At 71.3% G+C, this 225,713-nt stretch carries 210 protein-coding genes, 3 tRNA genes, 4 pseudogenes and 2 riboswitches (2 of these 219 running past the window's edge); of the genes and pseudogenes, 108 read left to right on the top strand and 109 right to left on the bottom strand.

Annotated features, from left to right (window positions below):
* The 7 genes from NF681_09805 to NF681_09835 form a co-directional block, all read left to right on the top strand.
* Positions 1-101 carry the final stretch of a long-chain fatty acid--CoA ligase gene (locus NF681_09805; GenBank protein ID UST55434.1) on the top strand. The gene continues 1,597 nt to the left of window position 1, outside the view, so 101 of the gene's 1,698 nt are visible here — the last part of the coding sequence; the start codon falls outside the window, past its left edge; it ends in the stop codon at positions 99-101.
* A 41-nt stretch (positions 102-142) separates the two neighbouring features.
* Positions 143-586, top strand: coding sequence for a cyanase (cynS, locus tag NF681_09810; protein UST55435.1), 444 nt, complete (start codon positions 143-145; stop codon positions 584-586).
* A 115-nt stretch (positions 587-701) separates the two neighbouring features.
* Entirely contained in the window at positions 702-1,961 is a 1,260-nt protein-coding gene (gene egtB / locus NF681_09815) for an ergothioneine biosynthesis protein EgtB (protein ID UST55436.1), read from the top strand.
* Positions 1,962-3,002 (top strand): L-histidine N(alpha)-methyltransferase, encoded by a 1,041-nt coding sequence (gene egtD / locus NF681_09820; protein UST55437.1) that lies wholly within the window; start codon positions 1,962-1,964, stop codon positions 3,000-3,002.
* A 76-nt stretch (positions 3,003-3,078) separates the two neighbouring features.
* Positions 3,079-3,360, top strand: a complete 282-nt coding sequence (locus tag NF681_09825; protein UST55438.1) for a DUF427 domain-containing protein — start codon at positions 3,079-3,081, stop codon at positions 3,358-3,360.
* 37 nt (positions 3,361-3,397) lie between these two features.
* Entirely contained in the window at positions 3,398-4,153 is a 756-nt protein-coding gene (locus tag NF681_09830; protein ID UST55439.1) for a 2OG-Fe dioxygenase family protein, read from the top strand.
* A 52-nt stretch (positions 4,154-4,205) separates the two neighbouring features.
* Positions 4,206-4,646, top strand: coding sequence for a universal stress protein (locus tag NF681_09835; GenBank protein ID UST55440.1), 441 nt, complete (start codon positions 4,206-4,208; stop codon positions 4,644-4,646).
* A gap of 19 nt (positions 4,647-4,665) precedes the next feature.
* Here the strand turns inward: NF681_09835 and NF681_09840 are convergent, their stop codons facing one another.
* Complete coding sequence (locus NF681_09840; GenBank protein ID UST55441.1) at positions 4,666-5,313, bottom strand: RluA family pseudouridine synthase; 648 nt, start codon at positions 5,311-5,313, stop codon at positions 4,666-4,668.
* 95 nt (positions 5,314-5,408) lie between these two features.
* Here NF681_09840 and NF681_09845 point away from each other — a divergent pair, with 95 nt between their 5' ends.
* On the top strand, positions 5,409-6,611 hold the full coding sequence (locus NF681_09845) for an MFS transporter (protein UST55734.1): 1,203 nt from the start codon (positions 5,409-5,411) through the stop codon (positions 6,609-6,611).
* On the opposite strand, the gene NF681_09850 is transcribed toward NF681_09845, so the two are convergent.
* From NF681_09850 to NF681_09860, 3 genes are read right to left on the bottom strand one after another with little or no spacing between them, the layout of a single operon-like run.
* Positions 6,592-6,861, bottom strand: coding sequence for a 2Fe-2S iron-sulfur cluster-binding protein (locus NF681_09850; protein ID UST55735.1), 270 nt, complete (start codon positions 6,859-6,861; stop codon positions 6,592-6,594). The genes NF681_09845 and NF681_09850 overlap by 20 nt on opposite strands.
* Positions 6,861-7,169, bottom strand: a complete 309-nt coding sequence (locus NF681_09855; GenBank protein UST55442.1) for a VF530 family protein — start codon at positions 7,167-7,169, stop codon at positions 6,861-6,863. The genes NF681_09850 and NF681_09855 overlap by 1 nt, the downstream gene beginning before the upstream one ends.
* A gap of 16 nt (positions 7,170-7,185) precedes the next feature.
* Positions 7,186-7,335 carry a hypothetical protein gene (locus NF681_09860; GenBank protein ID UST55443.1) on the bottom strand — a complete coding sequence of 50 codons (150 nt, stop codon included), beginning with the start codon at positions 7,333-7,335 and terminating at the stop codon, positions 7,186-7,188.
* Between the two features lie 242 nt (positions 7,336-7,577).
* On the opposite strand from NF681_09860, the gene NF681_09865 reads away from it, so the two are divergent.
* Both NF681_09865 and NF681_09870 read left to right on the top strand, forming a co-directional pair.
* Positions 7,578-8,096, top strand: coding sequence for a GNAT family N-acetyltransferase (locus tag NF681_09865; protein ID UST55444.1), 519 nt, complete (start codon positions 7,578-7,580; stop codon positions 8,094-8,096).
* 15 nt (positions 8,097-8,111) lie between these two features.
* On the top strand, positions 8,112-9,017 hold the full coding sequence (locus NF681_09870; protein UST55445.1) for a DUF808 domain-containing protein: 906 nt from the start codon (positions 8,112-8,114) through the stop codon (positions 9,015-9,017).
* A 40-nt stretch (positions 9,018-9,057) separates the two neighbouring features.
* On the opposite strand, the gene NF681_09875 is transcribed toward NF681_09870, so the two are convergent.
* Entirely contained in the window at positions 9,058-9,276 is a 219-nt protein-coding gene (locus NF681_09875; protein ID UST55446.1) for a hypothetical protein, read from the bottom strand.
* Between the two features lie 87 nt (positions 9,277-9,363).
* Between NF681_09875 and NF681_09880 the strand changes: the two genes are divergently transcribed.
* Positions 9,364-9,765 carry a hypothetical protein gene (locus tag NF681_09880; GenBank protein ID UST55447.1) on the top strand — a complete coding sequence of 134 codons (402 nt, stop codon included), beginning with the start codon at positions 9,364-9,366 and terminating at the stop codon, positions 9,763-9,765.
* A 25-nt stretch (positions 9,766-9,790) separates the two neighbouring features.
* Here NF681_09880 and NF681_09885 read toward each other — a convergent pair whose 3' ends face one another.
* The gene (locus NF681_09885) at positions 9,791-11,476 is read right to left on the bottom strand and encodes a ShlB/FhaC/HecB family hemolysin secretion/activation protein (GenBank protein ID UST55448.1); all 1,686 of its coding nucleotides are present in this window, start codon (positions 11,474-11,476) and stop codon (positions 9,791-9,793) included.
* A gap of 384 nt (positions 11,477-11,860) precedes the next feature.
* Between NF681_09885 and NF681_09890 the strand changes: the two are divergent.
* A pseudogene (locus tag NF681_09890) lies at positions 11,861-11,959 on the top strand (SPOR domain-containing protein).
* Positions 11,960-12,192: 233 nt separating this feature from the next.
* Here NF681_09890 and NF681_09895 read toward each other — a convergent pair.
* Positions 12,193-12,876: pseudogene (locus NF681_09895) on the bottom strand (collagen-like triple helix repeat-containing protein).
* A gap of 484 nt (positions 12,877-13,360) precedes the next feature.
* Complete coding sequence (locus tag NF681_09900; GenBank protein ID UST55449.1) at positions 13,361-13,813, bottom strand: hypothetical protein; 453 nt, start codon at positions 13,811-13,813, stop codon at positions 13,361-13,363.
* A gap of 106 nt (positions 13,814-13,919) precedes the next feature.
* On the opposite strand from NF681_09900, the gene NF681_09905 reads away from it, so the two are divergent.
* From NF681_09905 to NF681_09920, 4 genes are all read left to right on the top strand, one after another.
* A complete protein-coding gene (locus NF681_09905; protein ID UST55450.1) occupies positions 13,920-14,591 on the top strand; it encodes an alpha/beta hydrolase in 672 nt (223 codons plus the stop codon).
* Positions 14,592-14,704: 113 nt separating this feature from the next.
* Positions 14,705-16,273, top strand: coding sequence for a glutamate--cysteine ligase (gene gshA, locus NF681_09910; protein UST55451.1), 1,569 nt, complete (start codon positions 14,705-14,707; stop codon positions 16,271-16,273).
* A 158-nt stretch (positions 16,274-16,431) separates the two neighbouring features.
* Positions 16,432-16,809, top strand: a complete 378-nt coding sequence (locus NF681_09915) for a response regulator transcription factor (protein UST55452.1) — start codon at positions 16,432-16,434, stop codon at positions 16,807-16,809.
* 124 nt (positions 16,810-16,933) lie between these two features.
* A complete protein-coding gene (locus NF681_09920) occupies positions 16,934-17,854 on the top strand; it encodes an SDR family NAD(P)-dependent oxidoreductase (GenBank protein UST55453.1) in 921 nt (306 codons plus the stop codon).
* Between the two features lie 11 nt (positions 17,855-17,865).
* Here NF681_09920 and NF681_09925 read toward each other — a convergent pair whose 3' ends face one another.
* Together NF681_09925 and NF681_09930 are read right to left on the bottom strand one after the other, a co-directional pair.
* Positions 17,866-20,082 (bottom strand): hypothetical protein, encoded by a 2,217-nt coding sequence (locus NF681_09925; protein ID UST55454.1) that lies wholly within the window; start codon positions 20,080-20,082, stop codon positions 17,866-17,868.
* Positions 20,083-20,165: 83 nt separating this feature from the next.
* The gene (locus NF681_09930) at positions 20,166-20,597 is read right to left on the bottom strand and encodes a CBS domain-containing protein (protein ID UST55455.1); all 432 of its coding nucleotides are present in this window, start codon (positions 20,595-20,597) and stop codon (positions 20,166-20,168) included.
* Positions 20,598-20,747: 150 nt separating this feature from the next.
* Between NF681_09930 and ylqF the strand changes: the two genes are divergently transcribed.
* The gene (gene ylqF / locus NF681_09935; protein ID UST55456.1) at positions 20,748-21,713 is read left to right on the top strand and encodes a ribosome biogenesis GTPase YlqF; all 966 of its coding nucleotides are present in this window, start codon (positions 20,748-20,750) and stop codon (positions 21,711-21,713) included.
* A 6-nt stretch (positions 21,714-21,719) separates the two neighbouring features.
* Here ylqF and NF681_09940 read toward each other — a convergent pair whose 3' ends face one another.
* Entirely contained in the window at positions 21,720-21,935 is a 216-nt protein-coding gene (locus NF681_09940; GenBank protein UST55457.1) for a hypothetical protein, read from the bottom strand.
* 151 nt (positions 21,936-22,086) lie between these two features.
* On the opposite strand from NF681_09940, the gene NF681_09945 reads away from it, so the two are divergent.
* Both NF681_09945 and NF681_09950 read left to right on the top strand, forming a co-directional pair.
* Positions 22,087-22,521: a hypothetical protein gene (locus NF681_09945; protein ID UST55458.1), complete on the top strand. Its 435-nt coding sequence runs from the start codon at positions 22,087-22,089 to the stop codon at positions 22,519-22,521.
* A gap of 59 nt (positions 22,522-22,580) precedes the next feature.
* Positions 22,581-22,784, top strand: coding sequence for a hypothetical protein (locus NF681_09950; GenBank protein UST55459.1), 204 nt, complete (start codon positions 22,581-22,583; stop codon positions 22,782-22,784).
* Positions 22,785-22,805: 21 nt separating this feature from the next.
* On the opposite strand, the gene NF681_09955 is transcribed toward NF681_09950, so the two are convergent.
* Positions 22,806-23,684, bottom strand: coding sequence for a peptidoglycan DD-metalloendopeptidase family protein (locus tag NF681_09955; GenBank protein ID UST55460.1), 879 nt, complete (start codon positions 23,682-23,684; stop codon positions 22,806-22,808).
* A 173-nt stretch (positions 23,685-23,857) separates the two neighbouring features.
* Between NF681_09955 and NF681_09960 the strand changes: the two genes are divergently transcribed.
* Together NF681_09960 and NF681_09965 are read left to right on the top strand one after the other, a co-directional pair.
* Positions 23,858-24,733: a restriction endonuclease gene (locus tag NF681_09960; GenBank protein ID UST55461.1), complete on the top strand. Its 876-nt coding sequence runs from the start codon at positions 23,858-23,860 to the stop codon at positions 24,731-24,733.
* The gene (locus tag NF681_09965) at positions 24,730-25,212 is read left to right on the top strand and encodes a DUF4124 domain-containing protein (protein UST55462.1); all 483 of its coding nucleotides are present in this window, start codon (positions 24,730-24,732) and stop codon (positions 25,210-25,212) included. Before NF681_09960 ends, NF681_09965 begins: the two co-directional genes overlap by 4 nt.
* Before the next feature lie 90 nt (positions 25,213-25,302).
* Here the strand turns inward: NF681_09965 and NF681_09970 are convergent, their stop codons facing one another.
* Genes NF681_09970 through NF681_09990 form a run of 5 tightly spaced genes read right to left on the bottom strand, consistent with a single transcriptional unit; the run spans position 25,303 to position 28,836 of the window.
* On the bottom strand, positions 25,303-25,926 hold the full coding sequence (locus NF681_09970) for a pseudouridine synthase (GenBank protein ID UST55463.1): 624 nt from the start codon (positions 25,924-25,926) through the stop codon (positions 25,303-25,305).
* A gap of 9 nt (positions 25,927-25,935) precedes the next feature.
* Positions 25,936-26,301: a hydroxyisourate hydrolase gene (locus NF681_09975; GenBank protein UST55464.1), complete on the bottom strand. Its 366-nt coding sequence runs from the start codon at positions 26,299-26,301 to the stop codon at positions 25,936-25,938.
* Positions 26,302-26,343: 42 nt separating this feature from the next.
* A complete protein-coding gene (locus NF681_09980; protein ID UST55465.1) occupies positions 26,344-26,643 on the bottom strand; it encodes a DUF86 domain-containing protein in 300 nt (99 codons plus the stop codon).
* Positions 26,644-26,684: 41 nt separating this feature from the next.
* Positions 26,685-26,993 (bottom strand): DNA polymerase III subunit beta, encoded by a 309-nt coding sequence (locus NF681_09985; GenBank protein ID UST55466.1) that lies wholly within the window; start codon positions 26,991-26,993, stop codon positions 26,685-26,687.
* Between the two features lie 22 nt (positions 26,994-27,015).
* Positions 27,016-28,836 carry a glutamine--tRNA ligase/YqeY domain fusion protein gene (locus NF681_09990; GenBank protein ID UST55467.1) on the bottom strand — a complete coding sequence of 607 codons (1,821 nt, stop codon included), beginning with the start codon at positions 28,834-28,836 and terminating at the stop codon, positions 27,016-27,018.
* A 150-nt stretch (positions 28,837-28,986) separates the two neighbouring features.
* Here NF681_09990 and NF681_09995 point away from each other — a divergent pair, with 150 nt between their 5' ends.
* The 6 genes from NF681_09995 to NF681_10020 all read left to right on the top strand — a co-directional run bounded on the left by NF681_09995 (position 28,987) and on the right by NF681_10020 (position 39,947).
* Positions 28,987-29,376 carry a hypothetical protein gene (locus NF681_09995; protein UST55468.1) on the top strand — a complete coding sequence of 130 codons (390 nt, stop codon included), beginning with the start codon at positions 28,987-28,989 and terminating at the stop codon, positions 29,374-29,376.
* 246 nt (positions 29,377-29,622) lie between these two features.
* Positions 29,623-30,996, top strand: coding sequence for an efflux RND transporter periplasmic adaptor subunit (locus tag NF681_10000; protein ID UST55469.1), 1,374 nt, complete (start codon positions 29,623-29,625; stop codon positions 30,994-30,996).
* 61 nt (positions 30,997-31,057) lie between these two features.
* Positions 31,058-34,327, top strand: a complete 3,270-nt coding sequence (locus NF681_10005) for an efflux RND transporter permease subunit (protein ID UST55470.1) — start codon at positions 31,058-31,060, stop codon at positions 34,325-34,327.
* Positions 34,324-37,581: an efflux RND transporter permease subunit gene (locus NF681_10010; GenBank protein UST55471.1), complete on the top strand. Its 3,258-nt coding sequence runs from the start codon at positions 34,324-34,326 to the stop codon at positions 37,579-37,581. The genes NF681_10005 and NF681_10010 overlap by 4 nt, the downstream gene beginning before the upstream one ends.
* Positions 37,582-37,586: 5 nt before the next feature.
* A complete protein-coding gene (locus NF681_10015) occupies positions 37,587-39,056 on the top strand; it encodes an efflux transporter outer membrane subunit (GenBank protein UST55472.1) in 1,470 nt (489 codons plus the stop codon).
* 66 nt (positions 39,057-39,122) lie between these two features.
* On the top strand, positions 39,123-39,947 hold the full coding sequence (locus tag NF681_10020; GenBank protein UST55473.1) for an undecaprenyl-diphosphate phosphatase: 825 nt from the start codon (positions 39,123-39,125) through the stop codon (positions 39,945-39,947).
* Positions 39,948-40,010: 63 nt separating this feature from the next.
* On the opposite strand, the gene NF681_10025 is transcribed toward NF681_10020, so the two are convergent.
* From NF681_10025 to NF681_10035, 3 genes are all read right to left on the bottom strand, one after another.
* Entirely contained in the window at positions 40,011-40,850 is an 840-nt protein-coding gene (locus NF681_10025; GenBank protein UST55474.1) for a proteasome-type protease, read from the bottom strand.
* Positions 40,851-40,885: 35 nt separating this feature from the next.
* Positions 40,886-43,555 carry a DNA mismatch repair protein MutS gene (gene mutS, locus NF681_10030; protein ID UST55475.1) on the bottom strand — a complete coding sequence of 890 codons (2,670 nt, stop codon included), beginning with the start codon at positions 43,553-43,555 and terminating at the stop codon, positions 40,886-40,888.
* A 102-nt stretch (positions 43,556-43,657) separates the two neighbouring features.
* Positions 43,658-44,566 carry an AEC family transporter gene (locus NF681_10035; protein ID UST55476.1) on the bottom strand — a complete coding sequence of 303 codons (909 nt, stop codon included), beginning with the start codon at positions 44,564-44,566 and terminating at the stop codon, positions 43,658-43,660.
* A gap of 148 nt (positions 44,567-44,714) precedes the next feature.
* Between NF681_10035 and NF681_10040 the strand changes: the two genes are divergently transcribed.
* The 3 genes from NF681_10040 to NF681_10050 all read left to right on the top strand — a co-directional run bounded on the left by NF681_10040 (position 44,715) and on the right by NF681_10050 (position 47,754).
* A complete protein-coding gene (locus NF681_10040; GenBank protein UST55477.1) occupies positions 44,715-45,689 on the top strand; it encodes a tripartite tricarboxylate transporter substrate binding protein BugE in 975 nt (324 codons plus the stop codon).
* A gap of 87 nt (positions 45,690-45,776) precedes the next feature.
* Complete coding sequence (gene xerD / locus NF681_10045; protein ID UST55478.1) at positions 45,777-46,727, top strand: site-specific tyrosine recombinase XerD; 951 nt, start codon at positions 45,777-45,779, stop codon at positions 46,725-46,727.
* Between the two features lie 61 nt (positions 46,728-46,788).
* Entirely contained in the window at positions 46,789-47,754 is a 966-nt protein-coding gene (locus tag NF681_10050) for a tripartite tricarboxylate transporter substrate binding protein (protein UST55479.1), read from the top strand.
* Positions 47,755-47,799: 45 nt separating this feature from the next.
* On the opposite strand, the gene NF681_10055 is transcribed toward NF681_10050, so the two are convergent.
* Positions 47,800-48,651, bottom strand: coding sequence for a ferritin-like domain-containing protein (locus NF681_10055; protein UST55480.1), 852 nt, complete (start codon positions 48,649-48,651; stop codon positions 47,800-47,802).
* Positions 48,652-48,686: 35 nt separating this feature from the next.
* Between NF681_10055 and NF681_10060 the strand changes: the two genes are divergently transcribed.
* Positions 48,687-49,214, top strand: a complete 528-nt coding sequence (locus NF681_10060) for a gamma carbonic anhydrase family protein (GenBank protein UST55481.1) — start codon at positions 48,687-48,689, stop codon at positions 49,212-49,214.
* An 11-nt stretch (positions 49,215-49,225) separates the two neighbouring features.
* On the top strand, positions 49,226-50,224 hold the full coding sequence (locus NF681_10065) for an Hsp33 family molecular chaperone HslO (protein UST55482.1): 999 nt from the start codon (positions 49,226-49,228) through the stop codon (positions 50,222-50,224).
* Between the two features lie 31 nt (positions 50,225-50,255).
* On the opposite strand, the gene NF681_10070 is transcribed toward NF681_10065, so the two are convergent.
* The 7 genes from NF681_10070 to NF681_10100 form a co-directional block, all read right to left on the bottom strand.
* On the bottom strand, positions 50,256-50,927 hold the full coding sequence (locus tag NF681_10070; protein UST55483.1) for an ATP-binding protein: 672 nt from the start codon (positions 50,925-50,927) through the stop codon (positions 50,256-50,258).
* The gene (gene pnuC, locus NF681_10075; GenBank protein ID UST55484.1) at positions 50,924-51,553 is read right to left on the bottom strand and encodes a nicotinamide riboside transporter PnuC; all 630 of its coding nucleotides are present in this window, start codon (positions 51,551-51,553) and stop codon (positions 50,924-50,926) included. The genes NF681_10070 and pnuC overlap by 4 nt, the downstream gene beginning before the upstream one ends.
* Positions 51,554-51,563: 10 nt before the next feature.
* Positions 51,564-51,839 (bottom strand): cell division protein FtsB, encoded by a 276-nt coding sequence (gene ftsB, locus NF681_10080; protein UST55485.1) that lies wholly within the window; start codon positions 51,837-51,839, stop codon positions 51,564-51,566.
* A gap of 28 nt (positions 51,840-51,867) precedes the next feature.
* On the bottom strand, positions 51,868-53,151 hold the full coding sequence (eno, locus tag NF681_10085) for a phosphopyruvate hydratase (protein ID UST55486.1): 1,284 nt from the start codon (positions 53,149-53,151) through the stop codon (positions 51,868-51,870).
* A gap of 73 nt (positions 53,152-53,224) precedes the next feature.
* Entirely contained in the window at positions 53,225-53,515 is a 291-nt protein-coding gene (locus tag NF681_10090) for a DUF1330 domain-containing protein (GenBank protein UST55487.1), read from the bottom strand.
* On the bottom strand, positions 53,512-54,369 hold the full coding sequence (kdsA, locus tag NF681_10095; GenBank protein ID UST55488.1) for a 3-deoxy-8-phosphooctulonate synthase: 858 nt from the start codon (positions 54,367-54,369) through the stop codon (positions 53,512-53,514). The genes NF681_10090 and kdsA overlap by 4 nt, the downstream gene beginning before the upstream one ends.
* Positions 54,366-56,036: a CTP synthase gene (locus NF681_10100; GenBank protein ID UST55489.1), complete on the bottom strand. Its 1,671-nt coding sequence runs from the start codon at positions 56,034-56,036 to the stop codon at positions 54,366-54,368. Before NF681_10100 ends, kdsA begins: the two co-directional genes overlap by 4 nt.
* 71 nt (positions 56,037-56,107) lie before the next feature.
* Between NF681_10100 and coaBC the strand changes: the two genes are divergently transcribed.
* From coaBC to NF681_10120, 4 genes are all read left to right on the top strand, one after another.
* Positions 56,108-57,337: a bifunctional phosphopantothenoylcysteine decarboxylase/phosphopantothenate--cysteine ligase CoaBC gene (gene coaBC, locus NF681_10105; GenBank protein ID UST55490.1), complete on the top strand. Its 1,230-nt coding sequence runs from the start codon at positions 56,108-56,110 to the stop codon at positions 57,335-57,337.
* Positions 57,334-57,756, top strand: a complete 423-nt coding sequence (locus NF681_10110; protein UST55491.1) for a hypothetical protein — start codon at positions 57,334-57,336, stop codon at positions 57,754-57,756. Before coaBC ends, NF681_10110 begins: the two co-directional genes overlap by 4 nt.
* Complete coding sequence (gene dut / locus NF681_10115; GenBank protein ID UST55492.1) at positions 57,753-58,199, top strand: dUTP diphosphatase; 447 nt, start codon at positions 57,753-57,755, stop codon at positions 58,197-58,199. The genes NF681_10110 and dut overlap by 4 nt, the downstream gene beginning before the upstream one ends.
* Positions 58,200-58,322: 123 nt before the next feature.
* Entirely contained in the window at positions 58,323-58,832 is a 510-nt protein-coding gene (locus NF681_10120; protein UST55493.1) for a glycine zipper 2TM domain-containing protein, read from the top strand.
* Between the two features lie 103 nt (positions 58,833-58,935).
* Here the strand turns inward: NF681_10120 and NF681_10125 are convergent, their stop codons facing one another.
* The gene (locus NF681_10125) at positions 58,936-59,460 is read right to left on the bottom strand and encodes a peptidylprolyl isomerase (GenBank protein UST55494.1); all 525 of its coding nucleotides are present in this window, start codon (positions 59,458-59,460) and stop codon (positions 58,936-58,938) included.
* Positions 59,461-59,474: 14 nt separating this feature from the next.
* Between NF681_10125 and NF681_10130 the strand changes: the two genes are divergently transcribed.
* The 3 genes from NF681_10130 (at position 59,475) to NF681_10140 (ending at position 61,554) form a co-directional block, all read left to right on the top strand.
* Positions 59,475-60,626 (top strand): cupin domain-containing protein, encoded by a 1,152-nt coding sequence (locus NF681_10130; protein UST55495.1) that lies wholly within the window; start codon positions 59,475-59,477, stop codon positions 60,624-60,626.
* Positions 60,607-61,131 (top strand): hypothetical protein, encoded by a 525-nt coding sequence (locus NF681_10135; protein UST55496.1) that lies wholly within the window; start codon positions 60,607-60,609, stop codon positions 61,129-61,131. The genes NF681_10130 and NF681_10135 overlap by 20 nt, the downstream gene beginning before the upstream one ends.
* Positions 61,132-61,263: 132 nt before the next feature.
* Positions 61,264-61,554 (top strand): hypothetical protein, encoded by a 291-nt coding sequence (locus tag NF681_10140; GenBank protein ID UST55497.1) that lies wholly within the window; start codon positions 61,264-61,266, stop codon positions 61,552-61,554.
* A gap of 122 nt (positions 61,555-61,676) precedes the next feature.
* On the opposite strand, the gene NF681_10145 is transcribed toward NF681_10140, so the two are convergent.
* The 3 genes from NF681_10145 to NF681_10155 form a co-directional block, all read right to left on the bottom strand.
* A complete protein-coding gene (locus tag NF681_10145) occupies positions 61,677-62,645 on the bottom strand; it encodes an aldo/keto reductase (GenBank protein UST55498.1) in 969 nt (322 codons plus the stop codon).
* Positions 62,646-62,733: 88 nt separating this feature from the next.
* Complete coding sequence (locus NF681_10150; protein ID UST55499.1) at positions 62,734-63,333, bottom strand: chromate transporter; 600 nt, start codon at positions 63,331-63,333, stop codon at positions 62,734-62,736.
* A complete protein-coding gene (locus NF681_10155; GenBank protein UST55500.1) occupies positions 63,330-63,968 on the bottom strand; it encodes a chromate transporter in 639 nt (212 codons plus the stop codon). Before NF681_10155 ends, NF681_10150 begins: the two co-directional genes overlap by 4 nt.
* An 89-nt stretch (positions 63,969-64,057) precedes the next feature.
* On the opposite strand from NF681_10155, the gene NF681_10160 reads away from it, so the two are divergent.
* The 4 genes from NF681_10160 to NF681_10175 all read left to right on the top strand — a co-directional run bounded on the left by NF681_10160 (position 64,058) and on the right by NF681_10175 (position 69,838).
* Complete coding sequence (locus NF681_10160) at positions 64,058-64,993, top strand: YihY/virulence factor BrkB family protein (GenBank protein UST55501.1); 936 nt, start codon at positions 64,058-64,060, stop codon at positions 64,991-64,993.
* Positions 64,990-66,207: a patatin-like phospholipase family protein gene (locus NF681_10165; GenBank protein ID UST55502.1), complete on the top strand. Its 1,218-nt coding sequence runs from the start codon at positions 64,990-64,992 to the stop codon at positions 66,205-66,207. The genes NF681_10160 and NF681_10165 overlap by 4 nt, the downstream gene beginning before the upstream one ends.
* 149 nt (positions 66,208-66,356) lie before the next feature.
* Entirely contained in the window at positions 66,357-67,139 is a 783-nt protein-coding gene (locus NF681_10170; GenBank protein ID UST55503.1) for a 3-hydroxybutyrate dehydrogenase, read from the top strand.
* Positions 67,140-67,276: 137 nt separating this feature from the next.
* Positions 67,277-69,838 (top strand): YgiQ family radical SAM protein, encoded by a 2,562-nt coding sequence (locus tag NF681_10175; protein UST55504.1) that lies wholly within the window; start codon positions 67,277-67,279, stop codon positions 69,836-69,838.
* Positions 69,839-69,860: 22 nt separating this feature from the next.
* Here NF681_10175 and NF681_10180 read toward each other — a convergent pair whose 3' ends face one another.
* Positions 69,861-71,741: a PhoX family phosphatase gene (locus tag NF681_10180; protein ID UST55505.1), complete on the bottom strand. Its 1,881-nt coding sequence runs from the start codon at positions 71,739-71,741 to the stop codon at positions 69,861-69,863.
* A 103-nt stretch (positions 71,742-71,844) separates the two neighbouring features.
* Here NF681_10180 and NF681_10185 point away from each other — a divergent pair.
* Positions 71,845-71,921: transfer RNA gene (locus NF681_10185), tRNA-Pro, on the top strand.
* Between the two features lie 81 nt (positions 71,922-72,002).
* Positions 72,003-72,079: transfer RNA gene (locus NF681_10190), tRNA-Arg, on the top strand.
* A gap of 195 nt (positions 72,080-72,274) precedes the next feature.
* On the opposite strand, the gene NF681_10195 is transcribed toward NF681_10190, so the two are convergent.
* Positions 72,275-72,448, bottom strand: a complete 174-nt coding sequence (locus NF681_10195; GenBank protein ID UST55506.1) for a hypothetical protein — start codon at positions 72,446-72,448, stop codon at positions 72,275-72,277.
* A gap of 518 nt (positions 72,449-72,966) precedes the next feature.
* Between NF681_10195 and NF681_10200 the strand changes: the two genes are divergently transcribed.
* The 3 genes from NF681_10200 to NF681_10210 all read left to right on the top strand — a co-directional run bounded on the left by NF681_10200 (position 72,967) and on the right by NF681_10210 (position 74,965).
* Entirely contained in the window at positions 72,967-73,974 is a 1,008-nt protein-coding gene (locus NF681_10200) for a DUF6454 family protein (GenBank protein ID UST55507.1), read from the top strand.
* Positions 73,975-74,128: 154 nt separating this feature from the next.
* Entirely contained in the window at positions 74,129-74,335 is a 207-nt protein-coding gene (locus NF681_10205) for a hypothetical protein (GenBank protein ID UST55508.1), read from the top strand.
* A 441-nt stretch (positions 74,336-74,776) separates the two neighbouring features.
* Positions 74,777-74,965: a hypothetical protein gene (locus NF681_10210; GenBank protein ID UST55509.1), complete on the top strand. Its 189-nt coding sequence runs from the start codon at positions 74,777-74,779 to the stop codon at positions 74,963-74,965.
* Between the two features lie 88 nt (positions 74,966-75,053).
* Here NF681_10210 and NF681_10215 read toward each other — a convergent pair whose 3' ends face one another.
* From NF681_10215 to NF681_10255, 9 genes are all read right to left on the bottom strand, one after another.
* Complete coding sequence (locus tag NF681_10215) at positions 75,054-76,145, bottom strand: acyltransferase (GenBank protein UST55510.1); 1,092 nt, start codon at positions 76,143-76,145, stop codon at positions 75,054-75,056.
* Between the two features lie 26 nt (positions 76,146-76,171).
* A complete protein-coding gene (locus NF681_10220) occupies positions 76,172-76,597 on the bottom strand; it encodes a hypothetical protein (protein UST55511.1) in 426 nt (141 codons plus the stop codon).
* Positions 76,594-77,949, bottom strand: coding sequence for a chloride channel protein (locus NF681_10225; protein ID UST55512.1), 1,356 nt, complete (start codon positions 77,947-77,949; stop codon positions 76,594-76,596). Before NF681_10225 ends, NF681_10220 begins: the two co-directional genes overlap by 4 nt.
* Before the next feature lie 7 nt (positions 77,950-77,956).
* Positions 77,957-79,048 carry a BMP family protein gene (locus NF681_10230; GenBank protein UST55513.1) on the bottom strand — a complete coding sequence of 364 codons (1,092 nt, stop codon included), beginning with the start codon at positions 79,046-79,048 and terminating at the stop codon, positions 77,957-77,959.
* Between the two features lie 103 nt (positions 79,049-79,151).
* The gene (locus NF681_10235; GenBank protein UST55514.1) at positions 79,152-80,135 is read right to left on the bottom strand and encodes a tripartite tricarboxylate transporter substrate binding protein; all 984 of its coding nucleotides are present in this window, start codon (positions 80,133-80,135) and stop codon (positions 79,152-79,154) included.
* Between the two features lie 50 nt (positions 80,136-80,185).
* The gene (locus NF681_10240) at positions 80,186-81,163 is read right to left on the bottom strand and encodes a tripartite tricarboxylate transporter substrate binding protein (protein ID UST55515.1); all 978 of its coding nucleotides are present in this window, start codon (positions 81,161-81,163) and stop codon (positions 80,186-80,188) included.
* An 82-nt stretch (positions 81,164-81,245) separates the two neighbouring features.
* Positions 81,246-81,923: an RraA family protein gene (locus NF681_10245; protein ID UST55516.1), complete on the bottom strand. Its 678-nt coding sequence runs from the start codon at positions 81,921-81,923 to the stop codon at positions 81,246-81,248.
* 5 nt (positions 81,924-81,928) lie between these two features.
* Positions 81,929-82,831, bottom strand: coding sequence for an amino acid ABC transporter substrate-binding protein (locus NF681_10250; protein ID UST55517.1), 903 nt, complete (start codon positions 82,829-82,831; stop codon positions 81,929-81,931).
* Positions 82,832-82,914: 83 nt separating this feature from the next.
* A complete protein-coding gene (locus NF681_10255) occupies positions 82,915-84,129 on the bottom strand; it encodes a pyridoxal phosphate-dependent aminotransferase (GenBank protein ID UST55736.1) in 1,215 nt (404 codons plus the stop codon).
* Between the two features lie 111 nt (positions 84,130-84,240).
* On the opposite strand from NF681_10255, the gene NF681_10260 reads away from it, so the two are divergent.
* The gene (locus tag NF681_10260) at positions 84,241-85,164 is read left to right on the top strand and encodes a LysR family transcriptional regulator (protein UST55518.1); all 924 of its coding nucleotides are present in this window, start codon (positions 84,241-84,243) and stop codon (positions 85,162-85,164) included.
* A gap of 37 nt (positions 85,165-85,201) precedes the next feature.
* Here the strand turns inward: NF681_10260 and NF681_10265 are convergent, their stop codons facing one another.
* From NF681_10265 to NF681_10290, 6 genes are all read right to left on the bottom strand, one after another.
* Positions 85,202-86,188, bottom strand: coding sequence for a tripartite tricarboxylate transporter substrate binding protein (locus NF681_10265; GenBank protein UST55519.1), 987 nt, complete (start codon positions 86,186-86,188; stop codon positions 85,202-85,204).
* Positions 86,189-86,230: 42 nt separating this feature from the next.
* Positions 86,231-89,389 (bottom strand): FAD-binding oxidoreductase, encoded by a 3,159-nt coding sequence (locus NF681_10270; GenBank protein ID UST55520.1) that lies wholly within the window; start codon positions 89,387-89,389, stop codon positions 86,231-86,233.
* Positions 89,390-89,410: 21 nt separating this feature from the next.
* The gene (locus NF681_10275; GenBank protein UST55521.1) at positions 89,411-90,460 is read right to left on the bottom strand and encodes a hydroxyacid dehydrogenase; all 1,050 of its coding nucleotides are present in this window, start codon (positions 90,458-90,460) and stop codon (positions 89,411-89,413) included.
* Between the two features lie 32 nt (positions 90,461-90,492).
* On the bottom strand, positions 90,493-91,464 hold the full coding sequence (locus tag NF681_10280) for a tripartite tricarboxylate transporter substrate binding protein (protein ID UST55522.1): 972 nt from the start codon (positions 91,462-91,464) through the stop codon (positions 90,493-90,495).
* A 72-nt stretch (positions 91,465-91,536) separates the two neighbouring features.
* Entirely contained in the window at positions 91,537-92,469 is a 933-nt protein-coding gene (locus NF681_10285; GenBank protein ID UST55523.1) for a LysR family transcriptional regulator, read from the bottom strand.
* Between the two features lie 13 nt (positions 92,470-92,482).
* Positions 92,483-93,451 carry a threo-3-hydroxy-L-aspartate ammonia-lyase gene (locus NF681_10290; GenBank protein UST55524.1) on the bottom strand — a complete coding sequence of 323 codons (969 nt, stop codon included), beginning with the start codon at positions 93,449-93,451 and terminating at the stop codon, positions 92,483-92,485.
* Positions 93,452-93,514: 63 nt separating this feature from the next.
* Between NF681_10290 and NF681_10295 the strand changes: the two genes are divergently transcribed.
* The 6 genes from NF681_10295 to NF681_10320 all read left to right on the top strand — a co-directional run bounded on the left by NF681_10295 (position 93,515) and on the right by NF681_10320 (position 98,506).
* Entirely contained in the window at positions 93,515-94,153 is a 639-nt protein-coding gene (locus NF681_10295; protein UST55525.1) for a hypothetical protein, read from the top strand.
* Positions 94,150-94,959, top strand: a complete 810-nt coding sequence (locus tag NF681_10300) for a hypothetical protein (GenBank protein UST55526.1) — start codon at positions 94,150-94,152, stop codon at positions 94,957-94,959. Before NF681_10295 ends, NF681_10300 begins: the two co-directional genes overlap by 4 nt.
* 39 nt (positions 94,960-94,998) lie before the next feature.
* Complete coding sequence (locus NF681_10305) at positions 94,999-96,639, top strand: phospholipase D family protein (GenBank protein UST55527.1); 1,641 nt, start codon at positions 94,999-95,001, stop codon at positions 96,637-96,639.
* Between the two features lie 38 nt (positions 96,640-96,677).
* On the top strand, positions 96,678-96,896 hold the full coding sequence (locus NF681_10310; GenBank protein UST55528.1) for a hypothetical protein: 219 nt from the start codon (positions 96,678-96,680) through the stop codon (positions 96,894-96,896).
* A gap of 76 nt (positions 96,897-96,972) precedes the next feature.
* Positions 96,973-98,079, top strand: a complete 1,107-nt coding sequence (locus NF681_10315) for an acyltransferase (GenBank protein ID UST55529.1) — start codon at positions 96,973-96,975, stop codon at positions 98,077-98,079.
* A gap of 70 nt (positions 98,080-98,149) precedes the next feature.
* Positions 98,150-98,506, top strand: coding sequence for a hypothetical protein (locus tag NF681_10320; protein ID UST55530.1), 357 nt, complete (start codon positions 98,150-98,152; stop codon positions 98,504-98,506).
* A gap of 15 nt (positions 98,507-98,521) precedes the next feature.
* On the opposite strand, the gene NF681_10325 is transcribed toward NF681_10320, so the two are convergent.
* Positions 98,522-98,791, bottom strand: coding sequence for a hypothetical protein (locus NF681_10325; protein UST55531.1), 270 nt, complete (start codon positions 98,789-98,791; stop codon positions 98,522-98,524).
* 50 nt (positions 98,792-98,841) lie between these two features.
* On the bottom strand, positions 98,842-99,546 hold the full coding sequence (locus tag NF681_10330; protein UST55532.1) for a glutathione binding-like protein: 705 nt from the start codon (positions 99,544-99,546) through the stop codon (positions 98,842-98,844).
* Positions 99,547-99,702: 156 nt separating this feature from the next.
* Between NF681_10330 and NF681_10335 the strand changes: the two genes are divergently transcribed.
* The 3 genes from NF681_10335 to NF681_10345 all read left to right on the top strand — a co-directional run bounded on the left by NF681_10335 (position 99,703) and on the right by NF681_10345 (position 103,394).
* Positions 99,703-100,602: a GNAT family N-acetyltransferase gene (locus NF681_10335; protein UST55533.1), complete on the top strand. Its 900-nt coding sequence runs from the start codon at positions 99,703-99,705 to the stop codon at positions 100,600-100,602.
* A 123-nt stretch (positions 100,603-100,725) separates the two neighbouring features.
* Complete coding sequence (gene ppk1, locus NF681_10340) at positions 100,726-102,903, top strand: polyphosphate kinase 1 (GenBank protein ID UST55534.1); 2,178 nt, start codon at positions 100,726-100,728, stop codon at positions 102,901-102,903.
* Positions 102,904-102,932: 29 nt separating this feature from the next.
* Positions 102,933-103,394 carry a histidine phosphatase family protein gene (locus NF681_10345; GenBank protein ID UST55535.1) on the top strand — a complete coding sequence of 154 codons (462 nt, stop codon included), beginning with the start codon at positions 102,933-102,935 and terminating at the stop codon, positions 103,392-103,394.
* A 45-nt stretch (positions 103,395-103,439) separates the two neighbouring features.
* On the opposite strand, the gene NF681_10350 is transcribed toward NF681_10345, so the two are convergent.
* Positions 103,440-104,954, bottom strand: a complete 1,515-nt coding sequence (locus NF681_10350) for a Ppx/GppA family phosphatase (GenBank protein UST55536.1) — start codon at positions 104,952-104,954, stop codon at positions 103,440-103,442.
* A gap of 275 nt (positions 104,955-105,229) precedes the next feature.
* Here NF681_10350 and pstS point away from each other — a divergent pair, with 275 nt between their 5' ends.
* Genes pstS through phoR form a run of 7 tightly spaced genes read left to right on the top strand, consistent with a single transcriptional unit; the run spans position 105,230 to position 111,923 of the window.
* Complete coding sequence (gene pstS / locus NF681_10355) at positions 105,230-106,273, top strand: phosphate ABC transporter substrate-binding protein PstS (GenBank protein ID UST55537.1); 1,044 nt, start codon at positions 105,230-105,232, stop codon at positions 106,271-106,273.
* Between the two features lie 19 nt (positions 106,274-106,292).
* A complete protein-coding gene (pstC, locus tag NF681_10360) occupies positions 106,293-107,375 on the top strand; it encodes a phosphate ABC transporter permease subunit PstC (GenBank protein ID UST55538.1) in 1,083 nt (360 codons plus the stop codon).
* A complete protein-coding gene (pstA, locus tag NF681_10365; GenBank protein ID UST55539.1) occupies positions 107,372-108,256 on the top strand; it encodes a phosphate ABC transporter permease PstA in 885 nt (294 codons plus the stop codon). Before pstC ends, pstA begins: the two co-directional genes overlap by 4 nt.
* A gap of 22 nt (positions 108,257-108,278) precedes the next feature.
* On the top strand, positions 108,279-109,061 hold the full coding sequence (gene pstB / locus NF681_10370; GenBank protein ID UST55540.1) for a phosphate ABC transporter ATP-binding protein PstB: 783 nt from the start codon (positions 108,279-108,281) through the stop codon (positions 109,059-109,061).
* 13 nt (positions 109,062-109,074) lie between these two features.
* Positions 109,075-109,776 (top strand): phosphate signaling complex protein PhoU, encoded by a 702-nt coding sequence (gene phoU / locus NF681_10375; protein ID UST55541.1) that lies wholly within the window; start codon positions 109,075-109,077, stop codon positions 109,774-109,776.
* Positions 109,777-109,807: 31 nt separating this feature from the next.
* Entirely contained in the window at positions 109,808-110,500 is a 693-nt protein-coding gene (gene phoB / locus NF681_10380; protein UST55542.1) for a phosphate regulon transcriptional regulator PhoB, read from the top strand.
* 49 nt (positions 110,501-110,549) lie between these two features.
* Positions 110,550-111,923: a phosphate regulon sensor histidine kinase PhoR gene (phoR, locus tag NF681_10385; protein UST55543.1), complete on the top strand. Its 1,374-nt coding sequence runs from the start codon at positions 110,550-110,552 to the stop codon at positions 111,921-111,923.
* Here the strand turns inward: phoR and NF681_10390 are convergent.
* The 3 genes from NF681_10390 to NF681_10400 all read right to left on the bottom strand — a co-directional run bounded on the left by NF681_10390 (position 111,904) and on the right by NF681_10400 (position 115,406).
* Positions 111,904-113,268, bottom strand: a complete 1,365-nt coding sequence (locus tag NF681_10390; GenBank protein UST55544.1) for an MATE family efflux transporter — start codon at positions 113,266-113,268, stop codon at positions 111,904-111,906. The two genes, phoR and NF681_10390, sit on opposite strands and share 20 nt — an antisense overlap.
* Entirely contained in the window at positions 113,265-115,052 is a 1,788-nt protein-coding gene (locus tag NF681_10395) for a hypothetical protein (GenBank protein ID UST55545.1), read from the bottom strand. Before NF681_10395 ends, NF681_10390 begins: the two co-directional genes overlap by 4 nt.
* Before the next feature lie 84 nt (positions 115,053-115,136).
* Complete coding sequence (locus tag NF681_10400) at positions 115,137-115,406, bottom strand: type B 50S ribosomal protein L31 (protein ID UST55546.1); 270 nt, start codon at positions 115,404-115,406, stop codon at positions 115,137-115,139.
* Between the two features lie 143 nt (positions 115,407-115,549).
* Between NF681_10400 and NF681_10405 the strand changes: the two genes are divergently transcribed.
* Positions 115,550-116,611, top strand: a complete 1,062-nt coding sequence (locus tag NF681_10405; protein UST55547.1) for an oxidoreductase — start codon at positions 115,550-115,552, stop codon at positions 116,609-116,611.
* Between the two features lie 120 nt (positions 116,612-116,731).
* On the opposite strand, the gene rho is transcribed toward NF681_10405, so the two are convergent.
* Both rho and trxA read right to left on the bottom strand, forming a co-directional pair.
* Positions 116,732-117,997, bottom strand: coding sequence for a transcription termination factor Rho (gene rho / locus NF681_10410; GenBank protein UST55548.1), 1,266 nt, complete (start codon positions 117,995-117,997; stop codon positions 116,732-116,734).
* Between the two features lie 178 nt (positions 117,998-118,175).
* Positions 118,176-118,508: a thioredoxin TrxA gene (trxA, locus tag NF681_10415; protein ID UST55549.1), complete on the bottom strand. Its 333-nt coding sequence runs from the start codon at positions 118,506-118,508 to the stop codon at positions 118,176-118,178.
* Positions 118,509-118,812: 304 nt separating this feature from the next.
* Here trxA and NF681_10420 point away from each other — a divergent pair, with 304 nt between their 5' ends.
* The 5 genes from NF681_10420 (at position 118,813) to NF681_10440 (ending at position 130,341) form a co-directional block, all read left to right on the top strand.
* Positions 118,813-124,629, top strand: a complete 5,817-nt coding sequence (locus tag NF681_10420) for a UvrD-helicase domain-containing protein (GenBank protein UST55550.1) — start codon at positions 118,813-118,815, stop codon at positions 124,627-124,629.
* A 110-nt stretch (positions 124,630-124,739) separates the two neighbouring features.
* Positions 124,740-125,960: a TIGR03862 family flavoprotein gene (locus NF681_10425; protein UST55737.1), complete on the top strand. Its 1,221-nt coding sequence runs from the start codon at positions 124,740-124,742 to the stop codon at positions 125,958-125,960.
* A gap of 466 nt (positions 125,961-126,426) precedes the next feature.
* A complete protein-coding gene (gene alaS, locus NF681_10430; GenBank protein UST55738.1) occupies positions 126,427-129,054 on the top strand; it encodes an alanine--tRNA ligase in 2,628 nt (875 codons plus the stop codon).
* A 154-nt stretch (positions 129,055-129,208) separates the two neighbouring features.
* Complete coding sequence (locus tag NF681_10435; GenBank protein UST55551.1) at positions 129,209-129,517, top strand: plasmid stabilization protein; 309 nt, start codon at positions 129,209-129,211, stop codon at positions 129,515-129,517.
* 104 nt (positions 129,518-129,621) lie between these two features.
* The gene (locus tag NF681_10440) at positions 129,622-130,341 is read left to right on the top strand and encodes a carbonic anhydrase (protein ID UST55552.1); all 720 of its coding nucleotides are present in this window, start codon (positions 129,622-129,624) and stop codon (positions 130,339-130,341) included.
* Positions 130,342-130,371: 30 nt separating this feature from the next.
* Here NF681_10440 and trmB read toward each other — a convergent pair whose 3' ends face one another.
* The 4 genes from trmB to NF681_10460 form a co-directional block, all read right to left on the bottom strand.
* Complete coding sequence (gene trmB, locus NF681_10445) at positions 130,372-131,151, bottom strand: tRNA (guanosine(46)-N7)-methyltransferase TrmB (GenBank protein UST55553.1); 780 nt, start codon at positions 131,149-131,151, stop codon at positions 130,372-130,374.
* Positions 131,148-132,104 (bottom strand): tRNA glutamyl-Q(34) synthetase GluQRS, encoded by a 957-nt coding sequence (gluQRS, locus tag NF681_10450; GenBank protein UST55554.1) that lies wholly within the window; start codon positions 132,102-132,104, stop codon positions 131,148-131,150. The genes trmB and gluQRS overlap by 4 nt, the downstream gene beginning before the upstream one ends.
* Positions 132,105-132,114: 10 nt before the next feature.
* Positions 132,115-133,284 (bottom strand): FAD-dependent oxidoreductase, encoded by a 1,170-nt coding sequence (locus tag NF681_10455; GenBank protein UST55555.1) that lies wholly within the window; start codon positions 133,282-133,284, stop codon positions 132,115-132,117.
* A 106-nt stretch (positions 133,285-133,390) separates the two neighbouring features.
* The gene (locus NF681_10460; protein UST55556.1) at positions 133,391-134,344 is read right to left on the bottom strand and encodes a LysR family transcriptional regulator; all 954 of its coding nucleotides are present in this window, start codon (positions 134,342-134,344) and stop codon (positions 133,391-133,393) included.
* Positions 134,345-134,486: 142 nt separating this feature from the next.
* On the opposite strand from NF681_10460, the gene NF681_10465 reads away from it, so the two are divergent.
* The 5 genes from NF681_10465 to NF681_10485 all read left to right on the top strand — a co-directional run bounded on the left by NF681_10465 (position 134,487) and on the right by NF681_10485 (position 138,881).
* Complete coding sequence (locus NF681_10465; protein UST55557.1) at positions 134,487-135,188, top strand: pirin family protein; 702 nt, start codon at positions 134,487-134,489, stop codon at positions 135,186-135,188.
* A 107-nt stretch (positions 135,189-135,295) separates the two neighbouring features.
* On the top strand, positions 135,296-135,736 hold the full coding sequence (locus NF681_10470) for a DoxX family protein (protein ID UST55558.1): 441 nt from the start codon (positions 135,296-135,298) through the stop codon (positions 135,734-135,736).
* Positions 135,737-135,827: 91 nt separating this feature from the next.
* Entirely contained in the window at positions 135,828-136,385 is a 558-nt protein-coding gene (locus NF681_10475) for a flavodoxin family protein (protein ID UST55559.1), read from the top strand.
* Positions 136,386-136,416: 31 nt separating this feature from the next.
* Positions 136,417-137,334 (top strand): pirin family protein, encoded by a 918-nt coding sequence (locus NF681_10480; GenBank protein UST55560.1) that lies wholly within the window; start codon positions 136,417-136,419, stop codon positions 137,332-137,334.
* A 173-nt stretch (positions 137,335-137,507) separates the two neighbouring features.
* Entirely contained in the window at positions 137,508-138,881 is a 1,374-nt protein-coding gene (locus NF681_10485) for a carbohydrate porin (protein UST55561.1), read from the top strand.
* 44 nt (positions 138,882-138,925) lie between these two features.
* On the opposite strand, the gene NF681_10490 is transcribed toward NF681_10485, so the two are convergent.
* Positions 138,926-139,738 carry an SDR family oxidoreductase gene (locus NF681_10490; protein ID UST55562.1) on the bottom strand — a complete coding sequence of 271 codons (813 nt, stop codon included), beginning with the start codon at positions 139,736-139,738 and terminating at the stop codon, positions 138,926-138,928.
* Between the two features lie 124 nt (positions 139,739-139,862).
* Positions 139,863-140,648, bottom strand: coding sequence for a sulfurtransferase (locus NF681_10495; protein UST55563.1), 786 nt, complete (start codon positions 140,646-140,648; stop codon positions 139,863-139,865).
* A gap of 93 nt (positions 140,649-140,741) precedes the next feature.
* Between NF681_10495 and dnaE the strand changes: the two genes are divergently transcribed.
* From dnaE to NF681_10510, 3 genes are all read left to right on the top strand, one after another.
* Positions 140,742-144,242, top strand: a complete 3,501-nt coding sequence (gene dnaE / locus NF681_10500) for a DNA polymerase III subunit alpha (GenBank protein ID UST55564.1) — start codon at positions 140,742-140,744, stop codon at positions 144,240-144,242.
* A gap of 149 nt (positions 144,243-144,391) precedes the next feature.
* Positions 144,392-145,261: a cupin-like domain-containing protein gene (locus tag NF681_10505; GenBank protein ID UST55565.1), complete on the top strand. Its 870-nt coding sequence runs from the start codon at positions 144,392-144,394 to the stop codon at positions 145,259-145,261.
* Between the two features lie 50 nt (positions 145,262-145,311).
* Positions 145,312-146,181 carry a cupin-like domain-containing protein gene (locus tag NF681_10510; protein UST55566.1) on the top strand — a complete coding sequence of 290 codons (870 nt, stop codon included), beginning with the start codon at positions 145,312-145,314 and terminating at the stop codon, positions 146,179-146,181.
* 30 nt (positions 146,182-146,211) lie between these two features.
* Here the strand turns inward: NF681_10510 and tolA are convergent, their stop codons facing one another.
* Genes tolA through NF681_10555 form a run of 9 tightly spaced genes read right to left on the bottom strand, consistent with a single transcriptional unit; the run spans position 146,212 to position 153,020 of the window.
* Positions 146,212-147,324, bottom strand: a complete 1,113-nt coding sequence (gene tolA, locus NF681_10515) for a cell envelope integrity protein TolA (protein ID UST55567.1) — start codon at positions 147,322-147,324, stop codon at positions 146,212-146,214.
* Between the two features lie 3 nt (positions 147,325-147,327).
* Positions 147,328-147,765 (bottom strand): biopolymer transporter ExbD, encoded by a 438-nt coding sequence (locus NF681_10520; GenBank protein UST55568.1) that lies wholly within the window; start codon positions 147,763-147,765, stop codon positions 147,328-147,330.
* Positions 147,766-147,808: 43 nt separating this feature from the next.
* Positions 147,809-148,537, bottom strand: a complete 729-nt coding sequence (gene tolQ / locus NF681_10525) for a protein TolQ (protein ID UST55569.1) — start codon at positions 148,535-148,537, stop codon at positions 147,809-147,811.
* A gap of 17 nt (positions 148,538-148,554) precedes the next feature.
* Positions 148,555-148,971, bottom strand: a complete 417-nt coding sequence (gene ybgC, locus NF681_10530; protein ID UST55570.1) for a tol-pal system-associated acyl-CoA thioesterase — start codon at positions 148,969-148,971, stop codon at positions 148,555-148,557.
* Complete coding sequence (locus NF681_10535) at positions 148,968-150,155, bottom strand: pyridoxal phosphate-dependent aminotransferase (GenBank protein UST55571.1); 1,188 nt, start codon at positions 150,153-150,155, stop codon at positions 148,968-148,970. The genes ybgC and NF681_10535 overlap by 4 nt, the downstream gene beginning before the upstream one ends.
* Positions 150,152-150,703, bottom strand: coding sequence for a transcription antitermination factor NusB (gene nusB / locus NF681_10540; GenBank protein ID UST55572.1), 552 nt, complete (start codon positions 150,701-150,703; stop codon positions 150,152-150,154). Before nusB ends, NF681_10535 begins: the two co-directional genes overlap by 4 nt.
* Positions 150,700-151,164, bottom strand: a complete 465-nt coding sequence (gene ribH / locus NF681_10545; protein ID UST55573.1) for a 6,7-dimethyl-8-ribityllumazine synthase — start codon at positions 151,162-151,164, stop codon at positions 150,700-150,702. Before ribH ends, nusB begins: the two co-directional genes overlap by 4 nt.
* Positions 151,165-151,170: 6 nt before the next feature.
* Entirely contained in the window at positions 151,171-152,349 is a 1,179-nt protein-coding gene (gene ribBA, locus NF681_10550) for a bifunctional 3,4-dihydroxy-2-butanone-4-phosphate synthase/GTP cyclohydrolase II (protein ID UST55574.1), read from the bottom strand.
* Complete coding sequence (locus NF681_10555; GenBank protein UST55575.1) at positions 152,346-153,020, bottom strand: riboflavin synthase; 675 nt, start codon at positions 153,018-153,020, stop codon at positions 152,346-152,348. Before NF681_10555 ends, ribBA begins: the two co-directional genes overlap by 4 nt.
* Positions 153,021-153,078: 58 nt before the next feature.
* On the opposite strand from NF681_10555, the gene NF681_10560 reads away from it, so the two are divergent.
* The 5 genes and pseudogenes from NF681_10560 (at position 153,079) to NF681_10580 (ending at position 159,289) form a co-directional block, all read left to right on the top strand.
* Positions 153,079-154,023 carry a LysR substrate-binding domain-containing protein gene (locus tag NF681_10560; protein UST55576.1) on the top strand — a complete coding sequence of 315 codons (945 nt, stop codon included), beginning with the start codon at positions 153,079-153,081 and terminating at the stop codon, positions 154,021-154,023.
* Positions 154,024-154,193: 170 nt separating this feature from the next.
* Positions 154,194-155,594 (top strand): annotated as a pseudogene (tcuA, locus tag NF681_10565) (FAD-dependent tricarballylate dehydrogenase TcuA).
* A gap of 124 nt (positions 155,595-155,718) precedes the next feature.
* Positions 155,719-156,936 carry a tricarballylate utilization 4Fe-4S protein TcuB gene (gene tcuB / locus NF681_10570; protein ID UST55577.1) on the top strand — a complete coding sequence of 406 codons (1,218 nt, stop codon included), beginning with the start codon at positions 155,719-155,721 and terminating at the stop codon, positions 156,934-156,936.
* A 53-nt stretch (positions 156,937-156,989) separates the two neighbouring features.
* Positions 156,990-157,976: a tripartite tricarboxylate transporter substrate binding protein gene (locus NF681_10575; protein ID UST55578.1), complete on the top strand. Its 987-nt coding sequence runs from the start codon at positions 156,990-156,992 to the stop codon at positions 157,974-157,976.
* Positions 157,977-158,095: 119 nt separating this feature from the next.
* Positions 158,096-159,289, top strand: a complete 1,194-nt coding sequence (locus tag NF681_10580; protein UST55579.1) for a KAP family NTPase — start codon at positions 158,096-158,098, stop codon at positions 159,287-159,289.
* A gap of 61 nt (positions 159,290-159,350) precedes the next feature.
* Here NF681_10580 and ribD read toward each other — a convergent pair whose 3' ends face one another.
* From ribD to NF681_10635, 11 genes and pseudogenes are all read right to left on the bottom strand, one after another.
* A complete protein-coding gene (gene ribD / locus NF681_10585; GenBank protein UST55580.1) occupies positions 159,351-160,496 on the bottom strand; it encodes a bifunctional diaminohydroxyphosphoribosylaminopyrimidine deaminase/5-amino-6-(5-phosphoribosylamino)uracil reductase RibD in 1,146 nt (381 codons plus the stop codon).
* 51 nt (positions 160,497-160,547) lie between these two features.
* Positions 160,548-161,201, bottom strand: coding sequence for a GspH/FimT family pseudopilin (locus NF681_10590; GenBank protein UST55581.1), 654 nt, complete (start codon positions 161,199-161,201; stop codon positions 160,548-160,550).
* Positions 161,201-161,515, bottom strand: a complete 315-nt coding sequence (locus NF681_10595; protein UST55739.1) for a hypothetical protein — start codon at positions 161,513-161,515, stop codon at positions 161,201-161,203. The genes NF681_10590 and NF681_10595 overlap by 1 nt, the downstream gene beginning before the upstream one ends.
* A 21-nt stretch (positions 161,516-161,536) precedes the next feature.
* Positions 161,537-161,671 (bottom strand): annotated as a pseudogene (locus NF681_10600) (prepilin-type N-terminal cleavage/methylation domain-containing protein).
* Positions 161,658-165,689, bottom strand: coding sequence for a PilC/PilY family type IV pilus protein (locus tag NF681_10605; GenBank protein UST55582.1), 4,032 nt, complete (start codon positions 165,687-165,689; stop codon positions 161,658-161,660). The pseudogene NF681_10600 and the gene NF681_10605 overlap by 14 nt, the downstream one beginning before the upstream one ends.
* A gap of 6 nt (positions 165,690-165,695) precedes the next feature.
* Entirely contained in the window at positions 165,696-166,307 is a 612-nt protein-coding gene (locus NF681_10610) for a pilus assembly protein (GenBank protein UST55583.1), read from the bottom strand.
* Positions 166,304-167,293 (bottom strand): PilW family protein, encoded by a 990-nt coding sequence (locus NF681_10615; GenBank protein UST55584.1) that lies wholly within the window; start codon positions 167,291-167,293, stop codon positions 166,304-166,306. Before NF681_10615 ends, NF681_10610 begins: the two co-directional genes overlap by 4 nt.
* Positions 167,290-167,898 carry a type IV pilus modification protein PilV gene (pilV, locus tag NF681_10620; GenBank protein UST55585.1) on the bottom strand — a complete coding sequence of 203 codons (609 nt, stop codon included), beginning with the start codon at positions 167,896-167,898 and terminating at the stop codon, positions 167,290-167,292. The genes NF681_10615 and pilV overlap by 4 nt, the downstream gene beginning before the upstream one ends.
* Before the next feature lie 163 nt (positions 167,899-168,061).
* The gene (gene nrdR / locus NF681_10625) at positions 168,062-168,505 is read right to left on the bottom strand and encodes a transcriptional regulator NrdR (GenBank protein ID UST55586.1); all 444 of its coding nucleotides are present in this window, start codon (positions 168,503-168,505) and stop codon (positions 168,062-168,064) included.
* A 22-nt stretch (positions 168,506-168,527) separates the two neighbouring features.
* Positions 168,528-169,772: a serine hydroxymethyltransferase gene (locus tag NF681_10630; protein UST55587.1), complete on the bottom strand. Its 1,245-nt coding sequence runs from the start codon at positions 169,770-169,772 to the stop codon at positions 168,528-168,530.
* A 42-nt stretch (positions 169,773-169,814) separates the two neighbouring features.
* Positions 169,815-169,950, bottom strand: a riboswitch (ZMP/ZTP riboswitch).
* A gap of 42 nt (positions 169,951-169,992) precedes the next feature.
* On the bottom strand, positions 169,993-170,862 hold the full coding sequence (locus NF681_10635) for a lytic transglycosylase domain-containing protein (protein UST55588.1): 870 nt from the start codon (positions 170,860-170,862) through the stop codon (positions 169,993-169,995).
* Between the two features lie 370 nt (positions 170,863-171,232).
* Between NF681_10635 and NF681_10640 the strand changes: the two genes are divergently transcribed.
* Together NF681_10640 and NF681_10645 are read left to right on the top strand one after the other, a co-directional pair.
* The gene (locus NF681_10640; protein UST55589.1) at positions 171,233-175,018 is read left to right on the top strand and encodes a DUF748 domain-containing protein; all 3,786 of its coding nucleotides are present in this window, start codon (positions 171,233-171,235) and stop codon (positions 175,016-175,018) included.
* Between the two features lie 106 nt (positions 175,019-175,124).
* Positions 175,125-178,046 carry a DUF349 domain-containing protein gene (locus tag NF681_10645; GenBank protein UST55590.1) on the top strand — a complete coding sequence of 974 codons (2,922 nt, stop codon included), beginning with the start codon at positions 175,125-175,127 and terminating at the stop codon, positions 178,044-178,046.
* Positions 178,047-178,154: 108 nt separating this feature from the next.
* On the opposite strand, the gene NF681_10650 is transcribed toward NF681_10645, so the two are convergent.
* The 5 genes from NF681_10650 to NF681_10670 are packed head-to-tail and all read right to left on the bottom strand — an operon-like array spanning position 178,155 to position 181,586.
* Positions 178,155-178,940, bottom strand: coding sequence for a zinc-dependent peptidase (locus NF681_10650; protein UST55591.1), 786 nt, complete (start codon positions 178,938-178,940; stop codon positions 178,155-178,157).
* Positions 178,941-178,957: 17 nt separating this feature from the next.
* Positions 178,958-179,731 carry a UDP-2,3-diacylglucosamine diphosphatase gene (locus NF681_10655; GenBank protein UST55592.1) on the bottom strand — a complete coding sequence of 258 codons (774 nt, stop codon included), beginning with the start codon at positions 179,729-179,731 and terminating at the stop codon, positions 178,958-178,960.
* A gap of 53 nt (positions 179,732-179,784) precedes the next feature.
* Positions 179,785-180,297 (bottom strand): peptidylprolyl isomerase, encoded by a 513-nt coding sequence (locus NF681_10660; protein UST55593.1) that lies wholly within the window; start codon positions 180,295-180,297, stop codon positions 179,785-179,787.
* Positions 180,298-180,314: 17 nt separating this feature from the next.
* A complete protein-coding gene (locus tag NF681_10665; protein ID UST55594.1) occupies positions 180,315-180,926 on the bottom strand; it encodes a peptidylprolyl isomerase in 612 nt (203 codons plus the stop codon).
* 51 nt (positions 180,927-180,977) lie between these two features.
* On the bottom strand, positions 180,978-181,586 hold the full coding sequence (locus NF681_10670; protein UST55595.1) for a tetratricopeptide repeat protein: 609 nt from the start codon (positions 181,584-181,586) through the stop codon (positions 180,978-180,980).
* A 246-nt stretch (positions 181,587-181,832) separates the two neighbouring features.
* On the opposite strand from NF681_10670, the gene cysS reads away from it, so the two are divergent.
* From cysS to NF681_10705, 7 genes are all read left to right on the top strand, one after another.
* Positions 181,833-183,218 carry a cysteine--tRNA ligase gene (gene cysS / locus NF681_10675; protein ID UST55596.1) on the top strand — a complete coding sequence of 462 codons (1,386 nt, stop codon included), beginning with the start codon at positions 181,833-181,835 and terminating at the stop codon, positions 183,216-183,218.
* Positions 183,219-183,241: 23 nt separating this feature from the next.
* A complete protein-coding gene (locus NF681_10680; protein ID UST55740.1) occupies positions 183,242-183,889 on the top strand; it encodes a DNA-3-methyladenine glycosylase 2 family protein in 648 nt (215 codons plus the stop codon).
* Between the two features lie 18 nt (positions 183,890-183,907).
* Positions 183,908-184,888 (top strand): acetyl-CoA carboxylase carboxyltransferase subunit alpha, encoded by a 981-nt coding sequence (locus tag NF681_10685; GenBank protein UST55597.1) that lies wholly within the window; start codon positions 183,908-183,910, stop codon positions 184,886-184,888.
* A 43-nt stretch (positions 184,889-184,931) separates the two neighbouring features.
* Positions 184,932-185,918, top strand: coding sequence for a tRNA lysidine(34) synthetase TilS (gene tilS / locus NF681_10690; GenBank protein UST55598.1), 987 nt, complete (start codon positions 184,932-184,934; stop codon positions 185,916-185,918).
* A 63-nt stretch (positions 185,919-185,981) separates the two neighbouring features.
* Positions 185,982-187,250, top strand: a complete 1,269-nt coding sequence (locus NF681_10695) for an aspartate kinase (GenBank protein ID UST55599.1) — start codon at positions 185,982-185,984, stop codon at positions 187,248-187,250.
* Positions 187,251-187,303: 53 nt separating this feature from the next.
* Positions 187,304-187,396: transfer RNA gene (locus NF681_10700), tRNA-Ser, on the top strand.
* A gap of 428 nt (positions 187,397-187,824) precedes the next feature.
* Positions 187,825-188,031, top strand: coding sequence for a hypothetical protein (locus NF681_10705; GenBank protein ID UST55600.1), 207 nt, complete (start codon positions 187,825-187,827; stop codon positions 188,029-188,031).
* A 330-nt stretch (positions 188,032-188,361) separates the two neighbouring features.
* Here the strand turns inward: NF681_10705 and NF681_10710 are convergent, their stop codons facing one another.
* From NF681_10710 to NF681_10730, 5 genes are all read right to left on the bottom strand, one after another.
* Positions 188,362-190,584, bottom strand: a complete 2,223-nt coding sequence (locus NF681_10710; GenBank protein ID UST55601.1) for a TonB-dependent siderophore receptor — start codon at positions 190,582-190,584, stop codon at positions 188,362-188,364.
* A 93-nt stretch (positions 190,585-190,677) separates the two neighbouring features.
* Complete coding sequence (locus tag NF681_10715; protein ID UST55602.1) at positions 190,678-191,634, bottom strand: thiamine phosphate synthase; 957 nt, start codon at positions 191,632-191,634, stop codon at positions 190,678-190,680.
* A gap of 49 nt (positions 191,635-191,683) precedes the next feature.
* Entirely contained in the window at positions 191,684-192,523 is an 840-nt protein-coding gene (locus NF681_10720) for a thiazole synthase (GenBank protein ID UST55603.1), read from the bottom strand.
* Between the two features lie 23 nt (positions 192,524-192,546).
* Positions 192,547-192,771: a sulfur carrier protein ThiS gene (gene thiS / locus NF681_10725; GenBank protein ID UST55604.1), complete on the bottom strand. Its 225-nt coding sequence runs from the start codon at positions 192,769-192,771 to the stop codon at positions 192,547-192,549.
* Entirely contained in the window at positions 192,768-193,847 is a 1,080-nt protein-coding gene (locus tag NF681_10730; GenBank protein UST55741.1) for an FAD-dependent oxidoreductase, read from the bottom strand. Before NF681_10730 ends, thiS begins: the two co-directional genes overlap by 4 nt.
* A 110-nt stretch (positions 193,848-193,957) precedes the next feature.
* Between NF681_10730 and thiD the strand changes: the two genes are divergently transcribed.
* Both thiD and NF681_10740 read left to right on the top strand, forming a co-directional pair.
* Positions 193,958-194,806 (top strand): bifunctional hydroxymethylpyrimidine kinase/phosphomethylpyrimidine kinase, encoded by an 849-nt coding sequence (gene thiD / locus NF681_10735; GenBank protein UST55605.1) that lies wholly within the window; start codon positions 193,958-193,960, stop codon positions 194,804-194,806.
* A gap of 175 nt (positions 194,807-194,981) precedes the next feature.
* Positions 194,982-195,085: riboswitch (TPP riboswitch) on the bottom strand.
* A 79-nt stretch (positions 195,086-195,164) separates the two neighbouring features.
* A complete protein-coding gene (locus NF681_10740; protein UST55606.1) occupies positions 195,165-195,374 on the top strand; it encodes a hypothetical protein in 210 nt (69 codons plus the stop codon).
* A 21-nt stretch (positions 195,375-195,395) separates the two neighbouring features.
* On the opposite strand, the gene NF681_10745 is transcribed toward NF681_10740, so the two are convergent.
* From NF681_10745 to NF681_10800, 12 genes are all read right to left on the bottom strand, one after another.
* The gene (locus NF681_10745) at positions 195,396-196,439 is read right to left on the bottom strand and encodes an NAD(P)/FAD-dependent oxidoreductase (GenBank protein ID UST55607.1); all 1,044 of its coding nucleotides are present in this window, start codon (positions 196,437-196,439) and stop codon (positions 195,396-195,398) included.
* Between the two features lie 2 nt (positions 196,440-196,441).
* Positions 196,442-196,771 carry a ferredoxin family protein gene (locus tag NF681_10750; GenBank protein ID UST55608.1) on the bottom strand — a complete coding sequence of 110 codons (330 nt, stop codon included), beginning with the start codon at positions 196,769-196,771 and terminating at the stop codon, positions 196,442-196,444.
* A gap of 86 nt (positions 196,772-196,857) precedes the next feature.
* Positions 196,858-198,186 (bottom strand): GTP-binding protein, encoded by a 1,329-nt coding sequence (locus tag NF681_10755; GenBank protein ID UST55609.1) that lies wholly within the window; start codon positions 198,184-198,186, stop codon positions 196,858-196,860.
* Between the two features lie 20 nt (positions 198,187-198,206).
* On the bottom strand, positions 198,207-199,166 hold the full coding sequence (gene cysD, locus NF681_10760; protein UST55610.1) for a sulfate adenylyltransferase subunit CysD: 960 nt from the start codon (positions 199,164-199,166) through the stop codon (positions 198,207-198,209).
* A 49-nt stretch (positions 199,167-199,215) separates the two neighbouring features.
* Positions 199,216-199,866 (bottom strand): phosphoadenosine phosphosulfate reductase family protein, encoded by a 651-nt coding sequence (locus NF681_10765; GenBank protein ID UST55611.1) that lies wholly within the window; start codon positions 199,864-199,866, stop codon positions 199,216-199,218.
* Between the two features lie 68 nt (positions 199,867-199,934).
* Positions 199,935-200,342, bottom strand: coding sequence for a DUF934 domain-containing protein (locus NF681_10770; protein UST55612.1), 408 nt, complete (start codon positions 200,340-200,342; stop codon positions 199,935-199,937).
* Complete coding sequence (locus NF681_10775; GenBank protein ID UST55613.1) at positions 200,339-202,129, bottom strand: nitrite/sulfite reductase; 1,791 nt, start codon at positions 202,127-202,129, stop codon at positions 200,339-200,341. The genes NF681_10770 and NF681_10775 overlap by 4 nt, the downstream gene beginning before the upstream one ends.
* A 254-nt stretch (positions 202,130-202,383) precedes the next feature.
* Positions 202,384-203,127: an extensin family protein gene (locus NF681_10780; protein UST55614.1), complete on the bottom strand. Its 744-nt coding sequence runs from the start codon at positions 203,125-203,127 to the stop codon at positions 202,384-202,386.
* An 85-nt stretch (positions 203,128-203,212) separates the two neighbouring features.
* Positions 203,213-204,109, bottom strand: coding sequence for a transglutaminase family protein (locus NF681_10785; GenBank protein UST55615.1), 897 nt, complete (start codon positions 204,107-204,109; stop codon positions 203,213-203,215).
* Between the two features lie 89 nt (positions 204,110-204,198).
* Complete coding sequence (locus tag NF681_10790; protein ID UST55616.1) at positions 204,199-204,531, bottom strand: hypothetical protein; 333 nt, start codon at positions 204,529-204,531, stop codon at positions 204,199-204,201.
* A gap of 149 nt (positions 204,532-204,680) precedes the next feature.
* Entirely contained in the window at positions 204,681-206,414 is a 1,734-nt protein-coding gene (locus tag NF681_10795) for an FAD-dependent oxidoreductase (GenBank protein UST55617.1), read from the bottom strand.
* Between the two features lie 185 nt (positions 206,415-206,599).
* Positions 206,600-206,872 carry an oxidative damage protection protein gene (locus NF681_10800; protein ID UST55618.1) on the bottom strand — a complete coding sequence of 91 codons (273 nt, stop codon included), beginning with the start codon at positions 206,870-206,872 and terminating at the stop codon, positions 206,600-206,602.
* 220 nt (positions 206,873-207,092) lie between these two features.
* Here NF681_10800 and NF681_10805 point away from each other — a divergent pair, with 220 nt between their 5' ends.
* The 3 genes from NF681_10805 to NF681_10815 all read left to right on the top strand — a co-directional run bounded on the left by NF681_10805 (position 207,093) and on the right by NF681_10815 (position 209,726).
* Positions 207,093-208,058 (top strand): sulfate ABC transporter substrate-binding protein, encoded by a 966-nt coding sequence (locus tag NF681_10805; GenBank protein ID UST55742.1) that lies wholly within the window; start codon positions 207,093-207,095, stop codon positions 208,056-208,058.
* Positions 208,059-208,165: 107 nt separating this feature from the next.
* On the top strand, positions 208,166-209,101 hold the full coding sequence (locus NF681_10810) for a serine acetyltransferase (protein ID UST55619.1): 936 nt from the start codon (positions 208,166-208,168) through the stop codon (positions 209,099-209,101).
* Positions 209,102-209,174: 73 nt separating this feature from the next.
* Entirely contained in the window at positions 209,175-209,726 is a 552-nt protein-coding gene (locus NF681_10815; GenBank protein UST55620.1) for an NAD(P)H-dependent oxidoreductase, read from the top strand.
* A 91-nt stretch (positions 209,727-209,817) separates the two neighbouring features.
* On the opposite strand, the gene NF681_10820 is transcribed toward NF681_10815, so the two are convergent.
* A complete protein-coding gene (locus tag NF681_10820) occupies positions 209,818-210,450 on the bottom strand; it encodes an NAD(P)H-dependent oxidoreductase (protein UST55621.1) in 633 nt (210 codons plus the stop codon).
* A gap of 114 nt (positions 210,451-210,564) precedes the next feature.
* Between NF681_10820 and NF681_10825 the strand changes: the two genes are divergently transcribed.
* The 7 genes from NF681_10825 to NF681_10855 all read left to right on the top strand — a co-directional run bounded on the left by NF681_10825 (position 210,565) and on the right by NF681_10855 (position 216,957).
* On the top strand, positions 210,565-211,494 hold the full coding sequence (locus NF681_10825) for a LysR family transcriptional regulator (GenBank protein UST55622.1): 930 nt from the start codon (positions 210,565-210,567) through the stop codon (positions 211,492-211,494).
* 148 nt (positions 211,495-211,642) lie between these two features.
* A complete protein-coding gene (locus NF681_10830) occupies positions 211,643-212,284 on the top strand; it encodes a peroxiredoxin (GenBank protein UST55623.1) in 642 nt (213 codons plus the stop codon).
* Between the two features lie 85 nt (positions 212,285-212,369).
* Positions 212,370-213,380: a sulfate ABC transporter substrate-binding protein gene (locus tag NF681_10835; protein UST55624.1), complete on the top strand. Its 1,011-nt coding sequence runs from the start codon at positions 212,370-212,372 to the stop codon at positions 213,378-213,380.
* A gap of 3 nt (positions 213,381-213,383) precedes the next feature.
* Entirely contained in the window at positions 213,384-214,280 is an 897-nt protein-coding gene (gene cysT / locus NF681_10840; protein UST55625.1) for a sulfate ABC transporter permease subunit CysT, read from the top strand.
* Positions 214,277-215,185 carry a sulfate ABC transporter permease subunit CysW gene (gene cysW / locus NF681_10845; protein UST55626.1) on the top strand — a complete coding sequence of 303 codons (909 nt, stop codon included), beginning with the start codon at positions 214,277-214,279 and terminating at the stop codon, positions 215,183-215,185. The genes cysT and cysW overlap by 4 nt, the downstream gene beginning before the upstream one ends.
* A 26-nt stretch (positions 215,186-215,211) precedes the next feature.
* Positions 215,212-216,300: a sulfate ABC transporter ATP-binding protein gene (locus NF681_10850; GenBank protein ID UST55627.1), complete on the top strand. Its 1,089-nt coding sequence runs from the start codon at positions 215,212-215,214 to the stop codon at positions 216,298-216,300.
* Positions 216,301-216,447: 147 nt separating this feature from the next.
* A complete protein-coding gene (locus NF681_10855) occupies positions 216,448-216,957 on the top strand; it encodes a disulfide bond formation protein B (protein ID UST55628.1) in 510 nt (169 codons plus the stop codon).
* Positions 216,958-216,979: 22 nt separating this feature from the next.
* Here NF681_10855 and bla read toward each other — a convergent pair whose 3' ends face one another.
* The 3 genes from bla to NF681_10870 all read right to left on the bottom strand — a co-directional run bounded on the left by bla (position 216,980) and on the right by NF681_10870 (position 219,624).
* Entirely contained in the window at positions 216,980-217,903 is a 924-nt protein-coding gene (gene bla, locus NF681_10860) for a class A beta-lactamase (protein ID UST55629.1), read from the bottom strand.
* A 145-nt stretch (positions 217,904-218,048) separates the two neighbouring features.
* On the bottom strand, positions 218,049-218,741 hold the full coding sequence (locus tag NF681_10865; GenBank protein UST55630.1) for a mobilization protein: 693 nt from the start codon (positions 218,739-218,741) through the stop codon (positions 218,049-218,051).
* 157 nt (positions 218,742-218,898) lie between these two features.
* On the bottom strand, positions 218,899-219,624 hold the full coding sequence (locus NF681_10870; protein UST55631.1) for a hypothetical protein: 726 nt from the start codon (positions 219,622-219,624) through the stop codon (positions 218,899-218,901).
* 151 nt (positions 219,625-219,775) lie between these two features.
* Between NF681_10870 and smc the strand changes: the two genes are divergently transcribed.
* The 3 genes in view from smc to ligA are tightly spaced (at most 13 nt apart) and all read left to right on the top strand, a layout consistent with a single transcriptional unit that may run on beyond the window.
* On the top strand, positions 219,776-223,294 hold the full coding sequence (smc, locus tag NF681_10875) for a chromosome segregation protein SMC (GenBank protein ID UST55632.1): 3,519 nt from the start codon (positions 219,776-219,778) through the stop codon (positions 223,292-223,294).
* A 13-nt stretch (positions 223,295-223,307) separates the two neighbouring features.
* A complete protein-coding gene (locus NF681_10880; protein UST55633.1) occupies positions 223,308-224,417 on the top strand; it encodes a cell division protein FtsZ in 1,110 nt (369 codons plus the stop codon).
* 10 nt (positions 224,418-224,427) lie between these two features.
* Positions 224,428-225,713 carry the 5' portion of an NAD-dependent DNA ligase LigA gene (gene ligA, locus NF681_10885; GenBank protein ID UST55634.1) on the top strand. 835 nt of this gene lie beyond the right edge of the window, so 1,286 of the gene's 2,121 nt are visible here — the first part of the coding sequence; the start codon lies at positions 224,428-224,430; its stop codon lies beyond the right edge, outside the window.

Consider the following 225,713-nt stretch of genomic DNA (forward strand, 5'->3'; position numbering starts at 1 on the left):
TCCCGCGCGAGGTCGAGTTCGTCGACGCGCTGCCCAAGAGCGGCGCGGGCAAGGTGATGTGGCGCCTGCTGCAGGAGCGCGAGACGGCCAGGGGTACGTAACTTGCTTGCCCGAGGGCACCCATCACAGGAGCCTTTTTCACATGAGCCGCAACGACGTCACCGAGAAGATCATCACCGCCAAGGTGCTCAAGGGCATCAGCTGGAGCACCGTCGCCGAACGCGTCGGCCTGTCCAAGGAATGGACCACGGCCGCGTGCCTGGGCCAGATGACCTTCACGGCCGAGCAGGCCGACGTCGTCGCCGAGCTGTTCGACCTCGACGCCGACGACCGCAAGTGGCTGCAGGCCGTGCCGTACAAGGGCTCGCTGCCCACCGCCGTGCCCACCGACCCGCTGATCTACCGCTGGTACGAGATGGTCAACGTCTACGGCACCACCATCAAGGCGCTCATCCACGAGGAGTTCGGCGACGGCATCATGAGCGCCATCGACTTCTCGATGGACATCCAGCGTCAGGCCGACCCCAAGGGCGACCGCGTGCAGGTCGTGCTGTCGGGCAAGTTCCTGCCGTACAAGACCTACTGAGCGTCGGCCGCCACCGGGGAGCCATTGTGCCCGGCAGGGCTGCGGGCTTGTCCTACGGGGCCGTCGGGGCGCCGTCGATGACACTCTGGCGCACCCACGGAGACCCGGAGAACTTATGACGTACCCCCGGCCGCAGGCGCCGACCGCCAGCGCGCTGCGCGATGCCTTTCGCGAAGTGCGTGCAGAGAGCCTGGCCCGTGCCGCGCCGCTGTCGCCCGAAGACCAGTGCATCCAGTCGATGCCCGACGCCAGTCCCACCAAGTGGCACCTCGCGCACACCACCTGGTTCTTCGAGACGGTCCTGCTCCAGCCCCACCTGAGCGCCCATCGCCCGTTCGACGAGCGTTTCAACTTCCTTTTCAATTCCTACTACGAAGCCCTCGGCCCGCGCCATCCCCGACCGCAGCGGGGGCTGCTCACGCGCCCGTCGCGCGACGAGGTGCTGGCCTATCGCGCGCACGTCGACGGGGCGGTCGAGCGAATGTTCGACCAGGCGCTGCGCAGCGCCGCGACATGGAACGCCATCGAGCCGATCGTCTCGCTCGGGCTGCAGCACGAGCAGCAGCACCAGGAACTGCTCGTCACCGACATCCTGCACGCCTTCTCCTGCAACCCGCTGCTGCCGGCCTACCAGCCGGTGTCGGCGCCCGTGCTGCGGCTCGCGTCGGCCGCGCCGTCGACGCGCTGGCTCGAACATGTCGGCGGCCAGGTGCAGGTCGGCCACGACGGCGACGGCTTCGCGTTCGACAACGAGACGCCGCGCCACGCCGCGCTGCTGCAGCCGCACGCCATCGCCGACCGGCTGGTGACCTGCGGCGACTACGCCCGCTTCATCGCCGACGGCGGCTATCGCAACCCGGGCCTGTGGCTGTCCGACGGCTGGGCGCTGGTGCGCGCGCAGGGCTGGCAGGCACCGGCCTACTGGATCGAGGCCGGCGACCCGCGCCTGGCGGGCCATGCCCAGGGCGGCCCCGCCGACTGGCACGTCTTCGGCCTGCACGGCGTGCGCCCGCTGGACCCGGCCGAGCCCGTCGCGCAGCTGAGCCTGTACGAAGCGGCGGCCTATGCGGAATGGGCCGGCGCGCGCCTGCCGACCGAGTTCGAATGGGAGGTGGCCAGTGCCGACCCGGCGTTCCGCCAGGCCACCGGCCACGTCTGGCAGTGGACGCGTTCCTCCTACGATCCGTACCCCGGCTTCCGGCCGGCGCCGGGCATCGCCGCCGAATACAACGGCAAGTTCATGGTCGGCCAGCTGGTGCTGCGGGGCGGCAGCGTCGCCACGCCGTCGGGCCACACGCGGCCGAGCTACCGCAATTTCTTTCCCCCCGCCGCACGCTGGCAGTTCACGGGGCTGCGCCTCGCCAAGGATCTCTGAATGCGAGGTATTCCCCATCACACCGTCGCGACCGCGGCGGCCCAGACGCTCGCCGCACCGTCGGCATCCAGCCCGGCACCGGCAGCGTCCGGCCCCGCCCCGGCGGCGTCCTCCGAGTTCGGGCGCGACCTGCGCGCCGGCCTGTCCCGCCCGGTGCGCGGCATCTCGCCCAAGTTCTTCTACGACGCCCGCGGCTCGGCACTGTTCGACGGCATCTGCGCGCTGCCCGAGTACTACCCGACGCGCACCGAGCTGCGCATCCTGGCCGACTCGGCGGCGGAGATCGCCGCGCACATCGGGCCGCAGGCGGAGATCATCGAGTTCGGCGCCGGCTCGCTGACCAAGGTGCGGCTGCTGCTCGACGCCCTGGAGGCCCCGCGCCGCTACGTGCCCATCGACATCTCGGGCGACCACCTCGAGGGCGCCGCCGCGCGGCTGCGCGCGGACTATCCCGGCCTCGTCGTGCAGCCCGTGGCGGCCGACTACACGATGCCGCTGGTGCTGCCCGCGCCGGGCGAGGGCGCCGGACGGCGGGTCGGGTTCTTTCCCGGCTCCACGCTGGGCAACTTCACCTCCGACGAGGCGCTGTCGTTCCTGCAACTGGCCGCGCGCCTGCTGCGCGGTGGCGGGCTGCTGCTGGGCGTCGACCTGGTCAAGGACCCGGCGGTGCTGCATGCCGCCTACAACGATGCCCAGGGCATCACGGCCGCGTTCAACCTCAACCTGCTGCACCGCGCCAACGCCGAGCTGGGCACCGATTTCGACGTCGACGGCTTCACGCACGCGGCGTTCTACAACGCGCCGCACCGCCGCATCGAGATGCACCTGGTGAGCCGCCGCCGGCAGACCGTGACGCTCGACGGCGAGCGCTTCGAGTTCGCCGAGGGCGAGACGCTGCACACGGAGAATTCGCAGAAGTTCACCGTCGACGACCTGCGCGCCCTGGCGGTCCGGGCCGGCTTCACGCCCAAGGCGGTCTGGACCGACGCGGACCGCCTGTTCAGCGTGCACTGGCTGCAGGCGCCCGTCGCGGCACAATAGACCGGTGTCGCGCGACCATGCGCGCACGACGTATCCGCTACCCGCGCCGCAGCCCGCGGCGCCCTGGAGATCTCCCATGAAAGCAACCTGGAACGGCGCCACCATCGCCGAGAGCGACGACATCGTCGTGCTCGAAGGCAATCACTACTTCCCGATCGACTCGCTCAACCGCGACCACGTCACCTTCAGCAACCACCGCACCACCTGTCCCTGGAAGGGCGCGGCGAACTACTACTCGCTGCTGGTGAACGGGGAACTCAACGCCGACGCGGCCTGGTACTACGCCGATCCCAAGCCCGAAGCCGACGAGATCAGGAATCGGGTCGCCTTCTGGAAGGGCGTGAAGGTCGAGGCATGAGCCTCCACGTTCCAGCCGCGCGCGCCGCGGCGCGGCCGTGACCACCGCCTTCGCGCCGCCCGCGACGGCACCCGACGCGGTCGTCGGACGGCTGCGGACGCACGGCTACGCGGTGCTCGACCCCGAAGGGGTCGCCCGGTGGCTGGGCCTGCCGCTCGATGCCCTCGAACCCCTGCGCGCCGACTGGGACGACCTGCCGCCCGACGCCTACCTGAAGGATGGCGGACGCTACCGCCAGCGGCGCCATGCCTGTTTCCTGGTCGATGGCGAAGCGGTCGCGCCGGTGGCGCAGCGGGCGCACTGGCAACCGGTCGAATACAACGCGCTGCACGGCGGCATGCACCGCTGGTTCGCGCCCATGAAGGCGGCCAGCGTGGCGCTGCCCGCCTGGCAGGCCCTGATGGGCCGCCTCGCCGACGTGGCGAGCGCGCTGTACGGCGCGCGGCGCTGGTTCGTCGAGGCGCACCAGTTCCGCATCGACACCGCCGGCGGCATCGGCCGTCCCACGCCCGAGGGCGCGCACCGCGACGGCGTCGACCTGGTGGCCGTGATGCTGGTGGCGCGCACCGGCATCCGGGGCGGCGAGACGCGCGTCTTCGAGGCCGACGGCCCGCGCGGCGAGCGCTTCACGCTGACCGCGCCCTGGAGCCTCCTGCTGCTCGACGACGCCCGCGTCATCCACGAGTCCACGCCGATCCAGCCGCTGGCCGACCGCGACGGCAATCACCTGGCCGGGGGGCACCGCGACACGCTGGTCGTGACCTGCCGGCGCGACGGCTTCCAGGGCGGGTGACGCGCGCGCGAGTTAAATTGCGGCTTTTGACTCAACGCTCGGAGGTCCGCCCATGTTCCACCACATCCTGGTCCCCATCGACGGCTCCGAGACGTCCATGCTGGCGGTCAGCAAGGCCAGCGGCCTGGCGCTCGCGTTCGGCAGCCGCATCACGCTGATCCACGTCATCGACAACTATCCGTTCATCGGTGTCGGCGCGGACTACGCGCTCGGCCAGAACGAATACCTCGCCGCCGCCACCGCGGGTGCCCGCGCGGCGCTCGCCCACGGCGTCGAGGCCCTCGCGGCCGAGGGACTGCACAGCGACCAGCGCGTGGTCGACGGCCATGTCGTGCACGAGGGCATCGTCGACACCGCCGTGGGGCTGGGCGCCGACCTGATCGTGATGGGCTCGCACGGCCGCGCCGGCATCGAGAAGCTGCTGCTGGGCAGCGTCACGCAGCGCGTGCTGCAGGACGCGCCGATGCCGGTGATGGTGGTCAAGGGTCGCTGAGGCGACCCCGGCCTTCCGATCAGAACGGTGCCGGGCTCTCGAAGCGCAGGGTCTCGCCCGTGGCCGGATGACGCAGCGTCAGTGCGCTCGCGTGCAGCAGCAGGCGTGGCGAGCGTGCCTGCACGGCGGCGTCGCCATAGAGCGCATCGCCCAGGATCGGATGGCCGATCGAGGCCAGGTGCACGCGCAGCTGGTGCGTGCGCCCGGTGGTCGGCACCAGCAGCACCCGGCTCGCGCGGCGCTCCGGCAGCGCTTCCAGGACGCGCCAGCGCGTGAGGCTCGGCTTGCCGGCGGCGTCGATCACCCGCAGCGGGCGGCGCGGCCAGTCCGGCGCGATCGGCGCGTCGATCACCGACCAGCCGCGCGCATCGGACCCGGTCGCGCCCGGCAGGCCGTCGACGACGGCCTCGTAGCGCTTGTCGACGTCCCGGTTCGCGAAGGCGTCGCCCAGCGCGCGCTGCGTCGCGCCGTCGCGTGCCATCAGCACCAGGCCGCTGGTGGCCATGTCGAGCCGGTGCACGACGCGCGCATCGGGCCAGCGGGCGATGGCGCGCGCGCTCAGGCAGTCCTGCTTGTCGGCGCCGCGGCCGGGCACGCACAGGAGCCCGGCGGGTTTCTCCAGCACCAGCAGGTGGGCGTCCTCGTGGTGGGCGAAGGGAGCGGGCATGGGCTATTCTCGATCGGATGCCCGACGCCGCCTCCGATACCGCTTCCACGCCGCTTCCCCCCACCTTCACCGACCTGACCCGCGAGCGCCCCTTCATGCGGATGTGGACGGCGCGGCTGTTCGGCACCGCGGCCAGCCAGATGCTGCTGGTGGCCATCGGCTGGCACATGTACGACCTGACCGGCAGCGCCTGGGACCTGGGGCTGGTCGGGCTCTACCAGTTCGTGCCGGCGCTGGTGCTGGCGCTCTACGCGGGCCACGTGGTCGACCGCCACCACCGCGGGCGCATCGTGGCGGTGTGCTTCGCGGTCCAGGGCGTGGTCGCGCTGGCACTGCTGCTGGCCCACGTCGAGCACCGCGATTCGCGCGCGCTGCTGCTGGGGCTGTCGGTGGTGCTGGGCGCGGTGCGTGCCTTCCAGATGCCGGCCCAGCAGGCGCTCACGCCGATGCTGGTGCCCCCGGTCATGCTGCCGCGCGCCATGGCCTTCAGTTCGGCCGGCATGCAGGGCGCGATCATCGGCGGCCCCGCGCTCGGCGGACTGCTGTTCGCCCTGGGCACCGGCGTCGTCTACGGCGCGAGCGTGGCGCTGTTCCTGGTCGGCGGCGTGCTGGTCGCGGGCCTGCGCTACGTGCAACCCGCGCGCGTGCGCGAGCCGGTGACGCTGGCGACCGTGTTCGCCGGCGTCGACTTCATCTGGCGCCGCAAGCCCGTGCTGGGCGCGATCTCGCTGGACCTCTTCGCCGTGCTGCTGGGCGGCGCGGTGGCGCTGCTGCCGATCTACGCGCGCGACATCCTGCACACCGGCGCCTGGGGCATGGGGCTGCTGCGCAGCGCCCCGGCGGCCGGCGCGCTGGTGGCCTCGGTGTGGCTCACGCGGCGGCCGATCGAGCGCCGGGTCGGGCGCACGCTCCTGATCGCGGTGGCGGCCTTCGGCGTGTGCATGGTGGTGTTCGGCCTGTCGCGCAGCTTCATGATCTCGCTGGTCGCGCTGGCCGTCTCGGGCGCGGCCGACATGGTCAATGTCGTCATCCGCCAGACCCTGGTGCAGCTGGAGACGCCCGACGCGATGCGCGGGCGGGTCAGCGCGGTCAATTCGATCTTCATCGGCGCGAGCAACCAGCTCGGCGAATTCGAATCCGGCGCCACGGCGGCGCTGCTCGGACCGGTGGGCTCGGTGGTGCTGGGCGGTCTGGGCACCGTGGGCGTGGCGCTGGCGTGGTTCAAGCTGTTCCCGTCGCTCGCCCAGCGTGACCGGCTCGTGGCGCCGGCCGTGGCGGTCACGCCAGCGGTGAAGTGACCTCGATGTCGCCGAGCGGCTCGGCCACGCAGGGCAGGAACCAGCCTTCGGCCTTTTCCTCGGCGCTGAGGCCGGGCCATTCGATGGTGTGGCGCACCCGGCCCGCCGTCAGCAGACAGATGCAGGTGCGGCAGGTGCCGTTGCGGCACGCGCTGGGCAGGTCGATTCCGGCCGCCTCGGCGGCGCGCAGCACGGTCTGCGCGGGCTGGATGACGAATTCCCGCTCGAGTGGCGACAGGCGCGCCTTCATCATGGCCCGGCGTCCGGCCGGCCGCCACCACCGCCGCGACGCTGCTCGCGCAGCATGAAGAGGTACAGGCCCTCGACCTTCTCGCGCGCCCACGGGGTCCTGCGCAGCAGCTTCAGGCTCGACGCGATGCTCGGGTCGCTGGTGAAGCAGCGCAGCGGAACGCGCTCGCCCAGCCCCTGCCAGCCATAGTGCGCCTGGAGCGCGGTGACGATGGCCTCCAGCGTCAGGCCGTGCAGCGGATTGCGCGGCTGGGAGGCGGGCGCGGGCGCGGGCGCCGGTGCCGGTCGGGGCGGAAGGTCCTGGGTCACCTGGGCACCGGCCTGGTCACTTGTCCTTGAGCTTGCCGCGCGGGATGACCGCCGTGGTCACCGTGCGCACGACGGGCTCGCCGCTGGTGGACGGCAGCTTGGGCGGCGACGTGTCCTTCTTGGGTTTTTTGGTTTCCTTGCTGCTGCGTTGCTGACCTTTGGCCATGGGGGGTCTCCAGGAGTGCGATGGGGTAAAAACGTGAAAGGGCAGTTTAGCGGCGCGGCGACAATGGCCGACACCGCGACGGGCCCGCCGGAACGCCGGCCGCCGCCGCGATGCCGGGCGGGCGCCACGGTGCGCCGGACGCATCGGCCCCGGACCCGCGTGGCGCGTCGGTGCGGAGGTCGACCGGCCCGTCCGCCTTTTTCCGTTCTTCTCACTTCATTCCTTTTTTCTGTCTGTCCGCCATGTCTGATTACGAAGTCCGCCCCGCCACGATGCGCGATGCCAGGGCCATCGCCGAAGTCCACGCCGCCGCCGCGGCGGCCGCCTATGCCGGCATCCTTCCCGACGACGAATTGCGCGCCCTGGCGCCGGCCACGCGCGAATCCAAGTGGCGCGAGGCGATCGAGTTCAGCGAGCCGCAGGTGCAGGTCGCCGTGGCGGGCACCGAGGTCGTCGGCTTCGTGGGCTTCGATCGCTCGCGCGACCCCAAGACGCCGTCGACCACCGGCGAGATCTGGGCGCTCCACATCAAGCCCGACCACTGGGGCAAGGGCGTGGGCGTGGCGCTCTGGGACGCCGCGCGCGAGGGCCTGGAGGACGAGGGCTGCACCACCGTCACGCTGTGGGTGCCGCTGCGCAACGATCGCGCCATGCGCTTCTTCGAACTCGCCGGCTTCAAGCGCGAGATGAAGACCGCCAAGACCACGGCGCTGGGCACCGTCAAGATCGAGGAAATCCGCCTCAAGCGCAGCGTCGTCTGAGTCCGGTCGATTTCCATGGCCTCCAGTCTCTTCCTCCTGATCGACGACATCGCGGCGGTCCTCGACGACGTCGCCGTGCTCACCAAGCTAGCGGCCAAGAAGACCGCCGGCGTGCTCGGCGACGACCTCGCCCTCAACGCGCAGCAGGTCACCGGCGTCACGGCCGAGCGCGAGCTGCCCGTGGTGTGGGCGGTGTGCAAGGGCTCCTTCGTCAACAAGGCGATCCTGGTGCCGGCGGCGCTGCTGATCGGCAGCTTCGCGCCCTGGGCGATCACGCCGCTGCTCATGGTGGGCGGTGCCTTCCTGTGTTTCGAGGGCGTCGAGAAACTGGCGCACCGCTTCCTGCATCCCGAGGCCCGCAAGGACGACGAGGCGCGCCTGACCCGGGCCGTGGCGCAGGACGAGGTCGACGTCGCCGCGCTCGAGAAGGACAAGGTCAAGGGTGCGATCCGCACCGACTTCATCCTCTCGGCCGAGATCATCGTGATCACCCTGGGCACCGTGGCCGGCCAGTCGTTCGTCACGCAGGTGACGGTGCTGGTGGGCATCGCCCTGGTGATGACGGCCGGTGTCTACGGCCTGGTGGCGGGCATCGTGAAGCTCGACGACGCCGGGCTCCACCTGAGCCGGCGCGAGGGGGCGGGCGCGCGGGCGCTGGGCCGGGGCATCCTGGCCGCGGCGCCGTGGCTCATGAAGGCGCTGTCGGTGGTGGGGACGGCCGCGATGTTCCTGGTGGGCGGCGGCATCCTGGTGCATGGCGTGCCGGCGGTCGGGCACGCGGTCGAGGCCTGGGCGGCCGGCGTGGGAGGGCTGGTCGGCTCGCTGGGCTCGATGCTCGCCAACGCGGGGGTCGGCATCGCCGCCGGTGCCGTCGTGCTGGCGGTGGTCGAAGGGGCGAAGCGCCTGTGGGGCCGGCGCTGAACGGTCGCACCGGCCGCGCGCGCGCCCGGTCCGGGCGCGGTCAGCGCGGGCGTCGTCTCAGCCGCTGCACCAGATCGACCGCGACGAGCGCGAGACCCAGCACCAGCGCGAACCAGCCGACCACGGCGGCGCCGCCGACCATGTCGCGCCACGTCGGGGATTGCAGGAAGCGCGGACCGACGAGGACGGCGATGCCGATGAGCGCGCACAGGATGCCGCGCTCGAGCATGCGCGGCGGTCGTGAGGGTTTGGAAGCCATGGCGGGGAGTTTAGGTGCGCGCCCCGGACCACGAACGACGCCGTCCCGCCATCGCGGCGGGCCTGGCGGCATGCACGGAGACTCGACATGCGGATGAAGACATCGCGCGCCATCGCGCTGGCAGCGGCCTTGCTGGTTGTCGCATCGGCCCGGGCCCAGCTGCCGCCGCAGGACCCGGCGCGGTTCCCGGCCGCGGCCACGCGCTTCCTCGACGACGAGATGCCCAGGATGGAGGCGGCCGTGCGCGCGGGCGACCGCGACTTCTTCGAGGGCGCCACCGAGCGCATGGTCGCGTTCTCCGAGGACTGGGATTTCAAGGCGCACACCAACCCGGACCTGGCGCCCTACGCGGCCTGCACGGTGGCGGTCTCCGACCTCGTGGTGGTCGGCCTGTGCCGGCTGGTGCCCGGCAGTCCGGTGTGCGAGCCGGGCCTGGCGGCGCAGTTCGCGCGCAACGTCGCGCAGTGCCGGCAACAGGCCGCGCGCTGAGGCGGCGCGCGCCGGGCGCCGACGTTCAGGGCGCCGACAGCCGGTAGCTCAGCTGCAGGCTCACCCGCGTCTTGCGCAGCGGGTTGTTCAACGCCGCGTCGCCGGTGGGCTTGGCGACCGCCACGTCGATGCTGTAGTGGCGCGCGTCCGACACCCGCAGCCCGAGCGCCATCGAGCGCAACTCGCGCGGCAGCGGCTCGCCGTAGCGCGTCGAGACCCGGGCCGCCTCCAGCAGCACGTAGGGCTCGACCTGCCGCAGCCACGGCAGGTCCAGCGCGAACTGCCGGTTGAATTCCACCCCGACGCCCCAGCCGGCGTCGCCGGCGCCGTCGCCCGGCGCGTAGCCGCGCGCGAAGCGCGGCCCGCCGAAGGCGATGCGTTCCGAGGCGGCGAGCGACTGGCCGCTGTACTGCCCGCCGAACGACACGCCCGTGCCCCAGCCGCCGGAGAAGCGGTCGCGCTGGCTCGCGTCGAAGGTCACGCGGGTGAAATCGGTCTGCGACAGGCCCACGCCGTTGAGCGCGTCGATGTTGCTGCGCACCACCGCCCGCGCGCCCAGGCCGTCGATGCCGTGCGCGAGCAGGGCGCTGGCGCTGCGGCTGCGTCCGGGGGTCGCATCGACATAGGCCAGCTGCGCGAACAGGGCGCGCACGCGCGTGTCCTCGCTCAGGGTGACGCCGTTGGCCGGCACCCGGTAGTCGTCGGAATTGTCGACCGCGTAGAAGCCGCCGTTGAGCGTCAGGCTGCCGCGCGCATCCAGCCGCAGGGGTTGACTGGCCGAGAGTTCGGCGCGCTGGTTGGTGTTGCGGCGCTCCAGCGGGGCGCCGCGGCCGAGGCGGGAGTCGGGGTAGCCGCTGTAGCGCGTCAGGCTGGTCCGCCAGGCCAGCCCGTCGGCGCCGACGAGCTGCGTGTAGCCGAGCGTGAAGAGCTTCTCGCGCGAGAAATCGCCCACCAGCGTCGACGCGCTGAGCTGTCCGCCGGCGACGAAGGGATCGTTCCACACGCCGTTGAGGACGGCGCGCGAGCGCGGCTGGCGCAGGTCGGCGCCCAGCGAGACGTCGTAGGGCACGCGCTTGACCTTGAGCACCAGTTCGGTGGCGCCGTCGGTGGTGCCGGGCATCGACGCGGTGGCCGCCACCGTCAGGCCCGGCATGCGCGCGAGCAGCTGGGTGACGCGCTCGAAGGTCGCTTGCCGCAACGGCCGCTCGGCCAGCAGCGGCGCCGCGATCTCGCGCAGCTTGGGCGTGGCCGGCCCGGCGTCGCCCTCGATGCGCAGGCCGGAGAGGTAGCCCTCGACCGCCACCACGCGCACCACGCCGCCGGCGAACGTCTGGTCGGGCACGAAGACGAAGGACAGCGGATGGCCCGCGTCCCGATAGAGCGCGCTGGCCTCGGTGGCGCGCTGGACCAGTTGCGCCGCCGTCGTCGGCCGGCCGGCGAGCGGCGCGAACAGCGCGGCGACGCGTTCGAAGGGCAGGGCGCGCACGCCCTCGATGTCGAAGCGCGTGGCGGTGAAGGATTGCTCCAGCCGGTTGCCGGTCGGGCCGGCCGGCGCGCGCAGTTCGACTCGGGGCGCCGGATCGCGCGGCGCCGGCACGGGGGCGGGCGCCGGCAGCTGGTCGAGCGGATTGCCCGGCCGCGCGTTCTGCGCCTGCAGCGCGGCGGCACCGCCAGCCAGCGCGAGCGCCACGCCGACACGCAGGAGAGGCATCGGCCTGGCGATGACGCTCATCATTTCGAGACCGTGCGGCCGCCCAGGCCGAGCGTCGCGCCCACGCCCACGAGCAGGCCGCCGCCAGTGGCCCCGCCCGTGGCCGAGCCCCCGCTGAGGCCCCCGACGGCCGTGCCGAGGGTGCCCACCGTCTGGCCCACGGCCGCGCCCACGCCGCCCGCGACGTTCGCGACCGTCGCGGCCACCGGCACCGCCACCGCCGCCGCCACCGGCGACACCACCGCGGCCACGCCCGAGACGGCGCCCGAGGCGATCTGACTCACCGGCGCGGCCAGCCCGGCGACCGCACCCCCCGGCGCACCCGCCCCGCCCGGGAGCACGCCCCCGGCGATGCCGCCCACCGTGGCCAGCGCGCCGCCGACCACGCCCGAGGCCACGCCCGTGCCCACGCCCGCGGCCGTGCCCACCGTGCCCACCAGCGCGCCCGCGCCGCTCGCCGCACCGGCGCCGCCCAGGCCCGCGACCGTGCCGATGGCCGTCGGCAGCCCGGCGACCGCGCCGCCGACCAGGCCGCCGGCCGTCGCGCCACCGATACCACCCGCGCCGCCCGTACCCGTCGCGGTCACGAGGCCCCCGACGCTCGCCACCGTCGCCCCCACGGGCTGGGTGAGCGCGGTGAGCCCGCCCACGGGCAGCTGCTGGAGCCGGTTGCCCACGCCGTCGAGCAGCCCGTCCACCGGCTGGCCGATGCCCGTGGCGTCGCCCAGGCGCTGCGTGAGGGTGGGCACGCTGTCGATGCGCGCGACGACCTGGCTCGCGCCGCCCGTGATCTGGCGCACCACGTCGGCGCCGGTCACGGTGTCGAGCCGGTCGGCGAGGACGCCGACGCCCTCGCCCACGCGGCCCAGCACGTTGCCGGCCACGTCCGTGACGCTGCCCAGGGGCGTGCCCTCGGCGATCGAGGCGAGCGCGACGCCGGTCGTCGAGACCGTCGCGCCCGCGCCCTCGACGACCGCCGGCAGGCCCGCGAGGGTCTTGCCCACGACGTCCTGGCCGGTGCCCAGCTGGCCGAGGCCCGTGCTCACGGCCGCACCGGCGCTGCCCACCGTCGCGCCGGCCTCGGCCAGCACGCCGCCCAGGGCCGTGCGGGCCCCGGTGGTGGCGACGACCTCGCCCACGCCGCTCACGACCTCGCCGGTCTTGCCCAGCAGCTGGCCGGTGGCCGAGGCCACGGCGGCGTCCGTGCCGCCGGTGCCTCCTGTGCCGCCCGTGCCGCCGGGAGTGCCGCCGGGGACGCCGGGAAGGTTCCCGGGCAGGCCACCGCCCGTGCCGGCGCCCGTGCCGCCACCGGCGACGCCCGTGCCGCCGCTCGCGCCCGTGCCGCCGTCGGCCACGCCGGTACCCGAGGTGCCGTCCTTGTCGCTGCCGGTGCCACCCATGCCACCCAGGTTGTCGCCGTTGTCGCCCTTGGCTCCGCCGCCCAGGCCGCCCGGCGTGGCGCTGCTCTGGCCGCCGGCCGAGGCGCCCAGCTGACCGCTCGAGGAACATCCGCCCAATGTCGCCAGCACGGCGGCCACGGCGGCCGCGCAAGCGAGAGACCTGAATCGGGGTTGAGAAAAAGCCTTCATGTCCATCTCCAGAAAATCACTTTGAAACCACCGGTGTCCGGACGTGTCGTTCCGGCCATCGGCTTGGTGGGTGGTCCGGTTCCACGAAGTTGGGAACCGCTTCCCTGTTTTTACGTTTCAAGTCACATTCGGTGAAGATCGACACGCTTAGAAACAACTGCCGGAGGCGTTTTCGAGCGTGAAAAAAGTCACAGCTGGCCGGCTGGCCTGCCGTGGTGAATACTGAAGGATTCGACAGTTTTCCCCGAAAACCGGGTCGCGCGCGACGCGGTGGCGCGCGGTGCCGGCCCCCGGTTCAGTCGTGTCTGGCGACGGCGCCGAGGCGTTCCGCCACGGCCTGCAGATCGCGTTCGTGGCGCGCGGCGGCGAGCAGCGACGGCGCGCCCTGGCCGGCCGCCGCGACAGCGAGCGCTTTCTTCGGACACAGGCCCAGGCAGGACGACTGCACGATGCGCACCCGCGTGCGCTGGGCGCCGAGCGCCTTCTTGAGCGACTTGCGCGCGTCTTTCGCGTTCAGCTTGGACGGGCCGCTGCCACGTTCCTCGCACTGACCGCAGACCAGCACCAGTCCGTCGAACTTGGCCTTGACGAACGGGCCCCCGGCGCCTTCGCGCGCGCCGGTCGCTTCCTGGCCAGGGGCGGACTCGGCGACGGGTGCGTCGGGGATCGGGTCGCGGGCGTCCTGGAGGGGCGCGGGGTCCGCGGCGTGCTTGTCGTTCCTGGCGTGCTTGGATTCGTGGGTCGTCATGGTGTGGGTTCCTGGTGCAATCCAGGAACTTAGGACGACACCCCGGCACCGGCTCCAGGCGGTAGGCTAAGGTTCGGGTCGTACTTTTTCCCCTTCGAGGTCCGCCATGTCCACCGCCACCCTCCCTCCCATCGAACGCCTGACCGCGCCCGACCCGGTCGCCGCCATCATCGTCATCCACGGCCTGGGCGCCGACGGCAACGATTTCGTTCCCGTCGCGCGCGAACTCGACCTGTCGCCGGTCGGTGCGGTGCGCTTCGTGTTCCCGAACGCGCCGGTGATGAAGGTCACCGTCAACGGCGGCTACCCGATGCCCGCCTGGTACGACATCGCCGGTCCGGGACAGCCCGAGGACGCCGCCGGCCTGCACGCGTCGCGCGCGACCATCGAGGCGCTCATCGACAACGAGGTCGCCCGCGGCATCCCGGCCGAACGGATCGTGGTCGCCGGTTTCTCGCAGGGCTGCGCGATGGCGCTGCTGACCGGGCTGCGCCACGCCCGGCGCCTCGCCGGCATCGTCGGCCTCTCTGGCTACCTGCCGCTGGCGCCGACCACCGCGGCCGAGCGCAGCGACGCCAACCGCGACACGCCGATCTTCCTGGCGCACGGCTCGCGCGACGGCGTGGTGCCGATCGCGCGCGCGCTGGCGACCCGCGACGCGCTGGTCGGCCTGGGCTGCACCGTCGACTGGCACGAATACCCGATGGAGCATTCGGTGTCGATGGAGGAGATCGCCGATCTGGAAGCCTTCCTGCAGCGCGTGCTGGCGCGGCCCTGATGCCACCCATCGACCGCGTCCCCGCAGCCATCGATTGGGATGGCCTCCGGCAGCAGCCTGTACGCATAAATGCTAACTTCCAGCCCCATCACGTTCGACGGGCGACCCACACAATGAGCAAACTACAGGAGCGGCTGGCGGCGCTGGCGCCCGACCGGCTGAGAGGCATGCGCCGCGGCATCGAGAAGGAAAGCCTGCGCGCGCAGCCCGACGGCCTGCTGGCGCTCACGCCGCACCCGGCGGCGCTGGGCTCGGCCCTGACGCATCCGCACATCACGACCGACTTCAGCGAATCGCAGGTCGAACTCATCACGGGGGTGCACGCCAGCGTGGAGGCGGCCCTCGACGAGTTGACCGACGTGCACCGCTTCACCTACGGCGTGCTCGACGCCGCCGGCGACGAGCGCCTGTGGGTGTCGAGCATGCCTTGCGGGCTGCCGGCCGACGAGACCATCCCGATCGGGCGCTACGGCCATTCCAACGTCGGGCGCGCCAAGAGCGTCTACCGCATGGGTCTGGGCCACCGCTACGGGCGGCGCATGCAGACCATCTCGGGCATCCACTACAACTGGTCGCTCCCGGGCGTGTCCAGCGAGCAGTATTTCGCGCTGATCCGCAATTTCCGCCGCCATGCCTTCCTGCTGCTCTACCTGTTCGGCGCCTCCCCGGCGCTGTGCAAGAGCTTCGTCGAGGGCCGGCCGCACGAACTGCAGCCGATCGGCGAGGGCACCATGCACATGCCCCACGGCACCTCGCTGCGCATGGGGCGTCTGGGCTACCAGAGCGAGGCGCAGGCGTCGCTGGAGGTCAGCTACAACGGCCTGGAAGGCTACGGCGCGTCGCTGCAGGAGGCGCTCACGCGGCCCTGGCCGGCCTACGAATCCATCGGCGTGCAGAACCCGGGCGGCGAGTACAACCAGCTCGCCACCAGCCTGCTGCAGATCGAGAACGAGTTCTACGGCACCATCCGGCCCAAGCGCGTGATCCATCCCGGCGAGCGCCCGCTGCATGCCCTGCGCGAGCGCGGCGTGGAGTACGTGGAGGTGCGGCTGATGGACCTCGACCCGTTCGAGACCGTGGGCATCGCGGCCCCGACGATCCGCTTCCTCGACGTCTTCCTGCTGCACTGCCTGCTCGAGGACAGCCCGCGCGACACGCCCCAGGAGATCGCCGAACTGGCGCACAACCAGGACCTGACGGCCGCGCGCGGCCGCGAACCGGGCCTGCGGCTGCGGCGCGGTGGCCAGGAGATCGCGCTGGTCGACTGGGCGCGCGAACTGGTCGCGCAGTGCCGTCCCATCGCCGAGGCGATGGACGCGGTGCAGGGCGGCCGGCTGCACGCCGAAGCCCTCGCGGCGGCCGTCGCGGCCCTGGACGACCCGAGCCTGCTGCCGTCGGCGCGGGTGCTCGACGCCATGGCGACGCAGCACGCGGACTCGTTCACGTCCTTCGTGCGCGCCCGCTCGGAGGCCACCCGCCTGGCGCTGCTCGCGGCGCCGCTGCCGCCGGCGACCCATGCGCGTTTCGAGCAGGAGAGCATCGCCTCCGTCGACGCGCAGAAGCACGTCGAGGCCGGCGACACCATGCCCTTCGAGATCTACCGCCAGCAGTACGTGTCGCCGGCACGGCTGGGCAGATCGACGGGCGCCGGCCGGCCGCGGCGCTCCATCGCGGCGGTCTGAGCCATTCCCGGGCGTGGCGCCGGATGTGCCGGTCCGGTAGGCGTCGGCCTACCCGGATTGGCCGGACCGGCCCACCGGACCCCGGTCGGCACGCTCCGCATGATCACGTCATGCCATCCTCCGGCGCTCCGGCGCGATCACCTCTTTCGCATCCACCCATGGCTTTCAGGACTTACCTGGTCGAAGACAACCCCGTCATCCGCGAGAACCTGGTCGGATTTCTCGAAGACGTCGCCGACACGACCGTCGTCGCCCACGCCAGCACCGAGGACGAGGCCGTGCACTGGCTCCACGACCACCGCGACGACTGGGACCTGGCCATCGTCGACCTGTTCCTCCAGCAGGGCAACGGCCTGGGTGTCGTCGGGGCGTGCCGCGACCGGGCGGCCCATCAGAAGGTGGTGGTGTTGAGCAACTACGCCACCAGCGACATGCGCGAGCGCTCGCGTGCCCTCGGCGCCGATGCCTTCTTCGACAAGTCGGCCGAGATCGACCAGCTCCTGGCCTACTGCGAGACCGCGCACCGCGCGCCCTGAGGCCACGTGCCGTGCCGCTCCCGGACACGGCCGCCGCGTGTCGCCTGCGCAGCGGCCCCGAGCACCGCGCTGCGTTAAAACCACGGCCTTCCTTTTTTCCGATTTCCAGAAGGCGGGCCTTTCCATGAGCAGCATCGATTTTTCCGGCCGCGTCGCCATCGTCACCGGCGCGGGCGGCGGCCTCGGCCGGGCCCACGCCCTGGCGCTGGCGCGGCGCGGCGCGAAGGTCGTCGTCAACGACCTGGGCGGCGCGCGTGACGGCTCGGGCGGGTCGGTCGGGGCGGCGCAGGCCGTGGTCGACGAGATCCGTGCCGCCGGCGGGGAGGCGATCGCCGATGGCGCCTCGGTCACCGACTTCGACGCCGTCCAGGCCATGGTCCGCACGGCCATCGACACCTGGGGCCGCGTCGACATCCTGGTCAACAACGCCGGCATCCTGCGCGACAAGAGCTTCGCGAAGATGGCGCTGGACGATTTCCGTCTGGTGCTCGACGTGCACCTGATGGGCGCCGTGAACTGCACCAAGGCCGTCTGGGCCCACATGACCGAGCGCAGGTACGGCCGCATCGTCATGACGACCTCGTCGTCCGGTCTCTACGGCAACTTCGGCCAGAGCAACTACGGCGCGGCCAAGATGGCGCTGGTCGGCCTGATGCAGACCCTGAGCATCGAAGGTGCCAAGCACGACATCCGCGTCAACTGCCTCGCGCCGACGGCCGCCACGCGCATGACCCAGGACCTGATGCCGCCCGAGGTCCTCGCCGCACTGGAGCCCGAGGCGGTGGTGCCGGCGATGCTGGTGCTGGCCTCGCAGGACGCGCCCAACCGCACCGTGCTGTGCGCGGGCGCCGGCGGGTTCGAGGCCGCGCACGTCACGCTGACCCGGGGCGTGTTCATCGGCACCGGCGACGACGCGCCGGAACGCCTCGCAGCGCGGCTCGACGAGGTGCTCGAGCGCGGCAGCGGCGAGACCGTGCCGCAGAGCGGTGCCGCGCAAGGCACCGTCGAGGTCGGCAAGGCGATGGCCGCGGCGTCGCGGCGCTGAGGCCCGCTCGGTCACGCCGGGCGCACGACCACCACCGGCTGGCCGCGCTGCAGGGCCGCCGGCAGCATCGTGTCGAGCCAGCCGAGGCGCCACGCCACGGCGGCCAGCGCGACCAGCACGACGACCACCGCCACGATGCGGGCCACGCCATGGCGCTCGGCATAGGGATCGCGCAGGCTGCGGCTCGAATTCGGCGGCAGGTGCGGCGTCTGCGACAGTGAACCGCCCAGGCGCACGTTCACGCGCATGCGGCCGTTGATGGCCCAGCCGCTCGCGTCCAGGATCGGCCCCAGGCTGCGCTGGCGCAGCTTAAGCCAGGCGATCAGCATGCTCGGCCCCGAGATCGCCAGGACGATGCCCACCACCGCCACCGGAATCCACTGCCCCAGGTCGACGAACTTGGCGAAGATGCCCACCAGGACGGCGCTGATGCTGCCCAGCGCCACGCCCAGGGCGGCCACGGTGCCGACGTCGATGCGCGCGGGCAGCTTGACGGCGCTGGCGGCGGCGTTGGCCGCGGCCGTGGCGCCGGCGGGCGTCGCGGCCTTGTCGGCCGTCGTCAGGGTGGTGGCCAGCGTGTTGAGCGAGCCCTGTGAGAGGGTCTCGCTCGCCGCCGCGCGCTTGGCGACCTGTTCCTCGATCAGGCGCAGGAACTTCTTGTAGGGCGACAGGAAGGCCTGGCGCACGCTGGTCGGGTTCTCGATCACCTTGACGATGGTCGCGTCCCAGTCGTGGCCCTGGCGGTCGTAGAAGACCCCGTTGCGCCCGGCGAACAGGAAGTCGACGTCCCCGGCCGTGAAGGCCGAGACGATGGTCATGGTCTTGCCCTGGCGCGTGCACTGGCAGTAGGCGAGGTAGGCCTTGGCCAGGCCGGCCAGCGCCGCGTGCTTGGCGGCGTCGGCCACCTCCACGCTCAGCTCGCAACTGCGGCCGTCGAGGTAGAGCGTGCCGGCCTGGAAGATCGCGCCCTCGCGCCGGTAGAACGCCTTGAACGACACGAAGTTGGTCAGCAGCGCGAGCAGGTCGCGCTTGAAGCGCAGCAGCTTCTCCAGGTCGGCCAGCCGGGCGTTGTGCGGCTCGACGCGCTCGTCCTCCTCGATCAGCGCCAGCACGGCGTCGCGCTGCGCGAGGGCGTCCTCGACCTCCCGCGCGCTCAGGGCGCCCAGCCTGGTCTCCGGCTTGGCCGCGAGCCAGTTGCGCGAGGACTTCACGCGCTCCTGCAGCGCCGTCCATTCGGCCTCGGCGAGCGTGTCGGCGTCGACGCCGACGACGTGGCGCACGGCGTCGCGCTGCAGCGTGCGCAGGGCGTCGGCCCAGGCCGGGTTCACGCCCTGTCGCAGCGGCAGGGCGCGGCCGGCCTCGATGGGGGCGAGCGGCAGCCGGGCGATGCCCTCCGCGCGCAGGGCGACGTCCTGCAGGGCCAGCGCCTCGTAGGTCTCGATGGACGGATTGAGCGCCGCCACCGAGCGCGGGTCGTAGGCCGCCACGCGGCACAGGGCGAAGAAGTCGTCGACCTTCGCGCGCACGGCGTCCACGGCCTGCGCCGCGGCCAGCGCGGATTCGCCGGGCGACGACGCGCCGGGCGCCTCGGCGACGGCGCCGGAGAACCAGTCGCGCAGCGACTGCGCCTCCTTGAAGAAGGCCTCGGCCCTGGCGCGGTCGGCGCCGTCCAGTCCGTTGAGGTCCTTGGCGTGGCCCTGCGTCTTCATGATCAGGCGCAGCACGTCGCGCACCGCCGTGTCGTCGGCGCTCTCCGGCGGCACGACGCCGTCGCCGTTGAAGCGCATGGCGTCCAGCAGCTGGGCCCGGTCGGTGACGTCGGCCAGGGCCAGCGTGGTCGCGCCTTCCTTGCCGCGCAGCTGCAGGATCCGGCGCGCCTCCTCGACCAGCGAGGCGGGCGGCTCGTCGGCGCCGACGGGAAGGTCGGCGATGGCGTCCAGGGCGATCCCGTCGCCGCCGCGGATGAGTTCGTCGGGGTCCTTCAGGCGGGCGCAGGCCCATTCGCAGGCCGCGATGAGTTCGGGCGGGCGGATGCGGCCGTCGCGGTCGGTGTCGATCAGGTCGAGCGTGCGGGGATCGAACTCGATGCCGCGCGTCGGACAGGCCAGCGCCACCCAGAGCTTCTGATCGAGTTCGCCGATGCGCGCGATGTCCGCCCCGGTGCGGATGACGACCTGGTCGACGCCGCCCGCGCGGAAGAACTGCCAGGTGTGGGGAGGGGTGCTCATGGGGGGTGCTTTCGTGAGGCGCGACGGGGCGCCGACTCGCTCGGAGGTGCTGGCGGCGCGTCGCGCGCCGCCGTGGACGGACTTCAGCTCTGGATGTAGGTGCGCAGCTGGTCGATCGTCTGCTCGTGGTCGGCGATGAGGTCGTCCATCAGGTCGCGGATCGACAGCATGCCCACCACCCGGGTGCCGTCGACCACCGGGAGGTGGCGGATGCGTTTCTGGCTCATGAGCGCCATGCATTCGTGCGTGAGGGTGTCCGGCGCCACCGTGACCACGTCGGCGGTCATGATGTCGGCCACCTTCACGTCGCGCGAATTGCGCCCCTGCAACGCCACCTTGCGCGTGTAGTCGCGCTCGGAGAACACGCCCGCGAGCACGTCGCCCCGCAGCACGACCAGCGCCCCGACCTCGTGGTCGGCCAGCACGTGCAGGGCATCGAAGACGGTGGCGTCGGGGCTGGTGCTGTAGAGGCCGTCGTTGGAACGGCGCTGCAGCAGGGCGGATACGGGCTTCATGGACGACTCCGGCAAGAAAGGGGAGGGACTGGCATCGGCGCCCGCGGGGGAGACGCCTCGTCAGGAAAGAGCGTTCATCATAGGGGCCGACTTGTGCATTCCTTCACAATCGCGGCCCCTCCAACGCGCAAAAACGAAAGCGGCCCTCCGATGGCGATCCAGTGGTTCCCCGGTCACATGCACCTGACGCGCAAGGCGATCGGCGAGCGCATCAAGGACATCGACGTCGTCATCGAACTGCTCGACGCGCGACTGCCCGGCTCGAGCGCGAACCCCATGCTGGCCGAGCTCACCGGCCACCGCCCCGGGGTGAAGGTGCTCAACAAGCAGGACGTGGCCGATCCCGCGCGCACCGCGCGATGGCTGGCGCACTACAACGCCATGGCCGACACGCGCGCCATCGGCCTGGACGCGAGCCAGACCAACGCGGTGCAGCAGCTCGTGGGCGCCTGCCATGCGCTGGCGCCCAACCGGGGCGGCATGGCCAAGCCGATGCGGGTGCTGATCTGCGGCATTCCCAACGTGGGCAAGTCGACCCTGGTCAATACGCTCGCGGGTGGGCGCAAGAAGGCCAAGACGGGCGACGAGGCGGGCATCACCCGGCTCGAGCAGCGCATCACGCTGGCCGACGATTTCTACCTGTGGGACACGCCCGGCATGCTGTGGCCGCGCATCGTCGCGCCCAAGGTGGGCTACAACCTGGCCGCGAGCGGCGCCATCGGGCGCAACGCGTACGACGAGGAGGAGGTGGCGCTGGAACTGCTCGACGTGCTCAAGCGTTCCTACGCGGCCGCGCTCGCCCGGCGCTTCGGGCTCGACGGCGATGCCGCGGCCATCGCCGGGATGAAGGACGAGGAGATCCTGGAAGCCATCGGCAGGAAGCGCGGCGCGCTCCTGGGCAAGGGCCGGGTCAACCTGCAGAAGGCCGCCGAACTGGCGATGCAGGCGTTTCGCGATGGCAGCCTGGGCGGCGTCACGCTGGAGACGCCCGAGGAATTCGCCGGCTGGATGGAAGAGGGACGCAGGCTGGACGAGGCCCGCGTCGAGAAGAAGGCCGCGCGTGGCCGCAAATCGCCGCCCGCGCCGCCCGCGCCGCCCGCGCCGCCGGACGCGTGAACCGGATCAGGATTCCATCGTGATCTTGCCGGCCTCGACGTATTCCTCGAACTGCGTGCGCGGCATGGCGGTCGAGCCGACGACGCCTTCCTCCTCCTCCCACCCGAGGGTCATGCTGTCGGGCGCCTCGATCACCTCGATGCGGCCCTCCGGGATCGGAATGGGCAGGCCGTCGCCGGGCGTGTAGGTGACGAGGCCCTTGATGGTGGCGTACTGGGTCATGGAAAACTCCTGGAATGGACGAAAGGATGGATGACGGAAGGCAGGGTGGTTTTCCCGCGCGCACGGTCCATGATTGCACGACTGCGGCGGCACCGGAAAGTCGCCGGTAGGACGGCCCGAGGTCGGGCCACGGCGTCGAAAGGAAAAAACCATGTCGGACAGGTCCGCGTCATCCTCTTTCCCGGGCAAGGCCCGCCTGGCGGGCATCGCGTTCGTCTTCCTGTGGTTCGCCATCGGCGGGGTCGCGCACTTCGTCTTCACCGAAACCGAGATGCGCATCGTCCCGCCCTGGGTGCCCTGGCCGCGCGCGGCGGTGCTGGCGAGCGGCGTGTTCGAACTGCTGGGCGCGGCGGGGCTGCTGTGGCGTCCGACGCGCCGGCTGGCGGGCCTCGGCCTGTTCGCGCTGACCGTCGCGGTGACGCCGGCGCACTTCTACATGCTGCAGCGCCCGGACCTGTTCGCGTCGATCCCGCACTGGGCGCTGGTCGCGCGCCTGCCGGTGCAGGTCGCGCTGCTGGCGCTGATCGCCTGGGCGACGTTCGCCCCGCGACCGGCGTCGCGCGACCGGGCGTCGTGGCGGACCTAGACCGCGCGTTCCCGGGCTGCCTTGGTCCTGTCATGCGGCCTGCGCAGACTGCGGCCACCATGCTCGAAGTCATCACCTCCCACGAAGCGACCTACGTCCCCTACGCCCGGCAGCGCAAGGCCGGTGGATTCTGGGAGGGCGTGGTGGACATCCTGTTCGTCGACAGCAAGACGGTCCATGTCTGCGACCGTTGCCGCGACGATTCCGCCGACGCCTTCATGGACGCCGCCATCGACGCCATGCGCCTGGCCGGCACCTGCTGAAGGCGGGGCGCGTCCGCGCCCTCAGAGGAACAGGGCGGGGTCGACCATGGCCCGGTTGAGCTGGACGCTCCAGTGCAGGTGCGGTCCGGTGACGCGGCCGGTGGCGCCGACCGCGCCGAGGCGTTCGCCGGCGGCCAGCACGTCGCCGGGGCGGCAGTCGGTCGCGCTCAGGTGGCAGTACATCGTCAGCAGTCCGGCGCCGTGGTCGAGCCAGACCGTGCCGCCGTTGAAGAAGTAGTCGCCCGTGTCGATCACGCGGCCGGGCAGCGGTGCCACGACCGGCGTGCCGGTGGCCGCGGCGATGTCCATGCCGCTGTGCGGACTGCGCGCCTGGCCGTTGAACACGCGGCGCAGGCCGAACGAACTGGAGCGCCGGCCCGGCACCGGCACCCGCATGCGCAGGTCCTGCGGCAGGGCACCCGGGGCCGTGTCGGTGAAGGTGGCCATCACGGTGGTGAGGTGCGTCCGCTCGCGTTCGTAGCGGGCCTGGTCGGCGGCCGACAGGTCGACCGTGCCCGGCGCCACCTTCAGGCGCTGCTCGCTGTACTGCTTGGGCGCCACCCGGTAGCCCAGGCGCCGTTCGCGCTCGTTCGCGACCCGCACGACGAGGGTCCGCGCACCCACCGCCGCCGACAGCGGGATGCCCACGACGGCCGTCCACTCGATGGGATCACCGACCACCAGCAGCGGGATGTCGTTCTCCAGCGCGACCGGCCGTACCGCCGCCGGCCCGAGCGACAGCCGCGCCACGCCGCCCGGCACGGACAGCGACTGCGGCCAGACCGTCGCGGCCGCGGCGACGTCCGCCGGGGTGTCCGCAGCCCGCGAGGGCAGGGCCGACAGCGCGATCAGGCCGCCGGCACCGGCCAGGACGGTGCGGCGCGTCGAGGCGGCGGGCATGGATTCGGAGGGGGTGCGGTGGGCGTGGACAGGAGACATGCGGGGCAGTCTATCGAGGCGCGAGCATGGTCCGTCGATCGTGCAGCGAAGTAACTTTGTCTTACGATTGATCCCCCTTGTTTCAATGGAGGTGGTGCATGGCTCGAAGCAGAAAGGGTGTTGCGGACGGTCTGATGGACCTGGTTGCGAGGTTGCCGTGGTGGGTCGGCATCGGGCTGGCGATCGCCAGCCACGTGCTGCTCGATCGCTTGTCCGTTCCCACATCGACCCCGATGCAGGCGGGCCAGATGGGCGCCTTCGTGCAGCACGCGCTGATCGCCGGGTTCGCCTCGATCGGCCGCTGGCTGGTGCCGCTGCTGTGCGTGGTTGGAGCGGCGGTGTCTTTCGCGAGGCGTCGCAGACGCAGGGCGCTGGTCGACACGGTCACCGGTTCCGATGCCGCGTCGGCGCTCGAGCGCCTGTCGTGGCACGACTTCGAACTGCTCGTGGGCGAGTCGTTCCGGCAACGGGGCTGGCAGGTCGTGGAGCAGGGCGGCGCGCGGGCCGACGGCGGGGTGGACCTGCTGCTGCGCAGGGAGCGCGAGACCTTCGTCGTGCAATGCAAGCAGTGGAAGGCGTTCAAGGTCGGCGTTGGCGTGGTGCGCGACCTCTACGGCGTAATGGCCGCGCGCGGGGCGGCGGGCGGTTTCGTCGTCACCTCGGGCACGTTCACCGCGGCGGCGCGCGATTTCGCCGAGGGGCGCAACGTGACCCTGATCGATGGCCCCGCGCTGTTGGCGCTGATCGGGCCGGTACGGGCGGTGGACATGCCGTCGTCGTCGTCCGTGTCGATGCCGGCGCCGGTGTCGATGCCAGAGGCGCCACGAACGGAGGTCGGTGCGCCTTCGGCGACGGCGCGCGCACCCCTGGTCCCGGAGGGCGACGCCGCGGCTCCGGCCTGCCCGACCTGCGAGGCGACGATGGTGCGACGCACGGCCCGCACGGGCGCCCGGGCCGGGTCGTCGTTCTGGGGCTGCTCGCGTTTCCCGTCGTGCAGAGGCACGCGATGAAGCGTGTCGCGGCGATCGTCCCAGGCGGCATCCGGGTCGGCCTCGCCGGTGCCGCCGTCTGCGTGCTGGCGGCCTCGGGCACGAGCGCCCAACCGGTCTATCGCTGCACCGCCGGCCGTGCGGTCGTCTATTCGCACGAGCCATGCCTCGACGCGCGGGTCGTCGATGTCACGCCGACGCAGGGCATGGATCGCTTCAGCGGCGTCAGTCGCAAGGGCGCGGACGTGCGGCGGACCGAGCAACGCGCGTTGATGGCCAACGCGCTCAGGCCCCTGACCGGGATGGACGAGGAGCAGTACGCACGCGCCGGCGATCGGCAGCGTCTCGACCCGCAAGCGCGCGAGACGTGCCGTCGACTCGACGTCCTGCTGCCGCAGCAGGAGGCCCGGACCGCGCAGGCCGGTACCGAGACGCAGCGCCAGTCCCATGCGGCGGCGCTGTTGGAGACCCGCCAGCATCGGCGACGGCTGCGCTGCTGAGCGGGGACGCCAGGCGCGCCGACGGCTCATCGAGGCCCGCGCAGGGTGGCCGGAGCCGGTGGCGGCGCATGCGCCCGGCCCCGCGACCGCTCAGGCCGGCAACCAGGTCCCCGGCGCCAGCCCGTCGAGCGTGTACGGCCCGATGGCCGCGCGGACCAGCCGCAGCGTCGGGTGGCCGACCGCCGCCGTCATCCGCCGCACCTGCCGGTTGCGGCCCTCGCGGATGGCGAGTTCGATCCAGGTGGTCGGGATGGCGGCGCGCACGCGGATCGGCGGATCGCGCGGGCCGATGCCGGGCACCGCGTCCAGGCGCCGCGCGCGTGCCGGGCGCGTCGGTCCGTCGCTGAGCCGCACGCCGTCGCGCAGCGCCGCGAGCGCCGCGTCGTCCGGCTCGCCCTCGACCTGCACCCAATAGACCTTCTCCATCTTGAAGCGCGGATCGGCGATGCGCGCCTGCATCCGGCCGTCGCCGGTCAGCAGCAGCAGCCCCTCGCTGTCGGCGTCCAGCCGGCCGGCGACGTACACGCCGGGCAGGTCGATGAAGTCCTTGAGCCCGCGCCAGCGGCCCTCGGGCGTGAACTGGCTCAGGACGCCGTAGGGTTTGTGGAAGCGGATGAGGGGAGGGGGGGCGATCGGCTCGGAAGATGAGCCGCAAATCGACGGAATCGGCTCACCACCCGATCGAGGGGTACGTCGACGATCGCTGTTGCCCATGGGAACGGCTCAGGCCCCGCGAAAGCACGACAGCCCCCACGGCGTCAACTTGACCGGGAGGTGATGGTGCTGCGACGCGTCGGCGATGCCGAAGCGGAACACCTGCACGTCCATGAAGGCCGGTTCGGGCAGCACCGTGCCACGGGCGCGGAAATGGTCGCCGACGTGCAGGCGCAGCTCGTACACGCCGACGTCGAACAGCGGCTCGGGGCCGTCGAGGCCGTCGACCACGCCCTGAGCGCCGACCCGGCCGGAGACGACCGGCACCCAGCGCTCGGCACCGTCGATGGATTCATGGCGTACGACATCGACACGCATGCCCCGGGCGACGACGCCGTTGGCGACATCGACGACGTGGATGGAGACGGCTTGCATGGAGGGTCCTTCTTGTTCGATGTCGATGGTCACGTCACCGGATCACGCCGCACTCAACTCATCGAGAAGCGCGCGGGTTTCGTCGATCAGCACTGGAAGCGCCGTCCGTACCACGGTGCAGACCGTGCCGACATCGACGTTCGCATGGCCATGAATGGGTTGATTCCGGAAAGCCATGATCCTTGGCAGATCCGAAATACGGCATGCCAACGTTGCATCCAGTTTGGACAATCGATTCAACGCTTCACCGATGACTTCGAATTTCCGTTCCAGCGCGGCCTGAGCCATGAGGTTGGTCGCGTAGGCAGAAGCATGCATGCCTTCGACAAAGTTTTGAATCATCGAAGCCGATTTTCCCCGCATCCCAGAGGAAGGCGCGTGGATCACGCCGCATGGACCGACTCGCGACTTTGATCAATGTCCGAGGGCACGAGGGGATTGCGGATCGCCCCGGCTTCGACGAGATCGACATCGCGTCCCGGCAACTGCGCCAGATCAGCCTTGGCGCCGAGGAAAGTGTCGAGGCCGACGCTGACACCGGGCGCAAATTCCACCAGGAAGTCCACGTCGCTGCGTGCGGCGTCCAAGTCGTCGGCACGCGCGGCAGAGGCGAAGACATCGAGCCGACGGATGCGATACCGCCGGCAGATGGCGGAGATCTCGGTGCGATGCCGCGCGATGGAGGGGTGCATGACCGAAGGCGATCCAGCCGACCTACTTGCCCCACCCGTCGCGCATCCCCGCCGCGCGGTTGAACACGGGCCTGCCGCCATCGCCGCCGGCCCTCGCATCGGCGACGAAGTAGCCGTGCCGCTCGAACTGGAAACCGGTGCCGTCCGCCGCGCCGGTCAGGGAAGGCTCGACGAAGGCCGATGCCTTCATCAGGCTGTGCGGGTTGAGTTCGTCGAGCAGTTCGCCGCCGCCGGGCTTCTCGGCCGCGAACAGGCGTTCGTAGAGCCGCACCTCGGCCGCGACGGCGTCGGCCGCCGCCACCCAGGTGATGTTGCCCTTGACCTTGACGGCGTCGGCGCCGGGCGTGCCGCTCTTGGTGTCGGCGATCAGCAGGGCGTGGACCTCGGTCAGCCGGCCGTCGGCGTCGCGCGTGGCGCCGGTGCATTCGATCGTGTGGCCGTATTTCAGGCGCACCTTGTTGCCGGGGAACAGGCGGAAGAAGCCCTTGGGCTGGACGTCCTCGTAGTCGGTGCGCTCGATCCAGAGTTCGCGGCCGATCTGGAACCGGCGCAGGCCCATCTCCGGGTGGTGCGGGTGCACCGGCGCCGTGCAGGCGTCGAGCGTGTCGTCGCCGCCCATGAGTTCGCCCCAGTTGGTGAGCACCAGCCTGACGGGGTCGAGCACCGCCATGGCGCGCGGCGCGACCGGGTCGAGCGTCTCGCGCAGGGCGGCTTCCAGCGCGGCGTAGTCGGTCCAGCCGCCGCCGGACTTGGTCGTGCCGCTGCGCTCGCAGAACAGGCGCAGGGCCGCGGGCGTGTAGCCGCGCCGGCGCAGCCCGGCGAGGGTGGGCATGCGCGGGTCGTCCCAGCCCTCGACGTGGCCGTCCTCCACCAGCTGGCGCAGCCGGCGCTTGCTGGTCATCACGTGGGTGATGTTCAGGCGCGCGAACTCGTACTGGCGCGGGTGCGGGGTGGCGATCAGGCCGCCCTCGGCCAGGCGGTCGAGCAGCCAGTCGTAGAACGGGCGCTGGTCCTCGAACTCCAGCGTGCAGATCGAATGCGTGATCTGCTCGAGCGCGTCCTCGATCGGGTGCGCGAAGGTGTACATCGGGTAGATGCACCACTTGTCGCCGGTGTTGTGGTGCGTGGCGCGGCGGATGCGGTAGAGCGCCGGGTCGCGCAGGTTGATGTTCGGGCTGGCCATGTCGATGCGGGCGCGCAGCACGGCCGCGCCGTCGTCGAGCCGGCCGTCGCGCATCTCGCGGAAGCGCGCGAGGTTCTCGGCCGGGGCACGGTCGCGGAACGGGCTGTCGGTGCCGGGGGTGTTGAAGTCGCCCCGGTTCGCGCGCATCTCCTCGGGCGTCTGCTCGTCGACGTAGGCGAGGTTCTGGCCGACGAGGTATTCGGCCGCGCGGTACATGAAGTCGAAGTAGTCGCTCGCGAAGTACTCGTGCGGCTGCAGGATGCCGGGGTGGCCGGGGCGATCGGCCAGCAGGGTCTCGTAGCCCATCCAGTCGATGGCGTCGCGGATGGCGTCGACGTATTCCTGTTCCTCCTTCTCGGGGTTGGTGTCGTCGAAGCGCAGGTGGCACACGCCCCCGTATTCGCGCGCCATCTCGAAGTTCAGCCAGATGCTCTTGGCATGGCCGATGTGCAGGTAGCCGTTGGGCTCGGGCGGGAAGCGCATGCGCACTTTCGCGGGGTCGGGCATGCCTTGGGCATGGTGGTCGGCGTCGCCGGGCGCACCGCCCCAGTGACGGCCCTGGTAGGCATCGCGGGCGAGGTCGTCTTCGATGACGTGGCGCAGGAAATTGCTGGGGGCGGGAGCGGTCTTCGCGGCGTGCTTGTCGGCGGGGGAGGTCATCGCCGGGATTCTATGGAGTTACTTTCCGCAACGAACTTCACGTGCCAGCGTTAACCTGATCGGGAGCTGACGCGTTGTGGTTGGGACCCGGGCGTTTTCCGTTCCAGCCCGCTTTCCGGATCCACCGGATTTCCCTTCAAGGAGACCCTCATGAGCTTCATCCGTTCGACTTTGGCGAAATTCGCCGCCGCCGGCGCGCTGGCCGCCGCGGCCCTGCTGGGCGCGGCCTCGGCCCAGGCGTCGAGCTGGTCGGTGGGCATCAGCACCCCCGGCATCGTCGTCAACGGCGGCGCGGCGCCGCTGTACTACTCGCCCCCGCCCGTGTACTACGCGCCGCCGCCGGTGTACTACCGCCCGCCGCCGCCGCCCCCGCCGGTCTACTACCAGCCGGCGGCACCGGTCTACTACGGCCCGCCGCAGGGCTACTACGGTCCGCCCCGGGGCTACTACCGTGGCGAGGGCCATCGGGGCGACGGCTGGCGAGGCGATGGCCATCGCGGCGACGGCTGGCGGGGCGACGGCCGCCGCGACTGGCGCTGACCCTGGCGCGCCGAGGCACGCCGCCCGAGGGGCGGCGGTGCCGACGGCCGAGCGAACCGGCCGCTTTCGAGCGGCCGGTTTTTTTTGTGCGCGGCCGCTTTACCGTGCCTTTACGACGGCATCGACTGACCGTCGCAAAGCGCGCGGGGCCCCAGGCTACGATTTGACACGCCGACGTTCCGTCGGCGTTTCGATGTCTCGCCCGGCCTCCGGGCGATCGCCGCTTCTCCCGTCAGGATCTCTCGCATGGACCCCCGTCCCCACGAACCCGCTCCCGCCCACGTCGCCGAGCCCGCGACGCTCCCGTTCCGGCGCCGGCGCTGGCTGGGCGCGGTCGTGGCGCTGCTGGCGCTGGCCGCGTTGATCGGTGCGGCGTGGTACCTGGTGAACCGGCCCGCCGCCGCGCCGCCCGGTGCCGGCGGCAGGCCGCCGGGGGCGGGCGGGTCCGGACGGCCCGGCGGCCCGGGTGCGGCGGGCGGCCCGCCGGCCTCCGGCGCGTTCGTCGTGACGGTCGGCTCGGCCGTGGCGCGGCGCGGCGACGTGCCGGTCTACCTCGACGCGCTGGGCACCGTCACGCCGGTGACCACGGTCACCCTGCGCCCGCAGGTCTCGGGCGTCATGACCGATGTCTTCTTCACCGAGGGCCAGACCGTGCGCAAGGGCGAGCTGCTCGCGCGCATCGACCCGCGCCCCTTCGAACAGGCGCTGATGCAGGCCCAGGGCACCCGGGTGCGCGACGAGGCCCAGCTGCGCGCGGCGCGCGTGACGCTGGAGCGCTACCGCACGCTGCTCGGCCAAGACTCGATCGCCCGGCAGGACGTCGACACGCAGACCGCGCTGGTCGGCCAGCTCGAAGGCACCGTGACGACCGACAAGGCCGCCGAGGCCGGCGCGCGCCTGAACCTGGGCTACACGCGGCTGGTGGCGCCGGTGGGCGGGCGCATCGGCCTGCGCACGGTCGATCCCGGCAACTACGTCGCGGCGGGGGCGACCACCGGCATCGCCGTCATCACGCAGATGGACCCGATCGACGTGCAGTTCTCCGTGCCGCAGGACCGCGTGCCGGAGATCGAGGCCCGTGCCCGCGCCGGCAGCGGCGTCGCCGGGAAGCTGGCCGTGACCGCGTTCGACCGCACGCGCGCGACGACGCTGGGCACCGGCACCTTCTCCACCCTGGACAACGTAATCGACACGACCACCGGCACGGTGAAGGCCAAGGCCCGCTTCGCCAACGCCGCCGCGACGCTGTACCCGAGCCAGTTCGTCAACGTGCGGCTGCTGCTGCGCACCATCGAGGGCGCGGTGGTGGTGCCGGTGACGGCGCTGCGCACGTCGGGCACGGGCAACTACGTCTACGTGGTCAACGACGACCGCACGGTGTCGATGCGCAACGTCAAGCGCGGCGAGTCGACCGTCGAGTCGGTGGTCGTCACCGAGGGTCTGAAGGAGGGCGAGCGCGTCGTCACCGAGGGCGGCGACCGCCTGAAGGACGGCTCCCCCGTGCAGCTGCCCACCGACGACGCGGCGGCCCGTCCGCGCGGCGGCGCCTCGGGCGCGCGCGGAGCGGCATCGGGACCGCGCGGCGGCGCCTCCGGGCCGCGGCGGCCGCGACCCGAATGAGCGCCGTGCCGGCCCGCCCCCGCCGAGCGCGCACCGCGGTGCGCCGCACGGAGGCCTTCCGATGAGTCCGTCGCGCCCCTTCATCGAGCGGCCGGTCGCGACGGCGCTGCTGATGCTGGCCATCGTGCTGGCCGGGCTGGTGGGTTTCCGCTTCCTGCCGCTGTCGGCCCTGCCGCAGGTCGACTACCCCACGATCCAGGTCCAGACGCTCTACCCGGGCGCCAGCCCCGAGGTGATGAGCCGCACCGTCACGGCGCCGCTGGAGCGCCAGTTCGGCCAGATGCCGGGGCTCAACCGCATGAGTTCGACCAGCGCCTCGGGCGTGTCGATCGTCACGCTGCAGTTCGGCCTGGGCGAGAAGCTCGACGTCTCCGAGCAGGAGGTGCAGGCCGCCATCAACGCCGCCAACGCGCTGCTGCCGGCCGACCTGCCCGCGCCGCCGGTCTACGCCAAGGTCAACCCGGCCGACGCGCCGGTGCTCACGCTGGCCATCAGCTCCACCACGATGCCGCTGACCGAGGTGCAGAACCTGGTCAACACGCGCCTCGCGCAGAAGATCAGCCAGGTCGCCGGGGTGGGGCTGGTCACGCTCTCGGGCGGGCAGCGCCCGGCGGTGCGCATCCAGGCCGACACGCGCGCGCTGGCGGCCTACGGCATCGGGCTGGACACGCTGCGCACGGCGATCTCGGCGGCCAACGCCAACAGCGCCAAGGGCAGCTTCGACGGCCCGCAACGCTCCTACACCATCAACGCCAACGACCAGCTCGTCACGGCCGCCGACTACCGCAACCTGATCGTGGCCTGGCGCAACACCGCGCCGGTGCGCATGAGCGACGTGGCCCAGGTGGTCGACAGCGCCGAGAACACGCGCCTGGGGGCCTGGGCGGGTGTGAGCGACGCGTCGAGCGAGGGACGCGCCCCGCCGGCGCCGGGTCGCCCCATGCCGACGGCTACCCCCTCGGGGGCCAGCGAGGACACGTCGGTGCCGAGCGTGGGGGCCCTTTATCCGGCGGTCATCCTGAACGTGCAGCGCCAGCCTGGCGCCAACGTCATCGCCACCGTCGACGCCATCCGGCGCCAGCTGCCGGCGCTCCAGGCGGGCCTGCCGGGATCGCTCGACGTCACGGTGCTGTCGGACCGCACCACCGGCATCCGCGCCTCGGTCGAGCACGTGGAGATCGAGCTGCTGCTGGCCGTGGCGATGGTGGTGCTGGTGATCTTCTTCTTCCTGCACAGCGCGCGCGCCACGCTCATCGCCAGCCTGGCGGTGCCGATCTCGCTCGTCGGCAGCTGCGGCGTGATGTACCTCATGGGCTACAGCCTCAACAACCTCAGCCTGATGGCGCTGACGATCGCCACCGGCTTCGTGGTGGACGACGCCATCGTGATGATCGAGAACATCGCGCGCTACCTGGAGGAGGGCGAGGCGCCGTTCGCCGCCGCGCTCAAGGGCGCGGCGCAGATCGGCTTCACCATCATCTCGCTGACCGTCTCGCTCATCGCCGTGCTGATCCCGCTGCTGTTCATGGGCGACGTCGTGGGGCGGCTGTTCCGCGAGTTCGCCGTCACGCTGGCCATCACCATCCTGATCTCCGCCGTGGTGTCCCTCACGCTGGTGCCGATGATGTCGGCGCGCATGCTCAAGAGCCCGCGCCGGGCCGTCCCGAGCGGGCTCGCTCCCCTCGGGGGAACGCCGCCGCAGGACGGCGAAGGGGCATGGGTCGTCGAGCCGCACAACGCGACGCGGGGTTTCGGCGGCCATGTGCAGGCCTTCTTCGACCGCGTGATCGCGCGCTACGACGTCTGGCTGCAGTGGGTGTTCCGCCGTCAGGGGCTGACGCTGGTCGTGGCGCTCGCGACGATGGCGCTGACGGTGCTGCTCTACGTGGCGATCCCCAAGGGCCTGTTCCCGACGCAGGACACCGGCCAGCTCCAGGGCCGCATCGAGGCGGCGCAGGACGTGTCGTACCAGCGCATGGCCGACCTGCAGCAGGCCGCGGCGCGCGCCATCCTGGCCGACCCGGAGGTCGCCAGCCTGAGCTCGGTCACCGGCGTGGACGCGGCCAACAACACCATGCTCAACACCGGGCGCGTGCTGATCAACCTGAAGGCCGATCGCGGCGCGCAGGAGGCGACCATGCAGCGCCTGCGCGAGCGCGTGGCGCAGGTCGCGGGCGTGCGGCTCTACCTGCAGCCGACGCAGGACCTGACCATCGACGCCGAGACCGGGCCCACCGAGTTCCGCTTCTCGATCGAGGGCGTCGACTCGGCCACCGTCACCGAATGGGTCAACCGGCTGCGGGCGCGACTGCAGGACGTGCCCCAGGTGCGCAACGTCACCAGCGACGCCGGCGCGCAGGGCCTGTCGGCGTTCGTGGACATCGACCGCGCGACCGCCTCGCGCCTGGCGGTGACGGCCAGCGCCGTGGACGACGTGCTCTACAGCGCCTTCGGCCAGCGCATCGTCTCGACCATCTTCACCGAGACCAACCAGTACCGCGTGATCCTGGAGGCGAAGAACGATTCGATCGAGACGCCGCAGCAGCTGGGCACGCTCAACCTGCGCACCGGCTCGGGCGCGCCCACGCCGCTGTCGGCCATCGCCACCATCCGCGAGCAGCTCGCGCCGCTGCAGATCACGCACGTGGCCCAGTACCCGGCCGCGACGGTGGGCTTCGACACCGCCCCGGGCGTGTCGCTCGGCCGCGCGGTCGACGCCATCCGGCAGGCGGCCACGGAGGTCGGCCTGCCGGTGGGCGTGTCGATGACCTTCCTGGGCGCGGCGGGGGCCTACGAGAACTCGCTGTCCAACCAGCTGTGGCTGATCCTGGCGGCGGTGGTGTGCGTCTACATCGTGCTGGGCGTGCTCTACGAGAGCTACGTCCATCCGCTGACGATCCTCTCGACGCTGCCCTCCGCGGGCGTGGGCGCGCTGCTGGCGCTGATGGTGACGGGCAACGACCTCGGGGTGATCGGGATCATCGGCATCATCCTGCTGATCGGCATCGTGAAGAAGAACGCGATCATGATGATCGACTTCGCCATCGAGGCCGAGCGCCGCCAGGGCATGACGCCGCTGCAGGCGATCCACCAGGCCGCGCTGCTGCGCTTCCGCCCGATCCTGATGACGACGCTGGCCGCGCTGTTCGCCGCCGTGCCCCTGATGCTGGGCTTCGGCGAGGGCGCCGAGCTGCGCCGGCCGCTGGGCCTGGCGATCTTCGGCGGGCTGATCGTGAGCCAGGTGCTCACGCTGTTCACGACGCCGGTGATCTACCTGGCGTTCGACCGGCTGGGGCGGCGCTTCGGCCGGCGGCGGGAGGTGGCGGCGTGAACCTCTCGCGCCCCTTCGTCGAGCGGCCGATCGCCACGATCCTGCTGACCGTCGGCATCGCGCTGGCGGGCATCGCGGCGTTCTTCGCGCTGCCGGTGTCGCCGCTGCCCAAGGTCGATTTCCCGGTGATCTCGGTCAGCGCCAGCCTGGCCGGCGCCAGCCCGGAGACCATGGCCAGCAGCGTCGCGACGCCGCTGGAGCGGCGGCTGGGCACCATCGCGGGCGTCAACGAGATGACGTCCACCAGCTCGACCGGTTCGGCGCGCGTCACGCTGCAGTTCGACCTCGACCGCGACATCAACGGCGCCGCGCGCGAGGTGCAGGCGGCCATCAACGCCGCGCGCGTCGACCTGCCCGCCACGCTGCGCAGCAACCCGACCTACCGCAAGATCAACCCGGCCTCGTCGCCCGTCGTCATCCTGGCGCTCACCTCCAAGACCAAGACGCCGGGCCAGATCTACGACGCCGTCTCCAACATCGTCAGCCAGCGGCTGTCGCAGGTGCAGGGCGTGGGCGACGTCGAGATCGGCGGTGGTTCGCTGCCGGCGGTGCGGGTCGAACTGCTGCCCTTCGCGCTCAACCGGTACGGCATCAGCACCGAGGACGTGCGCGCCGCCATCCAGGCCACCAACGCCAACCGGCCCAAGGGCGCGATCGAGGGCGAGGGCCGGCGCCTGCAGATCTACACGCCCCAGCCGGCGCGCCGCGCGGCCGAGTACCGCTCGATGATCGTCGCCTGGCGCAACGACGCGGCGGTGCGGCTGCAGGACGTCGCCAACGTGGTCGACGGCGTGGAGAACCGCCGCACGCTGGGCCTGTTCAACGGCGAGCCGGCCATCATCGTGCTGGTCACGCGCCAGCCCAGCGCCAACATCATCGAGACCGTCGACCGCGTGCGCGACCTCATTCCCGAGCTGCGTGCCCAGCTGCCCCAGGACATCGAGGTCCAGGTCGCCTCCGACAGCACCAACTCCATCCGCTCGTCGCTCCACGAGATCGAGCTGACGCTGATGGTGTCCATCGTGCTGGTGGTGCTGGTCGTCGGGCTGTTCCTGCGCAAGGCGCGCGCGACGGTGGTGCCGGCGGTGGCCACGGTGGTGTCGCTGCTGGGCACCTTCGGCGTGATGTACCTGCTGGACTTCAGCCTCAACAACCTCAGCCTGATGGCGTTGACGGTGGCCACTGGCTTCGTCGTCGACGACGCCATCGTGGTGCTGGAGAACACCATGCGCCACGTGGAGGCCGGCATGGACCGCGTCGAGGCGGCGCTGCGCGGCGCGCGCGAGGTCGGCTTCACGGTCCTGTCGATCAGCCTGTCGCTGGTGGCGGTGTTCATCCCGCTGCTGTTCATGGACGGGCAGGTCGGGCGGCTGTTCCGCGAGTTCGCCGTCACGCTGTCGGCGGCGGTGCTGATCTCGCTGGTCATCTCGCTGACCACCACGCCGATGATGTGCGCGCTGCTGCTGCGCCCCGAGCCGCGCAGCGAGGGGGGCGAGGGCGGCGGCGCGGCGGGCGCGGGTGTTGCGGGACGGCGTCCCTCGTGGCCCGCGCGCTGGGCCGAGCGCGGCTACGACGCGCTGCTGCGCACCTACGGCCGCAGCCTGGACTGGGCGCTGGCGAGCAAGGCGCTGGTGATGTTCATCCTGCTGGCGGTCATCGGCCTGAACGTCTACCTGTTCGCGAAGGTGCCCAAGGGCTTCTTCCCGCAGCAGGACAACGGCCAGCTGAACGGCGGCCTGCGCGCCGACCAGAGCATCTCCTCGGCGGCGCTCGGCGAGAAGCTCAAGCAGGCGGTGGACATCATCCGCGCCGACCCGGCGGTGGACACGGTGGTGGGTTTTTCCGGCGGCAGCCGCGCGGGTGGCGGCTTCATGTTCGTCAACCTCAAGCCGCTGGCCGAGCGCAAGGTGGCGAGCGACGTCGTCATCAACCGGCTGCGCCCGCAGCTCAACCGCCTGACCGGCCTGCGCGTCTTCCTCGGGCAGGTGCAGGACCTGCGCGGGGGCAGCCGGCAGACCAACTCCACCTACGACTACACCCTCAAGGGCGACAACATCGCCGACCTGCGCACCTGGAGCGGCAAGCTCATCGAGCGCCTGAAACAGGAGAGCGCGCTGACCGACGTCGACGGCGACCAGGCCGACAACGGCGTGGAGACCTTCGTCACGGTCGACCGGGAGAGCGCCTCGCGCCTGGGCGTCACGGCCGCCGCCGTCGACGCCGCGCTCTACAACGCCTTCGGCCAGCGCTCCGTGGCCACCATCTACGACGAACTCAACCAGTACGCCGTGATCATGGAATGGGCACCGCGCTTCATGCAGGGTCCGCCCGCCCTGCAGGACCTGTACGTGCCCGCGTCCACCGCCGCGGCCGCCGGCACCACGGTCGTCACCACCTCCGCCAACCCCGGCCAGCGCGGTGCCTCCGTCGGCACGCCGCTGAGCACCACGCCCACCACCATGGTGCCGCTGGGCACCATCGCCAAGCTCTCCGAACGCGCCATCCCGACGTCGATCTCGCACGAGGGCGGCGAGCTCTCCAGCACGGTCTCGTTCAGCCTCGCGCCGGGCGTGGCGCTGGGCGACGCGCAGCGCATCGTCGCCGAGGCCAGCGCCGACATCGCCATGCCGACCAACGTGCGCGGCAGCTTCGGCGGGTCGGCCGGCGTGTTCTCCCAGTCGCAGGGCCAGCAGTGGCTGCTGATCGTGGCGGCGCTGGTGGTGATCTACATCGTGCTGGGCGTGCTCTACGAGAGCCTCATCCACCCGATCACGGTGCTCACCACGCTGCCCTCGGCCGGCGTCGGGGCGGTGCTGGCGCTGCTGCTGTTCCGCATGGACTTCTCCCTGATCGCCCTGATCGGGGTGTTCCTGCTGATCGGCATCGTCAAGAAGAACGCGATCCTGATCATCGACTTCGCGCTCGACGCCGAGCGCGCGCGCGGCCTCACCGCGACCGAGGCCGTGCGCGAGGCCTGCATGCTGCGCTTCCGCCCGATCCTGATGACCACGCTGGCCGCCGCCCTGGGCGCGCTGCCGCTGGCCATCGGCTTCGGCCAGGGCTCGGAGCTGCGCCAGCCGCTGGGCGTGGCCATCGTCGGCGGGCTCGTCGCCAGCCAGCTGCTGACCCTGCTGACCACGCCCGTCGTCTACGTGCTGATGGACAAGCTGCGCCGCCGCTCGGGCGACGAGCGCCGGCTGGCGCGCGCGACCGACGCGGCGCCGCCGCACGGCCTTTCCCCGACCTCTCCATGAACGCCATGCCGCCCCGTCCCCCCGCCACCATCGCCCGCGCGCGTCCGTTGCCGCGCCGGCTGCCGCGCGCCGCGCTGGCGCTGGGCCTCGCCGCCGCGCTCGCCGGCTGCGCGACCGGTCCGGCCTACCGGCCGCCACGCGTCGACGCGCCCACCGCCTGGAAGGAGGCGCCGGCCGCCGACGGCTGGCTGCCCGCCACGCCGGCCGACACCCTGGAGCGCGGCCCGTGGTGGGCGCGCTTCGGCGACCCCGGCCTCGACGCGCTGGCCGAGCGCGTGCGCATCGACAACCCCGGCATCGCCGTGGCGGTCGCCAACTACGCCCAGGCCCAGGCGCTGGTGCGCGAGCAGCAGGCCACGCTGTTCCCGGCCGTGTCGCTCTCGGGCGCCAGTTCGCGCGCGGGCACCCGGGGCGAGTCGAACGCGCGCGGCACCGCCAGCGCCACCCTGGGCGCTTCGTGGGCGCCCGACGTCTGGGGCCGGCTGCGCCTGGCCGTGGGCAGCGCGCAGGCGCAGGCGCAGGCCAGCGCGGCCGACCTGGCGGCGGCCCGGCTCTCCGCGCTGGGAACGCTGGCCTCGAGCTACTTCCAGCTGCGCGAGGCCGACGCCGAACTCGCCCTGCTGGCCGCGACGCTGGAAGGCTACGAGCGTTCGCTGGCCATCGCGCGCAACCGTTACGAGGCCGGCATCGTCGCGCAGAGCGACGTCCTGCAGGCGCAGACCCTGCTGGTCAACACGCGCGCCGACCGTGTCGCGCTGCAGCGCTCGCGCGACACGCTGGAGCACGCCATCGCGGTGCTGGTGGGCGCGGCGCCGGCGGCGTTCCGCCTGCCGGCGGCCGCCACCTGGACGCCGACGGTGCCGGCGGTGCCGCTGGGCGTGCCCTCGACCCTGCTGCAGCGTCGCCCCGACATCGCCGCCGCCGAACGCGACATGGCCTCGGCCAACGCGCAGATCGGCATCCAGCGCAGCGCGTACTTTCCGAACATCGGCCTGAGCGCGTCGCTCGGACGCTCGTCGACGCGCGTGGGCGACCTGCTCGGCGCGGCCGGCACGCTGTGGTCCCTGGGCCTGTCGGCCACGCAGGTGATCTTCGACGCCGGGGCCATCGCCGCGCGGGTGGACGCGGCCCGGGCGTCGTACGACGCGGTGACGGCCAACTACCGGCGCACCGTGCTCGCGGCGTTCCAGGGCGTCGAGGACCAGCTCACCGCCACCGCCAGCCTCGCGCAGCAGGAGGTCCTGCGCCGCGAGGCCTCGGCCGCCGCCGACCGCACCGAGCAGCAGATCCTCAACCGCTACCGCGCCGGCCAGGTGAGCTACACGGAAGTGGTGACGGCGCAGGCCTCGGCGCTGAACGCGCGACGCACCGTGCTGCAGGTGCAGGTGGCGCGGCAGGTGGCGGCGGTCGGACTGATCCAGAACCTGGGCGGCGGCTGGGACGGGGCGGGCGTCGTCATGCCGCCGTCACCCTGAACCACGAAGCTGAACGGGGCCCGAACGGGCACCTTGCAATAATCGGTGCCATTTCAAGGAGCGTGCGTGGATATCGTTTTGCTGGTCAAGGCCGCCATCATGGGCATCGTCGAGGGCCTGACCGAGTTTCTTCCCATCTCGTCGACCGGCCACCTGATCCTGGCCGGGGCCCTGCTGGGCTTCGACGACGAACGGGCCAAGGTGTTCGACATCGCCATCCAGACCGGCGCGATCTTCGCGGTGATCCTGGTGTACTGGCACAAGATCAGCGACACCGTGGTGGCGCTGCCGCGCCAGGCCAAGGCCCGGCGCTTCGCCTTCAACGTGTTCCTGGGCTTCCTGCCGGCGGTGGTGCTGGGCCTGGCGATCGGCTCGCTGGTCAAGGCGCACCTGTTCACGCCGGTCGTGGTGGCGACCACCTTCATCCTGGGCGGCTTCATCATCCTGTGGGCCGAGCGGCGCGCGCCGGGTTCGGTGCGGGTCGAGAACGTGGACGACATGACGGCCATGGACGCGCTCAAGGTCGGCTTCGTACAGTGCCTGGCGATGGTGCCGGGCACCAGCCGCAGCGGCGCGACCATCATCGGCGGCATGCTGCTGGGCCTGTCGCGCAAGGCGGCGACGGACTTCTCGTTCTTCGTCGGCATCCCCACGCTGGTGGGCGCGGGGGCCTACAGCCTCTACAAGGCGCGCGCGCTGCTGTCGTGGGCCGACCTGCCGATGTTCATGGTCGGGCTGGTGTTCTCGTTCATCAGCGCCTGGCTGTGCGTGCGCTGGCTGCTGCGCTACATCAGCTCGCACGATTTCGTGCCCTTCGCGTACTACCGCATCGCCTTCGGCATCGTGGTACTGGCGACGTCCTGGAGCGGGCTGGTGACCTGGGCCGAATAGGCCCTGGAAACGGAACCGGCCGCTCGCGGCGGCCGGTCGGGTCCGGGTGGGGAGCCGATCAGGTCAGATCAGCTTTTCCTCGGGCGTCGCGATCTTGCGCAGGGCGCTGTGGCGCGCGGCCGGCATCTTCAGCGGGTGCGCGGTGACGGCGTCGTCCCAGACCGGGTCCTCGATGCTGTCGAACACCTCGCGCAGCTTCTGGCCCCAGCTGTTGTGCATCATCTGGTAGTAGGGGTTGTTGGCGTCCAGGCAGACGATCTTGTCGGTCTGCAGCCGGCCGGCCTCGTACACCACCAGGTCGAGCGGCAGGCCCACCGAGAGGTTGGACTTCATGGTCGAGTCCATCGACACCAGGGCGCACTTGGCGGCCTCGTCGAGCGGGGTGTCGGGCGTGAGCACGCGGTCGAGCACCGGCTTGCCGTACTTCGACTCGCCGACCTGGAAATAGGGCGTCTCGTTGGTCGCCTCGATGAAGTTGCCGGCCGAATAGACCAGGAACAGGCGCATGCCCTCGCCGGCGACCTGGCCGCCGAAGATGAACGAGACGTTGAAGTCGAGCCCGGCGTGCTTGAGCGCGGCGGCGTCGCGGTCGTAGACGTGGCGCACCGCCGAACCCAGCACGCGGGCGGCGTCGAACATGCTCTTCGCGTTCCAGATCGTGATGGGCGGACCGGGCTCGCCGTCGGCGTCGGTCTCGCGCAGTTCCTCGATCTGCAGGATCTCGCGCACCGATTGCGAGATGCTCAGGTTGCCCGCCGACAGCAGCACCATGACGCGGTCGCCGGGCTGCTCGTAGACGATCATCTTGCGGAAGGTGCTGATGTGGTCGACGCCCGCGTTGGTGCGCGAGTCGGACAGGAACACCAGCCCGGCGTTGAGTTTGATGCCTACGCAATAAGTCATTGGATTCGTATCGTGGGACGCCGGGACCGGGCCGTTCAGCCGGGTCCGGTGTCGCGCACGTTGAGTTTTTGAAGGGTGTAAAGCGCTTCCAGCGCCTCCCGGGGGCTCAGGGCGTCGAGGTCGAGCGCGGCCAGGGCGGATTCTACGGGGCCCGGTGCCGGCGCCGCGACCGGTGCCGGGGCGGCGAACAGGTCGACCTGCGCCTGCGCGCTGGCCTGCTGCGCCTCCAGCGCCGCCAGGGCCTGGCGCGCGTGGGCGACGACGGGGGCGGGCATGCCGGCCAGGCGGGCGACCTGGATGCCGTAGCTCTTGCTGGCCGGGCCGGGCTGCATCTCGTGCAGGAAGACGATGTCGCGCCCGCCGCGGCCGGCGGTCTCGGTCGCGCTCACGTGCATGTTGATCGCGCCGTGGTGCGTGGCCGGGAATTCGGTCAGCTCGAAATAGTGCGTCGCGAACAGCGTGAACGAGCGGCTGCGGTCGTGCAGGTGCGCGGCGATGCCGGCGGCCAGCGCCAGGCCGTCGAAGGTGCTGGTGCCGCGGCCGATCTCGTCCATCAGCACCAGCGAGCGCGCGGTGGCCGCATGCAGGATCTGCGCCGCCTCGGTCATCTCCAGCATGAAGGTCGACTGGGCGTTGGCCAGGTCGTCGGCCGCGCCGATGCGGGTGTGGATGGCGTCGATCGGTCCGAGCCGGCAGCCCTGCGCCGACACGTGCGAGCCGATCGAGGCGAGCAGCACGATGATCGCGATCTGGCGCATGTAGGTCGACTTGCCGCCCATGTTCGGACCGGTGATCACCTGCATGCGCTGCTGCGGACCGAGCTGCGTGTCGTTGGCGATGAAGGCGCCGGCGGACTTCTCGGCCAGCCGCGCCTCCACCACCGGGTGGCGGCCGCGCGCGATCTCGATGCAGGGGTGCGCGACGAACGTGGGGGCGTTCCAGTGCAGCGTGTGCGAGCGCTCGGCCAGCGCGCACAGCGCGTCGAGCGAGGCGAGGGCGCCGGCCAGCCGCGTGAGCGCGTGGACGTGCGGCTGCAGGGCGTCGAGCACTTGCTCGTAGAGCCACTTCTCGCGCGCCAGCGCGCGGTCTTGCGCCGACAGCGCCTTGTCCTCGAACGCCTTGAGCTCGGGCGTGACGAAGCGCTCGGCGTTCTTGAGCGTCTGGCGGCGGCGGTAGTCGTCGGGCACCTTGCCCAGCGCGCCCTGGGAGACCTCGATGTAGAAGCCGTGCACGCGGTTGAACTGCACCCGCAGGTTGGGAATGCCGGTGCGCTCCCGCTCGGCGACCTCCAGGCGCAGCAGGAAGGCGTCGCAGTTCTCCCCGATGGCGCGCAGTTCGTCGAGTTCGGCGTCGAAGCCCGTGGCGATCACGCCGCCGTCGCGCACCAGCGCGGCCGGCTCGGCCTGGATGGCGCGCGCCAGCAGGCCGGCGCAGTCCGGAGGGGTGGCCAGGTCGCCGGCGATGCGCGCGAGCAGGGCGGCGCCGTCGGGCAGCGCCGGAGCGAGGCCGGCGGCCTTGTCCAGCGCCAGCCGCAGGGCGACGAGTTCGCGCGGGCGCACCTGGCGCAGCGCGATGCGCGCGGCGATGCGCTCGACGTCGCTGGTGTGCCGCAGCGACTCGCGCAGCGTACGCCAGGGCGCGGCGGTGGTGCCGGACGGCGCGGCGTGCAGCACGCCGATGGCGTCGAGCCGCGCCTGCGCGTCGGCCCGGTCGCGGCGCGGCGCCAGCAGCCAGCGCCGCAGCAGGCGGCTGCCCATGCCGGTCATGCAGGTGTCCAGCAGCGAGAGCAGGGTGGGCGACGACTCGCCGCGCAGGGTCTGCACGAGTTCGAGATTGCGCCGGGTGGCCGGCGGCAGCTCGATCAGGTCGCCGTCGCGCTCGACCGCGAGCCGCCTCACGTGGGTCAGCGCGCGGCCCTGGGTGTGCTCGGCGTAGCCCAGCAGCGCCGACGCGGCGGCGTGCGCGTGGGTCAGGGCCTCGGCGTTCCAGGCTGCGAGGCTGGCGCTGCCGAGCTGCTCGCGCAGCTTGCGCTCGCCGAGCGCGCCGTCGAACTGCCACGCCGGGCGCACCGACAGCGTGAAGGGCGTCGTCGCGCGCGCGGCCACCAGGCGTGCCTCGAAGGCGGGCGTGACCTCGGCGCCGTGGATCACCTCGCTCGGCGCGATGCGGGCGATCCAGGCTTCCAGCGCGTCGGCGGCGCATTCGGCCAGCCGCAGTTCGTCGCCCGTGACGCTCAGCCACGCCAGCCCGCAGGTGCCGCGCGCGCCGGCGTGCACGGCCAGCAGCAGCGATTCGACGCGGTCGTCGAGCAGTTCGGCATCGGTCAGCGTGCCCGGCGTGACCACCCGCATCACCTTGCGTTCCACCGGTCCCTTGCCCAGCCCGACCTCGCCGACCTGCTCGCAGATGGCGACCGACTCGCCCAGCTTGATCAGCCGCGCCAGGTAGGTGTCGACCGCGTGGAACGGCACGCCGCACATCGGGATGGGCTGGCCGGCGGACTGGCCGCGCTGGGTCAGGGTGATGTCGAGCAGCCGCGCCGCCTTCTGCGCGTCGGCGTGGAACAGCTCGTAGAAGTCGCCCATCCGGTAGAACAGGAGGGTGTCGGGATGGTCGGCCTTCAGTCGGAGGTACTGGGCCATCATCGGGGTGTGGTTGCCGTCCCCGTGCGGGGCGACGGGTCGGTCTTTGGCGTCTTGATTCATGCGGGCTTCGATTCGAAAGGCGTCCGGGCGCGGAGCGGGGCGCGCGTGGGCGGCCGTGGAGCGCCGGCCGGCGAGGTGGCGCCCGATTCTCTTCCAGGCGCCTCAGCGCGGCAGCAGGGCGAGCGCGAACGGCAGGCTCAGGACGCCCAGCAGCGTCGACAGCGTGACCAGTCCGGCGACGAACGGCCCGTTGTAGCCCATGCGCGCGGCCAGCACGTAGGCGCTCGAGGCGGTCGGCACCGCCGCGAACGCCATCAGCACGCCCGCCTGCACCGCGTCCAGGCGCAGCAGGCGCGCGAAGGCCAGGCCGGCCAGCGGCAGCAGCAGGTGCCGGATCGTCAGCACCGAGGCCGCCAGCACCTTGGCGCGCGCGAGCGACGCGAACTGCATGCCCGCGCCGGCGGCCATCAGTCCCAGCGCCAGCGACGCGGCGCCGATGCGCGAGAGCGTCGGCTCCAGCCACGGCGGCACCGCCAGGCCCAGCAGGTTCACCACCAGCCCGCTGGCCGTGGCGACGATCAGCGGGTTGCGCACCAGCTGGCGCGCGAAGCCCGTGTTGGCGTGGCGCGCCATCGGCCAGACCGCCGCCACGTTCATCAGCGGCACGCACACGCCGATCAGCACCGCCAGCATCAGCAGGCCCGGCGCGCCGCCGATCCGTTCGGCCAGCGCCAGGCAGATGAAGGAGTTGAAGCGGAAGGCGACCTGCGCGCCCGCGGCATGGTCGCGCCGGTCGATGTGGCGGCCGATCCACGGCAGCGCGGGCAGCGCGTAGGCCAGCGCGATCCCCGTCATCCCGACGCCCACGCCGGCGATCAGCAGGCCGGACGTGGCGGCGAAATCGATCGGACTGCGCACGATCGAGTGGAACAGCAGCACCGGAAACAGGAAGTAATAGACCAGGTTCTCGACCTGGTCCCAAACGCGGCGGTCGAGCGCGGTGTGCCGGCACAGGAGCCAGCCGCACAGGATGAGCGAGAAGTCGGGAAAGAGCAGCCGGGCGTAGTTCACGGCGGCGAGGATAAACCGCACCCGCCGGCGGGTAATCCGCAGGAGCGCGGGCCCGGACACGACGCTAGCATGCGCGGCTGTTCCCGGCGGCGACCTGCGATCCAGGCCGCCGCCGTCTTCCACCCGACCCCTCCCGAAGGAATCGCCGATGTCGCACCGTCACCTGAAATTCATCGCCGGCACGTTCGCGCTGGCCGCACTGGCCGGCCCCGCGCTGGCCCAGGGCTATCCGAACAAGCCGATCGAACTGCAGGTGCCGTTCGCCCCCGGCGGCACCACCGACATCGTCGCGCGCATCATTTCCGAGCCGCTGGGCAAGTCGCTCGGACAGAGCGTGATCGTGGTCAACAAGCCCGGCGGCGGCGGCATCGTCGGCGCGGCCGAGACCGCGCGCGCGACACCCGACGGCTACAAGCTGGGCATCGCCACGGTGTCGAGCACGGCGGCCAACCCGGCCATCAATCCCAAGGTGCCCTACGACCCGATCACCGACTTCACGCCGATCATCAACATCGCCGCGACGCCCAACATCATCGCGGTCAACCCGAGCTTCCCGGCCAAGAACTACGCCGAGTTCGTGGCCGAGCTGAAGAAGAACCCGGGCAAGTACTCCTATGCGACCTCGGGCACGGGCGGCATCGGCCACATGCTGATGGAGCTCTACAAGAGCCTGACGACCACCTTCGTCACGCACATCCCCTACCGCGGCGCCGGCCCGGCGCTCAACGACACGGTGGCCGGCCAGGTGCCGATCATCTTCGACAACCTGCCCTCGGCGCTGCCTTTCATCAAGGCCGGCCGCCTGGTGCCGATCGTGGTGAGCGCGCCGCAGCGCGTCGCCGCGCTGCCCAACGTGCCGACCTTCAAGGAAGTCGGCCTGGAGCCGGTCAACCGCATGGCCTACTACGGCATCCTGGGGCCGAAGGACCTGCCGCGCGAGATCGTCGACAAGATCGGCGACGCCACGCGCAAGGCCCTGGCCGACCCGGCCGTGCGTGCGCGCATCGAGGCGACCGATTCCGTGGTCGTGGCCAACACGCCCGAGCAGTTCGCCGCCCAGATCAAGGCCGAGTACGCGGTCTACAAGCAGGTCGTGGCCAAGCAGAAGCTCAAGCTCGACTGACCGTCCGGCGCCCCGCGACCCCGGGCCGTCCCCGCCGAGAAGCCGCCCCGCCGAGGGCGGCTTCGCTCGTTTGGTATCTTGCTCGTCGTGCCCCACACCTCATCCGCCACCCCTGCCGTTCCCCGCGCTCCCGACACGCCCGAGATCGACGAGTTCATCGACGCGCTCTGGCTGGAGGACGGGCTGTCCAAGAACACCCTGGCGGCCTACCGGCGCGACCTCGCGGTGTTCACGCAATGGCTGGCGGCCGAGCGCGGCACCACGCTCGCGGCCGCCGGCGAGGGCGACCTGCAGGCCTACATGGGCGCGCGTCTGCTCGACAAGGAGAAGAACGGCAAGCCCGGCAAGGCCACCTCCGCCAACCGGCGCCTGACGGTGTTCAAGCGCTACTACCGATGGGCCCTGCGCGAGCGCCGCATCGCAACCGATCCGACGCTGCGCCTGCTGCCGGCCAAGCAGGCCGCGCGCTCGGTCAAGACGATGACCGAGAAGCAGGTCGTCGATCTGCTGGAGGCTCCCGACACCGGCACCACGCTGGGGCTGCGCGACCGCGCGATGCTGGAGCTGATGTACGCGAGCGGCCTGCGCGTGAGCGAACTGGTCGCCCTGCGCGTCTTTGAGCTGAGCCTGAACGACGGCGTGCTGCGCGTCACCGGCAAGGGCGACAAGGAGCGCCTGGTGCCGTTCGGCGGCGAGGCGCGGCGCTGGATCGAGCGCTACATGGCCGAGTCCCGCCCGGCGATCCTCGGCGCGCGCCAGACCTCCGATTTGTTCGTCACCTCGCGCGGCGCCGGCATGACGCGCGTGATGTTCTGGATGATCGTCAAGAAGTACGCGACCGTGGCCGGCATCCACTCGCACCTGTCGCCGCACACGCTGCGCCACGCCTTCGCGACCCACCTCCTCAACCACGGCGTCGACCTGCGCGCCGTGCAGCTGCTGCTGGGACACGCGGACATCTCGACCACCACGATCTACACGCACGTGGCGCGCGAGCGGCTCAAGCAGATCCACGGGCAGCACCATCCCAGGGGTTAGCACGCGGGAGACCGGGTGCCGGCATCCCGATAATCGCGGCTCCGAACCAACCGTCCGAGCCATGAAACCAAGCAGATTCTGGAGCGCGCTGGCGCTGGTCGCGGCGACCGGCCTGGCCGCCGCGCAGGGCTATCCTTCGAAGCCCATCCGCATGATCGTGGGCTTTCCGCCGGGGGGCGGCATCGACTTCGCGGCGCGCACCGTCCAGGTGCCGATGCAGGAGGCGCTCAAGGGCACGATCGTCATCGACTACCGGCCCGGCGCGAGCGGGATGATCGCGGCGACCGAACTCGCGCGCCAGCCGGCCGACGGCTACACGCTGCTGCTGGCCAACACCGGGCCCTTCGCCATCGCGCCCTACCTGCAGTCCAAGCCGCCCTACGATCCGATCAGGCAGTTCACCTACGTCGGCCAGATCAGCCAGGGCAGCTACATCGCCGTGACGCGGCCCGACCATCCCGCCCGGGATCTCAAGGAGTTCGTCGCCTGGGCCCGGAACCAGCCCGGCAAGGTCAACTTCGCCTCCGGGGGCAACGGGACCTCGACGCACCTCAACGGCGAGCTGATGAACCAGGTGACGGGGCTCGACATGACGCACGTGCCCTACAAGGGCAGCGCGCCGGCCGTGCAGGACCTGATCGGCGGCCAGACGCAGATCCTGATCGACGCGGGCAGCGTGCTGCTGCCGCAGCTCAAGGGCGGCAAGCTCAAGGCGCTGGCCGTGACCGGGCCGAAGCGCGATCCCGAACTGCCCGGCGTCCCGACCGTGGCGGAACTCGGTCTGGCGGGCATGGAATCCGTCGGCTTCCAGGGCATCGTCGGCCCGGCGGGCATGCCCCGGGACGTGGTCGATCGCATCGCGGGCGAACTGGCGAAGGCGCTGGCGCAGCCCGACATCAAGGCGCGTTTCGCCGCGGCGGGCGCGGAGGTGCATCCCTCGGGTCCGGCCGAGTTCGCCGCCTTCGTGAAGGCCGACAGCGAGAAATGGTCCCGGTTGATCCGGGAGCGGAAACTGCAGCTGGACTGAGGTCGGTGCCCGGACGTGTCGGCCTTGCCGGTCCCGGCGGCGGCTTCAGCGCGAGGGCGACGGATCTTCCAGCGCCAGCTCGCGCAATTCCTCGGCGGTGAAGCCCGCGCGTGCCCGCGCCTCGAGGTTGAAGGGCGCCCGCAACCTGGGCGCCTCGTGCCGGCGGTAGAGCACCCGGTAGTGCGCGACCGGGTCGATGCCGTCGCGCTCGCACAGCCAGCGATACCAGCGGTTGCCGATGGCCACGTGGCCGACCTCGTCGCGCAGGATGACGTCCAGGATGGCGACGGCGGCCAGCGCGTCCGGTGCGTTCGCGCGCCGCAGCTTGGCCTGGATCAGCGGCGTGGCGTCGAGCCCGCGCGCCTCCAGCGTGCGCGGCACCAGCGCCATGCGGGCGGTCGCGTCGTCCCGGGTCTTCTCGCACATCGCCCACAGGCCGTCGTGGCCGGGGAAGTCGCCGTAGTCGTGGCCCAGGGTGCGCAGGTGGTCGCGCAGCAGCGTGAAGTGCAGCGCTTCCTCGTCGGCCACGCGCAGCCAGTCGCGGTAGTAGGCCTCGGGCAGGCCGTCGTAGCGCCACGCCGCGTCCAGGGCCAGGTTGACGGCGTTGAATTCGATGTGGCAGATGGCGTGGACCAGGACGGCGCGGCCGGCGGCGGTGAAGGGCGAGCGCTGCGCGACGGCGGTGGCCGGCACGCGCAGCGGGCGCTCGGGGCGGCCGGGCACGCCGAGGTCGTCGCCCGGCACGCGCACCGGCGTCGCGAGGGTGGAAGCGGCGTCCGGACCGGCGCGGCCGACGGGATCGCCCAGGACCCGCGCGGCCAGTTCGCGCGTGGCGGCCATCTTGGCGTCGGGATCGGTCAGGCGCAGGGCGGCGAGGGCGCCGAGACGGGGGTGCATCCCTACAATTCTAGTTTTGACGATCGGAGACAACGATGGCTCTCTATGAACTCGACGGCGTCGCCCCGCGGCTCGCCGATGGCGCCTGGGTCGCCGACAGCGCGCAGGTGATCGGCCGTGTCGTGCTCGGCGAGAACGCCAGCGTCTGGTTCGGCGCCGTGCTGCGCGGCGACAACGAGGCCCTGACCATCGGCCGCGACACCAACGTGCAGGACGGCTCGGTGCTGCATTCGGACATGGGCAGCCCGCTGACCCTGGGCGAGGGCGTGACGGTCGGCCACCAGGTCATGCTGCACGGCTGCACCGTGGGCGACAACTCGCTCATCGGCATCCAGGCGGTGATCTTGAACAAGGCGCGCATCGGCCGCAACTCGATCGTGGGCGCCGGCGCGGTGGTGACCGAAGGCAAGGAATTCCCCGACAACTCGCTGATCATCGGCGCGCCGGCCAAGTTGGTGCGCGTGCTCGACGAGGAGGCCGCCGTCAAGCTGCGCGAGAGCGCCCGTCACTACGTGGAGAACGCCCACCGCTACGCCCAGGGGTTGCGCAAGATCTCCGACTGAGAAAGAACGACGTGAGCGAACTTCACAAATTCCTGTTCGACGGCCTGCCGGTGCGCGGCATGATCGTCCGCCTGACCGATGCCTGGCAGGAGATCCTGGCGCGCCGCGCCTCCAACACCACCACCGGCGCCTACCCGCCGCCGGTGGCGGAACTGCTCGGCGAGATGACCGCGGCGGCCACGCTGATGCAGGCCAACATCAAGTTCAACGGCTCGCTGATCCTGCAGGTCTTCGGCGACGGGCCGGTGAAGGTGGTGGTGGCCGAGGTCAAGCCCGACATGAGCCTGCGCGCCACGGCCACCGTGGTCGGCGAGCTGCCGGCCGACGCCCGCCTGCCGGACATGGTCAACGTCCACAACAAGGGACGCTGCGCCATCACGCTGGAGCCCAGGAGCCGCCTGCCCGGCCAGCAGCCCTACCAGGGCGTGGTGCCGCTGTTCGGCGACCAGGGCGAGAAGCTCGACCGCCTGAGCGACGTGCTGCAGCACTACATGCTGCAGAGCGAGCAGCTCGACACCACGCTGGTGCTGGCGGCCGACGACAAGGTGGCGGCCGGCCTGCTGATCCAGCGCCTGCCGGTCAAGGGCGAGGGCAACCTCGAGGGCACGTCGGAGCGCGACACCAACCCCGCGAACGAGGACGAGATCGGCCGCAACGAGGACTACAACCGCATCTCGATCCTGGCGTCGAGCCTGACGCGCGACGAATTGCTCACGCTCGACGTCGAGACCATCCTGCGCCGGCTCTTCTGGGAGGAGAAGCTGCTGCGTTTCGAACCGCAGACCGGCGCCGAAGGGCCGCGCTTCGTCTGCACCTGCGGGCGCGAGCGGGTCGCCAACATGATCCGCGGCCTGGGCGTGGAGGAGGCCGAGGACATCCTGGCCGAGCGCGGCGACATCGAGGTCGGCTGCGATTTCTGCGGTCGCCAGTACCGCTTCGACGCCGTGGACACGGCGCAGATCTTCACCGCGCCGGGCGACCAGCTCCCGCCGCCCAGGACGGTGCAGTAGCCGCCCGCCGGATGGGCGGACGCCCGTCCGGTCAGGCCCGCCGGCCCAGCAGGTCGGTGAACATCCGGTGCTCGCAGACCGGGTCGGAGCACTTGTCGCACGACCAGCGCACCCGGCCGGATGCGCCCGCGGCCGGTGAGCCCGGTGGGGACGGGTCGGCCTGCGCCGCCAGGTTCAGGGCGTTCCAGGCGTTGGTCAGGCGTTGTGCGCCGCTGCCGTGCACGACCGAGTACGCCACGCCGGCGCGCCCGAGGGCGGCGCGCACCATCGCATCGACCGGCTCGCGCACGTGCGGGCCGTCGCGCTGCAGGCCGTCGGCCACCCAGGGCAGGTCGAGGGCCGTGAGCAAGGTCATCGCGCAGGCGCGCTGCGCCAAGAAGGCGTCGGCGTAGAGCGAGTCGTCGCGGAACAGCATGTCGCTGTAGACGGCGGTCATCAGGGCGGTGGTGTCGGCCACGACGACCCCGTGCGCGGCGGCCTGCGCGATGCGGCGCGTCTGTTCGGCGGCGATGGCGGCCTGCTCGTGCGGGCGCGGCACGCGGGCCTCGCGGTCGCACCATTCGCGCAGGTATTCCCCGACGAAGGTGGTGGCGACCCCCCGCCGCGCGAGCCGCCCGGCGATCGCCTCCGCCAGCCAGGTCTTGCCGGTGCTCTCCGCGCCCAGGACGGCGATGACGCAGCCGCGCGCGAGCGTCGGCGTCATGCGGCGGCGATCGGCGCGCGCGCCGGCAACCGCCGGCGCCAGGCCAGGAAGCCGGCGATGCTCAACGCGATGAACACGCCGTAAAGGCCGACGGTCAGCCACAGGCCCTTGTGGATGAACAGGCCGACGCTCACCACGTTGACGGCGATCCACACCAGCCAGTTCTCGATGAACTTGCGCCCGAGCAGGAACTGTCCGACCAGGCTCAGGCCGGTGGCGAAACCGTCCCACCAGGGCACGTCGGTGTCGGTGAAACGGTGGAGGAAGAGGGAGACGGCCGGCCAGACCAGCGCGCAGGCCGCGAGGGTCCAGGCGATGCCGCGCGGCGACAGGCGCATCACGCGCAACGCGCCGCCATCGCCACGGCGTCCGCGCAGCCATTGCAGCCAGCCCCAGAAGGCGACGAGGGCGAAGAAGATCTGCAGCGACGCATCACCGTAGATGCGCGCCTGCGAGAAGACGAAGAAATAGAGCAGCGAGCTGGCGATGGCCAGCGGCCAGCCCCAGTGGATCTCGCGCATGTTGCAGCCCACCATCACCAGCGCCAGCAGGGCAGCCGCCAGTTCGAGCCAGCTGGCCGGCGCGCCCCACAGCACGAAGGCGGGGGCCGAGAGGAAGTCCGACATCGGATGGGCTTCAGCGCGTGATCTGGACGAAGACCTCGTCGGGCCTGACCATGCCCAGTTCCTGGCGCGCGCGCTCCTCGACCATTTCCATGCCGACCTTCAGGTCGTTGACCTCGGAGGACAGCCGGTCGTTGGCCAGGGCTGCGCGCGCGTTGGATTCCTTCTGGGCGCGCAGCTTCGCCTCGAGCTGCGCGACGTCGCGCACGCTGCCGCGACCCATCCAGAGCTGCGACTGGAGCACCAGCAGCAGCACGACGAGAACGATCGGAACGACGCGCGAACGCACGGTGCCGGGCGGTCCGTGGGTCCGCGCTTCAGCGCAGGTTGTAGAACGCGGCGCGGCCCGGGTAGCTCGCGACGTCGCCCAGGTCCTCTTCGATGCGCAGCAGCTGGTTGTACTTGGCGATGCGGTCCGAGCGCGACAGCGAGCCGGTCTTGATCTGGCCCGCGTTGGTGCCCACGGCGATGTCGGCGATGGTCGAGTCCTCGGTCTCGCCCGAGCGGTGCGAGATGACGGCGGTGTAGCCGGCGCGCTTGGCCATCTCGATGGCGGCGAAGGTCTCGGTCAGGGTGCCGATCTGGTTGATCTTGATCAGGATCGAGTTGGCGATGCGCTTCTCGATGCCTTCCTGCAGGATCTTGGTGTTGGTGACGAACAGGTCGTCGCCCACCAGCTGCACGCGCTGGCCCAGGCGCTCGGTCAGGTGCTTCCAGCCGTCCCAGTCGCCTTCGTGCATGCCGTCCTCGATGCTGATGATCGGGTACTTGTCGACCCAGGTCGCCAGCATGTCGGTCCAGCTCTCGGCCGACAGCGTCAGGTTCTCGCCGGACAGGACGTACTTGCCGTCCTTGTAGAACTCGCTCGCCGCGCAGTCCAGGCCCAGGGCGATCTGCTCGCCGGCCACGAAACCGGCCTTGTCGATGGCTTCCAGGATCAGCTGGATGGCTTCCTCGTGGCTCGCGACGCTGGGGGCGAAGCCGCCCTCGTCGCCCACCGCCGTGCTGATGCCGCGGTCGCCCAGGATCTTCTTGAGCGCATGGAAGGTTTCGGCGCCGTAGCGGACCGCCTCGCGGAAGCTCTTGGCGCCCACGGGGATGATCATGAATTCCTGGAGGTCCAGGCTGTTGTTGGCGTGCGCGCCGCCGTTGATGACGTTCATCATCGGCACCGGCAGCTGCATGCCGCCCATGCCGCCGAAATAGCGGTAGAGCGGCAGGCCCGATTCCTCGGCCGCGGCGCGGGCGACGGCCATCGACACGGCCAGCGTGGCGTTGGCGCCCAGGCGGGCCTTGTTCTCGGTACCGTCCAGGTCGATCATGGTGCGGTCGAGGAACGCCTGCTCGCTGGCGTCCAGGCCCAGCACGGCTTCGGAGATCTCGGTGTTGATGTTCTCGACGGCCTTGAGCACGCCCTTGCCGAGGTAGCGGCTCTTGTCGCCGTCGCGCAGCTCGATGGCCTCGCGCGAGCCGGTGGACGCGCCCGAGGGCACGGCCGCGCGGCCCATGGTGCCGCTCTCCAGCAGCACGTCGCACTCGACGGTGGGGTTGCCGCGGCTGTCGAGGATCTCTCGCCCGACGATGTCAACGATGGCACTCATTTTGGAAGTTCTCCGGTTTTGAAAATTCTTGGGGACGTGGTGGCATGCGCCCGGTGCAGGCGCGGCCCGGACCCTACAGGCCTTCGACCACGATCATGCGCATGACGGCGGCGCCCTGGCGCGCGGCGCGCGCCTTGCCGTATTCGGGCGAGTCGTTGAAGCGTCGGGCCGCCTCGACCGACGGGAACTTGAGAATCACGATGCGTTGGGGCGCCCAGTCGCCCTCCAGCACCTCGACCGCGCCGCCGCGCACGCACACCTCGGCGCCGTGCGCCTGCATGGCCGCGCTGGACCACTTCTTGTAGTCCTCGTACTGGACCGGGTCGGTGACCTCGACATTGGCGATGATGTAGGCGCTGGTCATGACTGGAAGCTGTCCTCGAGGAAGGCGTTCTGCTTGGTGACCCGGTCGAGCGCGACGAGCGTCTCGAGCAGGGCCTTCATGTGCCTGAGCGGCACGGCATTGGGGCCGTCGCTCATGGCCTTGGACGGATCGGGATGCGTCTCCATGAACAGGCCCGCGACGCCGACGGCCACCGCCGCGCGCGAGAGCACCGGGACCATCTCGCGCTGGCCGCCCGAACTCGTGCCCTGGCCGCCGGGCAGCTGCACCGAATGCGTGGCGTCGAACACGACCGGCGCGTTCGTCTCGCGCATGATCGCGAGCGAGCGCATGTCGGAGACGAGGTTGTTGTAGCCGAAGCTCGCCCCGCGTTCGCAGGCCATGAAGCTGTCTTCCGGCAGTCCCTTCTCGCGGGCGGCGGCGCGTGCCTTGTCGATCACGTTCTTCATGTCGTGCGGCGCCAGGAACTGCCCCTTCTTGATGTTCACCGGCTTGCCCGACTGCGCCACGGCGCGGATGAAATCGGTCTGGCGGCACAGGAACGCCGGCGTCTGCAGCACGTCGACCACCTTCGCGGCGGCGGTGATGTCGTCCTCGGTATGGACGTCGGTGAGCACCGGCACGCCCAGCTCGCGCCGCACGGTGGCCAGGATCTCCAGGCCCTTCTCGCGGCCCGGACCGCGAAAGGTCGTGCCGGAGGAGCGGTTGGCCTTGTCGAAGCTGCTCTTGAAGATGAACGGGATGCCCAGCGCGGCCGTGATCTCCTTGAGCTGGCCGGCGACGTCCATCTGCAGCTGCTCGGATTCGATCACGCAGGGACCGGCGATGAGGAAGAAGGGCTGGTCGAGCCCGATGTCGAATCCGCAGAGTTTCATGCGACGGCCTTCAGTGCGTTCTTTTGACTGCCATGGTGTTCCAGCGCGGCCTTGATGAACGCGTTGAACAGCGGGTGGCCGCCCCAGGGGGTGGACTTGAATTCGGGATGGAACTGCACGCCGACATACCATGGATGCACGTCCGTGGGCAGCTCGACGATCTCGGTGAGGTGCTCGCGCTGGGTGCGCGCGGAGATCACCAGCCCGGCCTTGCGCAGGTCGTCGAGGTAGTTGACGTTGGCCTCGTAGCGGTGGCGATGGCGCTCGGTGACGACGTCGCCGTAGATGCCGTGGGCCAGCGTGCCCTCGGTGACGTCGGAACTCTGCGCGCCCAGGCGCATGGTGCCGCCGAGGTCGGACTTCGCGTCGCGCGTCTTGACCGTGCCGTCGGCGTCCTTCCACTCGGTGATGAGGGCGATGACCGGGGCGGGGGTGTCGGGGTCGAACTCGGTGCTGTTGGCGTTCTTCAGGCCCGCGACGTTGCGGGCGTATTCGATGGTCGCGACCTGCATGCCCAGGCAGATGCCGAGGTAGGGCACCTTGTTCTCGCGGGCGAAGCGCGCGGTCGAGATCTTGCCCTCGACGCCACGCTGGCCGAAGCCGCCGGGCACCAGGATGCCGTCGTACTTGTTCAGGCGCGAGATCTCCTGCGGCGTGATGGTCTCGGAGTCGATGTACTCGATCTTCACCCGCGCGTGGTTCTTCATGCCGGCGTGGCGCAGGGCCTCGTTGACCGACTTGTAGCTGTCCGACAGGTCGACGTACTTGCCCACCATGGCGATCATCACCTCGCGCTGCGGATGTTCGACCTCGTACACCAGGTCGTCCCAGCGCTTGAGCTTGGCCGGCGGCGTGTTGATGCGCAGCTTGTCGCAGATCAGGCCGTCCAGGCCCTGTTCGTGCAGCATGCGCGGCACCTTGTAGATGGTGTCGACGTCCCACATCGAGATCACGCCCCATTCGGGCACGTTCGAGAACAGCGAGATCTTGGCGCGCTCGTCGTCGGGGATGGGGCGGTCGGCGCGGCACAGCAGCACGTCGGCCTGGATGCCGATGGCGCGCAGTTCCTTGGCGGTGTGCTGGGTCGGCTTGGTCTTGAGTTCGCCGGCCGCGGCGATCCACGGCACGTACGACAGGTGCACGAACGCCGAGTTGTTGGGCCCGTTGCGCAGGCTCATCTGGCGCACGGCCTCCAGGAAGGGCAGCGATTCGATGTCGCCCACCGTGCCGCCGATCTCGACGATGGCCACGTCGACCTCGTGCTGCGTGCCGATGCCCGCGCCGCGCTTGACGTATTCCTGGATCTCGTTGGTGATGTGCGGGATCACCTGCACCGTCTTGCCGAGGTAGTCGCCGCGGCGCTCCTTCTCCAGCACCGACTTGTAGATCTGGCCGGTGGTGAAGTTGTTGGCCTTGCGCATCCGGGTGTTGATGAAACGCTCGTAGTGGCCGAGGTCGAGGTCGGTCTCGGCGCCGTCGTCGGTCACGAACACCTCGCCGTGCTGGAACGGCGACATCGTGCCGGGGTCGACGTTGATGTAGGGATCGAGCTTGATGAGGGTGACCCGGAGACCCCGGGATTCAAGCAGCGCGGCGAGCGAGGCGGAGGCGATTCCCTTGCCCAGGGAAGACACCACACCGCCGGTGACGAAGACGAATTTGGTCATGCCAGTACCGGGCCAGAACACCCGGACAGTGGGAAATCGGAATTATAGGTGGGCGACTTAAACTCCCCCGCATGCAAGACCTCACGGGCAAACACATCGTCCTCGGGCTCACGGGCGGCGTGGCCTGCTACAAGTCCGCCGAGCTGTGCCGGCTGTTCGTCAAGGCGGGCGCCGTCGTCCAGGTGGTGATGACCGAGGCGGCCACGCGGTTCATCACGCCGGTCACGATGCAGGCGCTGTCGGGCCGGCCGGTCTACGTCTCGCAGTGGGACGCGCGCGAAGCCAACAACATGCCGCACATCAACCTCGGGCGCGACGCCGACGCCATCGTGCTCGCGCCGTGCAGCGCCGATTTCGTCGCGCGGCTGGTCGCCGGTCGCAGCGACGAGCTGCTCAGCCTGCTGTGCCTGGCGCGCCCGGCCGAACGCGTGCCGCTGCTGATCGCGCCGGCCATGAACCGCGAGATGTGGAGCCATCCGGCCACGCGGCGCAACCTGGCGCAGGTGGCGGCCGACGGCGCGACGGTGCTGGGCGTGGGCAGCGGCGAGCAGGCCTGCGGCGAGACCGGCGACGGCCGCATGCTGGAGCCCGAGCAGCTCTTGGAGGACGTCGTCGCGTCGTTCCAGCCGAAGGTGCTGGCCGGCCAGCACGTGCTGGTGACGGCCGGACCGACCTTCGAGGCGCTCGATCCGATCCGCGGCATCACCAATCACTCGTCGGGCAAGATGGGTTTCGCCATCGCCCGCGCCGCGCGCGAGGCCGGCGCGGAAGTCACGCTGGTGGCCGGCCCGGTGCACCTGCCCACGCCGCGCGGCGTGCGTCGCATCGACGTGACGTCGGCGCGCCAGATGCTCGACGCGACGCTCGCGCAGTCGCCCGCCGCGACGGTGTTCGTCGCCACGGCCGCCGTCGCCGACTGGCGTCCGGCGACATCGAGCGAACACAAGATCAAGAAGGACGGCAGCGGCCGGCCGCCAGTGCTGGCGTTCGCCGAGAACACCGACATCCTGGCGACCGTGGCGCAGGGCGCGCGCGCGCGGGACCGGCGCCTGTACTGCGTCGGTTTCGCGGCCGAGAGCGAACACCTCTCGGCCCACGCGCGCGCCAAGCGCGAGCGCAAGGGCATCCCGCTGCTGGTGGGCAACATCGGCCCGCTGGCCTTCGGGCAGGACGACAACAGCCTGCTGCTGGTGGACGAGCAGGGCGAGCGCGAGCTGCCTCGCGCGCCCAAGCTCGCGCTGGCGCGCGCCCTGGTGCAGGAGATCGCCGGACGCCTGCCGGCGTGGAAGGCGGGCGCATGATCCGCGCCGACTGGGCCACGCCGCCCGATGGCGACTTCGCCCGCTACGTCGACCAGCTGATGGCGCGCGCCGCCCAGGCCCGCCTGCAGGCGTCGGGCACGCCGGTGGAGGGGTTCGACGGCGCGTCGCAGGCGCCCGGCGTGCCGTCGGTCGATCCGCGCGCGCGGCGCCCCGGCACCTTCGACCGATCGCCCGGCCGGCCGGAGGTCCCGGCGCGACCGGCCTGGACCGACGCCGTCGCGCGCGGCGTGCGGCGCTGGGCCCTGCCGGCGGGCGCGAACACCGATGTCGCTTCTGTAGGCTGGAGCGGATGGCTGCGGGAATGGGCGCGCGCGGCCGCGACCACGCCGCCGCCATCGTCCGGCGGCGCCTCCCGCCAACACGATTCCCGATTGAACCGACCACTCCGAAAGCCATGAAAGTCGACGTCCGAATCCTCGATCCGCGCATGGCGGATGCGCTTCCCGCCTATGCGACCCCCGGCAGCGCCGGGCTCGACCTGCGCGCCTGCCTCGACGCGCCGGTGACCCTGGCGCCCAACGCCTGGCAGCTCGTCGGCACCGGCCTGGCGATCCACCTGGCCGATCCGGCGTACGCCGCGCTGATCCTGCCGCGCTCGGGCCTCGGCCACAAGCACGGCATCGTGCTGGGCAACCTGGTCGGCCTGATCGACAGCGACTACCAGGGCGAACTCAAGATCAGCGCCTGGAACCGCAGCGACACCACCTTCACGATCCAGCCGATGGAGCGGCTCGCGCAACTGGTCATCGTGCCCGTCGTCCAGGCGTCGTTCAACGTCGTCGCGGATTTCGCGCCCAGCCAGCGCGGCGAGGGCGGCTACGGTTCGACCGGGCGCGCCTGAGCGGTGGCGTGCGAAGCCCGGAACTCCCGGGCCCGGTGCGCACTCCCACCGCTCATCCATCACCACCGTCATCGCCGTCCGACCCTCTCGACCGGATCGGACATCCCCAGGAGCAACAGCGCCATGAAGAAGACATCCCTGCCGACCCCGTTCCGTTCCCTGTCCCTGGGCGCCGCCGTCGTGGCGCTCGCCACGCTCACGGCCTGCGCCTCGCCCGGCCCGGCCTACGAGACGGCCCGCTACCCCTATCACCCGCACGCCCGCCCGATCGCGCAGAACCCCTACGTCGACTACGGCCGCATCGCCAACATCGAGGTCGTGCGCAGCGAGACGCAAGGTGCCGGCACGTCGGGCGGCGGCGCCATCGCCGGCGGCCTGCTGGGCGGGGTCGTGGGCAACCAGTTCGGCGGGGGCGGCGGTCGCGCGGCCATGACGGCGCTGGGCGTGGTGGGGGGCGCGCTGCTGGGCAACCGCGTCGAATCCAACAACAACGCGCCGCGCGCCTACGAGACCTATCGCATCTCCGTGCAGACCGACCAGGGCGGCTATCGCGCTTTCGACGTGCCCACGCCGGGCGACCTGCGCACGGGCGACCGGGTGCGCATCGAGAACAACCAGCTCTCCAGGTACTGAGCCTCGCGCCCGCCGAGCCGGGAAGCCGGGACCGCGCGCCCGGTTTTTCGTCGTCCGGTCCCGCGCCGCACGACGTTCCGGGCCGCTGCGGCCGTGGTCCGGTTCAGTGCAGCAGGTCGCCCCCCGGGGCCTTGGGCGCGATGCTGAAGAAACCGGTGCCGGCGGTTCCGCTGCCGATCTCGTCCTCGGTCGCCTCGCGCACCGAACGCACCGTCAGGTCGAGCCGCAGCGCGATGCCCGCGAGCGGGTGGTTGCCGTCGAGCACGAGGTGGTCCGGATAGACCTCGCTGACGGTGTAGATCGCGTCGCGCGGGATGTCCGGACTGGTGCCGGCGGGCAGGGCGGCGCCGTCGAAGGTCATGCCTTCCTCGGTGCCTTCGGGGAAGAGGGTGCGCGGTTCCAGGAACAGCAGCTGGTCGTTGAAGTCGCCGAAGGCCTGCTCTGGCTCCAGCTGCAGCTGCACGCGGGCACCGGGCTCGTGGCCCTGGAGCACCGCCTCGATCGCGTCGAAGAGGTCGTCGCCGCCGACCAGGAATTCCACCGGCTCGTCGAGCACGTCCAGCACATCGCCCAGGGTGTCCTTGAGCGTCCAGGTCAGTCCGACCACGCATTGTTCAGAAATTTCCATTGCAGAATTCTCCCATGGACCCCACCCGACCCTCACCCCTGCTCGGCGGCCTCACGCCGGCGCAGTTCATGCGTCGTCACTGGCAGAAGAAGCCGCTGCTCGTGCGCCAGGCCGTGCCGCTGGACGCCCCCCCGGTGTCCCGGAGCGCGCTGTTCGACCTGGCCGCGCGGGAGGACGTCGAGTCGCGCCTGATCCGCCACGGCGCCGACGGCTGGACGCTGCGCCACGGGCCGTTCGCGCGCCGCGCGCTGCCGTCGCCGCGCCAGCCCGGCTGGACGCTGCTGGTGCAGGGCGTCGACCTCCACCACGATGCCGCGCACGACCTGCTGCGGCGCTTCCGCTTCCTGCCCGACGCCCGCCTCGACGACCTGATGATCAGCTACGCCGGCGACGGCGGCGGCGTGGGCGCGCATTTCGACAGCTACGACGTGTTCCTGCTGCAGGTCCAGGGCACGCGCCGGTGGTCGATCGGCCGGCAGCGCGACCTCGCCCTGCAGCCCGACGTGCCGCTGAAGATCCTGCGGGACTTCGCGCCGGAGCAGACCTTCGACCTCGCCCCCGGCGACATGCTCTACCTGCCACCGCGCTACGCCCATGACGGCGTCGCGATCGGCGGCGACTGCATGACGTGCTCGATCGGCCTGCGCTCGCCGGCCGCCTCGGCCCTGGGCGCCGACCTGCTCGCGCGCATCGCCGAGGCCCGTGCCGACGCGCTGCAGGACGAGCCGTCGGCGCGGCCCGTGCATTACCGCGATCCGGCGCAGGATGCCGTCGATGCGCCGGCGGCGATGCCCGCCGCGCTGCAGGCCTTCGCCCGCGAGGCGGTGGAGGTTGCGCTGCGCGATGCCGACGCCATCGACCGCGCGCTGGGCGAGTCGATGACGGAGCCCAAGGACAACGTGTGGTTCGAACAGGGCGACCCGCCCGACGATCCGCCGACGCACCTGGCGCTCGACCGGCGCACCCGCATGCTCTACGACGCGCGCCACGTCTACATCAATGGCGAGAGCTTCCGCGCGGCCGGCCGCGACGCGACGCTCATGCGACGCCTGGCCGACCAGCGCGAACTCGATGCGCGCGCGTTGAGGGGCGCGAGCGAGGACGCCATCGAACTGCTGGGCGACTGGTGCGCCGCGGGATGGGCGCATGCCGACCGCGCCCCCTGACGATCCCGGCGCGACGCGGGACGGCGCCTTGCCCGAGGGCCCGTTCGACGGTCGTCGGGCGTTCCACGTCCTGCTCCACGCGGCGCTCGAGGCCGCCGCGTGCGAGGGCTGGCGGCAGATCGTGCTGAGCGATCCCACGTTCGCCGACTGGCCGCTGGGCGAGCGCGCCACGGCGGCGGCGTTGCAGGCCTGGGCATCGAGCGGGCGCGGCCTCGTGATGCTCGCTGGTGATTTCGGCGTCTTCGAGCGCGAGCACGCGCGCTTCGTCCAGTGGCGCCGCACCTGGAGCCACATCGTCGAATGCCGTGCCTGTCACGGTGCGGGCGCGCCAGCCGTGCCCAGCGCGATCTGGACGCCGGCCTGGGTCCTGCACCGCGTCGATGTCGAACGCAGCCGGGGCACGAGCGGAAGCGACGCGCAGCAGCGGCGCGCCGTTCGCGAGCGCATCGACGAGTGCCTGCGGCGGTCACGACCCGCGTTCCCGGCCTTCACATTGGGTTTGTGACCGGAACGCGAGGACGGGCGGACGGGAATTTGGCTGACGGTGCCGAGGCGTCCAGGCCAACGTCGGCGCCGCGATTTGCCTCGACCATCTCCCTAGAATTCATTTTCACGCTTCACTTCTAGGAGATAGCACATGAACAAGTCCGTCCTGATCGCCGCCCTGATGGCCGCCGCCGCCCTGACCGCCTGCGGCAAGAAGGAAGAGACCGCCGCGCCGGCCGTCGTCACGCCGGCCCCGGCCGTGGTCACCCCCGCCCCGAGCACCACCACCACCACCCCGGCCGATCCGATGGCGCCCGCCGCGTCGGGTGCCGCCAGCGGCAGCATGGGCATGGGCTCGCCGTCGCCGGCCGCCTCGTCGGCCCTCGATGCCGCCAACGCCGCGACCGAAGCCGCCCGCAACGCCGCATCGGCCCCGCGCTGAGCCGGTCCTCCCCGCCGGACGCCTCGCGGCGCCGGTGAAGACCGATGCGAAAAGGCCGGATCGACCTGTCGATCCGGCCTTTTCCATTGCCGCGTGCCCGCGGCCGACGCCTGGCGCCGCGCCTATGCGTAGCGCGCGTCCGGCTCGCTCGCCTCGTCGAGTTCCTGGATCGACCGGGCGTCGAGCCTCAATGCCACGGCGGCGGCGAGGTCCTGCAGTTGTGCGAGCGAGGTCGCGCTGGCGATCGGCGCGGTGACCGCGGGGCGCGCCAGTTGCCAGGCGAGCGCCACCTGGCCGATCGGCGCGCCGACGCGTCCACCGACGACGTCGAGGGCCGCCAGGATGCGCAGACCGCGCGGATTGAGGTACTTCTTCGTCGTGCTCTCGCCGCGCGCGCTCTTGCGCGCATCGGCCGCGGTGCGGTACTTGCCGGTCAGGAAGCCCGCCGCGAGCGCGTAGAAGTTGATCACGCCGACGCCGCGCTCGAGGCACAGCGGTTCCAGTGCGTCCTCGAACTCGCTGCGGTCGTACAGGTTGTAGAGCGGCTGCAGGCTCTCGTAGCGCGGCAGGCCCTCGCGCTCGGCGACGTCCAGCGCCTCGGCCAGGCGTGGCGCGGTGTGGTTGGACGCGCCGATGGCACGCACCTTGCCGGCCTTGATGAGGTCGGCGAAGGCGCCCAGCGTCTCCTCGAACGGCGTGCCGGCGTCGTCGTCGTGCGACTGGTAGAGATCGATGTGGTCGGTCTGCAGGCGCCTGAGCGAGGCGTCCACGGCCTCGCGGACGTAGGCCGCCGACAGGCCCGACTTGCCTTCGCCCATCGGCTTGCCGACCTTGGTGGCGAGCACGACGCGGTTGCGCTTGCCGCTCTGGCGCAGCCACTTGCCGATGATCGTCTCGGACTCGCCGCCGGCGTGGCCCGGCACCCAGCGCGAGTAGACGTCGGCCGTGTCGACGAAGTTGAAGCCGGCGTCGAGCCAGGCGTCCAGCAGGCTGAACGACAGTTTTTCGTCGACGGTCCAGCCGAAGACGTTGCCGCCGAAGGCAAGGGGGGAGACCTGCAGGCCCGAGCGGCCGAGGGGACGGAATTGCATGAGGGCGAGTCCTTGGGGTGTGGAGGGGTCGAGGGATCGGGTGGGAGGTGGAGCGGGCGGTGCGGCGGTGCGGCGGTGCGGCGGGCGATCACACGAAGCCGGCCGCGCCCAGGGCCGCGCCGATGGACAGCAGCCAGAGCAGGTGGATGCGGGTGCGCCAGACGACCAGCGCGGCGAGCCCGGCCACCAGCCACAGGTGCCAGGGCGGCGTGTCCGGCGCCCGGTTGCCGGCGGCCAGCACCCAGCCGGTGGCGATGAGCAGGCCGACCACGACCGGCGCCATGCCCTGCTTGAAGGCGCGCACGTCCCGCCGCGCGCGGTTGCGATGGCCCCAGCGCGTGGCGAAGTAGGTGAGGGTGGTGCTGGGCAGCAGGATGCCCACCATCGTGATCGACAGGCCCAGCAGGCCCAGCAGCCACGCGTGCGGACCCGCGTCGATGCCGCCACCGGCGTTGAGGCCGACGTTCCATCCCATCAGGCCCACGAACAGCACGTTGGGTCCGGGCGCCGCCTGCGCGATGGCCACGGAAGAGGTGAACTGGGCGTCGCTGAGCCAGCCGTGCTGCACGACCAGATAGCGCTGCATGTCCGGCACGGTGGTGATGGCGCCGCTGATGGAGAGCAGCGACAGCAGAAGGTACTGGCCGAAGAGCGCGAGCCAGTCGTGCCATTGCATGACGATGGTCATGGTTCGATCTTCCGCCAGGTGGCGACGCAGGCCGCGGCGCCGACCGTGAGCAGCACCCAGCCCAGCGGCACGCGCAACAGCGCGATGGCCGCGAACACCAGCGCGACGACGCCCAGGCAGACCGCGAAACCCAGCGGGTTCCTGCGCAGCTGCGGCACCAGCTTGAAGCCCGTCGCGGCGATGACCCCGCCGGCGATGGCGCCCATGCCGCGCAGCGCGCCCGCCACCTGCGGATTGCCGGCGAAATGGGCATACAGCACCGCCAGCACCATGACCACCACCAGGGGCGCCGCCAGCAGTCCCGCGAAGGCCGCGGCCGCGCCGCGCAGACCGAAGTGGCGGTCGCCGATCATCACGGCGAGGTTGACGACGTTGGGCCCCGGCAACACCTGGGCGACGGCCCAGTCCTCGAGGAACTCGTCGGCCGTGAGCCAGCGCTTCTTCTCGACCAGCTCCCGCTGCACCACCGCCAGGACGCCGCCGAAGCCCTGCAGCGCCAGCACCGTGAAGGAGACGAAGAGATCGCCCGGGGATGTCGGACGGGGCCGCTCGGGCGTCGCGGCGGCATCGCCGGGGGACGCTGCGGAGGGGCGTGCCCCGGCGGACGGGGACGGGGAAGGGGGAACCGGCTGCATGGCCGACCATTATGGTTGCGCGAGGCGATTCGCGCCGGCGCCGGGCCGAGCACGCGTCGGCGCGGTCCGGAAGCGGCGACACTCCAGGCATGTCCCTGAGCGCACTCCTCGACCTTTTCAAGCAGGCTTTCCTTTCCTGGAAGAACGACTACGCCCCCAGCATGGGCGCTGCGCTGGCGTACTACACGATCTTCTCGGTGGCGCCGTTGCTGCTGATCGTGATCTCGGTGGCCGGGCTGGTGTTCGGCCGCGACGCGGCGCGCGGCGAGATCTTCGCGCAGCTCGCCGGGCTGATGGGCGCCCAGGGCGCGCTGGCCGTGCAGGGCATGCTCGAAGCCGTCAACAAGCCCATGGAAGGCATCGTGGCGACGGTGGTGGGCGTCTCGATCCTGGTGATCGGCGCGACGACCGTCTTCGGCGAGCTGCAGGACGCCATGGATCGCATCTGGCGCGCCCCGGCGCGCGAGGAGAGCAGCGGCGTCTGGAGCATCGTGCGCGTGCGGCTGCTGTCCTTCAGCATGGTGATGGGCATCGGCTTCCTGCTGATGGTGTCGCTCATCGCCAGCGCCGCGCTGGCTGCGCTGGGCAAGTGGTGGGCGCCGATCTTCGGTGGCTGGGCCACGCTCGCGCAGGCGGTCAACTTCCTCTTCAGCTTCGCGATGGTGACGGTCGTCTTCGCCATGATCTACAAGCTGATGCCGCGGGTGAAAGTGGAATGGCGCGACGTCTGGACCGGCGCGGGCGTCACCGCGCTGCTGTTCACCATCGGCAAGCACCTCATCGGGCTCTACATCGGCAAGAGCAGCGTCGCATCGGGCTACGGCGCGGCCGGCTCGCTGGTGGTGGTGCTGGTGTGGGTCTACTACTCGGCGCAGATCTTCCTGCTGGGCGCGGAATTCACCTGGGTCTACGCGCAGAAATTCGGCTCGCTCAGGCACCGGCCGCAGGACGTCCCCGCGCCGGTGGGCGACGCGAGCCGCGGCACCCCGCCCGAACGCGGCGATCTTCCTTCCCCGACACCATGAGCCTCATCGACACCCCCCCGCCCAGCCCGCCCAATCCGCGCAACACCGACATCACCTTCGCCCGCCGCGCGCTGGTGCTGCAGGGGGGCGGCGCCCTGGGCGCCTACCAGGCCGGCGTCTACGCCGGCGCGCACGAGCGCCACAAGGAGGTCGACTGGGTCGCCGGCGTGTCGATCGGCGCCATCAACGCCGCGCTGATCGCCGGCAACGCGCCGGAGCGGCGCGTCGACCGGCTCAAGGAGTTCTGGTACCTCGTCTCGTCGGCGGCGCCGCAGCGGCTGCCCGACTGGGCCGGCACGCGCGAATGGCAGAACCAGTTCAGCGCGGCCTCGGCCGCCCTGCTGGGCATTCCCGGCTTCTTCGAGCCACGCGCCACGCCGGCCCTGCTGCTGGGAGCGAAGGCCCCGGTACTGAGCTATTGCGACACGGCGCCGCTGCGCGCCACGCTGGAGCGCCTGGTCGACTTCGACCGGATCAACGACGGCGAGACGCGCTTCAGCGTCGGCGCGGTCAACGTGCGCACGGGCAATTCGGTCTATTTCGACAACACCACCCAGCGCATCGGTCCCGAACACATCATGGCCAGCGGCGCGCTGCCGCCGGGCTTTCCGCCGGTGCACATCGACGGCGAGGACTACTGGGACGGCGGCATCGTCTCCAACACGCCGCTTCAGTACGTGCTCGACACCCACCCGCGCGACGAGTCGCTGCTGGTGCTGCAGGTCGACCTCTTCAGCGCCCGCGGCCCGATGCCGCGCACGCTGGGCGAGACGCTGGAGCGGCAGAAGGACATCACCTATTCGAGCCGCACCCGCATGAACACCGACGTGCTGGCGGCCAACATGAACCTGCAGCAGGCCATCGCCGACCTGATGGCCAAGCTGCCCGAGCAGTTGCGCAACGACGCGAGCGTGGCGGCCGTGTGCGCCCAGCTGACCCACGAGCCGATCGAGATCGTCCACCTCATCTACCGCAACAAGCCCGACGAACTCGAATCGAAGGACTACGAGTTCTCGCGCGCGTCGGTGGAGGACCACTGGGACGCCGGGCTGCGCGACATCCGCCACACGCTGGACCATCCGGAACTGTTGCGCCAGGCCTCCGACGTGAACGGCGTGACCACCTTCGACCTGGCCGACCCGCAGGCGCGCCGCCTGCGCCACCCCATGCACGCGCCGGCCGTCGCGCACCGGGTGCCGCGCACGAGACGCTGACGGCCGGCGGCGCTACGCTCTGCGGCCCGGCATGCCGGGTCCGCGACGGGTCCACGCCTCATTCCAGCCTCGCCCACCTCAATCACCCCACTCACCCCACTCACCCCACTCACCCCACTCACCCCACTCACCCCACTCAAGGAACATCCATGCAACTCAAGGACAAGGTCGCTTTCGTCACCGGCTCGGCCAGCGGCATCGGCAAGGAAATCGCGCTGCTCTACGCGAAGGAGGGCGCCCGGATCGTCATCGCCGACCTCAACAAGCAGGCCGCCGACGCCACCGCCGCCGAGATCGTGGCCACCGGCGCGCAGGCCATCGGCGTCGGCGTGGACGTGACCAGCGAGGAGCAGGTCGATGCCGCCGTCGAGGAGGCCGCCAAGGCCTTCGGCGGCATCGACATCCTGGTGAGCAACGCCGGCATCCAGATCGTGCATCCGGTGGAGGAATTCACCTTTGCCGAATGGAAGAAGATGCTCGCCATCCACCTCGACGGCGCCTTCCTCACGACCAAGGCGTGCCTCAAGCACATGTACGCGCAGGGCCGGGGCGGCAGCGTGATCTACATGGGCTCGGTGCATTCGAAGGAGGCCTCGGTGATGAAGGCGCCTTACGTCACGGCCAAGCACGGCCTGATCGGACTGTGCAAGACCGTGGCCAAGGAAGGCGCCAAGCACGGCGTGCGCGCCAACGTGATCTGCCCGGGCTTCGTGCGCACGCCGCTGGTGGAAAAGCAGATCCCCGAGCAGGCCCGCAACCTCGGCATCAGCGAGGAGGACGTCATCAAGAAGGTCATGCTCAAGGACAGCGTGGACGGCGAATTCACCACCACCGACGACGTCGCGCGCGTGGCGCTGCTGTTCGCGGCCTTCCCGACCAACGCGCTGACGGGTCAGTCGATGGTGGTGAGCCACGGCTGGTTCATGCAGTAGCGGAACCCGACGTTGTCCCCACGGGGCGACGGAAAGAGCGCGAAACCTTAAAATGCGCGGTTGCCCACCACGGGCGCCACCCACAGGCGGATGCAGGTTTCCGCCCTCCATCACTTCCCGCCGTCCCTTTCCCACCGATGAACGCCCCCGTCGACGTCTCCTTCTTCGCGCGCGCGGCCAAGCCGCTGACCAGTTACCGCAAGTACTGGGCGGCCCGCTTCGGCACCGCGAAATTCCTGCCGACCTCGCGCGAGGAGATGGCCGCGCTCGGCTGGGACAGCTGCGACATCATCGTGGTCACCGGCGACGCCTACGTCGACCATCCGAGCTTCGGCATGTCGGTCATCGGCCGCATGCTCGAATCGCAGGGCTTTCGCGTCGGCATCATCGCGCAGCCTGACTGGCAGAGCGCCGATCCGTTCAAGGCGCTGGGCCGCCCGAACCTGTTCTTCGGCGTGACCTCGGGCAACATGGATTCGATGATCAACCGGTACACCGCCGACCGGAAGATCCGCAGCGACGACGCCTACACGCCCGGCGACGTCGGCGGCAAGCGCCCCGACCGCGCCGCCATCGTGTATTCGCAGCGCTGCCGCGAGGCCTGGAGCGACGTGCCCATCATCCTGGGCGGCATCGAGGGCAGCCTGCGGCGCATCGCCCACTACGACTACTGGTCGGACAAGGTCCGCCGCTCGATCGTGGTGGACGCCAAGTGCGACCTGCTGCTCTACGGCAACGCCGAGCGCGCCATCGTCGAGATCGCCCATCGCCTGGCCGCGCGCGAGCCGGTGCAGGACATCACCGACGTGCGCGGCACCGCCTTCGTGCGCCGGGCCACGCCCGAGGGCTGGTTCGAGATCGATTCGACCAGCGTGGACGAACTCGGCCGCGTCGAGGCGCACGTCAACCCCTACCTGATGGTGTCGGACCAGGCCAAGGCCAACGGCGCGACCTGCGCCAAGGAGGACGAGGCCCAGGCCGTTGCCCAGGCCGCCGAGGCGCGGGGCTCGGCATCGCTGTCGCGCGCCGGGCAAGCGGATGCGGGCGTGGGCGCGGGCGCGGTGCAGCCGCTGCGCTTCATGCCCAACCCGAACCTGCGCCCGAAGACCGAGCGTCCGGATGCCGGCCCCGTGCCGCAGGAACCGGTGATCGACGCGGCGCAGGCTCCGAAGGCGCCGTCCACCCGCATCAAGGTCCCGCCGCGCGACCGCTCCGTGATCCGCCTGCCGTCCTACGAGCAGGTGCGCGCCGACCCGATCCTCTACGCCCACGCCAACCGCGTGCTGCACCTGGAGACCAACCCCGGCAACGCCCGCTCGCTCGTGCAGGCGCACGGCGAGGGCGCCACCGCGCGCGACGTCTGGGTCAATCCGCCCCCCATCCCGCTGACCACGGCCGAGATGGACCACGTGTTCGACCTGCCCTACGCGCGCAGCCCGCATCCGCGCTACGCCGACGAGCAGGGCGGCCACGACGGCGCGACCAAGATCCCGGCCTGGGAGATGATCCGCTTCAGCGTGAACATCATGCGCGGCTGCTTCGGCGGCTGCACCTTCTGCTCGATCACCGAGCACGAGGGCCGCATCATCCAGAGCCGCTCGGAGGAGTCGATCATCAAGGAGGTCGAGGCCATCCGCGACAGCGTCACCGGCTTCACCGGCACGATCTCCGACCTCGGCGGACCGACCGCCAACATGTACCGCCTGGGCTGCAAGAGCCCGGAGATCGAGGCCGCCTGCCGCAAGCCCAGCTGCGTCTACCCGGGCATCTGCCCGAACCTGGGCACCAACCACGACCCGCTCATCAAGATCTACCGCCGCGCCCGCGCGCTGCGGGGCATCAAGAAGATCCTGATCGGCTCCGGCCTGCGCTACGACCTCGCCGTGCAGAGCCCGGAATACGTCAAGGAACTGGTGCAGCACCACGTCGGCGGCTACCTGAAGATCGCGCCCGAGCACACCGAGCAGGGCCCGCTGACCAAGATGATGAAGCCCGGCATCGGCAGCTACGACCGCTTCAAGCAGATGTTCGAGAAGTTCTCGGCCGAGGCGGGCAAGAAGCAGTACCTGATCCCGTATTTCATCGCCGCGCATCCCGGCACCAGCGACGAGGACATGATGAACCTCGCCATCTGGCTGAAGAAGAACGGCTTCCGTGCCGACCAGGTGCAGACCTTCTACCCGAGCCCCATGGCCACGGCGACGGCCATGTACCACAGCAACCGCAACCCGCTGCGCAAGATCACGCGCACCAGCGAGACCGTGGACATCGTGCGCGGCGACAAGCGCCGCCGCCTGCACAAGGCCTTCCTGCGCTACCACGACGCCAACAACTGGCCGCTGCTGCGCGAGGCCCTCAAGGCGATGGGCCGCGCCGACCTGATCGGCAACGGCAAGCACCACCTGATCCCGACCTGGCAGCCGCTGACCGACGGCAGCTACACCAGCGCGCGCAGGAAGAACTCGTCGGGCGGCACGGCCGAGAAGGCGAGCGCCACGGCCGTCAACTCGCCCGTCAAGGGCCGCCTGCTGACCCAGCACACCGGCCTGCCGCCACGCGACAACGGCTCCGGCCGACAGGGTGCCGGATCGACGGGTGGTGGCCTGGCGCGATCGAACGTGGCGCCGGGCTCGTCGGCCGCCACACCGGGCCAGCGTCCGAAGCCGATGCCGGCCCGGCCGATCCGCAAGGGTCGCTGAGCCGCGCCGGGGGTCCCCGGCTTCAGGTGCCCACGAGGCCGCCGTCGTGGCGGCGCACCACCACCGTGGCCGAGCGCGGCGGGGCGTCGCCCGGCGCGGCGTCCTCGGGCCAGGCGCTGCTGACCGTGCCGGCCCTGTCGCGCCGCTCGCCCGGGTGCTGGATGTTCACGAACAGCGTGCGCCGGTCGGGTGTCAGCACGCAACCGGTGACCTCGCAACCGGTCGGGCCGACCATGAAGCGCCGGATGCGTCCGCTCGCCGGATCGGCGCACAGCAGCTGGTTGTTGCCGATCGCCGCCAGCGCGTCCTTGCCGATCGCCCAGCCGCCCATGTCGGTCTGGATCCACAGCAGGCCGGCGCTGTCGAAATGCAGGCCGTCGGGCGCGCCGAAGACGTCGGCGTCGGGCGTCGGGTAGCGCGCACCGGTGCCGGCGAAGGCGGGGTCGCCCGCGCGCACGAAATGGTCCCACGCGAAGGCCGTGGCACCGGCGTCGCCGCCGTCCTCGCGCCAGCGCAGGATGCCGCCGAAGAGGTTCGGCGCGCGCGGGTTGGCGGCGTCGGCGTCGGGCCGGCCGGGGTCGCCGCGCAGGGCGTTGTTGGTCAGCGTGACGTAGACCTCGCCGGTGTGCGGATGCACGGCGATCCATTCCGGCCGGTCCATCTTCGTGGCGCCCACCGCGTCGGCCGCGAGCCTCGCCTGCACCAGCACCTGCGCCTGGTCGGCGAAGCCCGACGCGGCATCGAGCCCGGCGCGGCCATGCGTGAGTTCCAGCCAGGCGCCGCGGCCGTCGGCGTCGTAGCGCGCGGCGTAGAGCGTGCCGTCGTCGAGCAGCCGGCGATTGGCCGCGCGCGCGGCGGCGTCGTGGCCGGGGTGCATCCGGTCGCGGCTGACGAACTTGTAGACGTATTCGAAGGCCGTGTCGTCGCCCATGTAGACGGCCACCCGACCGTCCGCCGTCGGCCGGCAGGTGGCGCTCTCCTGGCGCTTGCGGCCGAGCGCGGTGCGCTTGACGGGGATGAAGGCGGGGTCGAAGGGGTCGATCTCGACCACCCAGCCGAAGCGGTTGGCCTCGTTCGGGTCCTTCGACAGGTCGAAGCGCGCGTCGAAGCGCCAGTACTCCACCCATTGCGAACCCGCCACCGTGCCGTAGCGCCGCTGCGCCGGCGTGGCGCTCGTGGCGGCCGACTTCGGACCGCCGAAATAGCCGTGGAAATTCTCCTCGCAGGTCAGGTAGGTGCCCCAGGGCGTGACCCCCATCGCGCAGTTGGCGAAGGTGCCGAGCGCGCGCGTACCGGTGGCATCGGCCGGCGTGCGCAGCCACGCCGTGCCGGCGGCCGGCCCCGCCATGCGCATCGGCGTGCGGCCATGGATGCGGCGCGCGTACGCCGAGGGCAGCACCTGCCGCCAGCCCTGGGCGGTGCGCTCGATCTCGATCACCGACACGCCCATCGCGTGCAGCGACTTCGCGACCTTCTCGGCGCTGGCCGGCCTGGCGCCGTCGGGGTGGAGCAGGTCCTCGTCGGTGTACTCGTGGTTCATCACGAGCAGGCCGCGCCGGCTCTCCCCGCCGGCATCGGTGGCGAGCGGGAAGAAATGCATGCCGTCGTGGTGCATGCCCGCCTGCACGGCCTGGTCGGCCGCCGTGCCGGCGCGGTCCGGCCTGAAGGCGGGCATGGCACCGGCGATGCCGGTGGGCGCGCCCCAGGGATAGAGCACCTCGAAGCCGTATTCCGGCGGCAGCGTGATGCCGTCGTGCAGCGTGGCCGCGACATGGCCGAAACCCATCGGCGGCACGTCGCCGGCGCCGGCCCGCGGCGTCGCGCAGCCCGCACCCATCAGCGAGACGAGCGCGGCGGCACCGGACTGCAGGAGGAAGAAGCGTCGATCGAGGGTGGATGGCATGAGGAATGACCCGTGGCGATCGAAAGGCGGCGCGTCTTTTTCGTGCCGTGCCGATCGCTCAAAAGGAAACGAGTCTAGCCACGGGTTAGAATAGAAGGCTTGTCGGGGTGTAGCGCAGCCTGGTAGCGCATCTGGTTTGGGACCAGAGGGTCGAAGGTTCGAATCCTTTCGCCCCGACCAAGTTTTCTTTTTTCCTCTTCGGCACGGACCCCCGCACCAGGTCCCGCCGTCCGGAAGTCTCCTCTCCCGTGTTCTCTGATTCTGTCCGTAGCTCAGTTGGATAGAGCATCGGCCTTCTAAGCCGAATGTCGGGGGTTCGATCCCCTCCGGACAGGCCAAATCAAGGTCCGGCAACGTTCCGTGTTGTCCGGCAATTCCTGCTTCTTCCTGTCGATGGCACGCGCCAGGTGATGCCCGCCCGTCGTGTAAGCGGACGCATGGAACTGAACTTTCGGACGCGTGGAACTGAATTCAGATCCATGCGTCCGGGATGTAACCATGCGTCCGGAAGCCTGCCGATCGGGTGCTTTTTCCTACTGTGATGTCGCCTGCGCCAGCAGATCGAGGCCCGAGCGCTGCCGGAACGCCTGGTAGCTGATGGGCTGGAGGTCGTGGCGGCCGGCGTCGTTGGTCGCCCAGTAGGCCCAGGTGCGGCCGTCGGCGCGGCTGTGGCTTTTTTTCGGCCGGCGACTCCCGAGTAGTGCCACTTTTTCGTGCAAGATGCTCCCGAGTTCGGTTTGCTGCAGACGCTCGCGGGATCGACTTTTCCTTTGCGAATCATCGACTTGACGAACTCGGGAGCGGACGGGCAACTCGGGAGCATCTCCCGAGTTGCAGGGCGCGAGGAGGGGGCGTGCGCCCGTGAATCCGCTTGGCATTCCCAATGGTGGACGGCCGGAAGCGGTATCGCGTCAAGGCCTACGCAGACGCGTCACGGCCGCTTTTCATGCGTCCGCAAGCGGGAACCACTCAAGCGGCCCGAAACCGCTCCAAGTGGCTGATTTCATTAGGCAATCTCTCCACTTCCGAGCAAGTCCCGCTTCTTCCCACTCAGTTCAGTTCCATGTGTCCGGTCACATCGTTCGCGGGTGCGATGCGGGCCTCGGAAAATCAAACATTGAAACAAGGCGTGGCGGGGCGGTTCGTGCGTGGACCGGACACGCGGCTTTCATGAAGCCTGCCTAAGCTCGTTGCCTGCCCTGCAACCTGTCTCGAGGACCACCCCTTGACCGATCGACGCCACTTTCTTCGCAGCTCCCTCGCTGCCACCGCCACCGTGGGAATCGCGCACGGCCTGACCGCCTGCGGCGGCAGCGACGGCAACGGCAGCCTGATGTCCGATGCCGCCGCGGCCACGCGTTCGAGTGCGCTGAGCGCGCAGTTGAAGCAGCTCACCGCGTCCTCCGTCTGGACGAAGGTCGGTGAGACGAGGCTGGCCAGCGCCGCCTACCACCCGCAGGGGCTGGTCCGCATCGGGGATGCGTACTTCGTGTCGACCGTCGAGATCCTCACCCCGACGACGCGGCTCGACCCGCCCGTGAACGGCTTCGACCGGACCCCCGGAACCGGCAGGGGCCACGTCCTGAAGTTCGACTTGGGCGGCAACCTGCTGGCCGACCTGCAGATCGGCGAGGGCACGGTCTATCACCCCGGCGGCATGGACTTCGACGGCACGAACCTCTGGGTCCCCGTGGCGGAATACCGGCCCGACAGCCGAGCGCTGTTCTACCGGATCGATCCGGCGGCGATGCGTGCGACCCGGGTGTTCGGATTCGACGACCACATCGGCGGGCTGTCGCGCAACGCCGACGACAACACGCTGCATGGCATCGGCTGGGGTTCGCGGCGCTTCTACCGCTTCTCGCTGGATGCCGGGCAGACGGGCAGCCCCGAGGCGCTGGTTCCGCCGAGGGACCTGCGCCGGTTGAACCGCGCCTTCTACATCGACTACCAGGACAACCAGTACCTGGGCGACAACGAGATGCTCTACACCGGGCTCACCGCGTTCGGCGCCACGCCCAACAGCAACGCGTTCGCCCTGGGCGGCTTCGAGATCGTGAACCTCGAGACCGGGCTGCCGGTGCACCAGGTGCCCGTGAAGCTCTGGGCCGCGAGCCGCCGGCCCATGACCACCAACGCCACCTGGTTCGAGTCGACCGCCACCGGCGTGCGCGCCCATTTCGTGCCCGACGACGACACCGCCTCGGTGCACGTCTACGACGTCGCGGTCTGAGCGCCGCCCACGGTGCGGGTGGGCGACGCGCGACCATCGCGGCGGCGGGCCCCGGGCCGCGAGGAAGTCGCCAACGTGCCGGCAGCGTCATGTCCGACGCCCGTGGGGATTCCGCATGCCTAGCGTCGGTCCTCAATCAATTTGGAAGCCGATCATGGACAAAGATGCACCGTCGCATCGAAGCGCACTCCGCGACAACAAGAACGTGCTTGTTGGCAGTCTGATTCTCGTGACAGTGATGTTCGTCGGCGCACTCGTCTACGCGCTGTTCTTCGGGCCCGACGAGCCGGATCTGAAAGCCGCCGGCCAACCGGCGGCCGCTTCCCAGGCCTATCCCGCCACGACGCCGGCCACCAAGTGAATCGGCTTCCCACCGGCGACATGGCGCGCATGCGATGCGAGCCGTGTCGGCTGGCCCGCGCTGTCCGTCCGACGGGATCCGGCTGCGGCAGGTGAGTCGACCGGCAACGCCCCGGACCGTTTCAAGACCTACAGCGAGCTTTTTCCGGCCGAGGTCGCGGCGTTGGCGGCGGCCGTGTTCGTGCACCTGCGGCAGGTGAGGTCGAGAACGGACGCCTCGCTCAGGGACCACCTCGGCCTCGTCCTCGTCGCCGCGGCGGTGGTGTTCCTGGTGGTGATGCTGATCCAGCATCCGAAGTGGCTGACGCCTTTCGAGCTGGGCTGAACCTCCGCTGCGTCGGTCGGCGCGCAACAGGGATCGCAACCACATGTAGTTTGAATTCCCATCGCCGCGCGACGACCGCATGATCCGGGTCCGATCGCAACACAGCGGGGTCACGCATTGGAATACCTGGACTTCGTCGCTGCCGGCGCGGTGGCGGTCGCGGTGGGTTCGATGATCTACCTCGGCTTGGCCGTCGTGGAGAACTCGGATTTCTCCAACGCCGATGCGCACGCGGACATGGTGGCGCTGGCGGTCGCGGCCACCTTCGTGTCCGTCATGATCGCGCAACGCCCCGGGTGGTTCTGAGGGGCACGGCGCGCATGGCGAGGGCAGACCGCCCGGATGTCACTGGGCGGTTTCCCTGTTGAAGCCGCGGTACAGCGATGCCGTAGCGTCAGCCGGTGGTGACCGTCGCCGTTCGAAGCCGGGTGAGCCGCCGCCCGATCCTCATGAACGGTCGCTCGATCAGCACGTGACTCAGCGACGCCAGCAGGGCGATAACCGCGAGCGATGCGATCGCGCCCGCCCAGCCCTGCAACCCCAGCCCATGGTAGACCCACAGCATCACCGGAAAATGGCAAAGGTAGATGGCGTAGGAGGTTTCCGAAACGAAGAACGCGGTGCGGTTGCGGATCGTCTCGCTGTTAAGCGCTGCGACCAGCAGCAGTGCAATGCCGACGCCCGTGACGAACATTGGATTGAAGACGAGATAGGAGGGCTGAGCCAGGAAGATGAGGACCGCCAGGCCCAGCGCCAGGACAGGATTGATCCGTGACACGGCACGCCGGTGGAAATGCAGCCAGGCGCCGAAGACGAAGAAGACCACCTGGGCGGCGAAATGGTTGACGACGAACAGGTAGGCGTGACCGGCGTTCACGTCGCTCACCCCCGGGTAGAGGAAGTCGAGCGCGCCCGTGCTGGCCGTCCAGGCCCATCCGGTCGACACGAGCACGGCGACCAGGACCGTCGGCCAGCCCAGCGTCCGGTTGCCGACGAGCAGCAGGGGCGCGAGGGCGTACCACAGCACTTCGATGGTCAGCGTCCAGGTGACGTGCAGCACGTCGAACCTCATCAGCGCCGCCGGGAACAGGTGCTGCATGAAAACGAGGTTGGCCACGAAGCCCCACGGGTCCGCCACGATGGCGCCCGCCGTGACGACCCGCGCCCCGATGCCGATCGCCAGGAAGAAGAACAGGTAGGCCGGGGCGATGCGGCAGATCCGGTGCACGGCATAGGCCCAAAGGTCGTGCTTCTCGCAGCTCGCAGCGATCAGATGGCCGCTGATCACGAAGAACAGCTGGACGCCGAACCACCCTCCGTTGGCGCCGAAGAACGGCACGTTCCCTCCGAAGACATGCTGACCGTGATGGATGAGCACCGCGACGATCGCCAGCGCGCGCAGTAGATCGACGTTGTTCTGCCGCGCGTCGTCCAAGAGCGAGCGCAGGTCGGCAAGGGGCGCGAATGGAGAGAAGTGCACGTTCATCGTGACGCGGATTGTGGGCGCGGCGCTCACCGCGCGCGCTTCGGCCGCGCCCTGGCCTTGAACCGGGGCTCGTTCCAGCGGCGGGACTGCATCACCCCGCCGCGCAGCCGGTAGAAGCGCGGCTCGCGGCGCGCCACGCCTTCGGTGTGCCAGACCACCGACGTGACGCATTCGCCCTCGGGCAGCTCGACGATGCGGTGGATGGTGCGGGCGCCGACCCGGTGCGTGGTGCCGGGCTCGCGGTGCACGCGCCGTGATTGCCAGCCGTCCTTGCCGCGTCGCCACACCTCCTCGACATAGCCGCCGGCCAGGATCGTGGTGGTGAACGGGTAGGGGTGGTCGTGCGGGTCGCCGGCATCGGGCCCGGTGAAATGGTGAAGGGTGAGCGCGAACCTGCCGACGTCCAGGTGCAGCTTGGCGAACTGCTCGCTCATGCGCTCGACGCGCGTCATGGCCCGTCCGCGCGGGGGGCGGTCGCGTCCGGGCGCGCGGTGGTCGCGGTCGCGGTCGCCACCATGTGCTCGGCCAGCGTCTCGTAGAGCGGCCGGCTGATCATGCGCGACACCAGGCTCGCTAACATCGCGCTGGCCATCAGGCTGAGCACCATGGCGTGCCCGTCGACCATCTCCATCACGATGATGAAGGCCGTCAGCGGCGCCTGCGTCACCGCGGCCAGGAACGCCGCCATGCCCATGGCGATCAGGGCCGGGCCGAGCGCGGGACCGGCCAGCTGGGCGATGCCCTCGCCGATGCCGGCGCCGATCGACAGCGACGGCGCGAAGATGCCGCCCGGCACGCCGCACCAGGCCGTGAGCCAGGTGGCGATGAACTTCAGCAGCGTGAACAGCGGCGTGAGCGCGTCGTGGCCCGCGAGCATGCGCTTGACGGCCTCGGAACCGGCCCCGAAGGTGACGCCGCCCGTCGCCAGCCCGATCACCGCGATCAGCAGGCCGCCGGCGGCGGCGAACCGCACCGGCCATCGCGCGCGCCACCGGTTCAGGCGCTGGGGCGAACCGGTCAGCGACGCGATCATCAGGCGCGCGAAGAGCCCGCCCGCGACGCCGCTGGCCAGCGCCACCAGCAGGCCCGGGCCCAGTAGCTCCCAGCCGAGCGCGGGCACCCGGATGACGCCGAAATAGCTCAGGTTGCCGAAGGCCGACACGGCCACGAGGCCCGCCAGCACGATGGCCGTGATGATCACGCCGCTGGCGCGCGCCTCCATCCGGCCCGACAGCTCCTCGATGGCGAACACCACGCCCGCCAGCGGCGCGTTGAACGCGGCGGCGATGCCGGCCGCGCCGCCGGCGACCAGCAGGGCGCGCAGGCTGAGCGTGCTGCGCGGCGAGAGCCAGCGGCGCGCGTGCTGCATGACGCCGGCGGCCACCTGCACCGACGGGCCCTCGCGGCCGATCGACAGTCCGGCCGCGAAGCCGGCGACGCCGAGGCCGATCTTGGCCACGGCGGTGGCGAGCGACGCGAAACCGCCGAGCCGCTCGGGCGGCAGGGCGGGATCGAGCGCGGCCTTGATCTGCGGGATGCCGGAGCCGGCCGCGCCGGGGAACCACCGGCGCGTGATCCAGACGATGCCGGCCGTGAGGGCGGGAGTCCAGAGCAGCACCGCCCAGGGCGCCGCATGGTGCAGGCGCTCGAACAGGCCGAAGGCGAATTCGGCCGCGATCGTGAAGCCGACCACGAACAGGCCGGCGGCCACCGCGTAGCCCAGCACGACGGCCCGGTCGATCCACAGGCGCCAGCTCGACAGTTCCGCACGCAGGTTCTCGAGGAAATCGGGTTCGTGATTCATCGGCGGGTCAGCGCGGAGTCGCGAATTCCGCCCCGTCGTAGGCCTCCGGCACCACGAGGCGGCCGGCCGCGATGTCGGCCGTGATGGCGGCGATCCGCTCGCGCGTGCGCGCCGGCACGTCCGGTGCCAGCGAGAGACCGACCGCGCCGGGCACGGACAGGCCGATGCGGCGCACCCGGCCGGCCGGGAAGGCGCCGGCGCGCAGGTCCTCGACGGCCTCGTAGACGCCCATCCCCACGTCCGCCATGGCCGAGCCGATGAAGACGCCCGGGTCGCTGCGGACCCAGTCGACCACGTTGCCGATCTGGCGCGCGCCGCGCTGCCGGCACGCCTCGACGACGCCGGTGCGCCCGGCGTTGAGCATCGTGAAGATCACGTCGGCGCCGGCGTCGATCTGCGCCAGGGCGATCCGGCGCGACAGCGCGTTGTCGTCCTGGCTGCCCGAGAAGTTGGTCAGCAGGCGCACCGACGGGTCGGCGGCCCGGGCTCCGGCCGCGTAGGCCGCGCGGCCCTTGAGGCCCGGCCGCACCCGGATGCCCGACATGTGGCCGATGACGCCCGTGCGGGTGCTCAGGGCCGCCAGCACGCCGGCCAGGTAGGCCGATTCCTCCTGCAGCACGTCGTAGCTGGCCAGGTTGGGTGCCACGACGGCGCCCTGGGTGACGACGAAGCGCACCTTCGGGAAGCTCGCCGCGACGTCGGCGCAGGCCTCGTTGTTCTGGCCGCCGTACGCGACGACGAGGTCGGGGCCGGCGGCCGCGAGGTCGACCAGCGCGGCCGCCAGCAGGTCGCGCCGTGGCTCGACGTTCGCCACGTGCGTCGTGGCGACGCCGAACGCGGCGCGGGCCCGCTCGAGCCCGCGCCAGCCGGCTTCCATGAAGCCGCCGTCGTCGACGCGGCCGGCGAACAGGGCCGCGACCCGTGGCGCGGCGCCGGACGCCGCCGTGGGCCGGTCGTCCGGCGGGGCGGCGCAGGCGGCCAGGAAGGGCGCCACGGCGGCGCCGGCGGCGCCCAGGACGATGCGGCGACGTCGCGGCGCGTCGGGCCGGGTCGGGTGAGGAGGGCGCGCGGGCGCGGCGCCGTTCGACGGGAGGGTCATGGGTTCTCGCTCGGGGACGGATGACGGGATCGACATGATGAACGACCTCGTGCCCGCACGGCGCCGCGCCGCGCCCTCGCGCCCCTCGCGGCGCCGCGGCCGGTCAGTCCAGCGTCGCGCCGGTCAGTTTGACCAGGCCCGCATAGCGATCGAGTTCGGACTTCCAGAACGCCGCGAAGCCGGCCGCGTCGCCCGGGCGCACCTCGGCGCCGATGTCGGCGAGGCGCTGGCTCAGGTCGCCCGAGGAGAAGGCCGCCTGCACGGCCGCGTTGAGCCGCTGGACAACCGCCGGCGGCGTGTTCGCCGGCGCCGCCAGGCCGTACCAGGCGTTCATGGTCATGCCCTTCATGCCCAGTTCGTCGAACGTCGGCACGGCCGGCAGCAGCGGGTGACGCCGGGTCGAGGCGACGGCGATCGCGCGCACCTTGCCGCCCTTGAGCTGGCCGTAGGCGCCGGTGTCGAGCATGTAGTCGAGCTGGCCGGCCATGACGTCGGTCAGGGCCGGCGCGCTGCCCTTGTAGGGCACGTGGATCACGTCGATGCCGGCCACCGACTTGAAGAGTTCGCCCGCCAGGTGCGCCGAGTTGCCGACGCCGCCGGAGCCGTACGAGAGTCGGCCGGGGGTCGCCCGGGCGGCCTTCACCACGTCCGCCGGCGTCCGGTACGGCGAGCCGGCCGCCACGATCATCACGCTGGGGATGACGGCCAGCGAGGCCACCGGCGTGAAGTCCCGGATCGGGTCGAAGCCCGTCTTCTTGTAGAGGTAGGGGTTGGCCGAGTTGGTCGAGCTGGTGGCCAGCAACAGGGTGTGGCCGTCCGCCGGCTGGCGCACGAACTGCTGGGTGCCGATGTTGCCGCCCGCGCCGGCGATGTTGTCCACCACGACGCTCTGGCCGAGCTGCACGCGCAGCGCTTCGGCCAGCGCGCGGCCGACGGCGTCGGTGGCGCCGCCGGCGGGCCACGGCACGATCAGGCGCACGGTCTTCTGCGGGTAGGCCTGCGCCAGCACGGCCGGCGCGGCCACGCCCGCGGCGGCGAAGGCGGCGGCGAGCGCGGCACGGCGCGCCAGGGTTCTTCGGGTGATCATGGTCGGTGCGGTCTCCGGGGTCGGTGGGATGGGTCGAGGCGCCGGGCGCGTCACTCGACCTTGGCGCCGGAGGCGCGCACCAGCTCGGCGGCCTCGGGCATCTGCTGCTTCACGAAGGCCCAGAACCGGTCCGTCGACATCGGTTGCGCGGCGGGCGCGCCCAGCTCCGCCAGCTGCGTCCTCACCTCGGGCTGCGCCAGCGCCTGGGCCAGCGCCGCGTTGAGCTTCTCCAGCACCGGCTGCGGCGTGCCGGCCGGCGCGACCAGGCCGTACCAGGAATCGGTGTGGAAGCCCTTCAGGCCGGCCTCGTCGAAGGTCGGCACGTCGGGCAGGGTGGGCAGGCGTTCCTTCGACGCCACCGCCACGGCGCGCACCTTGCCCGAGCGCACGAACGACACCGCGCCCGTCGTCAGGATCATGTCCACGCGGCCCGCCATCACGTCGGTCATGGCCGGGGCGGTGCCCTTGTAGGGGATGTGCGGGATGTCGACGTTCGCGAGCTTGACGAAGCGCGCGCCGGCCAGGTGCTGGCTGGAGCCGACGCCGCCCGAGGCGTAGTTCAGCTTGCCGGGATTCGCCCGGGCCTGGGCCAGCACGTCGGCGACGGTCTTGAAGGGCGAGGTGGCGGGGACCAGCAGCACGCTCGGGGAGCTGGCGATCATGCCCACCGGCGCGAAGTCCTTGACGGGGTCGTGATTGAGCCTGGCGTACAGGGCCGAGTTCAGCCCGTGGGAGGTGGCCGTCGCCAGCATGATGGTGTAGCCGTCCGGCTTGGCCTTGGCGGCGATGTCGGTGCCGATGTTGCCGCCGGCGCCGGCGCGGTTGTCGATGACGACGGTCTGTCCGAGCGTGCGGCCCATGGCGTTGGCGATCAGCCGCGCAACGTTGTCGGACGGCCCGCCCGCCGGCCAGCCGACCACCATCGTGACCGGGGCCGAGGGGTAGGCGGGCTGCGCGTGCGCGGTCCGGGCGGCGCCCAGCAGCGCGATGGCCGCAACCGCGCCGGCGGCCGCGAAAGAAAGGGACATGCGAGGGGTCATGGGATGTCTGTCTCCGTGGTGGTGGTGCGGGGCCGCGCGCTCCGGGGCGTCGCGAGCGCGGGCGGCGGGGTCATGGCTCGATGAAGCAGCCCAGCCGGGTCAGGGTGGCGTCGACCCAGGCGCGGTCGTAGCTACCGTCCTTGATGCCCGCGACCATGACGGTCTCGGCCGCCTGCTTCTGGTGCGCGGCCGCCAGCAGCCGCTCGACGTCGTCGAAGGGCACGCACAGGAAGCCGTCCTCGTCGCCGATGACCAGGTCGCCCGGCTCGATCACCATGCCGTCGATGGCGATGGGCACGTTGATCTCGCCGGGGCCGTCCTTGTAGGGGCCGCGGTGCGTCACGCCGGCGGCGTAGACGGGGAAGGCGTTGGCGCGGATGAAGCCGGCGTCGCGGATGGCGCCGTCGATGACGAAGCCGCCCAGGCCCTGGCCGATGGCGTCGCCCACCATGATCTCGCCGGTGATGGCGTTGGTGAGGTCGCCCCCGGCGTCCACGACGATGACGTCGCCGGGCTTCGCCAGCTGCAGCGCCTTGTGCAGCATCAGGTTGTCGCCCGGGCGGCTCTTGACGGTGAGCGCCGGGCCGGCCATGCGCCCGCCCGAATGCATCGGGCGCAGGCGCGCGCCGCCGGCGGTCATGCGCGCCATGCAGTCGCTGACGTTGGCCACCGGCACCTCCAGGAACTGGCGGGCGAGGTCGAGGGAGACGGCGCGGCGGCGCCGGAGGATGCGAAGTCCGTTGTGCATGATGGTCAGACGCCCTTGTTGCTGGGGTTGCGGTAGGCCTCGCGGACGGCCTCGGTCATCGGGAAGTTGAGGTTGGCGTTGGTCGGCGGGATCGGCGACATGAACCACTTGCGGTAGAGCGGCTCGATGGCGCCGGACTTCATCAGCTGCGTGACGGTGCCGTCCACGACCTCCTTGAACTGCGGGTCGTCCTTGCGGTACATGATCCCGTAGGGCTCCTGGCGCAGCGATTCGCCCGTCAGGATCTTGTAGTCGCCCGGCCTGGGCGAGGTGGCGATCAGACCGGCGAGCTGCACGTCGTCCAGGATGTAGGCCACGGCGCGGCCGGTGCCCAGCAGCAGGAAGCCGTCGGCCGTGTCCTTCGCCGCGAGGCTCTCGACCTCCATGTTCTCGGTCTTGCGGTAGGTGCGCAGCAACTGCAGGCCGGTGCTGCCGGCCACGGTCGAGACCGTCTTGCCCCGGAGGTCGGCGAAGCTGTCGATGCCCGAGTCCTTCTTCACCGCCGCGGTGATGCTGGTGACGAAGTGGCTGGGCGCGAAGGCCACCTGCTCCTGGCGCTGCACGGTGTTGGTGGTGGTGGCGCAGTCCAGGTCCACGGTGCCGTTGGCCAGCAGCGGGATGCGGTTGGTCGAGGTCAGGATCGTGTAGCGCACCTCCAGGGCCGGCAGCGCGAGCCTGGCCTTGACGGCCTCGACGATCCGCAGGCAGATGTCGTTGGTGAAGCCGACCGGGTCGCCGCCGCCCACGGGCTTGTACGAGAACGGCACCTGGCTGTCGCGCGCGCCGATGGTGATGACGCCGCTGGCCTTGACCTTGGCCAGGGTGTCGTTGTTCTGGGCGGCGGCGGTGCCGCAGGCGAGCGCGACGGCGAGGCCGAGGCCGGTGGCGAGGGAACGGTGGGAGGTCATGGTCGAGGCTTTCGGAAAGACGGAGAAAAGCGATACGTGGTCAACGGTGAGCGGAATCTGACGGAGCGCCGGGCAAAGCCGGATCAGGCGAGCTGCCCGACGGCCTCGCGGATCGCGGCGCAGCCGGCCTCGATCTGCTCGGTCGACGTGGCGAACGACAGGCGCAGGTGCGCGGGCATGCCGTAGGACTCGCCGTCGATGACGGCGACGCCGGCCGCGTCGAGCAGGTGGCGCATCACGTCGACGTCGCTGGCGAGGCGCGTTCCCGCGGGGGTCGTCCGGCCCAGCAGGCCGGCCACGCACGGGAAGACGTAGAAGGCGCCGTCCGGGGCGGCGCAGTCGATCCCGGGAATGGCGTCGAGCAGCGCCACCATGCGGTCGCGGCGGCCCTCGAACAGGGCGCGGGCGTCGGCCACGCAATCCTGCGGACCGTCCAGCGCGACCACCGCCGCGGCCTGGCTCATGGCGCTGGCGCAGGTGGTGGTCTGCGAGGCCAGCAGCGTCAGCGCCTTCATCAGCGCCGCCGGTCCGGCCGCGTAGCCGATGCGCCATCCGGTCATCGCGTAGGCCTTGGACACGCCGTTGACCACCAGCGTGCGCGGGGCGAGATCGGCCGCCACGGCCAGCGGCGACAGGTGGCGCGCTCCGCCATAGGCGAAGTGCTCGTAGATTTCGTCGGTCATCACCCAGACGTGCGGGTGGCGGCGCAGCACGGCGGCGAGGCCTTCGAGTTCGCGGCGCGAATACACCGCGCCGGTCGGGTTGTTGGGCGTGTTGAGGACCAGCCAGCGCGTGCGCGGCGTGAGCGCCGCCTCCAGCGCGCCGGGCGTGAGCTTGAAGCCGCCCGCCGCGTCCGATGGCGCGATCACCGGCACGCCGCCGTTGAGCCGCACCATGTCGGGGTACGACACCCAGTAGGGCGCCGGCACGACGACCTCGTCGCCTGCCTCGAGCGTGGCGGCGAAGGCGTTGAAGATCAGCGTCTTGGCGCCGGGGCCGACGACGATCTCCTCGACCCGGTAGGTCAGGCCGTTGTCGCGTCGCAGCTTGCGCGCCACGGCCTCGCGCAGGGCCGGCGTGCCGGCCGAGCCGGTGTACTTCGTCTGCCCCGCCAGCAGCGCGGCGACGCCGCCCTGGACGATGTGCGCGGGCGTCGGGAAATCCGGCTCACCCAGCGTGAAGTCGACGATCCGGCGCCCGCTGGCGCGCAGCGCGTCCACCCGGGCCTTGGCGGCGATGCTGGGCGAGGGCCTGACCTGGCCGATGCGGGAAGAAAGCAGGGTGCTCAAGGGAGGGATTCCATGACGTTCCCCATCGACGCGACGGGGCAGCGAAACCGATTCTGGGAGCGCCCTAGAATTTCAAAAAGCGATTTTTTCTCCTGGAATCGCATTCCCGGAATCGATACGATGACCTTCAAGCAACTCGAAGCGCTCTACTGGATCGTGCAGCTCGGCGGCTTCTCGGCCGCCGCGCACAAGCTCCACACCACGCAGTCGGCGGTCTCCAAGCGGGTGCAGGAACTGGAGCAGCTGTTCGACACGCCGCTGTTCGACCGGGCCCAGCGCAGCGCGCGGCTGACGGAAAAGGGCGAGGAGATGTTCGTGCTGGCGGGACGGCTGCTGGCGCAGCGCGACGCCGCCGTCGAGCAGTTCAGCCGCCCCGACGTGATCGAGCGGCGCGTGCGCATCGGCATCACCGAGCTCACCGCGATGACCTGGCTGCCCCGCCTCATCGAGACCATCCAGCGGCTCTATCCCAAGGTCGTCATCGAGCCGACGGTGGAGAGCAGCCCGCTGCTGCGCGACAAGGTGCTGGCCGACGAACTCGACCTGGTGATCGTGCCGGACGCCTTCGCCGACACGCGCATCGCCAGCACGCGCGTGGGCGAGGTCGAGCACGCGTGGCTGTGCAAGCCCGGGCTGGTGCGCACGGACCGCACGCTGCGCCTGCACGAGGTCGCGCTGCACCGGATGCTGGTGCAGGGCGCGCAGTCGGGCACCGGCCGCGTCTACGACGCCTGGATGAAGGAGCGCGGCGCCGAGCCCGCCGACGCCATCGTCGTGAGCAACCTGGTGGCCATGCTGGGCCTGGTGGTCTCGGGCATCGGCGTGAGCTACCTGCCGCATCGCTGCCTGTCGCCGCTGGTGGCCGCCGGGCAGCTGACGGTGATCGACGTCGCCCCGGCGCTGCCGCCCATCGCCTACGTGGCGCTGCACCAGGGCGAGCACCGCAGCGCGCTCGTCGCCTCGATCGCGATGCTGGCGCAGGAGTGCTGCGACTTCTCCGCCATGTTCCAGGGCCTGAGCCACACGATGGTGGGCGGACGGTAGCGTCGGGCCGGAAAGGGCGCGACCGGTCGCGGCGTCCTCAGTCGAGCCGGATGCCCGCCTCGCGCACCACCGGCGCGAGGCGCGCGCGATCGGCGGCGTTGAGGTCGCCCAGGGCCTTGGGCGTGCCGCCGAGCAGTTCGGCGCCCGTCGCGACGATCCTGTCGCGCACGTCGGGTTGCCTGAGCAGCGCGTTCACCTCGGTGTTCCACAGATCGACGACGGCCTTGGGCGTGCCCGCCGGTGCCATCAGGCCCCAGACGCTGGCGAGTTCGACGCCCTGGATGCCCGCTTCGCCGAAGGTCGGCACGTTCGGCAGCACGGGCGAGCGCCGGGCGGTGGTGACGCCGATCGGGCGCACCTTGCCGCCCTCGATCTGGCTGAGCAGGGTCGGGATCGAACCCATGTACATGTCGACCTGCCCGCCGATCAGGTCGGGCACGGCCTGCGCCATGCCGCGGTAGGGCACGTGCGTGAACTTCACGCCCGAGGCGTTCTGCCACAGCTGATTGACCAGGTGCGCGATGGTGCCGGTGCCAGGCGTGGCGACGGTCAGCACGCCAGGCTTGGCCTTGGCGGCGGCGACGACGTCGCCCAGGGTCTTGTAGGGCGAGTCGGCCCGCACCACCAGCACGACGGCGCCGCTGGCGATGGAGGTGATGGGTTCGAGGTCCTTGACCGGGTCGTAGGTGAGCTTGGTGTAGAGCAGCGGGTTCAAGACGATGTTGTCGGTCTGCGCCATCACCAGCGTGTGGCCGTCGGGCTTGGCCTTGGCGACGCTGTCGAGCGCCAGGTTGCCGCCGGCGCCGGGCTTGTTGTCGACCGTGACGACCCATTTCAGCTTGGCCGCGAGCGCCGTCGCGATCTGGCGGGTCAGGGCGTCGGTGCCGCCGCCGGCGGGGAAGGGCACGACGATCCTGACCGGACGCTCGGGGTAGGTCTGGGCGTGGGCGGGCGCGGTGCCCAGCGCGACCAGGGCCACGGCGGTGGCCGTGGCGACGGCGGAAATTCGGGTGAGGGTTCGCATGGTTGTCGTCTCCGGGGTTGGAACGGATGGCCGACCCGGCCGTCAGGCCTGGTCGTGGTGCTCGGGTGCCAGCGTCGGCGCCGACGGCGCGGGCGGCGCGGGCGGCGGTGCGGCGGCCGGACCGGCCCGCGCCGTCCTGACGCGGGCGAGCAGCACCTGCAAGGGGTGCGACAGGTCGACGCCGTCCACGAGCGCGGCCTGGCAGCGGCACGAATAGCCCGTGGCGACCAGCCGGCCCGCGTGGCGCGGCGCGGCGACGATCGAGCGCCAGCTCAGCCCGTAGATCGCCTCGGACGTCGCGCGGTGGTCGCGCTCGTGGCCGTAGAGGCCGGCCATGCCGCAGCAGCCGCTGGGCACGATCCGCAGGGCGATGCCCAGGCGCTCGGCCACGCGCCGCCAGTCGGCGGTCGCGGCCGGGGCGTTGGTGCGCTCGGTGCAGTGCGGCAGCAGGTGCCACGGGTCGGACGCGTCCGCTGCCAGCGTCGGCAGGTCGTCGAGTCGCTCGACCAGCCATTCCTGCGGCAGCAGGACGGCCGGTACGCGGTCCGGGCCCAGCGCCTTGACGTACTCGGCGCGGTAGGCGAGCGTCATGGAAGGGTCCACGCCCACCAGATCGACGCCCGTCGCGGCCAGCGCGCCGAGCATGTGGGCGTTGGCCGTCGCGGTGCGCTCGAACCGGCCCAGCAGGCCCAGCACGTGCTGCGGCTTGCCATTCGGCTTGAAGGGCGCCAGCCAGGGAACGAAGCCGAGCGCGAGCAGCAGTTCGCACCAGTCGACGACCACAGCGGTGTCGTAATGAGAGGTGAAGGCGTCCTGCACGACGACCACGCTCCTGTCGCGCTCGGCCGCCGTGAGCGCGCGCAGGGCTTCCGGCGATGCCGTCCTCACGCCCCGTCGCGCCAGCGCCTCGCGCAGATCGATGCCACTCATTTCGGGCAGCGAGACCAGTCCCATCGTTTCCAGGACCCCGCGGCCGACGGCACTCCGGGTGATGCCGTTCATGAGCCGCGGCAGCTTCGCGGCGGTGGGCAGCCAGCGTTCCAGCGAGGCCACCAGGGTGTCCTTGACCGGCCGCAGGTAACGCCCGTGGTGGACCTCCAGGAAGCGCGAGCGGAATGCCGGCACGTCGACCTTGATCGGGCACTGCCCCACGCACGACTTGCAGGCCAGGCAGCCGTCCATCGCTTCCTTGACCTCCAGCGAGAAGTCGACGTTGGTGCCCGGGGCGTCCGCGTCGCGCCGGGCGTTCCAGGTGTTGAGGGCGCGGAGGGGCCAGGCCGACCAGCGCCCGAGCACCCCCAGCCGCCGGAGGCGCGCGGCCTCGCTCGCCGGATCGACCTCCTGCTCGGCCAACTGACGCAGCCACTCGCGCATCAGCGAGGCCCGGCCCTTGGGCGAGTGACGGCGCTCGCGCGTGGCCTTCCACGACGGGCACATCGCGTCGTCGGGGTCGTAATTGAAACAGGCCGCATTGCCGTTGCAGTGCAGCGAATCCTCGTTCGCGCGGCGCACCTCGATCGGGATGCGCCGGTCGGCCCGCCCCCGGGTCGGCACGCCGTCGATGCGGGAGAGCGCATGGCCCGGCGGCGCGGCGATCTTGCCGGGATTGAGCTGGTTGTGCGGATCGAACGCCGCCTTGATCTCCTGCATGCGCGCATAGAGCGGGCCGAAGAATTCCGGCGCGTACTCGGAGCGGAAGCCCTTGCCGTGCTCGCCCCAGAGCACGCCCTTGTACTTGCGCGTGAGCGCGAAGACCTCGTCGGAGATCTCGCGCACCAGCGCTTCCTGGGCCGGGTCCTTCATGTCCAGCGCCGGACGCACGTGCAGGCAGCCGGCGTCGACGTGGCCGAACATGCCGTAGACCAGACCCCGTCGGTCGAGCAGCGCGCGGAACTCGGCGATGTAGTCGGCCAGCCGCTCGGGTGGCACCACCGTGTCCTCGACGAAGGGCATCGGGCGGCGCTCGCCCTGCAGGTTGCCCAGCAGGCCGACCGACTTCTTGCGCATCGACCAGATCGCCGTGGCCGCCGCTTCGCCACGGGCGACCGTGTGGCCGCGCCGACCCGATCCGCCGGCCGCGACGTCGTTCAGCGCCGCCTCGACGCGCGCAAGCTTCGCGGCCAGTTCCGTCTCGTCGTCCGCCAGGAACTCGACGATGTTCACGCCCTGCGCCGGGCCCTGCGGGTCGTCGGGGAAGTAGTCCTTCACGGCCAGCCAGATCGCGTCCTGGCGCGCCAGGGCGAGCACCTTGGCGTCGATGGTCTCGCTCGATGCCGCCTCCAGCCGCATCAGCGCGCCGGCATCGCGCAGCGCGGCGTCGAAGCTGTCGTAGCGGATGCAGAGCACCGCCGTGCAGTGCGGGATCGGGGTCAGCCGGATCTTGGCCTCGGTGACGAAGGCCAGGCTGCCTTCGGCGCCGCACAGCACCGAACTCAGGTTGAAGTGCCCGTGATGGTCGCAGAGGTGCACCAGGTCGTAGCCGGTCACGCAACGATTGAGCTTGGGAAACCGCTCCGTGATGAGGTCGGCATCGTCAACGCGGATGCGGTCGAGCAACCGATGGATGAAACCGACGCGATCCTGACGACGCTTGATGCCATCGAATTCCGCAGCGGCCAGCGGTTTGGAATGCCATGGTGTGCCGTCGAGCAGCACGGTCCTGAGTTCGAGCACATGGTCGCGCGTCTTGCCGTAGAGGATCGAGCCCTGGCCGCTGGCGTCCGTCGCGATCATCCCGCCGATGGTGGCCCGGTTGGAGGGCGAGAGTTCCGGCGCGAAGAACAGGCCGTGCGCGAGCACCGCCGCGTTGAGCTGGTCCTTGACCACGCCGGCCTGCACGCGCGCCCAGCCTGCGTCGGCATCGACCTCCAGGATCGCGTTCATGTGGCGCGACAGGTCCACCGCGATGCCGTCGGTCAGCGACTGGCCGTTGGTGCCGGTGGCGCCGCCACGCGGGGTGAACGTGATGGAGCGGAAGCGTTCCTCATGGGCCAGGGTGGCCACGCGCACGACATCGGTCTCGTGGCGCGGGAACACCACCGCCTGCGGCGGGACCTGGTAGATCGAGTTGTCGGTGGCGAAGACGACGCGGTCGGCCGGGCGCTGGCTGATGTCGCCCTCGAAGCCGCGCAGGCGCAGCTCCGAGAGGAACTCGGCGTAGACGGTGACCGGGGCGTCCTGGGACTGGAGGCGGGGAATCATGGGCGCGTGCGTCGCGTGCCCTCAGGCGGCCGCCGCCGCCGCGATGGCGTCGCGGCGCCGTGCGACGCGCTCCCACACCTCGGGGTTGACCAGCCGGGGCGGTCGCTCGCCGCCCACCATCCGCACGACCTGCTCGGCGGCCATCGACGCGACGTTGTGGCGGCCTTCGTGCGAGACGCCCGCCGTGTGGAAGGTGGCCACCACGTTGTCCAGCGCGAGCAGTGGATGGTCCAGCGCCGGCGGCTCCTGCTGCCAGACGTCCAGCCCGGCACCGGCCAGGTGCCCCGAACGCAAGGCATCCGCCAGCGCCAGCTCGTCGTGCACGCCGCCGCGCGCGGTGCTGACGAAGATCGCGCCGGCCTTCATGGCCGCGAAGCGCGCGGCGTCGAACAGGCCGAGCGTGTCGCGCTCGCGCGGGCAGTGCAGCGACACCACGTCGGCGACGCGGACCAGGGTGTCGAGCTCGGCCGGCTCGGCGCCGCGCGCACGGATCTCCTCGGGCGACAGGAACGGATCGACGGCCAGCACGCGCATGCCGAAGGCTCGCGCCAAGGCGGCGGTGCGGGTGCCGGCATGGCCGAGGCCGACGATGCCCAGCGTCTTGCCGCCGATGTCGTGGCCCATCACCGACTCGCGCGAGAAACCGGTCTGCGTGCGCAGCTTGCGGTCGGACTCGACGATGCGGCGCGAGACCGCCAGCATCAGGCCGATGGCCATCTCCGCGACGGCCGGCGCGTTGGCACCGATCTGGCTGACGACCGCGATGCCGGCGCGCGTGCAGGCGTCGACGTCGACGGTGTCGAAGCCGGCGCCCGTGGACGACACGCAGAGCAGGTTCGGGCAGCGCGCCAGCAGGGCCTCCCGCGCGTGCCAGTGCGGCGGCAGCTCGTCCTTGGCGGCGCTGATCTGGTAGATGTGCGCGTCCGCCAGGAGGCGCCAGGCGCGGGCGTCGTCGGCGCGCAGCGGGGCGACGTCGAGCCGGATGTCCGACTCCCGCGCCAGGCGCTGGTCGAAGACCGGGTCGATCCATTGGTCGAAGCGCGCGACGCGCCAGGGTGCGGACTCGTTCATGGGGATGTGCTCGGGTGCGGGGTTCGAAGGGGTCATTGCCTGGGCAGGGTGCGGGCGAGTTCCTGCAGCGCCTGGCGGTTCTGTTCCAGGGACCGCTGCCATTGCGCGCCGGGCAGGTACGCCAGCACCGGCGCGTCGGCCGAGGCGCTGGCGATGAATTCGGGGTCGCGCACGCTCTCGGCGATGGCGGCGTCGAGCCGGGCGACGACCGACGACGCCACGTCCTTGTGGACGGCGAAGCCGCGCTCGGAGGTCATGGTGACGGGCGTGCCGGCCTCGGTGGCCGTGGGCACGCCGGGCAGGGCGGGCGAGCGCCGGGCGCCGAACTGCACCACGGCCTTCATCGCGCCGGTGCCCTTGCCGTGCAGCTCCGGCACCTCGCCCGCGCTCACGATGCCGAAGTCCAGGTGGCCGCCCATGACGTCGGTCTTCTGCGCGGCGGTGCCCTTGTAGGGAACGGCGTTGAGTTCGACCCTGGCGGCCTTCGCCAGCAACTGCAGGGCGAGGTCGCCGTTGGTCCCGACGCCGTTGTGGCCGAAGGACAGCGAGCCGGCCTTGCCGCGCGAGGCGGCGACGATGGCGGGCAGGGTGTCGACGGCGTTGTCCGCGCGCGTCACCATCACGGTCGGGTCGTCCACCACCCGCGCGACCAGGGTGAAGTCGCCTGCCTCGTACTGGGCCTTCTTGATCATCGGCACGTACAGGAACCCGGGCACGTTGACGACCAGCAGCGTGTAGCCGTCGGGCCGGGCGTTCCTCACGTGGGCGTTGGCGATCTCGCCGGCCGCGCCGGGCTTGTTGACCACCACGAACTGGGCCTTGGGGCCGAGCCGCTTCTGCACGAAGGGCAGCAGCTTGCGCGCCATCAGGTCGGTGCCGCCACCCGGCGCGAAGCCCACCACCACCTCGATGGGCTTGTCGTCGGGCCATGCGGCCCAGGCCGGATGCGCCAGGCCGAGCGCCAGTGCGATCGTCGCGAGCCGTTGGATCGGTGTCGTCGTCATGCGTGTCTCCTGTTTTTGGAGACGCGATGATCCGGTCGCTCGACGATGCGGACAAGCGATTAATTCGACAGTCTATTCAGTCGTTTTTCGACTTTTCGCGAACGGTGCGAGGTAGCGGGAGGCCGAATCGAAGTCGGCCACGTGCACGACGTGTTCGCGCATCGCGTCCAGGAGCACGCGGCTGTCGTCGCTGCGGTTGAAGAAGTAGTAGTTCAGGCTGGGCAGCGGCGGGTCGCTGCGCAGGGCCACCAGGCTGCCGTGTTCCACCCAGGGTTTCATGAACTGCGTGGGAAGGAAGCTGATGCCGACATCGGCCAGCACCAGCGCCACGATCGCCATCAGGCTGTTGCAGCCCAGGATGCGATGCATGGTGATCTCCTGCTCCGCGGCCCAGGCCTGGATGGCCCGCGTGAGGCCGGAACCCTCGGTCATGGTGATGACGGGGTGGCGCTCCAGGTCGGCGCGGCGCAGCAGTTCGGGCGTGCCGATGCGCGAGGGCGACGCCACCCACGAGAAATGCACGCGGCCGATGACGCTGCCGTGGACGCGCGGGTTGCGGCTCGGGCCGGTCGTGATGGAGAAGTCCAGTTCGCCCCGCTGGACCTTGCGCTCGAGGTTGCGCGCCAGGTCCACGTAGGGTTCGAGCATCAGCGCCGGGTGCGCCTGGTTCACGCGCCGCGTGAAGTCCGGCAACCACGTCAGCGAGACCAGTTCGCTCACGCCGAAGCGGCAGAGGCCCGCCAGGCTGGTGGAGGACGACGCTTCCCTGTGGAGCTGTTCCTTGAGGTCGAGCATCCGGCCGGCCAGCGGCAGCAGCCGTTGGCCGGCCTCGGTGAGCTGGGCGCGCTTGCTGGAACGGTCGAACAGCGGGGCGTCGACCGACGCCTCCAGTTCGGCGATGCGCTTGGACAGCGAGGACTGGGTCACGTGCAGGCGCAATGCCGCGATGCTGAAGCTGCCGAGGTTGGCGGCCCAGTAGAAGGCCTCGATCTGCTTGAGCGTCATGCGCGGCGCCGGCTCAGCCCGCCAGCAGGGCCGCGTAGCGCGCCAGGTCGACGTTGCCGCCGCTCACGATCACGCCCACCCGCGCGCCCTGCAGCGCCGGCGCGTCGGCCACCGCGCCGGCGAAGGCGAGGCAGCCGGTGGGCTCCACCACCATCTTCATGCGTTCGCCGAAGAAGCGCATGGCCTCGACCAGCTGCGCGTCGCTCGCGGTGCGGATGTCGGCGACGTCGCGCCGGATGATGCCGAAGGTGAGTTCGCCCAGGTGTGTCGTCTGCGCGCCGTCGGCGATGGTGCGCGGGGTCTCGATGCGCACGATGCGCCCGGCGCGCAGCGACTGCCGGCCGTCGTCGCCCGCCTCCGGCTCGACGCCGTGGACGCGGCACGCCGGCGACAGCGCCTTGGCCGCCAGTGCCGACCCGCCGGTCAGGCCGCCGCCGCCCAGGCAGACGTAGAGCGCGTCGAGCGGTCCGGTCTCCTCGAACAGCTCCTTGGCCGCCGTGCCCTGGCCGGCGATCACGTCGGCGTGGTCGTAGGGCGGGATCGGCGTCATGCCGCGTTCGGCGGCGAGCGTTCGGGTGAGCGCCTCGCGATCCTGCGCGAAGCGGTCGTAGAGCACCACCTCGGCGCCGTAGCCGCGCGTGGCGGCCAGCTTGGCCGCCGGCGCGTCCTGCGGCATCACGATCAGCGCCGGCATGCCCAGCAGCCGCGCCGACAGCGCCACCGCCTGCGCGTGGTTGCCCGAGGAGAACGCGATGGCGCCGGCCCGGCGCTGCGCGGCGTCGAAACGCGACAGGGCGTTGAAGGCGCCGCGGAACTTGAAGGCGCCCATGCGCTGGAAGTTCTCGCACTTGAAGAAGAAGCGCGCGCCCCAGCGGGCGTCGGCGGTGGCCGAACGCAGCACCGGGGTGCGATGGGCATGGCCCTGGAGCCGCACGGCGGCGGCGGCGACATCGTCGTAGGTGGGGAGTGCGGGTGCTTGCATCGCGCGAGCTTAGGCCAAGCCTCCGGGCCGTGGGAGTCGATGGTCTCGACGACACTCGCGCCCGTGAACGCACTCCTTCCGCCCCCGCTCGCCGGCACGCTGTCCCATTTCCTGCTCTGGCTGGGCGACAGCGGCCTGGCGAGCGTCGCGACCGGCGCGATGGCGTCGTCCCTCGCGCTGTCGGCGACGACCCGGGGCCTGGCCTGGCGATGGACGGGCGCCTTCTGCGCGGTCAGCGCGCTGGTCTTCGCGACCAAGCTGGGCCTGTTCGGCTGGGGCGAGGGTTTCGCCGCGCTCGACTTCCGGGGCCCGAGCGGGCACGCGACGCTGTCGGCGTTCGTCTGGCCCCTGTGCGCCTGGCTGCTGGCGGCGCGGGCCGGCCGCGCGCCGCGCCGTGCCGCGCTGGCGCTGGGCGCGGCGGCGGCGGGCGGCACCGCCTGGGTGCTGATCGCCTTCGGCTTCCATTCGGTGGCCGAGGTCGTCGCCGGCAGCGTGCTCGGCGGTGGCGCGGCGTGGGCCTGCCTGGCCGCCGCGCGCCGTGCCGCGCCGCCGCCGCCGCGCGTCCAGGTCCTGGCCGCCGTCCTGGTGGCGACCGTGTTCGGCCTGCAGCACGGCAGGGAGCTGCCCGCGCTGGTGCGCTTCAAGTGGAAGGCGCACGAACTGGTGGCGCTGGCGCGTCCTCCAGGCATCATCGTCCGATGAAATCGCGCCTCGTCACCGTCGTCGTCCATGCCCACCTGAGCGAACCCGAGCCGCTGGAGCAGGTCTCCCTGGCGCAGACCCTGGCGGTCCTGGGGCGCCATCCGATCACCTTCGTCGTCCCGATGGACCTCGACACGCGCTGGTACGAGGACTTCTGCCGGGGCCGCGCCACCGTCCGGTTCCTGCGCTTCGAATGGAGCGGCCTCGACGAGTACGCGCGCATGCTGCTGAGCCCGGCGTTCTACGCCCGCTTCCACGATTACCGCTACCTGCTGATCTGCCACCTCGACGCCTTCGTCTTCCGCGACGAACTCGCGGCGTGGTGCCACCGGGGCTACGACTACGTCGGCGCGGTGATCCACCACCGGACCTGGGAGCGCGGCCACCAGCGCGCGCTCGGTCGCGCGGCGGACTTCGACACGCTGCACAAGCTGCTGCGCGCGACCACCACTGGCTACCTCGCCAACGGCGGCTTCGCGCTGCGCAAGGTCGACACCTTCCTGCGCCTGACGCGCCGTTTCGAGCGCTACATCGACGCCTACGCGGCGATGGCCATGGCGCGCGGACGCGGCGTGTGGGAGGACCTGTTCGTGCTGCGGCTTTTTCCGCAGCTTTCGCGCGACTTCAGGGTGCCGCCGCGCCGGATCGCCGCCCGGTTCGGCGCCGAGCACGTCGACGCCGTCGCGCCCGACCTGCGCCGGGGCGAGCGCGACCTCGCCGGACTGCCGTTCGGCATCCACGGCTGGATCCAGTACCAGCCGGAGGTCTGGACGCCGTACGCGCGCCGATTTGGGCACGACGTCTGACCGGGCGGGGCGGCCGACCGGGAAACAATCGGCCGCACCATGACCGTCGCGCCACCCGTTCCTCCCGCGTTCCTCGATGCCCGGCCCGCCGGCCGCGCGCGCGCCTTCCCCGCGCTCTGGCGCCGGCTCGCCCTGCTGCTGGCGGCGCTGTCGCTGGCGGCCTGCGCGCTGCCGCCGCGCCAGGGCATCGCACCGTCCCAGGCCCTGGCCCCCGCCGAGGCCTCGGCCACGGCCATCGGGCAGGCGGTGGCGGCGCGGGCGGCGGAGCAGGCACCGGGCGCCTCCGGCATCCATCCGCTGGCCGACGGCATCGATGCCTTCGCCGCGCGCATGCTGCTGGCCGCCGCCGCCGAGCGCACGCTGGACGTGCAGTCCTACATCTGGCGCGACGACACCACCGGCCGGCTGCTGCTGCAGGCCCTGCGCGAGGCGGCCGACCGGGGCGTGCGGGTGCGGCTGCTGCTCGACGACAACGGCATCCCGGGGCTGGACGCGCGGCTGGCCGCGCTGGACGCGCACCCGGGCATCGAGGTCCGGCTGTTCAATCCGTTCGCGACGCGATGGTTCAAGCCGCTGGGCTTCGTCACCGACTTCTCGCGCGCCAACCGGCGCATGCACAACAAGTCGTTCAGCGCCGACGCGCAGGCCACCATCATCGGCGGGCGCAACATCGGCGACGAGTACTTCGACGCGCTGGTCGAGGGCCTGGTCTTCGCCGACCTCGACGTGCTGGCCTTCGGCCCGGCGGCGCGCGACATCGCGAGCGACTTCGACCGCTACTGGGCGAGCGAATCGGCGTGGCCGATCGCGCTGCTGGTGAAGCCGGGCGCACCCGCCGACCTGGCGCCGCTCGACCGCATCCGCGCCGAGGTCGCGGCCGACGCGGGACGCCGCCGCTACCTGCGCGCGGTCAAGGGCTCGGACTTCGCGGTCGACCTGCACGCCGGCCGCCTGAGCCTGGAATGGGCGGCGGTGCAGACCCTGAGCGACGATCCGGCCAAGGGGCAGGGCGCGGTCGCGCGCGGCGACCTGATGGCCTCCGGACTGGCGCGCCTGCTGCGCGGGCCGCGCCGCGACGTCGAGCTGGTGTCGGCCTATTTCGTGCCGGGCGCCCAAGGCGTGGCGGCCCTGGCCGCGCTGGCGCGGCAGGGCGTGCGGGTGCGCATCCTGACCAACGCCCTGGAAGCCACCGACGTCGCGGCGGTGCATGCGGGCTATGCCCGGCGCCGCGCGCCGCTGCTGGCCGCCGGCGTCGAATTGTTCGAGATGCGCCGTCAGGGCGGCCTGCCCGCCGCCGGCGCCAACGACCGGGGCGGCAGCGGCAGCGGCTCGGGTGCCTTCGGCAGTTCGGATTCGAGCCTGCACGCCAAGACCTTCTCGGTGGACCGCGAGCGCGTCTTCATCGGCTCCTTCAATTTCGATCCCCGCTCGGCGCACCTGAACACCGAGCTCGGCTTCGTCATCGACAGCCCGGCGCTGGCCTCGGGCATCGAGGACGCCTTCACCCGCCACATCCCGGCGCAGTCGTACGCGGTGAAGCTCGACGCGCAGGGCCGCCTGTACTGGCTGGCGTCCACGCCCGACGGCGTGGTGCGCCACGACACCGAACCCGGCACGACCTGGTGGCGGCGCGCCGGGGTCGGCCTGATGTCGCTGCTGCCGATCGAGTGGCTGCTGTGACGCCGCATGACGCCGGAGACCAACCCGAGGAAACGCAGATGGATGACGATGCCGACCCGACCCTGATGTCGGACCGCGAACTCGCCGTGGCGATCCAGCGCCACCGGCGCGCCGCCCTGCGCGGCAGCGGCTACCTTGCCGAGCGCGGCGACCGGCTGGAGCAGGAACTGCGCCGGCGCGCGGGCATCGTGAGCGAATTCGGCGCGCCGCTGCGCTTCGCCACGCCGCCCAAACGTCGCTGGTGGCAGTTCTGGTGAACAACGCCACGGCAGCCCGACGCATCCGCTGCTAGTATCAAAATAATACTAAAGTGTTTGTGTGTAAGGAGTCGCCGTGCAGACCACCGTCCATCGATCGATCGGCACCAGCGCGAGCCTGGTGCTGGACATGCTGCGCCTGGGCGCCGCGCTGACGGTGCTTTTCGCTCATGCGCAGGACATGTGGCTGCCTTCGACGACCCAGGACGCCTCGCGCCCCGGCGAGGCGGCGCACTCGGCGATCGTGGTGTTCTTCGTGCTGTCGGGTTTCGTGATCGCCCACACCACCAGCGCCCGGCAACGTGGCCTGGGCGAATTCCTCCAGGCGCGCTGGAGCCGCCTGTTCTCGATGGTGGTTCCCGCGCTGCTCCTGACCGCGATCGTCGAGTTCGTGGTGCGCGCGCAGGGCGACCCGGGCCTGGTGGCGGAGTACGTGCGCGGCGCGTTCGGCCCGCGCTACATGGTGACCGGGCTGTTCCTCAACGAGACCTGGTTCTTCTCGGCGGCGCCGCCGGCCAACGGCGCGCTGTGGTCGCTGAGCTTCGAGTTCTGGTACTACATGATCTTCGGCCTGTGGTTCTGCACGGGGCGGGGCTGGCGCTCCTGGCTGCTGGCCCTGGCGGCGTGCCTGGTGGCCGGTCCGAAGATCCTGCTCATGATGCCGATCTGGCTGATGGGCTGCGCGGCCTGCCTGCTGCCGCGTCCGGCGTTGCGTGCCCCGCTGCGGTGGGCCGGCGTCGCGCTGGCGCTGGGCGCGGCGGCGTTCGTCGTGGCCCGGGTGCCGCCCTGGCCCTATCCGATCGGTGTGCCGCCGTTCTTCTTCGCCAACGAGTTCGTGACCGACACGGCGTCGGGCCTGTGCGTGGCGATCGCCCTGTGGCTGCTGCCGGCCGGGCCCTCGGCCGTCGCCGGCGGTCCGGTCGACCGGTTCCGCGCCCTGGCGGACCTCACGTTCCCCATCTACGTGCTGCACTTCCCGCTGCTGATCCTTTGGCGCGTGTGCTTCGGCCTGCGGGTCGAGGATCGGGGGCAGTACGCGCTGGCCCTGACCAGCGTGCTGATCGTCGCGGCGATCCTGGGCCTGGCGCTGGAGCGGCAACGCCCGCGCTGGCGTCGTGCCTTCGCGTGGCTGTTCGCGGCGGCCGGGCGCTTCCTGCCCCGGCCCGGGCCGCGCGCCACGTAGGCCGCGCCGCTGCGCGCACCGGCCGTCGCGGGTCACAATGACACGATCGACAGCATTCCAGGAGATCGACATGCGGGCCCTTCGATGGCAACAACGGGGCGCGGCGCTGGCGGTGGCGGCGACGCTGTGCGGCTGCGCGGGGATGTCGCCGTTCGGCGGCGGTCCGGAACCGCTCTACAAGGTCGACAACCGCTCCGGCGGCTTCACCATCTCCACGGTCCACGTCCAGCGCGCGTCGATGCCGCGCGACGCCGTCGAGCAGGCCTGCCGGCAGGGCCTGGTGCGCAACGCCAACGACCTCGCCCGCAGCCTGGGGCGGTCGATCCAGCCGGTCGACGCGCGCGCCGCCAGCGTCCGCCTGAGCACCGACGGCCCGGCGGGCGTCACGCGGTGCGAGGGATCGCTGCCGGCGACCTGGGCGCGCTGAAGCCGGGCCGCGCGCTCACAGCTCGGCCAGGCCCGTGTCGCCCGTGTGGCTGCGGCTGCTCCATTCCCGGATGAACGCGCGCGCCCGCGCTTCCAGCACCGCCGCCGCGGCGGCCGGTTCCTGGCGGTGGCCGACCAGCGTCAGGCGGCACTTCTGGACGCCGTCGCGATAGACGTCGGCATGGCTCGCCGCCGGATGGTCGAGCCGGGCGGGCAGGGCGTGCACGCGCACGCTCCAGGCGCCGTCGTCGAAGCGGCTGATCTCGGTGGCGTCGTCGAAGTCCATGCGGGCATCTCCTCGGAGGGATGGCGTCGGTGGCGGGGGAGCGCGGGCGCCTAGCGCTTCTCGTACTGCGTGCGGCCGAACAGGACCTCGCGCTCCCGGTCGCCGGTCAGCGGCTTGCGGCGCTCGGCCAGCACCGCGACGCCGCGCTGGACGGCCGGGCGCGCGGCCAGGGCGTCGAACCACGCCTTGACGTGCGTGTACTCCTCCAGCACCACGCCCTGGTTCTGCCAGCTGCGCAGCCACGGGAAGATGGCGATGTCGGCGATCGAGTAGTCCGCCCCGGCGATGAAGGCGTGCCTGGCGAGCTGGCGGTCGATCACGCCGTAGAGGCGGCGGGCCTCGTTGGTGTAGCGCTCGATGGCGTAGGGCAGCTGCTCGGGCGCGTACAGGCGGAAGTGGTGCGCCTGGCCGAGCATCGGGCCGACGCCGCCCATCTGGAACATCAACCACTGCAGCACGTCGCAGCGCGCGCGCGCGTCGCGGGGCATCAGGCGGCCGGTCTTCTCCGCGAGGTAGAGCAGGATCGCCCCGGACTCGAAGAGCGAGATCGGCCGGCCGTCCGGGCCCTCGGGGTCGGTGATGGCGGGGATCTTGTTGTTCGGGCTGATGGCCAGGAACCCGGGGGCGAACTGCTCGCCCTTGCCGATGTCCACCGCGTGCGCCTCGTAGGGCAGCGCGCACTCCTCCAGCATGATGTGGACCTTGTGTCCGTTGGGCGTGGGCCACGTGTGGACCTGGATCGGTGCGGAGGGCATGGCGTGTTCCGTTTAAGTGGAAAAGCTTAGTCGAGGACGCCAGCATAAACGGCCGGAACGCCGTTCGGCAGGGTCGGGCGTCATCCGGTTGCCATGCCGGCGACACGGCGCTTTCATGAGCGCCGGACAGACTGCCGGTCATCGATGGAGACCGTCATGCCCGAATTGCCCAACCCCCTGTTCCCCATCTCGCAGCTCGGCATCCGCCCGTCGCTGTGGCGTGCGCCGCCGGCCGCGCGGGTGGCGCCGATCGTTCCGGTGCCCACGCCCGGCGTCGCTGCGATCCCGGTCACGGACCCGGGCGCCACGCCGCGGGCGGCCGGCGGGGCCACCGGCCTGAACGTGAGCTGGGCGCGCCACCTCGACGACGTGCGCGCGGCGCAGCGCCTGCGCCACCAGGTCTTCGCCGGCGAGATGGGAGCGCGCCTGAGCACGACGCTGCCCGGCCACGACATCGACCTGTTCGACGACTTCTGCGAGCACCTGCTGGTGCGCCACGAGGCCACGGGCGAGGTCATCGGCACCTACCGCGTGCTGACCCCGGCGCAGGCCCGGCGCATCGGCAGCACCTACAGCGACACCGAATTCGACCTGACGCGGCTGCGCGAGGTGCGCGAGCGCATGGTCGAACTCGGGCGCAGCTGCGTGCACCGCGACCACCGCCAGGGCGGCGTGATCCTGGCGCTGTGGGGGGCGCTGGCCGGCTTCATGCACCGCAACCGCCTCGACGTCATGATCGGTTGCGCCAGCATCCCCATGTCGCACAACGGCGTGAACTGCGGCGACGCCGCCGCGAGCATCTGGCGCCAGCTCTCGGCCGGGCACATGGCGCCGGTGCGCTACCACGTGCAGCCGCGCCTGGCCCTGCCGGTCGACCGGCTCGACGGCACGCTCGACGTCGAGCCGCCCGCGCTCATCAAGGGCTACCTGCGCCTGGGCGCGAAGGTGCTCGGCGCGCCGGCCTGGGACCCGGACTTCAACACCGCCGACCTGCCCATGCTGATGCGCATCGGCGACCTGCCGCCGCGCTATCGCCGGCACTTCCTCGGCCACTGAGCGCAGGCCGCGGCGACGCGGGCGCGGCGTCACGAAACCGACATGCAACTTGGTCACAATCTTCGGCTTTGCCCGACCGACGCCACGCGGGCCGCCCCGCCCGCGACGTCCTCCTCCGTGACCATGCAGCCTCCCGCGGTACCGATTCCAGCCGAGATCTCCGTTCCTCCCGCCACCACGGCCCCGGCACCCGCCACGGCCGTGCCCAAGCTGGTGCTGCTGGACCGCGACCACAGCATCCTCGCCTTCAACCGGCGCGTGCTCGACTGGGCACGCCGCCCCGAGGTGCCGCTGATCGAGCGCCTGCGCTACCTGTGCATCGTGTCGTCCAACCTCGACGAGTTCTTCGAGGTCAGGGCCGCCGCGCACCTGATCGCCGCGACCACCGGTCAGGCGCCGGGTGGCGCGTCGCTCGATGCGTTCGAGCGGCTGGCCACGACCGCGCACGCCACCGTGGCCGAGCAGTACGCGCTCTACAACGACGCGCTGATGCCGGCCTTCGCCGAGCACGGCGTCCACATCATCTCGCACGGCGAACGCAACCCGACGCAGCGCAAGTGGGTGCAGGAGTACTTCGAGCGCGAGGTGCGTCCGCTGCTCATCCCGGTCGGGCTCGACCCCTCCCACCCGTTCCCGCAGGTGGCCAACAAGTCGCTCAACTTCATCGTGCGCCTGAGCGGCAAGGACGCCTTCGGGCGCGAGAACCCGATCGCGATCCTGAAGGTGCCGCGCGTGCTGCCGCGCGTGATCCGCATGCCGGCGAAGGTCTCGGGCGGGCGCACGCTGTTCGTGGCGCTCTCCAGCATCGTGCGCGCGCACCTCTCCAGCATGTTCCCGGGGCGCGAGGTGGGCGATTTCTCCCAGTTCCGCGTCACGCGCAACTCCGACCTGTCCGTGGACGAGGAGGACGTGAAGAACCTGCGCACGGCGCTGCGCCAGGGTCTGGAGCACCGGCACTTCGGGCAGGCGGTGCGGCTGGAGGTGTCGGCGAGTTGCGCCGAGTCGCTCGCGAGCTTCCTGCTCGCGCAGTTCAACCTGCCCGAGCGCGCGCTCTACCGCGTCCACGGTCCCGTCAACCTGGCGCGACTCACGCAGCTGATCGACCTGCTGGGCGAGCCCGCCTTCAAGGCGCTGCGGTTCGTGCCCTACAAGGCGTCCTACCCGGTCACGCTGTCGCCCGGGCAATCGTCCTTCGACCGTCTGCTGCGCGGCGACGTGCTGATCCACCAGCCCTTCGAGAGCTTCGACGGCGTGCTGGCCTTCCTGCGCGAGGCGGTGCAGGACCCGCAGGTGCTGGCCATCAAGCAGACCATCTACCGCACCGGCGCCGATTCCGAGATGATGGAGCTGCTGCGCGAGGCCGTGCGCCGCGGCAAGGAAGTCATGGCGGTGGTCGAGCTCAAGGCCCGCTTCGACGAGGAGGCCAACATCAACTGGGCCGAGATGCTCGAGTCGATCGGCGCCCAGGTGGTGTATGGCGTGGTGGGCCTGAAGACGCACGCCAAGATGCTTCTGGTGACGCGGCGCGAGGGCAAGCAGCTGCGCCGCTACGGCCACCTCTCCACCGGCAACTACAACCCGCGCACCGCGGCGCTCTACACGGACATCAGCCACCTCACGGCCGACCCGCTGCTGACGGCCGACATGGACGCCGTGTTCGTGCATCTGGCCGGCCAGAGCCGCCTGCCCAAGCTCAACCGGATGTGGGTCGCGCCGTTCGACCTGCACCGCAACCTGGTCACGCAGATCGACGCCATCGGCGCGGCCGCCGAACGCGGCGAGCCCACCCGCATCGTCGCCAAGATGAACGCCCTGACCGACGACCTGCTCGTCGCGGCACTGGTGCGGGCCGGCCAGAAGGGCGTGCGGATCGACCTCGTCGTGCGCGGCGCCTGCACGCTGCCCGCGCAGCTGCCGGGGCTGACCGACAACATCCGCGTGCGCTCGGTGATCGGCCGCTTCCTGGAGCATTCGCGGGTGTTCTATTTCCGCAACGGCGCCGACGAGTCGCTCTACCTGTCGAGCGCCGACTGGATGAACCGCAACATGATGCGGCGCATCGAGCTGGCCTGGCCGGTGACCGACCCGGTGCTGCGTCAGCGGATCATCGACGAGTGCCTGGTGGCCTACCTGCACGACGGCCGCGACGCCTGGGACCTGGGCGCCGACGGCGTCTACCGCCGCGTCGACGGAGACACGCACCCGCTCGAGGAGGGCGCGTCGCGCCGCATCGAGGCGCACGGCGCGCAGCGCGCGCTCATGGACCGCTACGGCGCGCGCAACGGCGACCGTGCCACCTGAAACCCCCCACCTTCGAGAGGAACGAGTTCATGGACCTGATTTTCTGGCGCCACGCCGAGGCCGAGGACTGGACCGACGGCTGCGACGACCTGCAGCGCGTGCTCACGCCGCGCGGCGAGAAGCAGGCCAAGCGCATGTCGAGCTGGCTCGACCGCCAGCTGCCCGAGGGCACGCGCGTCATCAGCAGCCCGGCGCGGCGCTGCGAGCAGACCGTGATGGCGCTGGAGCGACGCTACAAGCTGCGCGAGGAACTCGCGCCGGACACCACGCCGCAGGCGCTGCTCGCGGCGGCCGGCTGGCCCAATGGCAAGTCCGTGGTGCTGGTGGTGGGCCACCAGCCCTCGCTCGGCCAGGCGATCTCGCAACTCCTGGGCTGGCAGCACGAGAGCTGCCCGGTGCGCAAGGGCTCGGTGTGGTGGATCCGCACCCGGGAGCGCGATGGCGACGTGCAGACCGTGGTCGTCACGGTCCAGACGCCGGAACTGCTCTGACGCCGGCGTTCGCGCCGGCGCGGCGGCAACGGCGCCCGCTCCGGCTCAGCTGACGTCGAAGTCGACGCGCCAGCCGGTCTTCTGCCAGGCCAGCGTCTCCTCGCGCAGCAGGTGCGCCGATTGCGGATAGGCGTCGATCCACCGGCTTCGGCAGCGCAGCGCGAACCCCCGGCCGTTGCGCGCGACCTGCAGTGCCGCCGGATCGGGGTCGCGCCGGGCATGGCACAGGATCACCGCCAGGCGCAGCGTCAGGACCTGCGTCACGAAGGTCTCGTCGTCCAGCGCGGCCTCGAGCTTGCGCAGCTTGCCGCGATGCCCGAGGACCAGCTGGCTGAGCTGGTGCAGGTCGTTGGTCGCGAAGCCCGGCGCGTCGGCGTGATCGAGCACGTAGGCGCCGTGCTTGTGGTATTCGCTGTGGGAGATCTGCGCGCCGATCTCGTGGAGCTGTGCCGCCCAGCCCAGGGCGCGCAGCGCGCGGCCCGCGCGGCTGGTGGCGCTGCTGCTCCGGGCGTCGGGCTCGAGCTGCAGGTAGAGCGCGGTGGCGGTCTCCGACACGCGCCGGGCCTGCGCCGGATCGACCGAGAAGCGCGCGGCCAGGCGCGCGACGGTCGCGCCGCACAGGTCGGTGGTGCCGTCGTTGCGGTCCTGGAGTTCGTACAGCACGCCGTGGCGCAGCGCGCCCTGGGCGACCTGCATCTGCCGGATGTCGAGCAGGTCGAACACCGCGCGCAGCACGCTCAGGCCGCCACCGATGACGGCCTTGCGGTCCTCGCGCATGCCCTCCATGCGCAGGCGCTCGGCGCTGCCGGCCTTCAGCAGGCGGTCGAGCAGCCAGTCGAGCCCCTCGCGCGTGACCACGCCGGCCGGCGCGCCGGAGGCCGCGAGCACGTCGCCCACCGCGCCGATGGTGCCGGAGGCGCCGTAGGCGACGTCCCAGCGGTCGGGCGCGTGGCTGGCCAGCGCCTCGTCGAGGACGGCCTTGGCGGCGATCTCGGCAGTCCGGAAGGCCGAGGCGGTGAACTGGCCCTGCGGGAAGTGCTTCATCGACCAGGCGACGCTGCCCACGCGGTAGGACTCCATCACCTCGGCCTCCAGCGCGTGGCCGATGATCATTTCGGTGGAGCGCCCGCCGATGTCCACCACCAGCCGGCGCTCGCGTCCGGAAGCCTCGGTCTGCGGCAGCATGTGCGCCACGCCCTGGTAGATCAGGCGGGCTTCCTCGCGCCCCGGGATGACGTCGATGCCGAAGCCCAGCACGGTGCGCGCGCGCAACAGGAACTCGTCGCGGTTGCGCGCCTCGCGCAGCGTCTGGGTGGCCACGGCGCGGACCTGGGCGCGCTGGAAGCCGGCCAGGCGTTCGCCGAAGCGCGCCAGCGTGTCCCAGCCGCGCTGCATGGCCTCGGGCGTGAGGTTGCGGTTGGCGTCGAGGCCGTTGCCCAGGCGCACGGTCTCCTTGAGGTACTCGGTGCGCCGGATCTGGTCGTGATCGACCTGGCCGATCTCGAGGCGGAAGCTGTTGGAGCCTAGGTCGATCGCCGCGAGGAGGGAGCCGTTTTGCATGGATGGGAACGAGGAGAGGGGCGGGGGGAGGCGACGCGGCGGGTGGGGCGGCGCCCCGGTCCGTGGGAACCCGATGAGAACCTTCGATGGTATCGCTCGCGGCCCCCGGCGGAAATGACAGTTGCGTGACGCCGTCATCCGGAATCGGGACGCCACAGGTGGCGTTTCCCTCTGGAGAGGCCTGTCACGAAGGCGTCACAGAAGCTTTTTAAAGTCCGCCCGCAACACCATGACCCCGATCCGGGGAATCGGTAGAACCCCTCAAAGGAAGCCTCATGACAACGACTTTCCGCTTCGCCGCCGCCAGCCTCTTCGCGGCCGCCGCCACCTTCTCCCACCTCGCCGCCGCGCAGGACATCACCGGCGCGGGCGCCAGCTTCCCGGCGCCGCTCTATGCCAAGTGGGCCTCCGACTACAACAAGGCCACGGGCGTCAAGATCAACTACCAGTCGGTCGGTTCGGGCGCCGGCCTGAAGCAGATCGATGCCAAGACGGTCGATTTCGGCGCCTCCGACGCGCCGCTCAAGGACGATGAACTCCAGGCCAAGGGCCTGATGCAGTTCCCGACGGTGGTCGGCGGCGTCGTGCCGGTGGTCAACATCCAGGGCATCAAGCCCGGCGAACTCAAGCTCAACGGCCAGGTGCTCGGCGACATCTACCTCGGCAAGATCACCAAGTGGAACGACCCGGCGATCAAGGCGCTCAACGGTTCGCTGGCCCTGCCCGACGCCACCATCGCGCCGGTGCGCCGCGCCGATGGTTCGGGCACCAGCTTCGCCTTCACCAACTACCTGAGCCAGGTCAATCCGGAGTGGAAGGCCAAGGTCGGCGAAGGCACGGCGGTGAACTGGCCCACCGGCGCGGGCGGCAAGGGCAACGAGGGCGTCGCCGCCTTCGTGGGCCGCCTGCCCAACTCGATCGGCTATGTCGAGTACGCCTACGTCAAGCAGAACAAGATGACCTACGCCCAGCTGCAGAACGCCTCGGGCGGCTTCGTCTCGCCCGACGACGAGACCTTCAAGGCCGCCGCCGCCGGCGCCGACTGGGACAAGAGCTTCTATCAGATCCTCAACAACAAGCCCGGCAAGGACGCCTGGCCGATCACCACCGGCACGTTCATCCTGGTGCACAAGGTGCAGGACAAGCCGGCCAACGCCGCCGCCGTGCTGAAGTTCTTCGACTGGGCCTACAAGGGCGGCGACAAGACCGCCGCCGACCTCGACTACGTGCCGATGCCCGACAGCGTGAAGGCCATCATCGCCAAGGCCTGGACCGACAACGTCAAGGATGCGTCGGGCAAGCCCGTCGCCTTCAAGTAAAGCGCCCCCGCCGACGCGCATGAACGGTCCCAAGCCCCCCGGCGCGTCGAATCCGTCACTTCCGGAGCGATCCTTGTCATCCACCTTCCCCGCCCAAGGCGCCCCGCTCGACCTCGCGGTCGAACGCCCGCGCGCGTCCGTCAATCCGCCGCCGGCCCGGCGCCCGCGCACCGGCGCCGCCACCGACCGCCTGTTCGGGCTGGCCGCCAAGGGCGCGGCGCTGCTGACGCTGGCGCTGCTGTTCGGCATCCTGCTGTCGCTGGTCGCCGGCGCCTGGCCGGCGATCGCCAAGTACGGCCTTGGCTTCCTGACCAGCACGGTCTGGGACCCGGTGCAGGAGGAGTACGGCGGGCTGGTGATGATCTACGGCACGCTCGCGACGTCGTTCATCGCGCTGGTGATCGCGGTGCCGGTGAGCTTCGGCATCGCGCTGTTCCTCACGGAGATGTCGCCCTCCTGGCTCAAGCGTCCGCTGGGCACCGCCATCGAGCTGCTCGCGGCCGTGCCGTCGATCGTCTACGGCATGTGGGGCCTGCTGGTGTTCGGGCCGATCCTCTCGACCTACGTGCAGCAGCCGCTGCAGAGCCTGTTCGCCGGCGTGCCCTACCTGGGCGCGCTGGTGTCCGGGCCACCGGTGGGCATCGGCATCCTGTCGGCCGGCATCATCCTGGCCATCATGATCATCCCGTTCATCGCCTCGGTGATGCGCGACGTCTTCGAGGTCACGCCGCCGCTGCTCAAGGAGTCCGCCTACGGGCTGGGCTCCACCACCTGGGAGGTCGTCTCCAAGGTCGTTCTGCCCTACACCAAGGCCGGCGTCATCGGCGGCATCATGCTCGGCCTGGGCCGGGCGCTGGGCGAGACCATGGCCGTGACCTTCGTGATCGGCAACATGAACCAGCTCAACTCGCTGTCGGTCTTCGAGGCCGCCAACAGCATCACGTCGGCCCTGGCCAACGAGTTCGCCGAAGCCGGCGCCGGCCTGCACCAGGCCGCGCTGATGTACCTGGGCCTGGTGCTGTTCTTCATCACCTTCGTCGTGCTGACGCTGTCGAAGGTGCTGCTGCAGCGCATGAAGAAGAGCGAAGGAACGAAATCGTGAGCACCGCCGAAAAACTCCTGAGCGCGCGAGCGCTCGACGAGACGCGCGCGGCGCGCTTCGCCAGCCGCAAGCGCGTCAACCTCGTGGCGCTGACCCTGTCGCTCATGGCGATGGCCTTCGGCGTCTTCTGGCTGATGTGGATCCTGTGGGAGACGCTTCGCCTGGGCATCGGCGGGATCGTGCTGGCCACCTTCACCGAGATGACCCCGCCGCCCAACGAGCCCGGCGGCATCGCCAACGCGATCTTCGGCTCGCTGGTGATGGTCGGCCTGGCGACCTTCGTGGGCACGCCCATCGGCATCATGGCCGGCATCTACCTGGCCGAGTACGACCCCAAGGGCTGGCTCTCCTCGCTCACGCGCTTCGTCAACGACATCCTGCTGTCGGCGCCCTCGATCGTGATCGGCCTGTTCGTCTATGCCGTCGTGGTCGCCTACTTCAAGACCTTCTCGGGCCTGGCCGGCGCGCTGGCCCTGGCGCTGATCGTCATTCCGGTGGTGATCCGCACGACCGAGAACATGCTGCAGCTGGTGCCCCCGGGCCTGCGCGAGGCGGCCTACGCCCTGGGCACGCCGAAGTGGAAGGTCATCATCAGCATCACGCTGCGCGCCGCGCGCGCCGGCGTCGTGACCGGCATCCTGCTGGCCGTCGCCCGCATCGCCGGGGAGACCGCGCCGCTGCTGTTCACCGCCCTGAACAACCAGTTCTGGACCTCCGACGTCAGCCAGCCGATGGCCAGCCTGCCGGTGACGATCTTCAAGTTCGCGATGAGCCCGTACGAGAACTGGCAGCAGCTGGCCTGGGCCGGGGTCTTCCTGATCACCGTCGCGGTGCTGGGCCTCAACATCCTCGCGCGCGTGCTCACGCGCTCCAAACACTAGACACCGAACCAGCGCGAATCCCATGCCCACCACCCTCGCTTCCCCTCCCGTGCGCTCGAAGATCTCGGTCAAGGACCTGAACTTCTACTACGGCAAGTTCCACGCCCTCAAGGGCATCAACCTCGAGATCCCCGAGAATCAGGTCACGGCCTTCATCGGTCCCTCGGGCTGCGGCAAGTCGACCCTGCTGCGCACCTTCAACCGCATGTTCGAGCTCTACCCGGAGCAGCGCGCCGAGGGCGTCATCTCGGTGGACGGCGAGAACCTGCTCACGTCCAAGCAGGACGTGGCCATCATCCGCGCGAAGATCGGCATGGTGTTCCAGAAGCCCACGCCGTTCCCGATGTCGATCTACGACAACATCGCCTTCGGCGTGAAGCTGTTTGAGAACCTCAGCGCGAGCGACATGGACGACCGCGTGGAGTGGGCGCTGAAGAAGGCCGCGCTCTGGACCGAGGTGCGCGACAAGCTCCAGCAGAGCGGCTCGGGCCTCTCCGGCGGCCAGCAGCAGCGCCTGTGCATCGCGCGCGGCATCGCCATCAAACCCGAGGTGCTGCTGCTCGACGAGCCGTGCTCGGCGCTCGACCCGATCTCCACCGGCAAGGTGGAGGAACTGATCGCCGAGCTCAAGAGCGACTACACCGTCGTCATCGTGACGCACAACATGCAGCAGGCCGCGCGCTGCAGCGACCACACGGCCTACATGTACCTGGGCGACCTGATCGAGTTCGGCGAGACCGAGCAGATGTTCTTCAAGCCCAAGCGCAAGGAGACCGAGGACTACATCACCGGCCGCTTCGGCTGACACGGAGACCGACATGACAGAAAAACACCTTTCGAGCCAGTTCGACAGCGAGCTCAACGGCGTGTCGTCGCGCGTGATGGAGCTCGGCGGCATGGTCGAGTCGCAGATCCATCAGGCGGTCTACGCGCTGTCGGAGTTCGACGCCGACGCGGCCGACCGCGTCGTGGAGACCGAGGTGCGCGTCAACGCGATGGAGATGGAGATCGACCGCGAGCTCTCCTCGATCATCGCGCGGCGCCAGCCGACCGCGCGCGACCTGCGCCTGCTCATCGCGATCTCCAAGACGACCGCCAACCTCGAGCGCGTGGGCGACGAGGCCAACAAGATCGCCCGCATGGTCAAGTCGATCATCGAGAGCGGGGCGGCGCGCGCGCTGCCCTCGACCGAGCTGCGCATCGCCGCCGACCTGGCCTCGGGCCTGCTGCGCAAGGCGCTGGACGCGTTCGCCCGCCTCGACACCGCCGCGGCGCTGTCGATCCTCAAGGAGGACGACCAGATCGACCAGGAGTTCGACGGTTTCGTGCGCAAGCTGGTGACCTACATGATGGAGGACCCGCGCACCATCTCGGCCAGCCTCGACCTGCTGTTCCTGGCCAAGGCCATCGAGCGCATCGGCGATCATGCCAAGAACATCGCCGAGTTCATCATCTACATCGTCAAGGGCGCCGACGTGCGCCACACGTCGATGGCCGAGATCGAGTCGGCACTGCAGTGAGGCCGGTTCCCGGACCGGACAATCCGTCGTCATGAAGAAGCCCAGAGTCCTCATCGTCGAAGACGAGTCCTCGATCGCCGAGCTGATCGCCGTCAACCTGCGCCACAACGGCTTCGAGCCGATCTGGGCCGAGGACGGCGCCGCGGCGCAGCGCGAGATCGACACGCTCGCCCCCGACCTGATCCTGCTCGACTGGATGCTGCCGGGCCAGAGCGGCCTGCAGCTCGCGCGCCAGTGGCGCAAGGAGGCGCGCACCAAGGCGATCCCGATCGTCATGCTCACCGCGCGCGGCGACGAGCCCGACAAGGTGGCCGGGCTGGACGCCGGCGCCGACGACTACATCACCAAGCCGTTCTCCACGCAGGAGATGCTCGCGCGCATCCGCGCCGTGCTGCGCCGCCGCGCGCCGGAGGCGCCGGACGAGCGCGTGGTCATCGGCGAGCTCGCGCTCGACACCGCCACGCACCGCGTCACCTGGCAGGGCGCGCCGCTGAAGGTCGGGCCGACCGAGTTCAAGCTGCTGGGCTACCTCATGCAGCACGCCGAGCGCGTCCACAGCCGTTCGCAGCTGCTGGACAACGTCTGGGGCGACCACGTCTACATCGAGGAGCGCACGGTCGACGTGCACGTCAAGCGCCTGCGCGAATCGCTGGGCAGCGCGGCACCGATGGTGGAGACCGTGCGCGGCGCGGGCTACCGCCTGACGGCGCAGGCCACGGTGTGAGGCGTCGCCCGGCGGTGGCCGGCGCGCGACGCCCCGGATAATCGGCGCCATGCCGTTTCGCATCGCACTGTTCCTCCTGGCGACGCTGGCCGGCGCCGTCCTGGTCGGGCTGGCCTCCGGCTGGCCGCAGGCGGGCTGGGGCGCCTGGGCCGGGGCCGCCCTGTGGTTCGCGCTGGACACCGTGCGCGGCCAGCGTTTCCTCAACGTGATGCGCAAGGACGTGGCCGGCCTGCCGATGCGCGGCGCCGGCATCTGGGGCGAGCTGTCCGAGCGCATCCGCAAGTCGCTGCGCGAGCGCGACCAGCAGATCCGCCAGGCCCAGGATCGCCTGCAGGAATTCCTCGCCGCCATCCAGGCCTCGCCCAACGGCGTGATCCTGCTCGACGAGCAGGGCCGCATCGAGTGGTGCAACCAGACCGCGGCCGGCCAGTTCGGCATCGACGCCGAGCGCGACCTGCTCCAGCACCTGTCCAACCTCGTGCGCGACCCGGCCTTCGTGGCCTACCTCGCCTCCCACAACTACAGCCGCGACGTCGTGATCGACGCCACGCACGCGCGCCTGGGCGCGGGGCACGCGCCGTCGCGCCTGTCGGTGCAGGTGCATCCGTACGCCGGCAACCGGCGCATGCTGCTCACGCGCGACATCACGGCGCTGGAGCAGGCCGAAGCCATGCGGCGCGACTTCGTCGCCAACGTCTCGCACGAGATCCGTACGCCGCTGACGGTGCTCGCGGGCTTCGTGGAGACGCTGCAGAACCTGCCGCTCGACGCCGGGGAGCGTTCGCGCTACCTCGCCCTGATGGCGCAGCAGTCGCACCGCATGGAGACGCTGGTCAACGACCTGCTGACGCTGTCGCGCCTCGAGGGCAGCGCCGCGCCCAAGATCGGCCAGTGGACGCGCGTGCGGGCGCTGATCGCACAGTGCGAAGACGAGGCGCGCGGCCTGTCGAGCCGCCTGTCGCCCGCGCAGGCGCACCGCCTGGTGTTCGACCTGAAGGACGACGCCGAGATCGCGGGCGCGCCGACCGAGCTGCAGAGCGCGATGTCCAACCTGCTGAGCAACGCCGTGCGCTACACGCCCGGCGGCGGCGAGGTGGCGGTCAGCTGGCGCGTGCTGGCCGACGGCCGTGGCGAGTACGCCGTGCGCGACAGCGGCCCCGGCATCGCCGCCGAGCACATCCCGCGCCTGACCGAGCGCTTCTATCGCGTCGACCGCAGCCGTTCGCGCGAGACCGGCGGCACCGGCCTGGGCCTGGCCATCGTCAAGCACGTCGCGCAGCGCCACGGCGCCGAACTTCGCATCGAGAGCACGCCGGGCAAGGGCTCGCGTTTCGCGCTGCTGTTCCCCGCCTCGCGCCTGCGTCCGCTGCGTCCGGCGGTGGCGGCGGCCGCCGGGACGCACGTCAGCGCGACGACCGCCTGAGGGTGCGCCGCAGCAGCGCCGCGAACAGCAGCGCGGTCGCGGCCAGCGCCGCCGCGCTCATCAGCCAGAAGGCCAGCGGCGAGCGCATCGCCTCCCACGGTCCCAGGCCCCGGTAGGCCAACAGGTAGCTGCCGCCCAGCCCCACGCCCCAGAGCAGTCCGCAGTAGAGGATCAGCGGCATCACCGTGATGCGGTAGCAGCGCAGGACGAAGACGCACAGGGTCTGCACGGCATCGGCGAGGTGGTAGGCGGCGGTCGCGAGCAGCAGCACCGCCGCCATCGCCACGACGCCGGGACGATCGGAATAGACGCCCGCGAGCTGCCAGCGCAGCGCGACCATCGCCGCCGCCCAGGCCAGCGCGCACGCCAGCGTGAGTTCGAAGCCGCGCCGGCAGGCCTGGCGCGCCCGCGCGCCGTCGCCCGTGCCGAGCCAGAAGCTCACCCGCGCGCTGGTGGCGATGGCCAGCGACAGCGGGAACATGTAGGCCACGGCGGTGAGGTTCGAGGCGATCTGGTGCGCCGCCGAGGCCACCGTGCCCAGCCGCGCGATGAACAGCGCCATCAGCGTGAAGGAGGTCACCTCCACCAGCACCGCCAGTCCCGCCGGCACGCCCAGGCGCGCGAATTGCGCCAGCGCGCGCCGGTCCGGCGGCTCCACGCGCCGCCACAGGTCGTAGGCCGCGTAGAACGCGCCGCGCCGCAGCACCACGACGGCGCAGGCCAGCATGGCCCAGTTGACCACCAGCGTGGCCCAGCCGCAGCCGGCCAGCCCGAGCGCCGGCACGCCCGCGCCCCCGAAGGTCAGCCACACCGACAGCGGCAACTTGACGGCCAGCGCGCCCAGCTGCAGCCAGGTCACGAAGCGTGGCTTGCCCAGGCTCTGGTTGAGCGTGCCGAAGATGCGGAACAGGAGCGCTGGCGGCAGGGCGAAGGCGAGGATGGCGAGGTAGCGCTCGACGTCCCCGCGCAGGGTCCCGGGCACCTCCGTCCACTGCAGCAGGGCACCCGGCATCAGCAGCACGGCCATGCCCACGGCGATGGCGAGGGCGCACACGTAGAGCGACTGGCGCACCGAGCGGCCGACTTCCGAGGCGCGCCGCGCGCCGTGGAGCTCGGCCCACACCGGCAGCAGCGCCTGCATCGCGCCCATCAGCGAGACGAAGACGCTGATGAAGATGGCCGAACCCACCGACAGCGCGGCCAGCGCGTCCTCGGCGTAGCGGCCGGCCACGATGGTGTCGGTGACGCCGAAGGCCATCACCGCGAGTTGCCCGACCAGCACGGTGGCGGCATGCCCGGCGATCAGGCGGCGCTCGCTGCGCGCCGGCACGGCGTCGCCCGTCACGGGCCGGTGCGCTGGAAGAGCAGCAGGTCGTCGCTCGCGCTGCTGGGTCGGCGCAGCGTGCCGACGAAGCGCCAGCGATCGAAGCTGGCGACGTCCTTCAGGCGCGCGATGGCGTCGGGGCCGACGACCATCCAGCCGCACGGCGTGTCCGCCGCGAGCGGACGCAGGTCGAAGCCCGCGTGGTGGCGCAGCGCCGAGATCTGCGAGCGCCCGACGCCCAGCAGCGCGAGGCAGGTCGGCGCGCGGGGCGCGCCCGGGGCGACGTCGGCGCGTTCGATGCGCTCGGCGATGGCGCGCACCTGCGGTGCGTAGCTCAGGGCGTAGTCCAGCGAGGGCAGCCACAGCGTGGTGCCCAGCAGCCAGCACAGGGCCGCGCCGCCGCCGGGCAGCACCAGCGACTTCCACAACGCCGCCCGATGGCGGCCGCTGCGCCAGCGCACCAGCCAGCACCACGCCAGCGTCGCCGCGATGGCGAAGACCAGCGTCAGCCAGGAGAACTGCGGCACGAACCCCGGCGTCAGCCGCGCGACGCTGGCGGCCATCTTGGGTGGCGTGCCGGTCTGCATGGCGATCCAGTAGCCCCAGATGATGACGGCGGCGCTGCTGAAGAAAAGCAGCGTGAACCAGTCGACCAGCGCGGCCACGCTGCGGCGCAGGGTCGGCAGGGCGAAGGCGGCCAGGGTGGCCACCGCGGGCAGGCCGAGCAGCAGCGACCGGTCGGAGAAGCCGGTGGTCCAGGTGGCCGCCAGCGGCACGGCCATGAACAGCAGCGGCAACGCCAGATGGCGCGCGGCCAGTTGCCCGCGCCAGCGCCACAGCGTCCACACGACCAGCGGCCAGGCCGGCCAGGTGAACCACAGCATCAGCTTGACCAGACTGCGCAGGTCCGAGCCCAGCGACTTGTCCGGGCGCAGCCCCGGCAGCACGATCTGCCAGTGCCACAGGCCCAGCAGGGCGGCGAGCGCGGCGGCGGCCAGCGCGACGCCGGCGATCCGCCCCGCCGTGCCCGACGGGTAGAGCGGGGCCTCGCGCGCGATGTCGGCGTAGAGCGTGGTGGTGTCGGTCGCGCGGCGCGCGTGACGCCGGCGGTCGGTGGAGACGACCAGGGCGCTGCCCAGTCCGAGCGCGAGCGCCACCGCCGGCGCGCCGCTCAGCGTCAGTCCGAGCAGGCCCGCCACGAGCGCTGCCCATGCACCCAGGCGGTGGTAGGGCAAGGCGGCGACGCCGTAGAGCAGCCAGGCGGCGAAGAACAGCTGCGCCAGCGCCGGCGTGGTCTCGTGGCCCAGCTGCGCCAGCCCCAGGCAGGCGATCAGCGCCAGCAGCGCGCCGTCGGCGATGGCGCGCGCGTAGTCGGTGGGCTGTGCCTCGCCGCCGAACGCGAACGCGACGGGCTGGGCGTCGGGCGTGCGCGCCAGGTGATAGACCGCATACCAGGTCGCCGCGAACACGCCCCACAGCAACACGGCGAAGGCGATGCGCACGGCGAGGTCCGGCGTGACCCAGCCCGGCGCGACCTTGATCGCCAGAGCGCCGAGCCAGTAGGGCAGGAGTGCCGGCATGTCCGGCCGCAGGCCCAGCAGCAGCGGGTCGAACCAGCGTGCCAGTCCCTCGCCGCCGCGGGCGAGCTCGGCCATGTAGCCGTAGCTGGCGATGTCGGCGCTCTTCCAGGGCCCGCGGCCGAGCAGGCCCGGCATCAGGTAGGCGGCGCACAGCAGGAGCAGGGCGAGGCGCGGCATCCGGCGCACGGCGCTCTGGGCAACGATCGCGGGCGTGGGCTGGCTCAAGGCGAAAGGGAGGGCGGGAGAGGGAACGGGAAAGAAAAAGGGCAGCGCGGTAAACCGGGCTGCCCTCGACTGGAAGCGATCGCCTTACTTGGCGACGGCGCCGGTGGTCTTGCCGAAACGGTTGCGGAACTTCTCGACGCGACCGCCCATGTTGTCGACCGACTTCTGCGTGCCGGTGTAGAAGGGATGCGATTCGCTCGTGGTGTCGAGCTTGAACAGCGGCAGTTCGCGGCCGTCGTCGGCGGTGCCCATCTCGCGGGTGTTCGCGCACGAACGCGTCACGAACTTGAAGCCGTTGGACATGTCCACGAACAGGACTTCGCGGTAGTTCGGGTGGATGCCTTCTTTTGCCATGGTGTTGGTTTCCTTGCGGGGTCGTTGCGAGAGCCACAAGCCGTCGATCGCGCCGGATCGGAAGGCTGTCCCTGGAAGGGGCGGGGCGGACCTGCCCTGCTGCACTTTTCGCGGAGCCCATGATTATCGCATACTGAAGAGACATGAACACGAACCCGCTTCGAATCGGCCTCGTCGGCTATGGCTTCGCCGGCCAGACCTTCCACGCGCCGGTGCTGACTTCCGTGCCGGGCCTGCAACTGGTCGCCGTGGCCAGTTCCAGGCCCGAGCGCGTCCGGGCCGACTGGCCCGGCGTGGCGGTGGAGTCCGATGCCGCCGCCTTGTGCGATCGCGAGGATGTCGACCTGGTCGTGATCGCCGCGCCCAACGACGTGCATCACCCCCTGGCGGCCCGCGCGCTGGACGCGGGCAAGCACGTGGTGGTGGACAAGCCCTTCGTGCTCGACGCGGCGCAGGCGCGCGAACTCGCCGCGCTCGCGCGGGCACGCGGCCGGCTGCTGTCGGTCTACCAGAATCGTCGCTACGACGCCGACTACCTGACCCTGCGCGACCTGCTGGCGAGCGGTGCGGTGGGCCGTCCGGTGTACTTCGAGTCCCATTTCGACCGCTTCCGTCCCGACGTGCGCGCGCGCTGGCGCGAGCAGGACGTGCCCGGCGCCGGTCTCTGGCTGGACCTCGGGTCGCACCTGCTCGACCAGGCCGTGCAGCTCTTCGGACGCCCCGACGTCCTCCGGCTCGACACCGCCGCCCTGCGTGATGGCGCCGTCGTCGACGACCATTTCCATGCCGTGCTGCGCTACGAACGGGGCGCCGGCGCGCCGTTGCGCGTCGTGCTGCACGCCACCACGCTGGCGGCTCAGGCCGCGCCGCGCTACGTCCTGCACGGCACCCGGGGCAGCTACGTGAAGCATGGCGTGGATCCGCAGGAGGACGCCCTGCGCGCGGGCCGGCGCCCGGGCGGCGAGGACTGGGGCGTCGATCCCCATCCCGGTGCCCTCAAGGTCGCGGCTTTCGAGAACTGGTTCAGCGACAGCACCGTTCCCAACCGCCGTGGCAACTACGCCGGCTACTACGCCGCCGTGCGCGACGCGGTCCGCGGCGCGGGCCCGAATCCCGTGCCGCCCGAGCAGGCCGTCGAACTCATGGAACTGCTCGATGAAGGCCGGCGCAGCGCGGCGGAAGCGGCGGCCCAACCGGGCGCGTGACGGACGGGCCAAAAAAAATCCCGTCGGAGGACGGGATTTCTGTCGATGGATATCCGGGCACCGGTGTCCGCCCCTGCGAAGAGGGGCATCGAAGCGACGTGGAGTGCGCGCGGGACCGGGTCAGCCGCCGCGCCGCATCATGTCGAAGAACTCCACGTTCGTCTTCGTCGCCTTCATGTTCTTGAGCATCAGCTCCATCGACTCGATCTCGTCCATGTTGTACATGAGCTGGCGCAGGATGCGGGTCTTCTGCAGGATCTCGGGCGCGAGCAGCAGTTCCTCGCGGCGGGTGCCGCTGCGATTGAGCTGGATCGACGGGAACACGCGCTTCTCGTAGAGGCGGCGATCGAGGTGGATCTCGGAGTTGCCGGTGCCCTTGAACTCCTCGAAGATCACTTCGTCCATGCGGCTGCCGGTGTCGATCAGCGCGGTGCCGATGATGGTCAGCGAGCCGCCTTCCTCGACGTTGCGGGCCGCGCCCAGGAAACGCTTGGGCCGCTGCAGGGCGTTGGAGTCCACGCCGCCGGTCAGCACCTTGCCCGAGGAGGGCACGACGTTGTTGTAGGCGCGGGCGAGGCGGGTGATCGAGTCCAGCAGGATCACCACGTCCTTCTTCAGTTCGACCAGGCGCTTGGCGCGCTCGATCACCATCTCGGCGACGTGCACGTGGCGGGCCGCGGGTTCGTCGAAGGTCGAGGCGATGACCTCGCCCTTGACGGTGCGCTGCATCTCGGTCACTTCCTCGGGCCGCTCGTCCACCAGCAGCACCATCATGTGCACCTCGGGATAGTTGGCGCTGATGGCATGGGCGATGTGCTGCATCATGACCGTCTTGCCGCTCTTGGGCGGTGCCACCAGCAGGGCGCGCTGGCCCCGGCCGATGGGGGCGATGATGTCGATGATCCGGCCGGTGATGTTCTCCTCGCCCTTGATGCCGTCGCGCTCGAGCTTCATCTGCTCCTTGGGGAACAGCGGCGTCAGGTTCTCGAACATCACCTTGTGCTTGTTCTGCTCGGGCGGGCCGCCGTTGACGGCGTCGAGCTTGGTCAGCGCGAAGTAGCGCTCGCCGTCCTTGGGCGTGCGGACCTCGCCTTCGACCATGTCGCCGGTGTGCAGGTTGAAGCGCCTCACCTGGCTCGGCGAGATGTAGATGTCGTCGGTGCTGGCGGTGAAGCTGGTGTCGGGGCTGCGCAGGAAGCCGAAGCCGTCGGGCAGGATTTCGAGCACGCCATCGGCGAAGACCTGTTCGCCGGCCTTCGCGCGCTTCTTGATGATCGCGAACATCAGTTCCTGCTTGCGCATGCGGCCGGTGTTTTCGATCTCAAGGGCTTCGGCCTGCTTGAGGACTTCAGACACGTGGAGTGCCTTGAGTTCGTTTAAGTGCATGGAGCAACCCCACACGGGGGCAATGTCGAACGGGAGACGGGGGGAGGTTCGGGAAGAGGCGAGAACGGCCTCGGGAACCGGGGAACTCAAACCGGGCGAGCCGGTGATCTGTCCGAGATTATGACAGGAAAAAAAAGGCGGCCGCCGCGTTGCGCGGGTGGCCGCCGTGCGCCCAAGTTCAGGCGAGCTGCTGGTCGATGAAGGCGGTGAGCTGAGCCTTGCTCATGGCGCCGACCTTGGTGGCGGCGAGCTGGCCGTCCTTGAAGATCATCAGCGTGGGGATGCCGCGGATGCCGAACTTGGCCGGGATGTCGCGGTTCTCGTCGACGTTCATCTTGGCGACCTGGAGCTTGCCCTTGTAGGTGTTGGAGACCTCGTCGAGGATCGGCGCGATCATCTTGCACGGACCGCACCACTCGGCCCAGTAATCCACCAGCACCGGCTGGCCGGACTTGAGCACGTCGGCTTCGAAAGAGGAATCGGAGATGTGTTTGATGAGTTCGCTGGCCATGGTTTCAGTCCTTGAAGCGCTGGGGGTACGGCCGCCGTGCGGAGGCCGCTAAAGTGCGATTCATTGTGACAGAAACGACCCTGGCGACACGGGGGGCGGGACACCGCCTTTCCTATGGACGCGATGGGCGCAGCGGGGTTGGAAAGGGCGTGCGACGCCCCCATCTGGTCGCTCCCTGGTCTCCCGCCAATCCTGCCGATCCTGCCCCGGACGGCGCCGACCCCTCCAGGCGCCGCCTCCGGGTTCGCCGCCGCGCGGCGGCCGCCGCCGCCCCGACCCCCTCCCAGCCGATCGAATGCCCGCCATGTCCATGAATCCGCCGCCTCCCGCCCATCCCGTGCAGGCGCTCTGGTGCGACCCGGTCGAGGGTCTGGTGGCGCGCATCGACGGCGTCCTGGCGCGGCGTGGCGTGCGGCCCGCGCGCTGCGTCGTGCTCGTGCCCTATGCCCAGCTCATCGGCGTGGCCGAGGCGATGTGGGCACGCTGCGCGACGGCCCATGGCGCGCCGCGCTTCGAGACCACGCGCAACTGGGCGCGCGGCATGGGGGATTTCACGTCCGCGCCGCACGACCTGGTCTTCGACATGGCGCGCGACCTGGTGGCCGCCCAGGCACTGCTCGCGCAGACCAGCTTCGGGGCCGAGAAGCAGGCGCTCGCCGGCGGCCTGGTCGAGCTGGCCTGCCAGCTCGCGCCGCTGGCCGCCGCGCGCCACCCCGACGACCGCGCCGCCTGGATGCTGGCGCTGCAGTCGGCCCTGCGCATCGAGGGCGACGCCGAGTGGTTCAAGACCGAGGGCGCGCTCAACGCCATCGCGCTGGCATGGGTCGCCACCACGTCCTACGCCACCGACGTGCTGCTGCGGGGTCCGGAAGCCACCCACGTGGACCTGCTGATCGTGCTGGAGGGCCTGCAGGCCGATCCGCTGGCGCTCGCCCTGTGCGAGCGCTGGGGCGAGGCCGCCGTGCGCCTGCCGTTCCCGGCCTGCCCGGCGCCGCCCGGGCCCGCCCGGGTGCATGCCGCGGCCGACCCGCAGGACGAGGCCGAGCGCGCCGCCGCCTGCGTGATGGAACGGCTGGCCGAGGGCCACGCCGCGGTCGCGCTGGTCGCCACCGATCGCGTGCTCACGCGCCGCATCGCCGCGCAGCTCCAGTCGCTGGGCGTGCCCACGCACGACGAGACCGGCTGGAAGCTCTCCACCACGCGCTCCGCCGCGACCCTCATGGGGGCGCTGCGGGCCTGCGCGCGCGAGGCCACGAGCGACGAGGTGCTGGACTGGCTCAAGGGCACGGGCGATCTGCCGGCCGGGGAGATCGACGCCCTGGAGACGCGCCTGCGCCGCGAGGGCCTGCGCGAGTGGCGCCGCTGGTCGCGCGCCATCGCCGCCGGTGCGCGCGAGGAGGACGCCGCGCTGCGGCGCCTGACCGCCCTCGTGGAGGCGCGCCGCGCCGGGCTGTCGAAGGCGCGCGCGCTCGACGACTGGCTGCGCGACCTGCGCCGCCTGCTGGAGGCCACGCTCGCCTGGGACGCGCTGGCCGCCGATGCGGCGGGCGCCGGCGTCGTGGCGGCGCTGTGGCTCGATGCCGGCACCGACGCGGCGGAAGGCGGCGACCGGGGCGAGGGCGGCCCGGCGGCCGGCGGCGCCGGCGCCGCCGCGCCCGCGCGCCGCCTCTCCGGTGGCCGTTTCACGCTCGGCGAATTCACCGGCTGGGTGCGCGACGTGCTCGAGGCCGGCAGCTTCGTGCCGCCGGCCGGCGGCGCCGCCTCGCACGTCATCGTGCTGCCGATGCAGCAGCTGCTCGGCCGTGCCTTCGACGCGGTGGTGATGCCCGGCTGCGACGAGCGCCGCGTGCCGGCCTCGCCCGAGCCGCCCGGCGCCTGGACGGCGGCGCAGCGCCTGGCGCTGGGGTTGCCTTCGCGCGAGGCGCTCGAGGCCGCCCAGCGCGCGGCCTGGGCGATGGCCCTGTGCCAGCCGCGCTGCGACCTGCTCTGGCGGGCGGCCGATTCGACCGGCGAGCCGATGCGGCCGAGCGCGCTGCTGCAGGCGCTGCGCCTGGATGGCGGCGCCGTCGACGCCGCCGATCCGCGCGTCGCCGATCCGGTCGCGCTGCGTCCCACGGCGCGCCCCGCGCCCCGTGGCGACGAACTGCCGCTGGCCACCGTCTCCACCAGCGTCTACGAGGACCTGCGCCGCTGTCCGTACCGCTTCTTCGCGCTGCGCCAGCTCGGCCTGCGCAATGCCGAGGAGATCGACTCGCAGGTCGACAAGCGCGACTTCGGCAACTGGCTGCACGCCGTGCTCGGGCACTTCCACGAGACGCTGCGCCACGCCGCCGATGCCGACCGGACGGCGCGTCTGGCGCTCATCGAGCAGGCCGCCGAGCGCGCCACGCGCGAGGCGGCCTTGGGCGCGGCGGAGTTCCTGCCCTTCGCCGCCGCCTGGCCGGCGGTGCGCGACGGCTACCTCGACTGGCTGCGCACGCACGAGGCCGGCGGCGCCGTGTTCGTCGAGTCCGAGCCCTGGATGCGCCAGCCCCTGGGCCGGCTGGAACTGGTCGGACGGCTCGACCGGATCGATCGCACCGCCGATGGCCGCGCCTTCGTCATCGACTACAAGACCGAGGCCCTCAAGACCACCGAGGACCGCGTCAAGGACCCGGCCGAGGACACCCAGCTGGCGTTCTACGCCGCGCTCATGGCCGACGACACCCTGCGCGCGGCGTATGTCAACGTCGGCGAGCGCGCGCCCGGCACGAAGACGGTGGAGCAGCCGGACGTCGTCGCGGCGCGCGACGCGCTGGTCGACGGCCTGATGACCGACTTCGCGCGCATCGCCGACGGCGCGCCGCTGCCGCCGCTGGGCGAGGGCGCGGTCTGCGACCATTGCGACGCGCGCGGCCTGTGCCGCCGCGATTCGTGGAGCGACGACGCCGTCGCGACGGCGCCGCAGGGCGCCGGGGGCCTGGCGGGCGACGACCGCGTCGGGGCCGCCGACGTGGGGGTCGAGCCGCCACCGCCGGAAGCCGAGGACCTGCCGGTGGCCACCGCGCCCGCGTACGAGCACAACGGACGGCCGGTCGCGCGCGAAGACTTCTACCGCATCGCCTGCGACCCGCGCCGCAACGTCGCGGTGGAGGCCTGCGCCGGCGCCGGCAAGACCTGGATGCTCGTCTCGCGCATCGTCCGCGCGCTCCTGGAGGAGGGCGAGGGCGCCTGCGAGCCGCACGAGATCCTGGCGATCACCTTCACCCGCAAGGCCGCCGGCGAGATGGGCGCGCGGCTCGACCAGTGGCTCGCGCAGTTCGCGGGTCAGACGCCCGAGGTCCTCGCGACCGAGCTGGTGCTGCGCGGCATGGCGCCGGGCGCCGCCGCCGCCGCCGCGCCGCGCCTGAAGGGGCTGTACCGGCGGCTGCTCGACGGCGGCCGGCCGGTGCAGTTCCGCACCTTCCACGCCTGGTTCGCCGGCCTGGTGCGCAATGCGCCGATGGCCGCGCTGACGGCGCTGGGCCTGCCGGCGCACTACGAGCTGCTGGAGGACGACGCCGAGGCGCGCGGCCAGGCGTGGCGACCGTTCTTCGAGGCGGTGGCGGCCGATGCCGACGCGCTCGCCGACTACCGGGCGCTGGTCGCGACGCACGGGCGCTCGCAGATCGCCAAGGCGCTGGGCGAGGCCCTGACGCGGCGCGTGGAGTTCACGCTGTCGGAGCCGGCCACGGCGGTCCAGCCGTTCGGCGCGCTGCATCCGTCGCTCGACGGCCTGCGCGAGCCCGCCGACGCGCTGGCCACCGAAGCGGCGCGGCGCGAATGGCTCGCGCGCGCCGCCGCGCTCGGCGGCGAGACCAACAAGACCCCGCAGAAGGCGGCCGAGGCGATCGTCGAGGTCTTCGGCGGCGGCGTGCCGGCCGTCGAGGACGGCGCCGCGGCGCTGGCGCGGCTGCGCAAGGCCTTCTTCGTCGCCGCCGAGGACCGCCTGACCAACCACCTGCGCAAGTACGGCGCCGCCCAGTCGGCCGAGGCCGAGCTCCAGGTGCTGTGCGCGGCCCAGGCCCAGCACGCGGCGTGGTGCCACCAGCAGCGCATGACGCGGCTCGCGCGGCTGCTGATCGACGCCTTCTCCGAGGTCAAGCGCCGCAACGGCTGGATCGACATGAACGACATCGAGCAGGCCGCGCAGCTGCTGCTGGGCCAGTCGGCGCTGTCGGGCTGGGTGCAGGAGCGGCTCGACGCGCGCGTCGCGCACCTGCTGATCGACGAGTTCCAGGACACCAATCCGCTGCAGTGGCAGGCCCTGCATGCCTGGCTGAGCGGCTACAGCGGCGCCGGCGCGCGGCCGCCGGGCGTGTTCGTCGTCGGCGACCCCAAGCAGAGCATCTACCGTTTCCGGCGCGCCGAGCCCCAGGTGTTCATCGCGGCCAAGGACTTCGTGCGCGCCGGCCTGGGCGGCGAGCTGCTGAGCTGCGACCACACCCACCGCAACGCGCGGCGCGTCGTCGGCCTGGTCAACCACGCGATGCGCGCGGCCCAGGCGCAGGACCAGTTCGAGGGCTTTCGCGACCACAGCACCCAGCGCGCGGACGGCGGCGCCGTCCAGAAGCTGCCCGCCATCGCCCGCGACGCCGTGACGGCACTGGCCGGGGCGGACCCCGATCGGGACGACGGCGCGGACGCGCTGCGCTGGCGCGACAGCCTCTCGACCCCCCGCGTGCTGCCCGAGACGCGCCTGCTGCAGCTCGAATGCGAGCAGGCCGCGCGCTGGGTCGCCGCGCGCATCGCCGAGGGCGTCGCGCCCAAGGAGATCATGGTGCTGGCCCGTCGCCGCAGCCGCCTGACGGCGATGCAGGACGCGCTGCGCGCCCGTCGCATCGCCACCGAGCAGCCCGAGAAGAACGACCTGCACGATGCCTCGGAGGTGCAGGACGTGATCGCGCTGGTCGACGCGCTGGTCTCGCCGGCGCACGACCTGTCGCTGGCGCGCGCGCTGAAGTCGCCGCTGTTCGGCCTGGACGACGCGGCGCTGGTGGCGCTGGCGCTGCGCCAGCGGGCGCGGCCGGGGACGAACTGGTCGGCGCTGCTGGGGCTCGACGCCACGGCGCCGGACGGCGGCGCGGACGGCGGGCGGGATCGGGAAGGCGACCGCGACGGCTTCGACGCCCGGGCCCCGGCCGGCCTCGACGAGATGCCCGATTTCAGCGACGTGCCCGACTTCGAGGAACCCTTCGCAGGCACCGGACGCGACGAGGCCGCCGTCGATTTCTCCGACGGCGCCGGCGCGCACGGTCCGGCATCGGCTCCGGCAGCGGCACCGGCGCCCACCGATGCGTCGGCGGCGCCGCTCGCGCCGCTGCCCCCCGCGCTCGCGGCCGCCGTGCCGGTGCTGCGGCGCTGGCGCGACTGGCTGCGCGCGCTGCCACCGCACGACGCGCTCAGCGCCATCTACGAGGACGCGGACGTGCTCGCGCGGTTCGGCGCCGCCGCGCCGCCGACCCTGCGCGAGGGCGTGCTGGCCAACCTGCGCGGCCTGCTGGGCGCGGCGCTGGACATCGAGGGCGGGCGCTTCGCCACGCCCTACGCCCTGGTGCGCGCACTGCGCGCGGGCGGCGTGCGGGCGCCCTCGGTGGCGGGACCGGACGCCGTGCGCCTGCTGACCGTGCACGGCGCCAAGGGCCTGGAGGCGGACCACGTGCTGATGCTGGACTGCGACGCGGCCGCGCCGCGCGGCCAGACCATGGGCGTGCTGATCGAATGGAAGGGCGACCAGGCACGGCCCGGCCGCTTCGTCTTCGTGGCCAGCGAGAAGACGCCCCCGGCCTGCGCCGCGACCCTGCTGCGCGACGAGCAGGCGGCGCGCCTGCGCGAGGAACTCAACGGCCTCTACGTCGCCACCACCCGCGCGCGCGACCGCCTGGTGCTGTCGTCGGTGCAGCCCGCGCGCCCGGCCGAGGGCAGCTGGTGGCTGCGGCTGCAGGGACAGTGCGAGCCCCTGGCCGCGCCCGCGCCGGTGCGCCCCACCGGGCACGCCGATGGCGACGCGACCTTCCTGCTGAAGCGCCCGCCGCGCCGGGGGCTGCCGGCGCACCCGACCCTCGTCCCGCCCGCGCCACGCGAACCCACCACCTCCGAATGAACGACCTCCACGCCCTGTCCGCCCCCGTCTCCGCCGCCGCCGAGGCGCCCTCCGATGCCCCGCCCGTGGCCGAGCCCGTCGTCGTCGTCGGCGGCGGCCCCGCGGGCCTGATGGCCGCCGAGGCCCTGAGCGCGGCCGGCGTGCCGGTGCACCTGTACGACGCCATGCCCTCGGTGGGCCGGAAGTTCCTGCTGGCCGGGCGCGGCGGCCTCAACCTCACGCATTCGGAACCGTTCGCGCAGTTCGCCGGCCGCTTCGGCGAGCGTCGCGCGGCCATCGAGCCGATGCTCAGCGCCTTCGGCCCCGACGCGCTGCGCGCGTGGACCGCCGGCCTGGGCGTCGAGACCTTCGTGGGCACCTCCGGCCGCGTGTTTCCCATGGGCATGAAGGCGGCGCCGCTGCTGCGCGCGTGGCTGCATCGCCTGCGCGCGGCCGGCGTGCAGTTCCACATGCGCCATCGCTGGACCGGCGGGCTCGACGCCCACGCCGGCGCGGCGCTCCGGCTGGAGTTCGACACGCCGGCCGGGCCCGTCGAGGCGCGCGCGCGCGCCGTCGTGCTGGCGCTCGGCGGGGCGAGCTGGCCCCGGCTGGGCTCCGATGGCGCCTGGGTGCCGTGGCTGCGCGCCCGCGGCGTCGCCGTCGAGGCGCTGGTGCCGGCGAACTGCGGCTTCGACGTCGGCTGGAGCGAGCACTTCACCGGGCGCTTCGCCGGCTGGCCGCTCAAGTCGGTGGCCCTCGCGTTCACGGACGCGCACGGCCGGCACTTCGCCCGCCGGGGCGAGTTCGTGGCGACCGCCACCGGCATCGAGGGCAGCCTGGTCTATGCCGCCTCGGCGCTGCTGCGCGACGCGATCGCCGCGCAGGGCCATGCGACGCTGCACCTGGACCTGCTGCCCGACCGCAGCGCGGCGCAGGTGCTGGCCGCCGTCGCCCATCCCCGGGGCTCACGCTCGCTCGCGAGCCACCTGAAGGGCCGGCTGGGCCTCGACGGCGTGAAGGCCGGGCTGCTCAACGAGGTGCTGTCGCGCGAGGCGATGCACGATCCGGCGCGGCTCGCGGCGGCGATCAAGGCGCTGCCCCTGCGCCTGGCCGCGGCGCGTCCGGTGGCCGAGGCCATCAGCAGCGCGGGCGGCGTGCGCTTCGAGGCGCTCGACGCACGCCTGCAGTCCGCCGCGCTGCCCGGCGTCTTCTGCGCCGGCGAGATGCTCGACTGGGAAGCGCCGACCGGCGGCTACCTGTTGAACGCGAGCATGGCCAGCGGCCTGGCGGCGGCGCACGGCGTGCTGGGCCGGGAAGCGCACGCGCCGTCGGCGGCGAACGCGCCCGGGTAAGCCGTTCGGCGCATGGGCGGAGCGGGCGCCGGACCGGACCATCCCTGCGCCGCACCAGGCCACGCGCATGCATCCGCACGTCGACATCACGAAGACCCCCGAAGGCGACCACCGCCACGGCGTGCGCATCGGCGACGGCGACGCGCGCCACGTGCGCGAAGGGCCGGCATCGCTCGCGGAGTGCCTGCACGACGCCGCCACGGCGCTCGCCGGGCATTTCGACACCGCCGTCCTCGGCGTCGGTGGGCGGCCGCCCGGCGCCCGTCCCGTCGCGGCGATGGCGCGCCGGACGCTGGCGCTGGCCGAGGCGCTGCGCGCGCGGCTGGGGGTTCCCGCCGCCCAGGGCCGCCGGTCCGGGGAGACGCCCGGCGAGGGGGCGAATCCTATAATCGACGGGCATCCAGCCCCTCGAATCCAGCGGCCGGCGGGCCTTCCAGGACCGGCGGCGCGAGCACCTCCACATCCCATGAGCCAGCCCACCTTCACGGTCGCGGACATCCGCAAGACCTTCCTCGATTTCTTCGCCTCGAAGGGCCACACGATCGTCGCGTCGAGCCCGCTGGTGCCGGGCAACGACCCGACGCTGATGTTCACGAACTCGGGCATGGTCCAGTTCAAGGACGTGTTCCTGGGCGAGGACAAGCGCCCCTACGTGCGCGCGACCTCGGTCCAGGCCTGCCTGCGCGCCGGCGGCAAGCACAACGATCTGGAGAACGTGGGCTACACCGCGCGCCACCACACCTTCTTCGAGATGCTGGGCAACTGGAGCTTCGGCGACTATTTCAAGCGCGAGTCGCTGCAGTGGGCCTGGGAACTGCTCACCGAGGTCTACAAGCTGCCGGCCGAGCGCCTGCTGGCCACGGTCTACGAGGAGGACGACGAGGCCTACGACATCTGGACGAAGGAGATCGGCCTGCCGCCCGAGCGCGTGATCCGCATCGGCGACAACAAGGGCGGGCGCTACAAGTCCGACAACTTCTGGATGATGGCCGACACCGGCCCGTGCGGTCCGTGCAGCGAGATCTTCTACGACCACGGCCCCCACATCCCCGGCGGCCCGCCCGGCAGCCCGGACGAGGACGGCGACCGCTTCATCGAGATCTGGAACAACGTGTTCATGCAGTTCGACATGGCCGCCGACGGCAGCGTCGCGCGCCTGCCCGCGCCCTGCGTGGACACCGGCATGGGCCTGGAGCGCCTGGCGGCGATCCTGCAGCACGTCCACAGCAACTACGAGATCGACCTGTTCGACGCTCTGGTCAAGGCCGCCGCGCGCGAGACCGGCACCACCGACCTCGGCAACAACAGCCTGCGCGTCATCGCCGACCACATCCGCGCCACGGCGTTCCTGGTGACCGACGGCGTGGTGCCCTCCAACGAGGGCCGTGGCTACGTGCAGCGCCGCATCGTGCGCCGCGCCATCCGCCACGGCTACAAGCTCGGGCAGAAGAAGCCGTTCTTCCACAAGCTGGTGCCCGACCTGGTGGCGCTGATGGGCGAGGCCTACCCGAAGCTGGTGGCCGACGAGGCCCGCATCGTCGAGGTGCTCAGGACCGAGGAGGAGCGCTTCTTCGAGACGCTGGCCAACGGCATGGAGATCCTCGACGCGACCCTGGCCGGCGACGCGAGGACGCTGCCGGGGGACGTCGCCTTCAAGCTGCACGACACCTTCGGCTTCCCGCTGGACCTGACGCAGGACGTCTGCCGCGAGCGCGGCGTGAGCGTGGACGCCGAGGGCTTCGCCGCCGCGATGGAGAAGCAGAAGGCCGCCGGCCGCGCCGCGGGCAAGTTCAGGATGGACCGCAATGTCGACTACGCCGGCCACGGCAACGTCTTCACGGGTTACGAAAGCCTGGAGGAATCCGCCCGCGTCGTCGCGCTCTACGCCGACGGCGTGGCGGTCGGCGAACTCGCCGAGGGCCAGGCGGGCATCGTCGTGCTGGACACCACCCCGTTCTATTCGGAGAGCGGCGGCCAGGTCGGCGACCAGGGCTTCATCGGCGCGGAGGGCGTGCAGTTCGGCGTCGAGGACACGCAGAAGATCAAGGCCGACGTCTTCGGCCACCACGGCACGCAGACCCAGGGCACGCTCAGGGTGGGCGACGCGGTCCGGGCCACGGTCGACGGCGACCGGCGCGCGGCCACGCAGCGCAACCACAGCGTCACCCACCTGATGCACAAGGCGTTGCGCGACGTGCTGGGCACGCACGTGCAGCAGAAGGGCTCGCTGGTCGATGCCGACAAGACGCGCTTCGACTTCGCCCACGGCGCGCCCGTGACGCCGGCGCAGGTGCTGGAGATCGAGCGGCGCGTCAACGCCCAGATCCTGTCGAACGAGGCGAACGTCGTGCGCGTGCTGCCCATCGAGGAAGCGCAGAAGACCGGCGCGATGATGCTGTTCGGCGAGAAGTACGGCGAGACGGTGCGCGTGATCGACATCGGCGACAGCCGCGAACTCTGCGGCGGCACCCACGTGCGGCGCACCGGCGACATCGGCCTGTTCAAGGTGACGGGCGAGGGCGGCGTCGCCGCCGGCGTGCGCCGCATCGAGGCCGTCACCGGCGCCAACGCGCTGCACTACCTGCAGGACCTGGAATCGACCGTGCACAGCGTCGCGTCGACCCTGCGCACGCCGGCGGCGGAGCTGCAGTCGCGCCTGGGCCAGGTGCTCGACCAGATGAAGTCGCTGGAACGCGAGATCGGCGCGCTCAAGGGCAAGCTGGCGTCCTCCAAGGGCGACGAGCTGGTCGGACAGGCCGTGGACGTGGGCGGCGGCGTCCAGTTGCTGGTGGCCTGGCTCGACGGCGGCGACGCCAGGACCCTGCGCGACACCATGGACAAGCTCAAGGACAAGCTGACGTCGGCCGTGGTGGTGCTGGCCGTGGTCGAGGGGGCCAAGGTGCAGCTGGCCGCGGGCGTGACCGGCGGCGCGCTGGGCCGGGTCAAGGCGGGCGAACTGGTCAACTTCGTCGCCCAGCAGGTCGGCGGCAAGGGCGGCGGCAAGCCCGACATGGCGATGGCCGGCGGCACGGACGCCGGCGCGCTGCCGGGCGCGCTCGCGTCGGTGCGCGACTGGGTGGCCGGACGGCTCTGAACGCCCGGGAGGCGTCGCGCCGGCAGGAGTGGCGGCAGCGGCAGCCCCGTCCGGCGGCTGCCGACGCGATGGCTTTCGTTCCTCCTACATGGCGGGCGGGTGGGTCGGCCGATGACATCGCCTTCATCGAACCATCGACAGGAAGGAGCGTTCCATGCCCAGAGGTGACAAGTCCGCCTACACCGACAAGCAGAAGCGGCAGGCCGAGCACATCGAGGAGGGGTACGAGCAGCGCGGCGTGCCCAAGGACGAGGCCGAGGCGCGCGCCTGGGCCACCGTCAACAAGGAGAGCGGCGGCGGCAAGAAGAGCGGTTCGGGGCGCGGCCAGCCCGAGGACCATGCGCCGTCCCGCAAGGGCGGCAGGACCGGCGGCGCCGCCTCGGCCGCCCGCACGCCGGAACAGCGCTCCGCCTCGGCGAAGAAGGGCGCCGAGACCCGCAAGCGCAACGCCGCGGCGTCCTGAGGCGGCGTCCCGCGCAAGCCGATGACCCGTGCCGGCCGAGGGGCAGGCTTGACGCCCGGAGAGTCCGATGTTGTGATTTAGTTCACACAACAACAGGACTCCCCATGTACCCCCTCGATTCATCGCGCCGCTCGTTCTTCCGTCTGGGCTACGGCGCACTCGGCCTGGCCGCCAGCGTCGGCGCCCTGTCGTCCCATGCCGCCGAGGGTCCGAAGACCACCATGACCCCGGCGCAGGCGCTGGCCAAGCTCAAGCAGGGTCACGAGGACTTCCTGAACGACAAGCCGTTGCTCAAGACCGCGCGCGACAGCGACCGGCGCCTGGCGATCGCGCGCGCGCAGGTTCCCTTCGCCGTGCTGGTGGGGTGTTCGGACAGCCGCGTTCCGCCCGAACTCCTGTTCGACACCGGCCTGGGCGAGCTCTTCATCGTGCGCAACGCGGGCAACACGATCGACACGGTGGCCATGGGCAGCATCCAGTACGCCGTGCAGGTGCTCAACGTGCCGCTGGTCCTGGTGCTGGGCCACGAGCGCTGCGGCGCGGTGGACGCGGCGGTGTCGGTGGTGGAGAAGAACACGGTCTTCCCGGGCAGCATCGGGCAGATGGTCGAGCCGATCATCCCGGCGGTGCTCAAGGCCAAGGCGATGGGCGCCGCTGGCGACGGACTCCTGGACGGCGCGGTGCGCGAGAACGTGCGTCGCACCGTCGAGCGGCTGCGCACCGGCGAGCCGACGCTGGCCGATCCGATCAAGGCGGGCAAGCTGATGGTCGTCGGCGCGCGCTACGACCTCGACGACGGCAAGGTCGATTTCTTCGTCCAGTGAGCCCGCGGGCCCCCCGGCCGGGACGGGCCCTCAGCGCAGGAACACCAGGTCCCAGACGCCGTGGCCCAGGCGCAGGCCACGGTTCTCGAACTTGGTGAGCGGCCGGTAGGCGGGTTTCGGAGCGAAGCCGGTGGCTGCCGGTTCTTCCGCTGCGACAGGATGCGCCGGGGTCGCCGCGTTGCGCAGCAGCGGCTCTCCCGAAAGCACCTCGAGCATCTGCTCGGCATAGGGCTGCCAGTCGGTGGCGCAGTGCAGGTAGCCGCCCGGGGCGATGCGCTCGGCGAGCTTGCGCACCAGCGGCGGCTGGATCAGACGGCGCTTGTTGTGGCGCGCCTTGTGCCACGGATCGGGAAAGAAGACGTGCACGCCCGCGAGCGTGGCCGGCTCGATCATGTGGTCGAGCACGTCGACGGCATCGTGCGCGCAGATGCGGATGTTCGCGAGGCCCTGTTCGCCGATGCGCTTGAGCAGCGCGCCGACACCGGGCTCGTGGACCTCGCAGCACAGGAAATTGGTCTCGGGCATCAGCGCGGCGATGTGCGCGGTGGCCTCGCCCATGCCGAAGCCGATCTCCAGCACGGTCGGCGCCTGGCGCGAGAACGCGGCCTCGAGGTCGAGCGGCTCGGCACGGTAGGGCAGCAGGAAGCGCGGGCCGATCTGCTCGTAGGCGCGCTTCTGGCCGTCGGTGGTGCGGCCGGCGCGCTTGACGAAACTCTTGAGGCGGCGGTGAAGGGGATGGGGGCTCGCGGGGTCGCTCGGGCCGTCGGCGTCGGGGGACGGGCTGGAATCGGGGAGGGTAGGGTTCGTCACGGGCGCGGATTGTAGAGATCGCGCCACGGCGCGATCCAGCCGGCCAGGGCCGTGGCCGGATCGTCGCCCGAGCCCGCCGGCAGCACCGACACGCCGGGCAGCCCGAGCGCGCGCGCCGCCGCGTCGAGCGCGGCGGCGGCCATCGCCGGCGTGGCGGTGTCGATCGCGCGGGCGCCGTTCTGTTTGGAGAGTTTCTGCCCGTCGTCCGCCAGCACCAGCGGCGTGTGCAGGTAGCTCGGGGTGGGCAGGCCCAGGGCGCGTTGCAGCAGGATCTGGCGCGCGGTGTTGGCCGCCAGGTCCGCGCCGCGCACGACGTCGGTCACGCCCTGGTCGGCGTCGTCGACCACCACGGCGAGCTGGTAGGCCCAGGGCCCGTCGGCGCGCCGCAGCACGAAGTCGCCGACCTCGGCGGCCACGTCCTGATGCTGCGGTCCGAGCCGGCGGTCGGTCCAGGCGACGTCGGCATCGGCCGTCGCGGCGCCGTCGTCCAGCGGTCGCACGGCGAAGCGCCAGGCCCGGGGCGGGCGTCCGCCCAGGCCGCAGCGGCAGGTCCCCGGGTACACGCGCTCGCCATGCCGACGGTGCGCCACGCCGTGCCGGGCCAGCGCCTGGTCGATGTCCCTGCGCGAGCAGGCGCACGGGTAGGCGCGGCCGGAGGCCGCCAGCCGCGCCAGGGCGTGCGCGTAGCGGTCGGTGCGGTCGCTCTGGCGCACCGGCGGCGCGTCCGGGATCAAGCCGCAGGCGGCGAGCTGGCCCAGGATGTGTTCGCCCAGCCCCGGCAGGCAGCGTCCGGTGTCGGCGTCCTCGATGCGCACCAGCCAGCGGGCGCGGGGGCCGCGCGCGCGCACGTCGAGCCAGCTCGCCAGCGCCGCGACCAGCGAGCCGGCGTGCAGCGCGCCGGTGGGCGAGGGCGCGAAGCGGCCGACCGCGTCCGCATCCGACGTCGCGTTCACCGCCGGGTCGTCACAGCGCCGCGAGCGCGAGCGAGAGCCCCGAGAGGAACGCGTCCTCGACCCGGTGACCCATGCACCAGTCGCCCGCCAGGCCGATGCGCGCCTTGGCGTCCCACAGGTGCGGCTGGCCCAGCGGCGTCTGGGTCTGGGCCTCGGGCCAGCAGCGTGCCCGCGCGTGGCTGGGCGTGGCGTGGATGCCCGTGATCTCGGAGAAGGCGCGCAGCAGCTTGGCCTCGACGCGCGCGGCATCGTCGCGCAGATGTTCCTGCGACCACGCGGGACTGGCCTGCAGGGTCCAGCGCTCGACGGCGTCGCGCCCGGGCTTGGAGGATTCGCGCGCCAGCCAGGCCACCCGGTGGTGCGTGCTGCGCGCCACGTTCCATTGCGGGCCCAGGTGGGACAGCGTCGCCTGGTTGGCCTGCGGGAAGGCGATCATCAGCGTCCAGCAGGGCGAGGCCTGGACCTTGGCGATGGCGCGGCCGAGCGCCGCGGGCAGCGCCGACCTCGCGCTCGCCACCGTGCCGGAGTCGAGGGCACCCTGGCCCAGCAGGCGCCGCGCGCAGGCCGGCGGCACGGTCAGCAGGACGGCGTCGAAGCCCGAATGGACGCCGGTGGCGCCGTCCGCGCCCTCGGTGCGCAGTTGCCAGCGGCGGCGGTCCAGCGCATCGGGCTCGATGCGCGTCACGCGCGCGTCGGCCACCAGGCGCTCACCCAGCGGGGCGGCCCAGTGCCCGACCAGGGACCCCATGTCCGGCTGCGCGACCCAGTGGCGCTCCGGCGAGGGCCGGGCGGCCTCGGCCACGCGGCCGTGGGGGTCGAGCACGCGCACGAGGTTGGCGCTCCAGGGCTTGCACACGCCCGGTGCCGTCTTCAGCGCCAACTCGAAGCGCGGGTCGCGCACGGTGAAGTACTGGGCGCCGCTGTCGAACGAGCCGAAGGGCGTCGATTCGCTCGCCATGCGGCCGCCGGGAGCGGCCTCGCGCTCGAACACCACGACCTCGTGGCCGGCCTGCATCAGCGTGCGCGCGCAGGCCACCCCGGCGATGCCCGCGCCGATCACCGCGAAGCGCCGCGGCGTCGGTCCGCCGGGTGCGGCCTCCCCGGCGTCGGGCGCCGGCCGGGCGCGTGGCGGCGCGACGGTGGGATTTCGGTGGCGGTCGGGGCGGCGGCGGGTGGACATGGCGGGTCTCTTCTTTCGTTCGGGTCGTGATGGAAAGCCCGGCGGCGGCGCGGCGTGGCCGGCGGGCCCGCGGGGAGGGCTGCGGTTGACTCTACATCGTCGGCTTTCAGCGCTCGCGGTGGCGCTCCAGCAGCGCGCGGCGCGTGGCCTCGGGTTCGAGCCGCGCGAGCCACCATTCGAGCGCGCGGCCCGGCCTTCCGGTCGCCGGCGGACGCCAGGCGATGTGCATCTGGCCGATCGGGTTGGCGCGCTCGGTCCGGCGTTCCACCAGATGCCCGGCCTCGATCCAGGGCCGCGCCATCGGCTCCGGCAGGAAGCCGCCACCCAGCCCGCGCAGCTGGGCGGCCAGCTTGGCCTGCATGGTCGGCACGGTCAGCACGTCCTGGCCGCCGACGAGGTTGACGGTCATGCCCTCGCCCTCGCGCGCCGAATCGGCCACGGCGACGGCCCGGTGCGCGCGCAGCACCGCGTCGCCCAGCGGCTCGGACTCGGCGGCGAGCGGGTGGTGCGGCGCCACGGCGTAGACGAATCGCAATTCGCCCAACGGCCGGGTGCGCACGCCTTGCGCCGTGAAGGCAAGGCTCGACGCGTCGAGCACCGAGCCGATGGCCAGGTCGGCCTGGCCGCTGGCCAGCGCGCCGATGGTGCCCAGCAGCGTCTCGTCGCGCAGCTTCAGGCGCGTGGGAGGGCGCTCGGCGTAGAAGTCGCCCACCAGGTCGAGCAGCGGCGCGCGCGCGATGACGCCGTCGAGGGCGATGGTGAACAGCGGCTCCCAGCCCGTGGCCACGCGCCGCACCCGGTTGGCGACCGATTCCAGGTCGGCCAGCATGCGCGGCGCCTCGCGCAGCAGCTCCGCGCCCGCCTCGGTCAGGCGCGCCTGCCGCGCGCTGCGGTCGAACAGCAGCACGTCGAGCGCGTCCTCGATCTGGCGCACCCGGTAGCTCAGGGCGCTGGGCACCAGGCCCAGCTCGCGCGACGCGCCGGCGAAGCTGCCGGTGCGCACCACCGCCTGCAGCATCGAAAGGGCGTCGGGCGTCAGGGCGTCGCGTGCGGCAGGCATCGGTTTGTTCAATCAAAAAATTCGAATGATGCCTTCAAAGCGTGTCGCCCGCCAGCTTGCAGTGGCGCCCTAAAGTCACAGACATCCGCCGCGCACAGGGTGCGGCATCCAGGAAAGGCCCTCGGGGCCAAGGAGTTCAACGATGTTGACGATTCGCAAATCCCAGGACCGTGGCCATGCCAACCACGGCTGGCTCGATTCCTTCCACAGCTTCTCGTTCGCCGGCTACCACGACCCGGCGCACATGGGTTTCGGCAACCTGCGCGTGATCAACGAGGACCGCGTCGCCGGGGGCGCCGGCTTCGGCACGCACGGCCACAAGGACATGGAGATCATCAGCTACGTGCTCTCGGGCGAGCTGGCGCACCGCGACAGCATGGGCAACGTCGAGACGATCCCGCCGGGCGACGTCCAGCGCATGAGCGCGGGCCGTGGCGTGATGCACAGCGAGTTCAACCACAAGGCCGAGGAGACCACGCACTTCCTGCAGATCTGGCTGCTGCCCAACGAGCGCGGCATCGCGCCGGGTTACGAGCAGAAGCACTTCGACGCCGCCGACAAGCGCGGCCGCCTGCGCCTGGTGGCCTCGCCCGACGGCGCCGACGGCTCGGTCACCGTGCATGCGGACGCCCGCCTGTTCGCCGGGCTGTTCGATGGCGCGGAGACCGCCACGCTGGCGCTCGATCCGGCGCGCAAGGGCTACGTGCACCTGGTGCGCGGCGCCCTGGAGGTCAACGGCCGTCCGCTCGCCGCCGGCGACGCCGTGCTGATCGAGGGCGAGTCCGCGCTCGAACTCGCCCGGGGCAGCGATGCCGAGGTGCTGGTGTTCGACCTGGACGCCTGAGCGGCCGTGTCGGGCCGGGGGCGGGTGTCCGTCGAGGAACACCGGCTCCCGGCCCGTCGCGCCACTTTTCCTGTGTTCCACTTTCCTCCCATCCAAGGAGTCTGCCCATGGCCACCACCGCTTCCACCTCGCGCTCTTCCGGCGTGACCACCACTTCCAGCCGGGACGTCGTCGCGCTCGTCGCGCGCGTGCTGATCGCCGCGCTGTTCATTCCGGCGGGCATCGCCAAGCTGACGAACTTCGCCGGCACGGTCGGCTACATCGCGTCCGCCGGCCTGCCGCTGCCGCAGGTCGCCGCCGCCGTCGCGATCGCGGTCGAGCTGGGCCTCGGACTGCTGTTGCTGGCCGGCTTCAAGACGCGCTGGGTCGCGCTGGCGCTGGCCGTGTTCACCCTGGCGGCGTCGTTCGGCTTCCACCACTACTGGTCCATGCCGGCCGACAAGGTGATGGTCAACCAGCTGATGTTCTTCAAGAACCTCGCGATCGTCGGCGGCCTGCTCGCGTTCTGGTCCTTCGGACCGGGGCGCCTGAGCGTCGACGAGCGCTGAGTCCGGCGGCGAAGCGCCGCGCGCCGTCGTGCCTTCCCGATTCCATTCCCCGCAATCCCCATCGTTTCCGATCCGCAGAAAGAACCCTTCCATGTCCAACATCGCCGTCCTCTTCCATTCCGGCTACGGCCATACCCAGCGCGTGGCCCAGGCCGTGGCCGACGGCGCCGGCGCCGAGCTCATCGCCATCGACGCCGACGGCAACCTGCCCGAGGGCGCCTGGGACACCCTGGCGGCCGCCGACGCCATCGTCTTCGGTTCGCCCACCTACATGGGCGGGCCGAGCTGGCAGTTCAAGAAGTTCGCCGACGCGTCCTCGAAGGTGTGGTTCGCGCAGGGCTGGAAGGACAAGCTGTTCGCCGGCTTCACCAACAGTGCCTCCATGAGCGGCGACAAGTACGCCACCCTGGCGGCGTTCTGGACGCTGGCCATGCAGCACGGCGGTCTGTGGGTGGGCCTGGGCATGATGCCCAGCAACACCAAGGGCGTGTCGCGCGACGCGCCCAACTTCGTCGGCGCGTTCGGCGGCCTGATGACGCAATCGCCCTCGGACGCCAGCCCGGCGGAGATGGCGCGCGGCGACCTCGACACGGCGCGCACCTTCGGCGAGCGCATCGCCCAGACCGCGCGTGCCCGCGCCAGCGCCTGAGTTTCCCGAAACGTCCCCCAGGAACACCCGCATGACCTCGCCCCAGCTGCTGCATCCCGCCGACAAGGACCTCGGCGGGGGTTTCAAGGTCCGTCGCCTGCTGCCGGCGGCCAAGCGCCGCTCGGTCGGGCCGTTCGTGTTCTTCGACCACTTCGGCCCGGCCCGGGAGCGGCCCGGCGAGGCGCACGACGTGCGTCCGCACCCGCACATCGGCCTGGCCACGGTCACCTACCTGTTCGAGGGCGCGATGATGCACCGCGACAGCCTGGGCAGCGTGCAGGAGATCCTGCCCGGCGCCATCAACTGGATGACCGCCGGCCGCGGCATCGTGCATTCCGAGCGCAAGCCCGAGCGCCTGAAGGGCGACGAGTACGTCAACCACGGCCTGCAGCTGTGGGCCGCGCTGCCGCGCGCGCTGGAGGAGGTCGAGCCGGGCTTCTCCCACACCGGCAATGGCGACATCCCCGAACTCGACGCGCAGGGCGCCCGCGTGCGGGTGCTGATCGGCGAGGCCTTCGGCGTCCGCTCCCCGGTGCCCACGCTGATGCCCACCCTCTACCTGGACATCGCGCTGCCGGCCGGGGCGCGCTTCGAGCTGCCCGCCCTGGCGCCCGAGCTGGCCGTCTACACGGTCGACGCCGACGTCGCGATCGACGGCGTCGCGGTGGAGGCCCACACCATGGCGCTGCTGCCCGACGCGCGGGGCGCGACCATCGAGACGGCCACGCCTGCGCGCCTGATGGTGGTGGGCGGCGAGCCGCTCGACGGTCCGCGCTTCATCACCTGGAACTTCGTCTCCAGCCGGCGCGAGCGCATCCTGCAGGCGGGCGCCGACTGGCAGGCCCAGCGCATGGGCCAGGTGCCTGGAGAGACCGAGTTCATCCCGCTGCCCGGACCGCCGTTCCAGGTCGCGAGTCCGGCGCCCGACACCGGCACGACGCCGGCCTGAGGCCGCGCGACGGCATCGACGCGCGGCGCGCCGGTGCCCCGGTTTTTTTCCGCGGACGGCGCGGCGTGTCGTCATCGCGTGACCGGAGCCTGATAGGGTGGGCGTCCTGCGGGGCGTCACCCGCTTCCACGGACACGTCCCCCGTCCCACGTCCCGTCTCCTCGTCCTGCCCCATGCCGCTTTCCCGCTCTCCGCTCCTCGCGTCGCTCGTCCTGTGCGCGCTGTGCTGCGCCGCCACCACGGCATGCGCCGCCGCCGTCGAAACCCCGGCCGAACGCGAGGCCGACGGCGCGCCCGAGGACTGGAACCTCCACGGCCAGTCGACCTACATCCGCCAGTTCAAGTCGTCGCTCAACGCGCCCTACGCCGGCGCCAACAGCCTGTCGCCCGGCCGCGAGGGCAGCTACTCGTTCACGGCGACGGTCTACGCCGGCCTGCGCCTCGGACGGCAGACCGAGCTGTACTTCAACCCCGAATTCGTCCAGGGCGTGCCGCTGTCGCGCCTGACTGGCCTGGGTGGCCTGACCAACAGCGAGCTGCAGAAGACCGGCGGCCCCAACCTGATCGGCTACCGCGCCCGTCTCTTCGTGCGCCAGACCTGGGGCCTGGGCGGCGGCGACGACGCGGCCGAGTCCGGCGCCAATCAGCTCGCGGGCCGCTACGACAAGCGCCGCGTCACGCTCACCGTGGGCAACCTCGCGGTGTCGGACCTCTTCGACGGCAGCCGCTACGCCCACGATGGCCGCACCCAGTTCATGAACTGGTCGCTGCTCACGCACGGCGCCTACGACTTCGCCGCCGACTCGCGCGGCTATTCCTGGGGCGGGGCGCTCGAATACCGCAACGGCGACGACTGGAGCCTGCGCGCCGGGCGCTTCGCGATGCCGATCGAGTCCAACGGCCTGAAGCTCGACCGCCGCCTGATGGCGCGCCATGGCGACCAGATCGAGTTCGAGCACCGCCACACCATCGAGGGCCGCGACGGCGCGGTGCGCCTGCTGGGCTTTCGCAACGTCGCGCGCATGGGCGGCTTCCAGGACGCGCTGGACGTCGCGGCGCAGAACGGCACCGCCCCCGACGTGGCGCCGGTGCGCAAGCGCCGCACCAAGGCCGGCGCCGGCATCAACGTCGAGCAGGAGATCGCCGACGGCGTCGGTGCCTTCGCGCGCGTGGCGACCAACAACGGCCGGTCCGAGACCTATGCCTTCGCCGAGATCGACCGCTCGTTCTCGGTCGGCACCGTGGTCACCGGCGGGCGCTGGGGACGCGCCGACGACGCCGTCGGCCTCGCTCTGGCGCGTAACCAGTTGTCGCCCTCGCACCGCGATTTCCTCGCCGCCGGTGGCTACGGCTTCTTCGTCGGCGACGGCCGCCTGACGTACAAGCCCGAGGCGATCACCGAGCTGTACTACCGCGCCGGCTTCCGTGGGCCGCTGCGCCTGCAGAGCGCGCTGACGCTGGGCTTCCAGTTCATCCGCAATCCCGGCTACAACGCCGATCGCGGACCGGTACGCACGGTGGCGGCGCGCCTGCACACGGAGTTCTGAGCCGCCGGTCCGGCGCGGCCGGCCGGCCGGCCGGTGCGGCGGCGTCAGCCCATGTTCGGCTGGCCGTTCGACGCGCCCAGGCCGCCGTCGACCGGCAGCATCACGCCGTTCACGAAGCTCGCGTCGTCGCTCGCCAGGAAGGCGATGACGGCGGCGACCTCGTGGGCCTCGGCGGGGCGGCGCATCGGGATGCGCTCGTTGAACCTGGCCAGCAAGGCCTCGTTGGCCTCCATGTCCTCGGTCATCGGCGTGCGGGTGAAGCTCGGGCAGACGGCGTTGACGCGCACGCCGTCGGCGCCGTGGTCAAGCGCCAGAGAGCGCGTCAGGTTCACGACCGCGCCCTTGGAGGCGTTGTAGAAGCCCATGGCCCAGTCGCCGCCCAGGCCGGAGACCGACGCCGTGTGGACGATGCAGCCCTGGCTCGCGATCAGGTGCGGCATGGCCGCCTTGGCGCCGTGGAAGACGCCGCCGGCGTTGACCGCCATCACGCGGGCCCAGTCCTCCAGCGAACCGTCGACAGCCTTGCCCTCGACCGCGATGCCGGCGTTGCTCACCAGCACGTGCAGTGCGCCGAAGCGCTCGACCGTGGCCTCCACCAGGGCCGCGACCTGGGCGTAGTCGGACACGTCGGTCTCGTGGACCAGCGTGCGGTCCGCGGGCAGGTCGGCGGCGACCTTGTCGAGCTTGGCGCGCGTGCCGCCGGCGAGCACGACTTGGGCGCCTTCCTGGGAGAAGCGACGGGCGGTGGCCTCGCCGATGCCCGAACCCGCGCCGGTGACGATGACCACGCGGTCGGCGAAACGGTGGAGGCCGTGCCTGTTGCTGTTGTTGCTGTTGCTGTTGCTGTTGCTGCTCATGATCGGATTCCTCGGGTGGACGACAGGCCGGCGAGCCTGCGCAACGGCTCGTCCGGCCGGCGTCAGCCAAAGGCGATGCGGCGTGTCGCCCGCCGCTGCGCCGTCCCGCGCGTGGGCGCGGCGGCTAGCGCTTGAGGGCGAGGTCCGGGTCTTCCGACGCCCGCGCGCTGGTGTCGCCGCCGGTGGCGCTCAGGTCCGGGGCCAAGGTGCCCCGGCCGTCGAAGACGAAGCATTCGCCGTGATAGTGCGCCCCGCCGACGTCCTCGAAGTACTTCAGGATGCCGCCCTCGAGCTGCAGCACGTGCTCGACGCCCACCTCGCGCATCAGGATGGCCGCCTTCTCGCAGCGGATGCCACCGGTGCAGAAGCTCACGACGGTCTTGCCGGCGAGCGCGTCGCGGTGCGCGAGGAGGGCGGGCGGGAACCCGGTGAAGCGCTCGATGCGCCAGTCGATCGCGCCGTCGAAGGTGCCGTGGTCGACCTCGAAGGCGTTGCGCGTGTCGAGCATCGCGATCGGCCGGCCATCGTCGTCGTGGCCCTGGTCGAGCCAGCGCTTGAGCGTGCGTGGCGCCACGCCCGGCGCGCGCCCCGCGGCGGGCCGGATGGCCGGGTGATCCATGCGGATGATCTCGCGCTTGACCTTCACCAGCAGGCGCCGGAAGGGCTGCGCGGCCGACCAGCTCTCCTTGGTCTCCAGCGCGTCGAAGCGCGGATCGGCGCGCAGCTCGGCGACGAAGCCGCGCACCGCGCCGGCCTCGCCGGCCAGGAACAGGTTGATGCCCTCGGTCGCCAGCAGGATCGTGCCCCTGAGGTCCAGGGCGGCGGCCCGCGCGCGCAGGTGTTCGCGCAGGACGAGGGGGTCTTCGATGTCGCTGAAGAGGTAGGCGGCGATGTTGAGGATGGAAGGCACGGGCGAATTCTAGGAGGCGCCATGCCTCCGCCTAGCACGGTCGGCGGCCCGGCGCAGGGGCGGGGGCGCGGCGTGGCTTCCTACAATGCCGCCATGTTTGTCCACCTGCGCCTGCACACCGAATTCTCCGTCGTCGACGGCACCAACCGCATCGACGAAGTCGTCCAGGCCGCCCGCGCCGACGGTCAGCCGGCTCTGGCCATTACCGACCTGAACAACCTGTTCGGCGCGGTCAAGTTCTACAAGGAAGCGCGCGGCGCGGGCGTCAAGCCGGTGCTGGGCGTGGAGGTGTTCCTCGAAGGCCTGGGCGCCGACGTTGGTGCCATGACCCGCATCGTGCTGCTGGTGCAGAACACCACCGGCTACCTGCACCTGTCCGAACTGCTGGCGCGCGCCTGGACGCAGAACGTCGGCCGCGCGCAGTCCCAGGCGGTGGTCAAGCGGGCCTGGCTGGAGGAGCTCGGCGGCGGTCTGATCGCGCTGTCCGGTGCCCAGGCCGGGCCGCTGGGCGCGGCGCTGCTGCAGGGCCACGCGACGCGCGCCGACGACCTCGCGCGCCAGCTGTCGGCGCTGTTCCCCGATCGCTTCTACGTCGAGCTGCAGCGCGCCGGCCGACCCGACGACGAGCCGCACGTCGTCGCCGCCGTCCAGCTCGCCGCGCGGCTGGGCCTGCCGGTGGTGGCCACGCACCCGGTGCAGTTCGCCACCGCCGACGACTACGAGGCCCACGAGGCGCGCGTGTGCATCTCCGAGGGCGAGATCCTGGGCAACCCGCGCCGCGTGCGCAAGTTCACCCGCGCGCAGTACTTCAAGTCCGCCGCCGAGATGGAGTCGCTGTTCGCCGACGTGCCCAGCGCGCTCGCCAACACCCTGGAGATCGCGCGCCGCTGCAGCCTGACGCTGGTGCTGGGCAAGCCGCAACTGCCGGATTTCCCGACGCCCGACGGCCTGCCGATCGGCGAGTATTTCCGCGTGGCCTCGTTCGCGGGCCTGGAGGAGCGCCTGGCGCACCTCTTCCCCGACGCGAAGCAGCGCGAGGCCGAGCGGCCGCGCTACGTCGAGCGGCTGGAGTTCGAGATCAACACGATCCTGAACATGGGCTTCCCCGGCTACTTCCTGATCGTGGGCGACTTCATCAACTGGGCCAAGAACAACGGCTGCCCGGTCGGACCGGGCCGGGGCTCGGGCGCGGGCTCGCTGGTGGCCTATTCGCTGAAGATCACCGACCTCGACCCGCTGCAGTACAACCTGCTGTTCGAGCGCTTCCTGAACCCCGAACGCGTCTCGATGCCCGACTTCGACATCGACTTCTGCCAGGGCAACCGCGACCGCGTCATCGACTACGTCAAGGACAAGTACGGCCGCGACGCGGTCAGCCAGATCGCCACCTTCGGCACCATGGCCGCGCGCGCGGCGATCCGCGACGTCGGCCGCGTGCTGGACATGAGCTACATGTTCTGCGACGGCGTGAGCAAGCTGATCCCGAACAAGCCCGGCCAGCCGGTGACCATCCAGTACCCGCCCAATCCGAGGGTGGAGGGCGACAAGAACAACTACGCCATCGAGATGGAGCCGCAGCTCGCCGCGCGCATCGAGAAGGAGGAGGAGGTACGCATGCTCGTCGAGCTGGCGCAGAAGCTCGAGGGCATGACGCGCAACATCGGCATGCACGCCGGCGGCGTGCTGATCGCGCCGGGCAAGCTCACCGACTTCTGCCCGCTCTACCAGCAGCCCGGCAGCGATTCGGCCGTGAGCCAGTACGACAAGGACGACGTCGAGGCCGTGGGCCTGGTCAAGTTCGACTTCCTGGGCCTGGCCACGCTGACCATCCTGGAGATCGCGCGCGAGTTCATCGTCAAGCGCCACGTGGACCAGGCGCACTTCAACTACGAGGACATCCGGCTCGACGATCCGGGCACCTACCGCCTGTTCTCCGACGGCAAGACCGAAGCGGTGTTCCAGTTCGAATCGCGCGGCATGCAGGGCATGCTCAAGGACGCGCGGCCCACCCGGCTGGAGGACCTGATCGCGCTCAACGCGCTCTACCGGCCGGGTCCGATGGACCTGATCCCCAGCTTCGTGGCGCGCAAGCACGGCCGCGAGCCGGTGGAGTATCCGCACCCGCTGGTGGCCGAGATGCTGTCCGAGACCTACGGGATCATGGTCTACCAGGAGCAGGTCATGCAGACCGCGCAGATCCTGGGGGGCTACTCGCTCGGCGGCGCCGACCTGCTGCGCCGCGCGATGGGCAAGAAGAAGGCCGAGGAGATGGCCGAGCACCGGTTGATCTTCCGCGCCGGCGCGGCGAAGAACGACATCCCGCAGGAGAAGGCCGACGAGATCTTCGACCTGATGGAGAAGTTCGCGGGCTACGGTTTCAACAAGTCGCACGCCGCGGCCTATTCGCTGCTGGCCTACCACACCGGCTGGCTGAAGGTGCACTACACGGCCGAGTTCTTCTGCGCCAACATGACCGTGGAAATGGACGACACCGACAAGCTCAAGGTGCTGTTCCAGGACGCCGTGAAGCATTTCGGCATCGCCTTCGAGCCGCCGGACGTCAACCGCGGGCACTACCGCTTCGAGCCGGTCACGGACAAGTCGATCCGCTACGGCCTGGGCGCGGTCAAGGGCACCGGTCAGCTGGCGGTGGAGGCCATCGTGCGCGCCCGCGAGGCCGGCGGGCCGTTCGCCAGCCTGTTCGACTTCTGCGTGCGCGTGGACCGCCAGCGCATCAACAAGCGCACCGTGGACGCGCTGATCAAGGCCGGCGCCTTCGACTCGATCCACGACAACCGCGCCTCGCTCGTCGCCTCGATCGACCGTGCCTTCGAATTCAGCGCCGCCACCGAGGCCAACGCCGCACAGGTCGACATCTTCGGCGACTGCGAGCACGGCTCGGCCGCGCAGGAACCGGCGCTGGTACCCGCCACGCCCTGGGGCGTGAAGGAACGGCTGACCTTCGAGAAGACGGCCGTCGGCTTCTACCTGTCGGGCCACCTGTTCGACGAGGTCGCGCAGGAGGTGCGCCGCTTCTGCCGCCGCGAGATCGACGAGCTGCTCGACAGCCGCGAGCCGCAGGTCATCGCCGGCATCGTGAGCGACCTGCGCGTCATCAACGGGCAGCGCGGCCGCCTGGCGATCTTCAAGCTCGACGACAAGTCGCTCTCGATCGAGGCGACGGCCGACGAGGCGGTCATGAACGCCAACCGCAACACGTTGAAAGACGACGAGCTGGTCATCGTCAGCGGCCGGCTGCAGCCCGGGCGCGGCGGCTTCGAGGCGCGCTTCCAGGTGCAGCAGGTCTGGGACCTGGCGACGGCGCGCTGCCGCTTCGGCAAGTTCCTGCGCGTGGCGGTCAACGGCAAGGCGCCCGACATCGCGCGGCTGGTGAAGGACTTCCCGCCGCGCCTGGAGACGACCGAGGTCGGCGAACTGCGCCAGGGCCTGCCGGTGCGGCTGTCGCTCGCGCGCGGCGGCGCCCGGGTCGACCTGCAGCTGGGCGAGCGCGCCAGGTTTTTTCCCACCGATGCCGCGCTCGCGAGCTGGATGGCGCAGGCCGAGGCGGGGCAGGCGGCCATCGTCTACGAATAACCGGTGGATCGATTAATGCGCACTTGTGAAGATTTGAAACATGGAAGAGGGGGTTTGTAAGCTTTTTTCAATACAATTTGAATTGCCTTGTAACAATAAATAGCTACCGCGTGCAAGGCCTTCCTCCCTTCACTTCCAAGAGTGTCCGCATGCGCTGTTTCCAGGATTCCCCTTCGCTGAGCCGGCTCGACCGCGCGCCGTTCAAGTTCGGACACACGCTGCTGGGCCACCCGGCGCTCGGCCTGGACAACCTGGCCAAGGTGCTGCCGGCGCTGCCGAAGGCGCGCGTGCACTATTCCAAGGGGTTCCTGAAGAACGGCGACGACTTCGAGTCGGCCCTGTGCAAGGGCGAGCCACGCGCCATGAGCATCGAGGAGACCATCGAGCAGATCCGCGTCTCCGATTCGTACATCATGGTCGACGGCCCGCAGGAACACGCCTCGTTCGCGCCGCTCTACCGCGAGCTGATCGGTGACGTGGAGACGATCATGCGGCGCTGCGGCGTCGGCGAGCGGGTCACCGATCCGCGCCTGTTCCTGTTCATCGCCTCGCCCGACAGCGTCACGCCGTTCCACATCGACCGGTATTCGAACTTCCTGATGCAGTTCCGCGGCAGCAAGGAGGTCTCGGTCTTCCCCCAATGGGACGAGCGCCTGGTGTCGAGCGAGAACAAGGAAGCGTACGTGGCGCTCGCCAACACCAAGTTGCCCTGGAAGCCGGAATTCGACGCGCTGGGCACGAAGTTCGACTTCCGTCCGGGCGACGCGGTCCACATCCCGTTCACCGCCGGCCACCACGTGCGCAACGGCGCCGACGACATCTCGATCTCCCTGTCGATCTTCTTCAGCACGCGGGAGAGCCTGGCCTGGCAGAACGCGCTGCGCTTCAACCACGCATCGCGCGGCATGCTCCAGCGCGTGGGCATGACGCCGGCACCGGTCGGCCACCAGCCGTGGCGCGACGTCGGCAAGTCCTACATGTGGCGCGCGATGCGGGGCGTCCGCCAGACGCTGCGCTGATACGCGCAATAGAAAAGAATTACATTGCGGGGAGCGACCAGGGTGCCCCCATGCAATGTTTCGAGAACGCGACGGACTTCGACAAGTTCGATCGCACCGCCTTCAAGTTTCGTCACCGCCTCATGGGGCATCCGGCCCTGAGCCTGGAAAACCTGGCGCGCGTGCTGCCCGCGCTGCCGAGGAAGCAGGTGATGCATTCGATGGGCCGGCTGAAGAACGGCGACGACTTCGAAGGCACCTTCCGGGGCCGCTCGCGGGGACCGGGCATCGAGGAGACGATCGAGAACATCCGCACCTCCGATTCCTACGTGATGGTCAGCAACCCGGAGGTCGACGCGTCGTTCGCGCCGCTGCACCGCGAACTGGTCGCCGACGTCGAGGCGCTGATGCGGCGCCAGGGCGCCGGTTCGCGCATCGTCGAGCCGCAGCTCTACCTCTTCATCGCCTCGCCCGGCAGCGTCACGCCGTTCCACATCGACCGCTACTCGACCTTCCTGATGCAGTTCCGCGGCAGCAAGCAGGTCAGCGTCTTCGGCCAATGGGACGAGCGCGTGGTGAGCCAGGTGCACCGCGAGGCCTACGTGGCGTACGCCAACACCCGCCTGCCGTGGTCGCAGGACGCGGACGCCCTGGGAACGTGCTTCGAGTTCCGTCCCGGCGAGGCGTTGCACATCCCGTTCGTCGCCGGGCACCACGTGCGCAATGGCGACGACGACGTGTCGATCTCGATGTCGATCATCTTCAACACGCCGCAGTCGATGGCCTGGCGCCGGGCGCTGGCGTTCAACCACTCGGCCCGGCCGGTGCTGGGGCGCGTCGGTCTGGCGCCCGCGCCGGTGGGGCGCCAGCCATGGCGCGACGGTGTCAAGTCGCGGCTCTGGAGCGCGGCGCAATCGGCCCGTCAGGCGATCCGGCGCTAGCGCCCCGACGCCCCGGGTCCGCCGCCCGGCTCAGCGCTTGGGCTTGAGCTGCACGATCAGCGCCGTCGGCACCCGGCCGTCGATGTCGCGCGGCAGCCGCTCGGTCTTCTGCAGCGCGCGCAGGGCCGCCTGGTCCCAGGCGGGCAGGCCGCTCGACTTGACCAGCCGCGGCGTGCCGACGATGGTGCCGTCGGGCGCCAGGCGCACGTCGAATTCGGCGCCGGGATTGCCGCTCACCAGGTCCGCGTCCGGGAAGACGACATTGGGCCGCACCGCCGCCGCGACGCGGCCGCCATAACTGCCCGAGGGACCGGACGACTTCTGCGCGTTGCCCGTGGCGCCGTCGTCGCCGCTGGCGCCGGCGAGGCCCTGCATGCGCTTGAGCGTGGCGGCACGGTCGGCCGCGGCCTGCTTGGCGGCGGCGGCGGACGCGGCGGCCGCGGCATCCGCCCTGGCCTTGGCTTCGGCCTTGCGCGCCTCGGCCTGTTTCGTCTCGGCGGCCTGCTTCGCCTCGGCCTGCTGTCGGGCCTCGGCCTCCTTCTTGCGGCGGGCGTCGGCCTGGGCCTTCTGCTGGGCTTCGCGGCGGTCCTCGGCTTCCTCCTCCGCGCGGCGCCTGGCTTCGAGTTCCTTCTTGTCCTGTGCGGCCTTCTTCGCCGCCTCCCGGGCGGCTTCCTTCGCGGCTTCGCGCTTCTTCTCCTGCCGCGCTTCCTCCAGGTCGCGCTCGCGTTCCTTCTGCTCCTTGAGCTTCTTCTCCCGTTCGAGCGCGATGTCGGGCGCGCGCGGGGCGGGCGTGGGATCGGGCGGGCGCACGGCGGGCGCCGGGGGCGGGGGCGGTGCCGGCCGGGGCGCCGGCGCGGGGGCGGGCGGGGGCGGCGGAGGAGGCGGAGGAGGCGGCGGCGGCGGCGTCGCGGGCTCCGGCGTCGGCGCGGGCGGCTGCGACAGGCGCGGCGCCGCGCGCTGCACGGTCGACGACCAGATCTCGGCCTCGACGGCGTCGCTTTCCTCGGTGTCGCGTTTCCAGCTGACGCCCCAGGTCAGCGCGGCGATGAGCACCACGTGCGCCAGCAGCGCGAACACCACCGCGCGCGGCGTGCCGCGCTGGGGCGGGGGCGCGAATTCGGGGCGGTCCGAAGCGAGCGACATCCCTTACTTTGCGCCCGTGGTCGTGACGGAAAGGCCCACGCGCTCGACGCCGGCGCGCTTGAGTTCGTTCATCGCCTTGACGACCGTCTCGTACTTCACCGACTTGTCGGCGCTGATGACCACCGGGCGCTGGGCGTCGCCGGCCTGCGCCGCCTGCACGGCCTGGCCGATCTGCCCGAAAGGCACGTTGCGCCCGCCCGAGCCGGTGGAGGGGTCCTTCTTGACCTGGATCTCGTCCTCGGTCTTGATGACGATCTCGATGGGCTTGTCGGGCTGCTTGTTGGCGCGGTCGACGCTGGGCAGGTTGATGACGCTGGGCGTGATGAGGGGCGCGGTGACCATGAAGATGATCAGCAGCACCAGCATCACGTCGATGAACGGGACCATGTTGATCTCGTTGATCGTGCGGCGTCCGCGGCCACGGGATGAAACGGCGGGCATGGGGTTCTCCGGTGCTTCGCTTGGGGAGGGCGCGCGGCGCCGCTCAGCGGCCCGTGGCCGAGACGCCGCCGGTGGCCGCGCTCGGGCTGGCCGGCAGGTGCGTCGACAGGTTGCGCTGCAGGATGTTGGAGAACTCCTCGATGAAGGTCTCCAGCGCGATGGCGATCTTGTCGATCTCGCGCGCGAAGCGGTTGTAGCTGACCACCGCCGGAATCGCGGCGAACAGGCCGATGGCAGTGGCCACCAGCGCCTCGGCGATGCCGGGGGCCACGGTGGCCAGCGTCACCTGGGCCAGCGCGGCCAGGCCGGTGAAGGCGTGCATGATCCCCCAGACCGTGCCGAACAGGCCGACGTAGGGCGACACCGAACCGACCGTGGCGAGGAACGAGAGGTTCGACTCGGCCACGTCGAGTTCGCGCTGGAAGCTCGCGCGCATGGCGCGGCGGGCGCCGTCGAGCAGCGTGCCGGCGTCGGCGACGTGGCGCTCGCGCAGCTTCTGGTACTCGCGCATGCCCGAGGCGAAGATGCGCTCCATCGGGCCGGACAGCTTGGCGTTCTGCGCGGCCGCGGAGAACAGCTCGTTCAGGCTGGTGCCCGACCAGAACTCGCGCTCGAAGTCGTCGTTGAGCGCGCGCATGCGCTTGAGCGCGAAGAACTTGCGGAAGATCGCGGCCCAGCTCGCGATGGAGATGCCCACGAGCAGGAGCACGACCAGCTGCACGACGAAGCTCGCGTGCAGCAGAAGGGTGACGATGGAGAGGTCTTGGTTCATGGCTTGGGTGGAGTGATTCATGGAGCGCCGTGGCGCGCCAGGGTTCCCGCGACGTGCCGGGGCATGCGCGCGGGCCGCAGCGACGCCGCGTCGACCCAGCCGATGCGGATGGCGCCCTCGCACAGCAGCGCGTCGGGCTCGGCCCTGGACAGCACGCGCTGGGCGATGGTGAGGGAGGCGGCGCCGCGCTGCGTGAGCTCGGCCGTGACGACCAGCAGGTCGTCCAGGCGCGCCGGGCGGTGGTATTTGAGCTGCGTGTCGCTGACGACGAACATGCCGCCGGTGGCCTCGCGAAGGGCGTGCTGCTCGATGCCCATGGCGCGCAACCATTCGGTGCGGGCGCGCTCCATGAACTTCAGGTAGTTGGCGTAGAACACGATGCCGCCGGCATCGGTGTCCTCCCAGTACACCCGGATGTCGAAGGCGAAGCTCATGCGGCCGCCAGCGCCTCGATCCGCCCGATGGCCTCCTGGAGGTGCGACATCGAGCTGGCGGTGGAGAAGCGCACGAAGTCCGCCGTTCCGGCGTGGCCGAAATCGCGTCCCGGCGTCACGGCCACGTGGGCGCGCCGCATCAGCTCGAACGTGGTGTCCCAGCTGCCTTCGACGCCCAGCCTGCGCGCCAGCGCGGTGCAGTCCGCCCAGGCGTAGAAGGCGCCGTCGGGCATCACCGGCACCGGCAGCCCGAGGGCCTCGAGCCGCGGGATGAACCAGTCGCGCCGGGCCTTGAACTCGGCGCGGCGTCGTTCGTACTCGGCGATGCTTTCGGCCTCGAAGCACGCCAGCGCCGCGTGCTGCGACACGGTGCTCGCGCAGATGAAGAGGTTCTGCGCCAGCCGCTCGACGGCCGCCACCAGCACGTCGGGCACCACCAGCCAGCCCAGGCGCCAGCCGGTCATGCTGAAGTACTTGCTGAAGCTGTTGATGCTGATGACCTGGTCGTCGATGGCCAGCGCGCTCTGGCCGTAGCGTTCGTCGTGCGACAGGCCCAGGTAGATCTCGTCGACCAGCGTGACGCCGCCGCGCCGCGTCACGACCTCGTGGATGCGGCGCAGCGCGTCCGGCGCGATCGAGGTGCCGGTCGGGTTCGATGGCGAGGCCAGCAGCACGCCGCGCGTGCGCGCGCCCCAGGCGGCCTCGACCTTCCCGGCGCTGAGCTGGAAGCGCTCGGCGGCGGTGGTGGGGATCAGGACCGGCGTGCCTTCGGCGGCGGTCACGAAATGCCGGTTGCACGGATAGCTCGGATCGGGCAGCAGGATCTCGTCGCCGGCGTCGATCAGCGCCAGGCAGGCCAGTTGCAGCGCGGCGGAGGCGCCGGCGGTGACCACGATGCGCCGTGCCGGCACGTCGATGCCGAAACGCTGCCGGTACCAGTCCGAGATGCGCTCGCGCAGCGCGTGCAGTCCGGTGGCCGGGGTGTATTGCGTGGCGCCGGCGCGCACCGCCCGCAGGGCCGCCTCCTGCACCAGCGGCGGCGCCGTGAAGTCGGGCTCGCCGATGTTCAGGAAGATCATCGGACGCTCGGTGTGGGCCACCTCGCGCGCCAGCACGCCGGCCGCCTTGGCCACCTCCATCACGTAGAACGGCTCGATGCGCTCGGCGCGCCGCGAGATCCTCATGCGCGGGCCTTGCCCGAGGCCCGGTCGGCTTCGACCTCGCCGCCGCGCAGCTGCGGGGCCAGGCCGTTCAACACGGCGTTGACGTACTTGTGGCCGTCCGTGCCGCCGAACTCCTTGGCCAGCTCGATGCACTCGTTGAGCACCACGCGCCACGGCACGTCCAGGCAATGGCGGAACTCGTAGACGCCGATCCACATGACGGCGTGCTCGATGGGCGAGATCTCGGCCATCTTGCGGTCGAGCAGCGGCACGATCAGCGCGTCGAGTTCGGCCTCCTCGCGGATCGCGCCGTGCAGCAGCGCGTCGTAGTGCGCCGCGTCGGCCTTGTGGAAGCCCGCGAGGTCGCGCGTGAAGTGGTCGATGTCGGTCGGGTCGTTGCGGCCGACCAGGTGCTGGTAGAGCGCCTGCAGGGCGAACTCGCGCGAGCGGCTGCGGTTGGACTTGGCCGAGGCCTTGCGGGCGCCGGTGCTGGTCAGGCCGCTGCGCGACTGGCGCTGCGGACGGCCGTCGGCGGCGGCGGAGGGGGTCGGGCGGGCGTCGTCGGTCATTTGAGTTGCGCCAGCAGCCGGACCATCTCGACGGCGACGCGCGCGGCGTCGCGTCCCTTGTCGCTCTGGCGGGCCACGGCCTGTTCGATGTTCTCGGTCGTGAGGATGGCGTTGGCCACGGGCAGGGCGTGGTCGAGCGCGACGCGGCTCACGCCGGCGCCCGATTCGTTGGCCACCAGCTCGAAGTGGTAGGTCTCGCCGCGCACGATGCAGCCCAGCGCGACCAGCGCGTCGTAGCCGCCGCGCCGGGCCATCGCCTGCAGCGCCACGGGCACCTCGAGGGCGCCGGGCACGGCGACGTGGTCGATGTGGTGGTCGGCCACCCCGAGCGCCGAGAGTTCGGCCATGCAGGCCTCGGCCAGGGCGTCGGTGATGTCGGCGTTGAAGCGCGCCTGGACGATGCCGATGCGCAGGCCGGTACCGTCGAGCGCCGTCTCGGCGCCCTTGTTCGCGTGAAGCATGGGGATTCAGTCTTTCTTCTGGAGGTAGCCGGTGATCTCGAGGCCGTAGCCTGCCGCCATGCTCGGCATGCGGCGCGGCGTGCCCAGCAGGTGCATCCGATGGACGCCGCATTCGCGCAGGATCTGGGCGCCCACGCCGTAGCTGCGCAGGTCCATGCGGCCGCGCTCGGGCGCCTGTGCCGGGCGAGCGGTGCCCTCGAACTGCGCGAGCAGCTCGGTGCCGGACTCGCCGCAGTTCAGCAGCACCGCCACGCCCCGGTCCTGCGCGGCGATGTGGGCGAGGCTGGCGTCGAGCCCCCACGAATGCATCGGCCGTCCGACCTCCAGCGCGTCGAGCACCGACAGCGGCTCGTGCACGCGCACGGCGATGGAGTCGTCCGCGTTCCAGGTGCCGCGCACCAGTGCCAGGTGGATGCCGCCGCTGGGCTTGTCGCGGAACGCGTGGGCCGTGAAGGCGCCCCAGGCGGTCTGGAGGGGGCGCGAGCCGATCTGCTCGACCAGGGATTCGGTGCGGCTGCGGTGCTCGATGAGCGCGGCGATGGTGCCGATCTTCAGGCCGTGGAGGGCGGCGAAGACCTGCAGGTCGGGCAGGCGCGCCATCGTGCCGTCCTCGTTCATGATCTCGCAGATCACCGAAGCGGGCGAGCAGCCGGCCATCGCGGCGAAGTCGCAGCCGGCCTCGGTGTGGCCGGCGCGCATCAGCACGCCGCCGTCGACCGCCTGCAGCGGGAAGATGTGGCCGGGCTGCACCAGGTCGGCGGCCACGGCGTCGCGCGCGACGGCCGCCGCCACGGTGCGGGCGCGGTCGGCCGCGGAGATGCCGGTGGTCACGCCCTCGGCGGCCTCGATCGAGACGGTGAAGGCGGTGGCGTGCTTGGCGCCGTTGCGCGCGACCATCGGGGGCAGGTTCAGCCGCTCGCACATCTCGCGCGACAGCGTCAGGCAGATCAGGCCGCGCGCGTGGCGCGCCATGAAGTTGATGGCCTCGGGCGTGACGTGGTCGGCGGCCAGGACGATGTCGCCCTCGTTCTCGCGGTCCTCCTCGTCGACCAGGATCACCATGCGGCCGGCGGCGATCTCGGCGACGATCTCCTCCACCGGGGAGATGGGCGCGACCGGGGCCGGAGCCGTCGTCGGCGTGGCGCGCGGGACGGCGGCGCCGATCGGTGTCACGGAAGCGTTCATGCGTACAGGTCTTTCGGCGCGGCCGGGCTCGCCAGGGGAGGAATGCCGATCGCGCCGGCCTGGAGCATGCGCTCCACGTAGCGCGCGACCGTGTCGATCTCGAGGTTGACGCTGGCGCCGGCGGCCAGGGTGCCGAGCGCGGTGTTCTCGACCGTGTGCGGAATCAGGTTGATGCTGATCTCGCTGCCTGCGTCGGTGTCGCGCACGCTGTTGACCGTCAGGCTCACGCCGTTGACGGTGATCGAGCCCTTGTAGGCAAGGAAGCGGGCCAGCGAGGGTGGGGCCAGCACGCGCAGTTCCCAACTCTCGCCGACCGCCTCGAACCGCGCGACGGTGCCGATGCCGTCGACATGGCCCGAGACGATGTGGCCGCCGAGCCGGTCGCTGGCGCGCAGCGCCTTCTCCAGGTTGACGCGGCCGTCGGTCTCGGCGAGACCGGCGGTCTTGTCGAGCGATTCGGCCGAGATGTCGATGGTGAAGGAGGGCCCGGCCGGATCGAGCGAGGTGACCGTCATGCAGGCCCCGTTGAGGGCGATGCTGTCGCCCAGGCCGACGTCGTCGAGGTAGCCGGCGGGCGTGGCGATGCGCAGCCGCTTGCCGTGGGATAAGGAGCTTCCGAGGTCGTGGACGGCGGCGATACGCCCCACGCCGGTGATGATTCCGGTGAACATCGTTGCATTTTCGCACGGGCCGGCGGGCCGGCCCGGGCACCCACCGATCCGTCCCTTCATGGAACTGCGTCAACTCCGCTATTTCGTCCGCGCCGTCGAACTCGGCAGCCTGGGCCGCGCCGCCGTCGACCTGGGGGTGGTCCCCTCGGCGCTGAGCCAGCAGCTCAGCCGGCTCGAAGGCGAACTCGCCACCCGGCTCCTGCAGCGCAGCGCGCGCGGCGTGCTGCCCACCGACGCCGGCGCCGCGTTCTTCCGCGAGGCGCAGCTCACCCTGCGCCACGCCGAGCAGGCCCAGCGCGTGGCGCGCTCGGCGCGGCTGACGGGCACGGTCAGCGTCGGGCTGGCGCCCACCACCGGCGCCGTGCTGGCGCTGCCGCTGATGCGCGCGCTGCGCGAGCGCTATCCGGACGTGCGCCTGCACATGGTCGAGAGCCTGTCGGGCCACCTCTCGGCCATGCTCGATGCCCGCCGGCTCGACCTGGCCGTGCTGTTCTCCACCCAGGCCGGCCGGCGCTGGAGCGTCATGCCGCTGCTCGACGAGAAGTTGCTGCTGATCCGGGCGCGGCGCCACATGCCCGAGGGCGCCGGCGCCGGTGCCCGCCCGGTCTCGATGCGCGCGCTGGCCGCGCAGCCGCTGATCCTGCCCACCGGCGGCCATGGCCTGCGCGCGACCGTCGACGCCGCGGCGCTGCGCGCCCGGGTCACCCTGCAGCCGGTGGCGGAGATCGATTCGCTGGCCATGCTGATGGCCGCGGTGGACGCGGGCTTCGGCGCCACCGTGCAGCCCGGCGCGGCGGTCGGTCGCTACCCGGACGCGGCCGAGCGCTTCCACCTGGCGCCGCTGGCCGATCCGCAGGCGCATCGCCGCAACGCGATCTGCAGCCTGTCGGACGACGAACTCCCGCCCGCGGCGCTGGCGGTGCGGGTGGTGCTGGCCGATGTCGCGCGTGGTCTGGTGGCGGCCGGCCAGTGGCCGGGCGCGACGCTGGTGCGGCCGGACTGAGGGCGGCCGCGCGACGCCCGCCGTCGCGCTCGCCGGCGCCGGCGGCCGGCCATCACGGATCGTGAAGGGTCCATGCCGGAACCGGCCTTCCGCGGCGGCGGCCGGCGACCTAGAGTGCGGGCTCTTGCGCGGACCCCACCGCGATCCTTCGAGTTCCCCACGAGACGACCATGGCCACAACAGGCAACCATCCCCCGGCGGACGTGCTGGTGATCGGCGGCGGCAACGCCGCGCTCTGCGCCGCCCTCATGGCGCGCGAGGCCGGCGCGTCCGTGCTGCTGGTCGAATCGGCCCCGCGCGCCTGGCGCGGCGGCAACTCCATGCACGTGCGCAACCTGCGCTGCATGCACGACGCGCCGCAGGACGTGCTGATCGAGGCCTACGGGGAGGAGGAGTACTGGCAGGACCTGCTGAAGGTGACCGGCGGTCTCACCGACGAGGCGCTGGCGCGGCTGGTGATCCGCCATTCGGCCGGCTGCCGGCCCTGGATGCGCCGCCACGGCGTGCATTTCCAGCCGCCGCTGTCGGGCGCGCTGCACGTGGCGCGCACCAACGCCTTCTTCATGGGCGGCGGCAAGGCGCTGGTCAACGCCTACTACCGCAGCGCCGAGGCGCTGGGCGTGCGGGTGCGCTACGACACGCCCGTCGAACGGCTGGAACTCGACGGCGACCGCTTCGTCGCCGCCATCACCGCCGGTGGCGAGCGCATCGCCGCGCGCAGCTGCGTGATGGCGTGCGGCGGCTTCGAGTCCAACCTGGCCTGGCAGCGCGAGGCCTGGGGACAGAACGAGCGCGGCGAATGGCCGGCGGAGAACTTCCGCGTGCGCGGCACGCGCTTCAACCAGGGCGTGCTGCTGAAGTTCATGCTGGAGGAGGCCGGGGTGGATTCCATCGGTGACCCGACGCAGGCGCACTGCGTGGCCATCGACGCCCGCGCGCCGCTCTACGACGGCGGCATCTGCACCCGCATCGACTGCGTGTCGCTGGGGCTGGTGGTCAACCGCGAGGCGGCGCGCTTCTACGACGAAGGCGAGGATTTCTGGCCCAAGCGCTATGCCATCTGGGGCCGGCTGGTGGCCCAGCAGCCGGGGCAGATCGCCTACTCCGTGATCGACCGGAAAGCCATCGGCCGCTTCATGCCACCGGTCTTCGAAGGCACGCGCGCCGACACCCTGGAGGACCTCGCGCGCCAGCTGGGACTGGACGTCCCCACCTTCATGAAAACCGTGAACGACTACAACGCCGCCTGCCGCGTCGGCACCTTCGACCACACCGCGCTGGACGACTGCCACACCGAGGGCCTCGCGCCGCCCAAGACCCACTGGGCCCGCCCGCTGGACACGGCCCCCTTCTACGGCTATCCGCTGCGCCCCGGCATCACCTTCACCTACCTGGGCCTGAAGGTCGACGAGACCACGGCCGTGCGCTTTCAGGGCCGACCGAGCGCCAACCTGTTCGTGGCCGGCGAGATGATGGCCGGCAACGTCCTGGGCAAGGGCTACACGGCGGGCGTGGGAATGAGCATCGGCACCGCGTTCGGGCGCATCGCGGGGGTGGAGGCGGCGCGATCCTGCGGCCACCGGCACGCGGGGTTCGACCAGGAGATGAGGGCGATCCGGCCGGAAGCGCCGCCGTCCTCCGCGACCACGACGACGGCCCAGGCCGCGACCCACGCCACCACCCGGGAGCACGACCATGCCGCCACTCACTGAGATCATCGAACGCGTCCGGGCCGAATCCGACCCCCTGGGCCAGGACGGCCGCCCCAGCGCCAATCCGCGCGTGATTCCCATCCGTCCGGCCGGGGCGCTGTCGGCCGGGGAGCAGGAGGTCGCCCGCATCCTGCAGATCTGCAACGCCTGCCGCTACTGCGAGGGCTTCTGCGCGGTGTTCCCGGCCATGACGCGCCGCCTCGAGTTCGGCAAGGCCGACACGCACTACCTGGCCAACCTCTGTCACAACTGCGGCGCCTGCCTGCACGCCTGCCAGTACGCGCCGCCGCACGAGTTCGCGGTGAACGTGCCGCAGGCCATGGCGCAGGTGCGGGTGCAGACCTACCACGACTATGCGTGGCCCCCGGTCATGGGCCGCCTCTACGAGCGCGCGGGCCTGACGGTGGCGCTGGCGCTGGCGGCGGGGCTCGCGCTGTTCCTGGTGCTGGGTCTGGCCATGGCCGGACCCCTGCTGCACCAGCCGCTGGCGGGGAATTTCTACGCCATCTTCCCGCACAACTTCCTGGCGCTGGTCTTCGGCGCGGTGTCGATGTTCGTGGTGCTGGCGCTGGGCCTGGGCGTGCGGCGCTTCTGGCGCGAGGTGACGCCCGCGGCCGGCGTGCCCGGCGCCGCCGCCGCCGAGGCCGCGCACGACGCGCTGCGGCTGAAGTACCTCGGCGGCGGCCACGGGCAGGGGTGCAACGACGCGGACGACAAGTTCACGCTCTGGCGCCGGCGTTTCCACCACTTCACCTTCTACGGCTTCATGCTGTGCTTCGCGGCGACCTCGGTGGCCACGCTCTACCACTACCTGCTGGGCTGGCAGGCGCCGTACCCGCTGACCAGCGCCCCGGTGATCCTGGGCACGCTCGGCGGCATCGGCCTGCTGATCGGGCCGTCCGGCCTGCTATGGCTCAACCTGCGGCGCGACCCGCAGCATGGCGACGCGGCGCAGAAGCCCATGGACCGGGGGTTCATCGCCTTGCTGCTGCTGACCAGCGCCACCGGGCTGGCATTGCTGGCGTGGCGCGACACCGCCGCCATGGGCCTGCTGCTGGCGGTGCACCTGGGCGTGGTGATGGCGCTGTTCCTGACGCTGCCGTACGGCAAGTTCGCCCACGGCGTGTTCCGCAGCGCCGCGCTCCTGAAGTTCTCGATCGAGAAGCGACTGCCCAACCGGCTGCAGCTGGGCAGCGACTGAACCCGATCCGCGATCCGATCCCACAACGACGACCCCCGATGGAGACCCACCGCATGCAAGTTCGACGACGACTGCTGACCACCGCCGCCCTGGTGACCCTGAGCGCCCTCGGCGCGAGCGGCGCCGCCGCCCAGACCCCGGATTTCCCGCCCAGGAAGCCCGTCACCCTGGTGGTCGGCTTCGCGCCCGGCGGCGCGGCCGATGCCGCCGCGCGCCTCATCGCCAGGAAGCTCGCCGAGAACATCGGCCAGACCGTCGTGGTCGACAACCGGGGCGGCGCCGGCGGCAACATCGCGCACCAGTACGTCGCCCACGCGGCGGCCGACGGCTCGGTGCTGCTGTTCGGCTCGATCGGCCCGCTGACCATCGCCCCGCACCTGATGAAGCTGCCCTACGACCCGTTCAAGGACCTCGCGCCGGTGTCGGGCGGCGTCAATTTCCCCAACGTCCTGGTGGTGAACAAGGCCGTGGGCGCGACCACCCTGGCGCAGTTCGTCGAGCTGTCGAAGAAGAAGCCCGGCAGCATCGACTTCGCCTCCACCGGCGCCGGCTCGGCCTCGCACCTGGCGGGCGAGCTGTTCAACCAGCGCGCGGGCATCGACATGACCCACGTGCCGTACAAGGGCGGGGCGCCCGCGCTGCAGGACCTGCTGGGCGAACGCGTGGCCTCCTACTTCTCGGCGCCGCCCACGGCGATGCCGCAGGTCGAGGCCGGCAAGCTCGTCCCGCTCGCCACCACGGGCTCGAAGCGGCCGGCGTACCTGCCCAACATCCCGACCGTGGCCGAGGCCGGCTACCCCGGCTTCGAGGCGCTCAACTGGTACGCCTTCGTCGCGCCGGCCAAGACGCCCGTCGCGCTGCTCGACCGCTGGAACGTCGAGATCGTGAAGGTGCTGGGCGACCCCGGAGTGAAAGAGGCCCTGGACAAGCACGGCCTGACGCCGCAGCCCACGGGCCGCGCCGAACTCGCGGCCTTCATGCGCTCGGAGTCGGACAAATGGGGCAAGCTGGTGCGCGAGCGCAAGATCAGCGCCGAGTGAGGGCCGCGCCGGCGCACGGCGCACGAGCACGGGGCGCATGAGGAAAGCGGTCGCGGCGCTTTCTCTAATTCTCCATAATCGATGGAAAACCACATAATTTTCCATAATTCGATCCGCTCATGGCCGTGAAGCCCCTGTCGCTCAAGCGCGACCGCGAACACATCTTCCACCGGACCGGGCTCGCCGAGTCGATCCTCGACAAGCTCGGCGACCCCGGCTACAAGTCCGGCCTGTTCCTCTCCGCGCCCCGCCGCACCGGCAAGACGACCTTCATCAAGGCCGACCTGCTGCCGCTCCTGCGCGAGGCCGGCGCCATCGTGATCTACGCCGACCTGTGGGAGCAGAAGCAGATCGATCCGGCCCGGGTGATCGTCGCCGCCATCGCCGAGGCCATCCTCCACGAGAGCGGCGCGGTCACCCGTGCCGCCAAGCTGGTGGGCCTGAAGAAGGTCAGGATCGGCGGCCTGGAGATGGACCTCGGGGCCATCGGCACGCAGGACGGCGACAGCATCGCCCGGACGCTGGAAAAGCTCAGCGCGGCGACCGACAAGCCGATCGTGATGGTCATCGACGAGGCGCAGCACGCGCAGACCACCGACGAGGGACGCCAGACCATGTTCGCCCTCAAGGCGGCGCGCGACGCCATGATCCTGGGCGAGGGCGCCGGTTTCCGCCTGATCGCCACCGGCTCCAACAGCGACCGGCTGATGACGCTGGTGGCCTCCAAGGACCAGGCCTTCTTCCATGCCCGGCAGGAGCACCTGCCGGAACTCGACGACACCTACCTCGCCTGGGTCCTGGACCATTCGCCGTTCAAGGGCCATCTCGGCCTGGACGTGCTCCACGACGCCTTCGAGATCTTCAGCCGGCGACCCGAACCGCTGCAGGCCCTGCTGACGTCGTTCGAGCGGGACCCGGCACTGGACCGGACCACGATCGACCGGGTCTTCGTCGCCGGGGCCGTCCGGGCCATGGAGGCGGCGCGCCAGGCGTTCATGGTCTCGCTGCGCGCCATGGACGCCCTGGACGCGGCGGTCTTCCGTCGCATGGCCCGGCTCGGACGCGATTTCACCCCTTTCGACGGTGCGGCGCTGCAGGACTACGCGGCGCTGATGGCGGTGTGGGCCCCGGTCCCGGCGCCGGAGACCGCGGGCTCCGTTCCCGGACCGTCGGCCGTGCAGGTGGCGCTCGAGCGGCTGCGCAAGGAATCGCTGATCTGGAACGCGGGCCGTGGCCTGTGGTTCATCGAGGACTCGCAGCACGCCGCGTGGGCACTGGCGGGGCCGCCGCGGGCCGACCCGTCCCCGGACTGAGGTCCGGGCGCACCGGGAGGGAGCGCGCGGACGTGGCCGACGCCGCCCCGTCCCCGGGACCTCACGGCATCGGCGCCGGGGTGGCGTCCGGATCGCGGGCGGCCACGCGCGCGCGGATGCGCAGGTCGTCGCCGACCTGGTCGAACGCCGTGAACGCCAGCGTCGTGGCGTCGGCCAGGCGTGCGAGCGGGCCGCCCGCGAAGGGTTCGTGCGCCAGGCCCGGGCCGTCGCCCAGCAGCTTGGGCGCGAGGTAAAGCAGCAGCTCGTCGACCAGTCCTTCGCGCAGCAGCGAGCCGTTGAGCTTGTGGCCGGCCTCGACGTGCAACTCGTTGACCTCGCGCGCGGCCAGGTCGCGCAGGAGCGCCGGCAGGTCGACCTTGCCGTGCGCGTCGGGCAGGCAGGTGACGGTCGCGCCCCGCGCCTCCAGGGCCGCGGCCCGGGCCTCGTCGCGTCGGGCGGCGTAGAGCCAGACGCGGCGCCCCGGCACGTCGAAGAGCCGGGCCGTGGGCGGGGTGGCAAGGGTGCTGTCGACGACGACGAGGTGCGGCTGGCGCGGGGTCTCGACCAGGCGGACGTCCAGGCGCGGATCGTCGTCGCGCACGGTGCCGACGCCGGTGAGCACCGCGCTGGCCCGCGCCCGCCAGGCATGGCCGTCGGCGCGCGCCGGCGCGGCGGTGATCCACTGGCTGCTGCCGTCGGGCAGCGCGGTGCGGCCATCGAGCGAGGCGGCGACCTTCATGCGGACCCAGGGCCGGCCATGCGTCATGCGGCTGAGGAAGCCGGGGTTGAGGTCGCGCGACGCGGCGGCTCCGGGCCCGACCTCGACGGCGATGCCGGCCGCGCGCAGGCGCTCGAAGCCGCGTCCGGCGACCAGCGGGTTCGGGTCGGCCAGCGAGGCGACCACGCGGGCGATACCGGCGGCCACGAGCGCGTCGCAGCACGGCGGCGTGCGGCCGTGGTGCGAGCACGGCTCCAGCGTGACGAAGGCGGTGGCGCCGGCGACCCCGTGGCCGCGCGCGGCCGCGTCGCGCAGCGCCATCACCTCGGCGTGCGGGCCGCCGACCCGCTGGGTGTGGCCGCGTCCGAGGACGGTGCCGTCGGGCGCGGCGATGACGCAGCCCACGCGGGGATTGGGATCGGTCAGCAGGAGGGCGTCGCGGGCCAGGGCGAGCGCCTCGGCCATACAGTCTTCGGGCGAGCGTTTCATTGGAGGGTCGGCAGGAAGGGACGCCCGCGCCACCATGGCGGCGCGAGCGGTTCAGGAATCGCCGGCGAGCGGTTCGCAGCGCTTGTCGCTCGCCGAGGCCGGCGTGCAGATCCGCAGGCGGCCGTTGCGTGTGATGAAGATGCGCCGGCTCTGCGCGAAGGCCTCGGTGCCGGTGACATCGTTGCGGGAGATGCTGATGCTGAGGTTGTTGAAGCTGTCGTCGGCCTTCTTGGCGAAGCCCGAACCATCGTAGCGCACGTAGGCGGGGTTGGCCTTCACGCTGCCGGTGCCGGCGATCGTCAGGTAGGGCGCATCCAGTGCCTGCGCGAGCACGGTGAGGTCGGTGGCCGCGTCGTAGCGGCCGTCGCGGTCCATGTCGACGAAAGCCACGAAGCCCCGCGACCAGTCCCGGCGCCCGGGCTCCAGGGGCATCACCAGGGCCGGCAGGTTGCGCTTCATGGCTTCGGAGCGCGCCGCGTTGAGGCTGGCGACGAACGAATGGGACGCCGAGGCCATCTGCGCATTGCGCACGAGGGACGTGAACCCCGGCGCCGCCAGCACCAGCAGGATGCTCAGGACGGCGAGCACCACCATCAGTTCCACCAGCGTGAAGCCGCACCCGCCGGGCCGCGCGCGCTGGCACCGCGACGGGCCCTGGCCCGCGCGGGCGGAAAGGGTGGACGGGGCGGGGCGGGCGCGGCGCATCAGGGCCAGCAGGCGTGCGGCTCGGCGCGGGCGGTGCCGTCGCAGCCCCGGCTCCCCGTGCTCTCCATCCAGAGGACGCCGACGGCCGGGTCCGCGCGGGTCGGCGTCGCCGTGACGCGCACGCATTCGCCGAGCGACAGCGGCGCGCCGCCGCCCGCGTCGCAGGCCGTGGCGGCCAGCAGGTAGGCGGCCGTGGCCGGAAGGTCGCCCGAGTGGGTCTTGAACAGCGTGCCCGCCGCGCCGGGCGTCGACACGGCCAGGTAGGTGGACGCCTGGGTCATCGCGCGTTCCTGCTGCTGCAGCAGTTCGACGATCGCCGTCCGCCCCTCGGCGCGCCGCGCCTTCCGGACCGACGCCTGGTAGGCCGGCAGCGCGACCGTCGCGAGCAGCGCCACGACCGCCACGGCGACGGCCAGCTCGACGAGCGTGAGGCCGCGCGCGGCCGCGCCCGTGGCGCTAGTCGCCGGCATGGTGGAGGTCCTGGTAGTTCGGGATGCGACGCCAGTTGAGGACGCCGAAATCGCTCGTCCGGCTCAGCGAGCCGAAGTCGCCGGCCGCCGTCGAGCCCAGGGCGTCGTTGCCGCCGGAGCCCCGCGCGACGACCCGGCCCCGGGTCAGCGTGGTGCCGCGACCGGTGCCGTCGACCGCACCGTGGACCGAGGGGCCGCTGCGCACCACCAGTGGCGTCCCGGGCACCCCGACGGTCGATGCCCGGAAGCGGCCTTCGCCGGTCACCAGGCTCACCTGGTAGACGTTGCCGGAGCCGCCGCCGCACACGTCCTGCGTGGCGCCCGGCGGCACCAGCGAGGCGAAGACCAGCGTGTCGCCGAAGGTCGTCAGGTCGCTGACCTGGCGCTCGCCGGCGTCGGGCAGGTCGACCAGCCACCCGGCGCGCCGGGTCGTGTCGTCGCTCCCCCGCGGGCGGCCCCAGGCGAAGGCCGGAACGGTGAGCGTCCCGGCGCGCGCGACACCGGTGGCGAGGCGGTCCCGCCCGGCGATCGCCGCGCCCCCGTCCACCGTGGCGGAGGCGTCGTCCAGCAGCACGTAGAGCGACTGACGCTGCGCCGAGGCGGGGTCCTGGAGGTCGTCGGCCTCGAGGTGCTTGCCGGTGCCGAACGCGACCAGGACGCTCCGGCCGGGTCCGGCGAGCAGCCGGGGCGCCACGCTGATCGGTTGGGGACGACCGGCGGCGGACCCGGTGCCGGCGTCGCGGGCGACGAACAGCGGCAGTGCCGCACCGTCGCGGACGAAGGCCGACAACCCGGGCAGGGTCCAGCCGGCGCTGCCCTTCTTCGAGAAGTCGAGCTTCCACAGGCGGCCGTGGAGGTCCCCGAAGTACAGCGACTCGACCTCGCCGGCGCGTCCGATCACGGGGTTGAAATCCACGATCCCGGGCGACAGCGTGCCCGCCAGCGCGGCGTCGACCGGCATCGACAGGCGGAAATAACTGGTGCCGAGCCGCCAGGGCGTGCCGACGGGCTTGGACAGGTCGAGCAGGAAGATCGCCGGCGCGCCGTCCGCGCTCGCGTGGCCGTCGGGCCGGGTGTGATTGACGCCGCCGGCGACGACCACGTAGGTGCGGTAGGTCGGCGCTCCCGCGGCGCTCGGGGCGCTGGTGCGGAATTTCAGGATCTGCGGCCGCCCGATCACGTTGCCCAGGGCGGGATCGTCGCGGTCGGTGAACTCCCACAGGACCTTCGAGGCGTCGAAGGCGCCCGGATCGCTCACGTCCAGCGCGTAGACGCCCTGGCCGCCGCCGCCCGTGCCGCCCGCGAGCACCGTCTTCCAGCCGCCGTCGGCCGTCTCGGCCTCGGCCACGCGCGGGGTGGCGTCGACGTAGGCGCGATGCAGGCCCGCGTCGTAGGCGGGCGAGGTCAGGGCGGCGAGGTGCGGCCCCATCCAGCTCGGGATGTAGCCGAAGAGCTCGTCGCCGGTGTCGGCATCGAAGGCGTGGAGCATGCCGTCGTTGGCGCCCGCGAACACCGCCTTGTGGCGGGCCGCGTGCCGGTCGTGGAACGCGACGTACGACGTCGAGCCGTGGCGGGCCGTGGGCGCGCCGGAGAACGCGACGCCCGAGTTCACGAAATCGCCCAGGCGACTGGTCCGCCGGCGGAACCTGACGCCCTCCAGGCGCCGGTCGCCGCGCAGGAAATCGACGCGCTGGGGTCCCAGCCCGTCCGGCGGCGTCGCCGCGTCGACCCGGTCGAGCCATGCCTTCGGCCGGTCGGCGCCGCCGTCCTCCAGCCGCCCCCAGCGGAACTCGTCGGCCGTGCGCGACGACGCGTCGACCCGCCCGATGAAGATCCGCCGCCGATCGGGGTCGAGCGCGGGCGCGTCGAGGCGTTCGGCCGCGGACCAGCGGGCCTCGGCGCGGTCGCTGCCGGCCCGCACGCGGCCGCTCCCGTCGAGCGTGAGCGGCAGCGCCAGCAGGTCGCCGCGCCAGCCGTCGGTGTCGAAGCTGGTGCGGTAGATGGCGGCGGTCTCGCCGACCGCGAGGCCGGCCGTCGGCACGTCGCCCGAGGCGATGGTGTGGCTGCGCGAGGCGATGCCCGCGAAGATCTCGTCGAGCCCGCGCAGGACGGCGCCCGCGCTGCTCGCGAGGTGGTAGGTGCGCGGATCGCCCTGGCCGGCGGCATGCTCCCAGGCCCCGTTGTCGAGCGCGCCCTTGTCATCGACGAAGGGGTTGCCGATGCCCGAGCGGTCCTGGAAGCCGCCGTACTTGGCGGCCAGGAAGAACTGGTTGCGGCGGCGGTCCTCGAGCCGGGTGCTGTCGCCGTATTCGTTCACGTCCAGCACGTAGGTCGTCACGCGCATGCCCGGGCGCTGGCGAGCCGGCTCGGCGGTCCACGCGGTGCCGCGGATGTCGTGCGTGCGGGCCCAGTACGCCATGCCGGCGATGTCGTGACCGGGGCCGATGGTGGCCAGCGCGGGGATCGGCGAGCGCGGCGAGCCGGGCGGGTTGGGATTGGCGCTGGCACGGGACGGATCGTCCGGATAGGGCACGCGCGTGCCCGACTCGAAGCCGCCGACGACGCGCGTCCATGCGGCGAAATCGGGCTCGTTGCGCGCGGGGTCGGCCGAGCGTGGGAATTCCTCCGGGTCGACGCTCGCGCGGCCGGGGATCGACGCGTCCTTGTGCGTGTGGATGTCGCCGATGACCAGGATGTTGTTGCGCAGGCAGGACTGGTCCTTCGTGGCGCTGCCGCCCGCGTGCGGGTCGTCCCAGCGGTCGTGGACGGGGAAGCCGTCCTTCATCGCGTCGGTCATGCCGGCGGTGGCCTGCGGGGTCGGCGGCAGGCCCTGCACGTAGCGCAGGGCCTCGTAGTACAGCTCGCCCACCGGATCGTGGCGCTTGTACAGGCCGGGTTCGGTCCCGGTTCGGCCGAACCGGTTGAGGTAGTTGACGACGCCGCTCACGCCTTCGGCCGCGCCATCGGGGTTGGGGATGAACACGCCGGTCGACGGGTCCCATTCCATTTTCGGGTTGACCTGCTGTCGCGCGCCCGCCGCGTCGATGCGCGTCGCGCCGACGAACTTCATCGGCGCGCGCAGCACGCCCCCGTAGCGCGCGTTGCTCGCATCGAGCAGGTAGCCGAAGGCCGCCACGCGCACGCGATCGCCATATTTCTGCAGGTTGCCCACCGGCTTGAAGTTGCCCGCCGGCTGGAGCGCGCACAGGCCGCTGCGTGGATCGGCCAGCGCACCCGTGCCGTCCGTCTCGCACACGCGCACGCGGGCGTAGAAGAACCGGTCGCTCGACAGCCGCGTCGAGCCGTGCGCGGTCCTCGGAGCGCCGCCGTCCACCGGCAGCGCGACGCCCAGGTCGGCGTTGGCCCCCGGGGTCGTGCAGCGGCCGCCGGCCTCGGTGCCGAACTCGACCCGGTCCAGGCAATTGCCGATGAAGACGTCGCCGCGCCAGTCGCCCAGCAGCGTCCGGGGCAGGGCGTCGCCGGCGGCGCCGCGCGCGAGTCGCTTGCGCAGGAAGTTGCCGTCGAAAGGCGCATAGAGCACGGCGCGCTGCAGCACGGTCAGCGTGGGCGTGTCGACGATGCGGTCGCCTCCGGTCAGGCCCAGGCGCAGCACGTCGATGGCCGAACTCGTGGCCCAGTTCATGAAATTGCCGCTGAAGCCGGCGCCGCCGCAGCCGTGGGCGGTCGCCGCACCGAAGCGGTCGAAGCGGCGCAGCGATGCATCGGCGTCATCCACGTAGGCATAGCAGCTCTCGGTGTCGAAATGACCGATGTACGCGTCGGTGGCGTCGTAGACGGGGTCGAGGTACTGGGCGCCGACGGTCGGATACTCGACCGACAGCGCCAGGGTGAGCGTCGGCCGGTGACCGCCGGTCCCGGCGTGAAGCGGCTCGGCGGACAGTTGCACCTGCCGGACGGCCGGGGTCTGGCCGAACGCCAGCCAGGAACCGGCGAGCGCCAGTAGGAGTGCGGGCGGCAGCCACCGCGTCGCGGTGGTCGATCGGAGGCGTCTTGCCATGCGGGTTCAGTCCTTCTTCCTGCGGTAGAGCGCCTGTACGACGGCCTGGATGTCGCGACGCGGGCCGAAGCCCATCGCGGTGACGCGGAAGACCCGAGGCGCCGGCGCCGACAGGTCGGCCATCGGTTCCCGGTCGTCCACGGCCTCGACGATGTAGCGCGGCGCCAGTGCCGGTCGCACGCCGTTCTCGACGCCCGCGCCGCTGGCGAAGGTGCGGCCGGTGAATTCGCCGAAACCCGCGGTGCGCGTGGCGTCGGTGAAATCGACCTCCTGCCAGACCGGCTTGCCCGAGAGTTTCTGGATGCACAGCCCACGGCTTCTCGGGCCGGTGCCGCAGCCCTCGGCGAAGTCGATGCCGGCGCCGTCGGCGAACGCATCCGCGCGGGCGACGGCGGCGGGAGGCCCGTCGATGTCGCGGATCGCGTCGGCCAATCCGGCTTCGGCCGACTGGAGCGCGGACTGCGCGTCGCGGTCGTTGCGCGCGCCACGCTCGTTCATCATCGCGATCTGCGCCGCGCCGAGGCCCAGGATCGAGATTAGCAGCAGCACCTGCAGCACGACGACGAGCGCCAGGCCCTGCTGCTGCACCCGGGTCGCCGGATCGCGCGGCCGCCTCATGGCGGACCCGCGTGGTTGCGCAGCTGGACCGTGAGCGCCGCCGTGCGACGCAGCCGCCCGTCCGCCTCCGGCACGAAGCGGGTGCCGGCGTCGTCCCCGGAGGACAGGGCCTCGCCGAGCGGATGCAGCGTGGTCCTCGACTGGCGGTCCAGGGCGGTGCCGGGCGGGCCGCGCAGCACCATGCCGATGCGCAGCGAACGCACGTGCAGCCAGTTCTCGCGGGTCGCCGCGTCGTCGCCGGCCACGACCAGCTGGTCGGCGCGCAGGTAGCGCTCCGCCACGCCGTCGGCCGGTGCGTCGGCCGGCGTCTTCAACTTCGGCCGAACGCCGTCGACGCCGTAGAGCACCTGGAAGCTCTCGACGCCCTGGACGGCCGGGTGCGGCGCACCGAGCACCGTCCCGGCGCTGCCGGAGGTGCCGGCCGCGCACATCAGGGAGGGCTCGGCGTCGCTGCCCACGGCGACGTAGAACACGCTGACGCTCCGGTCGTCGCGTTCGGACGGTGGCGTCTTCGCGATGTCGCCCATGCAGTCGAGGGTGGCATGGTCGGTCTCGTCGGCTCCCGGGGCGCGCGCCGCGGCCTGGGTCCGCAGCACGAGGACATCGCCGCCCTGGCGGCAGGACGCACCGGCCGACGCGGTGCAGCCGGTACCGCGACTGCCGTTGGGCCCCGCCGGGCCGAGGGCGCCGTCGTAACCCTGGACGTCGCTCGGCGGCAGCGGCACGTCCGCGGCCGGCACGGGGAAGCGAACGCCCCGCGCCTGCACGGCATGCGCGTCCGCCAGATAGCCGCTCTGGGCGGCGATCCGCTGCACGAGATCGACGGCGAAGCGGGTGTTGTCCTGCAACTGGCCGACGGCGTCGACGCCGTGAAAGCCGCGCCGCGTGGCCAGCAGCACGGTCACGGCGGCGAGGACGACGATCAGCGACAGCACCAGCGTCACCATCAGTTCGATCAGCGTGAGGCCGCGTTCGCGCCGTCTCACGACGCCGTTCCCAGGAGCACCGGGACGGAGACCGACGGTCGGCTGTCGGCGGCGTCGACGTGATCGAACGCCGCGCCGCCGGTGCGGGAACGGTCGGTGCTCGCGCGGCGCCATCCGAGTTTGATCCGAAGGAGGTCGCCCGTGCCGCTGCAGGCCCAGACGGGCAGGCCGTCGGCGTCGAAGGGTCGTTCGTCGAAGCAGACCGTGACGTGCGCACCGGGCAGGCCGCTCGCGGAGGCGAACACGCGCTGCAGCCACTCGCCCATGTCCCAGGCCGCCACCTGCTGCGGCGTGGCGCAGTCCGCGGTCATGCAGTCGGGTGCGACGCCGGCGGGCGCGGTGCGCGTGCGCGACTGCAGGTAGGGGTTGGCGCCGGGGCTGCGGCGCAGGGCGATGTCGGGGTTGCCGCGCAGGCGTTCGGCCAGGTCCGTCGCCAGTCGCACGGCGCTCGCCTGGAGCCGCGCCTCGCGGGCGTTGCGCAGCGCGGCGGCCTGGAGACCGGCCATGCCCAGCAGGCCGACCGACAGGATGACGATCGAGACGAGGACCTCGATCAGCGTCGAGCCGGCCGCCTCCCGGCGCCGGCACGGATTACTTTGTCGCACGCGTTCCCCCAGCTTCTTGATGCCGCCTCCCTGGATGGCGACTTGTGCGGGGGATTCTGGGGGGCCTGGGCGGCCGGGGCGTGCCGCCCGGCGAGGGCTGGGCGCCATTCGGCGGCGCGATCGTCCATCGGCGGGCCGGACGTCGCCATGGCGGGAATCGGCGTCAGATGTCCTTGAGCAGCTGCCGGAACTCGTCGACGTCCTCGAAGCTGCGATAGACCGAGGCGAAACGCACGTAGGCGACCTTGTCCATGCCTTCGAGTTCGCGCATGACGAGCCCGCCGACATCGGTCGTGGCGATCTCGCGCAGGCCGCTCGAGAGCAACTGCTGCTCGATGCGCAGCAGCGCGCCGTCGATCTGCTCGATGCCCACCGGGCGCTTGCGAAGTGCCAGCATCATCGAGGCGCGCACCTTCTTGGAGTCGAAGTCGGCGCGGCTGCCGTCCTTCTTGACGACGACGGGAAAGCCCACGTCGGGGCGTTCGTAGGTGGTGAAACGCTTGTCGCAGGCGCCGCACTGCCGACGACGGCGCACGAAGTCGCCATCCTCCGAGACGCGGGTCTCGACGACCTGCGTCTCGGCATGACGGCAGAACGGGCACTTCATGCGGTCGTGCCGGTGGCGTCGCTCAGCGGTAGACCGGGAACCGGCTGGTCAGCGCGTGCACTTTGGCGCGGACGGCCTCGATGTTGGCCGCGTCGCGCGGGTTCTCGAGGACATCGGCCACGAGGTTGGCCGTCAGGCGCGCCTCCTCGTCCTTGAAGCCGCGCGTGGTCATGGCCGGCGTGCCGATGCGCACGCCGCTGGTGACCATCGGCTTTTCCGGGTCGTTGGGGATCGCGTTCTTGTTGATGGTCATGTGGGCGCTGCCCAGCACGGCCTCGGCTTCCTTGCCGGTGATGCCCTTGGCACGCAGGTCGACCAGCATGACGTGGCTCTCGGTGCGGCCGCTGACGATGCGCAGGCCGCGCTCGGTCAGGGTGTCCGCCACGATCTGCGCGTTCCTCACGACCTGCTGCTGGTAGGCCTTGAACTCGGGCGCCATGGCCTCCTTGAAGGCCACGGCCTTGGCCGCGATCACGTGCATCAGGGGGCCGCCCTGCAGGCCGGGGAAGATGGCGCTGTTGATCGCCTTCTCGTGCTGCGACCTCATCAGGATGATGCCGCCGCGCGGCCCGCGCAGGCTCTTGTGCGTGGTGGAAGTGACGACGTCGGCGTGCGGCACCGGGTTGGGATAGACGCCCGCGGCGACGAGTCCGGCGTAGTGCGCGATGTCGACCATGAAGATCGCGCCGACATCCCTGGCGACCTTGGCGAAACGCTCGAAGTCGATGCGCAGCGAATAGGCCGAAGCCCCCGCGATGATCAGCTTGGGCCGGTGCTCGTGCGCCTTGCGCTCCATCGCGTCGTAATCGATGGCTTCGTTGGCGTCCAGGCCGTAGCTCACGACGTTGAACCACTTGCCGCTCATGTTGAGCGGCATGCCGTGCGTGAGGTGGCCGCCTTCGGCCAGGCTCATGCCCATGATGGTGTCGCCAGGCTTGAGGAAGGCCAGCATGACGGCTTCGTTGGCCGAGGCACCGCAGTGCGGCTGCACGTTGGCCGCGTCGGCGCCGAAGAGCTGCTTGACGCGGTCGATGGCCAGTTGCTCGGCCACGTCGACGTGCTCGCAGCCGCCGTAGTAGCGTTTGCCGGGATAGCCCTCGGCGTACTTGTTGGTGAGCTGGGAACCCTGTGCCTGCATGACGGCGGGCGAGGCGTAGTTCTCGCTGGCGATCAGCTCGATGTGGTGCTCCTGGCGGGCGTTCTCCGCCTGGATGGCGGCCCAGAGCTCGGGGTCGGTCTGTTCGACCAGGATGTCGCGGTGGTACATGGCAGTCCTTTGAAGACGGTGGTCCTTGTGCTTCCAGCAAACAAGGGCTGCCCAGGCGAACGGCTGAACACCCGTCCACCCATGAAAGGCGGGGGGCGGCACGCTTCCCAGTGGTAGTCCACGTCAGCGCCATCCACCGCAGAAGGGGTGGCGCCTATCGCCAGTCGCGTACCGGTCGAGTGTAGCCCAGCGCCCTGAAACCCCTGGACCGCGCGGGCTCTCAGAAGTCGGCCAGCAAGGCCACCTTCTGGGGGTTGGACGCGGCCGCCGGCGCCGGGGTCGGCGCGGCCTCGGCCTTGGCCGTCGCCGGGGTCGTGGCGGGCATCGCCTGCGCGCGCAGCGTCGGCGGGGTCGTGGTCGGCACGGTGGCGCCGCCGGCGACCTGGCGCAGCCGCTGGTGTTCGGCCAGCACCTTGCTCGCGTAACCGCCGTCGTTCTCGAGGTTGGCCGCGCCCACGTAGTAGCGCAGGCCGGCTTCGAGCGAACCGGCGCGGGCGATGCATTCCTGCAGCACCTTCACGCCGACGCGCATGTTGGTCACGGGATCGAAGGCGGTCAGCGAGCCACCGGCGCTCTCGTACTTGTCGACGTGGATGCGCGTCATCACCTGCATCAGGCCCTGGGCACCGACGTGGCTCTGGGCGAAGGGATTGAAGCTCGACTCCACGGCCATGATGGCCAGGATCAGCGTCGGGTCGAGCTTGGTGCGCTTGCCCAGCGAATAGGCTTCGGACACCAGAACGCTCAGCGGCTCGGCGGCGACGCGGTATTTCTTGCTCAGCCAGTAGGCGACGGCGGCCTGCTGCCGGGGCAGTTCGTGCGGGCTGGCGGCGGTCGTGCGATCGATGGCGGTGGGTTCCGGCGCCGTCGCGTCGACCACGACGACGGGCTTGCGCGATTCGAGCCAGCCCATCAGGTGTTGTTCGCCGGTGGCGCGCAGGTCGGGCCGTGCGGTGAGGGCGAGCACGGTGAATACCGTGGCGAGCCCGACCAGGGCGGAACCGTTGTGGGTGATCTCGAAAAAACCGTCGACCACGTCGGACCCGAAGGTCTTGAGCCCCCGGGCCGTGGTCTTCAACGCCTCGTTCATCGCTTTCCTTTCGGTGCTGAGCCCACGACCTGGCGCACTTCGGGGAAGGGCGACGAACTCGGGGCAGGGCACTTGGATTGGCAAGAGCCGGGTCCGCGCCAGGACATGAAGTGAGGTGTGAGCGCGATGAACCCGACGGAGCCGACGTACGTTGTGGTCGGCAGCGGAGCCTGATGCTCTAGTACTTATGTTGTACCGAGTGATCGGGCGACAGGCATTCTAAAAAGCTCTAAATAACGAGTCAAGAATAAGAAAACAGATCGTTATGCATAAAGATGATGTTCCTGTGGGCGCAAGCGAGGTCGATCCGACATCGAAGTGACATGGGGCGTCAGCCGGGCACCGGTGGCTTTGCGGCAAACTCGACACGATGGACGTGTCTTCTCTCAAACGGAACAAATGGGTGCGGCGCGTTGTCCTCGCGCTCCTCGCGGTGCTTGCGCTGGGCCTGCTGTCGTGGCTCGCGGTGCCGCCGCTGCTGAAGGGCCAGCTCGAGCGGATCGGCAGCGAGAAGCTCGGCCGCGCGGTGACGATCGGGCAGGTCGATTTCAAGCCGTGGACGCTCGAACTCGCGTTGCGCGACGTGCGCATCGCCGGGGCCGGGGGCGGCGCGCCGCAACTGGCGATCCGGCGCATCCACGTGAACGCCGAACTGCAGTCGCTGGTGCGCCTCGGCCCGGTGATCGACGCCGTCGCGATCGAAGCGCCGGCCGTGCGGCTCACACGCCTGGCCGACGGTGGCTACGACATCGACGACATCCTGCGCAAGTTCGCCGAGGCCCCCGCGAAGCCCGACGCTGAACCGATGCGCTTCGCCGTTCACAACATCGCGATTTCGGAGGGAACGGTCGATTTTGATGACCGCATGGTCGGACGCAAGCACGAACTGCGCGACCTCCGGCTGGACGTGCCGTTCCTGAGCAATTTCGATTCGCAGCGCGAGGTCACGACCGAGCCCCGGCTGGCGTTCGTGCTCAACGGCAGTGCCTTCGATTCCAACGCATCGAGCACGCCGTTCGCGGACAACCGCAAGACGGATGGACGCCTGTCGTTCAAGGCCCTCGACCTGGCGCCCTACCTGAGCTACCTGCCCGCGGGATTGCCCGTGCGCCTGCGCGCCGGCACGCTCGATGCCGACCTGCGCGTCGATTTCGAGCGTGCCGCCGCCACCAGCCTGCGCATCAGCGGCACCGTGGAGGCCCATGGCGCCAGGTTCGCCGATGCACGCTCGGGCGAGCCGCTGGCCTTCGACTCGCTGAAGGTCGCGCTGGCCGATGTGCGGCCGCTCGAAGGTGCGATCCACCTCGGCGAGGTCGCGCTCGTGGCGCCGCGCCTGACGCTGGCGCGCCGCGCGGACGGCAGGTTCGACCTGCTGGCGACCGGGGCGGACCCCGGCGACGCACGCCCGCCGGCCGCCGACGCGGCCCGTCCGGGCGCGACGCCGGCCTCCAGGCCGCCACTGCGCCTGCGGATCGACCGTTTCACGCTGACCGCCGGACATGTCGCCTGGCGCGACGAGGCCACGCGTCCGGCCGCGGCCGTCGATGTCGACCAGCTTTCCCTCGCGGCCACCGCGGTCGCATGGCCGGTGACGACGCCGGCGCGTTTCGAGGGAGCGGCCGTCGTCGGCGGGGCGCCGCTCAAGTTCAGTGGCGAGGCCACCGACAAGACCGCCCAGGTGCGCGCGGAAGTCGCCGACCTGCCACTGTCGCTGGCCGCGCCGTACCTGGCGCAGAGCCTGGTGCCCGCGCTCGACGGCAAGCTCGGCGGGCAGGTCGACGTGGCATGGAACGCGGCCTCGACGCCCGCGCAGCTGACGCTCAAGGCGCGCCGCCTGAGCGCCGATGGCCTGGCGCTGACCCAGGGAAAGACGGCCCTGGCGAGCGTCGGCCGGTTCGAGCTGGTCGACGCCGACGTCGACCTGACCGGGCGCACGGTCGCCATCGCCAGCCTGAGCGCGACGGCGCCCAAGGTCCGCATCGAGCGCGACGGCGAACGGCGTTGGATGTTCGAGCGCTGGCTGCGCACCGCCGAACGCGCCGATGCGCAGCGCGCGAGCGCGACCGCCGCCAGGCCCGTCGCGGCCGCGACGCCGCCCGTGGCGGGCGACACCCGGCCCTGGCGCCTGTCGCTCGGCACGCTGGCGGTCCAGGGCGGCACCGTGTCGTATGCCGACGCGGCCGGCAGCGCGCCGGTGGCCATCGAGGTCACCGCGCTGACGCTGACGGCTCAGAAGCTCGCGCCCGGCACCGCGACCGCCTCGCCGGTGCGCCTGTCCGCGCGCATCGGCGCGGGCCGGGCGGATGCCGGGCGGCTCGACTACCAGGGCAACGTGGTACTGCAGCCGCTCTCGGCCGAGGGCCGCCTCGACGTGTCGGCGTTTCCGGCGCACGCCTTGAAGGCCTACTACGGCGATCCGCTCAACGTCGACATCCGCCGTGCCTTCGCCAGCTACCAGGGCACGGTGCGCTTCGCGAGCGCGCCCTCGGGCATCACGTTGCGCCTGGCGGGCGACACGGCCGTGGAGGACTTCCGCGCCAACAGCGCGTCGCTCACGCAGCCCGGCGCGCCGGGGCTCGAGCGCGGCAACGACCGGCTGCTGAGCTGGAAGTCCCTGAACCTGCGCGGGCTTCAGCTCGCACTGGCGCCGAGCGCGCCGCTGTCGCTCGACGTGCGCGAGACCACGCTCACCGATTTCTTCGCGCGCGTCATCGTCGACCCGACCGGGCGTGTCAACCTGCTGAACCTGGGGCGTGGCAGCAAGTCCGAGCCGGGTGCGACGCCGGCCGCCGGCGCGCCCGCCGCGGCGGTGGCCGTCACGCAGCAGCGCCTGCCCGACGGCGAGACGGTGACCATCGCCGCGCCGGCGGTGCCGGCCGCGAGCACCGCCGCCCCGACGGCGGGCGCGGCGCCCGCCGGGACCACCGCCGCCGCGGCGTCGGGCCCGGCGGCGATCCTGCGCTTCGGTCCGATGAGCCTGGTCAACGGCAAGATCGACTTCACCGACCTGTTCGTCAAGCCCAACTACTCGGCCGACCTGAGCGAGCTGACCGGCAAGCTGAGCGCCTTCACCTCGCGTCCCGGCGAGAAGGCCGAGCTGGCCGATCTCGAACTGCGCGGGAAGGCGCAGCAGACGGCCTCGCTGGAGATCGTCGGCAAGATCAACCCCGTGGCCCGTCCGCTGGAGCTCGACATCACCGCGCGCATGCGCGATCTCGATCTGGCGCCGCTGACGCCGTACTCGGTCCGCTTCGCCGGCCACGGCATCGAGCGCGGCAAGCTCAGCATGGACATCAACTACCGCATCGCGCCCGACGGCCGGCTCGCCGCGACCAACAAGCTGGTGCTCAACCAGCTGCGCTTCGGCGAGGCGGTGGAGGGCGCCCCGAACAGCCTCCCCGTGCGCTTGGCCGTGGCGCTGCTGGCCGACCGCAACGGCGTGATCGACATCGACGTGCCGATCAGCGGCTCGCTCAACGATCCCCAGTTCAGCGTCGGCTCCCTGATCATGCGTGCGCTGGGCAACCTGATCGCCAAGGCCGTCACGGCACCGTTCAGCCTCATCGCCCGGGGCTTCGGCGGTGGCGGGGGCAGTGGCGGCGAGGCGAGCGTGGTCACCTTCGACAACGGCAGCGCGGCGCTCACGGCCGCGAGCCGGGACAGTCTGGACGGCATCGCCAAGGGATTGCTGGAACGCCCGACGCTGCAGATGACCGTGGTGGGCACGGCGAACCTGGCGCTGGAACGCGACGGCTACAAGCGCCAGCGCCTGCGGCAGCTCGCCCAGGCCGAGAAGCGTCGCGCCGCCGCCCGCTCGGGCGAGGACGCGGCCGACGTCGCCCCCCTGACCGATGCGCAATACCCGGCGCTGCTCGCGGCCGTCTACAAGCGCTCGGAGATCGCCAAGCCACGCAACCTGATCGGCCTGGCCAAGGACCTGCCCCTCGCCGAGATGGAAGCGCTGCTGCTGGCAGACATCCCGGTCGACGAGGAGTCGATGCGCCAGCTCGCCGTGGCACGGGGAGCGGTCGTGCGGGATCACCTGCTGGCTCAGAAGCTGCCCAGCGAGCGGCTGTTCATCGGCGCGGCACGGGTCCGCACGGCCCCGGAGGAGGGGTGGAAACCCTCTGCCCAACTCAATCTGGCGACCCGTTAGAGACGGTCGGGTCCCGGTCGGTGAAAATGTCGCCATCCACCGGCCTTCCGATGCCAGCGACGGCCCGGTTTCCCTTTCCATTCAGACAACGTTTCAGCAGCGCGCAGTGACCTCCAATTCCTCCAAGCACCACGACCTCCAGTCCCTCGACACGCTCACCGGCGGCGCCTTCACCGCGCCGACGTCGGGCGAACGGGCCCAGCGCATCCGCGACTGGCTCGCGACCCATCCCACGGCCGAACAGATGCAGGGCGTGTTCAAGGAGCTGAGCGGCCGCGACAAGGGCGCCGCCCGCCTGCTGCGCGAGAAGCTCGACGAGATCAAGCGCGCCAAGGGCCAGGAGACCATCGGCGCCGAGTGGGCCGCCAAGGCCGAGGCACTGCTGGGCCAGTCCAAGCTCAACATCGCCGATGCGATGGCCTGGCAGCGCGACGCCGCCCGTGCCGGCGCTCCGCTGTCGCGCGAGCCGCTCGCCGGCCTGAAGAACCGGCTGGCCGAACGCGTCAAGGGCATCGAGGACCTGCAGCATCGCGCCCAGGTCCAGCGCGAGGCCGCCGTGCTGCTCGCACAGCGCTTCGAAGTGCTGTCGACCAAGGGCTGGCGCAACGCGCAGGCCGCCGAGGAAGGCCTGCGCGGCGACGTCGCCCACTGGCAGCAGCAGGCGAGTGAACTGGCCGGTGATCCGAACTGGAGCAGCCTCGATGCCCGCTTCGGGCCGCAGCTCGATGCGTCGAAGGCGCAGTTGCTGGTGGTGTCGGATGCATTTCATGTCGCCCTGGCCCAGGCCATCGCCGCCGCCGCCGATGCCGCCGCGCCGCTGCCGCCGGTCCCTGTCTGGGCCGATGAGCTGCGCGCCGCGCGCGGCCTGCCGACCGAGGCCGCCACGCACGCCGCCGCCACGGCCGCCGCTTCGGCGCCCGTGAAGACCGTCAAGGCCGGATCGGCCAAGGCCGACCCGGAGCGGTTCGCCGCCGCGCAGACCGCCGTGGAAGGCGCGCTCGCCACGCTCGAGAAGGAAACGGCCGAGGGTCATGGCAAGGCCAGTGCCGGTGCCGCCGCCGCCCTGCGGGCGGTGCTCAAGGACCACGGCAAGCTGGTCGAGGCCCCGCTGGAAGCGCGCGTGCACGCGGCCCTGGTCGCCGCCGGCGAGCTCGAAGGCTGGCAGCGCTGGAGCGCCGACAAGGTGCGCGAGGAACTGGTCGCCAAGGCCGAAGGATTGCTGAAGCGTCCCGAAGGCCAGGCACTGGGCGGACGCAAGATCCAGGAGAGCCTGCGCACCCTGCGCGACCAGTGGAAGCAGGCCGACCAGGGCGGCATGCCCAACCATGCGCTGTGGAAGCGTTTCGACGAAGCCTGCAACGAGGCGCACAAGGTCGTCGAGGCCTGGCTCGAGAAGGTGCGCGCCGATGCCGCGGAACACCGTGCCCATCGCCTCGCGCTGATCGAGGAAGTCAAGGCCTGGGCGGCCGAGCACGCCGACGCCGCCGATCTGAAGGCGCACAACCGCGCGCTGCACCAGTTCGCCGATCGCTGGCGCGATGCCGGACACGTCGGCGAGAAGCTCTTCGCCGAACTGCAGCCGCAGTGGAACGAAGCCTTCGGTGCCGCCCGCGCGCCGTTCGAGGCCGCCCAGAAGGCCAGCGTCGAGCGTCGCCAGTCGATGATCGCCGAGGCGGTCGAACTGGGCGCCGCGCCGGTGCTGCGCATCGATGCCGTCAAGGCGCTGCAGCAGCGCTGGCAGGCCGAGGCGCAGAGCGTGCCGGTCGACCGCCGTCACGAACAGAAGATGTGGGATGCCTTCCGCGCTCCCATCGACGAAGCCTTCAATCGCAAGACGGCCGAGCGCGAGAAGGCGTCGTCCGCCATGAGCGAGCACGACCGCCACGTGCTCGACGCTTCGAAGGCGCTGGAGGCGGCCAACGCCACCGGCGACGTGCAGAAGATCCGCGCGGCCATCGCCCGCCTCGAAGGCGCCATGCGCGGCGAGGCCCCGCCGCCGGCACCCGCGCCGGCACCCACGCCCGTGTCGGGCAGCGACGGACCCCCCGTGGGTGCGACCGAGGTGGTCGCGCCGGGTCAGGCCGCCGCCGAATTCGGCGAAGGCGCCCATGTGCAGCCGAGCGCTCAGGAAGCCGTCGCGCCGGCGCCCCTGGCACCCGCCGAAGGCGAGGAGACGCCAGCCGTCGCCGCCGGTCCGGTGGACCTGATCGCCCCCGCCGACAGTTCCGACGCCGGCGCGCGCGCCGATGCCGGCGACAACGAAGCGGGTGCCGTGCCCGAAGCAGCGACCTCGCCGGCCGCACCGCCCAAGCCGCCCGTCAAGGCCGTGGTGGCGCGGCGTGGCGACGACCGTCCCGCCACGCGCCGTGCGGATGCCGCGCCCGCGGGTCGCGACGGCCGCTTCGGTGGCGATCGCCGTGACGGTCGCAGCGGCCCTGGCGGTCCTGGCGGGCGTCCCAACGACCGTGGGCCGCGCCCCGACGGGGGCCGTGCCGATGCCCGTGGCGGTCCGGGCGCCGGTCGCTTCGGCGACCGCCCGCCGCGTTTCGAGGACCGTGGACCGCGTCTGGGCGATGCCGCCTTCCGCGCCCAGCGCGAGGCCCTGGAGCACGCGGAGATGTCGTTGCGCAAGCTGGCCGCGCAGGCGCACGGCGAAGCGCTCACGCAGTTGCTCGGCGCCTGGGAGAAGCGCGACGCGACCCAGTTGCCGAGCGTGCAGGAGCTCGGCCGCGCGGTGTCGCCGACGGTGCGTGGCGTCTGGTCGCAATCCCTCGGATCGGCGCCGGCCGCCTCCGCCGATGCGGCCTCCGAAGCGCTGCTGCGTCTGGAAATGGCGGCGGAAGTGCCGACGCCCGCCGATCAGATCGATGCCCGGCGCGCCCTGCAGCTCAAGCTGCTGACGCGCCGTGGCGACCCGGCTCCGGTCCAGACCTGGGGCGAGGACGCGGGCAAGGTGCTCGCGGCGCCACACGAGGCGACGACGGCGCGGCGTCTGCAGACCGCGCTGAAGGCACTGCTGCGCAAGTAGCCGACGAGTGCGTTCCGGGCGCTCGCACGGCGCGGCCCGGAGCGCGCCCCGATGCACGAGCAGAACGGCTCGACGGCCTTCGCAGGTCGCGACGCCGTTTTTTTTCGTTCAGGCCCGGGACGGTTCGAAGAAGGCGTCGAACAGGTCCAGCACCGTCGGGAATTCGCGTTGGAAGGTGGTTCGATCCACGAAATAGGCTTCGCAGGCGACGGCGAAGAATTCGCTGATCGATTCGGCCCCGTAGGCATCCAGCCACGGCGTCGCGCCGCCAAAGCGCTCGGCGACGATCGTCTTCTCGCGAAAGTCGTCGAAGGCGGGTCCGAGCACGTCCATCCAGGCCGTCCGGGCGTCGCGCGCGCTTGCCGTGTCGAGGAAACCCGGCGGCAAGGGCGGACAGCCGTCGGCTTCTCCGTCGCGCATGTCGATCTTGTGGGCGAACTCGTGCACGACGACGTTGTAGCCCGCCACGACGCCGCCGGCGAGCACGTCCTGCCAGCTGAGCATCACCGGGCCGCGGTCCATCGCCTCGCCGGCGACGATCTCGTCGTACTCGTGCACCACGCCGGCGTCATCGGTGATCCGGCGCCTCGCCACCACCTCCGCCGCATGGACGACGACACCGACGAAGTCGTCGTACCAGGCCAGGCCGCTCTCGAGATGCAACACCGGCAGCACGGCCTGCGCCGCGATCGCCAGGGCGACCTCGTCGGTGATCTCGAAGCCCCTCGCGCCGTGGAATTCCTTGTCGCGCAGGAATTCGGCACTCATGGCGCGCAGGCGGCCCAGGTCGCGCGGTGAACGATCCGCCAGGAACGGGTGGCGTGCCAGGGTGGCGTCCCAGAGGGCGTCGGGGAGGAGGGGGGCGGCACGAAGGCCGCGGAGCCAGCGGAGCACGGAACGGGTCGAACAGCTCAGCGCACGTCCACGCGCTGCGCTCCCGCCGCCGAGAGGCACAGCCGTTGCGCGCGCGGCGGCACGGCGGCGGCGTCCCAGTCGCTCAGGACGATGCGGCGCAAATTGCCTGGCGCGTCGAGGAGATGCTCGGCCGGGCGGTGCGTGTGACCGTGGACGAGCGCGCGCGCGCGGGCATGCGTCAACCAGACGATCGCGGCCGCGGGGTCGACATCGGCCCAGCGGGCGTCGGGGTCGTGCTTGCGATGCTCGCTTTGGGTCCGCATCGAGCGGCCGAGCGCGCGGCGCTCCATCAGTGGCCGTGCGAGGAAGTCGCCCCGCCACCGCTGCGAGCGGACGCGTTCGCGGAAGTCCAGGTAGTCGGTGTCGTCCAGGCAAAGCTGGTCGCCATGCGAGAGCAACCAGCGTTCACCCTGGAACACCAGCACGCAGGGATCGTCGACCAGGGTCATGCCGCAACGCGCCGCGAAGGCCGCGCCGACCAGGAAGTCGCGATTGCCATGCATGAAGAACAGGGGCCGGCGCTCGGCGGCACGGCGCAGCAGGGCCGCGCACTCCGCCTCGAAGCCGTCCGAGTCCGCCGCGTCGTCCCCGACCCAGAGTTCGAACAGGTCGCCGAGGAAGAACACCGCATCGGCCGGCGTGGTCTCCAGATAGCCCCGCCACGCCTCGAAGGTGGCGGGCTCGTCGGCCTGCAGATGGAGATCGGCGAGCAGGTCGACGGTGCGCCAGGCGGCGGGCGCGACGATCTCGGCGAAGTCGGGGCCGGTCATGCCGTCTCGCGGATCCGTGCGTGATGCGTGGTGCGTGATCGGGTCCGGTCGCGTTATTCCGACAGGATGGTGGCTTTCTCGATGATCACGTCCTCGAGCGGGACGTCGTCGTGGAAGCCCTTGCGGCCGGTCTTGACGGCCTTGATCTTGTCGACCACGTCCGTGCCGCCGACGACCTTGCCGAACACGGCGTAGCCCCAGCCCTGCGCCGACGGCGCGGTGTGGTTGAGGAAGCCGTTGTTGGCGATGTTGATGAAGAACTGGGCGGTGGCCGAGTGCGGCGCGCTGGTGCGGGCCATGGCGACGGTGTAGGTGTCGTTCTTCAGGCCGTTGTTGGCCTCGTTCTCGATCTCTCCGGCCGTGGGTTTCTGCGCCATGCCGGGTTCGAAGCCGCCGCCCTGGACCATGAAGCCCGGGATGACGCGGTGGAACACGGTGTTGTCGTAGTGGCCCTTCTTGACATAGGCGAGGAAGTTCTCGACCGACTTGGGGGCCTTGGCGCGATCGAGTTCGAGCGTGATGGTGCCGTGGTCCTTGATGCTGAGTTCGACTTGGGGGTTGCTCATGAGAAGAAGCTCCTTCGTTATTTCGCCACGATGGTGGCGGACTGGATGGTGATGGGGTCGACCGGCACGTTCTGCATGCGGCCCTGGCCGGCGGTGCGTACCGCGCGGATCTTGTCGACCACGTCGGCGCCCGAGACGACCCTGCCGAAGACCGTGTAGCCATGGCCATCGGGGTTGGGCGCGTCGAGGTTGGCGTTGTCCTTCACGTTGATGAAGAACTGCGACGTGGCGGAGTCGGGATTGGAGGTGCGCGCCATGGCGACGGTGTAGCGCTCGTTCTTCAGGCCGTTGCCTGCTTCGAGCGGCACCGGCGCGCGGGTGGGCTTTTCCTTGAAGTCGGCCGTGTAGCCGCCGCCCTGGATCATGAAGCCGTCGATGACGCGATGGAAGACGGTGCCGTCGTAGTGCTTGTCGCGCACGTACTGCAGGAAGTTGGCCACGCTCTTGGGCGCCTTGTCGGGCGCGAGTTCCACGACGATGTCCCCGGCCGACGTGGCCAGCTTGACGCGCGGCATGGTGCCCTGGGCCAGGGCCGGCGTGGCCAGCGCGAGAGAGAAGGCCAGCAGGGCGGTGGAGCGCAGCACGATGCGACGCGAACTGCGAACGTACGACGAAGTGGACAGGGGCATGGGTGGAAGACCTGGTGAAACCTGGAGCGGTCCGACGCCGGGGGTGTCGGCTCAGCGGTTGTTGTTCGGGATGCGACGCGGAACCGGCGTGGCCGCGGGCAGCGCGCCGGAGGCGGGCGTCGCGAACACCTGGCGAAGCGCCGCCAGCTTGGGGGCGATCGTGGGATTGGCCGGCGCGATCTGCTGCGCGCGATCGTAGGTCTGGGCCGCCAGCCGGGCATAGACATCGCCCAGGTTCTCATGGGCGGTGGCATACGCCGGGCTCAGCCGGATGGCGGTTTCCAGGGCGTCGCGGGCACGCTCGAACTGGCTTTGCTGCGCATAGAGCGCGGCGAGGTTGTTGTAGGGCTCGGGCAACTCGGGGAAGTCCTGGGTGAGCTGCGTGAAGGCGAGCGTCGCATCCGCCGTGCGGCCCTGTTCGGTCAGGATCACGCCGCGCAGGAAACGCATCTGCGGATCGCGCGGCTTACCGGCGATGTAGGCGTCGGCCTTGGCCAAGGCTTCGGCGGGCGAGCCCTGGCGCAGCAGCCGGTTGACGTCGCCATAGTCGTCGGCGTGCGCGGCCACGGCCAGCAGCGACAGCACCGGAAACACCCACGCGGCGGCCGAACGCCGCAAGGCGCGCGCGGAGGCGAAAGAGGAGAGAGCGGGGTGCTTCATGGGGTCTCGGGGAAGGCGGCGTGCGTGGGCGGGGCGAGGGCAGGGAGGCGACGCGGGAGGCGACGCGGGAGGCGGGAACGATGCCCGGACGAAACCCGGATGAATGCCCGTCGAGGGCCGTTTATACTGCCTGGATTGTAGCCGAGGGGCCATGCCCAACCCTTCGTGCCAAGGCCTCCACCCCCCTCTGAAAACCGCTCGAACGCCTGCCTCCGGCCGGGCGCGAACCGACGTTCCCCGAATCCCATGAGTTTGCGCATCTACAACACGCTGTCGCGTGAAATGCAGGAGTTCTCTCCGCTGCAGCCCGGCCGTGTGCGCATGTATGTCTGCGGCATGACGGTGTACGACTTCTGCCACATCGGGCATGCGCGCTCCATGGTCGCGTTCGACGTCGTTCAGCGCTGGCTGCGCACGAGCGGGCTGGAGGTGACCTACGTGCGCAACATCACCGACATCGACGACAAGATCATTCGCCGCGCGGTGGACAACGGCGAGTCGGTGCGTGCACTGACCGACCGCATGATCGAGGCGCTCCACGAGGACGCCGACGCACTGGGTATCGAACGGCCTACGCACGAGCCGCGCGCCACCGATCATGTTGCGCGCATGCTCTCCATCATCGGCACGCTCGAGGCCAAGGGCCTCGCCTATCGCACGCCGGCAGGCGACGTCAACTACGCGGTGCGCAAGTTTCCCGGGTACGGCCGCCTGAGCGGCAAGTCGCTCGACGAACTGCACGCCGGCGAGCGCGTTGCGGTGCTCGACGGCAAGGACGATCCGCTGGACTTCGCGTTGTGGAAGGGTGCCAAGGCCGACGAGCCCGAGGAGGTCCGTTGGGCCAGCGACTTCGGTCCCGGACGGCCCGGCTGGCACATCGAATGCTCGGCCATGGCCTGCGCCCTCCTGGGCGAGACCATCGACATCCATGGCGGCGGGGCCGACCTCCAGTTTCCGCATCACGAGAACGAGATCGCGCAGAGCGAAGGCGCCACTGGACAGCCCCTCGCACGCTACTGGATGCACAACGGCTTCATCAACATCGACGACGAGAAGATGTCCAAGAGCCTGGGCAACTTCTTCCTCATCCGCGACGTGCTGAAGTCCTTCGATGCGGAGACGGTGCGCTTCTTCGTGCTGCGCGCGCACTATCGCAGTCCGTTGAACTACAGCGACGCGCATTTGAACGACGCGCGCGCTTCGCTCAAGCGGCTCTACACCGCGCTCCACGGGGTCGCACCCGAGTCCCTGGCGGCGACGTCGATCGACTGGGCGACGGGTCACGCGGCGCGTTTCAGGGCCGCGATGGACGAGGACTTCAGTACGCCGGAGGCCGTGGCGGTGCTGTTCGATCTGGCCGGTGAGGTCAACCGCACGCGTTCGGCGACCCTGGCCGGGCTGCTGCGCGCTCTGGGAGGCTGCATCGGCATCCTGCAGGACGACCCGCAGCGCTTCTTGCAGGCGGGCAGCGTGCTCGACGATGTCGCCATCCAGGCGCTGATCGGGCAGCGGGCCCAGGCCAAGGCACGTCGCGATTTCGCCGCCGCCGATCGCATCCGCGACGACCTGCTCGCCCAAGGCATCGTGCTCAAGGATTCCGTCGCCGGCACCACCTGGGCCGCGGCGCAGTGAAGACGCCCATCTCCCAGGTCGTCATGGCGGCGGCCGACATTCCGGTGCGCGTCATCACGCCCGACTACTGGGAGGAGGCCTGTCGCCATCTCTCGAAGAAGGACCGCGTGATGAAACGGCTGATCCCGCAGTTCGGCGACGCCTGCCTCGAATCGCGTGGCGACGCCTTCGTCACGCTGGCCCGCAGCATCGTCGGCCAGCAGATCTCGGTGAAGGCGGCGCAGGCGGTGTGGGACCGCTTCGCCCAGTTGCCCGGCGAGATGACGCCCGACGGCGTGCTGAAGCTGCGGGTCGACGACATGCGCGCCGCCGGACTGTCGGCCCGCAAGGTCGAGTACCTGGTCGACCTGTCGATCCACTTCAATTCCGGTGCCGTGCACATCGATGCCTGGCAGGACATGACCGACGAGATGATCGTGGAGGAACTGGTGGCGATCCGCGGCATCGGTCGCTGGACCGCCGAGATGTTCCTGATCTTCCACCTGATGCGGCCCAATGTCCTGCCGCTGGACGACGTCGGCCTGATCAACGGGGTGAGCCGCAACTACTTCTCGGGCGAGCCGGTGAGCCGGTCCGACCTGCGCGAGGTGGGGGTGGCGTGGGCCCCCTATTGCAGCGTGGCGACTTGGTATATTTGGCGTTCGCTCGACCCGGTGCCGGTCGCGTACTGACCACAAGAGGAGAAGACGTTGCCCAAACGAACCTTCCTGGATTTCGAGCAGCCGATCGCCGAACTCGAAAGCAAGATCGAGGAACTGCGCTACGTGCAGACCGAATCCGCCGTCGACATCTCCGACGAGATCGACCAGCTCGGCAAAAAGAGCCAGCAGCTCACCAAGGACATCTACAGCGACCTGAGCCCCTGGAAGATCACCAAGATCGCCAGGCATCCGGAACGCCCCTACACGCTCGACTACATCAACGAGATCTTCACGGACTTCGTCGAACTCCACGGCGATCGGCATTTCGCCGACGACCTCTCGATCGTGGGCGGGCTGGCCCGCTTCAACGGCACGCCCTGCATGGTGCTGGGACATCAGAAGGGCCGCGACACCCGGGAGCGCACGCTGCGCAATTTCGGCATGAGCAAGCCGGAGGGCTACCGCAAGGCGCTGCGGCTGATGAAGACGGCGGAGAAGTTCCGGCTGCCGGTGTTCACCTTCGTCGACACGCCGGGGGCCTATCCGGGCATCGATGCGGAGGAGCGCGGCCAGTCCGAAGCCATCGGGCGCAACATCTTCGAGATGGCGCAGCTGGAGGTGCCCGTCATCGTCACGATCATCGGCGAGGGAGGCTCCGGTGGCGCCCTGGCCATCTCGGTGGGCGATCAGCTGGTGATGCTCCAGTACTCGATCTATTCGGTCATCAGCCCCGAGGGCTGTGCCTCGATCCTGTGGAAGACCAGCGACAAGGCGCAGGAGGCCGCCGATGCGCTGGGCATCACCGCGCACCGTCTGAAGGCGCTGGGCCTGGTCGACAAGATCGTCAACGAGCCCGTGGGTGGCGCGCACCGCGACCACCGCCAGATGGCCGCTTTCCTGAAGCGGGCGTTGAACGATGCGTTTCGTCAGGTGAGCGACCTGCCGGTCAAGGAATTGCTCGCGCGCCGCTACGAGCGGCTGCAGAGCTACGGTCGTTTCTCGGACACGAAGGCCGAGAACGCGCGCTGAGGCGCATCCGGAGACGGCCACACCGTTTCCGCGCGTCGCTTCGATGGGTCACGGGCCGTCGCGCAATCCCGCGGATGCCGCACTGGCGAAATGGGCTGCGTCGCCTGCCCGCCTGGATCCGCAACTTCGTCTTGGCATCGCCTACAGCGGAGGCGCCGATTCCACCGCCTTGCTGCATGCGGCGGTCCGACGCTGGCCGGGTCGGGTGGAGGCGTTGCACGTGCATCACGGGCTTCAGGATGCGGCGGACCGGTTCCAGAACCACTGCGCGGCCGTGTGTGCCGGTCTGGGCGCGCCGCTGCACGCCGGCCGTGTCGATGCGAGGCATCGTCCGGGTCAGAGCCCGGAGGACGCCGCGCGCCGGGCCCGCTACCTCGCGCTCGCGGGGTTGGCGCACGCCTGCGGGATCGCGCATGTCCTGCTGGCCCAGCACGCCGACGACCAGGCCGAGACCCTGCTGATCGCGCTCGGGCGCGGGGCCGGTCTCGACGGTCTCGCGGGCATGCCGCGCGAGATGCGGCGTCACGACGTCGCTTTCCACCGGCCGTTGCTCGACCTGCACGCCAGGGACCTGCGCGGCTGGCTGCGTGACGCCTCGGTGCCATTCATCGAGGACCCGAGCAACACCGACGAGCGATATACGCGCAACCGCATCCGGGCTCGACTGATGCCCGTCCTGGACGAAGTGATGCCCCGGTTTCGCGAGACCTTCGCGCGCACCGCGCGCAATGCCGCGCGGGCCTCGGAACTGCTCGTGTCGTTGGCCCTCGACGACCTGGCCGTGATCGGCATGCCGCCGTCGATCGACGCATTGCGGGGCCTGCCCCAGGAACGCCGTGCCAACGCGCTGCGCCACTGGCTGCGCAGCACGCACGGTGTCGTCCCCAGCGAAGCCCAGTTGCTCCAGCTCCTCGTGCAGGTGCAGGCCTGCACCACGCGAGGCCACGGCATCCGCCTGAAGGTGGCCAGCGGTTTCGTGGCGCGCGAGGGCGCGAGACTGCGTTGGTACAATGCCGCGCCTCCTCCCTGACCCACGGCCCTGCTGCCGCTGCGGCCGTTTCATCCAGTCTCTTCCAGTCCTCATTTCAACCACATGGCATTGATCGTTCACAAATACGGCGGCACGTCGATGGGCTCGACCGAGCGCATCAGGAATGTCGCCAAGCGCGTGGCAAAGTGGTCGCGCGCCGGCCACCAGATGGTCGTGGTCCCCAGCGCCATGAGCGGCGAGACGAACCGTCTCCTCGGTCTCGCCAAGGAACTCGCCACCCACAGCGCCGGCACCGAGCATTTCCGTGAACTCGACATGCTGGCGTCCACCGGCGAGCAGGCGTCCTCGGCGCTGCTGGCCATCGCGCTGCAGGCCGAAGGCGTGCCGGCGGTGAGCTACGCCGGCTGGCAGGTGTCCGTGCGCACCGACAGCGCGTTCACCAAGGCGCGCATCGAGCGCATCGACGACGAGCGCGTGCGCGCCGACCTGGAGGCCGGCCGCGTGGTCGTCATCACGGGTTTCCAGGGCGTCGACGAGGCTGGCAACATCACCACGCTCGGGCGCGGCGGCAGCGACACGTCGGCCGTGGCGATCGCCGCGGCGATGAAGGCGAGCGAGTGCCTGATCTACACCGACGTCGATGGTGTCTATACCACCGACCCGCGCGTCGAACCCGACGCGCGCCGCCTGACCACCGTCAGCTTCGAGGAGATGCTGGAGATGGCGAGCCTGGGCTCCAAGGTGCTGCAGATCCGCTCGGTGGAATTCGCCGGCAAGTACAAGGTCCCGCTGCGCGTGCTCTCGAGCTTCACGCCCTGGGACATCGACATCGATGAAGAAGCCAAGTCCGGCACGCTGATCACTTTCGAGGAAGACGAAAACATGGAACAAGCCGTCGTATCCGGCATCGCATTCAACCGCGACGAGGCCAAGATCTCGGTGCTGGGCGTGCCCGACAAGCCGGGCATCGCCTACCACATCCTGGGCGCCGTCGCCGACGCCAACATCGAGGTCGACGTCATCATCCAGAACCTGAGCAAGGACGGCAAGACCGACTTCAGCTTCACGGTGAACCGCAACGATTACGCGCGAACCGTGGACCTGCTCAAGGCCAAGGTCCTGCCCACGCTGGGCGCGGCGGAGGTGGTGGGCGACACCAAGATTTGCAAGGTCAGCATCGTGGGCATCGGCATGCGCAGCCACGTCGGCGTGGCGAGCAAGATGTTCCGCGTGCTCAGCGAGGAGGGCATCAACATCCAGATGATCTCGACCTCCGAGATCAAGACGTCCGTCGTGGTCGACGAGAAGTACATGGAACTCGCCGTGCGCGCGCTGCACAAGGCGTTCGATCTCGACCAGCCGATCGCATAAAGAATGCGTGAAGCCGGAAAACCGGCTTCCCAGATGGCATAATCGACGGCTCAGGAACTGTGACCGAGTGGCCGAAGGTGCTCCCCTGCTAAGGGAGTATGGGGTGTAGAGCCTCATCGAGGGTTCGAATCCCTCCGGTTCCGCCAATACAGGCTCTGGCATCGCCCAGGACCTTCCAGAAAAGCCCGATAGATCGTCGATCTGTCGGGCTTTTTTGCTGTCCGCAGCTTCGCGGGCTTCCATGGCTTGCCAGTCGTTTCCGCCCTGATCCAAGCGCGGTTCGTGGTATTAAGAGTGGTAACCGCACGATCGCTGGTACTTCGTGCGGAGACGGGGTGGTGGAAATTCGCGCATGCCTCGACCCGTGCTCACCGTCCTGGCGCTCAAGGTCCGGCCCGCCGAAGCAACAAGGATCCCAGCCAGCACGCAGGGTTGGCGGTCGACCTCGCGGCCTCACCACGTGATTCGGCCGCTGGCGAAGTTCCCGATGATCGGCGCGTGCGGCAGGGCCAGGGCCAGGGGTAGGGTGAAAGTTCGCGCTCCATACTGACGTCTTCAACATCGAAAGACGACCATGGACAGTCCCTCGTTTCTTGAAGAAGTGCACATCGATCTGATGAAGAGCGGCAGGCACGCGGTGGCGACGCTGCGGCGCTACGAGGATGGCTGGCTGGTGCACCGGATCGCCGAGGAAGGGCGCCCCGACGTCGAGGAGCACGTGGACGTCTTTCCCGACAGGGAGCTCGCGGCGAGGGCGGCGGAGAAGCTCTGGATTCCGTGAGCGGTCCTCGGGCGACCATGACGGGCGGCCGGCGGCCGTCGGGTCTAGGGCTGCCCTGCGAACGAACGACGACGCGGTAGCGAGGTCCCGCTTCATGCGACCTCCGTCCGACGGTCGATGGACTGCAAGTGGTTCGAGGGCCGCGCGGATCGCACGAGCGTGGGCCTCGCGATACATGGCGGCGGCACCTTACCGCCGGCCGCCAGCCGCCGGGAGGCGGAGCGAGGCCGGGCCGAGTCGGATCGGGCCGCCGGGAGGCGAAGCATCGTGTGCCCGCCGAAATCGCCACACGGCCCGGCCGTGTGCGCCGGCCCGCGCCGCGACGCGCGCTCAGAGTGCCGCGGTCATCATCAGGCGAAGCGTGCGCGGTGCGCCGGGAAACAGGTAGACGTGGCCGAACTGGTAGGGCGATTCCTTCCAGTAGCGGCGGTCGGCGAGGTTCTCCACGCCCAGCGTCCAACGGGTGGCGACGCCGTTCAGGCGCGTGTCGTAGCGCAGCGCGGCGTCGAAGCGGGTCCACGACGGCAGCTCGATCGAGCCGTCGGGCAGCACGGTGCGCCGGCCCTCGTGCGACATGCGGCCCTGCAGTTCCAGACCCGGCACGGCGGCGACGCGGTAGGCGACCTGCGCGCGCAGCACCTGGCGCGGCACGTTGGTCGGCCGCTCGCCGTTGATGGCGGGTTCGACCAGGCTGCCTTCGCGCTTGGCGTCGATGGCGGTGACGCCGCCGGCCAGCCGCCACGGACCCTGCGTCCATTGCGCGCTGGCCTCGATGCCGCGATGCACCGCCCGGCCGTCGGCGCCGCCCAGGCAGGGGCGGATGTCGAGCCGGTTGCAGGCGTCCACGTTGGTCACCGGCCGCGCGATGTCGAAGTACGCGACCTGCCAGCCGAAGGCGTCGGCGCCGCCCTTGAAGCCCGCCTCCCACTGCCGCGACTGCACCGCCGGCAGGGCCTCCCCGGCATTGACGTACTGCGAAGCCCGGTTGGGCACCACCTGCGACTCCACGCCCCGGCCCCAGCTCGCGTAGGCCAGCAGGCCGGGACGCAGCGTGTAGCTCAGTGCCAGCCAGGGCGAGGTGATGCCGTCGGCATAGCCGGTCGGGCGCGAGCCGTCGGTGCGGATGCTGTCGCGGTCCAGGCGCGTGTGGCGCAGGCCGACCCAGGTGGTGAAGCGGTCGTTCCAGCGGATGGCGTCCTGGAACGACAGTTCGGTCGAGCGCTCGTCGCGGTTGGTGCTGGGGTCGGTCAAGGCCGGGTCGGCCGGCACCACCGCGGTGCCCTGGACGTTGCCGGTGCCCACCAGGTTGAACGCCTGGTCCTGGAAGCGGTTGCGCACGCGGCTCGCCAACAGGCCGAAGGACAGGTCGTGGCGCACGTCGCCGGTGCGCGCCTGGCCCTTCAGGCTCAGGCTGCCGGCGGTCTGCGTGCGGCGTTCGTTCTCGCTGCGGAAATCGTAGAAGTCGAAAGTGCCGTTGGAGCAGTAGCGGTCGAAATTGCCCTCGGCGCCACAGCCGAAGGCGTAGGCCAGGCGGTCCTGGCTCTTCAGGCGCTGCTGGCCGAATTGTGCGCTCCAGCGCCAGTTGGCGTCGATCGCCTGCGTGAAGCGCAACGTGCCGGTCAGTCCCTCGAACACCGAAGGCTGCGACCAGGGCTGGTTGTTGAGGTTCAGGCGCGGGTCGACCGGCGCGGGCAGCCTGTTGCCCAGGAGGCTGAAGCCGTTCTGGCTCGGCTGGGTCTTCTTCGAGCGTTCGATCTCGACCTCGAACAGCGAATCGCGCGTCACGCGCCAGTCGGCCGCCAGCGAGAACAGGTTGCGCCGGCCGTCGAGGTCGAAGGTGCGCGGCTTCAGGTTCTCCGCCACGGCGTTGAGGCGATAGCCGAACTGGCGTTCGGCGCCGAAGCGCCCGCCCAGGTCGACCGCGCCGAGCACGCCGCCGCGCCCGCTGACGTCGACGCGCACCTCGCGCAGGTCGCGCTCGGTCGGCCGCTTGACGACGTAGTTGACCAGCCCGCCCGGCGCGCTGGTACCCGCCTGGATGCCGCTGGTGCCCCGCAGGATCTCCACACGCTCCTTGTTGTCCAGCGCGATGGAGGTCTCGGCGCTGATCGGCAGGCCCTCGCGGCGGTAGTTGAAGCGGTTGTCGAGCACGAAACCGCGCACGGTCAGGTAGTCCCAGTAGCCGGCCGAGTTGTACGCGTCGGTCACCGACGAGTCGAATTGCGTCAGGTCGGCCAGCCGACGCGCGCCGCTGTCGCGCAGCGTGATGCTGTCGACGACGGTGGCGGAGATCGGCACCTCGCGCAGCGGCAGGTCGCCGAAGCCGGCGACGTCGGCCTGCGGCCCGGTGGCGCGCGCATCGACGGTGACGGTGGACAGCGCGGCCTCGGCGGCGGCGTCCGCCGGCGCGGCCGGTTGCGACTGGGCCGAGGCGGCCGTCGAGGCGAGCCACAGCAGCGTGGCGGCGGCGCGGGCGACGGGCGTCGCGGCGAAGGCGTCGCGGCGGCGGCGCACGGCGGGGGATTCGGAGCGGGGCGGGCGTTGGGGGGTCATGGGATCGGATCGGTGAGGAGAGGGAGCAGGTGGAGGAATGGGAGCGGAACGGGTTCGGAAGGGACGGGGCCGGCGACGAGGAGGGCGGCGCGGTCAGCCCGCCGTGCCTTCGCGCCAGTGGCGCAGTCCGTCCGCGACGGCGGCGGTCCAGGCGCGGGCGGTCGCCTCGGGGTCGTCGGCCGCGACCAGCGCGCGCACGACCGCCACCGAGCCGACGCCGGTGGCCAGCACGGCCGGCCGGCGCGCGGCGTCGATGCCGCCGATGGCCACGCACGACCGATCGCGCATCAGCCGGGCGTAATCGCCCAGGCGCGCCAGGCCCTGCGGCGCGGTGGCCATCGCCTTGAGCGTGGTGGGGAAGACGGCGCCTAGCGCGACGTAGCTGGGACCGACGGCGTCGGCGCGCACCATCTCGGCATAGCCGTGCGTGCTCACGCCCAGGCGCAGGCCGGCGTCGCGCAGGCGCCGCAGGCCGGCCGGTGCCATCGCGTCGAGGTCTTCCTGTCCCAGGTGGACACCATAGGCACCGGCCTCGATCGCGGCGGCCCAGTGATCGTTGACGAACAGCAGTGCGCCGGTGCCGCGCACGGCCTCGACGGCGGCGCGGACCTCGCGGTCGATGGCGTGCGCGTCGCTCGACTTGAAGCGCAGCTGCACCGTCGGCACGCCCGCGTGCGCCATGCGGCCGACCCATCGGGCATCGGGCAGCACGGCGTAGAGGCCCAGTTCGGCCGGGCAGGGGGCGAAGGCGTCGGCACGCGTGGCGGGCGATGGCGCGCGCAGGCCGAAATCGGCCGGCGTCGCGGGCCACGCCGCCGCGTCGAAGGCGCCGGTGCGCAGCGTCTGCGCGCGCCAAGCGCTGGCCAGGCATCGGGCATCGGCGTCGATGAAGCCGAGGGCGAGGCAGGCCGCCTCGACGCCGGCGCCCACCGGGTCCGGATCGGCGTCCGGCGGCCGGACGCCGGTCTCCGGCGTCGACGACGTCGCACCGAAGCGCTCCGCGTGGGCGGCGATGACGGCCGAGGCGACGGCGGTCGATGAGAGCGGCATGGATGGCATGGCGGTGACCGGGCGTGGGGGATCGCGAGGCGCCGACGCTCTATCCATGGTGTTCGGCGTGGTGCCAGAAGGGCGTGCCCAGCACCGGCGTGCTCGGCTGCGCGGCGTCCTGTGCCGTCATCGCGCCGGCGCGGTGCGCCGCGCGACCGGCGACCACGGCATCGGCGAAGGCGCCGGCCATCGCGACCGGGTCCTGCGCCAGTGCGACGGCGGTGTTGAGCAGCACGCCGTCGTAGCCCCACTCCATCACTTGGCAGGCGTGGGAGGGCAGGCCCAGGCCGGCGTCCACCAGCAGGGGCACGTCGAGCCGCTCGCGCAGCGTCCGCAGGGCGTAGGGATTGACGGGGCCGCGGCCGGTGCCGATGGGCGCCGCCCAGGGCATCACGGCCTGGCAGCCGACGTCGACCAGGCGCTGGCACAGCACCAGGTCCTCGGTGCAGTAGGGCAGCACCAGGAAGCCGTCGCGGATCAGGCGCGAGGCGGCCTCCACCAGGTTGAGCGTGTCGGGCTGCAGCGTGTAGTCGTCGCCGATCAGTTCGAGCTTGATCCAGGGCGTGTCGAACAGCTCGCGCGCCATGTGCGCGGTGGCGACGGCTTCCTCGATGCCGTGGCAGCCGGCCGTGTTGGGCAGCACCGGCACGCCCAGTCGACGCAGCAGCGGCCAGAAGTGGTCGTCGCCATCGGCCAGGGCGGCCGTGGTCGGCGCGGCGGTCTGGCGGCGCAGCGACGCCGTCAGCATGGCCGGCCGCGCGCGCCGCACGGCGGCCTCCAGCACGTCCGGCGACGGGTAGCGGGCCGTGCCCAGCAGCAGGCGGCTGGCGAAGCGCCGGCCATAGAGGACCATGGCGTCGTCGGTGGCGCAGGGGGTCGAGGAAATCATCGGTGCATCCAGGGTCGTGTGCTTCAGCCACCGGTGACCGGACGGATCACCTCGACGTGGTCGCCGTCGGCCAACGGCCGCGTGGCGTGCAGCGAGCGCGGCACGAAGGCGCGGTTCACCGCGACGGCATAGGGCGCCACCGCGCCGATGCGCGCCACGGCGTCGGCGACCGTGGCCGGTGCGTCCAGGACGTGGGCGACGTCGTTGATGCGCAGGTGCAGGCGCGGGGTGGTGGCGGTGGCGGTCATGCGGTGCTGCCCTCCGCCGCGGCGCCCGGGCGCGCGACGTCGAGCCCGAAGCGCGCGGCCAGCGGCGAGCGACCGGTCGCGAGCAGTTCCAGCGCGATGTCCAGCAGCGCCGGCGCGATCAGGAAGCCGTGCCGGTACAGCCCGTTGACCTGCAGCACGCGCGGCGCCGACCAGCGCAGCGCCGGCAGGTTGTCGGGCAGGGTCGGACGGCAGTGGGTGGCGAGTTCGAGGATGCGCGCCTCGCCGAAGCCGCTGTGCACGGCATAGGCCGCGCTGAGCAGTTCGAGCGTCGAGCGCACGCTGGCGGGCGACATGTCGGCCGACTCGATCTCGGTTGCGCCGATGACGAAGACGCCATCGGGCTTGGGCGCGATGTAGAGCGGGTAGCGCGGGTGCAGCAGCCGCGTCGGCCGGCTCAGCGCGACGTCGGGGGCGTGGACGCGGATCACCTCGCCGCGCACGCCGCGCAGCGCGCCCCACTGGGGCCGCGCGCCCAGGCCGCGGCAGTCGATCACGCGCCCGGCCGGGCCGCAGTCGAAATCCTCGGGCGACACGGCACGGTGCCAGTGCAGCGTCACGCCCGGGGTCGCCGCCAGCGTGGCGTGCAGGGCGTCGAGCAGCGCGCGGTTGTCGAGCTGGCCCTCGCCCGCCAGGAACAGGCCCTGCGCGAAGCGCGAGCCCCGCAACGCCGGCTCCAGCGCGACGATGCCGCTCGCCTCCAGCGTCCGGACCGGCGGCAGGTCGTCGCCGATCCAGCCACGCGTGCGCTCGAGCACCCGCGCGAAGCGCTCGGCTTCGCCCGCGTCCTGCCGGTGCCAGAGCACCAGCGTGCCTTCGCGCTGGAAGAACACCGGCGCGGCGTGGCCGGCCAGCTCGGTCAGCAGCTGCGGCCAGCGGTCCAGCGCGTGGCGACCCATGCGCACCACCGGCGCCGGTGCCACGGCCGATTCGGCCAGTGGCGCCAGCATCGCCGCTGCCACGCGCGCGGCGGCCCCCCCGGCCTGCGGCCCCTGCGCGTCGTGCAGGTCGACGCGGCAGCCGCGCCGTGCGAGGGCCAGCGCGACCAGGCGTCCCATCAGGCCGGCGCCGAGCACGTGCGCCGACGAGAACGGCAGCGCGTCCGGCCGGTCGGCGCGCGGCGTCGGGTGCGTCGGGTCCGTCAAGCGCGCCACCCATAATTTGCGACATGACCCCGACGACACCCTCGCGCCCGGCGCGCGTCCTGACCATCGCCGGCTCCGACAGCGGCGGCGGCGCCGGCATCCAGGCCGACCTGAAGACCTTCGCGGCGCTCGGCTGCTACGGCATGACGGCCGTCACCGCGCTCACGGCGCAGGACACGCACGGCGTCGCCGCGATCCATCCGGTGCCGGCCGAGTTCGTGCGGGCGCAGATCCGCGCCGTGGTCGAGGACATCGGCGTGGACGCGGTCAAGATCGGCGTGCTGCACACGCGCGAGATCGTCGAGGTGGTGGCGTGGGCGATCGACCATTACGCGCTGCCGCACGTCGTGCTCGACCCGGTGCTGGCCGCGACCAGCGGCGACGCGCTGGCCGCTCCCCGTCTGGTAGCGGCGCTGGTGTGCGACCTGTTCCCGCGCGTGGCGCTCGTCACGCCCAACCTCGACGAGGCGGCGCGCTTTCTCGGCCGTGCCGTCGGCGGCATCGACGCGCTCGACGGCGCGGCCGACGCGCTGTTGGCGCTGGGGGCGCGCGCCGTGCTGCTCAAGGGCGGGCACCTGCCGGGGCACGAACTGGTCGACGTGCTGGCCGTGGCGGGCGACGGCTTGCACCGCCGGTACGCCGCGCCGCGCATCGCGAGCGGCAACCTGCACGGTACCGGCTGCACGCTGTCGTCGGCCATCGCCGCGCACCTCGCGCTCGGCCATGCGCTGCCCCTGGCGGTCGAGCGCGCGCGCGACTACGTGCGCGGCGCCATCGCCTCGGGCGCGGGCCTGTCCACCGGCACCGGCAACGGGCCGCTCAACCACGGTTTCGCGCCCGTGCCGACGCATCGGCTGCCGGTCGCGGCCTGAGGCGCGCGCCATGGCCGCAGACGCCATCGCTGGCCGTCGCTGCGGGATCGTTCGGATCGTCGGGTGTCGCCATTGTTCTTTTGCTCCGCGCAAAGGACCTTCCGGCAGGGGGCGTGACCCGGGGCGTCCTTCGTGATGACGAAGGGGACGGCACGCCCGATGCGAATCGGCATGACGGCCACCGGGCCGGCTTCCCTGCGCGAGGATTAACTCAATCAGGTTCGAAGGGACTTTCTCAGCCGCATCGATCGACTCGATGCAGCACCCCTAGCTCGGTGCGGATTGTAGGCAGGAAAGCGCAGAACGCCTCAGGGCTTGCAACCTTGCCGCTCCTGGCGCGCGGCCCCAGACTGTTTCGATGGACGAGGTGATCTTTGCCGGCGACGAGACGTATTTCCCGCACGCGCGGCTCACGCCGATCGGTGGGCTGTGGGAGGGTGCCGTCGAGATCGTGACCCCGTACGGCCGCACGACCCTGGTGTGCGCTGGCGTGCATGGCGACGCGGACGCCGCCTTCACGGAGGCGGTGGCCGACGCGATGACGCTGATGCGGGAGCGGCGCGGCTGAGCGGTCCGTCGACCGGGCGCCTCATTCGCCGCGCGTCACGCCGAGCAGTTCGTGCAGACGCGTGCTGGTCGTCGTGTACTGCAGCGGCACCGCCTTGTCCGGGAAGACGATCGCGGTCGCGCCCCAGGCCGCCAGGGTGGCTTCGTGGAAGCCGCAGACGATCAGCTTGCGCTTGCCGGGATAGGTGTTGACGTCGCCGACGGCGAACACGCCCGGCGCGCGGGTCTCGTAGCGCGCGGTGTCCACCGGCACCTGCTTGCGCTCCAGGTCCAGGCCCCAGTCGGCGATCGGCCCCAGGCGCGGCGAGACGCCCAGGCAGGCGACGAGCGCATCGACCGGCGCGGCCACCACGTCGCCGTCCGGTCGCGTGACCTCGACGTGCGCGTCGTCGAAGCCCGTGGGCTGGCCGACGACGAAGCCCAGCGTGCGCTCGGCGATGGCGGCGCGCACCGCGGCCACGAGCACCGCGTCGGCCTGGAAGCCGTCGCGCCGGTGCAGCAGGGTGATGCGCGCGGGCCGGCCGGTGTCGCGGGCCTGCGCGACGAGCGCCAGCGCGGTGCGCAGGGCGTCGTCGCCGCCGCCATGGACCACGACGTCCCGGCCGATGAAGCGGTCCAGCGCGTCGGGGTGATAGAACAGGCGCGTGCCCTCCAAGCGCCCGATGCCCTCGATCGTCAGGCGGCGCGGCACGAAGGCGCCGACGCCGGCGGCGACGAAGACGGTCTTCGCGACGAACACCGTGCCGCGATCGGTCGCGAGGCGCAGCCGGCCGTCCGGCTCGCGCGCCAGGGTGGCGACCTGCTGGCCGAGGTGCATCGGCACATCGAACGGCGCGATCTGGCGCAGCAGCGACTCCACCAGGCCGCGCCCCGTGGTGGCGGGCGTGCCGGGGATGTCGTAGATGGGTTTGTCGCCATAGAGCTCGACGCACTGGCCGCCCGCGTGGGGCAGGGCGTCGACGACGTGGCAGGCGATCTCGAGCAGGCCGAGCTGGAACGCCTGGAACAGCCCGACCGGCCCGGCGCCGATGACCAGCGCGTCGGTTTCGACCGGGCTCGCGGACATGGTCAGCGCACCAGTTCCGCGATCTTGTTGGGCTTGTCCTTCCAGTCGTCGGCGTCGGGCAGGGCGGGCTTGCGCTTGGTGATGCTCTTCCAGCCGTCGGCCAGGGCCAGTTCGGCGTTGAGCTTGATGAAGGCGAGCTGGTCGGCCGGCAGGTCCTCTTCCGCGAAGATGGCGTTGGCCGGGCACTCGGGGATGCAGACCGCGCAGTCGATGCACTCGTCCGGATCGATCACGAGCATGTTCGGACCTTCGCGGAAGCAGTCCACCGGGCACACATCGACGCAATCGGTGTATTTGCAGCGGATGCAGTTTTCGGAGACGACGTGGGTCATGGGAGTCTGAGGGGTCGGTTGCCGGCGGGTCGCGGCGAATTGAATGGGGGGTAACCGGGCATTTTAGAGGCCCGGTCCGGTCTTCTTCAGCGGGCGGGGGGCTGTACCAGCACCGCCGCGGCGGTCTTGTGCGAGGCGGTGTCCACCAGCACCAGCGAACCCAGCGTGCGCGATCGCGCGAAGGGCAGCACGGCCAGCGGCTGCTGCAGCGCCAGCACGATGTCGCCGATGGCGTTGGCCTCCAGCTGCGCGGCCGGCTCGGCGTCGAGCGTGTTGATGTTCAGGCGGTCGACGATGCGCGCCACCTTGGCCTTGACCCAACGGTGGCCCTGCAGCGCCCAGTAGACGCGGCCCGGCACCAGCGGCTCGTCGTCGAGCCAGGCGACCGTGGCGGTGATCTCGCGCACCGGCGCGAAGGCATCGGGCGCGAGCAGCCAGTCGCCGCGCGAGACGTCGACCTCGCGGTCGAGCACGATGCCCGCGCTGTGGCCGGCATGCACGGTCTTGGGTTGGCGTGTGTGGCTGAGCACCTGCGCCACGGTGGCCGTCTGCCCGCTGGGCAGCACGCTCACGCGCTGGCCGGGCTCGACATGGCCGCTGGCCACGCGGCCCCAGAACACGCGCCGCCCCTGGGAGGTGTCGGCGGAGGCGGAGAACTTCTCCACCCACTGGACCGGGAAGGCGAAGGGCACGTTCTCGTCGGGCACGGTCACCGGCAGGCCTTCGAGCAGTTCCAGCAGGCTCGGGCCGTCGTAGCCGGCCCAGTCGGGATGGCGCGTGACCACGTTCCAGCCCTTGAGCGCCGACACCGGCACGATCGCCCCGACCCGCACGCCGGCGTTCCCGGCGAAGGCCGCGAGGGCCGTGGCGATGCGCTCGAAGGCCAGCGCCGCGTCGTCGATGGCGTCGAGCTTGTTGACCGCGAAGACGATCGACTGGACGCGCAGCAGGCCGCACAGCAGCGTGTGGCGGCGCGTCTGCGCGAGCAGTTCGCGCGCCATCACCGTGCCGTCGCCGACCTCGGCGGCCCACTTGAGCTTGGTGGCGTCGACCAGCACCACGGCGGCGTCGGCGCTCGACGCCGCCGTGACCATGTTGCGGGTGTACTGCTCGTGGCCCGGCGCGTCGCCGATGATGAACTTGCGCCGCGCGGTGGCGAAGTAGCGGTAGGCGACGTCGATGGTGATGCCCTGCTCGCGCTCGGCCGACAGCCCGTCGGTCAGCAGCGCCAGGTCGGTCTCGCCGCCGCGCTGCACGCCCGCGAGCTGGTCCTGCAGCACCGTCTTGCTGTCCACCAGCAGCCGCCCGATGAGCGTGCTCTTGCCGTCGTCCACCGAACCGCAGGTGATGAAGCGCAGGGCCGCGCCGGTGTCGACCGCGACGTCGGCGGAATCGAATTCAGTTGAAGTGTTCATTGGTTCTCTCCGGTGGCGGCTCAGAAGTAGCCGTCCTTCTTGCGCTTTTCCATCGACGCTTCGGACGTCATGTCGTCCATGCGCGTCGCGCCGCGCTCGCTCACGTCCACCGTCAGGGTCTCCAGCACCACGTCGCCGGCGTCGGCCGCGAGGCTCGCCACCGGACAGGTGGTGGTGATGTCGCCCACGGTGCGGAAGCGCACGTCGCGCACCTGCACCTCCTCGCCGTCGCGCGGCGGGGTCAACGGCGTCACGGGCACCAGCAGGCCGCGGCGGTCGACCACCTGACGCTGGTGCGTATAGTAGATCGACGGCAGCGCGATGGCCTCGCGTTCGATGTACTGCCAGACGTCGAGCTCGGTCCAGTTGGAGATCGGGAACACGCGGAAATGCTCGCCCGGCGACAGGCGCGTGTTGAACAGCGTCCAGAGTTCGGGGCGCTGGTCCTTGGGCTGCCACTGGCCGAAGGCGTCGCGGTGCGAGAAGATGCGTTCCTTGGCGCGCGCCTTCTCCTCGTCGCGGCGGGCGCCGCCGATGAGCGCGTCGAAGCGGAATTCCTCGATCGCCTCGAGCAGCGTCACCGACTGGTGCGCGTTGCGCGACTCGCCCGCGTGCGCCAGGCGCACCGTGCCGCGCAGCATCGAATCCTCGACGCTGCGCACGATCAGTTCGGCGCCCAGTTCACGGGCCCGGAAGTCGCGGAAGTCCGTGACCTCGGGGAAGTTGTGGCCGGTGTCGATCATCAGCAGCGGGTAGGGGATGCGGCCGGTGCCGAAGGCCTTCTCGGCGCACTTGAGCAGCACCAGCGAATCCTTGCCGCCCGAGAACAGCAGCGCCGGGCGTTCGAAGGCGGCGGCGACCTCGCGCAGGATGAAGATGGCCTCCTCTTCGAGGGCGTCGAGGTGGGCGTTGGACAGGTGGGTCCTGGACGGGAGGGTGCGCGCCTGGGTCTGCAGGTCGGCTTCGAAGCGGGCGTTCATGGATCGGGGGCCTGGAAGGAAAAGGGAGAAGGGCGGTCGTGGGGCCGGTTCAGTGCGCCAGATGCAGGCCGCACTCGCGGTTGTCCTCGCCCTTGGTCGGATCCACGTAGTCGAAGTTGTTGGGCAGTCCGTGCGCCTGGCAGTACTCGTGCAGGTCCTTGGCGCTCCAGTGCAGCAGGGGCGCCACCTTGATCAGGCCGTCGGGGTTGACGCCGACGGGGTCCATCTGTGCGCGCACGGCGGTGTCGGTGGCGCGCAGGGCCGTGAACCAGACCTGCGGTGCCGTCTCGCGCAGGGCGCGGGCGAAGGGCTCGAGCTTCACCTCCTCGGTGAAGGCGGCGTGGCGCGGGTCGTCCAGCGCCGGGGTGGCGCCGTCCACCGCCTCGCGATGCGCGCGCGAGCGGCGCGGCAGGTAGATGCGCAGGTCGAGGTCGAGCCGCTTCGCGAGGTCGTCGGCGAAGCGGTAGGTGGCCTCGGTGTTGTAGCCGTTGTCCATCCACACCACCGGCACGTCCGCCCGGGCGCGGGTCACCATGTGCAGGATCACGGCCTCGAACGGACGGAAGTTGGTGGTGACGATGGTCGGCCGGTCGAGGCCGACGGCCCAGTCCACCAGGCCCTGGGCATCGCGGCCGAGCCGGGCGTTGATGTCTGCGAGGTCGAAGTCGGTGTCGAGGGCGGGGCGGGCGATGGCGTTCATGGGGCTGTGCTTTCTTTCCGGGACGCGCCGCGCCCGGGAGGCGGGCACGGCCGGATGCTTGGCGGGGATCAGGCCTCGGTGCGGGCGAAGCGCGGCGCGGTCTCGACCGCGTCGCCCTGGTAGAACGCCGGGAAGCGTTCGAACTGGCGCTGGGCGTCGGCGGCGTCCACGCCCGGCTTGAGCGCCGCGCTGGAGAAGCCGGTGCGTTCCATCTGCACGAGCTGGTCGATCAGCACGTCGCCGGTGGCGCGGATGTCGCCCTTGAAGCCCAGCCGGCGGCGCAGCAGGAAGGCCTGGCTGAAGGCGCGGCCGTCGTGGAACTGCGGGAAGTCGAGGTCGATGCGCTCGATGCCGTCGAGCCGGTCCTTGAGGGTGGCGGGGTCGGCGTCGTTGGGCAGGCGCACGACCTTCGGGTCGTCGACGGCGCCGTCGGCATGGTCCTCGGCCGAGACGAGGCGGATGGGTTGCAGCGTCACGATGCGCTCTCCTGTGCGGTCACGGCGAAGCGCGCGGCGTTGGCGGCGGCCTTGAACGGGTCAAGCCCGACGCGCCGCACGGTGTTGATGAAGGTCTCGCCCGTCAGGCGGGTGTCGCGGTAGGTGGTGAGCACGGCCTCGATCACGTCGGGCACCTCCGGCGCCGAGAACGACGGGCCGATGACCTTGCCGGCGGCCGACCGGCCGCTCAGCGCGCTGCCGTCGGAGCCGCCGAGCGTCACCTGGTACCACTCCTTGCCGTCCTTGTCGACGCCCAGGATGCCGATGTGGCCGCTGTGGTGGTGGCCGCAGGAATTGATGCAGCCGCTGATGTGCAGGTCGATCTCGCCGATGTCGTCGAGTTCGTCCAGGTCCTGGTAGCGCTCGGTGATGGCCTCGGCGATCGGGATCGAGCGGGCGTTCGCCAGGGCGCAGAAGTCGCCGCCGGGGCAGGCGATCATGTCGGTGAGCAGGTGCACGTTGGCGCTCGCGAGGCCGGCGTCGCTGGCGGCCTGCCAGAGTTCGAACAGGTCCTCGGCATGCACCCAGGGCAGCAAAATGTTCTGGTCGTGCGTCACGCGGGCCTCGCCGGCGGAGAAGCGGTCGACCAGGCCGGCCAGCACGTCGAGCTGGTCGGCCGAGGCGTCGCCCGGCGCCTGCAGGCGGCGCTTGAACGACAGCGTGACCGCGCGCAGGGCGGGGTCGGCGTGCGGAGCGACGTTGCGTGCGATCCAGCGCGTGAAGGGCACGCTGGCGGCGGTCTGGCGCTGCAGCAGTGCGTCGCGCTCGCCCTGCGGCATCGCGTCCTTGCGAGCGGCCAGCGCCGGCGGCACGAAGCTCGCGGCGACGCGGTCGAACTCGGCCTGCGTGATGGTGTGCGGGCCACCGTCGATCTCGACGATCTCGCGGTACTCGCGCTCGACGTCGTCGATGTAGCGCTGGCCCTCGGCCTTCACCAGGATCTTGATGCGCGCCTTGTACTTGTTGTCGCGGCGGCCGTAGCGGTTGTAGACCCGCACCACGGCTTCCAGGTAATTCATGATCTGGTTCCAGGGCAGGAACTCGCGCACGACCGGCCCGATCATCGGCGTGCGGCCCATGCCGCCGCCCACCGCCACCTTGAAGCCCAGCGCGCCGGCGTCGTCGCGCACCAGCTTCAGGCCGACGTCGTGCCAGTCGGTGGCCGCGCGGTCCTCGGTGGCGCCGGTGATGGCGATCTTGAACTTGCGCGGCAGGAAGGCGAACTCGGGATGCAGCGTCGACCACTGGCGCATGATCTCCGCGAAGGGGCGCGGATCGGCCACCTCGTCGCACGCGATGCCGGCGCGTTCGTCGGTGGTGATGTTGCGGATGCAGTTGCCGCTGGTCTGGATGCCGTGCATGTCGACGCTGGCGAGCAGGTCCATCACGTCGGCGCTCTTGGACAGCGGGATCCAGTTGTACTGGACGTTGGTGCGCGTGGTGAAGTGCGCGTAGTGCGTCGGAAGGGTGGCGGTGCCCAGCGCGCCCTGCGTCGCCAGCGCGGTGCGGTAGACCTCGGCCTCGGGTTCGTCGTACTCGCGGGCGATCACGGCCAGGGCGCGGATCTGGCGGCTGGAGAGCTCGCCGTAGGGCACGGCCACGCGCAGCATCGGCGCGTAGCGCTGGACGTACCAGCCGTTCTGCAGGCGCAGCGGGCGGAATTCCTCTTCGCTGAGCTTGCCGGTCTGCCAGCGGCCGAGCTGGTCGCGGAACTGGTCGGCGCGCTGGCGCACGAACTGGCGATCGAAGTCTGTGTATTGATACATCGTGGTGGGTGTCTTGGGGTGGGGCGCGAACGCCCGGCAAGAGAGGCGGCACTGTAGAAGAGCCGCTTATGGAAACAAACTATTTTCTAATTCTCGCTTTATGCGGATAAGCATATTCGCGAGTCGCCATGCGGCCTGCCGGATGAAAACGACGGATTTCCGGATAAGCGGCCCCGCCAGAGGGAACGACGTGGAAAAGCACGTCGCAAGTGCTGATTTTCCCTCACGCCATCTCCCCCGCGGAGACCGCGGGCTCAACGGCACATCCCGAAGCCGCCCGTCTCGAGGTGGAAGTGGTCGCGATGCGCCGCGTTGTAGTCGGGGCCGAGCACGCCGTCGAAGAACCGGCACGCGCCCCGGCGGGCGTCGCGCAGCAGCAACGCGGCCGTGGGCACCGACACCACGGCGGGATCGGCGTCCGTCTCGGGCGAGCGCCAGTCGCGCGCCAGCGAGATGCGCCGTCCGTCGGCCAGCACGAAGGCCGAGACGTCCAGTGCATCGGCCGTCGCGTGTCGACTGCGCGACGAGCCCGGCGCCACGTCGCCCGTGTTGACGTTGCGGCAGGCATAGCTGCCCAGTTGCTCGATGCCGGCCACGCGCTGGCCGTAGCGGGCTTCGGCGGCGGGCTGCAGTGCATGGCGCTCCCACATGTAGAACGACAGCGCCATCGGACAGCTCAGGGTCAGCGAGGCGCTGCCCAGGCGCACCGGCGCCCCGTGCAGCCGCACGGCGTGGCTGAAGCCGCAGCCCGGCGCGGTCTCCCGGTCGGGCACCGCGTCGTAGCGCATGCCGGTGCGTGCCAGGGCGGCGGCGCACAGCGCGGGATCGCGCCGGGTGCGCGCGAGGCGGATGTCGGTGAGCCAGTCGGGCGCGGCCTCGACGTCCAGCGGTGCCCACGGGTTGTAGCGGGCCGGCACGGCCAAGGCGCCCACGTAGACGGCATAGACCCCGGCAGCGAGCGTGGCGACGAGCGACAGGACGATCCAGCGGACAATCATTCGCTGTTTCTAGGGGTCGACGCGAAGCGTCGCTGAAGGAGAAGGCCGGACTGCCCGGGAGACGACGACGCCGTCCGCGCGTGGTCTATTTGGCGCGCCGGCTCACCTGCACGGTCGCTTCCAGTCCGACATAGGCGCCCGGATCGCCGAACCAGCTGCCCGAGACCGGCGCCGCGAACGCCGGATCGCGCGCCACGGCCACGCGGATGAGCTGGTTGCCGCCCAGCAGGTTGTTGGTCGGATCGAAGGCCACCCAGCCGGCGCCCGGCAGGTAGGCCTGCAGCCAGGCGTGGGTGGCGCCGGCGCCGGTCGTGGCCATGCCCCCGGGCATCGCGTTGGCGTCGAGCGCGGCGTCGTAGAGGTAACCCGAGACGAAACGCGTCGCCACCCCCAGCCGCCGCGCGGCTTCCATCATCAGGAGCGCGTAGTCGCGGCAGCTGCCGCTGCCCCGCGCGAGCGTCTGCAGCGGCGTCTGCGTGCCCTGCTCGTCGCGTGTCTCGTAGCGGAACTGCTGGAAGATGAACTGGTTCATGCGCGCGAGCAGGTCGCGCGTGTGCGTGGGCCCGCCGTTGAGGAAGAACTGGTGCGCCCAGGTGATCAGCTTGCCGTCGGGATCGTCGTGGTGTGGCCGCAGGTAGTGCTCCAGGTCCAGCCGGTCCTGCAGCGAATAGGCGAAGGGCAGGAACTCGGCCGCCGGCGACAGCAGCGACAAGTCCTGCATGACGTCGGCGCGCTCGATGGTGAAGGAGCACACCAGTTTCAGTTCGAGGGCGGGCTCGATCGGCTGCACCAGCGCCACCGAGTTGGAATGGGGGTCCTGGATCATCCGCACGATGGCCTGGGGACTGACCTTCAGGTCGGTGGCCAGCACGCGCAGGTCGTGGCTGTCGCGCGGCCGGAACATGACGCGATGCTCCCCGAAGGTGACCGGCTGCTGGTACCGGTAGAGCGTCGTGTGGACGATGTCGTAGCGAGTGGGCATGGGCGATTGTGCGGTGCTGCGGGCGGCAGCGGTGGCCCGCGGGTTCGCGGGCCGGTCGACCGTCGGCCGGACCTTCGCCGGTGCAAGATTCAGGCCGGGCCGTCGCCGTTGTCCGGGTCCGCCTTCTTGGCGTCCGGGTCGCTGGGCGTGTTGGAGCCCGAGAGCTGTTCGGCCGGGGGGCCGAGCCGCCCGCTGTCGCCGCCCTGCGCGTGCGTGGTGCCGCCTGTGCGCGCCTGGTTGCCACGGCCGGAATAGATCTCGTCGTCGTCGAAGTTGAGGGGCGCCGTGTCCGGGCCGCCGCCGCCGAGCACGGCATCGCCCGTGGGGGTGTCCGCGCCGTGCGGACCGATGGCATCGATCGGGCCGGAGGTCTCGCTGTCCTTCGGGTGCGGGGTGTCGGTCGTGGAGACGGGCTTGGTCATGAGAGGTCCTTGTCGAGGGTGGAAAGGAGTTGGATCGGGTCCGGTGCGAGCGTCGGGGACGCGTCTTGGCCGGTGCTCGTGCTCGACCATCGCGTCGGCCGGCCCCGGGCCGTGCGCGGCGCATGCCGCTTCGACGTGCGGGAGCGGTCCTACCGTGTAAGGGTCGCGCCGGGCCGGCCGTTGGCGCGGGGCGGCCGCGTCGTGCGCGCGGTGTCCAGCGCCTGCGCCAGGCCGGCGGGCAGCGGCAGCGGCTCGCCGTGCCAGCGCGCCGCCAGCAGTTCCGCGCACAGCACGGCGAAGCTGAGGCCGCGCGACCCCATCGCCGTGCACAGCCACGGACCGTCGGGCGCATCGGCGTGCAGCGGTCCCACGAGCGGCCGACGATCGGCCGACGCGCACCGCACGCCGGCCCAGGCCCGGAGGGTCCGCCCGGCATCGGGTCCGCCGCCACCGGCTCTGCCCCCGGAGCGGGCCGGGTCCTCCGGCCGTGTCCGGCCGGTCGTCGGGTCCGGCCGCAGCAGCGCGTGGGCGCCCGGATGCAGCCGGGCGAGGCGTGCCAGGTTGGCCTCGGTGTCCACGGTCGACGTGGCGGTGTCGTCCCGCCCCCGGTCGAAGGTCGCGCCCGTGAGCCAGAACGCGCCGTCCGCGTCCGGGACGTGCGCGATCAGGTGACCGTCCCCGTTCAGCGGCGCCGTGGGCAGCACGTCCGCGAGGCCGGCGGCGAGGTCCATGCGGCCCCATGCGAGTTGGCCGCGCACGCGGTGCAGCGGTTGTTCGCCGGCCAGGGCGGCGCTCTCGAATCCGGCCGCCACGACGACGCGATCGGCCGCCGCCAGGCAGCGACCGTCGGCGTCGAGCACGGTCCAGCACGGCGGCTCGCCGGCGCGCTCGATCCGCGCGACCCTGGCCCGCGTCCGCAGCGAGATGCCCGGGCGGGCCAGCCACGCGGCGACCAGCCGGGCCGGCCGCGCCCAGCCGGCGTGTTCGTGCCAGAGCGCGGTGGTGTCCACGGCCAGGCCCTGGTCGATGAGCCGGTCCGCCGTGGCGCGCCACGACGCGTTCGGGCCGTCGGCGTGCCAGCCGGCGGGCAGGCGGTCGTCGCCCGGCGCACGGCGTTCGAGGACGCCGCCGCCTCGCCAGTCGGTGCCTTCGCGCAGGTGCGTGGTCAGTTGCTGCCACGTCAGGCGCAGTCCCGCGCGGGTCAGGCGCGAGAGCAGGGCATCGTCGGACGAGACGTGCGGCGCGAAGACGCCCGCCGGCACGCCCGAGGCGCCGGACGCGGCCTGCGCGCCGGCGTCGAGCACCGTCACGCGCCAGCCGCGCCGTGCCAGGCTGGCCGCCACCGCGGCACCGGCGAGGCCGGCACCGACGACCACGCAGTGGCCCGGTGTCGCCACCATGGCGGGGTGCCGCCGGACGGTCCACGCGGGAGCGAAATCGCCGCTGTACGTGGGCGCGCCGTCCGGCCGCCGCAGCCGGAAACCCTGTGATTCCAGGGCCGCGTGAAGCGCCGCCGCCGGTGCGGGGACGGTGATGCGCGTGCCCGGCCGGGCGAAACGGGCGAGCGCCTTCGAGAGGTCGACGGGGTCGAGCGGCGCGACCGTCGCCGCACCCGATACCGGGTCGTTCCCTGGCGACGTCGCCGCATCGACCACGATCTCCTCGGCATCGAAATGCTGCGCGCGCAGCATCGGCCGCAAGTCGCCGATGCACAGTGTCAGCAGCACGTGGCCATCGTCGAAGCCGAGGCGATGCACGCCCGGCAACAGGCCGTGCCACTGCGCGCTCAGCAGGTGCAGCAGGCCGTCCGGATCGCCGGCTTCCGGCGGCCCGAGTTCATCGGCGCGCGCCGGGCGCGGGGTCACCGCGACGCAGTGGAGCATGCGGGGGCGTCGGGGGTCGGCACGCCACGCCCGCCAGAGGGCCAGGAAACGCGCGCCGGTGCCGAAACCGGTGTCCAGGAGACGCCACTGCGCGAGGTCCCGCCACGGCCGGGTCGGCAGGGCGCCGTCGTGCGCGCCGGGCTTCGGCGGACCGGCGGGCGGCGCGGAGGACGGCGTGGCCGCGCTCAGGCGCTCGGCGGGACGTAGCCTTGCACCGCGTCCGCGCCGTCGCCGAAGAAATGCTTGTCCATCTGGCGCTTGAGGTATTCGCGAGCGCGCTGGTCGGCCAGGTTCAGGCGGTTCTCGTTGACCAGCATCGTCTGCTGCTTGAGCCAGGCGGCCCAGGCTTCCTTGCTGACGCTCTCCCAGAGGCGCTTGCCGAGTTCTCCCGGATAGGGCGGGAAGTCTAGCCCCTCCGCTTCCTTGCCGAGCTTGATGCACTGGACCATGCGTGCCATTTTTATGTTTCCTGCTTTTCGAGTGGGGGATGGACGGACCGTGGCGCACGGTCCTTATCTGATCTGGTTATTTGGAACCAAGAATTCAATCGTTCCCGGTTCGCGAGGTCCGACCCAGAATCGGCGGCTTCTTCGACCTGCCATTCATAGAACGAGCCGACCCATGAGCCTTCGCCGCGACTTTATCAAGCTTTCCATCGGTGCCGCCGTCGCGGGCGGCATGGCCCTCGCGGCATTGCCGTCGTTCGCCCAGGCCGTCAACCTCCTGAACGTGTCCTACGATCCGACGCGCGAACTCTACGTCGAGTACAACCAGGCCTTCGCCAGGCACTGGAAAGCCAAGGCCGGCCAGGACGTGAAGGTGCGCCAGTCGCACGGCGGCTCGGGCAAGCAGGCGCGCTCGATCATCGACGGGCTGGAAGCCGACGTGGCCACCCTGGCGCTGGCCGGCGACGTCGACGCGCTGTCCCGCAACGGCAACCTGCTGCCGGCCGACTGGCAGAAGCGCCTGCCGCACAACTCGGCGCCCTATACGTCGACCATCGTGTTCCTGGTCAAGAAGGGCAATCCGAAGGGTCTGAAGGACTGGGACGACCTGGTCAAGCCGGGCGTGCAGGTCATCACGCCCAACCCCAAGACCTCCGGCGGGGCACGCTGGAACTATCTTGCCGCCTGGGAGTTCGCCAAGCGCAAGTACGGCGGCGACGCCAAGGCCAAGGAGTTCGTCGCCAACCTCTACAAGAACGTGCCGGTGCTCGACACCGGCGCGCGCGGCTCGACCATCACCTTCGTCCAGCGCGGCGTGGGCGACGTGCTGCTGGCCTGGGAGAACGAGGCCTACCTGGCGCAGAAGGAGTTCGGCGCCGGCAAGTACGAGATCGTGACGCCGTCGGTGAGCATCCTGGCCGAGCCGACCGTGGCCGTGGTCGACAAGGTGGTCGACAAGAAGGGCACCCGCGCCGTGGCCGAGGAATACCTGAAGTACCTGTATTCCGACGAGGGCCAGGACATCGCCGGCAGGAACTACTACCGCCCGACCTCGGACAAGGCCAAGGCCAAGTACGACAAGCAGTTCGCCAAGCTGACGCTGTTCACGGTCGACCAGGCCTTCGGCGGCTGGGCCAAGGCCGACAAGGACCATTTCGCCGACAACGCGTCCTTCGACCAGATCTACACCGTCAAGTAGGGCGTGGGCGGCCGCCGCCCGACGGGCGTCGCGGCCTTCGCGGATACTTCCTTCCCCCACGATCGCCGCCGCACCGGGCCGGCGAACGGGCAGCACGAGGAAGGCAGATGGCCCAGTACGAGATCGACGACATCGTGCGCGCATTGCGCGAGGCGCGCCACGAATGGCGGGATGCGCGCAAGCGCTCCCGCGAGCCCATGGGGCGCGAGTTCCCGTCGCGCGAGGCGATGGAGGACATCGTGGAGGCGCTCAAGGGCGCGCTCTTCCCGATGCGCCTGGGTCCGCCCGAGCTGCGCCACGAGAGCGAGGACTTCTACGTCGGTCACACCATCGACGCCGCGCTGGCCCGACTGGAGGCGCAGGCGCGGCTCGAGTTGCGCTACGTCGCGCGCCAGCACGGCGCCGACGACCCCCAGGTCGACGCCGAGGCGACGCACGCGGTGCGTGCCTTCGGCGCCGAATTGCCGCCGATCCGCCGCCTGCTCGACAGCGACGTGCTGGCGGCCTTCCAGGGCGACCCCGCCGCGCGCAGCGTCGACGAGGTGCTGCTGTGCTATCCGGGCGTGCTGGCGATGATCCACCACCGGCTCGCGCACGCGCTCTACCGGCTGGGCCTGCCGCTGCTCGCGCGGATCGTCGCCGAACTGGCGCACGCCCAGACCGGCATCGACATCCATCCGGGCGCGGCGATCGGCGCGGGCTTCTTCATCGATCACGGCACGGGCGTGGTGATCGGCGAGACGGCCATCATCGGCGAGCGCGTGCGGGTCTACCAGGCCGTGACGCTGGGCGCGAAGGGCTTTCCGGTCGACGCCGACGGCGTGCTGCGAAAGGGGCTGGCGCGCCATCCGGTGGTCGAGGACGACGTCGTCATCTATGCCGGCGCCACCATCCTGGGGCGCGTGACCCTCGGGCGCGGCGCGGTCATCGGGGGCAACGTCTGGCTCACGCACGACGTGCCCGCCGGAGCCAGCCTGACGCAGGCCAGCCTGCAGAACGGCATCCAGCCGCGCCTGGGCTGCGTGCCGGCGGACCGCGTCTGAGCCACGGCGCCCTGTCGCCATTCCCGATCGGTCGTTTCCCATCGCTTCCTGACACCCACCGGAGAACCCGCTCATGAGCCACTACAAGATCGCCGTCGTCATCGGCAGCCTGCGCAAGGATTCCTTCAACCGCAAGCTCGCGCTCGCCCTGGCGCACCTCGCGCCGGACGACTTCACCTTCGAGCACGTGGAGATCGGCGACCTGCCGCTCTACAACCAGGACGACGACGCCCACCCGGCGCCCGCGGTCCAGCGTCTGAAGACCGAGGTCGCCTCGGCGCAGGGCCTGCTGTTCATCACGCCGGAGTACAACCGCTCGATCCCCGGGGTGCTGAAGAACGCCATCGACCATGCCTCGCGGCCCTACGGCCAGAGCGTGTGGGGCGGCAAGCCCGCGGGCGTGATCGGGGTGTCGGTCGGCGCCATCGGCACCGCGCTGGCGCAGCAGCACCTGCGCAACGTTCTGGCCTACCTGGACGTGCCCACGCTCGGCCAGCCCGAGGCGTTCATCCAGAACAAGGAAGGCCTGTTCGACGACCGGGGCCACGTCGGCGAGGACAGCCGCAAGTTCCTGCAGACGTGGGTCGACAAGTACGTGGCCTGGGTGAAGATCCACAACGGCTGATCGCCGACAGCGCGTCATGCGCACCGTCCGTGGAAACGCCCGCGATCGCGGGCGTTTCTTCGTGGGTCGAGGCCGGTGTCCGGCGCCGGTGTCAGGCGGCGGCTTCGGCCGGCTCGCGCGCCGTCGTCACGATCGCCTCGCGGGCCGACGCGATCGCCGCCGCCTTGGCCGCGTCGCCCATGTTCAGGCCCTCGGCGCGCACGATGCGCACGTCGGTGATGCCGAAGAAGCCGAACATCACCTTCAGGTAGCTTTCCTGGTGTTCCGCCGCGCGGCCGCCTTCGGTGGTCGCGTACATGCCACCACGCGTGGACACCACGATCACGGTCTTGTCGCCGGCCAGGCCGACCGGGCCGGTGGCGCCATAGCTGAAGGTGCGGCCCTTCTGCGCCACGCGGTCGAGCCAGGCCTTGAGCTGCGACGGGATGGAGAAGTTGTAGAGCGGGGCGCCGACCACGACCACGTCGGCGGCGAGGAACTGGCTCACCAGGCGCTCGGAGACGGCGTTCTCGCGCGCCTGGCGCTCGGTCGGGTCGGACTGTGCGCCGGTCTTGGCGCCCAGCGAATGGACGTCGAAGTGGCTGGGTGCGTCGACGGCGAGGTCGAGGTACTCGACCGTGACGTCCGGGTGGACACGACGCCATTCGGCGACGACCTCGGCGCTCAGCTGGCGCGAGACCGACTGGGCGTCGAGAACGCTGGAATCGATGTGCAGCAGTTTCATGGCAGGCTCCCTGTTCAACGGAAAAAACGATTCGATCATTCTATTTTTGAATCGATTGCTCGATAAGTAGAGGTAAATGGACAAGTAAGTTCCTTCAGTGGAACAATGCTTGCCATGCAGGACCTCAACGACATGGTGTTTTTCGCCGAGGTCGCCGAGCGCGGCGGCTTCACGGCGGCGAGCCGGGCCCTCGGCGTGCCGAAGTCGCGCCTGTCGCGCCACGTGGCCGAACTGGAAGCCACGCTTGGCGTGCAACTGCTCCAGCGCAGCACGCGGCGGCTGTCGCTGACGCCGGCCGGCGAGATCTTCCTGCGGCACTGCCTGGCACTGAGGGAACTCGCGGCCGCGGCGGGCGAGGCCGTGGCGCAGGTGCAGACCGAGCCGCGCGGCACCGTGCGCCTGAGCTGTCCGGTGACCCTGGCGCAGGCCACCGTCGGTCCGCTGCTGCCGGCCTTCATGCGCCGCCATCCCCACGTGCGCGTCGAGATGCGGGTGATGAACCGGCCGGTCGATCCGGTGGAGGAGGGCGTCGACATCGCGCTGCGCGTGCGCACCGCGATCGAGGACAGCGCCACGCTGGCCGCGCGCCGCTTCGGGCTGAGTCGAAGCCTCCTGGTGATGAGCGCCGAGCGGCTGCGCGCGCACGCGCCACCGGGCGGGCCGGACGACCTGGCGCGGATCGACACCGTCGCCATGAGCGCGGGCGAGGGGCGTGCGAGCACCACGCTCGTCGGGCCGGAGGGGCGCACGCACGCGACCTCGCACGCGCCGCGTTTCGTCGCCGACGACCTGCTCACGCTCAAGTGCGCCATCGTGCAGGGCATCGGCGCGGGCCTGCTGCCCGACTACATGTGCCGTGCCGAACTCAAGGCCGGCACCCTCGTGGAGGTGCTGCCGGGCTGGGGCCCGCCGCCGGGCATCGTGCACGCCATGTACCCGCCGCGACGCGCGCTGGTGCCGGCGGTGCGCGCCCTGATCGATTTCCTCGCCGAATCGCTCGACGGCGACGATCCCCACGTCCTGGCCGAGGCGGACCGTCCCTGACGGTCGGCGCCCTGGCGATGAAGGCGCAGGCTGGCGCGAGGTCGGGTACTTCATGCACGAAAGTGAATATCCAAACAATTAGATATTCGTTCCGCTTCTGAGCGATCGTTCCGACAATCGCATTCCAAACTTGAGAGGAGAGGATTTCATGGCCACGCTTCGCATCGGCGACACCGCACCGAATTTCACGCAGGAATCCAGTGCCGGCACCATCGACTTCTACGATTGGGCCGGCGATTCGTGGGTGGTGCTGTTCTCGCACCCCGCCGACTTCACCCCGGTGTGCACGACCGAGCTGGGTCGGACGGCGGCGCTGTCGGGCGAGTTCGCCAAGCGCGGCGTCAAGCCGATCGCCATCAGCGTCGATCCGGTGGACCGCCATCGGGAGTGGATTGCCGACATCGACGAGACGCAGGCCACCACGGTCGATTTCCCGATCCTGGCCGACCCGGACCGCAAGATCGCCGAGCTCTACGACCTGATCCACCCGAACGCGTCCACCACGGCGACGGTGCGCACCGTCTACTGGATCGACCCGCAGCACAAGATCCGCGCGACGCTGACCTATCCGGCGAGCACGGGACGCAACTTCGACGAACTGCTGCGCGTGGTCGACTCCCTGCAGCTCACCGACAGCCACAAGGTCGCGACGCCGGCCAACTGGAAGGATGGCGACGACGTCGTCATCGTCCCGAGCGTCCAGGACCCGGCGGAACTGGCGGCACGCTTTCCCAAGGGTTTCAAGGCCGTCAAGCCCTACCTGCGCGTGACGCCGCAGCCCAACCGGTAGGCCGGCGTCCCCACGACACCACATGAAACGCGGCACCGGCCGCGTTTTTCCACTTCTTCCTCCCCTCGAATTTCCTCCGATTCCGATGAACCTCCGCTTCAAGACCCTCGCCGCCACTGTGGCGCTCGCCACCGCCGGTTTCGGCGGCCCCGTCCTCGCGCAGACCACGACGCTGCTCAACGCCTCCTACGACGTGGCGCGCGAGTTCTACAAGGACATCAACCCGGCCTTCATCGCCAGCCACAAGAAGGCCACCGGCCAGGACGTGAAGATCGACCAGGCCCACGGCGGCTCCAGCGCGCAGGCGCGCGCGGTCAACGACGGCCTCGAGGCCGACGTCGTCACCTTCAACACCACCACCGACGTCGACTTCCTCGCCGCCAACGGCGTGGTTGCCAAGGACTGGGCGAAACGCTTCCCGGACAACGCGTCCCCCACGCTGTCGACCTCGATCTTCCTGGTGCGCAACGGCAATCCCAAGGGCATCAAGGACTGGGACGACCTGATCAAGCCCGGCGTGCAGGTCATCGTCGTCAACCCCAAGACCGGCGGCAACGGCCGCTACGCCTACCTGGCCGCGTGGGGCTACGTGAAGAAGAAGGGCGGCACCGACGCGCAGGCGGCCGAGTTCGTCGGCAAGCTGTTCAAGAACGTGCCGGTGTTGGGCAAGGGCGGCCGCGACGCGACCACCATCTTCCTGCAGCGCAACATCGGCGACGTGCTGATCACCTTCGAGTCCGAGTCGCTGTCGATCGACCGCGAGTTCGGCGCCGGCAAGGTCGACGCGGTGTACCCGTCGATCAGCGTGCTGGCCGAGAACCCGGTGGCCATCGTCGAGCGCACCGTCGCCAAGAAGGGCACCGGCGCGGTCGCCAAGGCCTACCTCGATTTCCTCTATTCCGAGGAGGGCCAGGAGATCGCCGCGAAGCACGCGCTGCGTCCGCGCTCGGCCGCGGTGCTGAAGAAGTACGCCGCGACCTTCAAGCCGCTGCAGCTGTTCACGGTGCAGGAGATCTTCGGCAGCCTCGGCGAGGCGCAGAAGGTCCACTTCAACGACGGTGGCCAGTTCGACAAGCTCTACACCAGCGCGAAGTAAGCCATGAGCGCCTCCACCACGGCCCTGCCGTCCGCGGCGGCGGGACCGGGCCCGCGCGCCGGCGGCCGCGGGGTTTCCCGGCGCGTCCTGCCGGGCTTCAACATCACGCTGGGCTACACCCTGCTGTACCTGAGCCTGATCGTCCTGATCCCGCTGTCGACGCTCGTCTTCAAGACGTTCACCCTTACCTGGGACCAGTTCTGGACCGCCATCAGCGCCCCGCGCGTGATGGCGTCCTACCGCCTGACCTTCGGCGCGTCCTTCCTCGCGGCGGTGGTCAACCTCTTCGCCGGCCTGCTGGTGGCCTGGGTCCTGGTGCGCTACGACTTTCCCGGCAAGAAGATCGTCGACGCCCTGGTGGACCTGCCGTTCGCGCTGCCCACGGCGGTGGCCGGCATCGCGCTGACGGCCCTGCTCGCGGGCAACGGCTGGATCGGGCAGTACCTGGAGCCGCTGGGCATCAAGCTCGCGTTCACGCCGGCCGGCGTGGTCATCGCATTGATCTTCATCGGGCTGCCCTTCGTGGTTCGGACCGTGCAGCCGGTGCTGGAGGACTCGGAGAAGGAATTGGAGGAAGCCGCCACCTGCCTGGGCGCGACGCGCTGGCAGACCTTCACGCGCGTCGTCCTGCCCACCATCCTGCCGGCGCTGCTGACCGGTTTCGCGATGGCCTTCGCGCGGGCCATCGGCGAGTACGGCTCGGTCATCTTCATCGCCGGCAACATGCCCATGGTCTCGGAGATCACGCCGCTCATCATCATCGGCAAGCTCGAGCAGTACGACTACGGCGGCGCCACCGCCGTGGCGCTGGTCATGCTGGTGGTGTCGTTCGCGATGCTGCTGGTCATCAACGGGCTGCAGGCCTGGCAGCGGCGGCGTTCGGCGGGGGCATCGGCATGAGCGCGGCACCCGTGCGTCGCGCGATGTCCGGCACCACCGAATCGGCCTGGGTGCGGCGCCTGCTGATCGGGCTGGCGCTGCTGTTCATCGCGCTGTTCCTGGTGCTGCCGCTGGCCGCCGTGTTCACCGAGGCGCTGAGCAAGGGCGTCGACGCCTTCCTCGCCGCGCTCAAGGAGCCCGACGCCTGGAGCGCCATCCGGCTGACGCTGCTGGTCGCGGCCATCACCGTGCCGCTGAACCTGGTCTTCGGCGTCTGCGCGGCCTGGGCGATCGCCAAGTTCGAGTTCCGGGGCAAGGCCTTCCTGACCACGCTGGTGGACCTGCCGTTCGCGGTGTCGCCCGTGGTGGCGGGCCTGATCTACGTGCTGGTGTTCGGCGCGAACGGCTGGTTCGGGCCCTGGCTCGCCGCGCACGACGTGAAGGTCATCTTCGCCGTGCCGGGCATCGTGCTGGCGACGGTGTTCGTGACGTTCCCGTTCATCGCCCGCGAGCTGATCCCGCTGATGCAGGCGCAGGGCACCGACGAGGAGCAGGCCGCGATGGTGCTGGGCGCGACCGGCTGGCAGACCTTCTGGCGCGTGACGCTGCCGAACATCAAGTGGGGCCTGCTCTACGGCGTGATCCTCTGCAACGCGCGCGCGATGGGTGAATTCGGCGCGGTGTCGGTGGTCTCGGGCCACATCCGCGGCCAGACCAACACCATCCCGCTGCACGTCGAGGTGCTCTACAGCGAGTACCAGTCGGTCGCCGCCTTCGCCGTGGCGTCGCTGCTGGCGCTGCTGGCGATCGTGACGCTGGTGATCAAGTCGGTCATCGAATGGCGCCACGAGCGCGACCTCGAGGCCGCCGCCGACCTGCCGCCGGAGCGTCCGCCATCGGCCGACGCGGCCACCGCCGCCCACTGAACAGACTGCGAAGAGACGCACACACCATGAGCATCGAAATCAGAAACGTCAGCAAGCAGTTCGGCGATTTCCAGGCGTTGCGCGACGTCAGCCTGGACATCGATTCGGGCGAGCTGATCGCCCTGCTGGGCCCCTCGGGCTGCGGCAAGACCACGTTGCTGCGCATCATCGCGGGGCTGGAGACGGCCGACGCCGGCAGCATCCATTTCTACGGCGAGGACACCACCGACGTCCACGTGCGCGAGCGCAAGGTCGGCTTCGTGTTCCAGCACTACGCGCTGTTCCGGCACCTGACGGTGTTCGAGAACGTGGCCTTCGGCCTGCGGGTGAAGCCGCGCGACCAGCGGCCCTCGGACGCGCAGATCAAGGCCAAGGTGCACGAGCTGCTCAAGCTGGTGCAGCTCGACTGGATCGCCGAGCGCTATCCGCCGCAGCTCTCGGGCGGCCAGCGCCAGCGCATCGCCCTGGCGCGCGCGCTGGCGGTCGAGCCCAAGGTGCTGCTGCTCGACGAGCCCTTCGGCGCGCTCGACGCCAAGGTCCGCAAGGAACTGCGCCGCTGGCTGCGCCGGCTGCACGACGAGCTGCACGTGACCTCGATCTTCGTCACCCACGACCAGGAGGAGGCGCTGGAGGTGGCCGACCGCGTGGTCGTCATCAACCAGGGCCGCATCGAGCAGAGTGGCTCGCCGCAGGACGTCTGGGACCATCCGGCCAGCCCGTTCGTCTACAGCTTCCTCGGCGACGTGAACCTGTTCCACGGGCGCGCGCAGGGCGGCGAGGTCAGCGTGGGCGGCCTGCGCATCGACGCGCCCGAGCACCGGGACGTGGCCGACGGCAAGGCGATGGCCTATGTGCGTCCGCACGAATTCGACCTCGCACCCTGGGTGGAGGGCGGCAACGGCATCGCCGCGACGATCACGCGCGCCATCGTGGTCGGGCCGACGGCGCGGCTCGAACTCGAGCCGTTGGCCTCCCACGCCGCCCATGCCGCCGCCTCGCCGGCCGTCATCGAGGTGCACATGCCCGCGCCGCAGTTCCAGGCCACCGGCCTGCGCGAGGGGGACCGGGTGCTGGCGACGCCGCGCAACGTGCGGCTGTTCGTCCAGCCGGCGTGACGCGGGCGTTTTTCAGACCCGGCGCGACGGCCGCGGAACCGACCGGCCGGATCGCGCTCCGATAATCCGGCACCCGGGCGGGCGCGGCGTCACCATCGCCGGCGCGCCGCCCGCTTCCGGATCTTTCCGTCTTCGAGGGCTTCCACTTTGATCTCCTGGTTCTTCGGCGCGCCCCGGCGCGCGCTCGCGCTCATCTGCGCCGCCTGCGTCGCCATGCTCGCCTTCGGCATGTACCTGCAGCACGTCGTCGGCCTGGAGCCCTGCCCGATGTGCGTGGTCCAGCGCTACGCGCTGATCGCCGTGGCGCTGTTCAGCGGGCTGGCGGCCCTGTCGCGCGGTCCGGCGCTGCAGCGCACCGGCGCCGGCCTGGCGCTGCTCTTCTCGGCGGGCGGGGCCTACACCGCGGCGCAGCAGAGCTGGCTGCAGTGGTATCCGCCGGAAGTCGTCACGTGCGGTCGCGACATCTACGGAATGATCGAGACCTTTCCGCTCCAGCGCGCCCTGCCGATGATCTTTCGCGGCGGCGGCGACTGCAGCAAGGTCGACTGGAGCTTCCTGGGCCTGTCGATCGCCAACTGGTCGTTCGTCTGCTTCGTGATCTTCGCGGTGCTGCTGCTGGTGCTGGCCGTGTCCCGGCCCCACCGGACGCGCTGGTAGGCGCGGGCGGAACCGCGCGCGCTCAGCCGCCGGCCACGAAATCCGGGAGCAGGGCGCCGACCTCGGCCAGCACGCGGCGCTGCGCCGCATCGTCGAGCGAGGTCGCACCCGTCAGGTAGGCCGCGACGAGCAGCGGCGCGCCGTCGCCGCGCGGCTGGACGATGGCGATGTCGTTGCGCGTTCCGTGGCCGCCGGCGCCGGTCTTGTCGCCGATGCGCCAGTCGCCCGGCAGGCCGGCCTTGAGGCTGGTGGCGCCGGTCGTGTTGGCCAGCATCCAGCCCCGCAGCCGGTCGCGCGAGGCCGATGAGAGCGCGCGCCCGAGCAGCAGTTCGCGCATCAGACCCACCATGGCCGCCGGCGACGTGGTGTCGCGCGGGTCGCCCGGCACGGCTTCGTTGAGGCCGGTCTCGATGCGGTCGAGCCGCGTGACGTCGTCACCCAGGCCGTGCGCGAAACGCGTCAGGCCGGGCGGTCCGCCGAAGCTCTCCATCATCAGGTTCGCGGCGCCGTTGTCGCTCAGGGTGACCGCGGCCTCGCACAGCCTGTCCATCGTCATGTGGCCGCCGGCGTGGCGGCCGGTGGCGGGCGAGTAGGTCACGAGCCGCGCGGCGTCGATCGCGACCGGGCGGTCGAGCGACTCGAGGCCCCGGTCGACCCGCTGCAGCACCAGCGCCGCGGCCAGGAACTTGAAGGTGCTGCACATCGGGAACCGTTCGTCGGCGCGGTAGGCGACGCGTCGCCCGCTCGCCGTGTCCAGGACGGCGACACCCAGCCGGGCGCCGGCGGCGGCCTCGATGCGGCGCAGGGCGCGAACGGTGTGGCGCTCCTGCGGGGAGGGTGCGGCCGATCCGGCTGCGTGCGCACCGGGCGGCGTGCGGGCCGACGACGGTCGCGCCGCCAGCGCGATCAGCGGCGTCAGGCCCAGGGCGAAATCACGTCTTCTCATGTCAAGTCTGCTAACGGCTTCTGCGTGAATGAAGTTGCCTCCGGTCGCGGCTGCGCCACGACCGGAGCACCCGTTCTTCAAGGCCAATCCGGCTCGACCGGGGCGCGGGATCGGGCGACCGGCGGAACGCCGATCGGCGCGGCGGTCAGAGCGGCAGCGTGTCGAAGGCCGCGTAGGTCGTGGCGAGCCAGGTCTTCACGCGCTGGCGTTCGAGCAGGCCGAGCGCCTGCGGGCTCTCGCGATCGTTGATTGCCTTCCAGAAGCTGGTGCTGTTCATGTCGATCTTGCGCATGCTGGCTTCGTGCAGGCGCGGCAGCGCGATCACATGGGCGCCGTTGGCCGTCGCCTTGGCGAGCGAAGGGGAGGCGAGCAGCTGCGCGAAATCGCCGCCACGACCGTAGTTCTGCACCACGATGTAATTGGGCTTGCCGCCGAAGGTGTCGACCAGCGTGCCGAGCAGTTCGCTCGAATCCTTGCCGTCGTCGAGGACGTGCCAGAAATTCACGGCGATGCCCATTTCCTCGAAGACGCCCAGCAGGTCCGACTCCTTGATCCAGCGGGCCAGCGGCGCCAGTGTCTGGGCGGCGAGGTCGACGATCGCGCTCTGCTGCGGGTTGGTCTCGAAACCGGCCACGACCGCGTCGAGACCCTCGAAGCTGTCGACCACCACGGGCGAGGCGAAGCCCTGGTAGAAGCGCGCGAAGGACGTGTGCGAGCGGTCGGTGTCGAAGCCCGCGAACGGCCGGCTGTGGTCGATGAAGTACTGCGCCAGGACCCGCGAGACGACGGATTTGCCGACGCCGCCTTTTTCGCCGCCGATGAAATTGATGGAGCTCATGGGATGTGTGCTGTGAGAAGGAGTGGAAAGGATGGGGAGAAGGGGGAACGGATCGGTGGGCGACACGCGCGGCCGCGAGGGACCGCCCGACATTCTAAAAGTGCCGTCGTGACGGATTTCACGCCGGCCGGGCGGCCCGCGCGCGCCGGACCGCCCGTCAGCGCCTGGCCAGCGACAGGAACGGCCCCAGGTTGCCCAGCATCCAGCCCTGCGTGAAGTCCAGCGCCGCGCGCCGGTACTTCTCGTCGGCCTGCGCGGCCAGCAGATCGAGCCGCGCGACCACCTTGGACAGCTCGCGGTCGATCACCAGGTTGCGACCCCGCTCGCTGACCTCGGTGGCCAGCAGCAGGGGCTGGCCGTCGGCGCCGGTCTTCGAGCCGATGAGCCACAGCGAGATCTCGACGTTGCGGGCCGCGCGGTAGCTGTTCTCGGCGTCGACACCGTCGACCATCGTCTGCGACCAGGTGCCCCCGTTGGCCTCCTTGAGCATCGACGCCCAGCCGAACACCAGGGCGGCGACGCGATCGCCGTCATAGGGCGCGGGCGGGGCGGTGTCGAAGGCGAGCCGCACCGCGTCGATGCCCTTGGCACCGCGCAGGGTGAGCGGGGGCGCGTCCGCCATCACCGCGTCCCAGGTGCGCGCGATCGCCTCGTCGGCGCTCGGCGCCCACTTGCGCCATTCGCGCGGGTTGCGCCGGTAGAGCGACAGCTGCACGCGCCGGATCGATTCCAGGTTGTCGCGCAGGGCCAGGTTGGCGAGGCGGTTGGCGCTGGACTGCGCCCATTCCTGGGTGCTGTAGGGATCGCGGCGATCGGTCTCCCGGAAGGCGGCGCAGCCCGTGAGGCCGGTCAGCCCGACGACACAGCACAGGAGGGCGGGCAATGCCGGGGACGCAAGGAACGCGAAGGACGGAAAGCAGATTCGGTGCATGACGCGCACGTTATCATCACGGGCTCGGCCCACCGCTGGTCGGCGTCCGGATTCTCCTTTCAAATCAACGGCTTGGCGTCGACCCAGGTCCCAACGACTTCTCGTGCGTCTCAACTCCATCAAGCTTTCGGGCTTCAAATCGTTCGCCGAGCCCACCAATTTCCTGCTGCCGGGCCAGCTCGTCGGGGTGGTCGGCCCCAACGGCTGCGGCAAGTCGAACATCATGGACGCAGTGCGCTGGGTGCTCGGCGAATCGCGTGCCTCGGAACTGCGCGGCGAATCGATGCAGGACGTCATCTTCAACGGCACCACCACGCGCAAGCAGGCCAGCCGCGCGAGCGTCGAACTGGTGTTCGACAACGCGGACCACCGTGCCGGCGGCCAGTGGTCGCAGTTCGCCGAGATCGCCGTGCGCCGCGTGCTCACGCGCGACGGCGCGAGCAGCTACTACATCAACAACCAGCCGGTGCGCCGGCGCGACGTGCAGGACGTGTTCCTGGGCACCGGCCTGGGTCCGCGGGCCTACGCCATCATCGGCCAGGGCACGATCAGCCGGATCATCGAATCCAAGCCCGAGGAACTGCGCCTGTTCCTGGAAGAGGCCGCCGGCGTGTCGAAGTACAAGGAGCGCCGCCGCGAGACCGGCAACCGCCTGGCCGACACGCGCGAGAACCTCACGCGCGTCGAGGACATCCTGCGCGAACTCGACGCCAACCTCGACCGGCTGGAGAAGCAGGCCGAGGTCGCCCGGCGCTACAACGCCCTCACGGCCGACGCCGGACGCAAGCAGCATCAGCTGTGGTTCATGAAGCGCGCCGAGGCCGAGGCCGACCAGGTCCGCGTCAAGGCCGATGCCGATCGCGCGCTCAACGACCTGGAGTCGCGCACCGCCGAGTTGCGCCACGTCGAGGCCGACCTGGAGACCGTGCGCCAGGCCCACTACGCCGCCGGCGACGCCGTCTCCCAGGCGCAGGGCCGGCTGTACGAGGCCGGTGCCGAGGTCGGCCGGCTCGAGGGCGAGATCCGCTTCGTGGTCGAAGGGCGCCAGCGCGTCGAGCAGCGGCTGGTGCAGCTGCGCGACCAGTTCGTCCAGTGGACCGGGCGACGCGAGGCGGCCGAGGTCGAGCTGGAGGCGCTCGCCGGCCAGGGCGTCGATGCCGAGGAGCAGGCCGAACTGCTCGCCGCCCAGCTGGAGGAGCACGACGCGCGGCTGCCCGGTCTGGAGGACGCCCAGCGCCTGGCGCGGGACGCGGCCGAGGCCCAGCGCGCGGTGGTGACGCAGGTGCAGCAGCAGATCCAGGTGCTGGCGGCCGAGCAGCGCCACCTCGAGGAGCAGCGCCGGCAGCTGACGCTGCGCGGTGAGCGCCTGCGCGGCGACCGCCAGGCACTCGCCACACCCGACGAAACGCGCCTGGCCGATCTGCAGGCCCGGCTCGACGCCGCGCGGGAGGCCGCCGACGAGGCCGAGGCGCGTCTGCAGGACCTGCAGGAGACCGCCCCGCAGCGCGACGACGAGCGGCGCGCGCGCCAGCAGTCTGCCAACGCCGAGGGCGCGCGCCATGCCGAGTTCTCCGCCCGCCTCGAGGCGCTCAAGGCCCTGCAGGACCGCGTGCGCACCGACGGCAAGCTCGCGCCCTGGCTCGCGCGGCACGGGCTCGACGGCCTGCAGGGCCTGTGGAGCCGCCTGCACATCGAACCGGGCTGGGAGAACGCGCTCGAATCGGCGCTGCGCGAACGGCTGGGCGCGCTGGAGGTGTCGCGGCTCGACCTCGTGCGCGCCTTCGCGGCCGACGCCCCGCCGGCCCGGCTGGCGTTCTTCGCGCCGCCCGCGGCAGGCATGCCCGCTGCGCCGGCCGGCGCCCTGCGCCGCCTGTCGGACCTGCTGCGCCTGAACGACGCCGGCCTGCAGGCCCTCCTGGCCGGCTGGCTGCACGGCTGCCTGGTCGCACCGACCCTGGACGAGGCCCTGGCGCAGCGCGCGACGCTCGGTCCCGGCGAGACGATCCTCGTGCCCGGCGGCCACGCCGTCACGGCGCACGGCGTGGTGTTCTACGCGCCCGATTCGGCCCAGGCCGGGCTGCTCGCGCGCCAGCAGGAGATCGAGAACCTCGAGCGCCAGGTGCGGGCCCAGGTGCTCATCAGCGACGAGGCGCGCACCGCGCTGTCGCGCGCGGAGGCCGCCTACGCCGAGGTGGCGCAGCGCCTGGTCGGCGCCCGGCGCGAGGCGGCCGAGGCGCGGTCGCGCGCGCACGACCTGCAGGTCGAGACCCTGCGCCTGACGCAACTCGCCGAGCAGCACCGCGCGCGCGGCGAGCAGCTCGCGGCCGACATCGGCGAGGTCGATGCCCAGCTCGAGGACGTGGAGGAACGCCGGGCGGTCGCCGAGGGCCGCTTCGAGGAGTTCGACCTGCAGCTCGCCGACGGCCAGGAACGCCACGCGCGGCTCGACGAGCGCGTGACCGAGGCGGGCCGCGTGCTCGACGCGAGCCGCGAGCAGCATCGCCGGCTCGAACGCCAGGCCCAGGAGGCCGCCTTCGCGCGCCGCAGCGTCGAGGCCCGGCGCGGCGAACTCGCCCGCGCCATCGACACCGCCGCGCAGCAGGTCGTCGCGCTCGGTGCCGAACAGGCCCGCGCCGAGGACGAGCTCGGTCGCCTGAGCGACGCCACCGCGCAGGCCGGCCTGCAGGACGCGCTGGCGCTGCGGCTGGAGCGCGAGCAGGCGTTGGGCGCCGTGCGCGGCCGCTACGACGACCTGACCGCCAGGCTGCGCACGAGCGACGAGGCGCGGCTGCGGCTGGAGCGCGAGCTCGATCCGCTGCGCCACCGCATCACCGAGCTGCAGCTGAAGGAGCAGGCCGCCCGCCTGGGCGTGGAGCAGTACGCGGCGCTGCTGGCCGACGCGCAGGCCGACCTCGACGCCGTCGCGCGCTCGATCGAGGACGACCGGGTGCGGCTCACGGGACTGCAGGGCGAGATCGACCGGCTCAACCGCGAGGTCGCCGCGCTCGGCGCGGTCAACCTCGCCGCGCTGGACGAACTCGCCAGCGCGCGCGAGCGCAAGGACTTCCTCGACGCCCAGTCGGCCGACCTCAACGAGGCCATCGACACGCTGGAGGACGCCATCCGCCGCATCGACGTCGAGACGCGCGAGCTGCTCGGAGGCACCTTCAAGGTCGTCAACGAACACTTCAGCCGCATGTTCCCCGAGCTCTTCGGCGGCGGCAACGCGCGCCTGGTGATGACTGGCGACGAGATCCTGGACGCCGGCGTGCAGGTCCTCGCGCAGCCGCCGGGCAAGAAGAACCAGACCATCCACCTGCTCTCGGGCGGGGAGAAGGCGCTGACGGCCATCGCGCTCGTCTTCGCCATCTTCCAGCTCAATCCGGCGCCGTTCTGTCTGCTCGACGAAGTCGACGCGCCGCTGGACGACGCCAACACCGACCGCTATGCCAAACTGGTTTCCGCCATGAGCCAGAGCACCCAGTTCCTTTTCATCAGCCACAACAAGATCGCGATGGAGATGGCCCAGCAGCTCATCGGCGTGACGATGCAGGAGCAGGGCGTCTCGCGCATCGTGGCGGTGGACATGGAAGCGGCCGTGTCGATGGTCGCAGCAGCCTGAAAGCCCAAGATCCATGAGCAGTCTCACCCTCGCCCTCGCCATCCTCGGCGGGCTCGTGCTCGCGGGCCTCGTGGCCTACAACACGTGGATGTCGCGCCGCAACACCCCGCGCCAGCCCGACGCCCTGGACGAGGCCCTGGCCGAGGACGCCGCGCGCACCGCCGCGGGCCGCGTCGGCGAGGACGGCCCCGTGCTGCACGTCGAGCCCCATCCGGTGCCCGGCAACGCGCGCCACGAGCCGCTCTTCGATCCCGACCTGCCCGCGCCCAGCGCGCTGCCGGGCACGCTGGGCGGGGAGCGCCGGGGCGGGCTCGATCCGCTGATCGACGTCATCGCGCCGATCTCGCTCGACGGCCTGGTCTCGGGCGACGCGGCCATCGCCGCGATGCCCGCCACGCGACGCGCCGGCAGCAAGCCGGTGGCCGTCGAGGGCTTGAACGAGCACAACGGCGAGTGGGAGCTCCCCGTGGCCGGCCAGCGCTACGGCGCCTTCCAGATCGGCGTGCAGCTGGCCAACCGCACCGGTGCGCTCAACGAGATCGAATATTCCGAATTCGTCGTCAAGGCCCAGGCCTTCGCCGACGGCATCAACGGCGCGCCGGAATTCCCCGAGATGCTCGACGAGGTGGCGCGCGCCCGCGAGCTCGACCAGTTCGCCAGCGCGCACGACGCGCAGCTGGGCTTCGTGCTGCGCGCCCGCCACGCCGCGTGGAGTCCCGGCTACGTGCAGCAGAACGCGGCCCGGCTGGGCTTCCTGCCGGGCATCATTCCCGGGCGCATGGTGCTGCCCGCGAGCGAGGCCGGACTGCCGCCGGTGGTCGGGCTGGCCTTCGACACCCAGGCCGCGCTGGCCGATGATCCGGCCCAGTCGGCCATCCGCGAGCTCACGCTGAGCCTGGACGTGCCGCAGGTCGACCGCGCCGAGCGCGCGTTCCAGCGCATGCGCGAGGCCGCCGACGCCCTGGCGCTGGAGATGGACGGCGTCGTCACCGACGGCGACGCGCAACTGCTGCGCGAGGAGACCATGGACGCCATCGGCGCCGACCTCGAACAGCTCTACGACACGCTGGAGTCGCGCGACCTCGCCGCCGGGTCGCCGCTCGCACGCCGGCTCTTCAGTTGAGGCCACGACCATGAACGATTCTTCGCCCGCCGACGCCGCGCTCGCGCGCGAGGCCGCCGAGCTGCGCGCGCAACTGCGCCACAACGCGCACCTGTACTACGTGCTCGACGCGCCGGCGCTGCCCGATGCCGAGTACGACCGGCTGTTCCAGCGCCTGCAGGCCATCGAGGCCACCCATCCCGGGTTGCGCACGCCCGATTCGCCGACGCTGCGCGTGGGCGGCCAGGTGCTCTCGGGCTTCGTCAAGGTGCGTCACCGGGTGCCGATGCTCTCGATCCGCACCGAGACCGACATCACCGCCGCCGGCGCCGTCGCCTTCGATGCCCGGGTGCGGCGCGAACTGGGGCTGGCCGAGGACGCCCCCCCGGTGGACTACGCCTGCGAGCTCAAGTTCGACGGCCTGGCGCTGAGCCTGCGCTACGAGGACGGCGTGCTGGTGCAGGCCGCCACGCGCGGCGACGGCGCGATCGGCGAGGACGTGACGCAAAACCTGCGCACGCTGCGCCAGATCCCGCTGCGCCTGCACGGGGACACCGCGCCGCCGCCGGTGGTCGAGGTGCGCGGGGAGGTCTACATGCGCCGCGACGACTTCGAGGCGCTCAACGACCGCCAGCGCGAGCGGATCGCGGCCGGCCAGAAGAACGAGAAGATCTTCGTCAACCCGCGCAACGCGGCGGCCGGCGCCGTGCGGCAGCTCGACCCGGCGATCGCGGCGTCGCGCCGGCTGAGCTTCTTCGCCTACGGCCTGGGGGAGGTGTCGGCGCCGGAGGAGGGCGCTCCCGACTGCCCGACGCAGATCGACTGGCTGGCGCAACTGAAGGCCTGGGGCTTTCCGGTCGCGCCGCAGACGCGGCGCGCGAGCGGCGCGGCCGAACTCGTCGCCTTCCACGAGGCCATGGGCCGCCAGCGCGACGCGCTGCCCTACGACATCGACGGCGTGGTCTACAAGGTCGACGCGGTCGCGCTGCAGCGCCGGCTGGGCTTCGTCTCGCGCGAACCGCGCTGGGCCGTCGCGCACAAGTACCCGGCGCAGGAGCAGCTCACCGAGGTGATGGCCATCGAGGTCCAGGTCGGGCGCACCGGCAAACTCACGCCGGTGGCCAAGCTCGCGCCGGTGTTCGTCGGCGGCGTGACGGTGACCAACGCCACCCTGCACAACGAGATGGAGGCGCGCCGCAAGGACGTGCGCGTGGGCGACACGGTGGTCGTGCGGCGCGCCGGCGACGTGATCCCCGAGGTCGTCGGCGTCGCGCCCACCAGCCTCGCGCGGCCCGAAGGCGAGCGCGGCGCGATCTT

The sequence above is a fragment of the Comamonadaceae bacterium OTU4NAUVB1 genome (assembly GCA_024372625.1).
Taxonomy (GTDB): domain Bacteria; phylum Pseudomonadota; class Gammaproteobacteria; order Burkholderiales; family Burkholderiaceae_C; genus Variovorax.

Bases quoted from the DNA above. Each gene is read 5' to 3' on its own strand.
- pstC (UST55538.1), top strand. From the start codon at position 106,293: ATGAACGGTCCCAAGCCCCCCGGCGCGTCGAATCCGTCACTTCCGGAG.
- NF681_10750 (UST55608.1), bottom strand. From the start codon at position 196,771: ATGACCCACGTCGTCTCCGAAAACTGCATCCGCTGCAAATACACCGAT.
- rho (UST55548.1), bottom strand. From the start codon at position 117,997: ATGCACTTAAACGAACTCAAGGCACTCCACGTGTCTGAAGTCCTCAAG.
- NF681_10245 (UST55516.1), bottom strand. From the start codon at position 81,923: ATGCACAACGGACTTCGCATCCTCCGGCGCCGCCGCGCCGTCTCCCTC.
- NF681_10000 (UST55469.1), top strand. From the start codon at position 29,623: ATGGACCCCCGTCCCCACGAACCCGCTCCCGCCCACGTCGCCGAGCCC.
- alaS (UST55738.1), top strand. From the start codon at position 126,427: ATGAGCCAGCCCACCTTCACGGTCGCGGACATCCGCAAGACCTTCCTC.
- NF681_10440 (UST55552.1), top strand. From the start codon at position 129,622: ATGTACCCCCTCGATTCATCGCGCCGCTCGTTCTTCCGTCTGGGCTAC.
- NF681_10335 (UST55533.1), top strand. From the start codon at position 99,703: ATGCCCGAATTGCCCAACCCCCTGTTCCCCATCTCGCAGCTCGGCATC.
- gshA (UST55451.1), top strand. From the start codon at position 14,705: ATGAGCAAACTACAGGAGCGGCTGGCGGCGCTGGCGCCCGACCGGCTG.
- tcuB (UST55577.1), top strand. From the start codon at position 155,719: ATGCCGCCACTCACTGAGATCATCGAACGCGTCCGGGCCGAATCCGAC.
- ylqF (UST55456.1), top strand. From the start codon at position 20,748: ATGGCGATCCAGTGGTTCCCCGGTCACATGCACCTGACGCGCAAGGCG.
- NF681_10560 (UST55576.1), top strand. From the start codon at position 153,079: ATGGAACTGCGTCAACTCCGCTATTTCGTCCGCGCCGTCGAACTCGGC.
- thiD (UST55605.1), top strand. From the start codon at position 193,958: ATGACCCCGACGACACCCTCGCGCCCGGCGCGCGTCCTGACCATCGCC.
- NF681_10175 (UST55504.1), top strand. From the start codon at position 67,277: ATGAACGCCCCCGTCGACGTCTCCTTCTTCGCGCGCGCGGCCAAGCCG.
- NF681_10070 (UST55483.1), bottom strand. From the start codon at position 50,927: ATGACGCCGACGCTCGCGCGCGGCTGCGTCATCGCCGTCCTGGGCGCG.
- cynS (UST55435.1), top strand. From the start codon at position 143: ATGAGCCGCAACGACGTCACCGAGAAGATCATCACCGCCAAGGTGCTC.
- NF681_10015 (UST55472.1), top strand. From the start codon at position 37,587: ATGCCGCCCCGTCCCCCCGCCACCATCGCCCGCGCGCGTCCGTTGCCG.
- NF681_10480 (UST55560.1), top strand. From the start codon at position 136,417: ATGACCTCGCCCCAGCTGCTGCATCCCGCCGACAAGGACCTCGGCGGG.
- NF681_10835 (UST55624.1), top strand. From the start codon at position 212,370: ATGAACCTCCGCTTCAAGACCCTCGCCGCCACTGTGGCGCTCGCCACC.
- NF681_09940 (UST55457.1), bottom strand. From the start codon at position 21,935: ATGACCCAGTACGCCACCATCAAGGGCCTCGTCACCTACACGCCCGGC.
- NF681_10350 (UST55536.1), bottom strand. From the start codon at position 104,954: ATGCAAAACGGCTCCCTCCTCGCGGCGATCGACCTAGGCTCCAACAGC.
- NF681_09930 (UST55455.1), bottom strand. From the start codon at position 20,597: ATGAAGCCCGTATCCGCCCTGCTGCAGCGCCGTTCCAACGACGGCCTC.
- NF681_10225 (UST55512.1), bottom strand. From the start codon at position 77,949: ATGAATCACGAACCCGATTTCCTCGAGAACCTGCGTGCGGAACTGTCG.
- NF681_09920 (UST55453.1), top strand. From the start codon at position 16,934: ATGAGCAGCATCGATTTTTCCGGCCGCGTCGCCATCGTCACCGGCGCG.
- NF681_10765 (UST55611.1), bottom strand. From the start codon at position 199,866: ATGAACGCCATCGCCCGCCCCGCCCTCGACACCGACTTCGACCTCGCA.
- pstB (UST55540.1), top strand. From the start codon at position 108,279: ATGCCCACCACCCTCGCTTCCCCTCCCGTGCGCTCGAAGATCTCGGTC.
- NF681_10825 (UST55622.1), top strand. From the start codon at position 210,565: ATGCAGGACCTCAACGACATGGTGTTTTTCGCCGAGGTCGCCGAGCGC.
- NF681_09945 (UST55458.1), top strand. From the start codon at position 22,087: ATGTCGGACAGGTCCGCGTCATCCTCTTTCCCGGGCAAGGCCCGCCTG.
- NF681_09960 (UST55461.1), top strand. From the start codon at position 23,858: ATGGACCTGGTTGCGAGGTTGCCGTGGTGGGTCGGCATCGGGCTGGCG.
- NF681_10265 (UST55519.1), bottom strand. From the start codon at position 86,188: ATGCGAACCCTCACCCGAATTTCCGCCGTCGCCACGGCCACCGCCGTG.
- NF681_10580 (UST55579.1), top strand. From the start codon at position 158,096: ATGGCCGTGAAGCCCCTGTCGCTCAAGCGCGACCGCGAACACATCTTC.
- NF681_10230 (UST55513.1), bottom strand. From the start codon at position 79,048: ATGACCCTCCCGTCGAACGGCGCCGCGCCCGCGCGCCCTCCTCACCCG.
- NF681_10305 (UST55527.1), top strand. From the start codon at position 94,999: ATGACCGTCGCGCCACCCGTTCCTCCCGCGTTCCTCGATGCCCGGCCC.
- nrdR (UST55586.1), bottom strand. From the start codon at position 168,505: ATGAAGTGCCCGTTCTGCCGTCATGCCGAGACGCAGGTCGTCGAGACC.
- NF681_10140 (UST55497.1), top strand. From the start codon at position 61,264: ATGAACAAGTCCGTCCTGATCGCCGCCCTGATGGCCGCCGCCGCCCTG.
- kdsA (UST55488.1), bottom strand. From the start codon at position 54,369: ATGAAACTCTGCGGATTCGACATCGGGCTCGACCAGCCCTTCTTCCTC.
- NF681_10740 (UST55606.1), top strand. From the start codon at position 195,165: ATGGACGAGGTGATCTTTGCCGGCGACGAGACGTATTTCCCGCACGCG.
- NF681_10800 (UST55618.1), bottom strand. From the start codon at position 206,872: ATGGCACGCATGGTCCAGTGCATCAAGCTCGGCAAGGAAGCGGAGGGG.
- NF681_10345 (UST55535.1), top strand. From the start codon at position 102,933: ATGGACCTGATTTTCTGGCGCCACGCCGAGGCCGAGGACTGGACCGAC.
- tolA (UST55567.1), bottom strand. From the start codon at position 147,324: ATGTCGCTCGCTTCGGACCGCCCCGAATTCGCGCCCCCGCCCCAGCGC.
- NF681_10470 (UST55558.1), top strand. From the start codon at position 135,296: ATGGCCACCACCGCTTCCACCTCGCGCTCTTCCGGCGTGACCACCACT.
- NF681_09885 (UST55448.1), bottom strand. From the start codon at position 11,476: ATGCCTCTCCTGCGTGTCGGCGTGGCGCTCGCGCTGGCTGGCGGTGCC.
- NF681_09825 (UST55438.1), top strand. From the start codon at position 3,079: ATGAAAGCAACCTGGAACGGCGCCACCATCGCCGAGAGCGACGACATC.
- NF681_09950 (UST55459.1), top strand. From the start codon at position 22,581: ATGCTCGAAGTCATCACCTCCCACGAAGCGACCTACGTCCCCTACGCC.
- NF681_10005 (UST55470.1), top strand. From the start codon at position 31,058: ATGAGTCCGTCGCGCCCCTTCATCGAGCGGCCGGTCGCGACGGCGCTG.
- NF681_10205 (UST55508.1), top strand. From the start codon at position 74,129: ATGGACAAAGATGCACCGTCGCATCGAAGCGCACTCCGCGACAACAAG.
- NF681_10790 (UST55616.1), bottom strand. From the start codon at position 204,531: ATGACCAAGCCCGTCTCCACGACCGACACCCCGCACCCGAAGGACAGC.
- NF681_10125 (UST55494.1), bottom strand. From the start codon at position 59,460: ATGGAAATTTCTGAACAATGCGTGGTCGGACTGACCTGGACGCTCAAG.
- NF681_09985 (UST55466.1), bottom strand. From the start codon at position 26,993: ATGCACCCCTCCATCGCGCGGCATCGCACCGAGATCTCCGCCATCTGC.
- NF681_10590 (UST55581.1), bottom strand. From the start codon at position 161,201: ATGCGCCGCGCCCGCCCCGCCCCGTCCACCCTTTCCGCCCGCGCGGGC.
- phoU (UST55541.1), top strand. From the start codon at position 109,075: ATGACAGAAAAACACCTTTCGAGCCAGTTCGACAGCGAGCTCAACGGC.
- NF681_10460 (UST55556.1), bottom strand. From the start codon at position 134,344: ATGCCTGCCGCACGCGACGCCCTGACGCCCGACGCCCTTTCGATGCTG.
- NF681_10310 (UST55528.1), top strand. From the start codon at position 96,678: ATGGATGACGATGCCGACCCGACCCTGATGTCGGACCGCGAACTCGCC.
- NF681_10135 (UST55496.1), top strand. From the start codon at position 60,607: ATGCCGACCGCGCCCCCTGACGATCCCGGCGCGACGCGGGACGGCGCC.
- NF681_10555 (UST55575.1), bottom strand. From the start codon at position 153,020: ATGTTCACCGGAATCATCACCGGCGTGGGGCGTATCGCCGCCGTCCAC.
- NF681_09845 (UST55734.1), top strand. From the start codon at position 5,409: ATGCGGATGTGGACGGCGCGGCTGTTCGGCACCGCGGCCAGCCAGATG.
- NF681_10405 (UST55547.1), top strand. From the start codon at position 115,550: ATGAACACGAACCCGCTTCGAATCGGCCTCGTCGGCTATGGCTTCGCC.
- dnaE (UST55564.1), top strand. From the start codon at position 140,742: ATGTTTGTCCACCTGCGCCTGCACACCGAATTCTCCGTCGTCGACGGC.
- NF681_09980 (UST55465.1), bottom strand. From the start codon at position 26,643: ATGATTCAAAACTTTGTCGAAGGCATGCATGCTTCTGCCTACGCGACC.
- NF681_10715 (UST55602.1), bottom strand. From the start codon at position 191,634: ATGCCGCTCTCATCGACCGCCGTCGCCTCGGCCGTCATCGCCGCCCAC.
- NF681_10705 (UST55600.1), top strand. From the start codon at position 187,825: ATGGACAGTCCCTCGTTTCTTGAAGAAGTGCACATCGATCTGATGAAG.
- NF681_09875 (UST55446.1), bottom strand. From the start codon at position 9,276: ATGGCTTCCAAACCCTCACGACCGCCGCGCATGCTCGAGCGCGGCATC.
- NF681_10635 (UST55588.1), bottom strand. From the start codon at position 170,862: ATGAACGAGGCGTTGAAGACCACGGCCCGGGGGCTCAAGACCTTCGGG.
- NF681_10420 (UST55550.1), top strand. From the start codon at position 118,813: ATGTCCATGAATCCGCCGCCTCCCGCCCATCCCGTGCAGGCGCTCTGG.
- NF681_10465 (UST55557.1), top strand. From the start codon at position 134,487: ATGTTGACGATTCGCAAATCCCAGGACCGTGGCCATGCCAACCACGGC.
- NF681_10170 (UST55503.1), top strand. From the start codon at position 66,357: ATGCAACTCAAGGACAAGGTCGCTTTCGTCACCGGCTCGGCCAGCGGC.
- egtB (UST55436.1), top strand. From the start codon at position 702: ATGACGTACCCCCGGCCGCAGGCGCCGACCGCCAGCGCGCTGCGCGAT.
- NF681_10710 (UST55601.1), bottom strand. From the start codon at position 190,584: ATGACCCCCCAACGCCCGCCCCGCTCCGAATCCCCCGCCGTGCGCCGC.
- NF681_10665 (UST55594.1), bottom strand. From the start codon at position 180,926: ATGCCCCTGTCCACTTCGTCGTACGTTCGCAGTTCGCGTCGCATCGTG.
- NF681_10235 (UST55514.1), bottom strand. From the start codon at position 80,135: ATGATCACCCGAAGAACCCTGGCGCGCCGTGCCGCGCTCGCCGCCGCC.
- NF681_10280 (UST55522.1), bottom strand. From the start codon at position 91,464: ATGACGACGACACCGATCCAACGGCTCGCGACGATCGCACTGGCGCTC.
- NF681_10880 (UST55633.1), top strand. From the start codon at position 223,308: ATGAGCAGTCTCACCCTCGCCCTCGCCATCCTCGGCGGGCTCGTGCTC.
- egtD (UST55437.1), top strand. From the start codon at position 1,962: ATGCGAGGTATTCCCCATCACACCGTCGCGACCGCGGCGGCCCAGACG.
- ribH (UST55573.1), bottom strand. From the start codon at position 151,164: ATGCTTCACGCGAACAAGGGCGCCGAGACGGCGCTCGACGGTACCGGC.
- ybgC (UST55570.1), bottom strand. From the start codon at position 148,971: ATGAGCTTCGCCTTCGACATCCGGGTGTACTGGGAGGACACCGATGCC.
- NF681_10820 (UST55621.1), bottom strand. From the start codon at position 210,450: ATGAAACTGCTGCACATCGATTCCAGCGTTCTCGACGCCCAGTCGGTC.
- phoR (UST55543.1), top strand. From the start codon at position 110,550: ATGCCGTTTCGCATCGCACTGTTCCTCCTGGCGACGCTGGCCGGCGCC.
- NF681_10805 (UST55742.1), top strand. From the start codon at position 207,093: ATGGCCCTCGCGGCATTGCCGTCGTTCGCCCAGGCCGTCAACCTCCTG.
- NF681_10325 (UST55531.1), bottom strand. From the start codon at position 98,791: ATGGACTTCGACGACGCCACCGAGATCAGCCGCTTCGACGACGGCGCC.
- NF681_10775 (UST55613.1), bottom strand. From the start codon at position 202,129: ATGTATCAATACACAGACTTCGATCGCCAGTTCGTGCGCCAGCGCGCC.
- NF681_09975 (UST55464.1), bottom strand. From the start codon at position 26,301: ATGCAAGCCGTCTCCATCCACGTCGTCGATGTCGCCAACGGCGTCGTC.
- NF681_10120 (UST55493.1), top strand. From the start codon at position 58,323: ATGAAGAAGACATCCCTGCCGACCCCGTTCCGTTCCCTGTCCCTGGGC.
- NF681_10110 (UST55491.1), top strand. From the start codon at position 57,334: ATGATCCGCGCCGACTGGGCCACGCCGCCCGATGGCGACTTCGCCCGC.
- NF681_10605 (UST55582.1), bottom strand. From the start codon at position 165,689: ATGGCAAGACGCCTCCGATCGACCACCGCGACGCGGTGGCTGCCGCCC.
- nusB (UST55572.1), bottom strand. From the start codon at position 150,703: ATGACCGACGACGCCCGCCCGACCCCCTCCGCCGCCGCCGACGGCCGT.
- thiS (UST55604.1), bottom strand. From the start codon at position 192,771: ATGACCGCCACCGCCACCACCCCGCGCCTGCACCTGCGCATCAACGAC.
- NF681_10655 (UST55592.1), bottom strand. From the start codon at position 179,731: ATGACCGGCCCCGACTTCGCCGAGATCGTCGCGCCCGCCGCCTGGCGC.
- NF681_09835 (UST55440.1), top strand. From the start codon at position 4,206: ATGTTCCACCACATCCTGGTCCCCATCGACGGCTCCGAGACGTCCATG.
- NF681_10575 (UST55578.1), top strand. From the start codon at position 156,990: ATGCAAGTTCGACGACGACTGCTGACCACCGCCGCCCTGGTGACCCTG.
- NF681_09880 (UST55447.1), top strand. From the start codon at position 9,364: ATGCGGATGAAGACATCGCGCGCCATCGCGCTGGCAGCGGCCTTGCTG.
- cysT (UST55625.1), top strand. From the start codon at position 213,384: ATGAGCGCCTCCACCACGGCCCTGCCGTCCGCGGCGGCGGGACCGGGC.
- NF681_10795 (UST55617.1), bottom strand. From the start codon at position 206,414: ATGCTCCACTGCGTCGCGGTGACCCCGCGCCCGGCGCGCGCCGATGAA.
- NF681_10180 (UST55505.1), bottom strand. From the start codon at position 71,741: ATGCCATCCACCCTCGATCGACGCTTCTTCCTCCTGCAGTCCGGTGCC.
- NF681_09970 (UST55463.1), bottom strand. From the start codon at position 25,926: ATGGGCAACAGCGATCGTCGACGTACCCCTCGATCGGGTGGTGAGCCG.
- NF681_10145 (UST55498.1), bottom strand. From the start codon at position 62,645: ATGCAATTCCGTCCCCTCGGCCGCTCGGGCCTGCAGGTCTCCCCCCTT.
- ribD (UST55580.1), bottom strand. From the start codon at position 160,496: ATGAAACGCTCGCCCGAAGACTGTATGGCCGAGGCGCTCGCCCTGGCC.
- NF681_10610 (UST55583.1), bottom strand. From the start codon at position 166,307: ATGAGGCGGCCGCGCGATCCGGCGACCCGGGTGCAGCAGCAGGGCCTG.
- NF681_10785 (UST55615.1), bottom strand. From the start codon at position 204,109: ATGCCCACTCGCTACGACATCGTCCACACGACGCTCTACCGGTACCAG.
- tilS (UST55598.1), top strand. From the start codon at position 184,932: ATGGGTCACGGGCCGTCGCGCAATCCCGCGGATGCCGCACTGGCGAAA.
- NF681_10320 (UST55530.1), top strand. From the start codon at position 98,150: ATGCGGGCCCTTCGATGGCAACAACGGGGCGCGGCGCTGGCGGTGGCG.
- NF681_10130 (UST55495.1), top strand. From the start codon at position 59,475: ATGGACCCCACCCGACCCTCACCCCTGCTCGGCGGCCTCACGCCGGCG.
- NF681_10250 (UST55517.1), bottom strand. From the start codon at position 82,831: ATGACCTCCCACCGTTCCCTCGCCACCGGCCTCGGCCTCGCCGTCGCG.
- NF681_10640 (UST55589.1), top strand. From the start codon at position 171,233: ATGGACGTGTCTTCTCTCAAACGGAACAAATGGGTGCGGCGCGTTGTC.
- NF681_10100 (UST55489.1), bottom strand. From the start codon at position 56,036: ATGACCAAATTCGTCTTCGTCACCGGCGGTGTGGTGTCTTCCCTGGGC.
- NF681_10510 (UST55566.1), top strand. From the start codon at position 145,312: ATGCAATGTTTCGAGAACGCGACGGACTTCGACAAGTTCGATCGCACC.
- NF681_10815 (UST55620.1), top strand. From the start codon at position 209,175: ATGAGCCACTACAAGATCGCCGTCGTCATCGGCAGCCTGCGCAAGGAT.
- NF681_10505 (UST55565.1), top strand. From the start codon at position 144,392: ATGCGCTGTTTCCAGGATTCCCCTTCGCTGAGCCGGCTCGACCGCGCG.
- cysD (UST55610.1), bottom strand. From the start codon at position 199,166: ATGAACGCCCGCTTCGAAGCCGACCTGCAGACCCAGGCGCGCACCCTC.
- eno (UST55486.1), bottom strand. From the start codon at position 53,151: ATGAGTGCCATCGTTGACATCGTCGGGCGAGAGATCCTCGACAGCCGC.
- NF681_10260 (UST55518.1), top strand. From the start codon at position 84,241: ATGACCTTCAAGCAACTCGAAGCGCTCTACTGGATCGTGCAGCTCGGC.
- NF681_10290 (UST55524.1), bottom strand. From the start codon at position 93,451: ATGCAAGCACCCGCACTCCCCACCTACGACGATGTCGCCGCCGCCGCC.
- NF681_10780 (UST55614.1), bottom strand. From the start codon at position 203,127: ATGATTGTCCGCTGGATCGTCCTGTCGCTCGTCGCCACGCTCGCTGCC.
- NF681_10270 (UST55520.1), bottom strand. From the start codon at position 89,389: ATGATTCCCCGCCTCCAGTCCCAGGACGCCCCGGTCACCGTCTACGCC.
- NF681_10455 (UST55555.1), bottom strand. From the start codon at position 133,284: ATGTCCACCCGCCGCCGCCCCGACCGCCACCGAAATCCCACCGTCGCG.
- NF681_09915 (UST55452.1), top strand. From the start codon at position 16,432: ATGGCTTTCAGGACTTACCTGGTCGAAGACAACCCCGTCATCCGCGAG.
- pstS (UST55537.1), top strand. From the start codon at position 105,230: ATGACAACGACTTTCCGCTTCGCCGCCGCCAGCCTCTTCGCGGCCGCC.
- NF681_10865 (UST55630.1), bottom strand. From the start codon at position 218,741: ATGAGCTCCATCAATTTCATCGGCGGCGAAAAAGGCGGCGTCGGCAAA.
- ppk1 (UST55534.1), top strand. From the start codon at position 100,726: ATGCAGCCTCCCGCGGTACCGATTCCAGCCGAGATCTCCGTTCCTCCC.
- NF681_09850 (UST55735.1), bottom strand. From the start codon at position 6,861: ATGAAGGCGCGCCTGTCGCCACTCGAGCGGGAATTCGTCATCCAGCCC.
- NF681_10660 (UST55593.1), bottom strand. From the start codon at position 180,297: ATGAGCAACCCCCAAGTCGAACTCAGCATCAAGGACCACGGCACCATC.
- NF681_10300 (UST55526.1), top strand. From the start codon at position 94,150: ATGAAATCGCGCCTCGTCACCGTCGTCGTCCATGCCCACCTGAGCGAA.
- bla (UST55629.1), bottom strand. From the start codon at position 217,903: ATGAGAAGACGTGATTTCGCCCTGGGCCTGACGCCGCTGATCGCGCTG.
- NF681_10165 (UST55502.1), top strand. From the start codon at position 64,990: ATGAGCCTCATCGACACCCCCCCGCCCAGCCCGCCCAATCCGCGCAAC.
- NF681_10330 (UST55532.1), bottom strand. From the start codon at position 99,546: ATGCCCTCCGCACCGATCCAGGTCCACACGTGGCCCACGCCCAACGGA.
- NF681_10240 (UST55515.1), bottom strand. From the start codon at position 81,163: ATGTCCCTTTCTTTCGCGGCCGCCGGCGCGGTTGCGGCCATCGCGCTG.
- mutS (UST55475.1), bottom strand. From the start codon at position 43,555: ATGAATCAAGACGCCAAAGACCGACCCGTCGCCCCGCACGGGGACGGC.
- tolQ (UST55569.1), bottom strand. From the start codon at position 148,537: ATGAACCAAGACCTCTCCATCGTCACCCTTCTGCTGCACGCGAGCTTC.
- NF681_10850 (UST55627.1), top strand. From the start codon at position 215,212: ATGAGCATCGAAATCAGAAACGTCAGCAAGCAGTTCGGCGATTTCCAG.
- NF681_10400 (UST55546.1), bottom strand. From the start codon at position 115,406: ATGGCAAAAGAAGGCATCCACCCGAACTACCGCGAAGTCCTGTTCGTG.
- NF681_10810 (UST55619.1), top strand. From the start codon at position 208,166: ATGGCCCAGTACGAGATCGACGACATCGTGCGCGCATTGCGCGAGGCG.
- NF681_10155 (UST55500.1), bottom strand. From the start codon at position 63,968: ATGCAGCCGGTTCCCCCTTCCCCGTCCCCGTCCGCCGGGGCACGCCCC.
- coaBC (UST55490.1), top strand. From the start codon at position 56,108: ATGCAAGACCTCACGGGCAAACACATCGTCCTCGGGCTCACGGGCGGC.
- NF681_10695 (UST55599.1), top strand. From the start codon at position 185,982: ATGGCATTGATCGTTCACAAATACGGCGGCACGTCGATGGGCTCGACC.
- NF681_10425 (UST55737.1), top strand. From the start codon at position 124,740: ATGGCCGCCGAGGCCCTGAGCGCGGCCGGCGTGCCGGTGCACCTGTAC.
- NF681_10055 (UST55480.1), bottom strand. From the start codon at position 48,651: ATGCACCCCCGTCTCGGCGCCCTCGCCGCCCTGCGCCTGACCGATCCC.
- NF681_10630 (UST55587.1), bottom strand. From the start codon at position 169,772: ATGTACCACCGCGACATCCTGGTCGAACAGACCGACCCCGAGCTCTGG.
- phoB (UST55542.1), top strand. From the start codon at position 109,808: ATGAAGAAGCCCAGAGTCCTCATCGTCGAAGACGAGTCCTCGATCGCC.
- NF681_09990 (UST55467.1), bottom strand. From the start codon at position 28,836: ATGACCTCCCCCGCCGACAAGCACGCCGCGAAGACCGCTCCCGCCCCC.
- NF681_10755 (UST55609.1), bottom strand. From the start codon at position 198,186: ATGAACACTTCAACTGAATTCGATTCCGCCGACGTCGCGGTCGACACC.
- NF681_10220 (UST55511.1), bottom strand. From the start codon at position 76,597: ATGACGCGCGTCGAGCGCATGAGCGAGCAGTTCGCCAAGCTGCACCTG.
- NF681_10040 (UST55477.1), top strand. From the start codon at position 44,715: ATGTCGCACCGTCACCTGAAATTCATCGCCGGCACGTTCGCGCTGGCC.
- NF681_10025 (UST55474.1), bottom strand. From the start codon at position 40,850: ATGACTTATTGCGTAGGCATCAAACTCAACGCCGGGCTGGTGTTCCTG.
- NF681_09865 (UST55444.1), top strand. From the start codon at position 7,578: ATGTCTGATTACGAAGTCCGCCCCGCCACGATGCGCGATGCCAGGGCC.
- cysS (UST55596.1), top strand. From the start codon at position 181,833: ATGAGTTTGCGCATCTACAACACGCTGTCGCGTGAAATGCAGGAGTTC.
- NF681_10050 (UST55479.1), top strand. From the start codon at position 46,789: ATGAAACCAAGCAGATTCTGGAGCGCGCTGGCGCTGGTCGCGGCGACC.
- NF681_09840 (UST55441.1), bottom strand. From the start codon at position 5,313: ATGCCCGCTCCCTTCGCCCACCACGAGGACGCCCACCTGCTGGTGCTG.
- NF681_10745 (UST55607.1), bottom strand. From the start codon at position 196,439: ATGTCCGCGAGCCCGGTCGAAACCGACGCGCTGGTCATCGGCGCCGGG.
- NF681_09900 (UST55449.1), bottom strand. From the start codon at position 13,813: ATGACGACCCACGAATCCAAGCACGCCAGGAACGACAAGCACGCCGCG.
- NF681_09860 (UST55443.1), bottom strand. From the start codon at position 7,335: ATGGCCAAAGGTCAGCAACGCAGCAGCAAGGAAACCAAAAAACCCAAG.
- NF681_09870 (UST55445.1), top strand. From the start codon at position 8,112: ATGGCCTCCAGTCTCTTCCTCCTGATCGACGACATCGCGGCGGTCCTC.
- NF681_10060 (UST55481.1), top strand. From the start codon at position 48,687: ATGGCTCTCTATGAACTCGACGGCGTCGCCCCGCGGCTCGCCGATGGC.
- cysW (UST55626.1), top strand. From the start codon at position 214,277: ATGAGCGCGGCACCCGTGCGTCGCGCGATGTCCGGCACCACCGAATCG.
- NF681_10535 (UST55571.1), bottom strand. From the start codon at position 150,155: ATGAGGATCTCGCGGCGCGCCGAGCGCATCGAGCCGTTCTACGTGATG.
- NF681_10670 (UST55595.1), bottom strand. From the start codon at position 181,586: ATGAAGCACCCCGCTCTCTCCTCTTTCGCCTCCGCGCGCGCCTTGCGG.
- NF681_10680 (UST55740.1), top strand. From the start codon at position 183,242: ATGGCGGCGGCCGACATTCCGGTGCGCGTCATCACGCCCGACTACTGG.
- ribBA (UST55574.1), bottom strand. From the start codon at position 152,349: ATGAACGCTTCCGTGACACCGATCGGCGCCGCCGTCCCGCGCGCCACG.
- NF681_10485 (UST55561.1), top strand. From the start codon at position 137,508: ATGCCGCTTTCCCGCTCTCCGCTCCTCGCGTCGCTCGTCCTGTGCGCG.
- NF681_10090 (UST55487.1), bottom strand. From the start codon at position 53,515: ATGACCAGCGCCTACATCATCGCCAATGTCGAGGTCACCGACCCGGTC.
- NF681_10520 (UST55568.1), bottom strand. From the start codon at position 147,765: ATGCCCGCCGTTTCATCCCGTGGCCGCGGACGCCGCACGATCAACGAG.
- NF681_09965 (UST55462.1), top strand. From the start codon at position 24,730: ATGAAGCGTGTCGCGGCGATCGTCCCAGGCGGCATCCGGGTCGGCCTC.
- NF681_10275 (UST55521.1), bottom strand. From the start codon at position 90,460: ATGAACGAGTCCGCACCCTGGCGCGTCGCGCGCTTCGACCAATGGATC.
- NF681_10490 (UST55562.1), bottom strand. From the start codon at position 139,738: ATGAGCAGCAACAGCAACAGCAACAGCAACAACAGCAACAGGCACGGC.
- NF681_09925 (UST55454.1), bottom strand. From the start codon at position 20,082: ATGAGCACCCCTCCCCACACCTGGCAGTTCTTCCGCGCGGGCGGCGTC.
- NF681_09955 (UST55460.1), bottom strand. From the start codon at position 23,684: ATGCCCGCCGCCTCGACGCGCCGCACCGTCCTGGCCGGTGCCGGCGGC.
- NF681_10730 (UST55741.1), bottom strand. From the start codon at position 193,847: ATGGGACGCCTGGTCGCGCTGGCCCTCGCACGGCGCGGCTGCCGCGTC.
- NF681_10285 (UST55523.1), bottom strand. From the start codon at position 92,469: ATGACGCTCAAGCAGATCGAGGCCTTCTACTGGGCCGCCAACCTCGGC.
- trxA (UST55549.1), bottom strand. From the start codon at position 118,508: ATGGCCAGCGAACTCATCAAACACATCTCCGATTCCTCTTTCGAAGCC.
- NF681_10435 (UST55551.1), top strand. From the start codon at position 129,209: ATGCCCAGAGGTGACAAGTCCGCCTACACCGACAAGCAGAAGCGGCAG.
- dut (UST55492.1), top strand. From the start codon at position 57,753: ATGAAAGTCGACGTCCGAATCCTCGATCCGCGCATGGCGGATGCGCTT.
- NF681_09905 (UST55450.1), top strand. From the start codon at position 13,920: ATGTCCACCGCCACCCTCCCTCCCATCGAACGCCTGACCGCGCCCGAC.
- NF681_10160 (UST55501.1), top strand. From the start codon at position 64,058: ATGTCCCTGAGCGCACTCCTCGACCTTTTCAAGCAGGCTTTCCTTTCC.
- NF681_10720 (UST55603.1), bottom strand. From the start codon at position 192,523: ATGATTTCCTCGACCCCCTGCGCCACCGACGACGCCATGGTCCTCTAT.
- pnuC (UST55484.1), bottom strand. From the start codon at position 51,553: ATGTCGGACTTCCTCTCGGCCCCCGCCTTCGTGCTGTGGGGCGCGCCG.
- NF681_10150 (UST55499.1), bottom strand. From the start codon at position 63,333: ATGACCATCGTCATGCAATGGCACGACTGGCTCGCGCTCTTCGGCCAG.
- NF681_10830 (UST55623.1), top strand. From the start codon at position 211,643: ATGGCCACGCTTCGCATCGGCGACACCGCACCGAATTTCACGCAGGAA.
- NF681_10475 (UST55559.1), top strand. From the start codon at position 135,828: ATGTCCAACATCGCCGTCCTCTTCCATTCCGGCTACGGCCATACCCAG.
- NF681_09995 (UST55468.1), top strand. From the start codon at position 28,987: ATGAGCTTCATCCGTTCGACTTTGGCGAAATTCGCCGCCGCCGGCGCG.
- NF681_10215 (UST55510.1), bottom strand. From the start codon at position 76,145: ATGAACGTGCACTTCTCTCCATTCGCGCCCCTTGCCGACCTGCGCTCG.